This window comes from Blautia massiliensis (ex Durand et al. 2017) (genome assembly GCF_001487165.1).
Taxonomy (GTDB): Bacteria; Bacillota; Clostridia; order Lachnospirales; family Lachnospiraceae; genus Blautia_A; species Blautia_A fusiformis.
The window spans coordinates 1-230,686 of record NZ_LN913006.1 but is presented as its reverse complement, the minus strand read 5'-3'; the positions used below and the strand labels follow the sequence as shown (position 1 = coordinate 230,686).

The window sequence follows — 230,686 nt, the reverse complement described above, 5'->3', positions numbered from 1 at the left end:
TGCGACCATGCAGTCACACCGGTGGTCACAGAAGATTACGATGGAAAAGAGCTCCCTCTCGGCACAAGCGGCAGAACTCTTTCCCCGGAAATGTTCCCCCATCTTGCTTCACTTGCCGGGCGTACCCTGATCACCTCAGACGGAACCACGATCCTGGGCGCAGACGACAAGGCCGGCATTGCAGAGATCCTCACTGCGCTGGAGCATATCCTTACGGAAAAAATACCTCACGGACCTCTCTGCGTTGCTTTTACTCCGGATGAAGAGATCGGCATGGGACCGGCCCACTTTGATGTAAAAAAATTCGGTGCGGATTATGCATATACCCTGGACGGTGATACGGAAGGCGAGATCCAGTACGAAAACTTTAACGCCTGCAGTGCAAAAATAACCTTCCAGGGTGTTAATGTACATCCCGGTTCTTCCCAAAATACTATGATCAACGCAGCCCTCGTTGCCATGGAATTTAACTCCATGCTTCCGGCGGCAGATACTCCCAGGAATACAGATAATTACGAAGGATTTTTCCATCTGTGTTCCATGAAAGGAGATGTTTCCCAGGCTGAGCTTCAGTATATTGTCCGGGATCACGATGCCGCTTCTTTTGAGATCCGTCAGAAAACGCTCACAAATATCACGGAGATCCTCAATGAAAAATGGGGGGAAGGTACCGTAACTCTTACCATCACCCAGCAGTACCGCAATATGAAAGAGATCATCGATACCTGCCCATGGCTGATATCTCTGGCAGAGGAAGCCTGCCACAGTTGCGGTGTCACACCGCTGATCCTGCCTATCCGCGGCGGCACAGACGGTGCACAGTTAAGCTTTATGGGACTGCCCTGCCCGAATCTCGGAACCGGCGGACATGCCTATCACGGGCCTTATGAGCACATTACAGCAGAAGGAATGGATGCCGCTGTGAACGTTACTCTGGAGATCATAAGACTGTTTTCACAGAAAAAAGCCTAAAAGGAATCCATTCTTCAAAAGCCTGCATTTCCAGAGACCTGATATAATAAAAAAATACTCACAGATCCTCCGGCTGAAAATCTGCCGGAACAAATCTGTGAGTATTTTTTTCCTATGCTAGCTGTGTTCACTTTGAGTTCTGCACCGAATAACTGTATTGCCGTTTACTGATCGGACTTACAGATCAGATGATCTTCATCATTCTCGCCAGCTTCTTCATATATCTTCCACCAGGCATCATACCCAGTTCTTCTTCACCGGGCTTGCTTACAAACAGATATACAATAAAGTATACAACTGCTGCCAGGATCACAGAAATACCAAGGCAGATCACATTGGAATGGATCAGTGCATACAGACCGTAATACACCACTCCCGCAACAACCCCCATCGGGATAGATGCCAGGAACGGGCTTAAATAAGCACTTCTCCACGGATTCTTATAGCCCATATATTTCTTGATGGAACGGTCATTGAGAAGACACATCACAACTGCATAAACGATCTGGGCGATGACAATGGTATAAACACCAAGATTGGTAAATACCAGAAGCAGAGCCATGGCTATCACATCTGCCACCAGTGCAATGGCTGCATGAATCATCGGGAGCTTCGGCTTGCCGATTCCCTGAAGTACACCGTTGGTGATATTGGAGTTGCCATTCAGGATAATGGTGATTCCTCCCAGGATCAGAAGCTGTCCGCCTACACCGTTGGTTCCCGGGAAGATCAGTCTCGTGATCGGTCCGGAGAGAACTGCAAGACCTACTGCCGCCGGAATGGAGATCAGCATACTGATCCATGTGGCACGGTCTGTCTTCATATTTGCACCTTCAATATCGTGCATTGCATAATGCGCAGAAACCTCAGGGATCATAGATGTCGGTGCTGTACTTGCCAGGGTAAGCGGGATATTGATCAGCGTCATATAATATCCGTACTCGGAATACAAGGTCTGGATCATGTCCTTGGCAGCACCCTTGATATCCATGATACCGGAATACATATAGCTGTTGATATATCCGTTTACATTATAAATAAAGGCACTGAGAATGATCGGCATGATGATGAGCACGATATTACTCATTACATGACCCATACTCTCATTTATAGAATGGCGGTCATTGACGATCCTTTTCCGGATGATCTTACGGTTTACCCCATAAACGATCAGCATAAAGATCAGCGCGGAAGCCACACCTGCTCCGGTACCCATGGTAGCACCTGCCGCACCCCAGCGATGGACCAGATCCATATCTCCTGTTGCGGAAAAATGCTGGATAAATACATGTGACATCAGAAGCGCAAAGGTTGCCACAAAGATCTGCTCAATGATCTGCGAGATCGATGTAGGCATCATATTGCGGTATGCCTGGAAATATCCACGGAATACACCGCAGAGACCGGACATGAAAATTGTGGGCGCAAGCATCTGCAGTGCCAGACGGGCGTTAGCCATACTGTCCGGAACCAGGATCCCTGCACCAAATACACAGATCAGCGCCACGATACCGCCGGCAACTGCCGCATAGATCAGTGCACCGTAAAATACCTTCTGTGCATCCTTATATCTGTGAAAAGCGATCTTCTCCGCCATGATCTTGGATACAGCCTGAGGAATACTGAAGGACGCGATCATCAGCAGGATAAAATATACATTCTGTGCAAACTGGAAAAGTGCAAAGCTCTGACTTCCCAGTGTAGTTGAAAGTGGACTCTTGTACAGCATTCCGATGATCTTGGAGATCAGCGCCGCAACCATAAGAAAAGATGCGTTTTTCACAAGTGTGTTATCATTTTTTTTACCCATTTTACTTTCCTTAACTTAAATATTCTCAATCTGCCAGTCAACAGGTTCTACCCCATTGGCTTTCAAAAATTCATTAGCCTTGCTGAAATGCTTGCATCCGAAAAATCCCCGGTAGGCAGAAAGGGGGCTTGGATGTGGTGCTTCCAGGATCAGATGCTTCGGATTATGAAGCATGGATGCCTTCATCTGAGCAGGCCGCCCCCAGAGAAGAAACACGATCGGGCGATCCTCCTGGTCCAGGATCCGGATGGCCGCATCGGTAAACTGTTCCCAGCCGATCCCTCTGTGGGAATTGGCCTGATGTGCACGTACAGTCAGCACTGTGTTCAAAAGAAGCACGCCCTGCTTTGCCCATTTTTCCAGATTACCGTTGTTTGGGATATAACATCCCATATCATCCTCAAGTTCCTTATAAATATTCACCAGAGATGGCGGTGTTTCCACACCTTTTTTTACGGAAAAGCAAAGCCCATGAGCCTGTCCGTCATTGTGATAAGGGTCCTGTCCCAGGATCACAACCTTTACCTGATGCAGAGGCGTAAAATGAAACGCATTGAACATATCTTCCGGCGGCGGAAAAATCTTTCTTGTTCTGTATTCTGTCATCACGGTTTTATAAAGTTTGGCATAGTAGGGCTGATGAAACTCACCTTTCAGTGCCTCCTGCCAGTCTCCTGCTATAGGAGCCATATCTATCACCTCTCATCCAACTTATCTTCTCACGGAAATTCCTTTTTCCGCAAGGTAATCCTTCACTTCCCGGATCTCCAGCTCTTTGTAGTGGAACAGAGATGCTGCCAGTGCCGCATCTGCTCCGCCTTCTGTCAGTGCATCATAAAAATGCTCCAGGGTTCCGGCACCACCGGAGGCGATCACCGGGATGGAAACCGCATCTGCAACGGCTCTTGTAAGTTCAATATCATACCCGGCCTTGGTTCCGTCACAGTCCATACTGGTAAGAAGGATCTCACCTGCGCCAAGTTCTTCCACCTTCTTTGCCCATTCAAGAGCATCAATACCGGTATCCAGTCTTCCGCCATGTTTGTAGATATTCCAGCCGCCATCCTGTCTTCTCTTGGCATCAATGGCAACTACTACACACTGGCTTCCGAATTTCTGTGCGGCCTCATGGATCAGCTCCGGACGGTCGATAGCTGCGGAATTTACAGAAATCTTATCTGCACCTTCACGGAGAAGCTTCCGGAAATCATCTACGGTACGGATTCCTCCGCCTACGGTAAACGGGATAAATACGTTGGCTGCAACAGCTCTTACCATATCCACCACGGTATCACGCTCCTCGCAGGAGGCAGTGATATCAAGAAAAACAAGCTCGTCCGCACCGGCTGCATCGTAAGCTTTGGCAATTTCCACCGGATCTCCGGCATCCTTAAGATCAACAAAATTCACGCCTTTTACTACACGTCCTTTATTTACATCCAGACATGGAATGATTCTTTTTGTAAACATGATTATGCCTCCTTTCCGGTGCCTGACTCAAGTGCCGCAAAATTCTCAAGGATCTTCAAGCCCCACCGGCTGCTTTTTTCCGGATGGAACTGACACGCAAATACATTTCCCTTCTCCACAGACGCATGGATGCATGTGCTGTACTGAGTGGTCGCTTTCACGATTTCTTCCTCCTCTGCCTGAAGATAATAGGAATGTACAAAGTAAACGTAGGTGTTTTCCGAAATACCCTTAAATAATCTTCCGCTGTTCTGAATATGCAGGGAATTCCAGCCCATATGCGGAATCTTCAGTCCCGGACTTGGCGGGATGCGCAGGATTCTCCCCTTCAGGATTCCAAGACCTTCCACTCCCGGTGTCTCATCACTGCTCTCAAAAAGCAGCTGCAGTCCCAGGCATATCCCAAGAAAGGGCGTTCCCTTTTCCACGATCTCATGTATTACCGGAACAAGTCCGTATTTTTTGAGATTTTCCATAGCATCACCAAAGCTTCCAACACCCGGAAGGATTACTTTATCTGCTTTCAGAAGCACCTGGGGATCTCTTGAGACGATAGTCTCCTGTCCCAGATACTGAAGTGCTTTTTCCACACTTTTGATGTTTCCTGCATCGTAGTCAATGATTCCTATCATAATAATGCTTCCTCCTGCTCTTTTGTATCTCGATATTCCTCTCTCACCTTCGATTTACATTGCTTTAGTATAACGCAAAAACAGGCGGTTGCAAAGACTTTTCTCTGCTGCCGCCCATTTTTTCACGTTATCACGGTAAAGTTTTATTATTTCCGGTCCAGTGTAAACCAGAATTCCACGCCATTATCAAAGTTCTGCACGCCATATTCCTGGTTCATGCTTTCCATGATGGCCTTTACAATGGATAAACCGATACCGCTTCCGCCGTATTCCCTGGTTCTCGCTTTATCAACTTTATAAAATTTATTCCAGAGATTCGGTACATCTGCCTCAGGGATCGGAGTCCCTGTGTTAAACACACTGATCTTCACACGGTTACCCTCATCCTGCAGCTTGATCTCGATTTCTTTCTCTCCCTCCAGATGGTTCAGGGCATTGCTTACATAGTTTGTCACAACCTCTTCGATCTTAAACTCATCGGCCCATACATAAACCGGCTTCTCCGCCTCAAAGATCACTTTTGCATTCTTCTGCCCGATCATGATATTCATGGTCTGAAGCACGCCGCGGATCAGGGATACGATATCAAACCGCTCCATTACAACTGCATCTTTGCCGGATTCCAGCTGATTCAGTGTGAGAAGATTTTTTACCAGTTTATTCATCTTGGAGGCTTCATCCATAATGACATCGCAATAGAACTCTCTGCTCTCAGGATCATCAGAAATATTTTCTTTTAAGCCTTCTGCATAGCCCTGGATCAGGGCTATGGGAGTTTTCAATTCATGGGACACGTTATCCAGAAATTCCTTTCGCATCTTGTCGATCTTGATCTTGTCCTCAATGTCACGCTGCAGTTCATTATTTGCAGATTTCAGTTCACTGATGGTAGTCTCCAGCTGTGAGGACATCCGGTTGAAATTATCTCCCAGAACATCGATCTCATTGCCGACCTTGCTCTCGTATTTTGCCTCAAAATCCAGATCTGACATTTTTCTGGAAAGTTCCGTAAGCTCACTGATGGGACGGGTGATCCTCCTGGTCACGACCATAATGACCAGACCACTTAAGATTATGATCATCAGACCTACCGCAAAGTAAAACTTATTGGAAATATCAGCGCTCTCCCGGATGCTCTCAAGGGGTGTCCTTATGATAAAATAATGTTCCTCATCCAGCTGTCCCCAGCATTCCACATAATCCATTCCCGCAAAACGGTCATGCGACTGCTGGATGGTATAATTGTCACCCTGCTTCAAGGTCCGGCTCTTATCTCCGTCCTCATCCAGATCATAGACATATCCGAACAGCTTGCTCTGAAGCATTTTTTCATTTTCGCCCCAGGAAAGCCAGCTGGTATTGCTGCTGTCAATGATAACCCAGGAAAGATTGTTTCTGGAGCAGGCTCTCTGGATCTCATCGGGAATACTCTCCATACCTTTCGAGCTATTGCTGTTCATCATCTTGTCAATATCTGTATTTTCCAGAGTTGTTCGGAGATTCAGAAGTACATCGATCTTTTTTGTCACATAATATTTTTCAAGAAAGGCTCCGTTGATCACGGTAATAGTCAGAATGGATAAAAACAGCAGACCGATAAAGTATGCTGTGATCTGATGGCGGAGACTGTGGATCTTTTTTATTTTTTCCTTCGGTTTTTTCATTCTCCTACCTCAAACTTATAGCCCATCCCCCAGACTGTCTTGATATACTCGCCCTTATCGCCCATTTTACTTCTCAGTTTTTTGACATGAGTATCAATGGTTCTGGCATCTCCGAAATAATCATAATTCCACACAGAATTCAGGATCTTTTCTCTGGAAAGAGCGATTCCCTCATTCTCCAGGAAATAAGTCAGAAGCTCAAATTCCTTGAAGCTCAGATCCATCGGTTTATCATCTACCGTTGCCTGATGCGCTGCCTTGTCAATGACAATCCCACCTGCTGAAAGTATCTCATCCGGGTTGCTCTGTCCCGTTCTTCGAAGAATGGCTTCTACACGTGCTACAAGGATCTTGGGGCTGAAGGGTTTGGAGATATATTCGTCCACCCCGAGTTCAAATCCCAGAAGCTCATCACGCTCATCTCCTCTTGCTGTCAGCATAATGATGGGAACCTTGGAATTTTTGCGGATCTCACGACATACTTCCCAGCCATCCATCTTCGGCATCATCACATCCAGGATCAGAAGCGCAATGTCCTTTTCTTTATAAAAAATATCCATGGCCTCCTCACCGTCACCGGCTTCCAGTACCTGGAAATTCTTTTTGGTGAGAAAATCCTTTACCAGTTTTCTCATTCTGCTCTCGTCATCTACTACAAGAATTTTTAATGCATCCATTCTATCTTCCTCCGTTTCTCAGTCGCTGTTCCGGACATCTGCTGACAGCCCGAAATGCTCTGTATCATCCCTCTTTACAAAAAGCTGAGCTTTTACTTCCGGTTCATTCTAAAGCGGATATTTCCATTCCGCTTTGCTACTGCTCATAATATATCACAGGTTTGTGTTGTGTGTGTGAACGTAATTTCATTTTTTTAATTTTATCCGCAAAAAAGGAGAACCCTCTAAAAGGATTCTCCGATCTTTTCTCCCATGAATACTCTTGTTTCAATTCCTTCACGGGAATTGTTTAAAATATCTTCATCCGGCTTTACCGCATTTTTTTCGGTGATCAGCACAATGGTGGAGCCGCCGAAAGCAAAATTTCCTTTTTCGTCTCCCCGTTTCACAAATGCTTTCCCTGGCCGGTTTTCGATCCTTCCGACAAGAAGAGCACCTACCTCCATCATCAGCACGGTACGGAAATTCTCTGTTTTCAAAAGAGAATACTCTCTGCTGTTTTCCTTGTAGATCGGATAGGCATCGTTGGCCACGGGGTTGACTGTATGCAGGATCCCCGGGATCCTGATGCGTCCGGACTCCGCCGCATTGTCCGGATAAATATATCTGTGATAATCCTGAACGCAGAGACGAAGCACCCACACATAGCCACCCTGATATCTTTTTCCAAGAGAAGGATTCCTGAGAAGCTCCTCTATGGTATATTCGGTCTGTTTGATATGAAGACGGGCTTTTTCATCTACCGGATACACACTCACCCTGCAGTCACAGGGACTGATAAAATGTCCCGGTTCCATATCAATATGGCGGGCACCCTCCCGGATCTTCCGCTTGAAAAAATCATTGTAAGAGATGTATTTACGCTTTTCATAATCACTCATATCCAGATGATTGAACCGTATAAAGGGTTTCACCGCTGCTGCCGAAAGCCTGGAATCCAGAAGCTTTCCCATGGCAATGGAAACAACAGGAGTGACCAGTGGACGTATCAGCATGCGTCCGGCTACAGAACCGTAGATTTTTTCCAGAAGGTTGTTCTGAAAGGAATCCTCCTCTGTAATATGCCCCATTCTGTCCGCTGTCCGGATCATAGATTACCACCTCTCTCCATGGAAAGCTTATAGAGATAATTGAACTTCCACCATCCTTCGTTGTAGAAAAGTACAAGAAGGACTGCCACAGAAACTACCGCAACAATGATCACCAGCTCCCTGTTGGTGGGCTTACGGAATTTAAAATCCAGGATAAACAGAAGTCCTACCGTCAGCATTGCAATATGAAGGAGCACCACAAACCATTTATACTCCGGAAAAAGCAGGGATACCACAAACAGAAGCGGCAGGACCACAGACATGGATGTGATGGGAAGTCCCTGATAATATTTTCGGTTTTCGGAGGTTTCATTCTGACGTTTTTCCTCCATAACATTGAAGTATGCCAGACGGATCAGGCCTGCCAGACCGTAAAATAAAAGAATAGCTATTCCGTAAATATGACACATTCCAAGCTTAAATCCCAGCACAATGGGAAGGATCCCGAAACAGACGATATCTGCAAGGGAATCGATCTGGATCCCGAAGCATTTCTCTTCCTCCGTTCTGTTCTTCTTAGTTCTTGCGATCTTTCCGTCAAACATATCGCACAGTCCGGAAAATGCAAGACAGCACACCGCTGCTGAAATATGGTCCGTCACAGCGCAGAAGATTCCGATCATGGAAGAAACTACGCTTATGTAAGTCATTATTACCGTGTAATCATAAAATCCTATCATTTGCACACCTCTTTTTTCTTTTTCATGTCAGGCTATATTCACAGTCCCACAGGAGACTTACCTGATCTGGGTCAAGCAGATCTCCGCGATCTGCATTCGATCAAATCTTTTCAGGATTCCTTTTTTCCGATAGTGAGCTGAGCCACCGCAGTAAACACCGCACTGATCAGCAGCTCTCCGTAATATCCCAGCCCTCTGCTAAGCACCATTCCCGGAAGCAGCAGGCCACCGAATACCGGACTGAAAATGGTAAGAAACAAAGTCTCACTGATCCCCATTCCTCCCGGAAGCGGCAGCATATCCACAGATACCGATATCACTGCCTGGAGAAAAAGGATATCCCAGAAACCGGTTCCATGGAGTCCAAAAGCCTGATATACGAACCAGGTTACTGCAAACAGTGCCATACGCTGGATAAAAGTGATCTCTATTACTTTAACGATCACCAGCGGATTATTCTTCAGATATGCCGCAGTATTTCGGTAAGTATCCATGGAAGCTTCCAGTTTTTTCAGCCGTCCCTCTTTTTTCCTCATCAGATGAAACCGTTCCAAAAGCTTCATGCCCTTCATCAGGATCGCTTTTGCCAAAAGCGGATGAAATACCAGAATGGTCATAAAAGTGACACAGAAGATATTCAGCATCAGCCCCAGATAAAACACCGGCAGGATTCCTTCCAGATATTTGTGAAGAAATCCTCTTCCGAAAATTGCGATCCCAATACCGATCACCACAAGCACCAGCTTATAGGTAATCGTCACGATCATCAGGATCACCGTTGACACCGGAATGGAAATCTTCTCTTTTTTCATATAGTAGATCTGCATGGGCTGTCCGCCGCTGGCGGATGGTGTGATACAGCTGAAAAAGAATCCTACAGACGAAAACAGAAAGCAGGTTCTTTTTTTCAGATGAATCCCGCTGGAACGCATCATATACCAGATAATGATGGATTCCCCCCAGATAAAAAATGCTACCAGTGCAATTCCCGGAAGCAGCCACCGTTTATCTGCCCTATGTATGGCATCCATCATGGAAGACAGGTCTTCTCCATGAAAAACGCCGTAGATAGTCAGGGCAAAAACTACTGCCAGGAACACTCCGTTAAATATGATTTTTTTTCTGCTCTTCATCACTTGACACCTTCTGTATAGCTGTTGATCTTCTTTTCAATTTTAGTTCCAAACCGTTCATAAATATGCCAGAGTTTTGTTTTCTGTCCCAGAATAAAGCATACCTGAGCCAGGATCACACCACCTGCCACATCCACAAGTACATGCTGCTTGGTAAAAATGGTAGACAGAAAAACCAGCACAGCCAGTGTAAACGATACCCCCTTATACCATGTCGGAATTCTTTTCTGATCCTTGATCCCCAGAAAACAGAACCAGCTTACCAGACAATGGATAGATGGAAACAGGTTATCTGCCGCATCAATGGAATACAGCCAGCCGGCCAGCAGATCCCAGATTCCGTTTCCTTCGATCACCGGTCTTGTATTGGTAGTGGGATATGCCAGAAATATGATCAGACACACACAACGGGATATAATATCCGCAGTAAAAAAACGGTAAACCTGTTCCCGCTCCTGCCTTGCCGCAAGGATATAATTCACTGCCCAGAATACATAACAGCCAAAATAGATAATCAAAAACTGCGGCACAAATGGGAGCCGCAGATCAAGATTACTTTCTATATTGTGATGATACCAACCGCCTGCGATCGCCCTTGAACCGGAATATACAAGACAGTTAAATACAAATGAAAAAACAAGGGGAAAAAGCCCGTACGCAGGTACGATCCCTGTTACATATTTCCAAAAACGTTTCATAAATTCACGCCTCATTATTTTATTGATATCAGGAATAAAACATATTCTTCTCCTGCTAACATCTGCTAGTCACAGTATAACAGTCGGGGCGTATGGTTTCAACTAAATATGGAAAGTTTAAGAATTGTTAAGATTTGAGTTCAGTTATTTTTTCTTTTTTGTTCATACTTTTTTCAGAATGACGTCACAGAATGACCACAAAATATGAGTATATTATTAGATGTGCAAAGGGTACTACCTTTGATAACACTTTTTTCTTTTTCATACTGCCGGGGCTACCTCCAAACAAAGCCCCGGCCTCCTTCCTTTTTATTTTCCCATTTTTTAATTATGCCATGCAAGACGTACACTGGATGGATGTACTTCTTTTGTCATCCAGTCCACATCGTTGGTGATCCAGTCCATGATCCCGAGCTGGCGTGTCTCCCATGCGATGGTTGCCTCTCTTGCTTCCGGTGTTTCTTCCACTTCCATGGTTGTGTCGATCTCATCATATCCAAAAATATATCCGCCTGCACTCCAGATGCTGAAGTTGCTGTCCGGGCCCGGATCTATTGTTTCGCCTCTCTGCGCCACAAGTCCGTCATGACGGGCTTTATATTCTTCCTCACAGCCGTCTTTTAATTTTGTCATGAACATTCTGTGGCGGATCAGCTCTTTGTTTTCTCTCACAACACCAAAATTATGATACATCAGGCGCATGTCTTTTCCAGGAGTAGAGATCCAGGTAAAGGTATCTCCGATCTTTTCAGTCAATGCTGCCTTTACTTTCTCCTCTTCCGGAGAGATCACCTCTCCGTCTGCATTTTCGTAATATCCGAAGATCAGGTCTGCCGCATTCCAGATGCTGAAATTATGGATGCCGTTACGGTCAAGATATGCAGTAAGCTCCGGCCAGATCTCGCCTAAGGTCTTACGGTAATCATTCATTTTTCCTTCTTTTACTTTCATTGCAAAAGCATGTCGTTCCATTTATGCTATCCTCCTGTTTTGATGATCCTGTGCTATGTTTTTCACTATGAGCAGATATAGTTCTTCTGCCCTCATATGATTTGATTCTATCACTTTTATTTTGTTTTTACAATTATGAGGGCAGGATTTCCGATCACTGTTCACAGGTAATGTTACTGTTCACTCCGTTCTCAGCAACACGCTTCGCAATGCACAGGATTTATGCTAATCGCATAAATCCGCGCGGTATGTCTCGGGTTTTCTGTGACCTTCGCTCACAAAAAACACCTCGCGGAATATTACCAGTGAACAGTAACCAGATAATATTCCGCAAAGCGTGTTGCCTGACACAAAGTTATCCGTAACGATTCCCTGAGATGCTCAGGCAAGATACAACATGACCATCAGTGGCATGGTTATGATACTTACCAGCGTTGTCATTACATTGATGGTGCTGGCATAGACCGGGTCCTGATCGTAGAGCTGTGCCAGCTGTACAACCGTTGTTGCCGACGGTGTGATCACTGCCATCAGACTGATAAGCAGAATGGTTTTTCCATCCTTTACCATTGAAGCCAAGGGCAGATACTTCAAAAACAACAGTATGAGCAGCGGAGTCACCACCATTTTCAAGATCGTGATCAGATAGATCCTGGAATGGCTGAAAATATCTTTCCATTTTACCTCCGTCATGGTCATTCCAAGCATGATCATACATACAGGTCCCAGGGTGGCTGAAATCTGGCTCATGGTGTTTCCAAGAATCACCGGCAATCTGATCTGCGTGAAGAACAGAACGATTCCAAGGATAATAGCGATCAAATTGATGTTGCAGAGGATTTTTTTCCAGTTGATGCCGGCCTTCGCCTCCATCAGTGACTGTCCGTGGGTCCACATCAGGATCATCTGCACACTCAGGAAAGCACTGGCATAGATCACCCATTTTTCACCAAGGACTACCGTTACAAGAGGGATCACCAGATTTCCGGAATTGGAATAGATGATGGATTCTTTTTCTACCACACTTAATTTCAGTGGCTTGCCGATGATCTGTACAAATACCAGAAGAAAAATATGGATCAGGATGGCCGCTGCCACTGCCAGAAGGAAGCCATTCCGGATGCTTCTGGAATATTCGATCTGAAAAGCATTGATCATTACGCAGGGCATGATGATGTAGATACAGATGACTGAAAGTGTCCTGCTGCTTTTTGCATCGATAAGTCCGCATTTTACCACTGTAAATCCACAGGACATCATCAGAAAAAATACGATGATCTGCTGCAATAATTGTAAAGTTATCATTTTTTCTCCCCTCCGAACGCGTCAGCTCTGTCCGATCTCTTTCAGGGCTGTCTGAAGCTGCGTGTCTTCTTTATGTGTAAGTTCTGTCCAGTCTGTGATGTCTCCGGAAAGCTCTGCTTCCACATCCGGAGTGATTCCTTTTTTGTTGATATCATTGCCCTTTGGCGTAAAATATTTTGCGATGGTGATCTTTACCGCACTGCCATCGGTAAGAGGCTGGATGGTCTGCACCACGCCCTTCCCATAGGTAGTTGTTCCTACAATCGTTCCAATCCCGTAGTCCTTTACCGCCCCCGCAAAGATCTCCGATGCACTGGCACTGTTTCCGTTTACCAGAACAGCCAGCGGCATGTCCAGTTCATTTTTTCCGTCGCAGGTTTCCTCTTCCCTTTTTCCGTTTTTGTCCTCTGTATAGACGATCAGTCCTTCCGGAAGTATTTGGCGGAGTACGCCGCAGACTGCAGTAAGAAGGCCTCCCGGATTATCACGGAGATCCACAACCAGCTTCTTCATTCCCTGATCCTTCAGATCTGCAAATGCTTTTTTATACTGATCGCTGGTCACCTCAGAAAATTCGGAGATCCGGATATAGCCGGTGTCTCCGGAAAGCATCTCATGGGAAACGGTCTGAATCTCCACATCCCGGATCTCCACTTTGACATCCCGGGTTTTCTCTTCGTTTTCCCGCTGTATGGTCAGCATTACGGAATCTTTCTCACTGTCACGGACCATGGAAGCAATATCGGAAGTTTCTTTGTCTGTAACATCAGCTCCATCTACTGCCTTGATCACATCTCCCTTTTTCAGTCCCGCCTGTTCTCCAGGGCCACCCTCATAAAGCTGTATGATCTTTGCCCCTCCGGTGTCATCCTTCTGAAGAACGGCACCAATCCCTACGTAGGAGCCTTCATTGGAAGTATTCAGCTCTTTATACTGTTCTGCTGTGTAATAGGTGGAGTACGGATCCCTCAGGCCGGCAAGCATGCCAGCATAAAGCCCCTCACGCAGGCTGCTTTCGTCTTTTTCATCCAGATATTCTTCATCGATCAGTTCTTCCAGGTAATTCAGCTTCTGAACCGTTTTCACATCGGAAAGCGCATTGCCTTTCGGAAACAGTACTTTCTGATAGCTGGTAAAAACCGCGCCTGTCACAACCAGCGTTGCTGCCACTCCAATGGCTATACCTTTTTTGAATTCTTTATTTTTCATATTTTTCCTTTCTTCTGCACAGCCGGTAAAGCCGATAAGATCACAGATTTTCTGTACTCCTCTGTGCGCCGTTCGGTTTTTATATACCGAAAACGGCTGCCGATATTCCGACAGCCGCTGTATATCTTATGATCACACATCATGCGGATACATAAGATTCTCTGCTATTTGGTTATACTCTGAGATGTTTTCTTGTTGTGAAAAAGCTTCCCAAAAGACCGATTCCCACACCAAGTCCAAGTCCCATGGGAACCAGACCCTCATAAATCTGCCAGATTGGAATGAAATCCACGATTCCTGTCAATACATTGAATTTTGTCAGAATAAACTCTACAGCGGAATTATACAGGAAAAACAGGCAGATCAGCGGTATCGCCGCACCGATCACACCGAGGATCATACCTTCCAGAAGGAATGGCAGTCGTACAAAAGCATCTGTAGCTCCTATGTATTTCATAATTCCGATTTCTTCCTTGCGGACAGAAATACCCATAGATACTGTATTGCTGATCAGGAATATGGAAATGATCAAAAGGATTGCGATCACGGCAATCGACACATAAGAAACCAGCTTGTTGATGGAACCCAGTGTCCTGGAGGCCTGTTCAGACTGATTTACCTTCCGGACATGTTCCAGTCCCTGGATATAATTCACCAGTTCTGTCTGCTTGGTAATATCATTAAGATATACCTGATAATTGGATGAATTGGCAAGAGGGTTATCATCTTTAAATCCATCTGCCGCATCTTCATCTCCAAAATATTTCTGTTTGTATTCTTCCCATGCCTGATCTGCGGACTGATAATCCATCCTGGCCACTTCCGGCCTGGACTGAATAGCATCGCCGATCGCCTGGATTTCTTCCTCTGAAGTGCCCTCATCAAAGAATACTGTGATCGGTACTTCTTCTTCCACCTTATGGGCAATATTACCGACGTTGTTCACGATGGAATAGAAAATACCTACCAGAAAAATGCAGGCTGCCATCGTGATGATACATGCCAGGGAAAACATCCAGTTTCTTTTTATATTCTTAAAGCCCTGCTTCAGGGTATACCAGATCGTACTAGGCCTCATGATATCCTCCCTCTTTCTCATCGCTGATGATCTTGCCGTTGTGCATGGTGACTACTCGCTTGCGCATGGCATTGACGATGTCCTTATTGTGGGTAACTACCAGAACTGTGGTTCCTCTGTCATTGATCTGCTCCATCAGAGCCATGATCTCTTCAGAGGTTTTCGGATCCAGGTTTCCGGTCGGCTCATCTGCCAGAAGGATGTCCGGGCGGTTTACCAGTGCTCTGGCAAGAGCAACTCTCTGCTGCTCACCACCGGAAAGCTCATCCGGGTATGCCTTATACTTTCCTGCAAGTCCTACCTCCTGGAGAACCTCCGGCACACGTTTGCGTATCACACGGGTAGGTCTTCCTATGACACGCTGCGCAAATGCTACATTCTCATATACATTACGGTCTTTTAAAAGACGGAAATCCTGAAATACTACCCCAAGCTTTCTGCGATACTTGGCAACGCGTCTGTGTTTCATCTTCTCCAGACGTTCCCCGCTGACTGTGATCGTTCCACTGGTAGAATCCAGTTCTTTCATCAGCAGCTTGATCAGTGTGGATTTACCGGAGCCACTGCTTCCTACTACAAATACGAATTCCCCTTTATCAACATGTAAGTTCGCATGATTCACAGCCGGAAGACCCGGGCCGTAAGATTTGCTCACATCTACAAGATCGATCATATATATCCTCCTCTATATTATAAAAGCATAATTTTCTTAATTTTTTTGTAACATTATTGTAATATATTTTCTGTTTAAATGCAAGAATAAATTTCCCGGGCCCTACAACTGTTACTGTTCACGTTACTGTTCACTCCGTTCTCAGTAACACGCTTCGCGATGCACAGAATTTATGCTGATCGCATAAATTCGCGCGATATGTCTCGGGTTTTCTGTGACCTTCGCTCACAAAAAACACCTCGCGGGACATTACCAGTGAACAGTAACCTGTTCACTCCATTCTCATTAATGCGCTCCGCGGAATATTACCAGTGAACAGTAAGCAACAGCCCTCTTCAAATTATTTATTTTAACGTAAAAATACCAAAATTACAATAGAGTCATGGATGTTATCTGTGAAGTTCATGTGAATTCGTTACTGCTCACTCCGTTCTCAGTAACACACTTCGTGAATGCTTCCAAACAGGAGGGACATTTACAACAATATTCCATGATGAAAAACGCTCATACAAAAACTGCCACCTATTCCGGGAAGGAATAAGCGGCAGTTTAAAAGTTCTAATATGTTGCCTTAATATATCAAACTATCATCCTGCATTCCGAATGCTATTAGTACTCTAATGTCTCCATATATTTCATATATCGAACAACCATCAGCGCGATCTTAAATGTAATGGCATCCTCAAACACTCTCAAATCAAGACCTGTACTCTTCTGGAGTTTATCCAGACGATATACCAGCGTATTTCTGTGGATATACAGCTGACGTGAAGTTTCCGATACGTTCAGACTGTTCTCAAAGAATTTATCGATGGTGACAAGTGTCTCCTCATCGAAATCGTCCGGAGATTTGTTGTCAAAGATCTCGCGGATAAACATCTTACACAGAGGAATAGGCAGCTGATAGATCAGGCGTCCGATTCCAAGTGAGCTATATGCGATAACTTCCCTGTCTCCGAAGAAGATCTTGCCTACATCAAGGGCCATACGCGCTTCCTTGTAGGAACGTGAAACTTCTTTCAACTCATTGACAATGGTACCGTATGCCATGTGGACATCCTCACCATCTTTATTCAGATCCAGAGTATCCATAATCGTATGAGCCAGCTTATCCATCTCCGGATAGCCCTCTCCCTCTTCCAGTTCCTTGACTATAATGATGCTCTTCTCATCAACAGCAGTGATAAAATCTCTGCTCTTTCCGCCAAAAAGGCTTTTCACGCTCTCTACAGAGCTGTGATCTTTCTCCTGGTTCAGTTCCAGGATCATAACTACACGACGGACATCTGCTTCAATATGAAGCTTCTTCGCTCTGTTGTAAATATCCACCAGAAGAAGATTATCAAGAAGAAGATTCTTGATAAAGCTGTCTTTGTCAAAACGCTCCTTGTACGCAACGATCAGATTCTGGATCTGGAAGGCTGCAAGCTTGCCTACCATATAAGTATCCTCATCATCTCCGTGGGCTACCAGGACATATTCCAACTGATAATCATCACAGACCTTAAAGTACTGAAATCCCTTGACAAGCTGGCTGTCCGCCTGGGATTCTACAAAAGCCTGGATATCTGCCGGCTGGATCTCAAAATCAGAAAAGGTAGACGCAAGTACCTTGCCGTCTGTGTCAATGACACAAAATTCCGTCCTTGATATTTCTTTAAGTCCCTCGAGCGTATTCTGTAACACCTGATTCGATATCATTCCGTTCAATCCCTTCTCACTTATGTGTATGCTTATCTTCTGTCTTTCCCTCTCTATCTATGGCTATTTTAATACAAAATCACCAAAAATGAAAGAGTAAAACTGAAAAAATTTACAAATTTTTGTTGAAATCCGCCTAATTTTTCTCTATAAAACCTTCTCCATGAACTTCTCTTGCATCGGAAACGATCACAAAAGCGTTGGGATCAATATCATCTACCAGCTCTTTCAGCTTCACAATTTCCTTTTTGTTTACCACACAGAAGATGATCGTCTTCTCCTGACCGGAATACATCCCCTTGCCACAGATCCCTGTCGCTCCGCGATCCAGGTCTTCCATAATGACTCTGGCAACCTCATCCGGCTTCTCCGTGATGATAAATGTCTGTTTGGAAAACTTCAGACCTTCGATCAGACTGTCGGATACTTTTGTTACCAGATAAACCGCAATGATGGCATACAGGGCCCGCTGGATACCGAACACATACATTCCTACGATCACAATAAGCCCATCAATAAACTGCATGATCTGTGCGATGGAATAATGACGCATATACTTCTGGATCAGTGCTGCCATCATATCCGTTCCGCCTGTGGTTCCCTGTCCAAGGAAAACCATTCCAATGCCGATTCCCAGGATCACACCGCCGTATACAGCAGCCAGAAGAAGATCATCCCCCGCAATATTCCACACCGGCTGAATGGCAAGCCAGGTTGAGAGGGAGATCTCACCGACCAGCGCTTTTTTTACAAAGGAAAAGCCTTTGATCCGCCATCCCAGAAAAAACAACGGAATGTTCAGCGTGATATTGGTAAGCCACAGCGGAACCCCGCCATCTATGATCTCACCGGTCCAGTGCTTCACCAGGATCGCTATACCGGAAAAGCCGCCTGTCACCAGCCCGGTTGCATCAAAAACGGAATTGATGGCAAGTGCCATCAGCCCGGTTCCTACTATGATCAGAAGATAATCCAGATACCAGTCCTTTTTTTTCACAAGACTCATAAAGTGCTCCTTTCATTTTTTACAGCAATTCCCGGAATTTCTGTCTTGAAATGTCCTCAATATTTCTATTCCGCTGTGAAAATCCCAGAAATGCTATAGTATCATATGACAACTGCATCAGTTTCCCGCACTGACGTGTCATAAAAAGAACGGGACCGTACACTATTCTGCGTCCGTTCCCGTTCTCCATGCTATTTTTCTGTCTTTTTATTTATAAAATGAACAAATTCATAGCTTTCCATTATCTGAAAGTATTTTACGATTCTCGGATAAAGCGGTTCTGCCTTATCTCCGAAATGCTCTTTCACCAGCAGGGCAAGCTCCTGCACGGTTTTGGCTCCATCGATCTCAGGCCAGATAAAAGTTCCCATTTCATCAAGATGAACCTTGGAAAACCTTGGCTTGCCAAAAACCTTCTGCGCGATGGTATTGAACATACCCTTATTCTCTATCTCAAGAATGATCCGCTGCTTCAGGTCCCGGTGCCACCGGATCGACTGGTTTGTTTCCGGGATCAGATCAAGATAGTTGATATCCTGTTTCTTATCCTTTTTGTTTTTTCTCATCAGGCTTTCTTCTTTCTCCAGATAGAGAATTTAAGCAGTGACAGGATCATGATGATCATCAGCACAACGCCGCCGATATTTCCAAGGTTTACAACGCCGGACATATCAAGGCTGATACCGACAACTGCAAAGATCGCAAGAAGAATTCCAACAAGACCCTCGCCGGCGATCATACCAGCACAGTACAGGGTACCATCTGTGGACTGAGCTGTCTTGGTTTTTTCGTCAACACCTTTTCTGCTGTCAAGTAATCCACGAACGATACCACCGATCATGATAGTTGCGTTCAAGTAGATTGGAAGGTAAAGACCGATTGCGAAAGGCATTACCGGGATACGGAGGATCTCAAGGCAGATTGCAAGGAATACACCTACAAATACAAGTCCCCATGGAAGGTTTCCGCCCATGATTCCCTCAACGATCATCTTCATAAGCTGAGCCTGCGGAGCAGGGATCTCTGCTGTACCGTAGCCCCATGCTGCATCCAGAAGATACAGAACACCGCCGATAGCAAGACCGGAAACAACAACACCGAGCATCTCGCCCATCTGCTGCTTCTTAGGTGTAGCACCAAGAAGGTATCCTGTCTTAAGGTCCTGAGAGGTATCACCGGCGATCGCTGCGATGATACAGATAACAGAACCAACAGCGATCGCTGCTGTCATTCCATCGATACCTGTTTTACCGGAGCTCTTGATCGCAAATGTAGCAATCAGAAGAGTAGCGATAGCCATACCGGAAACCGGGTTGTTGGAGCTTCCTACAAGACCTACCATACGGGAAGATACTGTTGCAAAGAAGAATCCAAAAACTACGATGATAACTGCACCAAGAAGAGTTACCGGGATTGCCGGAACGATCCAGATGATAAATACCATTGCTATAACACCGAGAAGGATGAACTGCATCGGAAGATCCTGTGCGGTTCTCTCTGTGCTTGTGTTCTTGCTTCCCTTCATACTCTTCATGGAGTCACGGAAGGTTGTAACGATCAGCGGCAGGGATTTGATCAGGGAAATGATACCGCCTGTTGCGATAGCACCTGCGCCGATATATTTAACATAAGTAGACCAGATCGCTGATGCTCCGCCGTTTGCGTAAAGCTGGGCAATGGTCGTTCCCTCTGCTGCCGGATACATCCATGTATCAGGTCCGAACAGGCAGATCAGCGGAATGATGACCATCCAGCCGATAAGAGAACCGGTAAACATGTAGGATGCGATCTTCGGTCCTACGATATAACCAACACCGAGAAGTGCCGGATAAACCTCCATACCGATCTCACCCTTGAAGGATTTAAATGCTGCAGAAACATCTGCCGGAAGAAGCTTCAGTCCATCAACAACAAATTTGAAGATGGCAGCAAGTCCCATACCGGAGAATACTGTGGAAGCATTTGCTCCGCCTTCCTCACCGGCAAGAAGAACGTCTGCGCAGGCAGTTCCTTCCGGATAGAGAAGAGTTGCATGCTCTTTAACAATGAGGGCATTACGAAGGGGTACCATGAAAAGTACACCAAGGATACCACCGCAAAGTGCGATCAGAGTGATCTCAACGATGCCTGGTTTGCTTGTAAGTCCTTCCTCTGCCCAGAGGAACAGTGCAGGCATGGTGAAGATAGCACCTGCTGCAAGAGACTCACCGGCTGAACCGATAGTCTGGACCATATTGCTCTCCAGAATGGAGTTTCTGCGAAGAATCACGCGGATAACACCCATGGAGATAACTGCCGCCGGAATGGAGGCAGATACTGTCATACCAACACGAAGACCAAGGTAAGCATTGGCTGCGCCGAAGATGACAGCAAGAATACATCCCATGATCACAGATGTAACTGTGAGCTCCGGAGTGATTTTCTCCGCAGGAATGTAAGGTTTGAACTCTGTGTTTTTGTTCATATTTCCTCTCCCTTTATCTAGTAAATTAGTAACGTTATATAGTATAGCAAATTTCGCAGTATTTTGCAAGAAATTATATCTGAGATATTATATATTATTTACAATTTTCTGTATAATTATAAGCAAATAATTGGTCACTATGCAGCTTTTATGCTAACATAGTGACCTTATTCCTTACAATTGAATATTATACATTTAAAATAAAATACTTTTTTTTTTCAGTTGTCCGTTTCCAGCTGTTTTGTCAGATATCGCCCTACGATCTTCGAGAAATTTCCGATATCCCGGATATAGGCAAAATCCTTTCCAAAAATCTTCTTTTCCGCCGGAAGATCCTTCTCTTCGCCTGCAAATACCCCCAGAACACTGACGCCCTGGCTCCGAAGACGCCGCACCTCTGTTGCAGTATCTGAAATGGCATATTTTCCCTGATAAGGGGCCGGATTTTTTGCATTGGGGCGGTTTATGATCACATCGTAGGGGCGTCCGTCACTTAAGATGATCAGGATCTTTTTTTCCTCTTCCCTCTGCAAAAGACTGTATCCCACTGCTTTTATGGCAAGCCCGTCCCGATTATTGGAGGAAGTCACATAATTGAAAATATCCTCATCCGCCGAAACCGGATCATCATATTCCCGGAACCTGTGCAGGATCGTATGATCCCAGAATGTGCAGTAGCTCATAACCCGATGAGGGATGTCCACATTGCTCAGGGCATAGCTGATCATATAAGCCTGCAGTGCCACATCTCCCTGTCGACTCATCTGTGAACCACTGGCATCGATCAGTATATCCACCACAAAATCCGTATTGTCTCCACGAAGAATCCTCTTGAAAAGATTTGCCTCACCGCTTCTGCCTATACGCCACAGCCTGGAAGGAACGATAGTTCCCCGGTCTGATAGGACTTCCTGATTTTCACTTCGGATCACCAGTGCTTTTTTCAGGAGTTCAGTCAATATGGCAATATTTCGTTTTGCAATTCTGTGCTTGTCATGATAGACCCATATGTTCTTATTACGCAGACGCTTTGCATACTGGTACTGATAATTATCACGAACCGGATTTTTCAGGATTCCTTCTGTAAAATACAGGCTGCAGTCTCCGTGTATTCCCCGGCACATAAGATGGTTCATTCTTTTTTCTTCCGCAGGTGTGAGATAGGTTTTTCCAAAATTCAGTTCCACATAGGTATGAGCTTTCTGAAGAGCTTCCTCTGAAATCACCGTGATCTTGTTTTTCACCTTACGTTTTTCTTCCATATCCTGTGTCAGTGAGGAATCTTCAATATCTGTCATCCGGTCTGTGAGCTTTTCCACGTAATTTTCCAGAGCTTCCTCATACATCTCTTCATTAAGATAGTCTTCCCATCCAAATTCCGTCAATTCTTCCAGCGTCACCGCCATTACCCGTTCAAGGGAACCGTTTTTCTTCTCAAAGTCCGGATCGATGACCGCATTATAGAGGCTGTCGATGATCCGAATCAGTTCCATGGTGTCTCTGCTTTCTGCGCAGGCATAGATCTGATCCCGGAATGCAGACAGTTTTTTCTCCAGAGGCTGTACGCTTCCTGTAAGTACATCACGGAATACTGCAATTTTCAGCCTGTCTAACAGCTTATCGTAGAAAGGCAGGGTTTCATATTCCTGATCCAGGATATCTTCCAGAGCTTTTTTTCTCATGCGGCGAACCCCGGGGCGCTCTTCACAGATCCGCTCTCCCACTGCCGCTTCGATACAGAGCTGTGTCAGCCCGGTCAGCTCCGTCTCAGAGGCATCCAGATAGATTTTTTTTACAAGATAAAGGCCAAGCAGATTTTTGTCAAAATATCTGGCAAAAGCCCCCTGTTTGATTCCATCGTAAAGAGCGATCTCTTTTGAGCGGAGAAACAGCGATACATCCGGCTTCACATCCAGTGTATAGTCACCGCTTACCATCCAGAGGAGATTACGGATCCGGTTTTCCAGCTCCATCTTGTAATCTTCTATAGAAAGTTCTTCTGTCAGATCTTTATGCATAGACATCGTCCTTTGTCCACTCTTCCGGGATCCTTGTACGGACTACATCGTCCACGATCTCCTTTTCAAAAATATCGAAGGTTTTGTTCACCACTCCCATCTGCACTGCTGCCAGGGGAGAAAGTCCTGCACGAACAATCTTCATGGCAGCCAGAAGTCCTCGAAGATCCAGCGCTTTTGTGGAGATCTCACTGTTTACAGATTTCTTCTGAAGATCCATAAATACACCGATAAACTGTTCCACTGCCTTTTCCTTTGCCTCCGGGAACATTTTGCGGAAAATAAATCCCAGGGTTTCTTCTGTCTGTGCTGGCATATCGATCACCAGGAAACGGGAAACCAGAGCTTCGTTCAGCTCCTTTGTTCCTGCATATCCGTAGTTCATGGTTCCGATAAAACGTGCCGCAGGATGAAGGTCGATCCGGTCATAGCCCGGAACATCAATGGAGCGGCGATAGTCCAGAGTTGCATGAAGGACAGAGACCGCATCGTTCTTTGCCATATTGATCTCATCCAGAATACCGAAGCCGCCATACTCGGCACACTGATAGATGCTGCCCTTTCGGAGGCAGACTTCATTGTTTACAAAGGTATCCGTTCCGATCAGATCTCCGCTGTTTGTATTGACATGGAAAGATACATTATAAACCGGACGGCCAAAAGCATATGCCAGATTTTCTGCCAGGATATTTTTACCCGTAGCCTTTGGGCCTGCAAGAAGAAGATTTTCTCCTTCCAGAAGTCCTGCAATGGCCATTTCCAGGATTTCTTTTCCGTAGAACGGTATGGACGGTCTGGTAACTCTGGCTGCAGCCCCCTCGTCAACGCCATAATTTTTCCGAAACTCCTCGATGCCGTGGATCAGGCTTTCGGAAACGTTCTGTTCTTTTAAAAATTCTAATTCTATCATATATACTTACTCCTGAATCTGATTGAATGCCGCAGATATCCTCATCCGCAGTTATTATATGATCCTATGACGGATAACCGCTTACAGATTTTTTCTCCGCCAGGTAAAAAACGGGACAGATCTTACATCTGTCCCGTCATTTGATTTCAAAGATGCCGCTGCACCCAGGGAACATCTCTTATTTCCTGATTTTATTTAACCGATCATACCTCAAAGATCAGATCACCGTAGGATGGCATCGGCCACATATCTTTATCTACGATCATCTCAAGCTCGTCTACAGGTTTTCTTAAAGCCTGCATTGCCGGTACCACGCTCTCTCTGAAGAATACAGCACGGTCACGTCCCTCTTCATGGGATTCCGACTCAGCGATCAGTCCGGAAAGCTTATCCATAGCTGTCTTGGTCTCAGCAAGAAGTGCGGAGGTTTTTTCCAGAAGACTTGTCTGTACACTGACATCAAGCGCTGCGCTCACTGCCTTCACAGAATTGATGGACTCTGCAAGAACCGTTGTATAACGGATCACTGCCGGGATGATCTGCTTAGTAGCTACATCCACCATGGTCTTGGCCTCAATGTTGATAGCCTTTGCATAGCCTTCATACTGGATCTCTGCTCTGGACTCAAGCTCTGCTCTTGTAAATACATTAAAGGATTCAAAAAGCTTCACAGCCTTATCTGTAGTCAGCGCAGGAATGGCATCTACCATGGACGGAAGGATCGGAAGTCCACGTCTCTTTGCCTCTGCCTCCCACTCCGGTGCATATCCGTTTCCGTTGAATACAATACGCTGATGCTGGATCGCATACTCCTTGATCAGGTCATGTACTGCAGTATCAAAATCGTCTGCTGCTTCCAGACGGTCGCATGCATCGCGGAATACTTCTGCTGCAATCGTGTTCAGAACTACGTTGCACTCGGAAATGGAATCACGGGAACCAACCATACGGAACTCAAATTTGTTTCCTGTGAACGCAAACGGTGATGTTCTGTTTCGGTCTGTAGCATCCTTCATGAAATCCGGAAGTGTCTTAACACCGGTATCCAGGATCTCGCCGGTCTTACTGTGTGTGGCGGTACCTGTGCTGATCAGCTGCTCCAGAACATCCTGAAGCTGCTCGCCAAGGAATACGGAGATAACTGCCGGCGGTGCCTCGTTTCCTCCGAGACGTTCATCGTTTCCAACGTCTGCTGCAGACTCTCTCAGAAGATCTGCATGCTCATCAACGGCTTTCAGGATACAGGTGAGAACAAGAAGGAACTGGATATTCTCATGAGGAGTTTTTCCCGGCTCAAGAAGGTTGATCCCGTCATCCGTTGTCAGGGACCAGTTGTTGTGCTTACCGGAACCGTTAACTCCTGCAAACGGTTTCTCATGAAGCAGGCAGCGCATACCATGGCGACTTGCAACTTTTTTGAGGATACGCATCATGATCTGGTTGTGATCTGCTGCAATATTTACCGGTGCGTAGATCGGTGCCAACTCATGCTGTGCAGGTGCAACCTCATTGTGCTGTGTCTTTGCTGTTACGCCCAGCTTCCAGCACTCCTCGTTGACTTCCTTCATGTATGCGGAGATTCTCTGACGGATGGTTCCGAAATAGTGGTCATCCATCTCCTGTCCCTTCGGCGGCATAGCACCGAAAAGAGTTCTTCCTGTATAGATCAGATCTTTTCTCTGGAGCCATTTCTCCTTATCAACCAGGAAATACTCCTGCTCAGCTCCAACGGAAGGAGTTACTTTTTTTGATGTTGTATTTCCGAAAAGGCGAAGAAGTCGAAGCGCCTGTGTATTGACCGCTTCCATGGAACGAAGAAGCGGTGTTTTCTGGTCAAGCGCCTCTCCTGTGTAGGAGCAGAATGCTGTGGGGATACATAAGATCCCGCCGGCTGCGTCATGACGTACAAAGGCAGGTGATGTGCAATCCCATGTTGTATAGCCTCTTGCCTCGAATGTTGCACGAAGTCCTCCGGATGGAAATGAGGATGCATCCGGCTCACCCTTGATCAGCTCCTTGCCAGAAAAGCTTAAGAGTACCTTTCCGTCCTCTCTTGGCGCTGTGACAAATGCGTCATGTTTCTCGGCAGTAACACCTGTCAGCGGCTGAAACCAGTGACAATAATGAGTAGCACCTTTCTCAATAGCCCATTCCTTCATCTCATGTGCAACCACATCAGCGATCTCCATGGACAGCTCCTTACCCTCTTCTATTGTCTTTTTCAGTTCGCGGTATACCTTCTTCGGCAAACGGTCCTGCATAACAGAATCGTTAAATACATCGCAGCCAAAGATTTCCTTTACGTTGATATAATCTCCCATTTCTTCCTCCTTTTCGTTCCTGTATATCCAGTCTTTCTTATGAGGAAAGACATTTTCACCTCTGTATGATCACCTTGTCTTCGGATACTCGGATCATTCTTCGCTCTTCTGGGTAATCTCCTTGATCTCCTGCATTTTCTGGTTCAGCCGGCTTTTTTTCTGTTTCTTACTGCTGGTAAGATAAAGGTTCATGGCCTCATGAAGATTATCGATTTCCACACGGGTCTGATCTCCACCGAACTCTCCATCCAGCGTCCACGGAACAGCCTCCTCTGACTCTATCACAACATGCGCAGACTTAAAAGAATAGATCAGATCTGTATTATCCTCTGCAGTAAGAAGCGCAGTCATGATCTCCTGAAGCTCCAGCGGATTCTTCGGATTGGTGATCAGTGTCACCTCAAACAGTCCGTCATTCATATCCACGTTTTTTCCGGTAAGATTCTTAAATCCGCCTACAGATCTGGAATTGCTGATCATACCGTAGATAAAATCATTCTCCACAGTCAGCTCATCGGAGGTTACCTTCAGATGATAGGATTTCACCTCAAAAAGCTGCTTCATCCCTTCCAGCACATAGGCAACATGTCCCAGGATATTTTTCAGATCCTGGTCTGTCTCATAGGAAACATTGGTAAACAGTCCAAACGCAGCCACATAGGCAAATGTCTGGTTATTAAATTTACCGATGTCACAGTGATAGATCTGCTCCTCCATGATCATGGAGGCAGCTGCAGTCATACTCTTCGGCATAAACAGACTGTTGGCAAAATCATTGGTGCTTCCTGCAGGGATATACCCGATCGGTGTCTGGCTGCCCACTTCCACGATTCCGGTAACCACCTCATCCAGTGTACCGTCACCTCCACTGCAGGCGATCAGATCTACCTGATCTGCATATTCCTTCACCTGTTCATAAGCATCCTTCGGTCCCTGCGTGGCACGGATGATCACTTCGTACCCACCTTTATTAAAGATATCCACAATGTCCAGCAGATGCATCTTGATTCTTCCTTTTCCTGCTTTGGGGTTGAAAACAAAAAGCATTCTTTTTTTCATTATACAATCCTCATTTCCCGAAATGATTCGTTATGTCTATTCTTTTACTATGATAAAAAAAACGATGTAAAATGTCAATCTTAACTTTTCACATATGGTCTTACCACAGGCAGCCGGAATTTTATAACAAAAAAAGTCCGAAAACCCAATAAAATTGAATCTTCAGACCTTTTGTTAAATAGCGAGAGGGGGATTCGAACCCTCGACACCACGGGTATGAACCGTGTGCTCTAGCCAACTGAGCTATCTCGCCATATTCTTTTGTAACATGGGACCTATAGGGCTCGAACCTATGACCCTCTGCTTGTAAGGCAGATGCTCTCCCAGCTGAGCTAAGATCCCATATAAATAGCGAGAGGGGGATTCGAACCCTCGACACCACGGGTATGAACCGTGTGCTCTAGCCAACTGAGCTATCTCGCCATATCTTTTTGTAACATGGGACCTATAGGGCTCGAACCTATGACCCTCTGCTTGTAAGGCAGATGCTCTCCCAGCTGAGCTAAGATCCCATAACAGTTGTTCGTCTTAGGAACTCTTCCGTTCCGCAACTCGCTTTGCTATTATATAATGGTTTGTGACTTGTGTCAACAGTTTTTTTCACTTTTTTTAATTTTTTAAAAAATATATGCTTTTTTGTATTTTTACAGTGGCAGGGAGGTCTGAAATCCCCTGCCACTGTAAGGATGTTATGGGCAAAGTATTGCCCATAACCTGATACTCCCGGATTGCTCCGCTGCACGCAGCTCACGCAATCCTCAAACATTCGGAATCCGCTAATTTACTACGTAAATTGCTACTTCCTCATGTTTGGCGGGGTCCAAGTTCAAAAGTCTTATCGTGCAAGCACGAACGACTTTTTGACCTTTTCCCCCTGGTATTATCTGAAGTACTCAACACCAGATTCGAAAATCTTGATATCCTGCTCTCCGTAGATATTGACAGCAACGCCTGCGTCACGACGCTCACTGTGTGCCATCTTTCCGAGAACACGTCCATCCGGGCTTGTGATTCCCTCGATGTTCATATAAGAGCCGTTTACATTAAACTCACCCTCATATCCGGTCTCATCTACCGGTACATATTCCGTTGCGATCTGTCCGTTTTCCTTGAGTTTCTTCAGCCACTCATCGTTTGCGACAAAACGTCCCTCACCATGAGAAGCCGGATTACAGTATACGCCGCCAAGCTGTGCTTTCTGAAGCCATGGAGACTTGTTGCTGACAACCTTGGTGTAAACCATCTTGGATACGTGGCGTCCGATGGTGTTGTAGGTCAGTGTCGGAGAATCCTCTTTCTGTCCGCAGATCTCACCGTACGGTACCAGTCCCAGTTTGATCAGTGCCTGGAATCCGTTGCAGATACCAAGAGCAAGACCGTCACGCTCATTGAGGAGCTTCATAACTGCCTCCTTGATCTTCTCGTTCTGGAACGCGGTAGCAAAGAATTTCGCGGATCCGTCCGGCTCATCTCCGGCTGAGAAGCCGCCCGGGAACATGATCATCTGTGCCTGATCGATGGCTTTCTCAAAGAGCTCTACAGAATCATGGATATCTTCTGCTGTAAGGTTCTTGAATACCTTTACGTCTACCTCGGCGCCTGCTCTCTCAAATGCACGGGTGCTGTCATACTCGCAGTTTGTTCCAGGGAATACCGGAATAAATACACGCGGTTTTGCAACCTTATGTTTGCATACATAGATGCTGTCTGCTTTGTAAAGGGAACCGTCATCTGCCTTGACGTCCTCGGTTCCTGCTGCTGTTTTAAATACATTCTCCAGAGTTCCTTCCCATGTGGAAAGCGCCTCTTTCAGAGTGATCTCTGTATCACCGTAGGTGAACTTCGCATTATCCGTAACCTCACCGATCACAGTATAGGTAATGGCAAGCTCACCGACTTTTCCATCCGGAACCTCACAGATGATATCGCCGAATGCCGGAGCAAAGAAATCTCTTGGATCAAGGTTATGCTCGATCTTTACACCCATGCCGTTACCAAAGGCCATCTTGCTGACTGCAGCAGCGATTCCATGACGGTCAAGTGCATATGCGGAGATCACACGGCCTGCCTGGATATCCTGGTGTAATTTATCATACTGCTCCATAAGAGCCTGATAATCCGGAAGATCATAGGAATCCTTCGGTGCACGGAGCCATACCAGCTTGCTTCCTGCTTTTTTGAGCTCCGGTGTGATCACATCTTTTACCTTTGCAACATCCACCGCGAAGGACACCAGTGTCGGAGGAACATCAATGTCATTGAAGGTTCCGGACATACTGTCCTTACCGCCGATGGAAGGAAGGCCGAATCCGATCTGTGCCGCATAAGCACCAAGCAGTGCGGAGAACGGCTGGCTCCATCTCTTAGGATCTTCTGTCATACGACGGAAGTATTCCTGGAAGGTGAAACGGATCTTCTTATAGTCACCACCGGTTGCAACGATCTTGGCAACAGACTCGGTTACTGCGTAGGCAGCTCCATGATACGGACTCCATGAGGAAAGGTATGGATCAAAGCCGTAGCTCATCATGGTAACAGTCTCTGTTTTTCCGTTCTGTACCGGAACCTTTGCAACCATGGACTGTGTCTCTGTCAGCTGATATTTGCCACCGTGAGGCATAAATACACTGCCTGCGCCGATGGAGCCGTCAAACATCTCCACAAGACCCTTCTGTGAGCATACATTCAGGTCAGCAAGAGTATCCATCCATTTTTTCTTTACATCTGTTACATCCGGACGTTCCTCGAAAAGATTTCCGTCCTTTGACGGGATCTCAACCTCAACGGAGGTCTCCTGATGTGCACCGTTGGTATCCAGGAATGCACGGGAGATATTTACGATCTCTTTTCCTCTCCAGTTAAGGACAAGGCGTGGCTCCTCCGTTACAACTGCAACCGGAATTGCCTCGAGATTCTCTTCATTTGCAAATTTCAGGAAAGTATCCACATCTTTCGGGTCAACTACAACAGCCATACGCTCCTGAGACTCAGAGATGGCGATCTCAGTGCCGTCAAGACCTGCGTATTTTTTCGGAACCTTGTCGAGGTCGATCTGAAGTCCCGGTGCCAGCTCGCCGATGGCAACGGAAACACCGCCTGCGCCAAAGTCGTTACATTTCTTGATGATATGGCTGACTTCCTCTCTGCGGAACATTCTCTGGATCTTACGCTCGGTAGGCGCGTTACCTTTCTGCACCTCTGCGCCGCAGACCTCGATGGAAGCCTCTGTGTGGACCTTGGAAGAACCGGTAGCACCGCCGATACCATCACGACCGGTACGTCCGCCAAGAAGGATGATGATATCTCCAGGGTCGGAATTTTCACGGATGACCGCACGTCTCGGAGCCGCACCCATAACCGCACCGATCTCCATACGTTTTGCAACGTAGTCCGGATGATAGATTTCTTTTACAGCACCGGTTGCAAGACCGATCTGGTTTCCGTAGGAACTGTAGCCGTGGGCTGCGCTGCGGACAAGCTTCTTCTGCGGAAGTTTACCCTTCAGAGTTTCCTTTACGGATACGGTAGGATCTGCTGCACCTGTCACACGCATTGCCTGATATACATAGGTACGTCCGGAAAGCGGATCACGGATGGCTCCGCCAAGGCAGGTTGCCGCACCACCAAAAGGCTCGATCTCCGTCGGATGGTTGTGTGTCTCGTTCTTGAAGTTGATCAGCCACTCTTCTTCTTTCCCGTCCACGTCCACCGGTACCACGATACTGCAGGCATTGATCTCATCAGACTCTTCCTGGTCTGCAAGCTTGCCTTCTGCTTTCAGTTTCTTCATTGCCATAAGTGCAAGATCCATCAGGCAGACAAACTTATCATCACGGCCCTTGTACATATCCTTATGGGCATCCAGATATTCTTTGTATGTTTTTTCAATAGGAGTCTTATAATCACCTTCGTCAAACTTCACGCTGGTAAGCTCTGTGGAGAAAGTAGTATGACGGCAATGATCAGACCAATAGGTATCCAGAACACGGATCTCTGTCATGGAAGGATCGCGTTTCTCTTCATTTCTGAAATAATTCTGGATATGCTGGAAGTCCTTAAATGTCATGGCGAGGTTCAGAGAAGAGTACAGCTCCTTCAGATCAGCCTCAGCCATATCCTTGAATCCGTCAAAAATCTTCACATCCTCAGGATCCGGGAATACTGTTACCAGTGTTTCCGGCTTCTCAAGACCTGTCTCACGGGAATCCACAGGGTTGATGCAGTGATGTTTGATCGCCTCAAACTCTGCATCTGTAACGGTTCCTTCGATTACATAAGTAGTTGCTGAACGGATGATCGGTGCTGCATTCTCATCCAGGAACTGTACACACTGCACTGCAGAATCGGCTCTCTGGTCAAACTGTCCGGGAAGGAATTCTACGGAAAATACACGTGCGCCCTCTGCCACATCAAATTTTTCAAGATACAGATCATCTACCGGCGGCTCTGCAAATACGGTCTTGCAGGCTTTCTCAAATACTTCATCGGAGATATTCTCCACGTCATAACGGATCAGCTCACGGACTGCTGTCACAGTGCTGATACCAAGATAATGTTTGATCTCATGTTTCAGTTCCTTTGCTTTTACTGCAAAGGCAGGTTTCTTTTCTACATACACACGTCTTACGTTGCTCATAGAAGGCTCCTTTCTCTATATCCGATAATAAGGATGGTAAACGTGCAGAAAGCATTTCAGTCTTTCTTTTCTGCTGAAAATATAGTATCATAGGAAATATCATTAGTAAAATTAATATATCTTATATCATTTATAAGCGGAGGATTTTTCACATATGGATATCAATCTTGAACTTTACAAAGTGTTTTATTACGTGGCCACGACGCTGAGCTTTTCGGAGGCTTCCAGACAGCTTTTTATCTCACAGTCTGCAGTAAGCCAGGCCGTCAAAAACCTTGAAAAAAAGCTGGGCCATACTCTGTTTGTGCGCAGTACCAAACGGGTCATCCTGACTCCGGAGGGAGAACTTCTCCTCCAGCATGTAAAGCCGGCACTTTCCATGCTAAACGAAGGAGAGGCTGTCCTTTCCGGAGAAGGAAATCTTACCGGTCAGCTGCGGATCGGTGCCAGCGATACTCTGTGCCGCTATTTTCTCATCCCCTATCTCCGCCGTTTCCACAAGGATCATCCGGAGGTACGGATCAAGATCATCAACAGTACCTCCATCGGATGTGCGGAGCTTCTGGAAAACGGCCAGGCTGAGCTGATCGTCACCAACTACCCGAATTCCCGGCTTTCAGCCCACACCAAGCTTCAGACTGTGCTGGAATTCCGGGATATCTTCGTGGCAAATCCGGACTATTTCACCATGGGCAAATCGCCTCTTTCCATGGAAAATCTTCTGGATTATCCCATCCTGATGCTCGCTCCAAAGAGTACCACCAGCGAATATCTTCATCAGGTGTTTGCAGCCCAGGGACTGAAGCTGTTGCCTGAGGTTGAACTGAACAGCAACGATCTGCTGATCGATCTTGCAGAGATCGGACTTGGTATTGCCTGTATCCCGGATTATATGCTCCGCAACCGTCCGGGTCTGGAACCTGTCCATCTGAAAACACCTCTGCCCGCAAGAAGTGCCGTGATCGCTCATCATGAAGCACTGCAGCTTTCCCAGGCTGCCCAGTGCTTTCTTAAATATTTTTCCCAGATCTGATACGATCAAGTTCCTGCCGCTTACTGCTTTTCGCGATCGAAGCAGGATACTTCCCTGATTCAGTAAAAAAGCCACCGGAATCTGCCATAAGGTTATTACGATCCTTATGTACTCAATTCCGGTGGTCTTTTCTGTTATTGATATCGGTCAGATATTATTCTTATTACTTACGCTTCAGCCTTCGGCATCACGTCTGCTGCCGCAGTGATATACTCATTCTCGATCTTACTGAACAGGCCGCTGTCTGCAAGCTCTGCAAGCTTCACGTCAATCGGCATCTTGCCCAGGACCGGAACCTTCAGTTCTGCAGCGATCTCATCGATATGACTCTCGCCAAAGACCTTGATCTCTTTTCCGCAGTCCGGACATTTCACATAGCTATAGTTCTCCACGATTCCAAGGACCGGAACCTTCATCATATCAGCCATGTTATAGGCCTTCTTGACGATCATGCGGACCAGATCCTGCGGAGAAGTAACGATCACGACACCCTCGATCGGCAGGGACTGGAATACTGTCAGCGGAACATCTCCGGTTCCTGGCGGCATATCTACAAAGAGATAATCCAATTCACCCCAGATCACATCACTCCAGAACTGTTTTACCATATTTGCAAGGACCGGACCTCTCCAGATCACCGGTGTCTCCTCATCCGGGAGAAGAAGGTTTACAGACATAACCTCGATTCCGTTTGCAGTTGGCATCGGATAGATCCCATTGTCACTGCCCTGTGCATTGCCCTTGATGCCATACATCTTCGGGATGGACGGACCGGTGATATCAGCATCCATAATGCCCACTTTATATCCCTTGGAAGCCATCAGGTTTGCCAGGGAGCCTGTTACGAAGGATTTACCCACGCCTCCCTTTCCGCTGACAACTCCGATCACATGTTTTACGTCAGAAAAAACGTTTGGTTCTGCCATGAGGCTCTGGGGCTGTTTCTGTCCGCAGCCTTCACAGCTTGATTTGTTGCAGGATGTATTGCTACACTCTTTTGCCATAATAGATTCCTCTCATTCTTTGTATTTACACAGACAGAACTGGCTCTCTGTCCGTGTATTTTTCTCATTCACGATCTCTCATGAACTCCTTACCTTACTTCATAAATCTGTCGATCGCTTTTTCCAGTTCCTTGATAGCATCCCTGTCTCCATGCTCCACTGCATCCACGATGCAGTGTTCTATATGATCCTGCAGTATGATCTTGCCTGTATTATTGATCGCAGATTTTACGGCTGACAGCTGGATCAGCACTTCGCTGCAGTCACGTCCTTCCTCCACCATACGCTTAATGGATTCCATATGCCCGATGGCCCTGGAAAGTCTGTTGAGTACGGCCTTGGTCTGTGCGTGGCTGTGATGATGAGGATGTGTGCCATCGTGAGTATGCACATGTTCCTGTTCCCCGTGGGTATGTTCAAGAACGGTTCCATCCTCGAGAACGTGCACATGTGTTTCTTTCATGTGTATTTCCTCCTTCAGATCTCCGTGAAAGAACAGCGCTGCCGGATCATAGATGTCTGAATGTCAAAAATGATGGTTCCGTCTTCCAGTACTGTCTTCTCGTAGGAGACATCCTTCCCCTGAAATTTCTGTTTCACATACGCTTCCGGATCTGCAATCTCCACTTCTTCCACAAATACATCACGCATCTGATTTCTCGGACATTTGTTAAAAATTTCCCAGATTACTTCGTACTCTTTCATCTGTGCCTGTTCCTTTCTTAGTCATCCTATCCATTATAATAATTTTATGTTTTTTTGTCAAAAATAATTGCACTCACGCAAATATTGTCGTATGATACATATTAAAAATATTACTGCTCTGTCCGTGGGCAGTAAACATATATTAATGTGATAAATCAAAGGAGATAAATTTCATGCAGCTTTTAAAAGACAGAATTCTGACAGACGGCGTAGTAAAAGAAGGAAATATTTTAAAAGTGGACAGCTTCCTGAATCATCAGATGGATATTGACCTGATCAACGAGGTCGGCAAAGAATTCAAGAAACGTTTTGACCACTGTCCAATCACCAAAATCCTTACCATCGAGGCTTCCGGTATCGGTATTGCCTGTATTGCGGCACAGTATTTCCATGTACCGGTTGTATTTGCCAAGAAAGCACAGAGTGTGAACCTTGACGGCGAGATGTACACCACCAAGGTAGAGTCTTTCACCCACAAGAAAGTTTACGATGTGATCCTTTCCAAGAAATTTCTCGGACCGGAAGATCACGTACTCCTGATCGATGATTTTCTTGCCAATGGCTGTGCACTTCTCGGTCTGATCGACATCGTTAAGAAATCCGGCGCAACTCTTGAAGGAGCCGGAATCGTTATCGAAAAAGGCTTCCAGTCCGGCGGACAGACCATCCGTGACATGGGTATCCATCTGGAATCTCTTGCTATCATTGATTCCATTGCTGATGGCAAACTTACTTTCCGTGAATAAGATTTATCATAAAAAATACTCCTGGAAACTTATATACATTGTTTCCGGGAGTATTTTTATTTTTATCACAGCCAGATCATGATAGCATTTCTGATCTATGCATCTGCACCCTTTTCCGCTTTCTCTGAAGGTGTCGGAGTTACTGTTTCCTCCGGTGTCGGTGTTCCGGAAATTTCCGTTTTTTCCTTTTCCGATGAAGCCGATGCAGCTTCCGGTGTATTTTCATCTATATCCGGTTCTTCCGTCACCGTAGCTTCCGGTGTCACTGTCGGCGTTGGTGTGGCAGTTGCCTCCGGCATGATCTCTTTTTCTTCATAATATCCGTCATCCACAAGCATCTGATAATTATCTGCATCGATCAGCTGGATATCACTGGTCACAGTTCCCACGATCTTGGTCCCGTTGTCATACTGCTCATAATCGGAGATCTCCGGCTTCTCCCCTTTCAGAAGAGCATCCACCATCGTCACACAGTCATTTGCCAGTACACGGTTATCAAACAGCAGATCATCCTCAATCTTTCCCTGGATCACAGCGGTCACTGCTTCTGCCTCACAGCCGCCTCCTGTGATCATAGGCCAGCCATCCTCTCCAGACACATGTCCTGCATCCTCCAGGGCATCCACAGCCCCAAGTGCAAGGTCGTCAGCACCTGTGCAGATAATATCCGGCGCACCCTCTGTATAATTCTGAGAAAGGATCTCCGCCATATCATTCTTTGCGGTATTTCTTCCGGAACGCATCACTGCAGTATCATCAAAGGTCAGCTTTCCTGAAGTACATACCAGTGTTCCATCGTCGAAATATTCCTGAAGCTTCTCCATCACGCCATTATAAAAGAACAGTGCGTCACGATCATCCGGAGAGCCCATAAGGAACTCAATGGTCAGAGTTTTCTTTTCTTCCCGGGCTTTCTCCAGATCCATTTTTTTTATGATGGAATCTCCCACCATTTTTCCGGCTTTTCTTGTATTAAAGGTAACATAATAGTTGACCTTATCTGTATCCATGATCAGCTGATCGTAAGAAATCACAGGGATAGATTTCTCATACACCTGCTCCAGCACATCGTTCATGCTGTAAGCATCTGAAGGTGCGATGACAAGTGCAGAAAGCTCTTCATCATCCAGAATGGACTGGATCTGTGATACCTGCGTATCACTGTCTTCATCTGCCCAAAATATCTCTGCATCATATCCATCATCTTCCAGTGTATTCTGAAGAGTTTCTCCATCGGCAGACCAACGGGGATCATCTGCTGATGAAGGCAGAAACACACCTACTTTCTTATCTGCTGCCGCAGTTTCTTTTGCTTCTTCTTTTTCTTCTTCCTCTGCATCATTGCTGTTTTTGGCTTTTCCTTCCGGGTCTTCAGACTCCACACTTTCATTGGCTGCCTCTGTCGCCTCTTTGTTTTTTCCACAGCCGGAAAAGGCTGCTGTAAAGACAAAAGCTCCCACAAGCAGGATTGCTGTTTTTTTCTTCATGATCAAATCTCTCCTATAAGCCTTTATAGTCCTTTGCCAGTGATTTCAGATAGTCTCTGTAGGCGGCTGCAGATTTCTTGGGTTTCAGGATACGTACACTGCCGCCCATCCCGGTCAGCCAGCCGTAGAATTTTCCATTTTCCGGAAGCTCTGCAGTTACCGTCAGATCTCCGCTATCTTTCATCTTATATTCTGCATCTGTGCCGAAAAAGTCACGCACTTCCGCCTGTACAGCTCCGGTACATAGAAGTTTTATTTCTTTTTTTATGGTTCCGGCTGAAGCCTCAAGAAGCTTCCGGTACTCTGTCACAGAGGTCTCATGAATATCTTTAGTTTCATGAATCTCCTTAGCTTCCGCAATCAACCCAGGTTCTTCAGACGGCTGTTCCTCTCCGGCACTCTCACCGGCAAGATAATACCCACCCGGCCGTTCTCTTGTATAACGGATATCCATTCCAAAAGAACGTAATACCTCCACATCATCATAAATGCTCTTTCGCTCTGCACGGATTCCCTGTTTCTCAAGATTCCCAAGGATCTTCTGCATAGATATTACCCGATGCTCCCCTGTTTCCCGCAGCATTTTTTCAAGGTACAGGATCTTCGCCTTCTGATTGTTTGATTTTGCCATACTGCCCTCTTATCCTTCGTTTTTTACAAAGCGATGGAAAATATAGGAGTTTGCCTCCTGTTCCTCGCTGTCGTCCAGTTTCTCAAGTTCGATCTTTTTACCGTATTTCTTTTCCAGTGCACGGCTGATCAGAAGATCTGCAAGCTGCGGGTTCTTGGGAAGAAGCGGTCCGTGAAGATACGTACCGATCACATTTTTGTATACAACCCCTTCCTCACCGGATTGTCCGTCATTTCCGTATCCTGACAGAACCTTTCCCAGGGATCTGTTGTTTCCGATGGTGGTACGCCCTCCATGATTTTCAAAACCTACGATGGGCATATCAAAAAGATCGCTCTGCATCACAATGTTTCCAATAAGGCGGCCTTTTCCCTGCTCAGTGCTCATATCTACAAGCTTCAGACCCTCGATCATTCCCTGATCCGTCTTATAATAATTTCCAAGGAGCTGATACCCTCCACAGATTGCGATCACAACTCCATTATCTTCCACGTACGCCTTGAAATCCTTCTGGATTTCCTTCAGCTTTTCACATACCAGCATCTGTTCTCTGTCGGAGCCACCGCCAAGAAGTACGATATCCAGTTTGGAAAAATCGATTCGGTCATCCAGTTCATAAGCTATGGTTTCTGCCTCGATTCCTCTCCAGAGACAGCGCTTCATCAGACACTGGATATTTCCTCTGTCACCGTAAAGGTTCAGAAGATCCGGATATAAATGCCCTATCGTTATCTTCATTTCTCACCCTCCAGTTTCTTCAGGATATTTCTGGTGCCAAACAGCGCCGTATAATTTACAAGTACATAAAGATTGCCGCATCCATCCCCGATTCGTTTGCGGATGGCTGTCTCCACATCATTTTCCAGCATGGACGGGATATCCACATATTTCAGACGGAGGCGCATATCCTGACACCGGATACCACTGACTGTGATGGAATTGATATTGTCCCCTCCGAAAAGATCAAAATCCACATCCCAGAGCCAGGAGATATCTTTTCCATCCTGTGCATTATCATTGATCACAATGATGATATCCTTTGGTGATCCGTCCTGCATCACAGCTGAAATGTTCTGGTTAAAACCGGCCGGATTCTTGGCAAGATTCAGAACAACACTGGTGCCCTTGATCCGAAACTGTTCATTGCGTCCGTTCTCCGGATTAAACTTCCGGAGCATCTCATTAAAATGCTCCGCCTTAAAGCCTGCGGTACGAATTCCCGCATAGGCAGCCAGAATATTATACACATTATAGAATCCCTTATAATTGGCCACGATCCGTTTATCCTCCACTGTAAAGGCAATCTGATCATCCACCTTCACATCTGTGGCATCAAAGTCGATCTCCGGACGTTTAAAGCCGCATTTCGGACATCTGTAGTCTCCCAGCTGACTGTAATGATAGAAGCTGTAGATCAGCCTTTCTCCACAGCACTTACAGAACCGGCCCTCACGGATCTCGTTTGTTTTGTTCTCGATCACCTGTTTGCTGATCCCGTAGGTTACAAAAGGATTTCCGCAGTCCATGGCAAGATATGCAGACAGTGCATCATCACCATTGACAATGACCTTCATATCCGGAACCTTTTTCATCATTTCTTCCAGGATGTTCATAGTGATATCGATCTCGCCATAACGGTCCAGCTGATCACGGAACAGATTGGTCATAACCATATAATCCGGTCTGATCCTTGTGAACACATGTCTTGTGGATGCCTCATCCACCTCGATACATGCATAATCCGCCTCCAGTTTTCCGCTGAATTTTGCCCCCAATACAAAGGCTGCCACAACTCCGTTGAGCATGTTGGAACCGGTATGATTGCAGATGACCTTTTTTCCCTCTGCCTCAAGGCCTGCGCACAGCATGTTATTGGTTGTGGTCTTTCCGTTGGTTCCGCATACTACAAATATTTTTTCTCTTACCTGAGAAGAAAGCTCTTCCAGGATATCCGGACAGATCTTCATCGCGACCTTACCGGCCCAGGTCACACCCTGCCGGCCCATAAGCTTACAGACATGTCCTGTGATCTTTGCTGCCATCACAGCAATGGTTGTTCTTATTTTCATAATCTTCTGATTCCTTTGTTTTTATTTCTCTTACCACAGATCTTCCGCTGTCAGGAAATCGGTACAGATTCCTTCTGCTCCCTGCGAAATGTATCTTCTGGCCTGGTCACGGTCATTAACCGTATAAACATACAGACTGATCCCGTTTTTTTCAAAGATCTTCTCCGTTTCTTCTGACCAATACTCCCAGTATACTGTTGCTGCCGGAATTCCCTTTTCTTTACAGAAGGATGCAATATACTCCAGCTCTTCCACAGAATACTCCTGCCACAGTGAATATACATAGGAAGGAAAAGAATAGAGCATGGCCGTTCCGGGAAACATTGCTTCATTGTAGATTTCCGGAATGATCCGATCCAGCGTCTCACCGGCACCTGCATTCCTGGCGATTTCCACATAATCACTGTAATCCTCCAGTGTTCTCTGATAATTGCGAAGAGAATACTGTTTGGAATCGATCAGCACATATGCATCCGGATAATCTTTCAGAAGAAGGAAAAAATCCTCCAGTGTCATGGGGGTGTATTTCCCATATATTTTACTTTGTCTGAATTCCTTTTCTGTAAGGACTTTTTTTCCGTTGCCATCCCACTGTCCCATGGAATCGTTCCAGTTATGCCTGCAGACCCATACTCCATCGGATGTCCTGGAAAGATCCAATTCAAAAAGACGAACTCCCTGTTCATACATGAACAGAAATCCCTCTCTGGAATTCAGGTAATCCTTTCCGTCCATACCTCCCAGAGCATGTGCAATGGTCCTGTAGTCCTTCCAGCTAAATCCTCCTGATGTATTCCGGGCAGTTTCTGTTTCCGGAAAACTTCCTCCCAGAAGAAAAAGCGATACAAACAGTATTTCCAATGTCAGTATAAAACGTCGCATCATCTCAGGCAACAAAAAAATGCACAAGACGTAAAGGAAAACATTTCCTCGCTGCTTTCCTTTTTATCTTCTGCAAATTTATCATATCCGGGAACCTGTCCCAAACCATTCCTATATTGTTTCTGTCCGGTAATACCAAAAGTCCCACCGACCATGTTTATCATCCTTTCGCATACGTGTAGTCGTATTTCATACATTACCGATTGTACGCTAAAAAAGGATAATAATCAAGTTAATCCTCTTCTTCCTCGTCATATTCCTGCTGAAGTCTCAGATATTCATCATATTTCTCGTGTGCATTCCGATTATAGGATCGGGAGATCGGTATTACATGCTCTCCGATATGGAAGCTGTCATTTTCAGCTCCTGTGACCCGTTCCATATTTACTATAAAGCTCTGATGACACCGCAAAAATGTACCGTCGTCAAGCTGTTTTTCGAAGTCATTCAGCTTACCTCAGGTTTCCTTTTCTTTTCCAATTCTTCCAATAAAAGCTCGCCGCTTTTAAATATCCGAATTTCTGACCCTGGAACGATCCGCTCAAGCTGTTTGTGAAGTTTTCTCGCATCCGCCTGCATATCATCACAAATGGCAATGGTCATCATCGTCATATTTATGTATCCCCTTTTACTCCATCATTGTTACTTTTTGTTCTATATATTATACCATGATTTGTTATTCAAATTATGATATCTTAATGTAATTTATGGTCGAAAACCCACCATTTCTGCATTTTTTCGAGTTTTTTGGAATATTAAAAAAGGACATCTGCATTTCTGCAAATGTCCTTTAAATCGGTCAGAAGTAAATTATACAAGCTCGATAAGAACTTCCATTGCTGCATCGCCTTTACGCTGTCCGATCTTAACGATTCTTGTGTAACCACCGTTACGATCTGCGTATTTCGGAGCGATCTCGCTGAACATCTTATCAACCATGTCAACTTCTTTTGTATTTTTCTTTCTGCCAGCGCCCTTAGCAGGAACCTCTGTTACAGGATAGAAAACTTTCATCATCTCACGACGTGCATGAAGTCTGGAAGGAGCATCTTTCTTGATCTCTTTCTGAACTTCATCGTAAACTGTTTTCTTTTTGCCGTCTACGACTTCTTTTACACGTTTTCCGTCAGCATCTTTACGAGCAACCTTAGCTGTTACTGTAACTGTCTCGAAATTGTCTTTCTCACGTACAGCCATAGCAATAAGTCCCTCAGCGATCTTACGGATCTCTTTAGCCTTAGCTTCTGTTGTCACGATCTTTCCGTGATGAAGAAGGTTTGTAACCTGATTTCTGAGAAGTGCTTTTCTCTGGTTAGATGTTCTGCTTAATTTTCTATATTTTGCCATTTTATTATCCTCCATCTGTGGGACACCAGGACATGCTTGTTCGGTCTTACTGCCCTGCTGCTGACACCCCACTCATTACTCTGTTTCCGGATTATTCCTCTGTAGGCTGGAGCTGAAGTCCCAGCTCTTTGAGTTTTGCAAGTACTTCCTCTAAGGATTTGCGGCCCAGATTACGAACCTTCATCATATCGTCAGAAGTCTTGTTGCATAATTCTTCAACCGTATTGATACCGGCTCTCTTAAGGCAGTTGTAGGAACGAACAGAGAGCTCAAGCTCATCAATGCTCATCTCCAGAACCTTTTCCTTCTCATTGTCTTCTTTCTCGATCATAACCTCTGCGGTCTTAGCATTCTCGGAAAGATCAATGAACAGGTTTAAATGCTCGCTGAGAACCTTCGCTGCAAGGCTGACTGCCTCATCCGGATCAAGTGTTCCATTGGTATATACATCCAGTGTAAGCTTGTCGAAGTCAGTTACCTGACCAACTCGTGTATTCTCTACGATCATGTTGACTCTGTCTACCGGTGTGTAGATCGCATCCACTGCGATCATACCGATCGGCATGTCATCGGTTTTGCCTTTGTCTGCACTGATATAGCCACGACCCTTGGTAATGGTAAGCTCCATGGCCAGTCTGCAGTCTTTTCCACCGTTCAGGGTTGCGATCACCTGATCCGGGTTCATGATCTCAATATCCTGATCTGCCTGGATATCAGCTGCTGTAACAACACCTTTGCCCTCACACTCAATGTATGCGGTCTTCGGCTCATTGTCACTGCTGTGATTCTTAATGGCAAGAGATTTCAGATTCATGATGATTTCGGTCACATCTTCCTTCACGCCCGGAATGGAGCTGAATTCATGAAGTACACCATCGATCTTCACCTGGCTTACTGCAGCTCCCGGAAGGGAGGACAGCATAATTCTTCTTAAAGAATTGCCAAGGGTAGTACCATAACCTCTTTCCAGAGGCTCTACAACGAATCTTCCAAACTTCTTATCTTCGGATATTTCGGTAATTTCGATTTTTGGTTTATTGAAATCAAACACTATAAGGTTCCCTCCTTCTGGGTTAATCAACATTCGAGGGTATTACCAATTTTTATAACTGTAGACACAGTAAACAGTTACTAATTATTTAGAATACAGCTCGACGATAAGCATCTCGTTTACAGGAACATCGATCTGCTCTCTTGTAGGAAGCTCTTTAACTACACCCTTCAGGTTCTCCTGATCAACGTCGATCCACTCCGGAACAAGTCTGCCGCCAGTGATCTCAAGGATTCCTTTATATCTCTCAGAGCCTTTGCTCTTCTCTCTGATCTCAATTGTGTCTCCTGCTTTGCACAGGTAGGACGGAATGTTTACACATTTTCCGTTAACAAGTACGTGCTTGTGATCTACGATCTGACGAGCCTCTCTTCTTGTTCTGGCAAATCCCATACGGAAAACGATGTTGTCAAGTCTGCTCTCAAGCATAACCATAAGGTTCTCACCTGTCTGGCCCTGCATTCTGTCGGCTTTCTTGTAGTAGTTACGGAAAGGTTTCTCAAGAACTCCGTAGATAAATTTTGCTTTCTGTTTCTCTTTTAACTGAAGACCATACTCAGACACCTTGCGGTTTGCACGTTTTAACTGTCTTGTGGACTTCTTATCAATTCCTAAGTAAATCGGATCCAGGCCAAGGGATCTGCATCTTTTCAGAACAGGTACTCTATTTACTGCCATTTCAACTACCTCCTAATTAGACTCTTCTGCGTTTTGGTGGACGGCATCCGTTGTGAGGAACCGGAGTTACGTCACGAATGCTGGTTACTTCAAGTCCGCATGCCTGAAGCGCACGGATTGCAGCTTCACGGCCTGAGCCCGGGCCTTTTACCATAACGTCTACTGTTTTTAATCCATGAATTAAAGCAGCCTTTGTTGCAGTCTCTGCTGCCATCTGTGCTGCATAAGGGGTAGATTTCCTTGAACCTTTAAATCCAAGACCACCGGCACTTGCCCATGAAAGAGCGTTTCCTTCGTTATCTGTCAGTGTGACGATTGTATTGTTGAAGGAAGACTGAATGTGTGCCTGTCCGTGTTCAACGTTTTTCTTGACACGACGTTTTGTCGTTTTCTTTGTAACTTTTGCCATTTTAAAACTAACCTACACTTTCCTTTTATTGAAATTAATTAGTTATATCTATAAATTATTTCTTCTTGTTTGCAACAGTTCTCTTCGGTCCCTTGCGAGTTCTCGCATTTGTCTTAGTCTTCTGACCACGAACCGGGAGTCCTTTACGATGACGGATACCTCTGTAGCATCCAATCTCCTGCAGTCTCTTGATGTTAAGGGCGATTTCCCTTCTCAGATCACCTTCTACTGTCATTGTCTCATCAATAACAGCACTCAGTCTCTTAACCTCGTCATCAGTCAGATCTCTGACACGTGTGTCAGGATTAACCTCTGCTTTAGCAAGAATTTTATCTGCGCTTGGTCTACCAATTCCATAAATGTAGGTAAGACCGATTTCAATACGTTTCTCTCTTGGTAAGTCTACACCAGCTATACGAGCCATGTACTGTTTCCTCCATTTTCTGTTTCTGAAAGTTCCGCATATCGTATGTCACTTGCTCTCGCAAGGTGAAATGGGACATATCGACCTGCCGCTTTCTTTTCTAGTTTCCTAATTGGGGTGCCTCGGTAAAACACCCAGCTGTAATTGGCGAATCACAGCCTTTCCGAAATTGCGGATCTTAACCGCTGTTGCCTCTCGGTATTAGGCAATACATGCTTATTATCTGTTCAGTAGAACAACCCTACCGGGTGTTTCATACTGCAGCCGCACGTTTCACAAACATTCCAAAGAAGTTCCGATATGGAAATCAACCCTGACGCTGTTTGTGCTTCGGGTTCTCACAGATGATTCTGATGGATCCCTTTCTCTTAATGACCTTGCACTTCTCGCAGATCGGCTTTACAGATGATCTTACTTTCACTGGAAATCCTCCTTCCGTAAATTAGTCTCATATCTGCAGTTTCACAGGCGCACTCATACACAGTATTTGCGCGCTTGAAATATATACTAACACCTGTTTTCCTGAAATGCAAGAAAAAATTTAAAAAATTTTTGATTTTTTTTGCAGGCTGTATTATAATGGGTGGCAAAGTCCGGCAGACATATGGAATCTGCCTATTTTAATGAAAGGAATCTTTACATATGCATACGGAAATGAAATATCGTTTTCTGATACATTACACCTTATCTTTTATCGGTGGATACCTGGGGCTTTATGCCATTGTGTCAAGAGCAGATCTTTTTGGCAATGCCCAGACAGCCAATCTTATTGGTGTTGTGCGAGATCTCATAGGCAGGAATTTTTCGGATATGCTTCTGCGTGTGGGTGCGCTTCTCATATATATGGCTGCTGTTATCCTTACGGTCTGGATCCCAGAGCATTTTTCCGCAGATCTTCGTTTTATCAGTATCGGGATCGATATCTTTGCGATCCTGCTCCTGGGATTCTTTCCTTCCGGAATGTCTCCGGTTGTGGCTCTTTACCCCGTGTTCTTTGCAATGCCTTTCCAGTGGTGTACCTTCAAGGCTCCCGGCGGATATAACAGCTCCACGATCTTTTCCACCAACAACCTTCGCCAGTTCACCACAGCTGCCACTCAGTTCCTTATGAAAAAGGACAGCGCACAGTGCGCTAAAGCAAAATTCTACGGAATGACGCTGCTTTCTTTTCATACAGGTGCAGCTTTGTCTCTGATCCTGTATATGACCTGCGGTCTCTCAGGCGTATGGCTCTGTCTGGTTCCTGCCTTCTATGCTGTATGGCTGATCAGTGCAGACCGGAATACCGCAGCCGATACACCGGCAGTTACCCGAAGCACAGCTTCTGACGGCAGCAGCTTCAGAAATCTTTCCTATAAGAAAAAAGAGGCCTGACTTTATTTTAGCTTTGATAAAATAAGAGGAAATGTGATCTGTTTTTACACTGTCACATTTCCTTTTTGTTTACGCGTAAGCCCCTCTGGCGCTTACAGCTTATATGCGTTCGAAATCCAGTATCATGATTTTGAATGGCCACAAATTGATTTCATCTATATTTCTCATACTATCCTCATAACATATCAATATGCTCTGTAACTTGTTTAAACATTCCACGGTATTTACATTGCACTTACCGGGAAAATCTTTTATAATTATTTCAGAAATCATAAATCCTGCTATATATTTTTGACCGAACATGAATGGAGAATTGAAATGCCCAAAAGTATTTACGAAGATATCTATAAAGATCTGAAAATGAAAATAGAGGACAACACCTTTGCCTATCAGGAGCTTCTGCCTTCCGAAAACACTCTGATCCAGACTTACGGCTGCTCCCGCAATACCCTGCGACGTGCGGTCAGTCTTCTTGTCAGTGACGGCTATGTACAGACCATGCAGGGAAAAGGTGTCCGCAATATCTACCGTCCAAACGAGAAGACTGCTTTCACCATCGGAGAGATCGAAACCTTCAAGGAATCTGCTGCAAGGAACGGTCAGAATGCCCATACGGAGGTGGCTCTTTTTACAGAGCTTTGTATCAGCAAAAATCAGTCAGCTTACACAGGATTTCCCGCTGGTGCAGAAGTATATTATATTCAGCGTATCCATTATCTTGAAGATATCCCGCTGATCATCAACCATAATTATTTTCTGAAGGAATCCGTTCCCGGCCTTACTGCCGAGATTGCCAGTCATTCTATCTATGAATATCTGGAACAGGTGCTTCATATGACCATTGTCAACAGCAAACGTATCATGACTGTGGAAAAGGTTACAGAAATTGATGAAAAATATCTTCATCTGAATGTAAAGGATTATAACTGCGTGGCTGTGGTGTCTAGCCAGACTTATAACAGTGACGGTGTGATGTTTGAGTATACCCAGTCACGGCACAGACCGGATCATTTTCGATTTTATGATAATGCCCTGCGCCGATGAGCCAGGCTCATAACTGCTTCGCAGCTATACGGTTATGAGCAGGTGACAAATGTGGCTCACAAATATCCGCCTAGATCTGTATAGATACCTGGATCTGTATAGATGCTGCAGTTTCCTATTTTCCAAAATTATGTTATACTGAAACGATCAACGGAGAGAGGAAATTTTATTTTTATGAAAAAACGAGAATCTTTTAACAGCCGCTGGGGGTTCATTCTGGCCTGCATCGGGTCTGCGGTTGGAATGGGAAATATCTGGATGTTTCCCACCAGAGTTTCCCTGTATGGCGGGGGATCGTTCCTGATCCCGTATTTTATTTTTGTGGCACTGATCGGCTTTACCGGGGTGATCGGTGAGATGAGCTTTGGCCGCGGGACACGTTCCGGGCCTATTGACGCCTTCGGCATGGCCTGTGAAACCAAATGCAGACGAAGGCTGGGTGAAACACTGGGCTGGATACCGGTGATCGGTGCACTGGCCATGGCTATCGGTTATACGGTTGTTATGGGATGGATCTTCCGATATATGCTCGGAACCTTTACAGGATCTACCCTGGCACCGGCAGATATTGAGTCCTTTGGCGCCAAATTCGGAGGCATGGCCTCTGCCTGGGGAAATAATCTCTGGCAGCTGGCTGCTCTTGTGATCTGCATGTTTATCCTGATGTACGGCGTTGGAAGCGGCATCGAAAAGGCCAATAAAGTGATGATGCCTATCTTCTTTATACTGTTTGTGATCCTTGGCATCTATGTTGCCTTTCAGCCGGGAGCTGCTGCCGGATACCGCTATATCTTCCGCGTGGAGCCGGAAGTTCTGGCAAAGCCTTCCACCTGGATCTTCGCACTTGGACAGGCATTTTTCTCCCTGTCTGTTGCAGGCAACGGTACACTGATCTACGGATCTTATCTTCCGGACAGCGAAGATATCCCTGCATCTGCTGCAAGGGTAGCACTTTTTGATACTCTGGCTGCTATGCTGGCAGCACTTGTTATCATTCCGGCCATGGCTACCACAGGTGCCAAGCTTGACCAGGGCGGTCCCGGACTTCTGTTCATCTACCTGCCGCACCTGATCAAAACCATGCCTGGCGGACGGATCATTGCCATCATCTTTTTCGTAGCTGTGTTCCTTGCAGGCATGACCTCGCTTATGAACCTTTATGAAGCTCCTATTGCCACAGTTCAGGAAAAAACAGGTCTTGGCCGGATTCCCTCCTGCATGGTGATCTCAGTGATCGGCGTTGTGGTTTCGCTTCTTATCCAGGGCATTGTTTCTGACTGGATGGATGTGCTTTCCATCTATATCTGTCCTCTCGGCGCAGGACTTGCAGGGATCATGTTCTTCTGGATCTTCGGCCGGAGCTATGTGGAAAGCCAGATCAGCAAAGGCCGTGAGAAACCATTCACGAAATATTTTTATCCGGTGTGTAAATATCTTTATATTCCGGTATGCTTTCTGGTGCTGATCCTTGGTGTTGTGCTGGGCGGGATCGGATGATAAGGTGATAACATAAGTAAAATAAAAAATTATCTGCATAAACAAATCCCACGAAAAATGATTTTTTAATCATTTCCGAGGGATTTTTATGTTTTATCTTATAATATTCGTAAAGCCAGGATTTTCGATTTGCTGCATATCCTGAATACACTCACTTCACAGTTTGTCAACAAGTTTAAGTTTTACACTGATTTCCAATTATTCTACATTCTTAGAGTGTATCCGGTTTCTCCACTTCGTAATCAGACCAGGAAGCAATTGTATCGCTGCCTGAGAAACGTAAAAAAATGTGAGTGATAAATTCCACTTCAGATTCTTTTTCTGCAGAAAAGGCAAAAAAAGACCCGGCAGCTTAACGCCACCAGGTCGTCTTTTACAATATTTCTTATTTATCTCTCCAGATGATTCTTCCTTTGGAAAGATCATACGGAGAAAGTTCGATCGTTACTTTATCTCCCGGGAGAATACGGATAAAATTCATACGGAGCTTGCCACTGATATGTGCAAGTACCACATGTTTGTTTTCCAGTTCCACTTTAAACATCGCATTAGGCAGTTTCTCCAGAACAGTGCCTTCTACTTCGATCACATCTGCTTTTGACATTTTTTACCTCCTATGTCATGACAACAATTGCTGCTTACAGATTCGTAAGCGTCAGAATCTCTGGTTCCCCATCGGTGATGAGGATCGTATTTTCATAATGGGCGGAAAGTGAACCATCCATGGTTACCACTGTCCACTCATCGTCCAGCCATGCCACGTCCGCACGACCAAGGTTGATCATGGGCTCGACGGCCAGGGTCATTCCCGGAAGGAGCTTAATGCCCCTGCGCTTCTGCGGGAAGTTTGGAATCTGCGGATCCTCATGAAGATGAGTTCCGATTCCATGTCCTACAAGGTCACGTACAATACCGTAACGGTATTTCGCTGCGTGGGCTCCGATGGCTTTGGAAATATCATTTAAATGATTTCCGGCTTTTGCCATTTTCAGTCCTTCAAAAAAGCACTCTCTTGTAACCTTAATGAGCTGCTGTGCTTCTTTGGATACTTCACCTACCGCATAGGTACGTGCTGCGTCAGAATGGTAGCCCTTATAAATCAGGCCGGCGTCGATCTTAACCAGATCCCCGTCCTGGATGATCTTCTCCTCGGATGGAATTCCATGCACAACCTCATCATTCAGGCTGATGCAGAAAGAAGCCGGAAAACCTCCGTAGTTCAGAAAGTTCGGAATACAGCCCATAGACCGGATCATTTCTTCCCCGATCTTATCAATCTCTTTGGTGCTGACACCCGGTTTGATGTAAGGGATCAAACCGTCATGCACCTTCTCAAGAAGATGGCCTGCTTCTCTCATAAGTTCGATTTCATGCTGTGTCTTAATTGTTACGGACATTCTTATTCTCCTAAGATGTCAACGATCTCCTGGAATACCTCATTCAGATCCCTGGTTCCGTCTACCGTCTTCAAAACACCCTGTGTGGTGTAATAGTCAATCAATGGCTGTGTCTGCTCATGATAAACATTCAGACGCTTCTGGACTGTTTCCGGCTTGTCATCATCACGGAGTACAAGCTTGTCACCACAGGTATCGCAGACCCCCTCTGTCTTCGGTGCTGCAAATACAACGTGATAAGTTGCACCGCATTTCACACATGCACGGCGTCCGCCCATACGTTTCACGATGTTATCATCCGGCACATCCACATCGATCGCATAGTCAATTTTGCTTCCAAGTTTGTTCAGAGCCTCTGTCAGACATTCTGCCTGCGGAATTGTTCTCGGGAAACCATCCAGAACATACCCTTCCCTTGCGTCATCCTGCTGGATTCTGTCAACAACAAGGTCGCAGGTCAGTTCATCCGGAACAAGAAGTCCCTGATCCATGTAAGTTTTTGCTTTGTTTCCAAGCTCGGTACCGTTTTTGATGTTAGCACGGAAAATATCTCCTGTGGAGATGTGCGGAATTCCATATTTCGCCGCAATTTTCTTAGCCTGAGTACCTTTACCTGCCCCCGGTGCACCCAACATAATAATTCTCATAGCATACCCTCCATTTTCCTGTTTTCTGCCTGATTTTCAGACAGTCCTGTTTACAAATCAAGGCTGCGACACTTTCGCACCGCAACCTTCATTTTCAATTAGTTCAGGAAGCCTTTGTAATTACGTACAAGCAGCTGAGATTCCACCTGCTTAACGGTCTCCAGGATAACACCTACGATGATGATGATAGATGTACCGCCGAAGGAAACATCCGCACCGAACACACCGTTGAAGAAGAACGGTATAACGGCCACGATAACAAGACCTACTGCACCTATAAATATAATATAATTCAGGATTTTAGTCAAATAATCTGAAGTCGGTTTTCCCGGACGGATGCCTGGGATAAAACCGCCCTGCTTTTTGATATTATCGGCTACTTCCAACGGATTAAAGGTAATTGATGTATAGAAGTATGCGAAGAATACGCAAAGTACCACATACACGATCAGACCCCAGCTGTACTGGATCTGACTTGGATTACACCAGTTATTGGAGGAAAGTCCTCTTAAGATCTCACTTCCGATGCCCGTTCCGTTTCCTTTGCCAGCGAACTGAGCAATGATCGACGGGAAAGACATGATAGAGGAAGCAAAAATAACCGGGATAACGCCGGCAGTATTTACCTTGAGCGGGATGTTTGTGGACTGACCGCCCATCATTTTACGTCCAACCATCTTTCTGGAATACTGAACCGGAATTCTTCTCTCTGCTCCGTTGAGGATAAGTACGAGCACTACAACAAACAGAATAATCACAGCAATGATGCAGGCTGCAAGCATTCCTTTTGCAATTGTTTTGCCCTTGACGAAGTTCTCATAAAGAAGGGACATATCACTCGGGATCCTGGACACGATATTGATAGTCAGGACGATGGAAATACCATTTCCAATGCCCTTCTCTGTAATACGCTCGCCCAGCCACATAAGCATTGCGGAACCCGCTGTTAAACTTGCAACAACTACGATTCCTTTAAGGAAGCTCATGTTCGGGATCATACCCTGACGTCCAAATCCGATTGCCATGGCAACAGACTCAAACAGAGCAAGACCAACCGTTACATAACGTGTGATTGCTGTAAGCTTTTTTCTTCCTTCTTCTCCGTCACGCTGCATCTCTTCCAGTGCCGGAATGGCAATGGTAAGAAGCTGAATGATAATGGAAGAAGTAATGTAAGGTGTGATGTTCAATGCGAAAATTGACATCTGAGTAAAGGAACCGCCGGTGAACGCATCAAAGAAATTGAATGCGTCACCGGTATTAGATTCAAACCACTGCTTAAAGAAGTCACTGTCGACTCCCGGTACAGGAAGCTGGGATCCAATTCTGATCACGAATATCATCCAGATCAGATAGAGAAGCTTTCTTCTCATTTCCTTTACTTTGAAAACACTCTTAAGAGTCTCAAACATTAGATCACCTCTACTGTACCACCAGCAGCTTCAATTTTTGTTTTTGCAGTCTCGCTGACAGCGTTTACTTTAACATTAAGTTTTTTTGTAAGCTCGCCGTTTCCAAGGATCTTAACACCATCACCGATCTTGGAGATTGCACCGCTTGCAAGTAAGCTGTCAACTGTAACCTCTGCGCCATCCTCAAAACGATTGAGAACGTCTACATTGATTGCGATAATTTCTTTAGAGTTTCTGTTAGTGAAACCTCTCTTAGGAAGACGTCTGTATAAAGGCATCTGACCTCCCTCGAATCCCGGTTTCTTGTGTCCGGAACGAGCAAGCTGTCCTTTATGTCCTTTACCAGCAGTTTTGCCGTTTCCTGAACCATGTCCACGGCCTCTTCTGAAGTTATCGCTATGCTTGGAACCCTCTGCGGGTCTTAAGTTTGATAATTCCATTCTGGCACCTCCTTAATCTTCTACTTTTACCAGGTGCTGCACCTGCTGAATCATTCCTCTAGTTGCAGCGTTGTCTGGCATCTCAACTGTTTTATGCATCTTTGTAAGACCCATAGCTTTTACAGTTTTTTTGTGCTTCGGTACTGCACCGATTGGAGATTTTACCAGTGTAACCTTGATTGTATCTGCCATTTCCATATCCTCCTTAACCCAGAATCTCATCTACAGATTTTCCGCGGAGCTTTGCAACCTCTTCCGGAGTCTTTAACTGGCTCAGGCCTGCGATTGTTGCCAGAACTACGTTCTGTTTATTTCTGGAACCCATACATTTTGTACGGATGTTTTTGATACCTGCAAGCTCGATTACGGCACGTGCCGGGCCACCGGCGATAACTCCAGTACCTTCCGGAGCTCTCTTCAGAAGCATCTCAGCGCTTCCGAATTTTCCGATGAAGTCATGTGTAATGGAATTGTTCTCGTCTCTTGCAACAGTAACAAGCTTCTTCATAGCGTCCTCTTTACCTTTGCGGATCGCCTCCGGAATTTCTGCTGCTTTTCCTAAACCTGCACCAACGTGTCCATTGCCGTCACCTACAACAACTAAAGCTGTGAAACGGAAGTTACGACCACCTTTAACAACCTTGGTAACACGCTTGATTGATACTACTTTATCTTCTAACTCTAACTGACTAGCATCAATAAGATTACGTTTCATGTGTTCTTTTCCTCCTCTTAGAATTTCAGTCCAGCTTCTCTTGCTGCATCTGCCAGTGCTTTAACTTTTCCGTGGTAGATATATCCACCTCTGTCGAAAACAACGCTCTCGATACCAGCCTCAACAGCTTTTTTACCGATCACTGTTCCAACTTTTGCTGCAGCCTGTACATCATCAGTGTTCTCAAGCTCTGCTTTTACGTCCTTCTGGAGAGTAGAAGCGGATACTAAAGTTTTACCAACTGTGTCATCAATAATCTGTGCATAGATGTGCTTGTTGGAACGAAATACTGCCAGACGAGGAGTAGTTGCAGTTCCGTTTAAATGATGACGTAATCTTCTATGCTTCTTTTCGCGAATTTCGCTTCTGGATGCTTTGTTAATCATATTCTCACTCTCCTTAATTATTTCTTACCGGTCTTACCGACTTTACGTCTGATAACTTCGTCAACGTACTTGATTCCCTTGCCCTTGTATGGCTCAGGTCTTCTCTTGTCTCTGATCTCAGCTGCGTACTGGCCAACTTTTTCTTTGCTGATACCAGATACGATGATCTTGTTTCCGTCAACTGTGGACTCAAGACCTTCTGGATCTTCCATCTCTACCGGGTGAGAATATCCGAGGTTAAGTACAAGTTTCTTGCCCTGCTTAGCAGCTCTGTAACCAACACCGTTAACCTCAAGCTCTTTTTTGTATCCTTCGCTTACACCAACAACCATGTTGTGGATAAGGCTTCTTGTTAAGCCGTGAAGGGCTTTGATTCTCTTTAAGTCGTTCGGTCTTGTTACAACTACATGACCGTCTTCAACTTTGATCTCTAACTCTGTCGGGAGTGCTCTCTCAAGTGTTCCCTTAGGTCCTTTTACTGTTACAACGTTTCCATCTGCGACTGTAACCTCAACGCCAGCTGGAATTGCAACCGGAAGTCTTCCGATTCGTGACATAAATTTGTCCTCCTTACTTAGATTGTCGGAGAGGGCCCATGCCCTCTCTGTTTTCAGTTTAAAAGCTATATGACTGCTTCGTTAAGCGGCTTTGGCCTACCAAACGAATGCAAGTACCTCGCCACCAACCTGAAGCTTACGAGCCTCTTTGTCAGTGATAACGCCTTTGTTTGTGGAAAGGATTGCGATACCAAGTCCACCAAGAACCTTCGGAAGCTCATCCTTGCCTGCGTATACACGAAGACCTGGTTTGGAGATTCTCTTAAGTCCTGTGATGATCTTCTGGTTTTTGTCCTCACCATATTTCAGTGTGATGTGAAGAGTTTTAACAACTCCATCCTCAACCAGATCATATTTTGCGATGTATCCCTCATCTACAAGGATGTTTGCGATAGCAATTTTCATCTTGGATGCCGGTACGTCTACAGTGTCATGTTTTGCAGTATTTGCGTTACGGATTCTTGTAAGCATATCTGCGATCGGATCGCTCATTGTCATGTAAGTTTCCTCCTCTTTCTTCAGACTTTACATGTCGTGTGAATATTATTTAAATGATTAAAAAGTTGCTTTCGCCTCGGCCTACCAGGAAGCTTTCTTAACACCCGGGATCTGACCTTTGTATGCCAGCTCACGGAAGCAGATTCTGCAAATTCCGTATTTTCTCAGGTATGCATGTGGACGGCCACAGATTCTGCAGCGAGTATACTCTCTTGTGGAGAATTTAGCTTTACGCTGCTGTTTAATTTTCATTGCTGTCTTAGCCATGAATCTTTTCCTCCTATTTAGCAAATGGCATGTTGAATAATGTCAGTAATTCGCGTGCCTCTTCATCTGTTTTAGCAGTTGTAACGAAGATAACGTCCATTCCTCTTACTTTATCAACCTTATCGTACTCAACCTCTGGGAAGATCAGCTGCTCTTTGATACCAAGAGCATAGTTTCCTCTACCGTCGAATGCGTTCGGGTTAACACCACGGAAGTCACGTACACGTGGAAGAGCAAGGTTGATAAGACGATCAGCGAACTCATACATCTTCTCGCCTCTCAGAGTAACTTTACATCCGATCGGCATACCCTCTCTGATTTTGAAGTTAGCGACAGATTTTTTAGCTTTTGTAGCGATTGCTTTCTGTCCTGTAACAAGTTCCATATCTGCGATTGCAGCGTCAAGAAGTTTAGCGTTCTCTTTTGCCTCGCCAACACCCATGTTAACAACGATTTTCTCGAGTTTTGGCACTTCCATTACGTTTTTGTATCCGAATTTCTTGGTCATGGCATCCATGATCTCGTTCTTGTAAAGATCTTTTAATCTACTCACCTTTATATGCCTCCTCTCTTAATTAATCGATTGTCTTTCCTGTTGCTTTGGCAACACGAACTTTTTTGTCTCCATCCATCTTGAATCCAACTCTTGTAGCTTTTCCGTCTACAATGAGCATTACGTTGGAGATATGAAGCGGAGCTTCTTTTGTCACGATTCCACCGTTCTGATTAGCTGCGGACGGTTTAGCGTGCTTTGTAACCATGTTTACGTTCTCAACAACTACTGTGTTGTCTTTTACGTTAACTGCAAGGACCTTTCCGTCCTTACCTTTATCTTTTCCAGCGATTACCTTTACAGTATCACCTTTTTTAATTTTCATAGCTGACATTCGGCACCCTCCTATAATACTTCCGGAGCTAAGGAAACGATCTTCATGAATTTCTTCTCACGAAGCTCTCTGGCAACTGGTCCAAAGATACGTGTTCCTCTCGGAGTTAAGTCATCCTTGATAATTACGGCAGCATTTTCATCGAAACGGATGTAAGATCCGTCTTTACGACGAGCGCCTTTTTTAGTTCTAACAACTACAGCTTTAACAACGTCACCTTTTTTAACAACGCCGCCTGGTGTTGCATCTTTAACCGTAGCAACGATTGTGTCACCGATGTTTGCATATCTTCTTGTAGAGCCGCCCATAACACGAATACAAAGGATTTCTTTTGCACCAGTGTTGTCGGCAACTTTCAGTCTAGTTTCCTGCTGAATCATACTGGTTTCCTCCTTATTTAGCTTTCTCTACGATCTCAACCAGTCTCCATCTCTTGTCCTTGGACAGCGGTCTGGTCTCCATTACCTTAACGGTATCTCCGATGTTGCACTCATTGTTCTCGTCATGAGCTTTTAATTTATATGTTCTCTTCACGATTTTTTTGTAAAGAGGATGTTTTACATGGTCTTCAATTGCAACTACGATGGTCTTATCCATTTTGTCGCTGATAACCTTACCCACGCGGGTTTTTCTCAGATTTCTTTCCACGATTATGTCCTCCTGTCCTATTTGGAAGCGTTTGCCTGCTCAGTGATTACTGTCTGGATTCTGGCAATATTTTTACGAACCTCTTTGATTCGTCCTGTATTGTCTAACTGGTTTGTTGCATTCTGAAATCTCAGATTGAAAAGCTCTTTTTTAGCAGCTACTAATTCTTCATTCAGTTCTGCAACTGACTTTGCTTTTAAATCTTCCACGAACTTATTAATTTTCACTGTTATCACCGCCTTCTAAGTCTGCACGAGAAACGATTTTACATTTACATGGTAACTTGTGCATTGCAAGACGTAATGCTTCACGGGCAACCTCTTCGGACACGCCTGCAATCTCAAACATAACACGACCTGGTTTTACTACTGCTACCCAGTACTCCAGAGCGCCTTTTCCGGAACCCATTCGAGTCTCAGCTGGTTTAGCTGTTACCGGTTTATCCGGGAAAATCTTAATCCAAACTTTACCGCCACGTTTGATGTAACGGGTCATAGCAACACGGGCTGCCTCGATCTGATTAGATCTGATCCAACATGGCTCAGTAGCAACAAGACCGAAATCACCATAGTTGATAACATTGCCTCTAAGGGCTTTTCCTCTCATGGAGCCACGGAATTGTTTACGACGTTTTACTCTTTTTGGCATTAACATTATTTATCGCTCCCTTCCTTAGTTCCTTTTGTCGGAAGAATCTCACCATTGTAGATCCATGCCTTAACACCAACTTTACCATATGTGGTGTCTGCTTCCGCAAAGCCATAGTCGATATCTGCACGAAGTGTCTGAAGCGGGATTGTTCCCTCGCTGTAGAACTCTGTACGAGCCATATCAGCTCCGCCGAGACGTCCGGATACGGAAGTCTTGATTCCCTTAGCGCCAGCCTTCATTGTTCTCTGCATTGTGGACTTCATAGCACGTCTGAAGGAAATACGATTCTCAAGCTGAAGAGCAATGTTCTCAGCAACCAGCTGTGCATCTTTGTCCGGTCTCTTAACTTCTTTGATGTCAACGATAAGCTTCTTGTCTGTGTATTTCTGAAGCTCAGCTTTAACTTTCTCGATCTCTGCGCCGCCCTTACCGATTACGATACCAGGTTTTGCTGTGTAGATGATGATCTTAACTCTGTCAGATGCTCTCTCGATCTCGATTTTGGAAACACCTGCGCTGTATAATTTCTTTTTAAGGAATGTTCTGATGTTGTAGTCTTCTACCAGGTAGTCAGCAAACTTGTCTTCTGCATACCATCTGGAATCCCAATCCTTGATAACTCCGACTCTAAGGCCATGCGGATTAACTTTCTGTCCCATGCTTTTCCTCCTTACCTTTCATCAAGCACAACTGTGATATGGCTAGTTCTCTTCTCGATTCTGTAAGCTCTACCCTGTGCTCTCGGCTGAATTCTCTTCATTGTAGGTCCCTTATCTGCATAGCATGCTGCAACATAAAGGTTGTCTGCGTTCATTCCGTTGTTGTTCTCAGCGTTTGCTACTGCTGACTCAAGCAGTTTTTTGATCACGCTGGAAGCGTATCTCGGATTGTATGTCAGGATACCAAGTGCTGTCTGTACATCTTTGCCACGGATCGCATCTAATACGTAGCAGGCTTTCTGAACAGAAATTCTTGCATAAGATAACTTTGCAGACGGCCTTGTCTCTCTATTATTCTCATTTCTGGCTCTCTTTATCTGGCTTCTATGTCCTTTTGCCATCTTAAAGTGCCTCCTTTCTTAAATTCGATATCTAAGTTATCTGCCAGCTGTCTTAAATTGACAGCGGGCAGTTATAAATCTGATGACTAGCGTACTCCGGACTTCTTCTCGTCTTTTCCGTGTCCTCTGTAAGTTCTTGTTGCAACGAACTCACCAAGTTTGTGTCCTACCATATCCTCTGTGATATATACCGGCACATGTTTTCTTCCGTCATGAACAGCGATTGTGTGTCCTACGAAAGACGGGAAGATTGTGGAACGGCGAGACCAAGTTTTGATTACGGATTTATCATTTGAAGCGTTAAGAGCGTCTACTTTTTTAAGTAAGCTCTGGTCTGCAAAAGGTCCTTTTTTCAGTGAACGAGACATGCTTTCTCCTCCTTATTATTTCGATAATGCTTTTCCATCGCGTCTTCTTACGATGTACTTGTTGGACTGTTTGTTTTTCTTTCTGGTCTTCAGGCCGAGAGCAGGTTTGCCCCACGGTGTGCAAGGACCTGGGCGTCCGATACCGGTCTTACCTTCACCACCACCATGTGGATGGTCATTCGGGTTCATTACGGAACCACGAACTGTAGGTCTGATACCCATGTTACGTTTACGTCCGGCTTTACCGATGTTAATAAGGTTGTGATCTCCGTTTCCGATTACACCAACAGTTGCGCGGCATACGATCGGAACCATTCTCATCTCACCTGAAGGAAGACGAAGTGTTGCGTACTTTCCTTCTTTAGCCATGAGCTGTGCGCCGTTTCCTGCAGAACGAACCATCTGTCCGCCTTTTCCAGGATGAAGCTCAATGTTGTGAACCATAGTACCAACCGGGATAAGCTCCAGTGGGAGGCAGTTTCCAACACGAACCTCAGCTTCCGGACCATTGTAAACCTTCTGGCCTACTTTAAGTCCCTCTGGAGCGAGGATGTAAGCTTTCTCGCCATCTGCGTAGCAGATCAGAGCGATGTTAGCTGTTCTGTTCGGATCGTACTCGATTGTTTTAACTGTTGCAGGGATTCCATCTTTTCTTCTCTTGAAGTCGATGATTCTGTATTTTCTTCTGCTTCCGCCACCCTGATGTCTTACAGTGATCTTACCCTGATTGTTACGTCCAGCGTTCTTCTTAAGGGAAGTAACGAGGGATTTCTCTGGTTTTGCAGCTGTAATCTCAGAGAAGTCGGAACCAGTCATATGTCTTCTTGACGGTGTATATGGGTTATAGCTTTTGATTCCCATGATGTTTCTCCTTTCGAATTTGTTCTCGTGCTTTCGTGCACATATTCGGACTTATCTGTTAATTAAAGTCCCTCAAAAATCTCGATATCTTTGCTCTCTTCTGTAAGAGCTACGATAGCTTTTTTAGTCTTAGCAGTTTTTCCAACTACCATTCCACGGCGTTTTTTCTTTCCATCACTGTTGATGGTGTTTACGCTCTTAACTTTTGTTCCCTCGAACATCTTCTCAACAGCCTCTTTGATCTGAGTCTTGTTAGCTTCCGGATGTACAAGGAATGTATATTTCTTCTCACCCATGTCTGCCATGGATTTCTCTGTGATAACCGGACGGATGATTACGTCATAGTACTGAATACTTGCCATTATGCGTATACCTCCTCGATAGATGCAACGGCATCCTTTGTAACAACTACGGTGTTGTGTTTCATAACATCGTATGTGTTGATTGTAGCCGGTGTTGCAGTTTCCACGTCAGCGATGTTTCTTGCGGAAAGAACTACGTTCTGATCGTTGTCAGCTGTGATTACAAGAGCTTTCTCTGCTTTCAGGTTTGTAAGAACCTTCTGCATCTCTTTTGTCTTAACCTCAGCAAGTGCAAGGCTGTCAACAACAACAAGTTTATTATCCTGAACCTTGGATGTCAGAGCGGATTTAAGAGCTGCTCTTCTTTCCTTCTTGTTCATTTTCACTTCATAATCTCTCGGAACCGGAGCGAATACAACACCGCCGCCTGTCCACTGTGGTGCACGGATGGAACCCTGTCTTGCATGACCTGTTCCTTTCTGTCTCCACGGTTTTCTTCCGCCGCCTCTTACCTCAGAACGAGTTTTCGCTTTCTGAGTTCCCTGACGGTTATTTGCAAGCTGACGAACAACTGCAAGATGAACGAGATGCTCGTTGATCTCAACGCCGAATACTGCGTCATTCAGCTCCATTGTGCCAACTTCATTGCCTTCCATATTATAAACAGTTACATTAGCCATTCTGATGCTCCTCCTTTCCTATTATAAGGACTTTACTGTCTCTTTGATTGTAACCAAAGATTTCTTAGGTCCTGGAACAGCACCCTTAACTAACAGTAAGTTATTTTCTGTATCTACACGTACGATCTCAAGATTCTGAACAGTTACCTGAACATGTCCCATGTGACCTGGCATATGTTTTCCTTTGAAAACCTTGCTCGGATCGGAGCAAGCGCCGTTGGAACCTGCATGACGATGATATTTAGAACCGTGAGCCATAGGTCCTCTGGACTGGCCATGTCTCTTGATGGCGCCCTGGAAGCCTTTACCTTTGGAAACTGCAGTAGCATCGATATGATCTCCTGCTGCAAAGATATCAGCCTTGATCTCCTGTCCAACCTCATACTCGCCGGCATTGTCAAATCTGAACTCTTTTACAAATCTCTTTACAGCTACACCAGCTTTGTCAAAGTGGCCTTTCTCCGGTTTGTTGACCAGTTTCTCTCTGATCTCGCCGAAGCCAACCTGAACTGATGTGTATCCATCGTTCTCCTCAGTTTTAACCTGAGTTACAACGCAAGGACCTGCCTGTAAAACAGTTACCGGAATTAACATTCCATCTTCATTGAAGATCTGAGTCATTCCGACTTTAGTAGCTAAAATAGCTTTCTTCATTTCTTTCTTCCTCCTTATAGCGGATTACCATTCGGTAATCATATAGTTAATGTCAAATGACATTATTAGCGGTTTTTCATCTTGATATCGATGTGAACACCAGCCGGCATTTCCAGTCTGGAAAGTGCATCTACTGTTTTCTGAGTTGGTGTCAGGATATCGATAAGTCTCTTATGTGTTCTCTGCTCAAACTGCTCTCTGGAATCTTTGTATTTATGAACAGCTCTTAAGATTGTAACAACCTCTTTCTTAGTAGGAAGCGGAACCGGTCCACTTACCATTGCTCCGTTCTTCTTTACTGTCTCGATGATCTTTGCTGCAGATGCATCAACGAGCTGATGATCATATGCCTTTAATGTGATTCTCATTACCTGATTTGCCATAAAAAAAGTCTCCTCCTATTCGTACTTATATAGCAGTACGACAAGCGGCGACTGTACACATCTCCGTGTGTGTCATGGTATATTTGCACACACGTCCCATCCCAAGATGGTTATTGAACTTTGTACAGTGACTTGTCGTCAGTTTCCTAACTTGACATTCGCTCCACGGAAAACCTGCCAGTGTGGCAGCAACCTCGCGCTTCATAGCTATCAATGTCACAGCAAGGATTAGTATATACGATGATTCTTCAGAATGCAAGCCTTTTTTTTAATTTTTTTGATTTTTTTTAAAAAAGAAGAAAATGGCTCATTTCTGAACCATTTTCTTCTTATATAATAGGTACTTATTTTATTCTTCCATATCGTCCACATCACCACTGATGATATCCGAGTAATCAAACAGTGTAACCTTCGTGATGTCATCCTTAACGATATCCGGTGCATCACCGGCTTTCTTTACGCGGCTTGCAAGCTGCGCTGCGGAATAAGACGGCATCGCAAGGCTTCCAATGGTAACCGGCTCCTCTTCCTCTTCCGGAACCTCTTCGACCTTTCCGGCCGGATGCGGCTTTCTGTTTTCTTCAACCGTACGTTCTGCCATTTCCAGTCTGGAAAGCATATCTGCTTCTTCTGAAGTGGCTGCTGCAATCTCTTTCTTAAGTTCCGCATGAGCTTCACTTGCGGCAGTCTGTGCAGTCTGCTGTATGGCAGCCTTCTTTTTATTCTCCGAATAGCCTGTAACATCCTCTTCGTCAATTTCATCTACGAAACCGCCCGTACGGACCTTACGCTTATCTGCTTTTTTATTTTTGTGTTTTCGTGCCTTTTCTTCCTGAATGATCTCTTTTTCTTCTTCCTTCATTCTTCTGGCACGTGCTTTTTCTTCCTGCTTCAGTTCTTTCCTAGACTTCACATAACCCGGTTCCGGATCGTTCACATCTTCCTCAATATCATCCGGCTCTTTCTTCCAGAGCTCTGCGATCACATACAGGATGATCAGGAACAATACGACCAGACCAAGAATGATCAGGCCTTCAATACTTTCTGTAGCCACCATAAGATATCCCACATAGCCAATGGTAACTACAACTTTCGGAACATAATCTCCAACCTTAATGGTAAAAGTCTTTCCTCCGGAAACGGACTGATCTGTTACTGTTCCGGTTCCCTTGGAGGCATCGAGATTGGTGATCGTATATTTATATGTCTCGGAATCTTTCTGTACAAGGATCGGAGTACCTGCGCTGATCGCAGAACTCTTCTCCGGGATCGCATATGTAACAGATCCGACTGGGAGGTTCGTTGCCTTATCGGATTTATCCACGATCACTGTTCTCACCCCGAAGAACGTCGGAAGAACAAGTCCCAGTACACAGATCAGTGTGCATATCACAACAAAATGTACGATAAATTTCAATACTTTTGACATAGGTAATCTTCCTCTTTCATATTTGTAGGTACTTTGAAGCGGAAAGGGATACAGCGGGAATCGGTCTTCCTTTCCGTCTGTATCCCTTTATATTCCACATCCGCAGGAATCTACCATTTTCCGCGGACTGCTCTGTTCCAACTGATTACTGGTTGCTTAAATACTGTTCAATGCTCTCCATCGCTGCATTCTCATCATCACCGTTGGCAGACAGTGTAATCTCTTCTCCAGCGTCAAGTCCCAGAGTCATCATTCCCATAATGCTCTTTGCATTGACTCTTTTTTTGCCAATCTCAACATAAATTTCACTGTTAAACTGGCTTGCCACCTGAACAAGCTGTGCTACAGGTCTTGCCTCCAGTCCAGTGGATAAGTTGATAGTGATTGGTTTTTTAATCATAATAGCTCCTCCTTGTTCTCCCGCAGCTCATCTGCGATCTCACTCAGCTTGCGAAGCCGGTGATTCACACCTGATTTGCCCACCTGCGGATTCAACATCATACCTAATTCTTTCAGTGTGGCATCCGGATACTGCAGTCTCAGCCTGGCTATCTGTGCCAGTCCATCGCTTAAGCTCTCAAAGCCGATAGTTCTGCTGATCAGCTGTATATCTTCCACCTGTCTCACTGCCGCATTTACCGTTTTATTGATATTCGCAGCCTCACAGTTCACCTTGCGGTTTACCGTGTTACGCATTTCCTTAAGTATCCGGATGTTCTCCAGATCCATAAGGGCTACGTTCGCTTCCATGACTGCCAGCATGTCAACGATCTGTGCGCCCTCCTTCACATAGACCACATATGATTTCTTGCGCACCACAATTTTAGCTTCTACGTGAAAACTGCGGATAATCCCCTGTAATTGTTCTGCTTTCCTGCTGTCCGGACACACGATCTCAAAATGATACCCTTTCTCTGGATCACTGATCGAACCGGACGACAAAAAAGTACCGCGAATAAATGCCCGCTTGCAACAGTTCATCTGAACCACAAGCGAATTATCCATTTCAAGTAAACCGGTTTCGTTATCCACAGAAAGCTTTGTCCCCTGCAGTACTTCCTCTGTTCTGGCAGGATCCGTAACCTCAACAAGATATACCTTACCCCGTTTGAGATGAGATCCTTCCCGGATAACAATCGCTGTCTCTATATTAAAGGTTTTTCGCAATAATGTAAAGCTTTTTCTTGCAACTGCTTCATTTTCTGTCTGGATCCATAGTTTTCTGTTTCCATCCGACATTTTTTCCACACGGCCGCAGCCGCAGAGCAGTGCCGCCAGTTCTGCCACCTGACAGTGCCTGGCCAGACTAAGCTGTCCTGCAAGTTCTTCTTTGACTTTTCCTGAAAATGACATCCCGAACCCTCTTTTACTGTTTCCCTGCCACCCTTTTCATCGCGGCAGTTATTTTTTCAGAAGTCTGTCCTTCTCCGCATCCCTGTGCTCCAGGCGGATGCCGTATTCATCCGATTTGGAAAGCCTGGAAAAAAGTTCTCTGGCAATAGTAACAGAACGATGTTTTCCCCCTGTACATCCGATACCGATCACAAGGCTTGTTTTCCCTTCTTTAATGTAGTTAGGGATCAGAAAACGGATCATATCCTCCAGTTTGTCCGCGAAGGCTTTCGCCGTATCACTGGCCATCACATAATTGAACACTTCATCGTCAAGGCCTGTCAGAGGACGCAGTTCATCCACATAATAGGGATTGGGAAGAAATCGCACATCAAACACAAGATCTGCATCTGCCGGGATTCCATACTTAAAGCCGAAGGAAAGCACAGAGATCATGATATTGCTGAACTCTCTGTCATCCACAAAGATCTTTTCGATTTCCTGGCGAAGCTCCCTGGTAAGCAGATGGCTGGTATCAATGATATAATCCGCACGTTTCCGGAGAAATTTTGTTTTCTCACGTTCCAGGCGGATTCCCTCATCCACTCTCCCTGCTCTTGCCAGCGGGTGGCTTCTTCTGGATTCTTTATAGCGTTTTACAAGGACAGAATCCTCTGCATCCATAAACAGGATCTCGTAATCATACCCGGTCTGCTTCATACGGTCCAGAACTACTTCCAGTTCATCAAGGGCACTTCCGCTTCTGGCATCGATCCCCAGAGCCACATTTCTAACATTTTCGCTCTGCATCTCAGGAAGAAGGGAAGCAAATTTTTCCAGAAGCTGGATTGGAAGATTATCCACGCAGAAATATCCCATATCCTCCAACATTTTAAGTGCAGCTGTTTTTCCTGCTCCTGACACTCCTGTAACGATCACAAAACGCATAGTCTCTCTTCCTTTCCATTTCTTCTTCCGTTATCTGTAAAGCGTACATACGCATTCCTGTTCCCTCTGTTTCATATCCTGGGTATCTGAAAGCCGGGCTACGCTGAGGCTTTTAGGTCTGTGCGATCGGATCCACAGACAAGTAAGTGGTATAATTATTTTGAAAACGATGTACCAGAAATGGTCATCAGGCTTCAAAATCACCCAGGAACTTCACCTCCGGTTCCAGCGTAACTCCATATTTCTTATAAACGATATCCCTGACATTATCCATCAGCGTGCGGACATCCCTGGCAGTTGCACCGCCTGCATTGATCACAAAGCCACAGTGTTTCTCAGAAACCTGTGCACCACCTACCTGATATCCAGCAAGACCGCTGTCCATGATCAGCTTACCTGCAAAATATCCCTCCGGTCTCTTAAAGGTACTTCCAGCACTGGGATACTCCAACGGCTGTTTGGTGGTACGACGGATCGTCAGATCTTTCATGGTCTCACGGATCACTTCCGGATTTCCCTCCTTCAGCTGTAGCTTTGCTTCCAGCACGATATAACCTGCGGTTTTGATGATGCTGGTACGATATCCCAATTCCAGTTTATCTGCCGGAAGGGTAACGATCTCTCCCTCCTCATCCATCACAGTTATCTCTGTGAGAACATCCTTCATCTCGCCGCCATAGGCACCTGCATTCATCACAACCGCACCGCCCATAGTTCCCGGGATCCCGCCTGCAAACTCAAAGCCTGTAAGAGCTGCATTTTTTGCTGCTGCTGCCACCGATGAAAGCAGCGCACCTGCCTGTACGGTGATCTCTGTTCCTTCTACGGTAACGGCAGACATATTTTTGTAGATCTGGATAACCGCGCCACGATAACCGCCGTCTCCTACCAGAAGATTACTTCCGTTTCCGAGGATAAAATAAGGGATCGCACTTTCTTTACAGATTTTTACGATACGCCCCACATCTGTGTCTTTATCCGGCATCAAAAAATAATCCGCCGGACCTCCGATCTTAAAAGTTGTATGACGGCTCATTGCTTCGCCTGTAAAAACACGTTCTTCTCCAAGAAGATCGCAGAACTTTTTTATGATTTCTGAATTCACTTTTTATTTCCTCAGTCTTTCTGTTTTATTTCTGTAAAGCAGACATTACTGTTCCGCCTTGACTCATGCTCATGAACTGGATCTGTCCGTGATCTGCGCTCAATTTCTCATTTGCTGTCAGCTGTGTGAAACGTTTCCGGCTGACAGTATATCCCGCACAACTTCTCCCGCCAGCAGATATCCCGCAGTCCCTGTCACAAAGGAAATATTTCCTTCGGCAGGCTTCTTCACCATAGTTCTTCTCCGTCTGAAAAGCTTTTCTTTTGCCGGTTGTTCTCTGGAATACAGTACTTTGAGTTTACGTATTCCCTGTTTACGCAGTTCTTTTTTTATGATCCTGGCCGCCGGGCATACTGTGGTCCTGCTGATATCCGCAACCTCAAGTCTAGACGGGTCTATCTTGTCCCCGATGTCCAGGCAGGAGATCACAGGCACACGTCCCTCCCTTGCTCTGCTGATCAGAAGCAGTTTTGACGACAGTGTTCCCATTGTATCCACAATATAATCAAAGGAACGCAATTCAAACATTCCCGCAGTCTCCTCATTATAAAAGGTTTCGTAGGTATGCACCAAAATATTCTCATCAATATCCCGGATTCTCTTCTTGGCCGCCTCTACCTTGCTCATTCCCAGAGTAGAATGAAGTGCCAGCACCTGGCTTCCGATATTCGTCAATGTGATCTTTTCATGATCGATCAGTGTCAGACTCCCCACACCGCAGCGCGCAAGTGACTCTGCCACCTGTGATCCGGCTCCGCCAAGACCGAATACTGCAATTTTCGCCCTGCTGAGTTTTTTTACACCTGTATTTCCAACGAGCAATTCCATACGTGAAAAAGCATCCTGCATATCCGTCCTCCTGACACTGTTTTTTCTTTTGATTGAGAAAGACAGCGCCTGTCCGCCGCTGTCTATATTCCTTTTTATTATACTATCTCTGTCCGTAAATGTACAGATATTCTTGTTTTTTAAGATTTTCGCATAAAAAATTTACATTTTCTCATACTATTCCCATACAATCCCACAAGGAGGTTCTGTCCATGCTTCAACAGCTGATTCTGTGCTTTATCGGTTTCTGTGCCGGGATCATCGTTGCAGGAGGTGTCTCCGGACTGCTGATCGGCCTTTCCATTGTTCCCCGCTATGCAGGTATCACGCATACAGCTGACCAGATTTTTCTTTATGAAGATCTGACACTTCTGGGAACAGTTGCCGGAACCGTCGTCACCCTGTTTCCGATCAGAATTCCGCTGGGACCTTTTTTCCTGGCTGTCTGCGGAGTATTTTTCGGAATTTTCCTGGGCGGCTGGATCCTTGCACTGGCAGAGATCGCAAAAGTCTTTCCCGTCTTTGCCAGACGGCTGAAGCTCTCTCAGGGGCTTTCTCCGGTAATAATTTCCATTGCTGCCGGAAAAGCCCTGGGCTCCCTGTTTTATTATGCCATGAGCTGGATGTAATTCTTACTGTCACTCTACCATCTCACGAAAGGATTTTCCATATGCAAAATATCAACGAAAAAAAATATGAACAATATGTCAAGCAGCTTACTCCCACCCACAGTCTGCCGCTGAATATGGCAAAAGCTTTTCTCACGGGCGGACTGATCTGTCTTCTTGGACAGGTTATCTTAAACACAGCACAGGCTCTCGGTGCAGATGCTTCCGATTCCAGAACCTGGTGTTCTGTCCTTCTCATTCTCTTAAGCGTCCTTCTCACGGGCTTTGGTATTTATCCCAAAATCGGCAAATTCGGCGGTGCAGGAAGTCTTGTTCCCATTACCGGATTCGCCAACTCAGTGGCTGCATCCGCCATTGAGTTCCGGGCAGAAGGACAGGTTTTCGGCATAGGGTGCAAGATCTTTACTATTGCAGGTCCTGTGATCCTCTACGGCATCTTAAGCGCCTGGGGACTGGGTGTGATCTATTATATCCTAAAGATCCTGGAGGTGATATCATGAGCAAAAATCTCAGACTTGGCGCAGCCAGCATTGCATTTTCACAGCCTTTGTATATCGAAAGCGCCGCATCCATCGTCAGTCAGAAAGAGGCGGACGGTCCTCTTGGAGATCTTTTTGACCTGGTCTGTGAAGATCCCATGTTTGGCTGTGACACCTGGGAATCTGCGGAAAGCACACTGCAGAAAGAAACTGCCACTCAGGCCATAAGCAAAGCCGGACTGAGCTCCGAAGATATCCATCTGATGTTCGCCGGAGATCTTCTCGCTCAGACATCAGCCACCTGTTTCGGCTCCGCTGGACTTGGAATTCCCTTTTACGGTCTTTACGGCGCCTGCTCCACCATAGGGGAAGCACTTTCTCTCGGTTCCCTTGCTCTGACCGCCGGATTCGGCACACGGGTCTTATGTGCCACCTCCAGCCATTTCGCAAGTGCGGAAAAAGAATTTCGTTTTCCTCTGGGATACGGAAACCAGCGGCCGTTTTCTGCCACCTGGACAGTAACCGGAAGCGGTGCCTGTATCCTAAGTACATCTCCTCCCGGAGAAAAAGCTCCTCTGCGCTCCGGCAAAGGCTGTGCTGCTATCACTGGCCTTACTGCCGGCCGTGTGATGGATTACGGTCTCAGGGATTCCATGAACATGGGAGGCTGTATGGCTCCTGCAGCCTGCGATACCATTGCACGAAGCTTTTCGGATTTCGGGCGGACGCCTTCGGATTATGATGCCGTCTTTACCGGGGATCTGGGGATCATCGGGCAGAAAATTTTCCTGGATCTTCTGGAGGAACAAAATATCCGGCTTTCTCCCATTCATAAAGACTGCGGTATCCTGATCTATGACAATCCTTCTCAGGACACCCACGCAGGAGGAAGCGGCTGCGGCTGTTCTGCTGTAGTCCTTGCCTCCTATATCCTTCCGAAGATTGTATCCGGAGAATGGAAGCGGATCCTTTTTGTACCAACAGGAGCGCTTCTTTCCAAAGTAAGCTTTAATGAAGGTGACAGTATTCCGGGTATTGCCCACGGAGTTGTCATCGAGCATATGGAGGTATGAGCATGGATTACTTTAACGCATTCTGGTTCGGTGGCCTTGTCTGTGCCCTGATCCAGATCCTTCTGGACAAGACAAAGCTGATGCCTGGCCGTGTGATGGTACTTCTGGTATGCAGCGGCGCCCTGTTAAGTGCCGTTGGCGTCTACCGGCCGCTGGTGGATTTTGCAGGTGCCGGGGCCTCCGTCCCGCTGATCGGTTTCGGACATGTATTATGGGAGGGTATGAAAAAAGCCATTGAAGAAGACGGCATCCTTGGGCTTTTTACAGGAGGCTTCACTGCCTGTGCTGCCGGAGTTTCCTCCGCCCTGATCTTCTCTTATCTGGCCAGTCTCTTCTTCCGTCCAAAAATGAAAAAATAATATTCCGGGAAAGGAGTTTTTTCTCATGAGTGATACTCTTTATCTGCAGCTGGATCAGAACATTGAAGTCACCAACCCACATGTATATCTTCAGGATATCGCTGCACTTTCCATGAGTGACCCCAAAATCCTCAATCGTCTGCGGGTCATGCCTGTGATCGTTCTGGATGTGAAAAAGCCCGGACGCTATGTGATGTCTGTCTCGGATCTTCTGAAAAAGATCCAGAAGCTGGAACCCTCCATTGATATTTCTCCCATCGGGGAAACGGATTTTATCATCACCTACCGCATCAGCTCTGCCACAGGGAAAATTTTCCGGTATGTGAAAATCCTTTTTGTATGCCTGGTTTCCTTTTTCGGCGCCGCTTTTTCCATTATGACCTTTAATAATGACGTAGATATGGGCAGCCTTTTTAGCCAGTTTTACACTCTTGTTACGGGAAAAAGTTCCTCCGGCTTTACCATCCTGGAGATTTCCTACTCCATCGGGATCGGCCTCGGCGTACTGATCTTCTTTAATCATTTCGGGCATCTGAAGCTAAGCGATGATCCCACACCTATGCAGGTGCAGATGCGGACCTATGAGGATGATGTAAACCGGACACTGATTGAACAGGCTGCACGAACAGAAAATCCAGAAACTGACTCATAACCAGAGTCCACTCTCATATCCGTACAATTCCGCCGCCTGTCGCACAAAAAAAGCTCCCTGCAGATTTCTCTGCAAAGAGCTTTTTTTATATAATATGGGTTTACTTTTTTTCTGAAATGATATTTACAGAAGTCCTCCGATGGATAAGAACAGAGGAGCAAATACCAGTGATACAATAGTCATAAGCTTGATCAGGATGTTAATGGAAGGCCCTGATGTATCTTTGAACGGATCGCCGACTGTATCGCCGACAACGGCTGCTTTGTGCGCCTCGCTGCCTTTTCCGCCATGATGACCTGTCTCGATGTATTTTTTTGCATTATCCCATGCACCACCTGCGTTGGACATGAAGATCGCCATCAGTACACCTGTTACAAGAGCACCGGAAAGAAGTCCTCCAAGAGCCTCAACGCCAAGAACAACACCTACGATAACCGGAACAACGACCGCCATGATTCCAGGAAGCATCATCTCGTGAAGAGCTGCTGTTGTGGAGATCGCAACGCATGATTTGTAATCCGGTTTCTCGGTACCCTTCATGATACCCGGTTTCTCACGGAACTGGCGTCTTACTTCCTCGATCATCTTGTAAGCAGCCTTGGAAACGGATTCCATTGTGAAGGCCGAGAAGAGGAATGTAAGCATACCACCGATAAAGATACCGATCGTAACACGAGGAGCAAGGATATTGATCGCATCCAGATTTACTGCATTCGCATAAGATACAAACAGAGCAAGCGCTGTAAGAGCTGCGGAACCGATCGCGAAGCCTTTACCCATAGCTGCTGTTGTGTTACCTACAGAATCAAGCTTATCTGTGATCTCACGAACTGACTCATCCAGACCTGACATCTCTGCAATACCACCGGCATTGTCAGCGATGGGTCCATACGCGTCAACGGCAACTGTGATTCCTGTTGTGGAAAGCATACCAACTGCTGCAAGAGCGATTCCGTATAATCCATCCACACCGTATGCTACAAAAATACCAACACAGATCAGCAGGATCGGGAATGCTGTAGATTTCATACCTACTGCGATACCACTGATGATAGTTGTAGCTGCACCTGTCTCAGACTGCTCGCCGATTCCCTGAACCGGTTTATAATCTGCAGATGTGTAATACTCTGTAATGTTTCCGATGATGACACCGACAACAAGACCTGCGATCACAGCGATGGCTGCCTTCATGTCTCCGAAGAGAGTCTTGCTGAGGATCAGGGACACAATGATAACAAGTGTTGCAGATACATAGCTTCCTCTTGTGAGGGCTTTCTGCGGATTGGAATTATCATCACCTTTTACAAAGAATGTTGCAATGATGGATGCGATCAGTCCACAGCCTGCAATAGCCAGCGGATAGAGAACACCGGAAACTGCTCCGGCTACCGCACCAAGTGTAAGGGCAGATACCAGAGATCCTACATAGGACTCAAAAAGGTCTGCACCCATACCAGCAACATCACCTACGTTATCACCTACGTTATCCGCGATAACAGCCGGGTTACGAGGGTCATCCTCCGGGATTCCTGCCTCAACCTTACCTACAAGGTCAGCTCCTACGTCAGCTGCCTTTGTATAGATTCCACCACCAACACGTGCAAACAGTGCGATGGAAGAAGCACCAAGGCTGAATCCAGAAAGTACGTCAACGTTCTTTGTGATGATATACACAACGCTGACACCCAGTGCACCAAGACCTGCAACACACATACCCATAACAGCACCGCCGGAGAATGCAATGGAAAGAGCCTTGTTCATTCCTCCCTCTTTTGCTGCATTTGCTGTTCTTACATTAGCCTTTGTTGCAACGGTCATACCGCAGTATCCTGCGATTGTTGAAAACAGAGCACCTACTACGAAGCAGATTGCTGTTACCCAGCTTCCAACTCCGATTCCGATCAGTACAAAAAGTACGGCTACAAAAATAACCAGGATCTTGTACTCTGCTGTTAAGAAGGCGCGGGCACCTTCTGCGATCGCACCTGCGATCTCCTTCATTCTGTCTGTTCCTGCATCCTGCTTGCTGACCTTCGCTGCAAGGTATGCTGCGAACAGAAGTGCCAGTACTGCTGCCACCGGCACCAAATACATGTAGTTTTCCACTCTTTTTACCTCCGTTCATGTATTGTTAATACTTTATCACATTATTTTGCATATTTCAAATAGAATTTTCACTTATTTTTTTGTTAATACTGTGATATAATAAAAATTTATATAAATGGGATAAAAATTTTTTATATTATTGCTCGCATTTTTTCAGTTTCAGACAGCTTATATAATAGGAAGTTTTTTATATCTCTATTTGGACAAAATTTCCATTTTTCTTTCCAGAAGATTTTTTTCCAATAATTGTTTTTCTGCATTTTCGAATCCAATTCGTTCTATAGTCTCGGCAAAACGTTCTCCCTTTAATCCCTGGTCCTTAAAAAGCAGGATTGCCTTCTCAATAACATCCAGTGCCTCTTCCTCTGACGTAAAGATCCGGTTCAGGGCCTTTCCATGAGAAATTTTCTTTCCCCAGCGTCCACCGATATAGATCTTGAATCCGTAGGTACCGTCCGGGATGGAATGGAATGGACATTTTCCCACACACCTTCCGCAGTGTCTGCAAAGCTCCTCATCAATGTGCAGTTTCCCGTCAACGACTTTCGCCACTTTGTTTGGACATGCAGCTTCAATGGCACATTTTTTGCAGCCCTTGCATGCCTCGCTGTCAAAGTGCGGGATCCTCTGTCCGATGATCCCCACATCATTCAGATTTGGTTTCACACAGTTATTCGGGCATCCGCCTACTGCGATCTTAAATTTATGCGGCAGTGCAACCTGACGGTAGCCTTTATAGAATCTCCGAAAAATCTCTTCTGAAATTGCATAGGAATCCAGAAGTCCATACTGACAGGTGGTTCCCTTGCAGGATACTACCGGTCGGACCTTTGCTCCTGTTCCTCCTGTCTCCAGACCTTCCTTCGCAATAAATTCCTGAAACTCTTCGATCTTTTCGTAGGGGATTCCCTGGATCTCCACGGAAAGCCTGGTCGTGTAGGTAAGATTTCCGTTGCCGAATTTCTCTGCTGCTTCCGCCATACATCTGTGCTGTGCCGCTGTCACCTTTCCGTTTACAGTGATCACCCGTGCAGAAAATTCATCGGTTCCCCGGTTATTTAAAAACCCCTGCCCCTTCAGTCTTTTCTCTTCCTCTTTGCTTACAGTTAATGCTGACATATTTCCTCCTCCTGGTCTCACCGGCATTCCGATACTTTCCCACGGTATCGTTGCCCTGTATTTTGCAATGTTGAAATCGTTTTCACGTACTTCCTACTATACCACTTGAAGATGTATTTGAGAAATGATATTATTTTATAAAAATGATAGGTTTTACCTATATACCAATTTACAATAAAAGGAGATTCCATATGACCATCCGCCATCTCACTGTTTTTGCGGCCGTTGCGGAACAGGGCTCCATGAGTGCTGCTGCCAAACATCTTTATCTTTCCCAGCCAACAGTCAGTCAGGCCATCCGTGAGCTGGAAGCTCATTATAACGGCCTTCTCTTTGAACGTCTTGGAAAAAAGCTTTATCTCACAGAACGGGGAAAGCTTCTTCTTCCCCATGCCCGTGAAATGATCCGCCAGTTTCAGCAGCTGGAAGAGCTGATGCAGAACCAGGGACAGTCTTCCACCCTGAAGCTTGGTTCCACCCTCACTGTGGGAACCTGCCTGACCCCATCCATTATCCTGGATCTGCAGAAAAAAATCCCGGACCTTGACGTTTACTCCTTTGTCACCAACACGCAAAATATCGAACAGAAGCTTCTGCGTTCTGAGCTGGACGCTGCTGTGGTAGAAGGTGAGATTCATTCCCCGGACCTTGTCGTTCTTCCCATCATCGACGACTGTCTGGTCCTTGCCGCCGGAAAAAAGCATCCGTTTTACCGCAGAGGACGCATCCATGTCCAGGAGCTGAACAACCAGAAATTTGCAGTCCGGGAATATGGAAGCGGTACCAGACAGCTTTTTGAGGATTACACCCTTCGCCATGATCTGAAGATCCGAACTGCCTGGGAAGCCAACAGTCCGCGGGCACTGCTGAACGCAGTGCTGTATAACCAGATGCTCTCTGTTATGTCCATCCGTCTTATGCATCATGAGATCCGTCACCGTTCAGTCCGGGTCTTCTGCAACGAAGCAGGGGAATGGAACCGGAAATTCAAGCTGGTCTATCACAAGAATAAGTTTCTTACCCCTGCTATCTTTGAGCTGGAAAAGATCCTTCACACCTATCAGCAGCTGGAACTACCCTCTGTCATGGGTGTTCTGGAACAGGAATAAGCAGGGGACTTACCTGATCCAGTAAAAAAACGGCCGCACATATCGCTCTTACGATATGTACAGCCGTTTTTCGTTTTTTCTCACCCGACAGGGTCGGATCTTTTTTTGAACCGGATATTTAGTTTGATTCGTTGAACACGTTTTTATCCAGTGCACCGTTCTGGTGTGCAACGATGGTTGTGCAGACTGCATCACCGGTAATGTTAACCGCTGTTCTGGTCATATCCAGGATACGGTCAATACCCATGATCAGACCAATTGCCTCAACCGGAAGTCCTACAGAGTTAAATACCATGGTCAGAGTAACAAGACCAACACTTGGTACACCGGCAGTTCCTACGGAAGCAAGGGTTGCAGTTCCGATAACTGTCACATAATCCATCGGACTTAAGTGGATACCGAAGGCCTGTGCCGCAAATACTACGGCAACACCCTGCATGATAGAGGTACCGTCCATGTTGATGGTAGCTCCAAGAGGAATGGTGAATGAAGAAATCTTCTTGGAAACACCCACTTTTTTGGACAGGGTATCAATGGACATCGGGATCGTGGCATTGGATGTAGCTGTTGAGAATGCAAATGCCATAACCGGGAAAAATTTCTTGATGAATTTTATCGGATTCAGTCCTGTGAAGATCTTCAGCAGGATCTGGTATACGCCGAAGCACTGGATTGCCAGTGCAAGGAGAACACCGATCATATATTTTGCCAGCGGGATAAACGCGCTGAAACCGATGTTTGCAAAGGTTCTGCTGATAAGGCAGAATACACCGATCGGTGCAAGTGCCATGATCATCATGGTCATCTCCATCATGATGTCATTGAACTGGCTGAAAAAGTTCGCTACTGTCTCTGCGCGCTCCCCCATTTTCGCAAGGATCACACCCACGATCAGGGCAAATACGATAACCTGAAGCATGGTTCCGCTTGCCAGGGAATTGATCGGATTATCCGGAATGATATTCAGGATGGTATCCGTAAGAGAGGTCGCCTCCATAGTCTCCACAGAGGAAGCGGAGGACTGAATAGAGCTCATATCAAGTCCCACACCCGGATTGATCAGATTACCTACCATCAGAGCAACCGAAACAGCCAGAGCTGTAGTCGCCAGATAAAATACCAGTGTTCTCACACCTACGGTTCCAAGCTTCTTGGTATCACCGATGGACATACTTCCGCAGACAAGGGAACAGAATACCAACGGTACAACCAGCATTTTCATCAGACGGATAAATCCCTGTCCGATCACATAAAGGATTCCCTCCACGATCACATCTTTCTTGAAGCTGCTGTCAGGAACCAGGTAACAGAGAATGATTCCCAGTATCGCACCTGCGATCAGCGCCACAAAGATCTTCGTGGTAAGGCCCATTTTCTTTTTCTGCTGTGTTTTCTCTTTTATATTTTTCTCTTTCATTCTAGTCCTCCGCTCTTTCATCCATATATTCTTTCAGCGATGCTTTCCAGTCCGGCATGTCATACACTTCAATAATACGGAGGATAAAATTATCAAGGACGGCATATGGCGGTCTGACAGAAGAAAGATCTGACTGCTCTGTCGGCACGGATCTCAGTTCGATCTCCTTTCCTGCAAGGCGAAGGATCTCGGTTGCAAACTCATAACGGTTGCATACACCGCTGCAGGTTACGTGATAAGTTCCATATTCGTTGGTATCGATAAGATACAGGATCATTCTTGCCAGATCCTTGGCGCTGGTCGGTGATCCGAACTGATCCGAAGCAACGGAAAGCGCCTGGCCTTTTTCTGCTGTCTCCAGCACACGGTTTACAAAATTGTTTCCGCCTTTTCCGTATACCCAGTTGCTTCGGATAATGAAATGTTTGTGTGTAAACTCTTTTACATAGTTCTCTCCGGCTCTCTTGGAACGGCCGTAAACAGTCAGCGGATTGGTATCGTCAAACTCTGTATACGGTTTTTTGCTCTTTCCGTCGAAAACATCATCTGTGGAAAGCTGGACGATCTTTGCCCCGCATTTTCTTGCCACGATGCTTAAGTTTCTTGCTCCCAGTGCGTTGACACGGTATGCATGTTCCGGATTCTTCTCACACTCATCGGTATCTGTGATACCGGTGCAGTTGATGATCACATCCGGACGGTTAATGGAACCGAAGTTGATCACTTCATCTGTGTCTGTGATATCCAGCTCATCAAGATCTGTGTTCAGAGTCTCGATCTGCATTGGATCCAGAACATCATTCAGTGCCCGTCCGATCTGTCCGTTGGCACCTGCGATCCATACTTTTAACATCTTTCTACCTCCCTGGTGTAATATGTGTGATATATAAAATAAAGAGACATTGATTTAGATCAAAACCAATGCCCCTTTAACCTATATACTGTAATATATTTTATCAATATCACAAAAAACTGTCAAGAAAAAAGCCCCTGTTTCCATAAGGTTCCTGCTGCTGATGTTACTGCCCACCAGCAGTATTTCCTCAAGATGTTTTTGTGAACAGAATTTACAGAAATCCTGAGGATCGGGAGTTCCATAACTCCCGATTTTGTATTGTAAATTCTGTCCCATGAATTATAATCTAAACAGGAGATCATCTAAAAACACATACAAAGGAGAAACTTATGAAAAAGCTAAAAAAATTAACATCTCTGCTATTTCTGTTCTGCTGTCTTTGCTTCTGTCTGATCCTGTTTCCACAGACAGCCCGGGCAGGCTCTCTTACGCCAACCGCACAGGACAATCTCAATGTCAGGTTACGCCGTACCTCTGATCTTATTCCTGTTTCCGGCGGATACATGAGGGTCTTCCACCAGAAAAATTCTGTCGGCGTTGAATATTACGATAATGATCTGAAGATCAGAAGCAAGCGCAAGATCAACATGGAGCTTCCACTGTGGGGTGGCTTTTATGCCGGATCTGACGGATATTATCTGGTAGAAGGCCAGACAAACAACAAAGAAAACGATTCCGCTGAGGTCATCCGCGTTATCCGCTACGATACAAGCTGGAACCGGAACGGTGCAGCAGCAATTACCAGTAACCCGGAGCTTTTTGGCGGTGAGGTCCGCACGCCCTTTGACTATGGCTGTGTGGAAATGACAGAAAGCAACGGCAAACTCTATGTTGTTACCGGTCACGAAGGATATGTGGATCCCTCTGTCGGTCAGGGACATCAGGGCTTCCTTATGGTCGAGATCGACCAGGCAACCATGAAAGGAAAGATCGTTTCCTGCGATCTGTGGCATTCCTTTGCACAGTATATCAAATCACAAGGTTCTTATCTCTACGTACTGGAGCAGAGTGAGGGTTCACGATGTACAATTCTTTCCAGATACGACAGCACTACACTTGCCTGCACCACCATAGAGCTTTTGCCATACGGAGGCTCACATACTTCTGTGTGGGCACTGGCCTGCTACGCAAGCGTTGACGGCATGGCTGTTTCCTCTGACAGTGTATTATGCGTTGGCACTTCCATCGATCAGTCCAAATATGATAAGGTATCTGAAAACACGCCTCATAACCTTTATCTGTCCGTCACACCAATGTCTGACTTTTCCGAAAAAGCAACCATTACCAGGAAGCTTACCAACTTTACAGGCGGAGGAAAAAGCTTTGCGGGCGTAAAGATCACCAAAATAAATGACAACCGTTTTATGATTTCCTGGGAAGAATACGTCTCCGACGATAACAAGAAAAACTCTTCCGCTAACGATCCGCTCTCTTCCAGCACCCTTCATTATCTTTTTGTGGACGGAAAGGGAAAGAGTCTCAGCAAAGAGTTTACAACAGCTGCTCCGATTTCTGATTGTCAGCCTGTGGTAAAGGATTCCAGGGTCGTTTATTATGCTTCAAACTCCAACACCTTGAACTTTTATTCCATTAATTCCGACAACGGAAAAGCTGACAAAAAAACTTACCATATCGCAGGTGACAACGCAACCTGGAATTTCAAAAACGGTATCCTTACGATCTCCGGCTACGGACCACTTTCTATTTCCACAGAGGAAAACCACCGATACCCGGTCTCTTCAACAAAAGGCTGGTTTTCCTTCTCCAACGATTCCTCCTGGAAAGCTATCAAAAACCAGATCAGAAAGGTAATAATAAAGCCCGGGATCACAAGTATTTCCGAAAGGGCCTTTGTTTCTCTTCCTGAGCTGAAAGAAGTGGACATCCAGAAAGGGGTCACAAAGATCGGAAAAGAAGCTTTCGCCTACTGTGACAAGCTATCCAGGATCAACATACCTGATACTGTTAAAAGCATTGGAACGGATGCTGTGTGGGGCGGCTACGGGTATGTCAACTCTCATGCATATTTTTGCAAGATCCATGCTCCGTACGGCTCTTACGCAGTTACATATGCCAAGAAAAACAATATCAGCTATGCATGCAATATTTCCGATGCAGCTGTAACAGGGATCAAAAAAACATATACCTATACAGGCTCTGACATAAAGCCCGTTCCAACCGTAACTCTTGGAAAAGCAAAGCTTTCTGGCATCAATGATTATCATGTGACATACCAGAACAATAAAAAAGCAGGAACTGCTACCCTGAAGATCATCGGTGATTACCATTTCTACGGAACCATCACCTTAAATTTCCAGATCACTCCTGCAGCCACACCAAAGCCACAGACTGCAAAAACATTCCGGGATGCTTATAATGTCTACACAGTCAATACCACCGGGACTTCCGTAGCACTGAAGGGACCACGTTCACGCAATACTGTCACTGCAAAGATTCCGGCCACTGTCAAAGCTAACGGAAAAACCTACAAAGTCACAGCCATTGCAGCCAATGCCTTCAAAAACTGTAAAAACCTGAAACAGGTAACGATTTCAGGAAATATCACAAGCATAGGTGCCGGAGCCTTCCAGGGATGCACAAGTCTTCGTACTGTAAAAATCGGTTCCCGAGTTTCTGCGATCGGCACAAAAGCTTTCTGTGACTGTAAGGCCCTTACCTCTGTCACCATACAGACAGGACGTCTTACTTCCAAAAGCTCAGGTAAATATATCTTCACAAGAGCAGGTCAGAATAATTACAAAAAACTGACTGTAAAGGTTCCGGCAAGCAGACTTTCCTCTTACAAAAAGCTGTTTCAGAGCCAGGGTCTGTCCACACAGGCCAGGGTTATCAAATAGTCAGGATCGTACCTTGCATTTCCACGCCCCTTATGCTATACTCAGTTTCGCTGCAAAAGCCCGCAAAAACCAAGGTCGTACAGGGCTTACAAGGCGGTCACCGCCTATAAATGTGCCGAGTGTTCGTGACCTTCCACTCGTAAAACAAAACTAAAGGAGAATAAAAAACATGAAAAACAAAGGTACTCATTTTCTGGTACAGGGAGCTGCCATTGCAGCTGTATATGTTGTCCTGACACTGGTATTCGCGCCACTTAGCTTCGGTGAAGTTCAGATCCGGTTTTCCGAGGCGCTGACCGTGCTTCCGTTCTTCACACCGGCTGCCATCCCGGGACTGTTCGTGGGATGTATCATCGCCAATCTTCTTGGCGGTGCGATTCCGGTTGACATCATTTTCGGAAGCATTGCCACACTTATCGGTGCATTCTTTACCTACAAGCTTCGCAATACAGGCAAATGGACAGCCCCAATCCCGCCGATCGTTTCCAACATTGTGATCGTTCCTCTTGTGCTTCGTTACGGATATGGCATTAACCTTCCTATCCCGTTTATGATGCTCACAGTAGGAGCCGGCGAATTTATCTCAGCCGGTGTGATCGGTATGATCCTTCTTGGAGCACTTTCCAAATACAAAAATGTACTTTTTCATAAAAAAGCAGCAGTCTGACTAAATCTGCTGCCCACAAAAAGGAGCCATGAGAAAACAGCAGCATTTCTCATGGCTCTCTTTTATTTTTTCTCTGCGGATTCCTGCAGACTGCGCAGGATCCTCTTTTCCATTCTGGATACCTGTACCTGGGATACGCCAAGCTCATGGGCGATCTCCATCTGGGTCATGTTCTGAAAATACCGCATATAGATCAGCCTCCGCTCCTTTGCCTCCAGAGTTCCCAGTATCTCTTCCAGAAAAATCCTGTCCAGTACTTTTTCCTGCCGGTTTTCTTTTTCCGGAAGCTTGTCCATCAGAGAAATCTCCGTTCCCTCACCCTGATAGATCGTTTTGTGAAGAGATTCCACCTCTGCACCGGATTCCATGGTCATTACCAGTTCTTCTATGGAAATTCCCATTTCCTCTGCCATTTCTCCCGTCGTAGGTTCCCGCTCCAGCCGGCGTGTCAGTGCTTCTCTCACCTGATAGATCCTGTAGTGGTTTTCCTTCAGAGAACGGCTTACCTTCAGTATCCCGTCGTCCCTGAGATAACGTTTGATCTCTCCGATGATCATGGGAACGGCATAGGTGGAAAATTTCACATCATAGGACATGTCAAACTTATCCACAGCTTTCAGAAGTCCGATGCTGCCGATCTGGAACAGATCCTCCATCTCCACCCCTCGTCCCAGAAAACGCTTTGCCACACTGTATATCAGTCCTGTATTTTCCTCAAACAAAAGATCTCTTGCCGCTTTATCCCCCTGGTGTGCACGCCCGATGAGGACAAGAGTACGATCCATAGTTACCTCCTGATGATCTTTTTCATGTGCACTGTAGTTCCACGGCCAACCTCCGATTCCACCTGAAGCTCATCCATAAACGCCTCCATGAATGTAAACCCCATACCGGAGCGGTCTTTATCAGCCTTTGTGGTAAACAGAGGCTCCATGGCTTTTTTGATATCCGGGATCCCGGCTCCGTGATCTGTCACATCTACCTGAAGCTCCTGCCCCCGGAGACGACATTCTACCCGAATCTTATGTATCTCCCCTTCATACCCGTGTATGATGCAGTTGGTCACTGCCTCCGATACTGCGGTCTTCAGATCCGAAATTTCCTCCAGCGTAGGATTCAGCTGTGTGCAGAATGAAGCCACAGCAACTCTTGCCAGTGCTTCATTTACCGGTCTGCTGTCAAAAATGATCGTCATTTCATTTGTGTTTTCCATCATAAACACCCTCCTGTTCACCTGCCGATTTTTTAATTCCACAGATTTCAATATATTTTCCCACTCCGGATAGCCGCAGAAGCTTTGCAATATGACTGTTCACATTGACAACCTGCACACATTTCCCCCTCATGCCAAGTGCCCGGTACCTACCCATCAGCAGACCGATCCCGGAACTGTCCATAAAAACGGTCTCTGAGAAATCAAAAATCATATTTTTTATATAGTTATGTCCAATAATTCGGTCTGAATCTCTCCGAATCTCATCAGAAGCCGGATGATCCAGTTCCGCCGGAAGATGTACAGTCAGCACGGTTCCGGATTTTTCAAAACCTGATGTCATTCTATCATTCCCCCATTTTTGATTTTTTATTCCATTTCTCATGACCAAAGGGTAAAAAAAGAGGAATGCGCCAACGCACATTCCCCTTATCCGAGGTTTCTCCTCTGTATGAGTTATGATATTTTTTATTCTGTATAACCTCCATCGTAAGAGGAATCCTCATATCCTCCGTCACTGTAGCTGCTGTCTTCTCCGGAATCTCCGTCAGAGCTCTGTGCATCTTCTCCATCCGAAGCTGCGGCATCCGCTCCAGCTTCAGCTGTTCCATCTGTGCTGCTGTCAACACTGGACGTTCCGTCAGAAGCTCCGCTCTCAATCCCGCTTACACCGGTCTTTCCGCTGATAGTACTGTAAATTCCCTTTGCAGAATCTGACAGTGTATCCACATATACCTTCTGGAGTTCCAGCGCCGCTGTATCCAGATCCTCCTGCTGCATGGCAGTATATGCATTAAACAAAGCCTCATAGCTCTGACTGCGTTTCTGCTCTTCCTCTGCCTGCTTGGCAACTGCATCTGCCGTATCACTGGACTGGGCAGCTTCTCCCTGAGCTTTGGTAAGCTCCACGCTCTGGCTGGAAAGAGAATCACTGTACTGTATGATCTGCTGATTGGCCTGCCTGTAAATATCCTGTTTCACAGCCGGCAGTACAAGGAGCCAGAATGCTGCCGCCCCTGCCGCAAATCCAAGTACCGTGGTAAAGAAAAGTGATATCTTTGATCTTTCTTTATAAGACGACGGCCTTACAACGATTTCTCCTGAAATATTATCATTCTCATTTTTTTCATTTCCAAACAAGCCCTTACGCCCTTTTTCCATCTTTGTGGTAACACCCGTCTGCTCGTCAACTTCACGCAGGAAACGAAGTGTGGTGGTATTGGTCTTGTCGATCCTGGCTGCTTTTTTCAGGGTTCTTCTCGCCTTATTCCACTCCTGATTCTTCATCTGGATCAGAGCAAGAAGATGATACCCCTTGATCAGCTTGGGATTCTGGGACAGGATCTTTTTCAGGCGGATGGCCGCCATATCCTCATGGCCTTCCCTGCACATGGCGAGGGCATTGTTATATTTCTTGATGCTTTCGTTGATTGTTTCCAGTTTGTTCTGGTTTGCCTGAAGCCTGGCAATATATTCTGAAGCCAGATTTCGGTTCTTCTGGATATTCTTGCTGATGACCCACTCACTCAGTGCGGCAACCACCTCACCGGTCTCAAAATATACAAGACCAAGAAGATTTCTTGCACGGATATTCCGTTTGTCATAAGCAAGACTTTGCTTCAGACAGCTGATCGCCCCGGACAGATCCCGGATGCTGGCTTTTTCCAGCCCCTGATTATAATAAAGCTTGGAAAGATAATCCACCTTCTTCTGGATCAGTACATTGGCTCCACAGTGCGGACAATAATCCAGATCTGTATCCGTCAGGAACGCTCCACAGTTTATGCAGTTCATCCACTTCTCCTTATCTTACACGTCTGTTGCTCTTGACCTCACGCAGCATCTCCTGGAGTACATCCATGATATCTGTGATCTCCCGGTCATAAATGACACCTTCTACATCTGCCACATCCAGACATGGTTCAAATTTCTTCAGTTCCTCTTCGTAATCGATCATAATTTTTTCCTCCTGATCACAGCCTTGATCTCACCGACCAGATAAAGGGATCCTACACAGAACAGCATTCCATCCTCACCTTTTTCCTTTACTGCCCGTTCAAAAGCTGCTGGAACATCCTCTATTGCTTCCACTTCCGGGACTCCGTCTTCACGGAAGATCTCCGCAAGCTCTTCTACCGGAACTTTGCGGTATCCGCCTACCTGTGTGACGATCACATGTCGAAAACGGATCCTGCTACAGATCGTGCGGATCATATCTGTATAGTCCTTGTCATCCACTGCGGAAAACAGCAGAGTCAGAGGAAATTCCTTCTGGAAATGTTCTGCTGTCTCTACAAACTTCTCAACACCGTCTTCGTTATGTGCGCCATCCACGATCACACCCGGAAGAACCGTTTCCATCCTTCCCTGCCAGCGTGTTTTTGCCATACCAGCCTTCAGAGCCTCCAGAGATACCGGAATCTGATCTTCCAGTACCTGAATGGTTTTCACCGCAAGAGCTGCATTCATAACCTGATAACGGGCGATAAACGGTATATCAAATACGGTATCGCCATATGTCTCGTCCTTAAGAGAAAACCGGATTCCATCCTTTGTGATCTTATGGATCTCTGTGTCTTCCCGTTTCAGCTCATAATATGGACATCCCAGCTTCTCTGCATGCTCACGCATCACTCCGGCCGCATCCGGATCATTTCCATCGTAGATCACCGGAACCCCCGGCACCATGATCCCTGCCTTCTCTCCTGCGATCTCGGAAACTGTATTTCCAAGATACTGCATATGATCGAGGCTGATGGATGTGATCACACAGGCTGCCGGATTCTCCACAGCAGTGGTTGCATCCAGACGTCCGCCAAGACCGGTCTCCAGTGTTACATAGTCCACGCCGGCTTCTGCAAAGATCACCATTCCCATCAGAAGGAGTGTCTCAAAATAGGTGGGATGATAGCTTCCCTCCGCAACCAGCTCATCGGAAAGCTTTTTAACTTTTTCAAAAGCACGAAGGAAAGTATCGTCATCGATCACTTCCTCGTTGATCTGAAAACGCTCGTTGATCTCCACCAGATGAGGAGATGTAAAAAGTCCGCAGGAATATCCTGCTTCCCGAAGGACCGATGTGATAAAAGCACAGGTACTTCCCTTTCCGTTGGTTCCTGCCACATGGATCACACGGAATTTCCTCTGCGGATTTCCAAGTCTTCTTAAGCATTCTCTGGTATGGTCCAGGCTGTTCTTAGTAGTAAATCTCGGTATATCTTCAATATACGCAACTGCTTCTTCGTAATTCATAAAAAAAACCATCACTTATCTATAATGTATTCGTAAAGAACTTTTGGGGAGAAAAGCTTCTCCCCTCCTGTTCGTTACGATACCATTATATAATAGTGGTGGAAGATGTCCAGTCCTAATCGTAATATTTTATCCGACATTTTTTGTATCGGAGTATCTTTTCTATGCCATTTACTGGTTGTCTGTACTGTTTTCTTCACCGGAATCTTCTGTGGATTCCGTTTCTGACGCTGTATCCGTTTCCTCCATTGACCCTGTATCAGAACTGCTCTTTTCACTATCAAGTTTCCACTTGCTGTCAGCGAGCAGCGCATAGACCGCCCGGTCATGGCTCTTTGTCATGGCCTTTCTTGTGGAACTGTTGCTTCGCTGCACTACCGAGAGCCGGTCAAAATCATCCAGTTCCTTTCCGGTAATGATCAGCTTGGTAGGATTCACGTAAACCGTATCATACCATTCTCCGTTGATCTTCACCTGGCTGGACGGCGTAAAGTTTGTTCCCTGGATATAATAGGTGTGATCCGTCTCAGACACAACCTGAATGGAATCCAGCGTGGTATCATAGATTCCCATACGCATCTTTGTCCGCTCAAAAGGATTCTCTCCGTCATATGTATACTGCTTTCCGTAGAGAAGATCGTACTGCAGGGTCTCCAGATCCACCTGATAATTTTTGGTGTTTCTTCTTGCCTGATGATACTTGAAAACATTTCCCTCATGGATACCTACACGGTCCATAACCTCTGCTGCCATCTGGTATGCCGCAAGATTTTCTTTCTTTTTCTTGAGTCCGAAATTATCCCACATCACATACTCTGTCTGGAACAGATATTTATTCTCCACATCCTCCACGGTCAGTCCCATGGTCGGCAGATGATCACCATACATGACCAGTACCACATCCTCCGGATAATCTGCCAGCCTGTCAGTCAGCTCTTTGACAAAATTATCCATCTCATGGATCTGATTTACATAATACTCCCACTTATTATTCAGCTCGTCAGTAGGTGCCCCGGAAACTGTGATCTCCGGATTTTCCAGTACCGGTTCTGAAGGATAATCTCCATGTCCCTGTACGGAAATAGTATATACATAATCAGGCCCTTCTGTGGAATCCAGACACTTGACGATCTCATCGGTGAGGACACTGTCCTTGGTCCAGCCCAACGAGTTCTTCTGGTTTTCATCCTTCATATACTCTGCCGAAGTGAAGGAATCAAATCCCAGATTCGGAAAAATACTTCTTCTTCCGTAGAAATTCGCCTCATTATTATGTACTGCATGAGCAGTATAGCCCAGATTCTTCAGAACATACGGTGCGCTCTCACAGGTAGTTTCCTTAAGGATACTCTTGTAAGGATACTCTCCCGGTCCAAAATAATGAAGGCTCATTCCGGTAATGGATTCAAACTCAGTATTTGCGGTTCCGGCTCCTACGGAAGGTACCTTATAATATCCGGAGGAATACTCCTTCATCAGCTTTCTGAAATTCGGGATAGGATCTTCTGACAGCTCCAGATAATTTACCAGCGTAGGATCAAAAAAGGACTCCAGCTGTAAAAACAGAATATTCGGATGACTGCCTTCTTTCGTTTCCGGAAGATTTTCTTCCGACTTCTCGATCCTTTTGATCTCGCTTTTGGAATAGTCTCTCGGGGCACTGATTCCGGTATTAAAGATCGTCGTTGCCAGACAGTAAGGATATCCGTAATCCTCATAAGCTATGGCAATGTTTCCAAAATAATTGGAAAGAACTCTTTTTTCCAGAGCAAGCTGTGTGATTCCTCCAAATGCAAGAACCCCAACCAGGACCAGCGGAATATTCACCTTATATTTCAGCTTGCCTCTGTACTTCGGCGACCTTATCAGGATGATCAGAAGGATCAGAACCGCAATTCCCAGAAGAGCTGCACCTATGATCATCTGGGTATGGGTCAGATATTTTTTTGCAATACTGAGACCATCTGTCAGATTCTTCACATCCGGTCCTGTAAACGGTGTGACACGGTTGAGAAGAAGCACACCGTTTACGATTCCCAGAAACAGCCATAAGCTGCCCACAAAGATACGCCAGAAAATTCTCTTTCGGAAGAGATAAACAATCAGCATCGTCGTAAAGATAAACGCTGCATTATAAGCAAATACAAGCGGCTTTGTGGTCATGTAGGTCCACGCCTCTGTGAACGAGTGCCTGCATATGGCCTCGATCACAAAGTACAGGACTGCACAGCCCAGAGCCTGAAGTATCAGCGAAATCTTATTGAAAAAGTTACACCACTTCATTAAAACACTCCTTCGTTATTTCACCATCTGTGTTAACTGCAGGTTCACTTTCTCTTTCATCTCTTTGTATTTCTCAAGTTTCTCCTTCTCTGCCTCTACCTTGGCTGCAGGTGCCTTGTTCACAAAATTCGGATTGTTCAGCATTCCCTCGCAGCGTGCGATCTCTTTTGTAAGACGCTCCTGCTCTTTTGTGAGACGTTCGATCTCTTTTTCACGGTCGATCAGATCCTCCAGCGGCAGATAAACCACACCGTCTGCCACAACGATGGATACCGCATCCTCACCGATTCCGTTCTTATCCTGCTGTACGTGGATCTCTTTTGCAAACGCAAGGTTTGTAAAGGATTTCTTGCAGGACTCAAAACGTGCACAGCACTCTGCATCCTTGCCTACGATGTAGATATTGGTCTTTCTGTTCTGCGGTACGTTCATCTCGTTTCTGGTGTTACGGATTCCACGTACAACCTCCTGGAAGCTTGAAATTGCTTTCTCAGCATCTGCAAAATCCATCTCGTCTCTGTATACCGGCCAGTCGGAGATCATGATGGACTCTTCATCCGGAAGCAGTGTGCAGTAGATCTCTTCTGTTATAAACGGCATGAACGGATGAAGAAGCTTCAGTCCCTGTGTCAGCGCAGTGCGGAGTGTCCACAGTGCATCGTTTGCTGCTGCCGGGTTTTCCTCTGCCTTCCACAGTCTTACCTTTGCCATCTCGATATACCAGTCACAGAGCTCATCCCACAGGAAATCATAGACCTTCTGTACGGCAATTCCAAGCTCATATTTATCCATATTCTCAGTAACATCACGGATCACTGTGTTCAGTCTGGAAAGGATCCATTTATCCTCGTTGCACAGTGCGTTCAGGTCTTCCGGCGCTGTTACTGTCTTGCCCTCCAGGTTCATCATAATGAAACGGGAAGCATTCCAGATCTTATTTGCAAAGTTACGGCTGGATTCTACACGCTCCCAGTAGAAACGCATATCATTTCCAGGTGCATTACCTGTCATCAGTGTCAGACGAAGGGCATCTGCGCCGTATTTGTCGATAACCTCCAGCGGATCGATACCGTTTCCAAGAGACTTACTCATCTTACGTCCCTGTGAGTCACGTACCAGACCGTGGATCAGTACATGGTGGAACGGTGTCTCACCGGTCTGCTCCAGTGCGGAGAATACCATACGGATAACCCAGAAGAAGATGATATCATATCCGGTTACCAGAACATCTGTAGGATAGAAATACTCAAGCTCCGGTGTCTTATCCGGCCATCCAAGTGTGGAGAACGGCCACAGTGCGGAACTGAACCAGGTATCCAGAGTGTCCTCATCCTGATGCATATGTGTGCATCCGCATTTCGGGCATTTCTCCGGCATCTCTCTTCCAACCACCATCTCACCGCACTCATCGCAGTAATAAGCCGGGATCCTGTGTCCCCACCAAAGCTGACGGGAAATACACCAGTCACGGATATTCTCCAGCCAGTGCAGGTAAGTCTTGTCAAAACGTGCCGGAACAAACTGAAGGTTTCCGTCGTCCAGAGTTTTGATAGCAGCTTTTGCCATTTCGTCCATTTTTACAAACCACTGTGGTTTGATCATCGGCTCTACCGTTGTACCGCAGCGATCATGGGTACCAACGCTGTGACTGTGCGGAACAACTTTTACAAGGAGTCCCTGCTCTTTCAGGTCTTCTACCATGGCCTTACGTGCCTCGTAACGGTCCATACCTGCATATTTTCCGCCAAGGCTGTTGATAGTCGCATCATCGTTAAGGATATTGATCTCCTCAAGATTATGGCGACGTCCAACCTCGAAGTCATTGGGGTCATGTGCCGGTGTAATCTTAACGCAGCCTGTTCCGAATTCCTTGTCAACATACTCATCGGCAATAACCGGGATCTCTCTGTCTGTAAGAGGAAGTTTCAGCATCTTGCCTACAAGATCTTTATATCTCTCATCCTCCGGATTTACAGCAACTGCTGTATCACCGAGAAGTGTCTCCGGACGAGTGGTTGCGATCTCAACGAAACGTCCTTCCTCACCTACGATCGGATAATTGATGTGCCAGAAATATCCATCCTGGTCCTCATGTACAACCTCTGCATCGGAAATAGAAGTCTGGCATACCGGACACCAGTTGATGATCCTGGAACCTTTGTAAATATATCCTTTTTCATAGAGACGGATAAATACCTCCTGAACAGCCTTGGAGCAGCCTTCATCCATGGTAAAGCGCTCGCGCTCCCAGTCTGCAGATGCACCCAGTTTTTTCAGCTGGTTGATGATCTTTCCGCCGTACTCTTCTTTCCATGCCCAGGCATGTTTCATAAATTCCTCGCGGCCGATCTCGTTCTTGTCGATACCTTCTTTACGAAGTTTCTCTGTTACCTTAACCTCTGTAGCGATGGCTGCATGGTCTGTTCCCGGCTGCCAGAGAGCCTCATAACCCTGCATTCTCTTGAAACGGATCAGGATATCCTGCATGGTCTCATCCAGTGCATGGCCCATATGCAGCTGTCCGGTTACATTGGGCGGCGGCATTACGATTGTGAAAGGTTTTTTGTCCGGATTTACTTTTGCATGGAAGTATCCGTTGTCCATCCATTTTTTGTACAGACGATCCTCAATACCCTTGGGATCATAAGTCTTTGCAAGTTCTTTGCTCATGTTTTCCTCCTGAATCTTTCTGATTATAGGAACCTTAAAATGCTCCTGTTTTCTGCAAGAAAAAACACGCCCTCCACACAAAAGCCAATAACTAATGTGCGAAGGGCGATCATTCTCGCGGTACCACCTTCATTATCCGGAAAAAACATCTGTTATTCCCGTCTATCTCTTGTCCCTTAACGCGGGGTACGTGAAAACCTACACAGCAGCATCTGCATCTGTTCTGCATTTCTGCTTTCAGTTTCCCGGCTCCTAAGCTACCTTCTGCAGTCCTCCATCTGAAAATGCCTTTCAGCCTGCGCTTCTCTTGCGTCTGTGCATTTCTCTCTGTCAGCGTAGATCTGCATACTCCTCTTATTCAACACCTTTGCCATGTTCCTACTATAATGAAATTTTCTTTTTTTGTCAAGACAGAGGCCTTATTTCAAAACTAAAAATCAAAATAAAAAAGAATATCTCCACCGGTTATTTTTTCCAATGGAGATATTTTTTTATCTATCTTTCTTTTATTGTTTTGTACTCCTTCTCAATGCCTGCGATCAGTGTTTTCATTGTATATTCCAGAATTTCATTTCCGAATGCTTCCGATGATTCTCGGACCGGATGACGTCCTGCAATACCGATCAGATTACTCTCATCTTCTTTTACCTGTCCAAAGTCAACCAGTTCCGGCCGAACAGCCATTACAATAGATGTCTCATTTGCTCCGGCATGATCATTCTGATATTTCAGTCTCTCATCATCCGCATAGGTCCATGCTGTCATAATGCACAGTCCGTATTTTTCTTCTGCCTCTTCCTTCATTTCCTGAAATGCATTTGTTGACGGACCGTGTCCATGTCCCACAACGATGCGGACTCCTGCTCTGGAAAGCTGTGCAAAAATACTGCGCAACAGATCCTGAAACAGTCCCTTTTCCATCCAGTAAGCACTGCCCTTCATCTGCTGGGCACAATAAGTATTCAGTGCGCCCTCTGTATTGATATCCATTCCATAAAATACAGTTCCCCGATCATCAAATAAACGGTCAGGTCCCATGAACAGCATCGGAAGCACTACACCACCGACCTTTTCTGCCACCCGGACAAACAGTTCTTTTGACTGGATCCCGTCAGCTCCAAGAGGCATATGCGGACCATGCCATTCCAGTGTGCCAAGTGGCAGATAGGCAACCGGCATCTCCTTTATCCTCTGTACACATTCTTCCGGAAGTAATTCCTCGTATAATACTTTTTTCATGCTCGTCTCCTCCTTATCCTTTTACCGCTCCGGCAATTACTCCCTGTATGATCCATTTCTGGCAGACCATATAGAAAATAACGATTGGTATGATCGCCAACACCAGCATAGCCATCATAAGTCCCAGATCGATAGAGCCATATCCTCCTCTAAGATACTGGATCGCTACAGAGATCGTTTTGTATTCAGAGCCAATTACAAGATATGGAAGCAGATAGTCGTTCCAGATCCACATGGCATTCAGGATCGCAACTGTCATGACGGTAGGACGTATCACAGGAAGCACGACATTAAAGTAGATTTTCATAATAGAACAACCATCGATCATTGCCGCTTCTTCCAAAGAAACCGGGATTGATTTGATAAAACCTGTAAACATAAACACTGACAAGCCGGCGCCAAATCCTACATAGATAAACACAATGCCGATCAGATTGTCCAGCTTAAACATATTTGACACTTTAACAAGAGTAAACATAACCATCTGGAACGGTACGATCATTGCAAAAGCGAACAGATAATACAGTACCTTTGTAAAATGACTTTTTACACGTACCAGATACCATGCTGTCATCGAAGTCAGCAGAACAATAAGGACCACAGATGCTACAGTTATAAATAAAGTAATAAAAAATGCCTGTATAAAACCAGTCTTGATCAGACCCTCTCCATAATTCGCCATTTTTACAAAGGAGTCAGCATTAGGAAGTGCAAACGGTGTACTGTTGATATACAGCTTGCTCTTAAAGGAATTCATAAATACAATAATGATCGGGGCAATAAATAAAACCGAGATCACTGTAAGAATTACGATCATTGCTATTTCGCTTTTCTTGTTTTTCATCAGCTTTCAACCTCCTTACGCCGTGTGACAACAAGCTGCGTTACTGAGATTGCAGCTACGATCAGCAAGAACAGCACCGCTTTTGCCTGTCCTATTCCCTCATATCCCATCCTGTTGTAGAATGAATTATAGATGTCCAGTGCAACCAGCGAAGTTGATTTTCCCGGAAGTCCTGCTGTCAGAGCAAGGTTTAAGTCGAACATTTTAAATGCATTTGTCGTTGTCATAAACAGACAGATCGTAATTGCAGGCATGATCAGAGGCAGGATGATCTTTGTAACCATCTGTCTCCGGTTTACTCCATCGATAAGAGCCGCTTCCTTTACATCCTCTGAAATATTCTGGATAGCCGCAATGTAAATAACCATCATATATCCGATCATCTGCCAGTTCATGGCGATCACCATTCCCCAGAATCCGTATGAGGCCTTCACAGTAAGCGTTGTTTTGAAAAAAGCAAGAACACCATTGATGATCAGCTGCCAGATATAACCAAGTACGATTCCGCCCAGGAGATTTGGCATAAATATAACTGTTCGAAAAATATTTGTTCCACGGAGCTTTCTCGACAGCACATAGGCCAGTGCAAAAGCGATCAGATTGATAGTCACAAGATTTACAAGCACAAATTTAACGGTAAACCAGAGAGAAGCCAGGAAATCCTTATCCTGGAATGCAACTATATAATTGCTCAGTCCAACCCACTGTGCATCTGCCACAGTCGTAAATTTAGTAAATGAAAGATAAATTCCCAGTATAAATGGAATAATAAATGCAACTGTAAATGCGATCAGTGTTGGCAGTACCAATATCACAAATCTCTTTTTAAAAGCTTTTTCCATCTTTTACAAACCCTCTCTTTTATTACACAGGGCAGAAACATTTCTGTCTCTGCCCATGCTCTTCTACTATTGTGCGATCAGAGCTTTCTCCGATGCCCAGCAGTCGATTGTCTTCTTCACTACATCATCCCATTCCATACTTCCCTGTGCATACTCAAGAAGATAGCTTCCAAGCTGGTTTTTAAATTCCTGGCTCGGGAATGTTGCAAAATCCCAGTTGACCGTGTATAAAGAATCATCGTTCATATAAGTCAGCATATCCTGTACAAGCGGGTTATCCGGTCTTTCATCCTCTCCAAATGTGGTAAACGGAGGAATCATTCCAAGGATTCCATTACAGTATGCTTTTCCGCTGTCACTGTTGAACAGCCACTCAAGGAACTTCTGAGAAGCTTTCTGGTCAGCTTCATTAGCCTTGCTGTTTACACAGATATAGTTTTCTGTTCCAACACAGAGTCCCTGTTTTTCTTCTCCCTCTACTCCTGTGTAGATTGGAAGGAACTTAATATCATCCTCTTTGACTACGTTTCCATCCAGGTCATAGATCATTGCCCATCCCCAGTTTCCATTCTGGATCATAGCCACATCGCCCATTGCAAATTCTGCCATGGATTCCTCAACATTTTTAGCACCGACCATAGTTGGCTCTGTACATGAATTGTTCAGATAAAGATCAAAAATATTTTTGAAATTCTTATTGTATGTAAATTTGATCTCATCCAGATTATCTACGTCATCATCTTTATACTCATAGTAGATCGGAAGATTCATAAGATGTGTCTGCCAGCGCCAGTCTTCTCCAGGAGCAAATGAAGTAGATCCGAAAACTCCCTGGATTCCAAGATCATCTTTATGCTTTGTCATATCCTCTACTACAGTTTTAAGTGTGTCGAAATTTTTGATCTCTTTTGTATCTGAAATATCAACGGCTTTATCCGGAAGTGCAAAATACTTCTTCATAATTGCATCATTGTAGATGATTCCATATCCTTCTACCGCATACGGTATAGCATATACGCCATCTCCGTCTGTGATCGCCATATCTTTGTCAGTCAGCCATTCATAAATCTGGGAATCCTTCAGATCAGCACAGTAATCTTTCCAGGTCTGATAGCCGATCGGTCCGTTAACATTGAAAAGTGTCGGCATTTCTTTTTTGGAAAGCTCGGATTTTAATGTCTGCTCATAGGTTCCGCTTCCTGCCGTAACTACTTTCATATTGATTCCGGTTTCTTTTGTAAAGCTTCCTGCTACTTCTTCCCATTCAGCGGAAAGCTCAGATTTAAAATTCAGGAAATATACAGAGCCTGTATCTTCTTCGTCTGTATCTTTTTTGGCTGTATCTTCCTTGACGGTATCTTCTTTGGCGGTGTCTCCTCCGGAATTGCCAGTATTTCCGGCTGTTCCGCATCCTGCAAGAGTCAGCAGTGACATTGATGCCGCAATACCAGCGGCAATTAATTTTTTCGCTTTCATATTTTTCCTCCTATTTTTCATAATGACCAGGAATCCCCACACTGTCACGGATCTGCAGCAGATATTCATTTTCCTTTTCATCACATGGTCTCTCGACTCCATCCTGTAGATACAGCATGCCGTTTATGATACTTTTTGCCTGATATTCTACCGGCTGACTGATCGTAGACAGTGAGGGCGTTATGCGTTCCGAAAACGGAATACCGTCAAACGAAACTACAGATACGTCCTCCGGAATTCTGTAACCATGCTTCATGATCCAGGACATTACCTCTATCGCAACTTCATCGCTAAAACAAAACAATGCCGTTGGCAGCTTCTGAGGTACAAATATCTTCTCTATCACAGAAATCAGACTGCTTTTTTCATAGTCTCCATGGATCTGACCGATCAGGGACTCTTCTTGATCCAGCTGCATCTGCTTTACAGCTCTTAAAAATCCCCGTTTCCTTGCAATAAGGAAGCTGTCGTCCATTTCGTCAATGCAAAAGATGCCCCCTATCCTTCTGTGGCCAAGCTGGGCAAGATAGCATATGGTCTCATAGACAGAGCTTTCATTTTTTTCCATGATATTCAAACGCATTTCCGGTGACTGCATATGACAGACTTTAATCCTAAAATGTTCTTTTATATACGCTTCCTCTTCCCGTGAGAGCAGAAAAAGGCTAAAGCAGACTTCGATTCCTCTGATCTCCAGTTCTCTTAATGCTTCCAGTTTTTCCTCAAATCCTGAATTGCAATAACGGATAATACAGCCATATCCCATCTTACATGCAAACTCATTCAGATACCGAAACAACAGAAGCTGATACTGATTAATGTAGTTTGTCATTATAAAGCCGAACAGTTTTGACTTCTTACCAGCCAGATACTGTGCGTGAACGCTGGGATTATAATTGTACTTTCTGATGGTATCTACCACTCTTTTCTGCAGCTTCTCGCTGACTGGTTTGGAACGGTTGATAACACGGGAAACTGTAGCGATCGAACACCCGCTTTTTTTCGCGATAAATTTAATATCTATATTTGCCATATTTAAAATTCCTCCGGAAGAATTCTATGGTTACATTTTATAGGAAAACGTTTACATTTCAATTGTGAAATACTTACAAAATTAGCTTCAGGCAGATCATGGTCATCCCAGTCTTTCAGGATATTCATTACAAAACTGCCTGCATACAGGGAAATATGTAAAATTCCTGTATGCAGGCAGTCTTATCATTTCATTATTTTATTCCACGCTCTTCAGTGACTCTACCATATTGATCTTTTTCAGCTTAAAATGCATCACCATATTTACAAACATGGAGAATCCGAAGGTAATGAGCCCACTGTAGACAAAGCTTATTGGCTTGATATTTCTTCCGAACATCACCGCATCTACCTCAACGGTTGTGATCACATAACGGTGGAGGAAGATTCCGAACACTGCGCCTGCCAGAATCCCTATGAAGGACAGCAGGATATTTTCCCGGAATACATACTGGGAAACTTCGCCATCATAAAATCCCAGGACCTTCAATGTTGCAAGCTCTCTCTGACGCTCTGTGATATTGATGTTGTTCAGATTATACAGTACCACAAATGCCAGCATTCCGGCAGAAATGATCAGGACCCAGATCACCGCTCCGAGGGATCCCAGCATTCGCTCTACCTGACCTGCTGTGCTGCTTGTATAGCTGATACTTAAAGCTGCCGGATATTTCAGGATTGCATTTCCAAGAGTTTCCAGATCACTCTCTGCATCCTCTTTCATAGTATATACTGTACTTGAATATTCCGGTTTCTCTCCGAATGTTTTTTCATAACAGGGTGGGGTCATGTAAACGTAATGTCCCATATAGTTCTCCGTGACAGCAGTGATCTTTACTTTATATTTTCTGTTGTCTTTCTCCAGGGTAATCTCGTCTCCTGTTTTCACACCGATAAGAGAAGCCGTTTTTTCACAGATCACCGCTCCATCATCGGTAAGCTCATACTGCTCGTGGGACTTTCTGTCACGTAACGTTACATCCTCTTTAAAATTTTCCGTATTTTCCGGAACATACACATAGATACTGACACTTCCCTTTTCTTTTGGTGCCGTCATCTTGGTGAGCTGCACACGGGTATAGTGATCGATCTCGCTGTTTCCGTCCAGGAATTTCAGAAGATCCTTTTCCTGGCTGTCTGTGGCATCCTCATCATTGATCACCATGGCATCATAGTGCTGGATCTGGTCATATTGGAGAATCGCAATATCCATAATGGAGTCATAAAGTCCGAATCCTACAAGCATCAGTCCCATGCTTCCTGCAATTCCGAAAATGGTCATAAAAAGACGCTTTTTATAACGGAAAAGATTTCGCATGGACGATTTCCAGGAAAAGCTCAGATGCTTCCAGATAAAGCTAATCCGTTCAATAAGGATCCGTTTTCCTTCTTTCGGTGCAGGCGGACGCATCAGAGATGCCGGTGTTTCTGCCAGGGTCTTTGCGCAGGAAAACAGTGTAGCGCCCATAGTACAGATCACCGCTGCCCCGGAAGCGATCAGTGCATATTGTAACTCATAATCCAGCTGCATGTGATCGCCAATATTCCAGTACATGATTCCATACGCCTGGATAATGATAAACGGAAGAACCTTTTCTCCGAAAAGTACTCCTGCGATACTTCCACCTACTGTAGCCAGAAATGCGTAGCTGAGATACTTGGATGCAATGGATGCTTTTCCGTATCCTAGCGCTTTCATGGTTCCGATCTGGGTTCGCTGTTCCTCCACCATTCGTGTCATCGTGGTAAGACTGATCAGAGCCGCTACAAGGAAGAATATCATCGGAAAAACCTTTCCGATGTTTTTCAGTCGCTCTGCGTTATCACCAAAATCCGAATATTCTGGAAGGTCATTGCGGTCCGTGACGATCCACTCCGGTGTTTCAATATCATCCACCTCTTTCTGGGCATCCTCGATCTTCTGCTGGGCTTCCGCAATTTTGTCATCGGCTTCTTTTTTGCCGTCCTGATATTCTTTCTTTCCATCGGAAAGCTTCTTTTTGGCGTCCTCCAGGTCTTTTTTGGCGTCTTTTAATTTCTGTTCATTTTCCCGGATCTCTTTTTCACCATCCAGGAGCTTCTGTTCATTTGCATCCAGTTCTGCCTGACTGCTGGTAAGCTTTTCTGTGTTGGCCTGGATCTCTGCCTGACCGGCATTTAACTGGGCCTGTTTTTCCTCCAGCTGCTGCCGCCCTGAGCTGAGCTGAGCTCTGGCCGAATCCAGCTGGCTCTGGCCATCATCCAGAGTTGCCTGGTTTGCCGCAATTTCTTCTTTTGCCGCTGAAAGCTCAGCTTTCTTTGTTTCCAGCTCTTTTTTCCCTTTATCCAGTTCTTCCTGGCCTGCGTTCAGCTGTGCTTCTGTCTGGGAAAGTGTCTCTTCCTGTTCCTTGATCTGGCTGAAGCCCTCATTGATCTGACCAAGGCTGCTCTCCAAGGTAGCTCTTGTCTGGGCCAGCTCTGATTTTTTTGCAGTAAGCTCTGCCTGCGCCCCGTCGATCTGTGCCTGACCGGCATTTATCTGTTCTTCCATTGCACTGATCTGACCATTTAAAGTCTGGATCTGCGTGGAAAGCTCCGCCAGCTCTTCCTCGGTTTTTCCTGCTTCCGCACCAGCATCATACTGCGCCTGCAGCTCCGCCGCCTGACTGCTTAATGCCTCTTTCTGACTGGTCAGTTCATCCAGCTGTGCCTGCTGCCCGGAAAGGGCTTCTTCACTGGAACTGATCTGGGATTCGCCCTCGGAAACCTGTACAAGTCCTGCCTCACACTGTTCTTTCTGACCGGTGAGAGCAGCCTTTGTTTCTTTGATCGTATTCTTTCCCTTTTCCAACTGTTCTCTTCCACTGTCAAGCTCAGCCTGTTTGCTTTCCAGTGTTTTTTCCGCTTCCCGGAGCTGGGCCTCGCCGTCACTTACCTGCTGTTTTGCGGCAGTCAGCTGTTCATATCCGGCAGTCAGCTCTGCCTGCTTCTCATTTATCTGTGCTTCGGAGTCGGCAAGCTGGGATCTGGCAGCATTTAACTGGGACAGACCGTCTTCCACCTGCTGTTTTGCGCTGTTAAGCTGAGACCATCCATCTTCAATCTGCTTTCTTCCGTCAGCAAGCTGCTGTTTTCCATCGGTCAGCTCCTTTTTTGCATCACTGAGCTGCTGTTTTCCATCTTCGTACTCTTTTTTTCCATCCTCATACTTCTTCTTCCCATCATCCAGCTTTTTCTTCGCGTCGCCAAGCTTTTCCTCGGATTCCTTCTTTCCGTCCTCAAGCTCTTTTCTGGCATCATCCAGTTTTTCATTGGCTTCTGCGACGATCTCATCGTAGCGCAGGCTGCACTGTTCTTTTTCGATGCCTTCCACACGCTTCTGTATTTTCCTGATAAGATTGTCGTAAGCATCGGTATAGCTGATCACATCCCCGGATTCATGGACCATAATATAGATCTGGGTAAAAGCTTCCTGTTCAAAATCCTCAGGAAGAATGTATCCGAAGCCGCTGACCTCACCGGATCCAAGAGTCGTATTTCCTCTGTTAAATGAAATATAAAGAGGGCTGCTTCCGATTCCCACAACTGTATAGGTTGTTTTTTTCAGAAGCTCACTGTCTCCATCCTCACTGACAGATATGGTATCCCCGATTTTATACCCCCGATTCTTTGCAAATGGCTTGTCCAGAAAAATCTCGCCGCTTTTTTCCGGTATCCTTCCTTCATCTGCTGTAAGTAGATTAAAATTGCTGCTGATAGATTCCAGATGAAGAACCTTCCTGGCATCGTCCTCTCCACTCATAACATCCGTAGAGTAACCGCCTTCAGCCAGTTCCACACCGTCAATGTCCGATACTGCTTTTACATCACGCTGCGTCAGTCCCAGCGTTCCCTGGATCTTCAGATCCATCAGCTTTGCCGCTTCATAATAGGCATCTCCGGAATATCTCATATCCGGAGAAGACGCCTGGATCCCGGAAAAAAATGCAACACCCAGTGCCACGATCAGAAAGATCGAGATAAAACGAGCTTTACTTTTCCGGATCTCCATCCAGAAATCTTTGTGTAATGCTTTCATTCCGTCACCTACCATTCAATCTCTTCCACTGGTGTGGGATGTGCATTTTCAGTCATCCTGGAAACCTTGCCGTTTTTGATCTTGATCACACGGTCAGCCATAGGTGTCAATGCAGAGTTGTGAGTAATGACAATAACCGTCATGCCCCGTTCCCTGCAGGTATCCTGAAGGAGCTTCAGGATTGCCTTGCCGGTCTGATAATCCAACGCTCCTGTAGGTTCATCACAGAGCAGAAGCTTTGGATTCTTCGCCAGCGCTCTGGCTATGGAAACTCTCTGCTGCTCACCGCCGGATAACTGTGCCGGAAAATTGGTCAGTCTCTCCTTCAGCCCTACTTCCTCCAGAACTGTCCTGGCATCCAGAGGATCCTTACAGATCTGAAGAGCAAGCTCCACATTCTCCAATGCAGTCAGATTTGGCACCAGATTATAAAACTGGAATACAAATCCAATATCCTCCCGCCGGTATCCGGTCAGCTGCCGGTCTGTATATTTTGCAATATTTTTTCCATCGATCCAGACATTGCCGGATGTGGCCTTATCCATTCCGCCCAGGATATTCAGCACCGTTGTCTTTCCGGCACCGCTTGGTCCTACCACAACCACAAATTCTCCTTTTTTTATCCGGAAGCTGATCTCATCCACAGCTATGATCTTCACTTCTTTTGAGCCATAGATTTTGGATACCTTCTCCAGCTTCACATATTCTTCCGTATGCTCCATTTCCACCCCTCCTCTTTACTCTCTATATGATTTCAGGGGGCTTTTATCTGCCCCCTTTTAATTCTCTCACTCACGTATCACAGCTGTAGAAAAATGTTTTCGGCTGTGATCGAATATTATCAATAACTATATTTATAAGTATATCGGTTCTTAATTCAAAATGCAATTTCTACTTATATTTTACAAAGATTTTTCATTCCTGCGCATTTGTATTTTACATTTCTTTTCTATAATACAGACAGATAAAGGAAATCAATATTATGGCTGACTGTTGCTGACAACAGCAGAAGTATAATTCCAGCAAAACAGGAGGAATGGATTATGTATAAAGTACTGTGGAATCACTTAGATCAAAATTTAAAAAAGGCCCCTGCGCCAGCTGTTTTTCTTGCACTTTTGACAGCTGGATGGAGTGTAGCCGGAATTCTTGCAGGATTACTTGTTTGTCTGGAACTTCAGACAGAACTGATGGTGAAGCTGACTGTGATCTTATGTGCCGGTGGATACGCCGGACTGATTCCCGGTTTCTTCGGTGGGATCTTTTATCTTTACCGAATGGATCTTCGGAAACCTTCTGCGGGTCCTGCAGCTGATCTGGCAGCTGAAGCGGAAAAAGCTTCTGCCGATCCTGCTTCATTGATCTATTTTCACAATAATTGACAAAAAAGCAGAACTCTGCCTGGTTGTACAGGGTTCTGCTTTTTTTATTGAATATGTGTATTAAGTTTGATTACTTTCTTATGGAATCCGCAAGCTTTTTTGCTTCTGCTGTCAGTTCTCTTATTTTGTCAAATTCTCCTGCCTTCACAAGATCTCCTTTTACCATCCAGCTTCCGCCGCAGCAGAGGATTTTGTCACAGGAAAGATAGTCCTCAAGGTTTTTCGCATTGATCCCGCCGGTAGGCATAAAACGGATTCCTGTATAAGGAGCTGCCATAGCCTTGATCATTGAAATTCCGCCTGCCGGTTCTGCCGGGAAGAATTTTACTACCTTAAGACCTCTTTTCACTGCCTGCGCAACCTCAGATGGTGTGATACATCCCGGAAAAACAGGAATGTCTTTTTCCAGACAATAGTCTACGATCTTAGGATCAAAGCCCGGGCTTACGATAAATTTTGCTCCGGCGCCAACAGCCGCGTCTACCTGTTCTGTTGTAAGTACGGTACCTGCTCCCACAAGCATTTCCGGGAACTGCTCTGCCATGAGACGGATAGACTCTTCTGCTGCTTCTGTGCGGAATGTCACCTCTGCACATGGAAGGCCGCCCTCAACCAGAGCCTTCGCCAACGGTACTGCATCTTTTGTATCTTCCAGCACTACAACCGGAACCACACAAAATTTCTGAAATTTTTCTGCTATCTCTTTCATCTGAATTTCCCTTCCTTTTTATCTTTTTATATCAAAGTTCATTTCCATCACATGTCTGATCATAGATACATCATCGGTAATGTTTCCATCACCATGGATCGTATGCTTCACAGCACTGGCAGCAACACCGAAATTCACGGTATCTTCCGGTGTATACTCATTCATAAGGCCATAGATGATCCCACTTACAAATGCATCTCCGCCACCGACACGATCAAGAATGTGGAAGGTCAGGCGCTTGCTTTCGTAAGTCTTTCCGTTTAACCAGAGATATGCCATAAGACTGTTTTCACTGCAGCTATGTGCAAAACGGACATGTCTTGCAATGCATTTTATATTCGGATATCTGTCCGCAAATGCCCGGAACACTTTTTCCTGCTGTTCAAAATCCGGCTGAAACGGGATTCCATCCTTTACATCCCCTGCACTGTGGTCTTCTTCATTTTTCCAGATATGGTACGGCTCGATCCCGAAAAGGACATTTACATATGGAAGACAAAGTGTACAGAAATCTCTGGCCTCTTCCCAGGTCCACAGCGTACTTCTGAAATTTCCGTCAAAGCTTACGGTCATGTTCATTTCTTTTGCTGCCTTCAGGCAGTTTAAGATCAGATCCCTGCATTTTGTTCCAAGAGCAGGTGTGATTCCGCTCAGATGCAGCCATGTATATCCTTCCAGCATTTTTTTCACATCTGTTTTGCTGAAATCATGCTCGGAAAAAGCGCTGTGTTTTCTGTCGTAAACTACCTTGCTGGGGCGGATCCCGTAGCCGGTCTCCAGATAATAGGTTCCAAGACGGTGTGTCGGAGTTTCTTCCGCTGTGGAATAAACCACACTGTCACAGTTCACATCATTGCTTCTCATCATACGTACAGAACTTTTTCCAAGACTGTTGTCCGGAACTACCGTAAAAAACGAAGCATCTATTCCAAGATTTGCCAGGGAAAGGGCTACATTCGCCTCGCTTCCCCCGTATCTTGCCTCAAAGGTTGTTGCTGTTCTGATTTTTTCATAATCCGGCGGTGTCAGACGCAGCATGATCTCGCCGAGAGTAATAAATTTATGTTTCATGATCAATACTCCAGATAGGCTCCCTTCATTGGGCTTGCAGCATGCTCACTGAAAAGTCTCAGCACGCCTTTTTTGTATTTTGGTTCTCTTGGCTTCCAGTTTTTACGTCTCACGGCAAGGATCTGGTCGATCTCTTCCATAGACTTTCTTTCGCCTGCGATCCCGATGATGTTCAGCTTTCTTTCCATAACGTCGATCTCAATAAGGTCGCCTTCCTCAACAAGTGCGATTGGGCCACCGTCAACAGCCTCAGGGCTGCAGTGTCCGATAACAGGGCCTGTAGATGCTCCGGAAAAACGTCCGTCTGTGATCAGTGCGATACTCTTTCCAAGCTCTTTATCACTGCTGATCGCCTCAGATGTGTAGAACATCTCCGGCATTCCGCTTCCCTTTGGTCCCTCGTAACGGATGAATACTGCATCACCTTTCTGGACCTTATGCTTCAGAACTGCATCCAGACACTCCTCTTCACTGTCGAACGGTCTTGCACGGAGAACGGATTTAAACATTTCCTTCGGGCATGCGGTGTGCTTGATCACAGCACCCTCAGGTGCAAGGTTTCCACGAAGAACTGCGATACTTCCGTCGGTTCCGATTGCCTTGTCATATGGACGGATGATATCTTCCTTTGTAAGGCTTACGTTGTAGCGTTTGTTAAATTCCTGAAGCCATTTGTCGCATTTCTCATAAAATCCGTTGTTCTTCAGCTCCTCAAGGTTTTCTCCGAGAGTCTTTCCTGTAACTGTCATCACATCCAGATGGAGATGTTCCTTGATCTCCTCCATGATTGCCGGTACACCACCTGCATAATAGAAACACTCAGCAGGCCAGCGTCCTGCAGGACGTACATCCAGAAGGTATCTTGCATTTCTGTGCAGTCTGTCAAAGGTATCACCTGTGATCTCAATGCCAAACTCATGTGCGATCGCCGGAATGTGAAGCAGACAGTTTGTACTTCCGGAGATTGCAGCGTGTACAAGGATCGCATTCTCAAAGCTGTCCATAGTTACGATATCAGAAGGACGCATATTTTCCATCTGTGCGATCCTTACTGCCTGTCTTCCTGCCTCTCTTGCGAAAGCAAGAAGATCCGGGCTTGTTGACGGCATCAGAGCTGTACCAGGAAGTGTAAGTCCAAGTGCCTCTGCCATGATCTGCATTGTTGAAGCTGTTCCGATAAAGGAGCAGGCTCCACAGCTTGGGCAGGCATTGCATTTTGCCCAGTCAAGCTTCTCTTCGTCGATCTCTCCACGCTCAAACTTTGCACTGTACATTCCCAGCTGCTCAAGGGTCAGCATCTCAGGTCCCGCATTCATGGTTCCGCCCGGAACAAATACGGAAGGGATATTTACTCTTGCAAGTCCGATCAGATTTCCCGGTACACCCTTGTCACAGCTTGAAAGATATACACCGGCATCAAATGGTGTTGCATTTGCATGGATCTCGATCATGTTTGCGATCATTTCACGGCTTGCCAGGCTGTAGTTGATTCCGTCTGTTCCCTGGCTTTCACCATCGCAGATATCGGTACAGTTATAGCGTGCACCAAAACCACCTTCTTCTGCGATTCCTTTACGAACTTCTTCCACAAGGATGTTCAGGTGTCCGCTTCCCGGATGGCTGTCACCATAAGTGCTTTCCACCATGACCTGAACCTTTCCCAGATCTTCTTTTTTCCATCCTGTTCCAAGGCGCAGCGGATCAAGCTCCGGTGCAAGCTTTCTCATTTCCTGACTTACTAACTTCATGATTTTTTCCTCCATTTCCTATTCTCTGATCAGATTCAGATTTTCCAGCTTTTCTCTAAGTTCCTTTACATCCTCTTCTTCTGCTCCGATTTCCACATTATCAAATGTAGGAAGGCTGAATACTCCCAGCATGGACTTTGCATCTACGATATATCTTCCGCAGATCAGTTCCACATCCTTCCGGCAGCCGGATGCAGCCTGTACAAGATGCTTTGCATCATACATGTCTCTTAAATAAACCGGTATCTTTATCATTACGCTCTGCCTCCTATGCAAAAATTGAAATAACAAAGCCTACAACAAGTGCTGTAACACCGATCAGTGTTTCCATGATTGTCCAGGATTTTAATGTCGTTTTTTCGTCAATCTCAAGGAAAGTACTTACCAGCCAGAATCCGGCATCATTTACATGACTCAATGCAGTTGCACCACCGCAGATCGCACAGCACATAGCAGCTCTGTAAAGCATGCTTGTATCCATTACTGCCGGCATAGTCGCCATGATTCCTGATGCCATGGTCATTGCCACAATGGAGCTTCCCACAGATGCCCTTACCAGGATTGCGATCAGAAACGCGATCAGGATCAGCGGAAGACCGCTTTTTTCCAGGGCCGGTCCGATAATATTTCCAAGGCCGGAATCCTGAAGCATCCATCGGATCACTCCGCCGCTGGCGATGACCAGAAGGATCATTCCAACCGGTCTCAGTGAATGATCCAGTATTTTCTTTAACTGTGCACCGGTAAAGCCACGACGGATTCCAAGAAAATACATTGCTGCAAGCGTTGCGATAGTCAGTGCCAGAAACGGTTTTCCGATAAATCCGAGAAAACTCTGTATTCCTGCCGGAATTGGCATGTATTTAGATACAGTACTGAGAAGGATCAGAACAAGCGGGATCAGTATCACGCCAAGCACCAGACCAAATGGCGGCAACTCTTTTCCATCATCTTTGATCTCTTCCACATTGGCCGGAAGTTCAGTGAAAATTTTGTTTCCAACCAGATTTCCCCAGATAATTCCTGAAACCAGCATACAGATCAGTGCAGTTGGAACTCCAACCATGATCATAGTTCCCAGGTTTACGCCAAGTGCATTGGCAACCAGTACAGATCCCGCAGAAGGCGGTACAAAAGCATATCCGCTGGCAAGACCTGAAAGAAGCGGAATCGCATAATACAGTGTGGATTTTTTTGTCTGCTTTGCAACACTGAATACCAGTGGGATCAGTACTACAACACCTGCTTCAAAAAATACGGTTGTACCGATCACCAGTCCGGTAAGTCCCAATGCCCATCCGGCTTTTTTCTGACCGAATTTGTCGATCAGTGTTTCCGCTATTCTTTGGGCTCCTCCGCTCACTTCCAGTATTCCGCCGAACATGGAACCCAGTCCTACCAGAAGTGCGATTCCCTGTAATGTCTTTCCAACACCTTTTTCTACTGTGTCTGAGATCATTTCCAGTGGCATTCCGGCACCTGCACCGATGATGATCGCTGAAATCATCATTGACAGAACCGGATGCAGTTTAAATTTGATGATCAGCACCAGCAGGATCACAATTCCCACTGCCGCAGCAAGCATCAATCTCATTGGATCTGCTGTAAATGTTGTTTCTTCCATTTTTTCTGCTTTTGCCTCCTTAATTCATCCGATGTTTTACTTTTCGTTAAATACATCTGACCTTTCTGCTGTTTTTTCTTTTGAATTGTGCTGATTTTCTTTGTTTTTGCTTCAATTCATCTGATGTATTTATAATATATTCATTCTGTCAAAAACGCAATACTGTAATTTTATCTAAATTATCGTCTTATTTTTTGTGTATTTTGTCGTTTTGACATTATAGTTTAAAGGAATTATTATAGATATAAGGAAAATATAAAAAGAAATAACGAATAGAAATGGAGAAACTCATATGATGATTTCGTCATCAGAAGAAAAAAGTCTTCCGCAAAAATTATCGGAAGACATCATCGCATTTATTTTAAAGGAAAATCTGCAGCCTGGAGACAAGCTGCCTAATGAAACGGTTCTGTCCGAACGTCTGAATGCCGGAAGAAGCTCTGTCCGCGAGGCAATGAAGCTTCTTGCTTCCAGAAATATCGTGACGATCCGTCAGGGATCCGGAACTTATATCGCATCATCTCCGGGAATGGTGGAAGATCCGCTGGGATTAACTTTTATCGGCAACAAGCAGAAGCTGATCCATGACCTTCTTGAAGTCCGTTTTCTGCTTGAACCCTCTATTGCAGCAATGGCTGCCACCCGCGCCAATAAAAAAGATATAAAAAAAATCACCACACTTTGTGATGATGTTGAAGCATTATTAAAAAAACATGCGGACCATACCCAGAAAGATATTGAATTTCATACAGCGATCGCGCTGAGCAGCAAAAATGTTGTTGTTCCGCGGCTGATTCCCGTAATTAACAGTTCTATTCCATTATTTGTCGAATCAACCAGTGGCGCTCTGCATGAAGAAACAATTGAAACACATCGTGAAATCGCAGATGCCATTGCAGAACATGATGCTTTGCGTGCCCAAGATGCCATGTACCTTCATCTGGTTTATAACCGTAAAAGAATCCTGCTTACAGAAAAAAATTCCTGATCTGTCGGACAGCATCCGGAAAGGATGCTGTCCGATTTTTCAGAAGTCTGGCTTCACGGTCTTCAGCAAGTACATTTTTATAGTAAAAATAAGCCCTGGAAATTCATCTTTCCAGGGCTTTCTAAGAGGTGCCACCCGGATTTGAACCGGGGATAGAGGTGTTGCAGACCCCGGAAAAAAACCTCGGAACCCTCTAAAACTCTAAGGTTTTCCAAACTGTCCACCTTATATCCACCCTAATTTTCATGTTGCTTTCATGCCATATCAGGTATTTTACTGTGCCAAATCTATGCCACTTAGCACCCCTATGGGCATATTATAAACATTTTAGTATCTTTCGTCTACAATTATTTTACTACAACTACAATATTATATGGAGGTTTATCGTGAATTATCAATTAGAATTAAAACAAATTGTGGATTTTCCACGCTGCCGGATTTACCGGGAATTTATACAAACCCTTATGAAAGACAGAAGCATCCGTACCAACGGAGGTTCCTGTCTTTTTTATTTTCTCATTTTATGTTCTTATGCAAATTACAGTTCCTCTTATCGGAACATCGAACACCTTACTTACAAAGTTGTTCCTGGAGAATGGATCTGTTCTCTTAAAGAACTACAGATTCACTTCCGCCAAAAATTCCAGCACCAGGTTATATCCATACTGGATACCCTGGTAGAGCAAAACCTTCTAACCTACTCACTACACGAAAAAAATAAGATTATCCAATACAAGATCAAAGACTGGCCAAAAGATAATACTGCCCTTTCCCATAATTACCCATGCAAAAAAGACATCGGGTTTTTCTTTTTTCCAATCGCAGATGTTCATAAACTAATCGGACTAGGAAAATGTTCGGAAATGGATGCTCTTTTGGATCTTTGGATTCATGCAGTCTATAATGATCCATCTGTGCAAGGCTCTGATGCCGGTCCGGTAGTATATTTTCGCAATCAGACTGGAAATCCCTTGTTCAGTTATCAGGAACTTGCCAGACGTTGGAAACAGTCGAAATCTTCTGTGTCCCGTCTGCTTAAAAAACTTGAAGATACCGACATGATCACACTGATTTCCTATTCCGGGAAACATGGCAGCATGGTATATCTACGTAATTATCTGTCCGTTATGTTTAATATCAGTGATGTCATGATTGATAAGGAGGAAATTGCCATGAAAATGCAACTGCCAATACATATACCCGAAGACACCTTGCCTGTTAAAAACAATTCTGAATGCGTTTCAGAATCTATTACTGACGAACAAATCATCGTTTCACAGGAAGGCTCCTGCGTTCCAGAATCACACATCAAAGCCATTGTTCGCAAAGTCGCTGAAATACTGGAAATACAAGGCATTTCTTGTTGTAGATGCCCCAAAACAAAGTATATATTATCTCCTTTATCAGCCTGCAAGGATAGTATATATCTATATTCACTACGTATTATCTGCCCCTGGGGGAAAGCCGCCTATCAGTTTGAGTTAAAACTAAAACCGGAAAATCCCGCCGTCACCAACGTCCCAGGGCATACTCCGCCTCTGCAGCATACCTTACCTGCCTTCGCTGAAATCCCAGAAGTTCTGTTGAAAGGAGGGGTTGTATAATGGCAAAGAAAAATCACCACCCTGTTTCTGCTGAAGTAGAAAATAATCCGCTGTACCATGATACCTATAAACTGCTCCGTTGTTACCGGGATTCTACTTATAGCCTGATGGTTGCTGTCCGGCAGGTGGAAATTCAATTCCAACTGGAATACAACACCAGTGTAGACGAATTTCTAGATTCCATCTATGCTGCAGGAGCAGATCTGGGAGACAGCCAGATTGAAGAATGGGCAAAAAGCATTGCCCGCAGTAACAAAATGATAAAGCTGCTTCTCTCTTCTGTGGATCTGCTCCGGAAAAATCATAAACATGGGGAAGAATATTACTGGATATTATATTACGCCTTTCTGTCTCCCCATGAACTGAAAAACACAGAGGAAATCCTGGAAGAGTTGGAAAAGCACGTTCCCAGTATCTCCTACCGGACGTACTACCGAAGGAGGCAGGCTGCTATTAACGCTCTTAGCAGCATACTATGGGGATTTTCTGCAAAGGGGACACTGGAAACTTTAAATAAGTTTTTCCCAAAATAAAATCGACATTTTCCATATAGGCACTCATTCTCTATATTAAAATGAGTGCCTATAAAAATTGATTTTCCCAATTGTACCTTTTACAGTAGTTATAAGTTTCCAAATACCACATCTTGTTCTATTTATATTTATTTGCTATAATATGATAGTTGAAAACCAATAATTTCTTTACAAAATAGGGGAGATTTCTCTAATTTTACCTATTATTTCAAATGACTAACGGAGTGAAAGAATTAGATATGCCTAAGGAATTTAAAAGTGTGGCAGAACAATTAAAAGCAATGTACAATGCATTGAAAAAATGGCCATTCATGATGGGGATAACCATTCTTATGTTTGTACTTCTGATTTCGTCAGAATACTTGACAGATAATGAGTTTATACTTTTTTTACAAATAATAGGGTTTGCTATAAGTTTTGCATTCATAGTAATGATTTTAATACTTGATAAACACGGAAAACAATATTTGAAGAAAATGAGTTTTTTTGCCAGCTTATGGTTTGCATCCTGTCTGGCTCTTGCAGATTTCAATCAACCCACTCTTAAATTAATCATCCAATTATATACTGCCTTTCTTTTCATTTTTGATGCTTGTATTATTCCCGATTTTCTCTCAAGCATTGATCCTCAGAAAAACAAGAATGAGTGTGTTTCTAATGAGCTAAAAGAAAAAATTGAGAAATTAGAAAAAGAAATTGAAGAACTCAAAAAGTTCGAGAAAAAGACAGACTAATAACTTCTTGAGTGAGTTCTACTAAATAATTACAAAACTATAACATCGAGAATACTTGGAAACTTATTTCTCTCTAAATGTGCTTTAAGATGATTAACTCTTCATCTTATCATTTTTAGTAATTAAACATGTTAAAACGTTTCCCCCTCCATTGCAAGAACATAGAGTTCCTTGAATATTTCTATTCTTAAGAATTCTATGTTCTTGAATAAATAAAAGCTTAATATAAAAAATTTCACCTTATTCGCTGCATGCTGATGGTTCTATATAATCTTCCTCATTTCCTATCCTTCTTCTATATGCTACAGTTCCTCCTTGTCTTTGCATTGCCCCTATTCGCTTCTCAACCTGTATAATATCCTCCATGCTAATTAGCGGATGTGTTGTAAAGAAATAATCACTGTTGGCATACCATAATAAATTATCAAACATATCTTCTTCAATATGTATATTAAAATCTTCCTTTTCCCACCATAAATCTGAAGGCAACAATAATAACCAATTCAAATTACACACTATTTTATATTTTGTACATATTAATTCAATCGTATCTAGTGTTTTATTGATCATTTCCATTGTTTCCCATGGAAATCCTATAATAAAGGAAAGAAAACAATGCTTATCAAATTGATACTGTTTTAAAATTTCTAAAGCACTAAAAAGTTGCTCTACCGTTAACCCCTTTCTTATTTTTTTCAATCCTTCATTATACCCACATTCTACACCTATTTGCATAGATGAAACCATTTGCAGTGGTATATTCTGTAATATTTGATTCTTTAATATATCAGTAACTCTTGCTTCGATAAATACCTTTTCGGTATAACCATACAAACGATGCAACTTTTTAAAAACATTAATAGCTCTTTCTCCATTTGCCGTAAAACAATCATCTACGAATAGTAATCTAGTCCCTCTATTTATGTTATCTTTAAACTGCAGTGCATGCTTAACACGTTTAATTACATGCTCAACAGATAAACCTCTCCAGTTTCTCCTATGGGGTATGGAACAAAAAGCGCAACTAAAACGACACCCTCTAGAAGTTTCTACCGGCAACTGTGTATATGGATTGGATGAAGGTAATAATTCATATGCTGGATACGGTGTATTTTCCATTTCTTCGACTGTTAGTTCTATTTCATCTTCATTTCGTAACACATTACCATTCAGTTTATAAGTAATACCTTTAACACCCTCTAATGTCATATTATACTCAAGAGCATTGCATAAATTCACAATAATCTTTTCACCCTCACCACGCATAACTATATGGGCATCTGATGATTCTAAAACATGTTTATCAAATATTGATGGGTGCAACCCACCCAATGCTATTTTAACGTCTGGAAAATTATCCGCTATTCGTTGGATAATAACCTTTGTATTAGACCAATTAAAAGAATTGACTGAAAACGCAATCAACTGTATATCTTTACTAGAAATTTTTTTCATTATATACTGAGCGCATAATTCCTCTATATCCCCCTTGTGTTCATACTGGATAAATTCGCAAGGATCAATTATGCTTACTTCATGTTTATTTTTCATTAATATAGAAGCCAAAAGATAAATTGCCATCGGTGCTAATTCCAAAGGTTCAAATTGATTTTTACTTATCTTTTGTGGTAACGCAACTATTAAAACTTTCATAAATTATCTCCTTTTTAATATCTTTATTCCTACAGCAGCCCCAATAACTATTTCTGCAAGTATTATCGAACTAATAGTTAAACGGACTCCATAAACATACGCAATAACATACAATTCACATGTCAAAAAAACTATATTAAAATACATGTTCAAATACGAAATAAATTTCTCATTTTCTCTTTGGAAATATTTATATACAACAAACCTAAATATTTTTTTTCCTATGCTGAGGGTAAGCACAGAGATGATTGGCATAATAAAAATATATGTCTTACTAACTATATTACTGGGTTCTGCTGCACTCCACTGAATTGATATTTTATTAGGAACCAAAAAGAAAAATATTATACTAACAAGTATACAAACTATCGTTACAATAATAGATACTACTGTAAACTTATCCTTCCTTTTCATATAATTACCCCTTTCACTTCAAATCACGTCTTTTAAATATTATATACGATAAACTCAATGTAGAAATACTCCACACTACTACAATTATCAATATTTTAGCAATAAAGTTAATATCAATATCTTGTTTTACCCAAACATCTAAATAACCTATAGGTGTAACTTCTAAAATTCTCTTAATAAGATTTATTTTTTCTCCTAATGATTGTAATATAGGAAAACCAATCCCTATTACCAATACATTAAATAACAGTCCAGCTTTGGATCCCTCCATTATAAATTCCACTCCAAAACACATAAGAAATATAGTAATTTCCAATAGAATAGTAACCAATAGTTTTAAAAATATCATTCCAAATGAAAAAGTATCATTCGTCCATCCATAAAGCATGGTTGTTACACATGTTAATACCATTGGATATAAAAAAGATAAAATAACACTATAAAAAATATTAACTATCCCTTTACTGACAAAAATTATTTTTCTATTATTGCCAAAAGATGCACTTAATTGTAATGTTCTGTTTTGAAACTCGCTACCTAAATTAACATCCAAAAATATAGAACACAAGATTATTGCAACACTAATATTACTCATACCACTTTTTAGTGCATTTTCCCCTGACAACTCCTTTATCTTTCCCGCCATATACATAGAATGATTCATATAAACTGTAATTACTCCTAATACTAATGCTCCCACACAGAGTATAGTAAAAATTTTTGTGTGGCGTGTTTTATATTGCTCGCTTCTGATAGCATCTAACATATACTCATTCCTCCAATATATCTAAATATATTTCTTCTGGCATCTTATCCGGATATTTATGAACAATTTCCTCATACGTAAAATTCTTCTTAATAGTCCCTTGGGATATAAAAATATAATCTGTGGCTACCCTAAATAATTCATCTAATATGTGGCTTGAAATTAAAATTGTAATACCTTTTTCTCTTAAATCACTTAAAAGTTTTCGTATCTGAATAGTACTTTTAGGATCTAACCCATTTAATGGCTCATCTAATACCAATAATTGTGGTTTCCCAATTAAAGCAAGGATAATACCTAATTTTTGCTTCATGCCTAGTGAATAATTTTTTACTTTTTTATGATTTTCCCAAATTCCAAATTTCATTGCAAGCTCCACAATTTCTTTTTCTATCAAAGTGCTTCTCATCAAACTTATAATTTTTATATTTTCTTTTGCCGTAAGCCCCGGATAAAACGCTGGTTTTTCTATCAAAGCACCTATATTTTTGCTTTTTAACTCCATTTTTCCATTATCAGATCCAATAAGTCCCGATATAATTCTCATGAGAGTTGTTTTTCCAGCACCATTCTCTCCAATCAGTGCATAAATATGGCCTGTATATATTGATAAATTTATATTATCTAAAGCTTTTGTTTTACTATACTTTTTTTCGATTCTTTCACATTTTAAAATAATATCTTCCACTATTAGAATGCTCCTTTAAATAATTTAAGAGAGGATTTTAGTATTTAAAAATACTAAAATCCTCAATGCTACCATAGTTTAGGCTTAAATATTAATTGTAATGATAACCGTATCTCCAGCTACAGCTCCGTTAACATAGGTAACATAATATGTTTCCCATACCCATTCTGTACCATAAGTTGAAACTCCACTACTGTCATCACCATCCAAACCTTCCACTACCGGTGGCTGATATCCATTCATATCCTCGCCCATACGGTTTCCTCCTTTCATAAATATTTGTTTTATCAAAATACTCACGTATGATAAAACACTCTATCATATATCTCAATTATTGGGTAAAAGACTCAAATCATCCAAATCCTTTTCTAACATATCAATGTAAATATCATCCATGAACGTAGCAGGAAATTTTTCTGTGATTCTCCCCATGTCTCCAACTGATTTAATAAATGCTGCCATATAACAAGGAATCTTTTTCTTCCATAATTCATATAAACCACCATTCCAGTACTCTTCAATACTATGATTTCTGATGTTTCCAACAACTAATGGCAGGTAAGGGCTTGTAACAATATCTCCATTTGCACGAATACTTATATAATACATCGGTAGTTCTGTATGTTCCGGAAAACGTATTAAATGATCAACAGGATCTCCCCATACAATTTTAATACTTGGGTTACGTGCATTAATCGTATTAATTGTGTTTACCAATTTTCTATATTGAATATCTGTAGGACAAATATTCTCTAAATTTTTATTCCCACGTCCTAATGGCATAAGTGGCTGTACACGTAACTCAATTTTATTATTAAAAGACATTGACTCTAATTTTGTATGTAATTCTTCCAACTCCTCTATGTTAAATGATGTTGGTGTAAATGCAATCGACATTTCCATATCATACTTTCTAACAATATCTATGGCTCTAAACACGCTGTCATAAACGCCTGTCTTATTTCTTAATTTATCATGGCTCTCCGCTTTAGCACCATCTACGCTAAACTGTATGCTATTCAATCCCGAATGATATAAATCTCGTATAACACTTTCTGATGCCAAAATGCCATTGGTTACTATTGCTGTCCTGACTCCGCAATTACTTAACATTTTTATACATTTGCAGATAAGTTCTTTTCTCAATAATGTTTCTCCGCCACAAAAACAAAAATTCAACAATTTCATAGGCAAAATATCTTTAACAAATTTAATCACCTCATCATCAGATAATTCATGTTCCATTACTCTGTTTTCACCACTTGCATTGTAACAATGCAAACATCTTAAATTACATTTGTTTGTTATATCTAAAGCTAACTGATATGGTCCTACTGTAAAGTCTATATTTCTATTCATATATATACCTCTCTAATGCTCATACTGTCCAATCATAAATAATTAAGTCATTTCCTTTTCCATACTCATCCATTAACTGTGAAACCTTTTTAAACCCACAATTAAACAACTGCTTTTCCAACATTTCTAAATCTGAACCTATCGTTTTAATTCTCAACTTAGAAATATTAAATGGATACAAACTCTTCAATAGTTGTTCACACCCTATAAGTACTTGTTCCAATATTTCTTCTGGAACTAATAATGTTGTAATTTCTAATATATCCGTTTCTGGGTGATTATTGGATATAGATGTTATTCCCATTACATTTCCTTCTCTATCTTTTAACACAAAAAAATCCTCTTTATAATAAAACATCTTGCTCCTTAGTACAGTTTCTTTTTGGTAATCACTCAATCCTTTATTCCTATTTGCTGGGCAATTATGATATGTATATTCTGTATTATCTGCATACATTTTATATGCAGCAAATATTTCCCTAATGTCATCTTCAGTTGCCCAAATCAAATCATATTTTTCATTTAATTTTATAGTTCCGTTTACCATAAATGGTGATCCTCCCTTTCCCCATGACAAAGCCCATAATTTATCAAATGCAAACAATGTAACCACAACATCTTTAAGAAAATCAGCCGTAGGATTCATATATGAATATCTTGTTGCAAAATCTTCTTTGATTTGTTCTACTATCCTTTCTCCATTGCATAGCTTAAGTATTTCCCATGCTTCTCCATTCATAACCATTTCTTGAGTCTTTCCGTTTACAATAGCAAAACTTTTTTTATTACCTTTTTCATGTCGGAAATAAAATATTCTTTCTTCCTCAAATTTAGGAATACTCTTTAATAGTTTTTCCTTATTAGTTAAACTTATATTATCGTAAAACATATACTTACCTCCTTTGATATTAACTACTGAGTTCTCCTTTCTTTTATTTTAGATAAATAGTTTTTATATCAGAAAATCTTTCAAAAAGATTTCTTTCATGAGTTACTATAAAAATTATCCTTTCCCTTCCTAACTCCCAAAGAATCTCTGATAATATTTCCTTTGTTTTCATATCTAAATCAGATGTTGGTTCATCCAAAATCATAATATCTGTATTTTTTAATAATACTGGTAACAGTTGAATTCTTTGCATTTCCCCACCCGATAATTCATGAAATGCTCTATCTAAATAATGCAAAATATTAAATTGATTCGTCAAATATATATTTTCTAAATGATACTGTTTTATCAATATTTCAAGAGCACCTATATCAAAACGTTCTGCTAACATCTCTTTTACCGTTATATCCATTTCATTTTGATTTTGTATATATATAGATATTTTATTTTTTCTCAAGGATTCAATTTCTACTTCTGAAATAGGAATATTATTAAACTCAATGTTTCCCTTCTTTTTAGTGTGTAATAAACCACACAAAAGATATAAAAGGGTTGATTTTCCGCTACCATTCGCTCCCATGATCAGATTAATTCCTTCCATAAATTCTTCATTATAATTTGTTAAAATTTTTTTATTATCATAACTGAATTCTAATCTACTAATTTTAACTCTATTAATCTTTTGATTAACTATTTTTGTTCCGTACTGCTCCTTCTCCAAATTTTTTATTTTTGTAATCCAATCAAAAGAATTTTTTGCATCTTGGTATACTTGCCCAAAGGAAAAGAAAAATTTAATACTCTGTATCAGCATTCCAAAATATGATGAAATTATCAAAAACTCTCCTAATGTTAAGTTTCCAGAAATCATCTCAATACCACCAACTATTAATGCTGTTGATTTAAAAACAAGCGTAATGATACTCTCTAAAGAATTGTAAAAATATGAAAGCTTAGTATACTTCATGAATTCTTCTAAATATTTCCCAAACTCTCTTCTTCTTTTGTTTTCCTTATTTTTATAATCAGCCCATAACTTTATTTTTTTTATAAATTCAAATTGTTCATTAATATGCTTGTAATATGCAGACTGTTCTTCTTTATATCTAGTACTTTGCTCATACAACGGTTTTTTTAAATAATAATAACTAAGTATGTAAGCTGGAACTATGAACATTATAAGTAAAAATATTTTTTTATTTATTTTTCCAATTGCTATTATTACCCCAATTATAGTTAAACTCTGAAATACACTACTTATAATATTATCAAAAACAAAAGACCATATTTTATTTGCATCAATATTGATCTTTTGATGTAAATAAGATGGATTAAATTTACTACTTTCGCTATAGTCGGAATATTGTACACACCTTATAATTTCATTCATTGTTTTAAATACAAGTTGGGACTGAACTTTAGTTTTATAAATATTAAAACAATATGTCAACATCGTAGTTATCACCCCTAGCCCCACTATTAAACAACCAAATTTAATTATTTTTTCTTTACTTGGTGTATATATCACTATATTAAAGTAAAAACCGTTCAAATACGGAACAACTAATGCTAATACAAAAGTCAGGAAATTCCCCATAATTATAAAAATTAAAAGCCTTTTATTTTCACAAAAATTTTTATACACAAACCGTAATAGTTCCATAAATACCTCTTTATCAAAATTTCATATATCATTTCATTATAAATTTTTGTTTTTCCCACATTACCATAGTTCCTATATACTTCCCATATTTTTTGTTTAAAATGCACTTTTTTTTTTCTATTTGGCACATTTACTTCTTATATTTTACTTCAACTTGGCACACTTCTGCGATTGAAGGGTTATCTTACCCATGTTACAATTGATATTGCTTATAGTATTCCTATTTTTTACCGGCACCTTAATTGGTGCTTTTTTTGTACCCGTAAACCTTTCGCTGACAGTAGCCAATACTTACACAGTACGTACAGCGTACTTCCCCTAAAATAAAACGTATTCTGTGCGTACAGTGTAAGTAAAACTTCCTATTTATATAATGAAGGGAGATTACCATGAAAACAAGAAATGAAATCTATCAAGGGGAAGGTGCCCAACTGCTCCGGTTCATTACAACTTACCATTCGCTGCAATATGAACAGGTCTTACGGCTCTTTTCCAAAAACAGAGAGTCTATCAAATCTCTGATCACAAGTCTGGTAAAACAAAAACGCATTATCTATGATAAGGAGAACGGGCTTCTCTGCGACAGCCAGGAATCTGCAAACAATCCTGATTATGGCATGATTGCATCCTTTTGGGTGCTTTTGGACTTCAAAACAGCCATTATGTACCATACTGACGGTGAATTTCCTGTAAAACTGAACTTTTTCTCTAAAGATGAGTGGTATGAAGTCCTCTATGTCCCCCAGGAACAAGAATATCTTATCAATCATGTCATGGAAAGCCAGACAAAAAGCGATGCTAAACGGCTGGTAGTATTAGAAACGGAAGAACAGGCTGCAAAAATCCATATCACAGGTGTGATTGCCTTTTGCCTTGTAGACTCCTCTACCGGATCTGTCAGCTATTATGCAAAGAAATGAGGTATGTATGAACACCAAAACTGTTTTTGACCGTTTACAGAGCATTGATGATGAAGTCCAAAAACTTCACAACACTATTTTTGCATTGAAAACAACAGATATTCAAGCGTATGCCGACAAATACGAAGAGCTGAGTATCAGTGCTGCCCTACGTTCTGAAAGGATTGCCTGCCAGCTCAGAAATCTGGTATATACCACAACTGATACTGGAAAGAAAGACTATCTGAAACAGGCTGCGGCTGTGCAGGGAATCAAAATCTCTTTTTCAAATAGTGTTCTTTCCATTACCATGCCAGGGCTACTGCCCAAACGTAAATTGCGAACCAACACCGCTTTTCTACATGAGCCATTAAACCTTGCCTTGCAGACTTATGTGACAGAACATTCTATTCCGTTATATAAAAGATGTGTGGTCTGTTTCAGTCAAATTTATGACCAGAGCCTTTCTTTACAACGAATACGTGATTACGATAATTTGGAGTTCAAACAGATTTTAGATACTATCGCTTCCTATGTTCTGGTTGATGATACGGGACTCTTTTGCGACTCCTATCACACTACAGAACTGGGGAATTACGATCACACCGTTATCTTTGTAATGAAACCGGAAATCTTTCCTGGCTGGCTGAAAAATAGAAAATCGTCTATCAAAACCATATCGGAAATTTCCTGATATTTTTCTTTCTTTTTCCGATATAGGTAATTTTTCTGCAAAGAAGCCATATTCTTTGCATTTTTTATGCTTAATACCGCCCTTACTTTACCCAAGTATAGGCTGTCATAGGTAAAAATCGAACTGAGGTGATGCTTATTTGATAAAAACCGATTCTATAAAATATCAGCTTTTGGAAATGGTTGGACTATGTGGGGAATTCCCTTCCGGACAGCTTAACAGATTGATTGAGAGTGATTCCTATGCAGAGAAGGTGGTTACAGATTTAAAGCAGAGTAAGCTTATAAGAACACACTATAAAGATGGCCTACGAGGTTATCGCCTTACCAAACGGGCAAAAGAACTGCTGCTTTCGCAAAATTCCTGTCGTTTTCAAAACTATTTAACCGGAAATGCAGAAACCAACCTCATACGTAGCGAATTACCAAGACGGCTGCGACTTCATCAAAAAGCAGAAACCTATTTGACGCTTTCCCATGCTGGAATCCCATTCTTTCCAGATGAAAAGCCCCTGCTTTTTTCTGAATCCGGCGAAGCGGCTACGTTTCCTATGCGAAGCCTTCCTCTGTTTTACTCTTCTAGGGAAATAAAAAATCTTAGAGCATCCACTACTAAAATCAAAAATTCCCGTAGTATGGGAATCCTGATGGCTCCTCACTGTGTCTATGCTGTTTATAATACCGGAAATACACTTCTAAAATGGGAATACAAAACGGAAGTCCGACTCAATGCTTTTTTGCAGCACTATCTTCAAGGACTTCCTTACCATGGCCCGCCTACCGTTTATGCCATCATGACCGGCAGTGATATGGATATGGCTTTCCGTCTCCTTACCAGTACCGGGGGATACAAAAAAACACTGTTCATGCTGGATACTGCGTATGAACACTTCTATTTCCTGCCCAATAACAGCTACGGAGAATACCTGCTCCGTTTATTGGTACAACCCCAGCGTATGATGCAGCTTAATCAGTTACTACTGTCCGACTGTTTTCCCCAGCGTGAGGATCTGCCAATTGAACATGATGGAATAGACAGCCAGGAAAACCCTATTTTGCTTGCGTATGATTTTGACATGCAGCGTATCAACCGCTTCAATACTGGATTAAATGTATATGGGCTATCCGGGAACCTGATTTGCTTTGACTTTCAGCTTCCCTGCCTGAAAAAATACCTGACTGCAGATATACACTTCTCCAGCATTGATTTTCAAAAGTTTAAAAGGAGGTTTTTCAATGAACCGTAAATGGTGGAAGTTCCTGTTTTTGCTTCCCATAAGCGTCTGCACTCTGTATGCCGGAGGATACGCAGCACAATTTATTAAAAACTATCAGGAATGGACTTCTGCCGGAAACTTTGCCGGCAACGGAACCTATCCGCAAGCAGCTTCTTTACACCCATTGGTATGCTTTCATACTGCCCTTACCGATTTCCCATACAATTTGTATGGGATTTTTCTTTGCCTGGTTCTCTTTGGGCTTCTTACTTTTTTACTTATGCGTATGGGATATGACAGAAACGGGGAGATTAGTGACCATGACCGGAACTTAAATTACTCTACAAAAGGAACCTACGGTACATCCGGATTCATGACTCCAGATGAAATGATGAAAGTTTTGGAACTGACCGGAGATGTCAAGAAAAATAAAGGAACCATTTTAGGAAAATTAAATGGCAAAGCCGTATGTCTTCCATATCAAACACGAATGAATAAAAATATCGCCGTGTATGGTGCCAGCGGTTCCATGAAATCCAGGGCATTTGCCAGGAATATGATTTTCCAGTGTGTCGCCAGAGGGCAGGAAGGCAACAACGCTTCCGGGGAAAGTTTAATCATTACCGATCCCAAAAGCGAACTCTATGAAAGCATGTCTGCTTATCTGGAAAATGAGGGCTATGTAGTAAAAGCATTTAATCTGGTCAATCCGGAAAACTCGGATAGTTGGAATTGTCTGGGTGAAATCAATGGACAAGAAACGATGGCTCAGGTATTTGCAGATGTCATTATCCAGAATACAGGTTCCGGAAAAGGAGATCATTTCTGGGATAATGCGGAGATGAACCTGCTAAAAGCCCTGGTTCTCTATGTAGATCAGGGCTTTCCGCCGGAAGCCAGAAATATTGGACAGGTTTATAAGCTGCTGACCATGAGTTCCGAAAAGGAGCTGAACAGTCTTTTTGATCTGCTCCCAGTGTCCCATCCAGCAAAAGTTCCTTACTGCATCTACAAACAAGCCAGTGATACCGTGCGAAGCGGAGTTATTATCGGATTGGGTGCCAGACTTCAGGTATTTCAGAATAAACTCATTCGGCAGATTACCTCTTATGATGAGATTGATCTGACACTTCCAGGGAAACAGAAATGTGCTTACTTTTGCATTACCTCAGACCAGGACAGCACCTTCGATTTTTTATCTTCCCTGTTTATGACCTTCATCTTCATCAAACTGGTCCGTTATGCAGATAAGTATGGAGAAGAAGGAAAACTTCCTGTTGCTGTACATATACTGGCTGATGAGCTTGCCAACACCGGAGCTATCCTGGAACTGAATAAGAAAATCAGTGTAATCCGAAGCCGGAATCTCAGCATTTCCTGCATCTTTCAGAATTTGCCCCAGATGCAGAACCGCTATCCTTATAACCAATGGCAGGAAATCATTGGCAACTGTGATACCCAGCTCTTTTTGGGCTGCACAGATGAAGTTACTGCTACCTTTATCAGCAACCGCAGCGGCGATGTGACCGTAGGGGTAAGCAGCGAAGCCAAGCAGCTCAATAGCTGGCGGGTATCCGACTATACACCGGAATACCGGCAGACAAAATCTATCGGCAAACGAAAACTCTTAACACCAGATGAAATCTTGCGGCTCCCGCTTGATACTGCTTTGGTTATCCTACGTGGGCAAAAAGTCCTAAAAGTAGAAAAGTACGATTATACCCTGCATCCAGATGCCAAAAAGCTGACACCAAGAAAAGCATCGGAACACATACCTGAATGGCGCAAAAATGGGTCTTCGGAAGAAACAGAGTATCGACCACAGCCCTCACCCGGATCAGCCAAAAGGAAACGCCGTTCATCTTCTGCGTCAATAGCAAAACAGAAACCACATTTTACATCCGAACCCGTTTATCAGGAACCTACTCCCGATGATTTTATGGAGGATTTCTTTCAGGAAAATTTTATAGAAGATTCCCCCGACTCTGGCATGGTTCCTTTAGATAAAGATTCCATCATGTCATAACACATTTTGAAAGGAGATAACATTTATGGCAAACGAAACAATGAACCTGAACACCCCTATTTTAACCCTTGACTCCGATACTGTATTAGAAACTGCTCAATCAAAAGCGGATTTAATCTGGCATGACATCCAAAATGCCTATCGTACCCGGAAAATTCTCACCGGCATTCTGGGAGGTATTGAAAAGACCGAAGCCGGCAGCTTAATAGCAATTATTTACTATAAAGATTATCGGGCAGTCATCCCTATCTCGGAAATGATGATCAATCTGATCCAAGATGAAACTCATGATTACGGAGATTTCTCTCTTAGACAGAACAAAGTCCTTAATAACATGCTTGGTAGTGAAATCGACTTTGTAATCAAAGGACTGGATACCAAATCCAGAAGCATCGTTGCCAGCCGGAAAGATGCTATGCTGAAGAAACGTCAGATTTTCTATTTTGATCAGGACTCTTCCGGACAGAATAAAATCCACGAAGACCGTATTGTGCAGGCCAGAGTCATTGCCGTTGCTGAAAAAGTAGTCCGGGCAGAAATCTTTGGTGTAGAAACTTCCATCCTTGCAAGAGATCTGTCTTTTGACTGGCTGGGTGATGCCAGGGAACGATTCCAGGTAGGGGAACATATTCTGGTCCGGATCTTAGCTATCCAGGGAGATTCCCCGGAAACGCTCTCTATCCATGCAGATGTAAAAAGCGTGGAAGGCAACACCAGCAAAGAAAATCTGAAAAATTGTCGGGTACAAGGAAAATATGCCGGTACGGTGGAAGACATCCACAAAGGAACTGTTTTTGTCCGGTTAGAATTGGGTGTCAACGCCATTGCTCACAGTTGCTACGACAGCCGCACCGTTGGGAAGAAAGATAAGGTGTCCTTTGTTGTGACACATATTGATGAAGAACGGAATGTTGCTGTTGGCATCATTACAAGGATTATCAAACAAAATATCTGATTACCAAAAGCAATATGAAAAGGAGCTCACTACATCCATTTCTTATTGCGATACAAGATATTCCATGCTATACTGAGCGAGTATAGCTAATCGAGAAAGAGATGCGGATGCAATTTCGACCAGCCCTCTAGTTTTTAAAGGAGGGTGATGCCCATGAACACAATGGAAGTACTCACATTGCTTTTAGTAGTTTTTGCGGCTCTGACTTACATAGATAATCGACATGATAAGAAATAGCATCCACGATAAACCCTGAGAAAGTTTGATGGATGCTATGTCTTAACATAGAAAAAAATTAAATTTTACTGAGGGCATCAGATCTTGCATCTGATTACCTTTCTTAATTAGATTATACACTGGGGGATATGAGAAATCAAGTCCCCCTTTATTATTGTTATTGTCATTACTTAAACTAAATCGACAAATAATATGTTGATAAATATTTTTCTACAGCCCCCTCATTCTCATTTGACCATCATTTAACAGATTTCACATCTAATTCATGGCTATACATTAGTACTTGGTTCTCATTCTGATTCTTCTTTCAAATTTAGTCAGAGCAGACATTTTTAACGACTATTATTTCTATTCAAAAACAGTCACAGATATCTAAACATCAATAAAATATCTGCGACTGTCTTAGAGATATATTTCATTTCAGTTCATACGTTCTAACTTTTTCATTCATGCAGCCATACAAACAGCGAATCTTCTCTCATTATCTCGTCATATATGATTTCCGCCATTTTCTCTTCTGGTGCAGATAGGTTATCTGCACCTAATTTCCTCCCTATTTCATTGTTATGTAAATCCATTTTTTTGTGCTCATCTTTTGTATATCCATCGCTTTCGTTTCCAGTAGTATCTTTATCTTCATGTGCTGTCGCAAAAAGCTCTGCTTTTTCACTTCCTATCAAAACTGTCATTTCGGCATTCCATATTCCGTGTCTAAATGCGTCACTCCTGTCACCCAAACCATTTTTTCCGAATTTTCTTTCGGTTTGTTTAGTGGCAATTTCCTTTGCTTTATTGACTTTTAGTGCATCAAACGGATATCGAATCACTAATTTTTTCTCAGAAGAAGTAAGTGCGTTCCAAATGTCTATGACGCCATCTTTCTTAATAGCATGAATCTGATCCATAAAATCACTTATCTGCTGTTCACTCCATTCCGGATGTTTTGACTTAACATCTAAAATTTGCTTAACGATATCCTCAAACTCATTAGTTTCATCAATTATAAAACCTCTAGAACTCATACTTTCATTTGAAGCAGCATAAACTGAAATGGGAAGTGATGCACTAATCAGTACGCTCACCCCAATAACTATCTCTTTCTTCTTCATCTGTAATACCTCCCCATACAATGGCTTTTCATATCATAATTTAATTCCTATCTGTCATTGAATACTCTCAAAATACCATCCCTTTTTCTTCATCAAATCCAAATGTGTTCCCTGTTCAATGATGCTTCCCCTGTTCAATACATAGATATAATCCGTATCTCGAATAGAGGAAAGTCTATGAGTAATGATAATTTGCGTTTTATTGGTAGACCTTAGGTTATCATAAATTTTCTTTTCTGTAAGCTGATCCAGATTACTGGTAGCTTCATCAAAAATAACTACCTCCGTATCGCTAAGCAGAGCTCTTGCTATGGCAATACGCTGTTTTTGACCACCTGAAATATTTTGTCCTCCTTCTCCAACAAGTGTATCCAATCCCAACGGCATACTTAAAACTTCCTCTTTTAATGCTACAATGTCTAGTACCTTCCATATTTTCTCATCCGGAGCATCACCTATAATATCAATATTCTTTCTTATACTTGCATTTAAGCACATAGGATTTTGAGTAACTACTGAAAACCATTTATAAATCTGTTCCTTCGACATTGATCTGATATCATAATTATTTATCTCAATACATCCTTGATTAATATCCACGGCACCCAGTATGGCTTTTATCAAGGTTGATTTTCCACTACCCGATAAACCAACAATAGCAATTCTCTCGCCTCGCCTAAGATCAAGAGAAACATTATTCAATGCGTATGCCTGCCCACTATTGTAGCAATATGAAACCGAACTTATTTTTAAATTTTCAAATTTTCCAGGTACAAGAACTCCCGTATGATAATTTTCTCTAAAAATCATTAGTTCCTTATAACGTAAAAGCACTTCTTTAATACTATTGATACTCGGTAACAACAATACAACGGTAGTAAAAGGTGCTGTAAAATATCCCACTAAGGTTGCATAGGCTATAAGTTGTCCTATCGTTAACCCTCCTTGCTTCACACTATAACTTCCAATCACGTAAATCATTAAAGGGAAAATCAAGTTTAAGGTTGAGGAAAAACTATTCATCAAATTACTAATTCGAGTTTTTCCCTTGAATCTTTCTATTAACTTACTATAAGAATTTTGTAAATTTGATTTAACTGCATTATCCATCCCCATACATTTTATTTCCATTATATTCTCCAGAGTATCTATCAGTTCTCCCTGTATTGTACTCTGTGAGTATATATACTCTTTCGTCTTTATGAGATTTTTACCATTTAATAAAATCATTATGGCGATCTGTATAATAGAAACAACTAGAACAAATGCAGTCAAATATGGAGATATACTGGTCATAACAGCTAAACATACCAAGGATGTAATCCCTTGGATTATAATGTTTATAAATCCATTGGTAAGAATGTCGTTCAACTGATTTATACTATTGAAACGGTTCCCTATGTCACCTGCGGAATGCCATTCAAAAAAACTTACATCCAAACGGAAAATTTTATGAATCATATTAGAAATCATTGTTTTAAAAAGTTTCATGTTAATATTCAATAAAATTTTCTGTCTTAGTAAGCTCAATACAAAATGGGCACACATAATCAGAAGAACTAAAAGTGTAATTTTCCATATATGAATTGTAATATGGGCAGAAGATAAACTATCTATTACTTTTTGCACAACCATTGGAACAGCTAATGTAATAAGTTGACACATAAGCATCAACATAATTGCAATCATAAATTGAGAGAATTTTACCTCTATTTTAAATTTGGTTTTTTTTATTTTCTTAATATTTCTACTTGGAATAACGGATACAAGAATATCCTTGTATCCGTTTTTTAATTCTAAAAAATCGACAACTCTTTTTCCATTTGCTGGATCAAACAGAATATATTTTCCTTTCTTCTTAGTTTTATCAACTACCACATAGTGGGAATCATTACACAAAATGGCTGGAAGATACTCTATTAAGTTTTTTTCTTCATGATTATACTGGTATGCAGCAAATTTAAATCCATACTTTTCTGCTAATTCTTTCATTTGAGCTAAGGTCATACCGTCTCTGCCAATCTGAATCTCTGCCCCTATGTCCACGATATCACTTTTACACCCGTAATAATTAAGAATCATTGTCAGACATGCTATGCCACAATCCATGCTTCCTAGCTGTGAAACATAATGCACTTTTTTTTGAAACATCAAGTTCCTCCCTTTGTTAAATATTACTTAGCAATTACGCTCCTAAATCTCCAGAGCCAAAATGCATGGTAATTCTGGGTACAAATCTCTTAATAGAGAGTATCCCATTCCTGAGATTCCTGTCATAAATCCTGGTATCTTATACCCATGCAAATAAGACCTTGCACAATCGTAATTTTCATTTATAATATCCATAGCAATTTGTGTTCTCGCAGACAACATCATATGTCTTACTTCTTCATCATTACATTCTTTTGAATATTCAAGTAATATTTCTGTATTCCCCAAATTCCCATGACATAGACAGTCATTATCTGTAAATCCATACATTTTTGTCGCAAATAGTGCACGTTCAATATCACATTGTACTGTTATATAATCACTACTGTCTTTAACCAGGTTATACATCTTACTTCTTGCCAATAAAATCCCTGGTGCCCCATGACACCATGCTGCCATGCATCTATTATCAGAGTTTTCTTCTTTTTTTGCCTCCTCCCGATTGTCTAACCAATTATTATATTTATCAGAATACATGGTATTTTCATATATTAATCCAGAGTGTATTGCCTTTTGATATTCAATATGAAATTGCTCATTATTTAACTTTGTAAGAGCATAAATTATACCTGTAATTCCATGTGACAGCCCAGATAAGCTCTGCCCGTTTCCGCAGCACCACTTACCCTTATTCTGATTTTTTATAAGAATGTTCCCTGCTTCGCACGCCAATTGCAAATATATATCCTTTTGAGCTAAGTGATAAAGATTAAGAAGAACAATAACGGCACCTGCATTACCATAAATCAGATCATTATTTTCATCTGCTTTCAATGCATACTCTAAAATTTTGCAATGTTTTTCTGCATATTCTAAATATTTTTGTTTTCCTGTTATCTTATATAAAACTTCGTATACATATATAACAGAAGCTTCCCCCGCATAAGCACCGCTACTTTCCTTTTCTAAATCCGTGGATCGTTCCAACATATCATCGGTATATTGAAACATCATGGTCTCAAATGCTTTGCAGGCTGCTGACAAATCCACATCAAAATCTGATTGCTGTAGTGCATTATAAAAAAGGGCAATTCCTCCTAATCCTTCATATAAATAAACCCCTAATGGTTGGATATTCCAAGAAGAATTTTCAGAATTTCCAATAGATGTTATTCCTATCCAATTTATATCCTGCCCATCATCACCATAAAAAGCTTTTTGCTCTAATGTATGTAAAATTTTTAATATGGCATTTTTTTTATATTCCTTTTGTCCATGTTCATTATCGCTTCTACTTATACAAAGTTCATTTATATCTTTTTTAGGTTTCTCAACTTTTACATCATTCAAATCTGTTAAAATTATTTTTATAAATCTAATCTGTTCTTCTCTATCTTTCTTGCCCATAGAACAGATCTTATTTCTAAGATGTTGAATACTAGACTCAGCAAAATAGTTCTTCACCACTTCCCCTTCTGATCCATAAAGATCTTCTTTTGAAGTATTGCTATAAAAATATGGAATATCCATATTCAGCATATCCTTTATTTCCAGTTTTGCAATTTCCATATTCCCTTGCATCTGTTCCACATTTTTTAACACTGCACACAAAAATAGTTGCCTATCTTTCGCATCTTGAAGAAAATCCGGATTGTATGATGTGTGCAATAGCATGGAATACCGCTGAGTATCTTGGACTAAATGCCTAACTTCAATATTTTCAAATATCGAAACATAGTTTAATATAAGCTTCTTATTGTCCAAACAAAATGTATATGCGTCAAAAAAACCTTCGCATATCTCATCTATATACTGATTAGGTTCTTTTACCTTTTCCCCCAGTCTCAGTAAATTATTACTAGCTTGAGTAATAGGTCTTTCATATTCATAATGCATATTTGATGTCCCAGCATTTTTTAATCTTGGAATCAGTATTGGATATTGCTCTCCCTCTTGGCCATTAAGAGCACTCATATTTATACCTTTTCCATTTTTAGTGTATTTATAAAAAGGCAGTACTCCAGAATACAACACTGATTCATGTATCTTATCGTAAATTTTTTCTCTACCTGATTTTTTCTTTTTGTCCCTTTTATTATCTAAGACAGTCTCGGCATCTACAACAACCGGATATCCCCCATTAGCAATAAGATTTTCAGTATGTATATCATTGACATTTAATATATAATTGCAAAAAACAAGCACTCCTATCCGATAATAATAATTCCTGACTTCAGCCTCACTGTTACAAGGAAGATTAACTACAAATTCTTCCCATCCATAGTCCCCACAATCTAAAATCAAAAATTGCTTAAAGTCCTTTTTACAATTGGAAGAAATAAACTCCAAAAATGACTGATATGCTTTCTCCACCTTCAGTCCGTGTGGTTTATAAACTATTTTTCTTCCATCTTGAAACTGAATTAAAAAAACACTATTTCCTTTCTTATGTGAATCTGAACCACTCGTTCTTATGTTTTTTACTTCAGTCCAGCCCTTTTTCCCACCAAATTTATCTTCTAAAAGTAAAGTATCCTTTTCCATTCTTTCCTGCAATAATATATAATTATTTGCCAAATTTTCCATTAATTCTATCAGCATTCTTTTAAGACCTGGATATATGGAAAATAATTCTTTTATATACTTATCATTACCAAGAAATCTCTGATTATAGTCTTTATATTCTTCTGCTTCATCATTTCCTCTAAGTTCTCCTTGTTCTTTTGCTAAATACATTTCAAAAATAAGAGTGCTTAAAGAAACATCTAAAATCCTTTCCGCTAAATTTTTCAAAAAACAGTCCTGAACTACTTTAACAATATATCCTTTTCTACTCTTTCTTTCTAAAACCCGTTTCCCATATCCCAGAAACCTGAGAACAAATTGATCAAATAATACTTTTGTTCCTTTTTTAGTCAAATAGGATATAGCCTTCTCATTACACATATCAGAATATTCCTGATTTAACGTTGCAAAGCTAATATATTTATGATTTAACGAATACTCTGAAAATAATATCTGCTCTATAGAAACCCCATAAGCCTTATCTATTAATTCAATAACATCTTTACCTAAAATGTTATTCCAATATTCTAATATTTGAGTATCTTTGATTGGAACATCCTTATAATAATTTCTTTCATAAAAATAGGAATTATTGTCACAATTATTTTTATCCATAATAATCTCCTCCATTACGTAAAAAATTTTGAATTTGCATATGATATCTATGCATAGAAGCCAAACCTATTCATTCAGTAGTCATCATACCTGTGGTTTCATACCACTCTCATAAACTAACAGCAAACAAACATAATTGTTCCCCAGTTACATTCTTTTGTTGATGTACAGAACTGAGAGCCATCGGAAACTCTTGGTTCACCAGCACCTGCGGAAAAATTGTTTAAATCCGCCTCTTTAATTTCCTTCATTACATTTCCTGCCGGATTCATAAAATTTTCTGGTCTTGTCATTGGATTTCTATAATTTTTCTTCATAAGGCACGCTCCTAACTGCTTCTTGCATAGATACCATATGTAAATTCAAAATGTCTATATCTATACGATTTAATTTTTCACAAAATACTGCAGGAATACAGAACCCTTCAGGTTCATCCTAAGATATTTATTTTTTCATTTCTCATTTCCTTAAAAGGTTCTGTTAAGTTCACTTGACTAGCAGTATGTATTTTCTCTTCTCCTTCCTTACAAACATATATTAAAATTGTTTATGATTATGATTACGGACAACATTTCTTTACATTCAATCCACCATTTTTTACCACCCTTTCCGTCTTGTTTGTTTTACCTTTACTTTTCTTTTTGATTTCATATAAACATTCTTTTTGGTTCTGTTTAGCATTTGAAACAATAGTATGGAAACCACCAAAACCCCAATTATAGACATCGCCGCAGGAGGAATTTTATATGTTATTCCATATTCGCTTCCGCATTTAGGATCAACAAGTATCATTGCAGCCTTGATTGGAAACCAATTAAGCATACTTCCTTCCATTGTTGCAAAATATCCGTAGATGAATGCAACGGCAACTCCCAGCAATGATTTTCCTTCTGCAAAAGCACAAACAATAATAATGGGAAGTACTGATATATACACCAATATGTCAGATACAATAATCTGAGCGGCTGACATCAGCATCATATGAATATTCATTCCAGAAAATCCTAAAAAAGCATTAAAACATATTGACAAAAGAGCGTTAAAAATACTAAATACTATAGTTAAAAATAAAAGCAGCCAAAATTTAGCAATAAGTAACTTTTTATATGAAATAGGTACTGTTAAAATAGATTTTAATGTATCATCTGTTGTTTCTCTGGAAATAATGTACACAGCGACTAATGTAATAATAATCGGGAAAAATAATGTACAATTACTAATAATTACCTGCTGTATAAAATACTGAAAATCCCATACTTTATTTGTGCTTGCAGTTGAATAAAAGCAACTCATTAACACAGATAGCGACATCATAACTAATCCAGCTTTTACAACTGAATATCTTTTAATTTTTAATAACTCTGTTGATATAATATTTCCCATTTAAATTACCTCGTCCATTTTTTATAAAATCTAATCATAAGCATTAAAGATAAGAACAATGTTACTCCTAATACCAAAAATGCATAAAGATCTGACGGAAACATAATATATGCTTCTTTTGACAAATTATCTTTTATTACATGATCTACCAGTTTACCGCTTGTCCAGTCCATCGCACATATAACTGGAAATAGATTTAGAAATTTTGCGGTACCTTTCACTGCCATTGTTTCAAATAAACCGATAATTCCCCAATTTAGAATCGAATAAAAAAATGCCAACAATGTAGACACTAAATAGGATTTATTAAAATATACTATTATAACCACAATAGGAAGTGACGCTATCGTTATCACAAGCCCAAATATAATACTAAATCCTAGCTTGTATGCTAAATCATATATAATACCAACCTTCAATATCCATGAAAAGAATATTGTAAATGATACACTCGTCAGGCTAAAAAGAGTTCCATATATAAAAAGTACACAGATCTTTGCAAGGATCATTTTGGTAATTGTCACGGGCACTGTTTTAATATTTTTAAATGTATCATTATCTCGTTCCATAAAGAACAAGATTGTCGCAAGCATTCCTATTAAACAAGGTGCAAGGAATACAAGACCATAGCCCTGTGTCATAGTAAAGGATAAATCAAACCTCATTTTCAAATAATGTGTGCTCAGATCACCAGACATCCCGTTCTTAGTTGTCATAACCACAATTAAGGGGAAAAAACATGATAATACAATCAGCATGAGCGTGATTTTCCTTCTTTTCAATTTTGTAAACTCACATCTGACTAAATCAAGCAATTCCTTCCCCTCCTGTCACTTTTTTAAAATAGTCCTCTAAAGTATCTTCACACAAATGAGCGTCCATCACGTCTACTCCTTCTTGAACAAAGGAACGAACTATATCTGGTATTGATATACTGAGATTATACACATTTATATCTTGGTTTCCTGATACCTTAAAATTTGATTCTTTATAATACACTGACAGTATTCTTGCTGCTTGGGCATTATCAGAAACCTTGAAGTGTACATATTTTCCATTTTTTTCTTCTAATTCCTTCATACTTCCCTCTTCAATGAGTACGCCTTTATCAATAATACCAATATCGTCTGCTAAAACAGCAATTTCTGAAAGTATATGGCTAGAGATCAATATAGTTTTCCCTCTATTTTTAGATAAATCTTCTATAAATGTTCTTATTTCTGCGATTCCTATCGGATCTAAGCCATTAATTGGTTCATCCAAAATTAATATTTCTGGATCATGCATTACCGCTAATGCTATAGCTAATCGCTGTTTCATTCCTAATGAATACTGCGAATATAACTTTTTATCTTTGTAGGGTAAATTAACAAGTTTTAATGCCTGTTCGATAGCATCAGTTCTTGGGATTCCTCTCAATTTCGCAAAAATTCTAAGATTTTCCGTACCTGTCAAATTAGGGTAAAATCCAGGACTTTCAATCAGTGATCCTATTCGAGGTAATATTTTTTTCTCTTCAAGCCTTATATCTCTATTAAAAATACGTATGGAACCTGATGTCGGTTCTATGAGGTTTAGCAGCATTTTCATAGTTGTGGTTTTTCCAGCTCCATTTCTCCCTAAGAGTCCATATATCTTTCCTTTTCTTACATGCATATTTAGATTGGAAACACTTTTCTGTTCTCCATATGTTTTAGTTAAATCACGTGTTTGTATAATGTATTGTGACATTTGGTTTTTCTCCTTTCAGAATCTTCTATGTTTTACAGTATAATATATTTTTCTGACAGGAACCTGACAGAAACCTGACAAGAACCTTGTAATTTATTTAATACGAAAAAGATGATACTCGAACGTATCATCTTTTTTGTTACCTTTGTATAACTGAAAATTCAATACAAAATACTGTTCCTTTACCCGGTTCACTAAATGCACTAATTGTCCCACCCATTTTCTCTAGCAATAATTTTGAAATATTTAATCCCAGTCCATTCCCTTTTCCGGATCTTCCTTTATTACACTGGTATAATCTTTCAAAAATATAATTCAAATCTTCCTTTGCTATCCCTATCCCATCATCACCTATCTCGAGTCTAAATTTACCATTCCCCTCTGATGCTGTTATTGATATGTTTGCTGCTTTGCTATGAGTAAAAATATTCTGCACAATATTATTTATAGCCCTCATATAACAATCCTCATCAATCTCAACAATTATAGCTTTCTCAGGAATTTCTATATTATATCCTATTCGATGTTCTTCTATTATAGGGATCCAATCCAAAAAAATCCTTCTGGTTTCTTCAGTAATGTCAACTGCTTTTATTTCCAACTGTTCCTCATCTGAATTAATCCTAAACCACTCGAATAACACTTCGATATATTTTTTTAAGTCATACGCCTTTTCTTTCGCTAGTCTTAGATATTGTTCCTCTTTATCTGAACTTACCAGTTTTAAATCTAGAGCGTCCAAATACCCTATTAAGGTTGTCATGGGTGTTCTGACATCATGTGATAAACTTGTCATGAGTTGCTTATTTGCTTCCAACTCTATGTTACTCTCTTCAATCCTTTTTTCATATTTATACAATATAGAATTTACTCTAAATCCAACTTGATCTATCCTATTATTTTTTTTCAATAGAAGCTTTTGTTTGCTTTGACCTTTCTCTATTTCTAAAAGTATTTGATTGAACTCTTTTAGTCTTCTATTAATTTTAAACACATAAAGTGTCAATCCCAAATTATAAAATAAAAGTATGACTAGCACCACATAAAATAATTTCATTTATCTCATAACTCCTTATTGAATCTATATCCGAGACCTCTTACAGTCTGAATATACGAATTTTCTGCTGTTCGCTCTATTTTCTTTCTCAATCTGCTAATAACTGCCATTATGTTATCATCATCATATACATACTCTTCGTTCCAAACATTTTCGTATATTTGTTTCTTCGTGAGAATTTTTCCTTGATTTTTTGCAAGATATATAAGTACATCATATTCTTTTGCAGATAATTTAAGCTCTTCACCAGACAATTCTACTATGCCACTTTCTAAGTCAATTCTTAAATCTCCATATTTCAAAATTGCTTTACTAGCCATATTATTTAAACGTGTGTAACGTCTTATTAGAGATAATACTCTTGCAAAAAACTCTTCCATTTCAAAAGGTTTTGTCAAATAATCATCCGCTCCCGCCCGCAACCCTTTTACTTTTGAGGTGCTGTCATCTTTCGCTGTAAGCATTAGTATTGGTACATTACTCATGTCTCGTATTCTTTCTAAAACTTCAAACCCACTGATTCCTGGCATCATCACATCCAATACAACTAATTGATATTCCTTATCTTTTACTGATTTTATCCCATCAAAACCGTTGCATGAAATATCTGCACAAATATTTTCTTGCAAAAGACTCTCTTGCAAGAGTGTACATAAATCCCTATCATCATCAATAATTATAATATCTTTTCTCATCTCAAGCCTCCAGTAATATGTATATTGTTGATGGCAACTTTAGATGGCAATACAAAGACTTTGTTGCCTGTCTCTGAGTTACCCTGTATACTGTCATTAATACAGTAAAGAAAGGGATCCCAGAGCATCCTCCTGACAAGACGTATACTCTGGGATCATGGTTTTGAAACCATGATTATTATATCAGATTATTCCGTTTCGTACAATGAGGAAGACGATATTTTTAATTAAAAGCAGCGCCATATCCTACTGTCCAGTCTGTATGGAAGAACTCTCCTACAGGGATTCCTGCAAAAGGATCCTGCTACAGGAAGGGCATGAACGTCATGTCTGTATCATCCGCCGGATGAAATGCACGAAATGTGGGATCCTTCACCGGGAACTGCCGGATTTTCTTGTCCCATACAAACATTACACTGCTGAAGTCATATCCGGTGTCCTGGATGGGCAGGTTACTCCATATGATGAAGATTCTGCGGATTATCCCTGTGAGATGACTATGCACCGCTGGCATCACTGGCTGATGAAAAATACGTTAAGGATAGATGGTTATTTAAGGTCTGTCGGCCACCGTCTGCCGGGATTCAGTGAGGAACTGCTGATGTCCGGCGTGCCGCTGCTTGAAATGCTTCGCAGTTCCCTGTATAACTGGCTGGAAACGATACTGAGATTCATCTATGATTCCGGCGGTTTTCTTGTCCCGTGATACAGTTTTCCCTATGCACCGGCTTTGTTTTGCTGTCATTCATAAGATATGGTAAGTTCCTCTCAAAGGAGGAATAATGACCATGAATATAACAAAAGATAACCAATGGCGCGACGGGAAAGCCCTGGAACGCTACATGCTGATCGCACCATTACTGGAAGGCTCCCTTGATCCGGCAAAACGTCTCCAGATGAGGGAGGGCATCGCATCCAGGAACGGGATCTCCCTGCGGAGCCTGTACCGTTATGAAGCTGCTTTCAAAAAAGAGGGATTTTCCGGACTGAAACCGGCAGAGCGTCCGAAACAGCATTCCGCAAAGCTGCCGGATAACTTTAAGGAGATCCTGGAACAGGCAGTCCAGCTGAAAAGGGAAGTGCCGACACGGTCTGTAAACCAGATCATTTACATCCTGGAACTGGAAGGCTGGGCACCTGTGGGGACACTGAAACGCTCCACCATGCAGAGACATCTCTATAATGCCGGATTCGGACAGAAACAGATGCAGATGTACCGGGATGCCCGTAACAGTTCATCCAAACGTTTCTGTAAACCACACCGGATGATGCTGATACAGGGGGACATCAAATATGGGATCAAACTCCCCATTGGAAAAAATGGTGCAATGGTACAGACGTATCTGTCCTCAGCCATTGATGACCATTCCCGTTACGTACTCCATTCAAGGTTTTATGATAACCAGGAGGAATCCATCGTGGAAGATACTTTCCATAAAGCCATACTCAAGGCAGGAAAATTTGATGCCTGCTACTTTGATAACGGTTCACAGTACATTTCCAGACAGCTGAGGTTTTCCCTGTCCAGGCTTGGGATCACGATCCGTCATGCCCCTGTCCGGAGCGGGAAATCAAAAGGTAAGTGCGAAAAGTTTCATCAGATCGTAGATAGATTTCTGGCGGAAGTAAAAGTGCACAACATCCGGACACTGGAAGGACTGAACCGTCACTGGAGCAACTATCTGGAAGAATACTACCATACTTCCCCGCACGCAGGGATCCGGGAATACTATGAGAGTATGGGTGTGTCGGTGCCGGAAGGAGGGATCTCCCCGGTCCAGGAATGGAACCGGGATTCCAGACCGCTTACTTTTCTGGATGCTTCTGTGGTTGCGGAAGCCTTCCTGCACCATGAGGAACGTCTGGTGGACAAAGGTGCCTGCATCAGTTTTAGGGGAAAGAAGTTTGAGACCCGCCCTGCCCTGATCGGCTGCACCGTCGGGATCGCATATGATCCCATGGTGCCGGAAATCCTGACGGTCTCTTACCACGGTATGGAACCTTTTACGGCGCGTCCTCTTAAGATAGGCGCTTTCTGTGATAAGAACCCGGCCCTCCCTGTATCCATGCAGCCAAAAGAAACGGAATCTTCCCGCCTGCTGGATGCCCTGGAAAAGAAACAGGCACAGTCCATGCAGCGCCGGGCAGATGCGATCTCGTTTGGCAGCTACAGAAAGGATGGTGGGGATCATGTATAGATCTTTTTTTGAAATGGAACGTATGCCATTTGTCCGTGATGTCCCGATACAGGAACTGTATGAATCCCCTGCCATGTCGGAAGCTCTGGGAAGGCTGGCCTATGCAGCTGACCGTCAGCTCTTTGCAGTTATCACGGCAGATGCCGGATGTGGAAAATCCACACTCCTGAGACGCTTTTCCGGGAGTCTGTCAAAAGATGAGTACCTTTTTCTGTATCTCTCTGATTCCAAACTGACCCCACGCTGGTTTTATAAAAGTATGCTGGACCAGCTGGGGATAGAATCGAAGTTCTACAGAGGGGATGCAAAACGCCAGCTCCAAAAAGAAGTGGAGATCATCCGGGGTGTACAGAAAAAGAAAGTTGTCTGCATCCTGGACGAAGCGCATCTTCTGGAAAAGGAAACGATCGAGGAGTTCCGTTTTCTCCTGAATTACAGGTTCGATTCCATGAGTCCCATGGCGCTCATACTGGCAGGACAGACAGAACTGTGGGACAAGCTCCGGCTGCAGCGGTATGCGGCAGTAAGGCAGCGTATTGATATCAACTGTGTCCTGCCACACTTTGACAGGGCAGAAACCGAAAGATATATCTTATCACATCTGGTCTATGCCGGGGGAAGGCAGGATATCTTCACAGACAGGGCACTGGACGATATCTATAAAGAATCTACCGGGATCCCGCGGCGTATCAACCGCATCTGCGAAAAAAGCCTGATGTATGCCAGCCAGCAGGGAAAACGCCTGATCGATGAACATCTGGTGCGTTATATCATTGAACACGAAATGCTGGGAGGTGATGTCTGATATGGGATCCTATTACCAGTGCAGCGATCCGGACAGCAATGAAAAAAACTGGATCGGTCATATCCGTCCATTAAATATAAACAGAAATGAGTTTGAGGTGACCGCCCGTGGAAGCACTTTCCATCTGCTGGTAGGAAAACATGCATATGGAAAGTATCTGTGTATTCCCAACTGGGGGATCGGCACAGAAATATCGTCTCTGTCGGACTGCTTCTGGAACAGGGAACGCCTTGAACAGGACTATCCAGAGCTGTCAAAAGTGGACATCATCAGTATCGTAAAAGCGCTTGAAGCACTCAGCTCATATGTAACATTGTAAATGAAACAGATAATCCGGCAGGAAATCTGCCGGATTGTACAAAAATGCCAATGACACAAAACTTAGCAGATCTGTGACATGGGAGCAAATCTAATTAGTGACAAACTGAGAAATCAGCAACAGTATATCTCTTCAAATTGATTGCAACAATTATATTGGTAATTATTTTATCACTATATTAACCGTTTGTATCTTACAATATTCTTGTAATTCATATATCGAACCATTTTGGCTAACTCTTTATATATCAAATTTTTATTTCTCCATCCCAACTTGACAAACCCCTACAATTAAAAAAATTCACCCATACTAGAATAATCTGACAACGATTCCAGGTAGGGGAACATATTCTGATCCGGATCTTAACTATCCAGGGAAATTCCCCAGAAACGCTCTCCATCCATGCAGATGTAAAAAGCGTGGAAAGCAATACCAGCAAAGAAAATCTGAAAAATTGTCGAGTACATGGAAAATATGCCGGAACGGTGGAAGACATCCACAAAGGAACTGTTTTTGACCGGTTAGAACTGGGTGTCAACGCCATTGCTCACAGTCGCTACGACAGCCGCACCGTTGGGAAGAAAGATAAGGTGTCCTTTGTTGTGACCATATTGATGAAGAACGGAATGTTGCTGTTGGCATCATTACAAGGATTATTAAACAGAATTCATTATAAGTGTATAACATCAATTATACTATAAATAATGAGGAGCTTCCCAAATGCTCCCCATTATCTTAATTACATATAAAAAATACTAGCAAAGTAAAATTCAGCAAATAGCAAAAAACGTCCTATGGTCATAATCATAACATATATTACAAATTCACTTATCTTAAACATATTTTTATTGGATATTTTAGGAAATAGTTTCGCCACTAATCTATACACAATATATCCTATTATGGCTCCCGCAACATTTAATATTATATCGTCAATATCCGTCTTTCTATTATTAAATAATTGACTCAACTCAATTGACAAAGATATACCTAAATTTACTAACAATATTCGTTTAAATGAATCGAATTTTTTCACAATCAAAGGTAGTAAAAAACCGCATGGCATAAGTAATACCAAATTTAATAAATATATTACTGTATCAATTTCTTGTGAGAATGGTATTAAGTTTAATTGATTACTTGAGAAATCAATTCCATATAACTTTATATCATACACTGTTCCTGCTCCAGTAAAATGCAAAACACAGGCATAATATAATCCAAAAACGCCTAAATATATTTTGGATAAAAGTGAAACTTCTTTCTTCCTAAGATATATTCCCCAGAACAAAACTATTGGTAATAATATTGTGCCAAATTCATATATAATTAATAACATAATACAGCTTCCCCTTTCTTTTAAATTGTACATGAAATTCTAACTAAAATTGTACGTATTCATTTGCAGTCTGTATAACCGCGCATATTCTTTATTAAGTTCTAATAGTTCCTTATGACTTCCTTCTTCTTTCACCTGGCCATTTTCAAGCAAAACAATTTTATCAGCTAAATGTACTGCTGAAAGTCTATGGGATGTAAAAATTAGTGTTTTCCCATATAATTCATGTTTAAGATTATTTAATAAATTGCACTCAGACTCAGGATCTATAGCTGCCGTTGGTTCATCTAAAATCATTACTTTACATCTTCTATTCACCGCCCTTGCTAAAGCAATTTTCTGCTGTTCTCCCCCTGATGGCTCATAACCATTTCTATCAAATATTTTTTGTATATACGTATCCAAACCTTCTGGAAGTTTTTTAAGGATATTATCTGCATCTACTATATGTAAAGCTTTAATAGCGTCTTCATCCGTCCATTCTGCATTTTCCAAATCTGTTATTTTAATATTATCTCGTAATGTGAAAGAATAATTTATGTAGTCTTGAAATACAACGCTAAATACACTACGAAGGTTACATACATCATACTCTTTGATATTTTTAGAATTAATTAGTATTTCGCCCTCATCTACATCATAAAATCTCAATAGCAATTTTATGACTGTGCTTTTACCAGAGCCATTTACTCCTAATATACAAATCCTATCCCCTTGCTTAATTTCTAAAGAAAAGTTTTGTAACACATATTTTTCTGACATTGGATATTTAAAAGATACATTCTTAAATTCAATCTTTATATTGTCATTCACTTCCAATTCACCACATCTATTCTCTTCTTCCTCATATTTACTGAATTTTTCAATTGTATCTATTTTCAATTTATCCTCATAAACAGAAGAAAATGTTTCTATAACTGTATAAGTAGCAGCTATTAAGGATGTAAATAAACCTATGTATAAAGAAAAATCTCCCACGCTACTATCTCCATTAAGAATTGATTTTACAATTCTACTCATAAAGAGAAATATGATTATTTCTGGAATTACATATGTAGGAAATATACAAATAAGCTGTTTTTTCTTTAATTGTTTCCTATCTTTAAAACATATACTCCAAAATTTTTTATATCTATTCATAAAAAAGTCACATAAATTATGTAATCTGATGTCAAAGGCAAAATACCTATCACTTGCCACAGAATACATATAACTTTGTTGCCGCTCATACGGCATATTATTTAACCGTAACTTGTACGCTTTCTTTGAAAATTTTTGATTAAGTACTGCAGATGGTATTGAAAATATCAATAATACTATAGCATAACTCCACTGATACCTTCCTATCATTCCTGCTGCAATTATCAGCGAACATATACCACTCATTCCATAAAATATATTCCATGTAATTTCGTTTAGTGAAAAAAAATCTGTCATAACAGCTTGCAATGTATTTAAATATTCTGGTGAATCATAAAACTCTATGTTAGTTTTCATAGTCTTTTTCATGACCATTTTTTCAATTTCATGTTCTAGCAAATCCGAATGGATATTCTGATAATATGCACTTAATTTCGAGAATAACTTTGTAATTATAGCCATTAACATCACAAGGATCAGAATAAATAAAATAGAAAAATAATTTTTTTCGTTTATTATAGTTAACGAATCAATCAATATTTTATTTAAAAACATAGATATGTAAGGTGTGCATGTGCTTAATATCAACAATGTACACCTCCCAATTGTATAATGTTTAGATGTTTTCCAAGCTAAACTCATGCAAAAGGCCATTGCATTAAAAAAAGATTTTAGTTTAAGTTGCACTATTTTTACCTTCTTTCCAAATAGTAAATATAATATTCAGGCTCCTCTAAAGTACTTATCGAAAAATTTATAATATCATCAAATACTTTTTTGCCTTCAGCCTCTATATATTGCATAAGATCATGGTTTGTATAGCTTTTTCTATCAAATATATATGAATATATTAAATGCTGTATATACTGATAGCCATATTCATTTTTTTTTAAGATATTATTATATTCATTTTTTAGGTCTTCTAGTAATCCCCCAATATCCTTTTTTAATATAAGCCTATTTACAATTTTCTTATATACATCATGAATACAAGTTAAATTAATTTTTTTTCGTACTGTTATCCTTATATATCTGAAATCTTTTGTAGGTTGAAATATACCTAAAAATATATCACTTTCTTGCATCTTTCCCGTCTCTTTGAAAAGTTCTTCCAAAAATGTTAATGCCATACTTTCAACCAAATCATAGTATGCTGTATCCGTACAAACATAATTTAACTTCAAAAAAATAACCATACCATTTTCTTTAATATTTTTGTAATTTCTATTTAAACTAGTGGGCACTCTTAAAGAACTTTTTTGTGGCATAACTTTAAAATCATTTTCTACAACTTTTTTCCATATTCTCTCCTCCCACTCCTTTTCACCTCCAAGTATGATAATATGTGCATTCTCAACACTATATCCGTTTTTAAAATTTTCAATAATATCCATATACGTGATACACCGAATATCATGCAAGTTTCCTATCGGCATATATTCACTAATTCCTAACTTTTTCACAAAAGATCTATACACTTCAAAAAAAGGGGATTCAGATACTATGTTATATTCATTTACGATATCCTGCCTTACTTTCTCCATATTATCACGTAATAAATGTGTTCCTCTAAATATATCTAATAGAATTCGAATTGCATTTAATATATTTCCTATTTCATTGTGTGTTGAAATTACATATTTTGTGTATTCAAAAGATGTGGTGCCCACACATGAAAAATCATCACCTACTCCATAACCTTCATAATCCATTTGCATAAGCATATGTTCTAAAAAATGCGCAATACCATATCTGTCTCTATCTTTTAATGAGCCATTCCAAACAATTAATGAAACATAGCACATATCCATATCACACTCTCTAAATTCATATGATATTCCGTTAGATAGTTTTTTTATCATACTCATTCTCCAATGAAACTGCTGTTACTTATCTTCTTTTAAGATCAGGCTAAAAACATATATTTTTAGAAAATAAAGGGATATTACCTCAAAAACTTATGAGTAAATACCCCTCTATCCTCATTCACTTGCGTTTCTCAAATACTTTTAATACGCTACTGGTGATTTTCTTCCTGCTGTGCTTGCATCTTTGTAATTATTAGTGCTATATTTTGTAGTTTCACCACTTGCATCTCTACAATTACATCCGCAATGGCTGCAGGAATCACTTGTCGTTCTTGTACCTGAATAATTACTCCATGTACCGCATGTACATCCTCTAGCTATATTGTTTGCCTCTACACTGGTGTCGATTTTTCTTCCCATCGGATTGACAACTCTCATGTTTTCACCACCTTTCCATTTTATTTTTATTGTAAACTTTTAGATTGCTCTTAAGTTACAATCATGTGATTTAATGGTTCTAACAATTCTGGATTATTTTCTAATATTTCATGATAATAAATTAATTGTTGCTCTACCGTGTATTTTTCTTCTTCACAGCATGCCATTTTTTTCTTCATATTTAATCCATTTGCATCATAGCAATTTGCATAACAGATCCCACACAAAGTGCTTGCCCAACAATTTTGACACTCAACCAATGATTTCTGCATATATTCATCTATATAGTATTTTTTTATAGCCTCTATATCGAATCCTTTTTCCACATCTCCGATGCTAGGCGCTTCTCCAATTCTTTCACATGCTAAAAATTTTCCCTCAGTTGTAACATACAAACGACGTGTACCAGGAACACAGCACCCATTAAATTTGTGCCACACGAATGGCTCATCACAAATCGGTCGGGTATGAATTCCCATAAATGCTCCTATTTGTGGATAATATGTAAATGATTTCTCTTTTTCTGATGGTGTTTTCTGTTTATCCCACGCCAGGAGTGGCATCCGATTTTCCAAGTTCTCCCTTTCTTCTTCTGTATATATCGGAGCATTATTTTCCGAAAGTTCTACATATGTACAATTCATATTTAAATCTTTTGCATATTGTTCAAAAAATCCTTGCATATCCTCGAATTTTTCTTTTGTATATGGAGGGCTGACAACCGTACTTACCGATATCATCTTACGTCTGTCTCCATAAGCTTTTAAAGCATTTTGGAAACCTTTTAAAGACAATTCAAAGGATCCTCTACCATTTTCTAATTTTCGATGTTCATTATGTGTTTTTTCATCACCATCAATACTAAACATTAAACTAAATTCTGGAATGGATGCAAAGTATTCTGCTTTTTCCTCTGTCATTAATACTCCATTTGTTGTCATAGAAAATGTTACCTTTTTTTCACCTCGATTCTCCATATGCCGATATTTTAGAAATGCCGATAAAATTTCTATAAGATTCCATGCCTGACCCAATATCAGGCATGGTTAATAAACTATCGGCATTTATTTTAATCCACAAAGCCGCTTGATAGCATCTTCGTCATTGGCATACTTGAACACCACATCATCCTTAAAGACGGATCTGTCGCTATCGCTAAGCTTATGCAGTGCTTCCCTCTTCATCTCTTCAGTAACCTTGGCGTAGAAACGAGTCGTTTCTATATTCGAATGACCAAGCCATTCAGATATAGTAGGGAGAGGCACCCCCGCCTGATACAGGTGCATTGCCCTCGTCCTTCTGAAAAGATGCGAATGCAGATGGACTAGATCCGGATTGCTTTTGCGAACCTCTGCTTCACATCCTACAAGTATACGGCTGACATTATCACTGGACATTTTGTTTTTCTGGCCATTTCGGAAAGAATAAAACACCAGGTTCTCCGAAGTCTTGTCTGGATGATATTTTTCGCAGTAATCTTCAAACTGGCTCCATATTTCCTTGGATAAGGGTGTAATCCTATGTTTCTTTCCTTTTCCGTAGAAATGGACATCAGCCTCCCCGTTGGATGTCGCTTTAATATCAAGGAGTTTTAGTGACAATACCTCATTTATCCGTGCACCGCTTTCATACAGAAGCGACAGGAGAAAACGATCTCTTACAGCTTCACGGTTGCTATCTGTACTTTTAAGAACCAGGTACACATCATTAACTGAAAGCCATGTAAAATCGAGAATCCTTTCATCATCAACATCGCTTATCTCGCGGATTGCCTCATACGCATCAAGGGAGATAGCGTTCTTTTTATAAAGGTACTTGCAGAATCCCCGCAGGTCTGACAGGCGATGGTTTATGGTCGGTGCCACGTTATTGCGTTCAGATTTCAGCCAAGCCATGAATTCTACTATGTTTTTCTGGCTGAAGTCAGATGACTGCATCGTTAGGACAGTCACCTTTTGTTCTGATTCAAGGTATGTCACAAACAGATTTATGCTATATCTGTACGAGTCAATTGTGTCTTTATCGCGATTCCTGACACCCGGAAGGTAGATTCTCATAAATTCACCCATAAGCGATACAAGGTGTGGATCCTTAGCTTTAATCCTCATCTTCCAGAACCCCCTTTCCATAAACCTGGGAAAGGAGAGCCCAGTCTACAGCTTTGGACTTGCGCAGATTCTCTGGAAGAAGGTGGATATAATAAAGCGTTGATGTGAGTTCTGAATGCCCCATATATGCCGAAAGGTACGGCAATAATTCCATCACGTCCTTCCCATTGTTTATCCAGCGGATTATATTACGCGAAGCAAAAGCGTGCCGCAGATCATAAGGTCTTGGAGCCCCCTTCCATGAAATGCCACTCTTTGAGATCAGGTTCCTCCATACCTGGTTGTACCACGATGCTTCATATGGTGTGCCGTCCCATTTTTGAAAGAACCATTGCCTCTTTCCTGCTACGGAATCGTATTTCTGACAGAGTGCGCGCATATCCTCTGACATAATGATGTGCCGATCCTTGTGCCTCTTGGACTGTCGTATATAAACGTCTCCTGTAATCAGGTTTACATCCTCTGTTCGTATCGCAGGTGGTTCCTGTGGGCGAAGACCACAGCAGTAAAGCAACCGGCTATACACAGGAAGCACAATCTCTGGCAGATATCTTTTCCCACAGGTTTTGCCAACATATGAGTCAATCGTTTTAAATAACCCGGAGAGTTCATCATCCGTAAACAGGTACGGATTGAAAGCTATGCGCTTTACTACATAATCGTCATCCGGTATATAATCATCATATCCAAGGAAGTTCAGGTATTTCGTGTACTCCCGCAGGAGAGAGAGGAAGGCGGCTTTGCTGTTGACAGTATAAGGATAATAAATGAGCCACTCGTCTACCATTTCCTGGGTAATGCGGGCAGACAGGGGATGGTTTTTTACACAAAAGTTTATAAATGGAGGAACCGAACTCCTATATGTAGCGGTGGCGTATCCAATGGACTGGCGATATTTCATCATCTCCTCAAATGCGTCATTGAGTTTTTTGTCAAGGGTCATGCTCCAGCACCTCCCTCCAGGGATCCGGTACTTTCTGTATGTCCTGTATGTCCAAAATAGAACCCGCTGGTAATAGGCACATCCGAAAAATCCATTGCCACGAATGATATCTGGTGTGTATCGTGTGTGATGTACGGTTTATCCTCAATAATGGATTTATGTCCCATCATCTGGGACACGGTTTCAATGGGAACTCCTCTTGACACCATAACCGTTTCAAAGGAACGCCGTAAACTATGGAATCCTCTAAATGCGATTTTGGATACGCCTGCTTTTTCGCAATACTTGTCAATCATACTGCCAAATCCCTTTGACAGTCTTCGATACGGAGCCTTTACTGTTACGAAAACCTCAGGAATATCGCATTTAGGACGCCAGTCGAGGATATAATCAGCAAGGGCGTTCAAGGTGGCACCGTTTAGTTCAGATACGATTGGCGTATGAGTTTTTGACTGCACTACTGACACTTTGTGATTGTGCCAGTCTATATCTGATAACTTAATGCCTATGATGTCGATTCCGCGAAGCCCTGTGCAGTATGCAACAAGTATGATCGCAAGATCCCTCTTTCCAATGGTGCTATCTGTATCAGCTGCCTGGGCTATTCCCGAAATCTCTTCTTCAGAATAGGCCGGGATAATACGCCGGTGATCATTTTTCAGCTTCAGAAGAGTATAATCACGGTGCAGGCAATCATTCCCATGAGCCCGAAGGTATTCCGTGGCGTACTTTACACACCTTAATGTACGTCCGGTACTGCCGCTGTTCGAAACCAGTACTTCATTAATTAGGAATGACATGACTATAGTGTCATCAATACGTTGCGGCTTTATCCCGAACTGTTCAGCGTACCACAAAAAATGTCTGGTAGGGGCTCGAAGATCCTTTTTTGTTGCATTGCTGATAGGGTAACTATTGAGAATTATTTCCACGAGGCTGCTTGTCTCGTCGGATACAATGTACTTGAGCGGATGAGATTTAGTGCTCGAAAAATCAACAATGCCGCTTTCCGCAAGTGAAGATAGCATACGCATAACACGCAGTTGGAATCGATGATATTCCTTGCATATCTCACCGGAAGAACACCTGGTATCAAGATTGTCCTTGTAGGAATCCATCAACTCCGGACTGTAGGAATCAACCTGTGATGACTGCGCAAAGCGTACTATCGAGTTACAAACAATCTGATACTGTTCTAAAGACACTTCCAGTATCCCGTAGGCTCTCACCTCCTTCATGAGCTGATCAGTTAATGGTTTTAGTAACGGGTAGGATTTTATCATACACGGTCTCCTTTCTATAGCGATGACTGGTTACATCTCTATAGTAAGAAATGCCGATATATTTATAAAGTCCTGTAAATCCAATATTTCAGAAAGGCAAAAATCGGCATTTCTAAAATATCGGCATATGGGGGATTATGCCGATATCTGCATAATACTCCAACGCATACGATACACATTTCTTAATCAAGTCAAACTTAAGTAATGGTTCTCCACCATAAAACCCCACATAAATCTCATCCCTATAACTATTTTTGAGTATATAATCTATAGCTTTAATTGCTGTTTCTTCACTCATACTTCGTGGACTAAAATCTCTAAAGCCTGAAAAAGAATTTTGATATATACAATAATCACACCTGAGATTACAATTTTCTGTAACTTCTAACACTACCTGTCTCATATTTTGAGGAATACTTTGTGTTAAATCCTCAAAATGTTCTCCTTCAAACTTCTCTAATGGTGTTGCTTTAAGTATATTCTCTTTTTTAACCATTGAAATTATATCATTTATCGCAGCTTGTATATCTTTTAACGAATACTCTAACTTTTTGACATCAAGAGTATTTTCTTCCCCTAGCTGTTTTAAAATATTATATTCTATTTCAGTACATTCCAAGATTTTTCCTGTTCCTGTATCAAAAAAATAGTATTTCTCTTTTGTTTTAAAAACTTTTCCTAATCTTGAAAAATCTCCTTCTCCTTTAAGTCTTTCAAAATATTTTTTATATTCTATAACTGTCATACCTTCCCTCCTCGTATTTATTTTGTAAACGTATATGTATCCTTATTAATAGACCACATTACTTGCTTGTTGTCTTACATAATATATGTTAGCAGCACAAACCACCATATTTATTGTATAATTCGTCCTTTTTTTTTTCCTATTTGGAATTCTTTCATTTTTATCGTGTCATTATTCTTTCTCATGCTTGACTCAACTTGGCACACTTCTGCGATTTACAGGAAAATCTACCCATGTTAAAATGATACTGTCAAAATTATATGTAGCGAAACGCAGCTTTCCAGGGAATGCCTCTTCTCTGGTGCAAGCTGCGTTTTTTAGTGCATGGAAAGGAGTATCACAACTAAATATAGAATAAGCGTTCCTCCGTATTGACCGGATTGAAGCTTTTATGAGGCAGGAAAACTATAAGCCAGGGCAAAGTGAAAGATCTCACTTTGCCCTCTTTTTATGAAGGAGGTTCATTTACTTGAAAAACCATGTACACAAAGAAGCCCCACCGGGCATGAAACATCATCGGAACTATGGAAAATATCTCTATACTGCCTTCCTTGTCTTCACTCTGATTGCCTGTAATGTACAACCAGTTATGGCTGCTACCATCTGGGACAAAGCTTCAGAAATCATGAAAGACGTATATAACCAGATTATCCTGATTTCCACCATTGCGGCTGTTGTAACTGCATCGGTTGCTTTGCTTTTGATGAATTTTTCCAAATCCGGAAAAACCGTGGATGAATCCAGGGCATGGCTCAAACGAATCATCATCACATGGGCTATTCTCAATGGCCTGGGATTTATCATGGCTTACATCACACCGTTCTTTGCCGGCGGGCAGTGGAATGGATAATGCAGATAAGGAGGTGGTTCTGTCATGGGAATACTTGACGGAATTGTAGAATGGATTGCCGAACAGGTCATGAACATTCTGGATTTGATTACTACTTCTGTTCTGGGTGCACTGGGATGTTCCATGGATACTTTTCTCCGGTATTTTCCAGCAGCGGAAACAATGTACCAGATTTTTCTGGCATTGGCTATCGGACTCATCCTTTTAAACTGGGTTTGGCAGCTTTTTAAGAATTATTTTATGGGGACAGGGATTGACGCTGAAGATCCAATCAAATTATCACTGCGGACATTTATGTTCCTTTTCCTAACATTTTATGCCAAAGACATCGTGGATCTTCTATTGAATATTTCAGGAACCCCGTATAGCTGGATTCTGACTGAAGATCTTCCACCACTGGAATTTGCCAAATTCAACTCTGTGATCACAGTAATCCTGGGGGTATGTGCCAACGGTGCTGTTGCCATTGTTGCCCTCATACTGGTACTGATCCTTGCCTGGAATTACATCAAGCTGCTTTTTGAAGCTGCGGAACGTTACATACTGCTTGGAGTTCTGGTCTACACCGCACCTGTTGCGTTTTCCACGGGTGCTTCCCAGGCTACCGGAAATGTTTTTAAGAGCTGGTGCCGTATGCTCGGCGGACAGTTCTTTTTGCTTTTAATGAACGCCTGGTGTTTGCGGCTGTTTACTTCCATGGTCGGAACATTCCTTGCAAACCCTTTATCACTCTAGGAAGGAGGAGATTATGAAACATAAGAAAACACTGCTCTGCAGCCTGCTATTGATTTCTTGCCTGATTCTTGTAACTTCCATGCCGGTCTTTGCCGCTGAACTTACAGAAGCAGAGGTACAGCAAGCTGTGGATGCACAGGGAAAAGAAACGGTCACCGGTAATGTCTTTATCTGGTTTCTGTGTGCCATTGCTTTTTTGAAGGTTTCTCAAAAGATTGACAGCTTTATGGCAAGTCTGGGAGTCAATGTTGGAAATACTGGTGGAAATATGATGGCTGAACTTTTAATCGCCGGAAGAGGTCTTGCAAGTTCCTTTCGAGGGCATGGAGGTGGAAGCCATAGTAGTTCCCATTCTTCCTCTCCCGGAAGTGCTGCAGTACAAAGTTCTTTCCTTTCCGGAGGATTAGCCGGAGCCGTTGGAAGGCAGACAGAGCGTTCTGCGGTAAATGCAGCCACCGGATATACCGAAGGACCAAGTATCGGAAATGCACTCTATCAGTCTTCCCTTGAAAAGGGCGGGGATTTTGCCAATAACGTTATCAGCAATATTGCTCAAGGAAACTATGGTCAAGTTGGCTCGATCAAAGGTGATGGAGCTGTTTCTGCATTTCAATCCTACATGGGAATTCAAAATGAAGATAAAACGGATCATTCCTATACCAATGTTGAGATTGGCGGCGGCAGGATAACAGGCGTTGAGTCCGGTTCCAATGGAAACAGCCGGGAATTTGCTATGTACCATGCCGATCAATATACGGCTCCTACCCAGGGAACCTATGAAACTGTTCAATCTGTAGACGGAGCTACCTGGTACAAACAGTATGCTGAAAATACGGTATCCAAAATTCCTTATGATGCTGGCGATGGAAAGATAGCCTACAACGAATCCATTGTCCAAAAGCTTCCTCCTACTCCTCCAAGAAAGGATCGGATTTAGTGATGGATACAGAACGCTCTGGACTTGACGAAGCAATGGATGTAGGCTCCAGTACCATTTCTCACCTAAAGTCCTTAAAAACAGCAGCCACTTTCTCCAAAGCAGGATATGGTGCAGCCCTTGGCGGGCCTTTTTCAGCAGCGATTGGAGCAGTCATAGCCAACCGGAATCAGTTCGCTAAAATTCTCCTTGTTATTCTCGCCATACTGCTGCTTCCGGTTTTATTTATTGTGATGCTCCCTGGTCTGATCTTTGGAAGTCTGACCGACCAAAGCGATGTGCTAAACAGCAACTCTATGATCAGTGAAAACATCCGTGCTTCCCGTGATGCCATCGTTGAAGTGTTAGAAGAAAGCCATGAAGACATTCTGGCAGAGATCCATGCAGCAATTTCCCGTCTTCCACAGGGAGATACTGCATCCATCAATGATCCCTATACATACAGCATCGCCGTCAATGCCAATCTGCTGATTTCACAATTTTGTGCCAGCCAGGATGACTATAAAAACATCAACCTAAACCAATTAAAGAAACTCATCCGTGAAAACAAAGAAGGACTTTTTTCTTATGATGTAGCAACCGAAACAGTTACCATGGAAGTTACCGTTGATGGCGGTGCAGAAGGAGAAACCGGCACAGAACAGGGACAGGCACAAACACAGACGGTTACTTTTACGAAACACACCTATACCGTTGTTTATGCTGGGGATTCCTATTTTGCAGACCATGTATTCCATCTTACAGACAAGCAGAAAGAACTTGCCAAAAACTATGCAGAAAATCTGACTGCTTTCTTTGGAACTGCTTCTTCCGGCATAGTAGCTGCTATCAATCTTAGTGATGAGGTATTGTCCTACCGCCCTGCTGTAGAAAGAGCCGCTGCGAAATATGGTATGAGTGATTATGTGGATTTAATTCTGGCAGTCATGATGCAGGAATCTGGCGGACGAGGGTTGGATGTTATGCAAGCAGCGGAAGGTGGATTTAATACCCGCTATCCCCATGTGCCAAATGGGATTACAGATCCTGAATACTCCATTGAATGTGGTGTACAGGAATTAAAATATGCCCTCGACAAAGCCGGCTGTACCGGACCTACGGACTTAGACCGGATTAAACTGGCTCTTCAGGGTTACAACTACGGTTCTGCATACATTGACTGGGCAATGGAACGGGACGGTGGATATACCAAAGAAAACGCCATTGCCTATTCTGACATGATGTGTGCAAGACCAAGCTGGCCTTATGACCGGTATGGTGATAAAGAATATGTCGATCATGTCCTTCGGTATTACCAAATTACTGCCAGTGGCGGTAACTATCCTGCAAACGGTATGCAAATTCCACACTATCTCCAGACAGACTATGGAAATATCCCCTATGGCGGCGGTTCGATTGCATCCAGCGGTTGTGGACCTACCAGTTTTGCCATGATTGCCAGTTATCTTACAGGCACTACCATTACACCTATTGATGCAATATCCTGGTGCGGAAATTCCTATTACAAACCAGGAGTCGGCACTTACTGGTCTTATTTCCAGGCAGCGTCCGATCATTTTGGGTGTGGGGCTGTCACACAGACCAGTGATCCCAACCAGGTACTTCAGGCTTTATCTGAAGGTCATCCGGTCATCAGTTCCCAAAGAGCCGGGCTTTTTACCAGTGGCGGACATTTTATTGTCCTTCGTGGTATAACGGCTGGAGGTAAAGTATTAGTCAATGATCCCAATGACAGTTCCTCCAAAAACTACATCAACCGTGAATTCGATATGATGACGGAAGTGCATGCAACCGCAAATGCCTATTGGATCTTCGCTAAAAAATAAAGGAGACACTTATGAACAGAAAAAAAGCAATTCTGGCTATCTTTATGATGGCCTTTTTAATTATCATCGGATTTGTTTTTCCCTCCATCTGGAAATCCCAAAAAGGAAACAAAAAATCCGAGACAGAAAATACTCAGCACGATGACAGTGAAAATACCGAGACAGAACAAGCAGAAAATAACGAATCCATAAGCTTTCAGGATTTTGAAGCTTTGGAAGACTTTTTCTCCAAGGAACAGGTGAAACTTTTTCAGGAAGAACTGACCTCCTATCTTAAAAACGTAAAACAGATGTCTCTAACTTCCATCCGTTTCCTTGCTGATGATACTACCTATCCCAATGCTTCTGATATTAATTTTTTGTTCCAGCTTCCGGATAAGTCCGTTCTTCCTGTGTACTACACTTCCTCTACTGGAAGATTCTTTTTCGGTGAGGAACGTACCCCTGATTCTGGAAAAGAAATCATCTATGAACGTCCGACAGATGACAAACTTCCTTCCATCACAACAGAGGAAATTGAACAGTTGCAAGAAGGCGGTTATGACGATACCTCAGTGAATTTGGAAAAAGCTGCCCCTGTCACAGAAGTTCCTGAAGCTCCTTCCATGGAAGAACCAAAGGAGGTGCAGCCATGAACAATACTGAAGAACAACATCCTGTCTTCATCCCACGCAATTTTATAGAAAAAGGGACCTTTATGGGCGGAATGTTTAAAATCCGTAATGCCATCGAAGGTGGTGTCCTGGCAATCCTGATCACCATTCCTGTTATCAATCTGCCTCTGACACTGACTGTCAGGATTATTATTCTCTGTATGACTGCTCTTCCTGCTGCTATGATTTCTTTAATTGGAATCGGTGGGGAAAGCATTACTGCATTTTTAATGAACGCTTTGCGTTTTCTGAAAAACCGCCGGGTTATTTACCGTATGGATGTGCATCCGGAACCGAAAAAAAAGTACCGGATTAAAAAACCCCGCAACAAAGAACCCAAAACCAGAAAACGAAAACGTCATCCAAAGCAACCTGCAGAAGCTTCTTCTGAAGAGAACTGCTCTCAGATGTCTTCTGAAGAGAAGACAAAAGAATCCCCTGCTGTTAAAAAAAAAGAACGCCGGCAGTTTGATACTTCTACAAAACGTGGAATACGCAAACAGGCTCGTGAAGACATCCGGATTCTTAAATTTGAGTCCCGACAATTAAAAAAAGAACAAAACGCTGCACGTAAAAGTGCGAAAAGGCAGGCAAAACTTGAAAAACAACAGATAAAGCAGCAACTTTTGGAGGAGCGAAAAAAAGAAAGAACTGCGAATAAAGCTTCCAACCAGTCATCTGCTGCTTCCGGGAAAAGCAAAAAGAAAAAACGAAAAGAAATCACCTTAGAAGATTATCTTCCTATTGATAAAATTGCCAATGGCGTTATCTACACGACAGACCATCGTTATGTAAAAATCCTAGAGATTGAACCAATCAATTTCCTCTTACGCAGTGCTAGGGAACAACAAGGGATCATCTTCAGCTTCATCTCCTACCTAAAAATCAGTCCTGTGAAACTGCAGATTAAGATGATCTCCAAAAAAGCGGATATCAACAAACATCTGGAACAGTCCCGTTTGGAAATGGAACGGGAATCAGATCCTAACTGCCGGCAGTTACAAAAAGACTATATCCAATTTGTCCGGCAGTTAAGCTCCAGAGAAGCGGTTTCCAGACGTTTTTTCCTAATCTTTGAATACGAACCTTTCAATGTGAATCGGAAGGTGGAGGAAAAGGAAATCCTGGCGGCTTTGGAGACTGCGGCACAAACCGCTAAAACCTTTCTATATCAATGCGGCAACGATGTGCTGGTTCATGACAATGAAGATGAGTTTACAACCGATGTACTCTACACTTTACTGAACCGTACCAAATGTACCGAAACACCTTTGCCAAAACGGATTAACCAGGTACTTACCCGCTATATGGAATCTGGTCGTGAGCAGGAAGTGGATAACATCCATATCAATGAATTCATTGCACCAGAGTCTTTGGACTTTAAGCACAGCAACTATGTGCTGGTAAATGGCATCTACCATTCTTACCTGCTGGTGCCGTGCGATGGTTACAAAGCAAAAGTAATGCCAGGCTGGCTGTCCCTGCTTATCAATGCTGGCGAAGGAATTGACATTGACTTTTTTCTGCATAAACAGCCCAAAGATAAGATCCAGCAACGTCTTGGACAGCAAATCCGGATCAACCGTTCAAAGATCAAAGAGGCCTCTGATACCAATGCGGATTTTGATGATCTGGATTCTGCCATCCGTTCCGGCTATTTCCTCAAACAGGGACTTGCTAATAATGAAGATTTCTATTACATGAATCTTTTGATTACGATTACGGCAGGTGATCTGGAAGAACTACAATGGCGGATTCAGGAGATGAAAAAACTTCTCATCTCACAGGATATGGATCTGCGGTCTTGTTACTTCCTGCAAGAACAGGGATTTTTATCTTCCCTTCCTCTTGTAAACCTGGACAAGAAGCTCTATGAACTCTCAAAACGAAATGTCTTAACCACCGGAGCTGCCAGTTGCTATCCTTTCGTTAGCTACAGCATTTGCGATGACAACGGCATCCTATTTGGAGTAAATAAGCATAACAACTCTTTAGTGATTGCTGATATTTTTGACTCCAAACAATATAAAAACTCCAATATTGCGATTCTTGGCACTTCCGGATCCGGAAAAACCTTTACCATGCAGACTATGGCACTTCGTATGCGGCGTAAAGGAATCCAGGTATTTATCATCGCACCGCTAAAAGGTCATGAGTTTTATCGGGCTGCCAGAAATGTAGGCGGAACCTTTATCCAGATTTCTCCTGCCAGCCAAAACTGCATCAATGTCATGGAAATCCGAAAAGTAGATAACTCTGTCAATGAGCTGCTGGACGGTCCAACTTTAGACGCATCTGCCTTAGCCAGTAAGATTCAACGTCTGCACGTTTTCTTTTCTCTGCTCATTCCAGATATGAGCCATGAGGAAAAACAGCTTTTGGACGAAGCACTGATTAAAACCTATGCAAGAAAGGGAATCACCCATAAGAATGAATCCCTCATTGATCCCAAACACCCGGATCATTATAAAGCGATGCCAATTCTTGGAGATGTATATGATGTTTTGATGGAAACTGAAGATACCAAACGACTGGCTCACATCCTAAACCGTCTTGTCCATGGCTCTGCTTCCTCTTTTAACCAGCAGACCAATGTAGATCTGACCAATAAATATACCGTTTTGGACATTTCAGAGCTGACTGGCTCCAGTGATCTCTTAACGGTAGGGATGTTTGTTGCTCTGGACTATGTATGGGATAAAGCCAAAGAAAATCGTACCGAAGAAAAAGCCATTTTTGTAGATGAAGTATGGCAGCTCATCGGTGCCTCCAGTAACCGCCTGGCCGCTGAATTCGTTTTGGAGATTGCCAAGATCATCCGGGCATACTCTGGTGCCGGTATTTTTGCAACCCAGGACCTCAATGACTTTTTTGCTCTTGATGACGGAAAATATGGAAAAGGCATTATCAATAACTGTAAAACCAAAATTATTCTTAACATGGAAGATGAAGAGGCACAACGTGTAAAAACCATTCTTCGTCTTTCCGAAACCGAAGTTATGAATATCACCCATTTCCAACGTGGAAACGGACTAATTTCAACAAACAACAATAATATCACTGTGGAATTTAAAGCTTCCAACCTGGAAAAAGAATTAATTACCACAGACCGACAGGAACTCCTGGAAATCTTGAAACGCCAGGATAAAAAAGTCGGTTAATGTTACCTGCAGCCCGAATATGGCTGCTTTTCTTTTTAACAAAGGAGGAGATTTATGTTAAAACCAGCAAAACAACCTCATATCCGGCTAACCGCCCTTTTTCTTTGTGTCACGATGTTTCTTAGCACACTCTTTTTCAATGCCCATACCGCTTATGCTGCAGATGGAACCATTGATTATAAGGCAGGAGCCAAAATTCCATACGGGGACTATTATACTTCCCGCATGAGCTTTGATGGCAATAACACGGCTTATTGCGTAGAACCATTAAAGAAAACACCGGCTTCCGGAAAGTATCCTTATAACCTTTTGGGAAAAAATTCCCCACTCAGAAAAGCTCTTTACTACTTAAACGGTGGATATGGTTATGAAAAGGTAATAAAAGATCAATATTTCCAAGGATGGTCCGATGACAATTCTTATGTCATTGGTCATCTGGTCGTTTCCTATATCCATGCAGGAAATAATGGGGACTCCGGCGCCTTTCATGGTGCACCTCAAAATTATATTGACAAAGCATTGGAAGTTGCCAACGCCATTGAAGGGCTTCCTGCCCCACCAGAATCCTTCCGTGCTTTTATCGTTCCTGGCGATGCTTCCCAAACTTTTGCAGGAAGCTGGTATCAGGTTCCAAACGGCTTTATCGAACTGCAGAAATCCTCTGCCAATACCGATATTTCCGATAAAAATGGCAATTACTCTTTAGAAGGAGCCAAATACGGAATCTACAAAGGGGAAGAACTGGTAGAAACTCTTGTTACCGATAAAAAAGGATATGCAAAATCCAAAGAACTGGCTGAAGGAAGTTACACCGTTAAAGAAATCAGTGCCCCAGAAGGGTTTGCTATAGATACTTCCGCCCATAATGTTACGGTAAAAGCAGAAGGAACATCTACCGTAAAAGTAAAGGATATTCCTCAAAATAATCCCGTAAAACTGCTCCTTAAAAAGCTGGATGCTGACACACAGCAAAATTCAGCACAGGGAACCGGCTCTCTCGCCAATGCCGAATTTACAATAAAATTCTATACAGAGCAGTCAGCTACCGATCCCGGAGCAAATGGCAAGAAACCGGTTCGCACCTGGATATTGAAAACAGATGCCTCTGGAGAAATCCATTTTACAAAAGATTATTTGGTATCCGGGGATGAATTTTTCTATGCCAGTGATGGAAAGACCGTCTGCTTCCCACTGGGTACAGTAACCGTACAGGAAACCAAAGCCCCTGCCGGCTATCTTCCAAACGAATCTGTTTTCGTGCAGCAAATCACCAGTACCGGTACGGAAGAAACTATCTCTATTTATAACGCTTCTTCTATCGAAGAACAGGTCTTCCGAGGCGGCGTCAAAATTCAGAAGCGGGATCTGGAAACTCAGGGAACACAAGCACAAGGAACCGCATCGCTTGCAGATGCCGAATTTACCATTACCACTTTGAACAAACAGCCGGTATGGGTAGGTGGAAAGCTCTATGAAAATGGTCAGGCAGTGCTTACAATCAAATCGGATACACATGGTATTGCTGCAAGTGCCGCTGATGCCCTGCCCCTTGGACATTACCAGATAGAAGAAACCAAAGCGCCTTCCGGATACCTAACCGATGGTGCAAAGGCTCTTGAATTTGACATCACCCAAAATGGAGAAATAGTAAATTTAACAACAGAAGAGACTTCTGTTTCTAACCAGATTATCCGTGGCGGTGTCAAAATCCAAAAACGGGATCTGGAAACAGGAGAAGCCAAACCACAGGGAAATGCTTCTTTAAAGGATGCAGAATTTACAATCACCAATCTTGGTCCAAATCCTGTTCTTGTGGATGGAACCGTTTACGAAAAAGATCAAGTAGTTCTCACTTTGAAGACAGATGAAAAGGGGCTTGCTTCCACCAAAAAAGATACGCTCCCTTATGGACATTACCGGGTTGACGAGACAAAAGCACCGGAAGGTTATTTGAACGAGGGAAAACTCTCTCAGGAGTTTCATATCACAGAAAATGGGAAAATTTTGGATTTAACTGCAAAAGAAACAGCAATTTCCAATCAGGTAATCCGTGGCGATTTAGAATTCGTAAAGGTCTCTGACGGAGATTTAAACCGGCTGGCAAATGTTCCATTTTCCATTACCTCCAAAACTACAGGAGAAAGTCATACCATTGTAACAGACAAAAATGGCTATGCCAGTACTTCCTCAGAATGGAATAAGCACACTACAAATACCAATCGTGGGGAAACTTCTGAAGACGGAATCTGGTTTGGCTCTTCTAAACCTGATGATGCCAAAGGAGCCCTGATTTATGATACCTATATTTTGGAAGAACAACGCTGCGATTCCAATGAAGGTATGAACCTCTTAAAAATTGAAGTCTCTGTATACAAAAATCACGTAGTCGTGGATATGGGAACTTTAACGGATGATCAGATTACCATTGGAACTACTGCCCTTGACAAAGACAGCAACTCCCACTTTGCCAAACCAGAAGAAAAAATCACTCTGGTTGATACCGTAGAATACGAAGGCTTAAAGAAAGGACAGTCTTATAAGCTCATCGGCACACTGATGGATCAGGAATCCGGAAAGCCAATAGAAATAGATGGAAAACCTGTCACAGCAGAAACCACCTTCAAACCAAAAAAATCTTCTGGTTCTGCAAAAGTGACCTTTACGTTCAATGCCTCTTCTCTGAAGGGCAAAACAATCGTAGTATTTGAAGAACTGTACCAGGAGGATTTAAAACTGGCTGTTCATGCGGACATTACAGATCAGGATCAGACTATCTATTTCCCAGAAATCGGGACCACTGCAAAAGATAAGGAAACAGATATGAATCTTTCCCAGGCAGATAAAGAAGTTACCCTTGTAGATACGGTAGCTTACAAAAATCTTCTGCCCGGCGAAGAATATGTTATGACTGGAACCCTTATGGATAAAGAAACTGGAAAGCCTGTCGAAATAGATAAGAAAGAGGTTACTGCCGAAACCACATTTACTCCTAAAGAATCCTCTGGAACCGTGGATGTAATTTTTTCTTTTGATGGGACTTCCCTTGCCGGAAAAACCGTAGTTGTTTTTGAATCTGCTACTTATGACGGCAAAGAATTTGCAACACACGCAGATCTTGAAGATAAAGGGCAGACCATCTACTTCCCAGAAATCGCTACTACTGCAAAAGACAAAGCAGACGGAGATCATTTTGCCAAAACCGATAAAGAGATTACTATTGTTGATACGGTTAAATATAGTAACCTAATTCCAGGAAAAGAGTATGCACTTACCGGTACCTTGATGGACAAAGAGACAAAAGAACCTCTTCAGGCAGATGGTAAACCGATTACTGCCACTACGACCTTTACTCCTGAAGATGCCTCTGGCAGTATTGAACTTACCTTTACATTTGATGGCAGCATCCTGTCCGGCAAAACAATTGTTGTCTTTGAGTCTTTAACGTATCAGGAAAAAGAGATTGCTGTTCACGCCGATATAGAAGACCATGAACAGTCTATCTACTTCCCGGGAATTGGAACTACTGCGAAGGACAAAGCGGATGGGGATCAGGAAGCCGTTGCTACGAAAGAAGTAACCATCATTGACACCGTATCCTACCAAAATCTGATTCCGGATACTCCATACAAACTGGTCGGCACACTGATGGACAAAACAACCCAAAAGGAAGTTCTGATTGATGGAAAACCTGTCACGGCAGAAACAGAATTTACACCAAAGGATTCCAATGGTTCTGTCGAAGTCATCTTCACTTTTGATGGAAGCACATTGGCTGGACATGATGTAGTCGTTTTTGAAAAACTTTTTTCCCTTGAAGGAGAAACAGCACTTGAAATTGCTTCCCATGAGGATCTGGACGATAAAGGACAGACGATAAAACTTACGGAAGTTCCAAAAGACACACCTGAACCTTCCAAACCAGTCAAGACCGGAGATGAAACAACCATTCTTCCTTATCTTTTACTGGCAGGTGCCGCACTCCTCTTTGCTGCCGGATTTGGTATCTTATATATCCGTAAGCGGAAAAAAGATAAGTAACTATCAATAGATATGCTCACAGGCAGCTTATTACGGCTGCCTGTTATAAAGGTGATGAATATGGAACAATCTCGTTGTAATGCCGATGCCAAACACATCCGGCATTTTTTAGATATTTGTGATGGAAATTGGCATTCCTGTATTTATGTTCGCTGCGTTTCCTGTAAAACCCCAGGTTATTGTAATGGCCCACACTTCTTATATCATCCAGATGAAAACGGCAGTCCTTGTGTCCTGCCCATGGCAGATGCCCGTATGCTCTTCTCCCGCATACCGGAACCAACGGAATGTCTGTCCGCCATAACACTGGAACAGTTTCAGTCCTTATATGGACTCTACTTTGCAAAAGAAGCATTGACCGATAAGCCATGTCCTTGTTTTGCTTTACTGCGGCATCAGGAAGCATCCCATTATCACTGGTAAAAGGTTGCACTTTTGGCACTTTCTGCGTACAGGAGTACAGGATAAGAAAGGAGGCGATTTTATGTTGAATTTCACTGCTATGATTCAAGGAATCGATACAATATTTACGAACTTTATTTTTATTCCTGCACTTTTAATCCTGTACCTGAAGTTTCGTCCTAGAAAGCCCTGGAGCAGACGCACCAGAAATCTGTATCGGCTATGTATAGCTCTGATTTCTGTTTATGTCATCCGGATTTTCTGTGCAGGGTTCATCTTTACACCAGTAAATTATCCACGTTTTGCAGACAGCGGTTTCTTTCCGCTTATCAAGGCACTGTTCTATTCTTAGATTTTCTGCCATTTTGTGCCATTTAGTCCGAATCTGGGAGTAGTTTCTATGCCCATCCTATGGGAATTCATCACCTGCTTTCTTACAATATACGTATAAAACACGTAAGCGAGGTGAATCTTTATGAAACAGAAACAAATCCGCTGCCCATACTGCGGCAGCATCGCAATTTTAAGGGATGCGTCCTATGTATATGGAAATAAAGCGAAAGATGGAAAACTCTATGTGTGCAGTCACTTCCCACAGTGTAATTCTTATGTAGGAGTTCATCCTGGCACTACCAATGCCAAAGGAAAACTGGCAAACAAAGAACTTCGGCAAAAAAGGATCCAAGCACACCGGGTGTTTGACCAGATATGGCTAAACCACATCTTTACGAAATCGGAGGCTTATCGCTGGATTGCTGATAAATTCTGTCTGACTGCCAAGGAAGCACACATCGGAGAATTTAGCACTTATATGTGTGATCAACTAATTCTGGAATCCATGAAGATTCTGGAGAATAACCATATCCCTCTCAGGGCCATTGGTTGAAAGGGGGGATATGCATGATTATCCCGATGACAGATGATGAACGCCGATTGACAGAGGAGTACTTATATTTGGTACCTGAAATGGTAAAAAAATTGACTACCCGTTGTGCTTATGTCTCATACGATGAGCAGCAAGACCTTATGCAAGCCGGAAACTTAGCTTTATGCAAAGCCGCCATGAACTATGACAACACCCGTCCCTTTGCAGTTTACGCCAGAGTTGCCATACGAAATGCCATTTACAGTTATTGGAGAAAACTGCAAAAAGAACGAAAATACACCTGTTCCATGTATGCATCTTCCGAATTTGACATGGAACCCCTGCTTGTAGACCAAAAAAACGAACTATGGCAGGAACAATGTATGAACCAGGAACCCATTTATAAGCACCTGCAGTCCTTAGAAGCGGGAAGCTGCAATACACTCAGAAAAGGAATACATGCCCTGCTCCTGCAGCAAAAAGGATATACCAACCAAGAAATTTCCAAACATTATGGTGTCCCAATGAATCATGTCCGGGCATGGCAAAGCAAAGCCCGGAAATACTTACAGCAGGATACCAAATTATATACTCTTTTATAGGTAATTGCGAAACAAGTTCGCAATCCTGACTAAAAAGCGGTAAGAATCCTGCAACGCAGGATTCTTAAGTGAAAAATAGGTACTTCTAAATTTGAACATGACTAAAAGACTTCCCAGATAAACTGCGAAGAAAAGATTGTATGCATATTAATAATCAGGCAATCAAAGGCTTCAAACTCCGGATGTATTGGTATTGATGAATCTTATCAGCGACAAGCACAGTAACAAGCTGGGTAATTCCTGCAAGCAGTAAATCAGCATGAAGTGTTTTCTCATTCTGTGTTTTACGATCTGCAATGCAGAAACTATCTTTGAAATGGTTGATTGACTTTTCAACATTTACACGGATCTTGTAAGTATCCTCCCATTCCTGTGAGCCGCGTTCTACACCAGGATAGGCACGAAGGTTCTTTTCAGGATAAATGTAGATCATTCGTCCGCAGGAAGAAGATGTACATGGATTGTCACAATGACATACGCGATGTTTTGACTTGTCGGCAGGATTGTATTTCCATTTCATTTTTGGACATACAAACTTCATGGTAGGAAGTTTGCTCCGCAAATGGGATCTGCTTCCTTCACGCCGCATCGGAAGTGATGGATCGTGAGGACAGCAGGGAATACCGTTTTCATTGACAGTATAGTCGGTTCCTTCCACAGAAAGCTTTGTTTTTAAAGGGATAAAAGCTTTTTGAAAGCCAATTTCTTCAAAGAGGGATTTGTAAATGTTAATGGCATCAAACGCAGCATCTCCAAGAAACGTCTTTGAATTTATTAAAGGATGTTTCTGGAAAAAGTCAATTAAAACTGGAAGAAGTGCTTTCGAATCGGCAAGGGATTTATCCTCATCCGGTGAATCTGATTTCTTCCCTACAACGATATCAGGATGGTTTTTTAGAAAGTCCTTGTTGTAGAAAGTGATGTCACGAACAATACCAAGCCCGTTCGTAATAATGCCAAATTTATAGGCGTAACAGAAATGTCCATTGATGTACATCTGCTGGATTGCCTGATTGGAAGCCGCATGAGTTGGCATAGAGCCATAAGCAGCTTTATAAGGATCATAGGAATCATCAAGGTTATGGGACTTTTTGAAAGCCTTTAGCTGCTTGATAATACGATTGGCATATTTTGGGTTATTTTCTGTAACCCATGCTTCAATGCCAGAGGTATCAAAGATTGTCATGGAAGCAAGGGCAGGATCAAGACTTTGGCAGATCGGTTCGGTCAGATCAACAAGATGATCGAACATAGATTGTAAGTCCGATAAAAAATCCTGTTTGAAACGTGTAAATTTGGAACCATCCGGAACAACATCAAAACCGCAGAAATCACGCAGTTCCTGGGAAAATTTCAAAAATACGATCAGGAGTGTGTCCGTCGGGATTGAGAAAATACGCTGTATAAGAAGTGCCTTAAGCATTGGATAAAGCTGATGTTTGCGAGGTCTTCCGGTACTGGCGTAAAAATGAGAAATAAAAGAAACAGGAACAATTTCATCAAGGTTAATGGCTTCATCAAGAAGCGAAAGGAACTGATATTTGTCGTTGTCGAATTTATTTTGACAATCTTCAAAAATTTCTGCCAAAGTGAGCTGTTTATATGTTATCATGTAGGTATATCTCCTTTAGGTGGATTGGTTAATTAGTTTCTAGGCAATTCTATTTTACCATAAACCTTGAGGAGATATTTTATTTTAACAACAAAAAAATGCCGTATTTATGCGGCTTTTGGCGTTTCGCAAACGCCTATATACTCTTTTATCTTGAAGGGAGAACGATTATGCTGACACTTTATACTGCAGTCGGAATCCTACGATTCCAGGATTCCATAAAGGAACATAAAACACCGACAGTTATCAATAACCAGCAGGAATACGGACTGACAGAAGAAGAATTCTTTCTGTGGAGCAGCCTCGCATTTCAAATCCGACAGATCCATGAATTGCAGTCTGCCTTTTCGGAACGTTTGAAAAAACATCACCGTTCGGAAAATATCCCCATTGAACCTTACCTGAATCGCCTGCAACTTCGGGGACTAATTGTAAAAGGGGATGGTTTAACTGGTGTGGATGCCCTGTACCGCCTCTTAGGAGAACTTTATATCAGCCCATTGCAGGACAGTTTTTCAGTACGGCTCTTTACCTGCATCTATCTCTGCATGAAGAAAAAACTGCACACAAAAGAACTGCTCCATTATCTAAAAAAGCCGGCACGGACTGCTATAGAGGACACGGTACTCCAAATAGCAAAAAAAGTACAGATTTCTACGGCAGAGCTTGTAACCTGTGTAGAACAGGGCATCCATCCACAAAATACAGCGCAACTTTTGACGCAGCTTTATGAAACCTCGGATGCAACATTCCGTACCCTGGCACAGGATATCCAATTCACCCATGCCGGTTATCCTATACTGGAAGCCATCAGTAATTTGTACCTCAATAAACAGATTGCATTTGAAAAATTATAGGAAGGAGCAAATTATGCCAAAACCATTTCTTAATAAGCTGATTGTCCATGGGGCAATCGGCTTTTTCTGTGTCTTATTTGGATGTATTTACGGATTTGTAACGCACGACCAGATATTTCTCCTCATGAGTCTTTGCATCGGTGTTGGAACTGCCATACGAATTGTGAGTCTGCTACATACCATCAAGATGCATGACTATACCGAATTAACTGGAACCTGTACAAAACGTGAAGTCAGCCCACTTACCAAGAAACAGAAAATTATTTTCCGGTCCACTGACCAGAAAGAATATCACTTTACATTCGATAAAAATATCCGCCTTTTATCTGGACATTATTATCGCCTATATTTCCGGAACGTAGCAAACCTTTCGGGTGAAGAAAAGGTTACTCCGGATTTACTTGCGTATGAGGAATTATCCCTAAATGAAGATGTTTCCCCGAAGAACTCTTAGATTTCTTCTCTAAATACAATAGAAGTGGATATGCCACTTTCACATACCCACTTCTATTATGCTTTATAAGTTTTCCTTCTGCCGTCCCAGTGAAATGACAAAAACCACTCCGAACTACCACGTATTCTGTCTCAAGGATGACAGCATAACAGCAATCGCAGGGAATAATAATCTATTGTATTCCAGAAGACTCTTCAAAAAATGGACAGTGCTTTCACTTTCAGGGTTTCAAAATGCAGTAACAATATCTTTTATTTTTCTACTGTGACCAATTTTTTCATATTAAGGGCAACTTTATACTGACAGTGAAAATTCCCGCTTCATAATTCACTTGAATATCACCACTTATTTGTATTACTAGCTTTCTAGTAGCATACAATCCGATACCACTGCTTTTTATCCTTGCTTCATCTTTTGTGTAAAACAAATCAAATATAGATTTTAATTCTTCATCACTAATATAATCAGAAGGATTGCTTATTTGTATATGACAATACTCGGATTCTCCCCACATGTAAAACATTATATCACCAGTACTATACTTTAAAGCATTATCTATTAAATTACATAAAATTCTAATTAATATTTTCTCTTGAGCAAGTATCCAAATGTTTCCATGTGGCAGTCTAATATCTAATTGTTCTGAGGCACGTTTTGAATTTTGAATATATTCCTTTAACAAAGAAGTGACTACCTCTGTAATATTGACTGATTTCATATCAACTTCGCTCTCTATTGCTTCACTCCAAAACAATAAATATAAATCGTCTACTAATTTTTTTAAATAATCCGCCTTTTTTTCAATATGTTCTATATAGCTATTAACAGGTTCATTCACATTTTTTTCTAATCTAATTAACTGCAAGTAACCAATAATAACAGTTAATGGAGTACGTAAATCGTGTGATAAATTTGCTACCATCTTTTTAAAATTTTTATCCTGTTTTTTTAGCTGATGTTCTTTTCGTTCATCTTCTTTAATTCGCTTGTTGATACTAAGTGCAAGGTTCTCAATATCTTTATCCAATACATTGACCGAGTAGATATGCTCATTATGTTCTATCCATTCTATAATTCTTCTAATTTCCCTCTTCAGATGAAAAATGTATAATATGCCTAATAATATAAACACTCCTGTTATTAAAAAGACAACTAGCAAACTTCATATCTCCTTATAATATTAGAATCTCATCACATGTATTCAAGATTGCATTATCATGTGAAACAATAATAATTATTTTATGATTTTTAATTTGATCGATCAACTGTAAAAATTGTTTTTTTCCACTCTCATCCATAGCTGAGGTAGGCTCATCAAAAATCATTACCTGACCGTCTTGCACTACTTGGCGAATAATTGCAATTTTTTGCTTTTCTCCACCGGAAATATTACTTGACTTTTCATTAATTTGCAAATCCCAATTATCTCTTTTCAAAATACTATCACCAAAGCAATCAACGGCTCTCTGTATACATTTTACATCAAGCTTTCGATATAAAGCAATATTATTATATATTGTATCTGCTATTAAAGTCGGCTCCTGTTCTGTTACACTGATTACATGTTCTCTTATATAATCCATATCTAAATTTCTCATTTCTGTATCGTTCCATATTATATTCCCTTGATATTCATCTACATACATACCCATTAAAATTTTAATAAGTGTACTTTTCCCACATCCGTTTTCTCCTTTCAATCCATAAACTTTCCCCTTTTTTAAGTTTGTAGAAAAACTTTTTATGGTTTCTTTCTGGTCATATGCAAAATTCAAATCCTGAATTCTAATTTGTTTGATTTCATTAAGTCTTATACACCCCTTAGACTGCTCCTTAATTTCTAAAATAGATTTTATACGTTCAAAGGATACATAAGCCTCTTGGTATTCTTGACCGTATGCCACTATTTCTTTTCCATATTCCAAAATCATATTAAAATATACTGAAATCATATAGAAATATCCTATTTGCATATCTCCAGTAAGTATCTTTTTTCCTCCAATCCAAAGTAAAATGCATACAGATATTGCCCCTACAATCCCTTCAAGATTTGCAAATGCCTGGATAGTCGCTTGTTGTTTAAATATAGATCGATATAATTTTTGATATGATGCTACTAACCTATTTAAAAAAAATGAATCCATACTATGTATTTTTATAAACTCTATTTTTTCTAATTGTTCCTGCAGTCTGGAGAAGAAATTGGATTTCTCCTCTTTCATTCCATAACTGCAATTATAAATACGCTTTTTGAAGCCAATATATATAAAAAAATAAAGTGCTAATAAAAACATTGTAACTATAAAAGCAATCGAATCCATTTTCCAAATCATAAATAAGATTATACCCGCTGAAAAAACTGAAAATATCAATTCAGTCAAGGAGCTGATGAAAAAAATAAGTACATCATTCGCATCATTGTTTATCCTTTGAGATAAGTACGATAAATCAGTTCTGCCAATTACGAGTGGCGAAACTTTTTTTAAATGATTTACAATTTCGAAATTTAATGAAAATGCTGCATTAGTCTGTATCCTTATATAAAGTATTTTATTGACATAGCAGACAATTTCCTTACCAACATACAATAACAGTAATAAAAATATGAATTTTAACATTGCTGAATATGTTGTTTCCACATTAAACATATTAATAAATTGTCCCATAGCAGCCGGTATAAATGTATTTAACCCGCACAGTATAATACCCAACAAAAAATATATCCCATATTCTATTTTATATTGAAAAACATATTTACTGCAAAATTTTATCATTCCAATTCTCCCTGCTATTTCATTGAGCCATTTCTTTCATCAGCTCCAACATCTCTTCTGCATTCCATTTTACTGAAGAACAAATCTTATTTTTATAAGCAGCACACCCACCATAACATACTGGAAAAAATGAACAATCTTTACATTCTTGATCCTTTACGACATCATAGGAAAGCCATTCTACAAATTTATTTGTAAGTTTGATTCCTTTTTCCAAATTACCGATACTTCGTTCACTATATCCAATATCATTCCAACATTTATACAACGCTCCATCTGGACCTATCACAAATGAATTTAAGCTAATTGCTCCACATACACCATAATTGCTCGGCTTAACACCTTGGTACATAAAGCCTCTCTTAATCCCTTCTTTATAAAACGCAATCTCTTCTTTTGCGTACTGTGGTCGTTCCATACATATATGATTATTACATACTCCATTAATATCATCTACTGGTGCTAAATAATAACCAACTCTACCTTTTAAACCATATCTTTCTAGCCAATCAAATATTTCTGTTGCTTCGTTTATATTTGTCTTGTCAACATTAATTCTTATCGAAATATTCAAAATATCCGCACATTCTCTTATATTGTCCAATATATGTTCGAAGGTAGGCTGATGATTATGGAGAATCCTTCTACTATCATGGGCTTGTTTTGAACCATCTAAAGTAACTTGAATATAGTGGATGTCCATGTCTTTTAATTTTTCAGCTACTCTTCTAGTCAATTTATAACCATTTGTGACCATATCCGCATTATATTTGCAACCAAGTGGCAAAACAGACTTTATCTTTTTGGTTAATTTTTCAATAGTTTCAATTGCCAATAATGGCTCCCCTCCATACCAAGATACCGTTAATTCATGTATATGCTGATATTTTTCTTTGAGCTGCGATGTTAATTGATCCTGAACAGTCTCAGACATAGTAATATATTCTCTCCCTTTTTCATAGCAATAGGGACAACAAAAATTACATGCCATAGTTGGGGCAATAGTTAATGTAAGATTTGAATCCGCAAACCTTTCTATTTTATTTCTTATAAGCAATTCTGCAAATTCATCTTTATCATCTTCAACTAGCATACCACCCTCTAATAATGCTGACTCTAAATCAGGCTTTGAACATTTTTTCCCTTCTTTCATTTCATAATATGATTTTTCATAATCAGTATCTAATTCCAGTATTGCAGATGTGACCGTATTGTAAATCAAACAACTTTTATCTTCTTTTTTCTCTATATTGTATCTTGATAATTTCATTATTATATCCTCTTTTCTTAATCTCTTGTTTTCACAGTGTTCTTTGCAATAATGAAAATGTGCCCAGCATATTGCTGAGCACATTTTCCTTTACTGACTACAAATATCTTTAGTAACGAATTACACATGTAGCCTTTTTAGATCCACAACCTTTATCATTGTAAACCCAGCAGATTCTTGTACTTTTGTCCTCTGATGCTTTGTTAATCCACTTCATTGCAATATCCTCCTGTAAAATATTTATTTATTTCAAAGTAGTAAGAGCTACTTGAAACACAAATTAAAGTTCTTGACGTTTCAATGCAAAATGCATTAAAACTATCCCCACCAGGCACGCACCCATACCATACATAATAGTTCCAACAACAATCCCATTTGTCATCCGATATCCACAAATATTATACATATAAGTGGTCGGGTTCATAACACAAAATGCTTTAAGAAGCACTGATTGATTTTGAAAATCCTCATATACCATAGGATAAGTAATCGCACCTGCAAAGAAATATACACATGATAAAGCTGCCACAATTCCTGTATTCTTTACTAAAACCGTAATCAAAACCGCCACAGCTTCCATTCCAATCATAGCTATCATATTTAAGGTAACCATTCCGATAAAAATCAAAAATTCCTCACCTTTATAATGAAAACCATACTTCCATGCTAATCCTAAGCCTAATGCAGTTTCCACAATATAATAGAGAATAAAAAAGTGAACATTTATCACCAGTAATTTACTTAAAAATAATTTGGTTCGATTTATCCCATATACGACAGAAGCTCTTATTGTTCCTTGATGAAATTCTGCAGATACCATTGTCGTAATATAGACAATTAATCCAATCCAAGAAAAAAAATTAATTGATAATGCAAATCTTGCGATTTCTGCAGCTTTTACATTATTCATGTCGTCTATGTAGCAAATCCAACCAATGCTATCTATATTTCTATAATCACCAAAAGTCATAAACAATGTATCATTTCCCACAACGAACGGTATAAAAAAAATAAATGCCATAAATACTAAAACCCACTTCGAGGCTCGCGAATATTTCATTTTATAGTACTCTGCTTTAAGCTGTCTCATTCGATTTCACCTCCGATAATAGATTTGTGTAATACTCTTCTAAGTCTTCTCCTTCATATCCTATTTTTTCTACACCAACTCCTCCATATACTAATTCTTTTGTTATATCAGAAATATTTTTATTATAACCAAATACCTTAATCACATTTCTTAAATAAACTTTTATTTGACTTTCTGGATACCTCTCATCTAAAATACAACTAGCCTTTTCCACATTGTCTACTTCGATATGAACATGACGACGACATTTCTCATCTAATTCTTTATCTGTAATCTGTTGTAACATTTTTCCATGATGTATAAATCCATATACAGTTGCAAGTTGATGTAACTCTGGCAAAATATGACTGGATATAAGTATCGTTGTACCATCTTCTTCATTCATATTCTTTAAGACTTCTCGCACATATTTAATTTTGGTTGGATCTAAGCCATTTATTGGTTCATCTAAAATTAGCAACTGTGGGCGACCAAGCAATGCAATTGCAATTCCTAATCGCTGTTTCATCCCTAAAGAAAAAGCCTTCACTCTTTTATTTCCAGCGTCCTTTAAATCCATTATTTCCAGAACTTCATCAATACTACTTTTTCCTGGAATTCCTCGTTGAGTACGCTGGATTTCCAAATTTTGGCGTGCTGTCATGTCCATATACAAAGCTGGATTTTCAATTAAACATCCTATCTTATTTCTTTCATCTTCAAGATTTTTTTTACCAAATAAACTTATCTCACCTGAAGTCGGCTTTGTTAGTCCTGTAATAACTTTCATCAGGCTACTTTTTCCTGCACCATTTTCTCCAACCAGTCCATATATCTCGCCCGCTTTTATCGTAAGATTTACCTGATTAAGTACCATATTTTTTCCGTATGCTTTACAAATATCTTTTGCTTCCAATATTTTTTCGGGTTCTTTCATTCTAATCACTTCCCTCGTTTCTTAAATCCTATAATGATAATGATAATGTCTAATTCTAACATTTCTCTTAAATCAGTTCTTAAATTTCCATAAAATTATAAATTTATCTTTATATTTTCCCACTCGCCTATGAAACCTTCAAATTATTTAAAACAGTAACTTGTATGAAATTACAAATCATGTTAGTATTTTTACCATACCTATTACCAAAGGAGTTTATTATGATTGATATATTATTAGTAGAAGATGATAAAGAAATTTGCTTTATTTTTACAGAATTATTAAAAAGAAACCATTACAATGTTTCAGCATATCACAATGGGATAGAAGCAATTGAAGCTCTTTCCTCTAAAAAATATGATTTAATGTTATTAGATTTGATGCTTCCCGATTTGCCTGGTGAAAAAATACTATTTCACCTAAAAAAACACAACAATTCTATTCCAGTTATTGTTATATCTGCCAAAAATCAGCCTGAGATTCGTATAAACCTTCTCCGATCCGGTGCAGATGATTATATAACTAAACCTTTTTATCATGAAGAAGTTCTCGCACGAATAGAAAGTGTTTTGCGCCGTTGCAGCGAAAGTCCCCAAACGGAATATTCCTTTAAAGATATTCGCATAAATGTGGATGATCACAAAGTACTTGTAAATAACACAGAGCTTACTCTGACTACTACCGAATATAACCTCTTACAGCTACTAATCAAACATCCAAAACAGACTTTTACAAAGGAATCTTTATATCAACTTATTTGGGGAAAAGATTATATTTCAGATGATAATACTCTCAATGTCCATATAAGCAAACTAAGAAAAAAACTAGAGCATATAGGAAACCAAGCCCCTTATATCGATACTGTATGGGGAATAGGTTATAAATTACACCGTTAGAATAAATTCACGCAAAAAATACCATTACAAAGATTAATCTGTAACGGTATTTTTTACCCTATTCACTTTTTTCATACTTTCAAACAACTAGGTATACCCTCAACAATTTTTTCAGGCACAAACACTTCATTAACTATCACATACGTCCAAGCACCATCTGAGTTATCCGTAGTTTTAGACACTACAATGGCTTAACTTCCACGCAGTATATATTAAATCTACGAATTACAAATGCAAAGACACAACTTCGAACCACTACATATTCCTTTCCAAGGTAACGGTGATTGTGGTCTATGAAAATCATTTGTATTTCAGCTGACCATAAAAAACACCGTTGCAGATTCACTCCCCCACAACGGCATCTTTCATTTTTTTTATTCGATTTTATCTTCTCCTGTTGCCTTTATAAATCTCATAACCTCATCAATGGTTTTCCCAGATGCTACCAAAGCCTTAAACAGCTCATCTTTCTGCTTCTCTTCTATCTCTTTTTGAATCTCTTTTGCTTTATGACGCAGTTCCTTTAAATCGGACTCTTTTGTACGAATCTCCTGTTCCACATACTCCAGTTGCTCTTCCAAAGATGTGTTTTCCAGTTTTTTTCGTCTTGCCATAATGCATCCTCCTAATAATTTTTCCTCATTCTACCACATTTTATCTACTCTGAAAAGGTAGTAGTGTTTTATGAAAATTTTATATCTATTTGGGATTATCCTCATAAAATACTACACTTCCAAGCATTTTGACACAAAAATTATTATTTCGAATCGCAAAATACTATATATGGCATTTTATCATTGACCTTCGCTATATCTTGTGTTACTATGATATTGTATTTAAGTTTTGTGTTATCCCTTTATAGGGTGTCTGGATACTATCTCCAGTACACATGCAGTTTAAGTTGGAAAATCGTGTCATTATAATGCCGTTTTATACGGTGCTATAATGGCACTTTTTTTATTTATCACTATTTTATCGCCCAAAGGGCAGAAAGGAGAATTTTTATGTCATCTATTATCATTGCAACAGGAAGGGTAACTGCCGATCCGGTTATGCAACAAGCAAAGAACTCCGGAACTGAATACATCAGTCTGGGGCTTGCTACCAACCAGAGAGGTCAAAACGGAAAGGAAGAACCCATCTTCTATCAGTGTTACTGCAACAAGTTTCTTGCAGATCGACTGATAAAAGCCGGTGTCAAAAAATCAACGTGTCTTATGGTCTACGGAGATTTAGAACTCCATCCGTATATTCACCAGAAAGGCAATAATGCAGGTCAAGCAGCTATCACGCCGCAAATTATGGTAAAGGACTGGCAGTTCTTACCTGCGAATCGTAATGATACCAATGCAGCAACACCTGTACCGGGGAATCCAATGGTCGGAAATCCGAATGTTCCACCAGTACCAGCAAACGGTGCTACTTATAATGGAAACCCGGCAATGGGAATGAATCCTTCCGGTACCGTGCCTACTGGCGCAATGCCAGTCAATAACAATATGATGCCACAGGCCGCACAACAGATGTCTTATGCTCCGGCAGGGGGATCGGCTTATGCACCACAGGGATTTACGGCTGGCAATGTATCTGGTGATGGATTTACCAATATTCCGGAAAATACACCACCACAGCAGCTTCCATTCCCGTAAATTATCAAAGATCCCTAAAATGAAGGAATTGCGACTTTCCAGTATCTACTGGTCTGCTGCAATTCCTTTTTCTATTGAAACAAACATGGAGGAAATGAAGTGAATACACAAAAGAAATTTCTTAAAGTTCTAAGTATGCTCACAATAATTTTGTTAATTGCAACTATATTCATACCAGGAAATGGAAATCGTAATGCAGTCGCAAGTATCGGAATCCTTGGCATCCTGCTGCTATTTCTTTCCACACTTCTTCCCAAAATCCATAAACTGACTCTAAACCTACTCAAAAACCAGGGCAAAACAAGCCCTTGGTCTTCTTTGAAATCATCTGAGCCAGTTTCCGAAACAGAAGAATTGCTTTGGAGACAAATCAGCTATCAGATTACCGACAAACTACAGGCTGCATTTCCAAATGCAACATGGGAATTCCAAAAGCAGCCATCCATGAAGCAGCTTCTTTGCGGAAATCCCATACGTCTGAGAACCTTTCATACGGAGGACTACAACTTTGCGGAAGCACGTATGAACCAATACGGATATCTGGAACTTCAAATGCTGACCATTGCCAGCCTCAAAAAGACTGTCACAGTTACCGATGAGGACGATGTTCCTTTTGCTGATCCGGAATCCTGGTATTCCTTAATTGGCAAGAAAAAACTGGAGAACCTTATCGGACAGCTCCATGCGAAAGGACACCATAAACTCTATATTAATGAAAACGGGCAAATTTACATCCAAAATGGTGATACAGCGGAAATCAAGGATTGTTTTGATTATTTCCCGCCACGAAACTATTGGGATATTCTCATTTCCATCTTCCAAAAAGATGAATTGACCGCAAAAGAAAAGGACCAGGCACTAGAATTATCCTGGATAAAAGAATAAAGGAGGAAATACTATGCCAAATACAAACTTTGTCCCTAACTGGACTTTTGAAAGAACGCTACCATCTCCATTTGACAGCTATTCCGGGAAAAGTGCAGTGATGAAAGACATCGCTTCCAAATATTGTAATCAGCCTAAAAAACGGGCTACTCTCCATTCTGCTACTTTGCAGGCAGTTTTTTCTTATATGGATTTGGAAAATCCACCTGCTGGAAAAGCAGAGGAAGAACTCGGAGCCATTGGAAGCCAAGCAAACAATTTTACAATCGCAGAATATCCAAGCCGTACCGGGTTGCTGCATGTAGTGGTCTACAACCGTATGACTGGGAAATTTATAGCCGGAAAGTATGAAAAACCTTTGGATCTGGACAGTAAACCAGAGCCATATCAGTTTAAAAAAGATGAAGATTCCGGAAGTGCTCTTTATTTTGCTTTAATGCCTACGTTTCTTTCTGATGACGAATTCAATGAAAAATATCAGGAATTAAAGCAACACCGTGATGACGGTTTTCCTGACCTGCCCAAAGCTGCAGAAACGGCTGCGGTTCTTTGTGATAATGTGTACCGCAGGATCCGTTATGGTGATTCCCTTCCTATCGGGAACATCAAAGTTGACACTCCTGCAAATGGCGTACTCCAAAGACTTACACCACTGAATATCCAAAAAGGTGTTTATGCACCAACGGAAATTATCCAGGGTGCCTTTCAGGTATTAAAAGGTGGACATCACTATACTGCTTCCGCCGTTTCAATTCCCAAAGAAGATTTTGTCGATAAATACATCCTGTCCAATTCTCGGACATTAACTCCCCAAGAAGAATCAACCGTTCCTATTCTCGAAGATTGGTATGTAATCCCAAAAGAAATCCAAAGAATATGCGAACATGCCAAATTAACAACTGACAGCAAGCAGCCTATGCGGAATTTTATGCTCCGTGGGCCTGCTGGAACAGGAAAGACCGAAGGTGCCAAAGCCATTGCTGCAGGACTTCACCTGCCTTACCGATGCATCACCTGCTCGGCAAATACAGAAATTTTTGACCTTCTTGGACAGATTTTACCTGATGTAGATGAAAAACAGCTTTCTTTGGTAGGGGAACTGCCCTCTTTTCAAGACATTACCCTCGATCCGGCTACTGCCTATGAAAAATTAACGGGTACTTATGATGAAAAGGTATCAGAAAATACAGTTTATGAAGAATTGATCCATCATATATCTGAGGAAATGAAGCAGAAACAAGCTGCTACCTCCAGCAGCCAACAGTTCCGCTATGTGGATACACCACTGGTTGAAGCCATCCGAAACGGCTATCTGGTAGAAATACAGGAGCCTACGGTGATTGCCAATCCTGGTGTACTGGTAGGGCTTAATTCCCTGTTGGACCGTTGTAACAGTGTATTTCTGCCAAACGGGGAAGTCATCCATCGGCATCCGGATACTACCATTGTAGTCACAACTAATCATGACTATGCCGGCTGTCGTCCCATGAACCAGTCTGTCATTTCAAGGATGAATATGGTCATAGATATGGATGAACCGGATGAAGAGACCATGGTAGAGCGTGTTCTTGCTATTACCGGATGTTCCGATAAAAAATCAGTACGTACCATGACACAGATTGTACGTTCCATCGCACAGTATTGTCAGGATAACCTGATAACAGATGGCTGCTGTGGAGTCCGGGAATTAATTGCCTGGGTTCAGTCTTTTATGGTATGTGGCGATATACAGGAAGCTGCTCATTATACCATTTTATCTTCCGTCACTGCCGATTCTGAAAGCCGTATCGAAATTGAAGGTTCTTGCTTGGATACAGTTCTTGCATCATAACACACTATTGAGGAACACCTTTTATACCGAAGCCGAACTACGCAAAACTCTGGCAGAAAATCTCGTTTATTTAAGAAAATCCAAGCAGACGAAACTCTCTCAGAAAGCCGTAGCAAGACTTCTGCATCTACCGGAAAAAACAATTATGAACTATGAAAATGGGCATACGCTTCCATCTGCTTACGCCGTCTTTCGGTTAGCCCAGTATTACGGCTGTACAATGGAAGATCTCCTAACCCAAAATATGAAAAAGAAAGAAAGGTGAAGAAATTGAATAACACTCAAAAAGCTTTAAAAAGAATGATCCGGGATACGGAGTCAAAAATCACTGATGAAGAACTCTTTCTTTCATCGGCTTTCCAAAAATACCAAACATCTCTGGCGAAAGCGGCTACTGGCCGTTCTCGCTATGGACTTCAGGTACTTATGGAATGGGACAGTTCTGAAAATGCAGACATCGCTTATACAGATAATTATAAAATTCACTGTAACGCCGCAAACTCGATAACCCAAAGCTTTCCTTCCCGATTTCTACGTTCACAAAGCCTGACAGGATTGACCGGACATGAAATCGGACATCTGCGTTACTCTGATTTTGCATCACTACAGCTTTATCTGACCAATATGGAAAATGGTTCCTTCTATCCAGAAGCACCAGACAATCTTCCTTCTGGATACAAGGCAAATCTGCAGGACATCTTAGATGCCATGGAAGAAAAAGATAACGCAACGTGTCTGACGCTATCCCGCTGTGCTGCACAGTTTAATAATATACTGGAGGACATCTACATTGAAGCCCGGATGTGTGAAGAATATCCCGGAACTTTTAAGCAGGGAATACAGATCAATAATCTGCGGATGTCTGAATTGATTCCTTCTATACAGGAACAAATTGACTGTGGCTATCAGCCGTTTTCCATCATGAGTAATTTGATTTTGTCTTATTGCCGGACTGGTAATATAAATAACCGCACGAATTATTCCGGAGAATACACGGACACACTCTCAGACTGCATGGATTATATTGACGATGCCTTAATTGCCACACAGGGGAAAGAACGCTTCCTTGCTTCCAACTATCTTTTAGTACTTTGCTGGAACTACATTCAGCCTATGGTAGAGCAAACCAGAGAATCTTTAAAAAAGCAGGATAGTACCCAAGTTGGCGATGCTCTGGAGGATCTGCTGCGGAAAGAATCAGGTAGCGGATCTCCTCTTCCAACTGGTAAAAACGGAGGAATCCCCAAAAACATTCCAGGTTCTACAGAAAAATCAAAAACTCCTATAACCTGTGACTTATCTAACCTTGATCCAAATTACAGGCAAGATGCGATTAACCAGGCAGAAAAAGTACTGCAAGAAGAAGGGGGCAGAATTGAACTTGCTAAAACTACAGCAATATTAGATGGAAATAATCCAGGAATCACATACGCATCACAGTATGCCGGTTCCGGTTATGAAAATGCAGCGAATGATCTTGCACGCATCCTAAATGATGTTGCTACGGAAAAAGCCCAAAATGATTATGAACAGGAATTAACAGAAGACTTGCAAAAATCGGCGGATGAAATACATTACGGAAATGCCCATGCAGGCATCCATGTAACAATCCACCGCATCAATCCCGTTTCCGACTTTTTTATCAAATCTTATCAAACAGTTGCTCCCCCTCTTTTGCGGACCTCCAAAAGGCTGCAAAGTTCCATTCTTCCTTTATTAAAAGAAGAGGCAGAAGGCGGGAAACAAAAAAACCTGTTATTTGGTAAAAGGCTGGATATGCGGGCTTTACACCGAAAGGACGGCGGTATCTTTACCAGAACCAGGCTACCGGATGAAGAACAAAAACTTTCCGTGGGACTTTTGGTTGATGAAAGTGGTTCTATGGGCTGGGGAGATCGTATTACCCATGCCCGGAAAACTGCAATCGTGCTGTATGATTTCTGTACGAGCCTGGGAATTCCTATTACCATTTATGGGCATTCTACAGATTCCAAGGGTGTTGCTTTGTATTCCTATGCTGAATTTGATTCTCTGGATGCCTCTGACCGTTACCGGCTGATGGATATGTCTGCCCGTAATGGCAACCGGGATGGAGCTGCACTTCGTTATGTTGCGGAACACCTGGCAAAGCGTCCGGAATCACAAAAACTCCTCATCATAATCTCTGACGGACAGCCCGCAGATTGTGGGTACAGTGGTACGGAAGCAGAAGCAGATCTTCGTGGTATCAAGAATGAATATCGTAAACGTGGCATTGTGATCTTTGCTGCAGCAATTGGTGATGACAAAGAAAACATCCGCAGAATCTATCAGGATGGTTTTTTAGATATTACCAAATTAGAAGATTTACCCAAAAATATGACACAGCTTGTAAAACAATATTTGAAATAGAAAGAAGGAAAACATACATGAGTGAAAATTATCAAAACTCAATTACAGATCAGATATGCAAAGTCCAGACCAGTAAAAAATTAATTGCACTGTATGACCGCCTCCGCTACACAAGTTATAACAGCTATGCACAGCTTCATGCAAAAGGAGAATTTGAAGAAAATGGTCATAAAGTTCACTCCCTTATTGGAATCTCCATACAGGATTACTCTAGTGGTACCGGTGATAAAAATATTATCACCCGTTTTCATCTGGCACCCGAACAAATTCAATTTCTGCTGTCCAGAGTTACCGCTGGCTTTCCTGAATTTGAATGGTCACAAAGTAAAATATTTGGTGTGCCGGATGGCAATGGCTATTCTACTGCACAACAGTTTTTTATTTCCCGCCACGTATATAACAACCAGCAGGAAATACTGACCAGTCCATGGAGAATTCAAATTAATAACGGAAAAGGTATCAAGAAAAAGAATCATAACGGCGGCACTTATATGCAGGCTCAAAGTTTTATCTCTGAAAAAAGTGCTTTTATACAATTGACAGATATGGATTTTTATATGCTGTTAAAACGTGCTGATTCCTATATCGTAAATTGGGAAGCCTATGTTGCATCCTTCCTGATTCAAAACGGCAAACAACAGCTTAAAAAGCAACAGGAAGCAAGAATGGCACAAAATATACAGCCACAGCCAGATGAAATGACTTCCTATATGCAGGGACAGCCACAAGAGCAATATCTGAATGGTATGTATGTCGCTTAAAGAATTTCAACAAAGAAGCAGCCGAAAAGACTGCTTCTTTTTATAAAGGAAAGGAGATCTCTATGGATTATGCTACAACACTAAATATTGACCAACAAGGGCGGATCATTATTCCTGCCAAAGTAAGAAAAGCCCTACAACTTCATACAGGCGATGTATTGATGCTGGAAGCTGACACACGCAACATCTGTCTTCGTAAATGCGACTCCCATATCCCTATGGATATCCGGTTAGACAGTTTTCTGGATATTTTACATAGTAATGTCCCTTGCCGGATCCTGTTATGTAATCATTCCAAAATCATTGCTTCCAAGAATTATCATACAGCACTTAATATGCCTGTAACAGAAAGTATTCAAAGGCTTCTGCAACAGGGAAAGATGAAATTATTCTCTGAAAAGGAACGCATATACCCTACTATGACAGGAAAATATCCCATATCAGCCTTTTTCCCTATTTCTAAAAAAAACGAATTGGGTGAAACGTTGGGACTTTTACTGTGTACAAAAAATCAACAGCCTTTCAGCGAAATGGATTTAGGCTGTGCCAAAATGACTGCGGCGGCGATTTCCCGCTACATTCAACAAAATTATGAAAGGACGGTGATATAAAATGAATGACTTAATGCTGCATCGGGCAGCACAATTATTAGAAGCTGAATTTGGTCCCCAATGGCGTACTGTCGCTGACATGCTTGGAACGGAAGGATTGCGAAAACGTGTGGGAAAGGAACTGACTTCTTTCATGGCATACCCAGAACGGGGCGAAGGCGGTAACAGCCAGTGGCGTGGTAACTGCTCTCCCGAAGTGATTGCAGCACTTCTACGCTATTGCCTGGACGATAAGCGATATTACGGAAAAGATACCAGCACCTTTACCCTCTTAGATCCTATGAGTGGCTCTGGGACTTCAAAGGCGGCGGCTGACCGTTATCAGGTACGTTCCCTGCTCTATGATCTAAATCCGGCACCTGCTTATGGAAAAGGTAACTGGAATGCCCTAAAAGATGAAGTGGAGGATTCCGCTGATCTCATCTTTTTCCATCCACCTTACCATAATATGATCCAGTATTCCGGAAATATCTGGGGAAACCCTCACCCGGACGACCTATCCCGCTGTGAAAACTATTCGGATTTTTTAGAAAAACTAAATCACTGTATCCGGAAATTTTTCCTGGCACTTCGGAAAGGTGGCAGGCTTGCCATACTGGTAGGCGACATGCGGCTCCATGGTAAGTTCTATAGTATGCAGCATGATTTAATGCGGATGGGTGATTTTGAATCTTTTCTGGTAAAGGGCCAGTTTAATTGTGTTTCCGACAATCGGACGTACAAAAAGCCTTTCATTCCCATTGTGACAGAATATGCTCTGTTGCTGAAAAAAACGGATTCTTTCATTATCCCCTTCAGCATCCGGCAAGAAGGTGTGTTTTCTGTACAAAATACAGATATTCTTGCACTGACTTGGCATCATCTAATCCGGATGACAATGGAGAGTATTGGAGGAAGAGGGGCTTTAAAAGACCTGTACGCTTTATTAAAAGAACACCCAAAAGCGAAAAAGAATCCGCATTATCAGGAACGTATCCGTGCCACCTTATATGAACACCCAGACGAATATATACCTGTATCGAAAGGATATTTTCGTTTGAGTTACTCGGTTACATAAAAACGAGCCATGAAAAACAGATTTTCTATGACGCTACAAAAGGAGTGTGAACACTATGACAAATCGAAAGCACCATGTGAAAGATAAACAAATAACGACACTCTCAGGATGGTTTCATTCTCCGCTACGGGTTGGGGAACGTGCTATTATTTCTGGGGTCAATGGTTTCTCTATTCTGACATCTCCTATCCTAACGATTTTGGAAGTATCAAATGACAGTATCGTTTTCGAAACAGAAAATACCATTTACCATTTGGTTCATACACCAGAGACCGTATCGGAAGTGATGTGTGCTTGAATAACATATATGAATTGGGAAGCAAGCTTTGTGAATTACTTTCAACTTTAAAGAAAAACCGGGAATACGTTCCACTTGAAATTTTACAGACACAGTATCGGGTTCCTTATGAAACCCTAAAAAAGCAAATTGGTGATACAGCGACAGCTTTTGTAAAAGAAATTACATTATCAAAGCTTATGATAAATCCAGATGTGTCTCTGGAAGAGCAGATTTCTGTTATCCAACAAACCATTACAACATCCGGGATACTCAAAGAAATGGGCTATACCTTATCAAAACTGTATGATGTGGAACTACTGCACAGGCAGGCATTAAAATTAAGGACATATATTGAGGATGCTCTATATCCATATATTGCCCTTCAGGATTGCCTTGTAGTTGATATGGAACGTATAGAGGATACGCCAATTATCTACAATACAATTACCCAAAAGGTTTATGAGAATGGGCAATGGAGTAAACAGGATTTGGATCTGCATGGGAAACTATTAATCTATGTAAAATCCAGTCCTCCTATGCCTGCAGCAACAGAACAAATAAACAATGGATTCTAAATTCAAGAATTTTTTATGTCAAGAAGGGAAACTTTTATGGGTTTCCCTTCTTATGAAAATAATTTCAGTTGTTCATATTCTGCTGTCCGATTCAACAGTATGGGCTTCTTAGCAAGAATAAATTCTACCGCTGCATCCTCCATAATCCAATCTTCCAGTTCTTGTCGTTCCAAAAGCAATGGCATCCGTTCATGCACCGGTGCTACAGAAGCATTTGCCTGCGTAGTCAGAATTACAAAACGATTTTGACCATTATAGATTTGATAACACCCTGCCATAAATAATGTGGCATCCTGCTTTGGACTTTGAAAAGTATATTTTTCTTTGTTTTTACACCATTCGTAAAAGTGATGGGCAGGAATCACACATCTTCGATGCAGCACACTGTCCCGAAAGGTCTTCTTGTCCAGTATAGCCTCTACCCTTGCATTGATAAGCAATCCCTTTCCCTGGAACCTCGGAAATCCCCACTGCATCTGCCTTGCAGCCACTTCCCTACACTCCTTTGTAAGTACAATTGCAGATTCAGACGGATGGATGTCCTGCCCATGCTCTATGATGCAGCCGATATACCGCTTCCCAGGACAAGAAGGCAGAATTTACATCTATATGAAAAATCACTTTTTCCAAACTTAAATGAAAAACTAAATTCCAGCTGTGGATTATCTCAGTAACTATGCGGGATTAAATTCTGTAATGCACCTTAACAATTCTATTTTTTTGTCTTATAATAAACCTGTAAGCACTCATGATTTATGTTTTTATGCATACTAACCGGGCATCTGAAAATAGTGTGCGAGACTAAATTCCACATGCCTTATGTGCAAGACTAAATTCTGGTGCAGTGAAATCTGCCTGTGCTTTACTATTTTATTTTATAAGTTTTGGACTAAGCATAACATCATCAGGTGCGATTGCCTTTAATCCTAATGCTTTGTGCAGTTTGTTGTCCAAGAGTAAAAGAGAGAGTTCATATGGGCTATGTCCATTAAGACTGTCTCTTTTTTCGTTGTTTATGTGATTCATCATAAGTCTGACTTTCTCGTCATTTAAATCAGCGAATGAACTCCCTTTCGGACGGATGTAGCGGATATACTCGTGGTTCTTTTCGCAGGCACCTTTTTGCCAAAAGCTGTATGGATCACAGTAAAAGACCGTCGTGCTTTTACTTCCGTCACAGAATTTCTCCATCTCTTCACGAGCTGAGAATTCTGAACCTCCATCCGTGAGGATCACCGGAAAAAGCTTTTTGAATGCATCCTGTCCTAACACTGTTTCAAGCCATACAAAGACCTCTAACACGCATTCCTGGTCTTGATATTCCAACAGGAACATAAGCATAAGATTGCAGTTGCGGAATGTAAAGGTCAAGAGGGCGCAGCTTTCGCCTTTCATTCCTTCCACGCAGTCCATTTCCACAACATTTATATCTGGATGATCTTTCATATAATTCTGGAAATTTTCGTAGTTATGACCTTGACGATAAGAACGATCTTTTGCACTGGTCTGTGTAGGTTTCTTGCGTTTCTTATAACGTACAGAACGTCTTAAGTCACCATTGCGGACATCGAATACACAATCATTGATGTAGGAGTAAAGTGTTCTTCTGGAGCAACCCAATTCTTCTGCATGAGTAGCATAAATATGACCGATGGACTGATGCTTCTCCTTGATCAATGGAACCAATAAATCATTCATGGATTGAATGCTTTCCGGAGTCTGGTTAATGCCGACTCTGCAATCGACCAGCACGCTACGGTACTCATCATGGGCATATTTGGATGAATAAAACTTTCTGGGCATAAGACAATGGGTCTTTTTACCACAGCCATTACATACGTAGGGAGGTTTATTCAGTTTCTCACATTCAGCTGTCTCATATGCGGGACATATATCAGTGCAGCGAAAGGATGGTTTTCTGCAAAGCTTACAATGAATGCCACACATCTTATCACACAAGCATGTCACCTTACAGTTCTTGCGATGAATACATGGCGGGTGAGTGTAACCTGAATCCGGACGTTCTTTTGTATGTGCGTGGAGACGTACTTCCTTTGATATGGTAGATGGATTTTTACCAATAATCCGTCCAATTTCAGTGAAGCTTTTATTCTCAGTAAGACCTTTCTCGATATCAACACGCTGTTCAAATGTTAAATGTTTCTGATTGCCTTTATTTTTCATAATTATCTCCAATCTGCACAGGCAGGCAATCAGCTGCAAGTACATTATACGGAGTAATGATTATCAAAGACAATATGGCAAATATGTGTGCAAAAGTAACTTCGACCTATATGGAATTTACTCTTGCATTTGGTCCAAAACCGGAATTTAGTTTTTCATTTAAGTTCACTTTTTCCAAACTCACGTTCCCCTCCTTTATATCCCATTATATAGAACATACGTTCTGAAATCAAGAGATAATATTTTCCATATCCATGCTTTCTCTATATATAGTAATTTTCTTCTCAGATTAAACAATATATAGTGGTTTTATATTGACACATACTATATATAGTGTTACACTTACTATGTAATTATTATTTGTGTCATCCGGAAAGGATATACGCACGCAGTTTAGGTTTGTAAAAGTGTCAGAAGTATACCACGCTACCAGCAGGGACTTCTGGCTTTTTTTATTTTGCAGGAAACTGCACGCATTAAAGAATGAACATCCATGTCATTCTCTTTTTTTATGCCTGAACGCAAAGAAAGGAGGAATGAAAGCCGGAACAAATAAGAATTACAACTATACCATAGAAAAGGAGACAAGAATAAAATGAACCACTCTAATGAATTATCAAACGTGGAAAAAATCAAACAACTGGTGGACTATCTGAATTTACAGCGTAACGCTTATTATAATGAGAACAGTCCGAATATCAGTGATGCGGAATATGACCGAATCTTCGATGAATTAGTGGAATTAGAAAAGCAGACAGGCTTTGTCTTATCCAATTCACCGACACAAACCGTAGGCTATACTCCCATCAGTGAACTTCCCAAAGTAAAGCATCCGGTCCCTTTGCTCTCTTTAGATAAGACAAAGCAGGTACAGGACTTGATAAGTTTTGCCGGTAAGCAGCCAGTTCTGTTTATGCTGAAGTTGGACGGATTAACGACTAAATTGGTCTACGAAAATGGAACACTTGTAGAGGCTTCCACGCGTGGCGACGGAGAAATTGGGGAACTTATCACCCATAACATCCCTGCATACGTTGATGTCCCTCTCTCAATTCCATATAAAGGCCGGCTGGTGATTGTTGGAGAATCCTTCATCCCAACCAATGACTTTGAGCGTTTAAAAGAAACCCTCCGAGATGGAAAAGGAGAACCTTACAAAAATGGGCGAAATCTGGCTTCTGGCTCTGTGCGAAGTCTTGATCCGGCAAATTGTGCAGGGCGCTGTCTGCACTTTATGCCTTTTAATGTTCTGGAAGGTCTGGACTCTCCATTTCTCTTTCCAGACAGCAGAGCTATGAAAATTTCCAGCCTGCTTGACTATGGTTTTCAGCCTTGTCCTTATATTGCTGCAAACCAGCCTTTAACCTCGGAACTTGTAAACCAGTATATTGAAAAACTGACTGATCTGGCAGGCAAAAAGCATCTGCCTATTGACGGAATCGTAATGATTTTCGACAGTCTGGACTATTCCCAAAAATGCGGGCGTACCGGACATCATTATAAAGATGGACTGGCTTTTAAGTTTGAAGATGAAACTTACGAAACCACTCTTCGCAATATAGAATGGACACCCACCCGTTTCGGAGAAATTGCACCAGTGGGAATTTTTGACCCTGTGGAAATTGACGGATGCTTTGTTTCCAGAGCAACCCTGCACAATCTGACCTTTATCAAAGAATTAGAATTGGTGCCAGGTTGTAGAATTTCTGTATCAAAACGCAATATGATCATTCCTCATATTGAGGAAAACCTGGAACGTGGTCATTATGTAAATGCAGTTCCTCCTGCATGTCCATGCTGTGGTTCTCAGACTCGTATCTATCAAAGAAAAGGAAATGATGGGCGTCTCATTGAAACAGTGCATTGTGACAATCCCAACTGTGATAGCCAGATCCGAAAACGCTTTACACATTTCGTTGGAAAAAAAGCAATGAACATCGAGGGACTCTCCGAAACTACCTTGGAAAAATTCCTGACTTTGGGTTATCTCCAGACATTTCCGGATATTTACCATCTAAATGAACATCAGGAAGAAATCTTACAGTTGGAAGGTTTCGGTAAAAAATCCTTTGAAAGATTATGGAATTCCATTACTTCCAGCCGGAATACTACCTTTGTCCGATTCCTGGTTTCCATGGATATTCCTATGGTCGGACGAACCAAAAGTAGGATTTTGGATACAGTATTCCACGGCAGTCTGCAGGAATTTTTTGACGCTGCCTCTGGTGACTATGATTTCACCCAGTTAGATGACTTTGGTGATACTCTGAATCAGAATATCCATGACTGGTTCTCTGATGAAAACAATCTAATTCTCTGGCACGAACTCCAAAAAGAACTTATATTTGAAGAAAGAAAGGAAATGAACACTATGATGAAAGAAAATGTATTTACAGGATGTACTATCGTTGCAACAGGAAAACTTGCTCATTTTACAAGGGATGAAATCAACTCCAAGATCATTGAGCTTGGAGCAAAAGCCGGCAGTTCTGTCACAAAAAAGACAGATTATCTGATTTGTGGGGAAAAAGCCGGAAGTAAATTAACAAAAGCTCAGGCTCTCGGTATTAAAATATTGTCTGAAGATGAGTTTCTTGAGATGATTGCGTAAGGAGAAATCTATGAGTATCATTACATCCGTTTTTCATATCTATGGATTTCTTATTACAGAAGAGGCTGCTAATCTTATCCTTCGATATACAGAGGAAGTTTTTCCTGATTTATACAAAGAGTTCTCTGATCCAGAATCACTCTTAACCTTTCAGGAATATCTTTGTGAGAAACTTGATGGCTGTCGTTATGGCACTGCCGAGTCTATGACGGTATGGAGGATCAAAGATCAGGAAGAACTGGACTTAAATCCAGGAGAAGAATTTTATATCATTGAACTTAAAAATTCTTCCCACTTATTTTCACAGGCGTATTCTTCTTATACGGAAGTTATCCAAGAAATTCAAGAAACGTTTGGTGAATTACTTCCTCCCGATTTTCCATTAGATGATTTTCTTGTGGAAATCATGGGCGAAGTCTGGGGATAGTGAAATGGGGTGACGCCCCATTTCAAACATCTTTTGCAACTTTACATTTATAATTATTTTACCGTTGGAAAGCACCTTCTTTTTTGATATAATGAAAGCAAATGGAGGGATAACGTATATGAGTATTCAATCAGATATAGAGATGCTATCAATTGAAGCACTGGAACATCTGGTATTTGAATCTCGAAAGGATATGTAAAACATGGAAGGTAAATATTTTTTTAACGGGAAAGATATTTCAATGAATCTGTATATTCAGATCCGGGATGTTGTCGATATTATTATGGAAAAGAGCCATCTTTCCTTTCCGGATGCCATGGGCAAATTTTATCACTCAAAAACTTACAAAGCCCTGCAAAATACAGAAAATACTCTTTGGGCGGAATCTGCTGGCTATATTGCAGACCGCTATTACGAAGAACAAGAAGAAGCACAAATAAGCAAATAACAAACGAAAAATATGTTTAAGAAGGAACTGCTTGCCATAAGCGGTTCCTTTTTTGTATAAGAAAGAAGGGATTACATGTTTATTAATACCTATTCGAATCATTACCAGCAAACAATTGACCACTTTCATGGAGCATACGCTTTTCTTAGTAACTTCTATCCTTCCCGGATATATTACCGGGGCTACTGGTATGCAAATAATGAGGCTGCTTTCCAGGCACAAAAGACACTTTCCCCTAAAGAACAGCTTCAATTTACCAAATTAAGGAATCCAAAAGATGCAAAAAAACTGGGAAGAGAAGTGCAGCTCCGTTCAGACTGGGAAAGAGTAAAGCTTATGTACATGTATGAAATTTGTATGTGCAAATTCATGCAGAATCCTACCCTATGTAAAGCATTACTTGCTACTGGGAATTGTCACCTTGTTGAAGGAAACAACTGGGGAGATTACTTTTGGGGTTCTGTAAATGGTCATGGCGAAAATCATCTGGGCAAAATTCTTATGGATATACGTGCAAAGCTTCAATTTGAATGTTAAAACATAATTTATCCAATTTTGCACTGTATGAACTGCAAATATTTTGCTATAATGAAAGATAGATTTTAAAGAAAGGATTTGTGCTTATGTATCTGAAGCGTTTTGTCTATGACCGTCTTCTGGATTGGAAAAATGAAGGAGGTCATAGTACCCTGGAAGTCGGTGGAGCTCGTCAGGTTGGAAAAACCTACCTGATACAGAAATTCGCTGACGAAAACTACAAACACAAAATTTATATTAACCTGTTTGAATTAAGCGGCAAACAGTTTATGGAATGTTATAAACAGGCAACCGACTGGACACCTAGAACAAAACGGCGGGAGCATCCTCTCCATGATGCCTTCCAGTTATATGAGCCGGACTTTATTGATTCCGATGATACCGTCATCATTATTGATGAAATTCAGGAATCATCGGAAATTTATAACCGCATCCGGGAGTTCACCCGACAGTTTAAAGCCCATTTCATCGTTACAGGTAGTTATCTTGGAAGAATTTATGATCCGGAGTTTCGCTATTCCAGCGGCGATGTCACCAAACTCACCATCTATACGCTTTCTTTTGAGGAGTTTTTGATGGCCTATGATCAGAATCTGTATGGCGATTACAAAAAAATATCTCTTGTTTCCTCTGAAGCAGAAGTCTATAATCGCTTAAAGGAAACCTATGAGCTGTACTGCCAGATTGGTGGCTATCCCAAAGTGGTCGAAAACTATCTGGAAAACCGGAACATCGTAAAAGCTCAAGGCGAACTCGTAAAAATCATTGATACCTTTACCAATGAATCCATTCGCTATTTTACGGATATTTTGTATACCAAAGTGTTTACCCATATTTTCTTTTCCATCTGCCGTATTTTAAATCGTGAAAAGAAAGGATTTTCAGAAGACAGCATCAGTGAAGAATTGCAAAAACTGGTAACCAAAGACTACTCCAGCAATATTTCAAAGGCTACCTGCAACCGTGCCATTAGCTGGCTGTACTTTTCTGGAATCATTGGATTCTGTGCAAAAATAACAGAAATGGACATTCTGGATTTTAAGTCTGCAAGCCGCTGCTACTTCATGGATATGGGGCTGGCAAATTATTATCTGACACGTACCGGTACCGATTCCCGTGTACTTGCAGGCACATTAAATGAAAATTATGTCTATATCAACCTGAAGAAACGCCAGGATTTTCCACCGGAAATTTCCTTTGAAACCCCAGCTTTTGCTACTTACCGAGGCGGAGAAATTGATTTTTTGGCACAAAGCCTATCTTCTTCCACCCGATATTTAATAGAAGTAAAAGCCGGAAAAGGGACTGCTTCCACTGCCCAGAAAGCTCTGGCTCAGGGAAAAGCAGATAAGCTTCTTTATTTAAAAGGGGCAACCAAAGGAGGGATAGACGGAAAAACAGAAACACTGCCTATTTATTTATTGGAACAATACAAGTTTAATTAAATTTATGTTTACGAAGAGACTACTTGCGAGTGGTCTCTTTTTATTTAGAAGGATCACGAAAAACACAGCACTGAATTAGTGAAAATTTATGAATTTATGAGAATTGGCATAGATGTGATGTTACGGAAAAGGGGTATGGATTTATTCTATTCCCTCTTTTGTCAATGCCAATTCCCATCAAGAAAGGAAGAATTACATGAACAATACAACAACTGAATTACAATGGGGAGATGTCATCTTCAAACCTGGACAACGTGTGCGGACAACCGATGCCAGCGATTATGCAGGATTGGATGGTGTTATTTTGGAAATTCATACCGGCGAAGATAAAGAAACCGACAATCTGACTCCTGATATTCACTGTTGCTTTGATTTTCCTGAGTCTGAAGCAGACATTCGGAAACTAGAGGAACGCTTTTCTTCTCTTTACAATATGCCAAAAAAACTGGATGATCTTGCTTTGGATGAAGTGATTATGTCCCCGGATGAACTGATTTCTATTCCAGAAGAACCCTCTCGTCTTCTTCATTATATTGGTACAGACGAATGGGCTCGCCCGGTATACCAGGATCAATATGGGAAGTTGTGGAAAGATGTAGAACTTGGTGACTTTGAAATTCCTCATCTGCACTCTGCAGTCGGAAATGAATTTGATGGAGAACCGGATATGCCTATCCGGAAACCATTTAGAATTTTAACAGATAAACCGAAAAATCCTTATGAATTTCAGTACATGATGCTTAGTCGTTTACAAAGCGACTGTGAGTATTACTTGAATTACGGAAACCGTTGTACTGGACATCTGTACTATCACAATGAAAGCAAACAAATTGCCGCCATGAAAAAACTCTGGAATGAATTTCCGGATGATGGGAAACCAGAATGGTTGACATGGAAACAAATCCTAGAATACGAAAAAGCAATGTGTTCAGACACAAAATAATAGAACCGCCATAAAAATATTTTTTTTAAGGAGAATGATTATGAATTCAATAAAAGAACTAAAAGAACAATTAGGATATGAAGAAATCGGTCTCGATGATACATTTACATTTCACTGTACCCAATGCGGAAAGTGCTGCATCCACCGGGAGGATATTCTCTTATCCCCGAAAGATCTGTTTAACATAGCAAAAAAATTTCAAATTACACCAGCGGAAGCCTTGGAACAATATTGTGAAACTTATATTGGATGTAACTCCCGTTTCCCGATAGTCCGCCTGAGACCACAAGGAAGTGTCAAACGCTGCCCTTTATTAAAGGATCAGAAATGTTTGGTTCATGATGTAAAACCGACTGTCTGTGCCATGTTTCCGATTGGTCGGTATCTTACCCTTTCTGCGGATGATAGTTTTCCGAAAAATCCAGAAGAACTGTCTGTTGGATATATCTTTAATAATCCTGAGTGCGGAGACGGAATCGAAACACATACCGTCCGAGAATGGTTTCGTAGTTTTAACATTCCACTAAAAGATGACTATTTCTTTACATGGACAAGAACACAGGCAACACTCTGCAAACATCTACAATTTCTGGAAGAACACATATCAGAAAAGACCATGATTTCAATATGGAATGCTACTTTGATAACTCTGTATCTGAACTATGATATTACAGAAGATTTTCAAACGCAATTTCAGCAAAATTCAGATGCAATCCTATCCTTAATTGAAACACTAGGAACTGTTGACATTCCTAAGAAATCATAAACAACTATAAATACTTTGAGCCGACCAGTTTTGGACGGCTCTTTTTCATATCACTTTACATTCTGGCAGCTCTTTTGTTTCCTGTTCTTGTCACACGCAATCCATTCATCCAAAGTAAGCGGCTGATAATTTGAATACATACAAAAACAGTTAATCATATTACATGGAATATGCTGTGTTTCCCCCTGTGTATTCAGAAATGTTGTTTCAGATGTGATTCCTTGAAATCTTTCCAGCAATCTCTGATCCTGCGTATCGTGTACATGTCCATACAACATATAGGTTTTTGGGTTTCCTTCTGCATTCAATTTATACTGTCCGTTATAACACATAATAGGATAATGACAAAGTATCACTTTTCTCTTATTATCGCTAAGTTCCTCATACATTTTAATCCACTCAAAGCGTGAACTGTCGAAGTTTGGATCCTTGACATAGTGGTCATGGTTTCCCTGTATCAGATATAGACGTCCGTTCAATTTCTGAAGCAACTGGTTTGTTTCTTCAGATTTCCCCCATGATAAATCCCCTAAGATAACAACTTCATCCCTATTACGCACTTTACTATTCCACTGTTTCAGCATATAATCATTCATTGCATTTACATTTGCAAATCCACGTTTATCCATTTTTGTATTCAAATTTTCATGAAAGAAATGTAAATCTGCAATATAATATCTCATTTTATATCATTCCCTCAATCTTGTTTAAATTATCAATATTTACAATTGCCCAGAACACTCTTTTTAAATCTTTCCCTTTCAAAGTTGATGCCGGGATTACCGAATCTTTACCAAATTCCTGAATAAACTGATTTCTGAGTTCACGAATTTTTTGTCCTTTTTCTGGTCCCGATAAATGCTCCATACCTAATTTTTTTTCAATCTCTAATGCCTGTTTTACTTTATCCCAACCCATGCCTGAAATCATCAGTTCATACATCAAGCGAACCAGTGATGCTCCGCAGGCAACCGTTTTGGGATCATACTGCACTTTCCTGTTTAAATATAACGAATGAAAATCATTAATAAACTTTTTCAATTCTGCATCTTCACCGCTATCGGCTTGTTGATAACGCAAAAGCTGTTTCTCAACATCTTCTACGATATATTTAGGTTCATAATCTCTTCTCTCCAGCGTGCTCCCCAGTGTAATCTTCCTTGTATTCCATTCTTGTTCTGCCCGTTTTAAATACTTTTCTTTCACAACAGAGCATTGCATCTCGGATATACAGTTTCTGGACAACATCATAATATCATAGAACTGCTTCACCTGTTCATCCAGCCTTTCATTTTGTACGCCAATCGTATTACAACCTAATGTGGTGAGCTTATCCGCAAATAAATAATTCAATGGAAGGATCTGATAGTTCCATGAACTGTTTACTGCAAATATGTTTTCTCCCGTTCTTCTTTCATATTCCCATTTTTCTGGCTGGAGAATAAATTCTATTTTTAATTCCTGATAGGGAATACTCTCTCTATCCATATTACGTTCTGCATTGGATAGTACAGAAGGAACTTTCATGTAATATGTATGTAATGGAAGATTTGTTTTCGGATTCTTAGGGCTATGTTTATGAAAGTAAAACAATTCGTCTTCTGTCCCCAAATATTCTTCGATTTTCCTCAATGTTTCCTTTATTTCCTCTTCTGTTCCAAAAAATAACATATCAATGTCTACACTTGTTCTTTGAGCATCCCTTGGCAGATAAAACTGCGTGGCTGCACCACCTTTCAATATTATTTTATCTCCTAGTATTTTCTGAATATGCAAGAATAATTCAAGATCCCATAAAAACAGTTCCATTCTTGCCATATTTTTAAACCCAAATTCTTCCATTCTCTTCTGAAAGGTTTCTCTCTGAAATGCTTCCTCTTTATGAAATAACTTTTTGTAATCCAAATTTTATTCTTCCCTTCTAAGTATTTTTCCAAACTCTATTGCCGAATCTGTAATAAACCGATTTTCAACGATAAAGCGAATATCATATTGTATATTCCTTCTTGATGCTACTGTTATCAGCTTCTTTTTATCTATATTTCCCAATCTGCTGAGATTCTGATAAATTCTTACCAATTCTTGCAATGATAGTGGATATCCATTTCTCGTTATTGCAAAATAAAGATCTACAAAAGCCTTCTCTATACTTGCCAGACCTTCACTACTGTACTGAAAATCCTCCGTTGTGTATAAAATCACCTGCATATTATGGCTACCTGAAAGCATAGCATCTTCATACATTTTTTTCGTGTATTGTGGTTCTATCACCTCAAATCCTTCTGCTAATAAATTGTTATATATTTCCTCTTTTGCTGCTTTTTCAATAAATGCAATGACAGGATATTGTTCTGGTATGTGTAACATATATTTTGCCAAAATATCCAAACCGGATATATAATAATAAAATCCCAGCTCATCCATGTAATTTTTCAATTTTTGGGCTGTTTCACATAAAATAATTCCCTGTCTGCCTTTCAAATCATTGAAGGAAAATACACCGTTTCGCACTCTCTTAATGTAACCCGCCTCTACTAATTTAGAAAGATTCCAATATAAAGTAGACTTTTTTAACTCCGGGAAAAGGGGAATTACTTCATCTGTATAAAAGGTAGTTTGATTCCCAAGATTTTGTTTGATTATCTCGTATTTTTTTTCTAATGCTGTTTTGCTATTCATACTACACCTACTTTCTTTTCGTAGTATATCACATAGCACCTATAAATTCAATAAAACAAACGCAAAGTTTATATTTGCGTTTGTTTTATTGTTTTTATTCATAATTCAATCTATTTGCAAATATATTTGTAATTTCAATAAAAAATACGCAAATACTATATTTGCGTATTTTTATTGAAACTCACTAGAACTGCAACAGCAGCTCATATAGCATCCTATAACGTTTTCCAATCCAGCCTATTCTTTATAATGGAATGATCCTTGGAACTTGTACTCCTGCTGTAATTCCCATTTCTATCTTTCTCCTATAATCCCGAAAACTATGGATACGAAACCCAGGCATTCCCCAAGCACAAGAAATTTTGCGAACATAGTACTCGTTTGATTTTGTGAATATTTTCCCTTGCTTCCTGTGCAATAACTTCATAATCCGTAACGACTGAGTTGAAATCTTAGGAAACGTTCCATTAACTTTTTTATACAAATCTCCTCTTTTGGTTTCTTCCAAAATAATAGTTTTTCCATGCATACAGGACCATTCTATACATGGAATATCTGCACTTCTTATCCCTGTTTCCATTGCAATTCTCAAAAATAAGGAAGTTTCAAAATCCTTTTTATATAGGAATTGATCTGCTATCATCTTGTAATGATCAACAAAATAAATTTCTCCTATCTTTCTTTGTAGTTCTGCCAAAGATATGCTATTCAGCCATTCCAGTTTTCCTCTGTATTTTTCAACAAATATCATCCCCTGCTCAGCTTCAAAAGATTGCCTCAAATCACGGATAGCCTCTGACCAACATTTTCTTTGTCCAGGTAACAATAAACATACCATTTTCTGTAAAAATTTTTCTTCACTATTCGGATTCCACTGTATTAAACGCTTTAGTTCTTCATAGGCTTGATTTACTTTATATTCCATTGTACTATTTCTCATCTTCAGATTCTCCTTCGTATGGCTCTAAAATCTTTGAAGCCCTCTCCACAAACATCCTGTCTGCCCCTGAAATCTCATATTCTTTCCAAAGTGTCTTATGTATCTGTTCCTCTGTTAAATCCCTACACTTTTCTTGCAGCATACGGACAAATGGATATATCATAGTCGCATGAATATTTTTCCCGGACCGTACCATATCTCCTTCCATTTGATATGCTTCCTGTAAGCATTCCAGTATAATGCGAACATCCGTAACACTTTCTCTCATTGCGCTTCCCCTCATCAGGCTTATCCTCCTATTTACATACGTACTCTCAGTCCATCTAATCTCGACACGTTCAGTCCAACCAGATACCAGTCATCTCCCATTTCAATTCGGACCGGAACCCAAACATCTTTCACCTTTACATCGAAACATTCCCCGCAATGTAGTCCTCCATAAAAAGATTCCAAATCAAAACGTATATCATACCTCCCTGTTTCAGTATCATAAAACAATGTTCCTTCTCTGTGTTCACTCATAACATCTGCCTCCTTAAATTTTTCTTTTACTTAGTAATTACCTCATACCTATACAGATTGAAGAAATTCCGGAAAATTTTCATAAAAGTTTTTCCGATACCGATAATAGGTAGAAGAAGTTAACCCCAACTCCCGCTGCAGTTGTGTTGGTGTTACCTTCTTTTGTACCACCCTCATAAATTCCTGGTTAAACTTTTCCTGTTCTATAGCCCGTGGTCTTCCTACTTCATCCCATTCACCCCGAAGCCTTTTTGCCTCCATACCTTCCTTTTGTCGCTTCTCCTTTTTCTCCATCTCTGCCTGTGCCATGGATGCATAGAGTTCAATCATCATATTATTGATTGTTTCTATCATCATCTTTGCCAGATTATTTTCCATCTGAGACAGGTCAAACAACGTGGTAGGAAGTTCCAATACCATTACCCGAACCCCTTTTTCTTCTAAAAAACGTAGCTGCTTTAAAATCTCCTGCTTGTTCCTGCCAAGTCTGTCCAGCTCTGTAATAATCAGGGTATCCCCTACCCGTAAAACATCTTCCACAAGAACGGTATAACGTGGTCTGTCAAAATTTTTACCGGTTATCTTATCTGTAAAAATACTTTCCAGTTTAATTTTCTGATTTTCACAGAACCTCTTTATTTCTATAATACCTCGGTCCAAGTGTTGTTCCTTAGTACTGATTCTGTGATACCCATAATATGCCATACGTATCCCCCTTTATACATTCCCAAAAAGTCTTAAAATATTTTGGCATATCTCAAAACCTTCTTATATACTTTTTGGAAATAAAAAAATAGCCTATTACATCTCCCATCAAAAAGCATACTTTTTGGGAGGTGACTTTCACTACTTCTGTACGCAAGATGGCATAAAAAAGCAACAAAAAAAGACAGAGGTTTTAAAAAATTCCCTCTGTCTTCAGATCAACTATTCTGGAAAGATGTCCATCTTTTTTCCTTCAAATTTATATCCTACACCTCTCACTGTTTTAATATAGCGGCATCGCTTTAGCTCCGGTTCGATTTTCTTTCTCATACTGGATATCAGACAGTACACAATATTATCAATGCTTTCCGGCAACTCCTCGTTATAAAGAATCTCAAAAATTTTTTCTTTAGTAAATATCACACCTGGTCTCCCTGACAAAAGCATAAACAATTCATATTCTGCTTTCGTTAAGACGATCTCCGTCTGCCCTCTATAAATCTTATGATAATCCGGATAAATCCTAAAATCGGAATTTTCTTCATCCTCTCCCAGAATGCTTTTTATATTTTCCGCCACATATTCTTTGTATCCCAATACAGTTGAAATAGTTACTTTCCCCAAGCTACACTTCCCTTCTGTTTTCTCTTATTTGGAAATCTCATCACACAAATTCCTTTTAAAAATGATTCTCCATTCTCCATTCATTAATAAGCTGCACAACCTGAGTCAAATTGGTATACCAGATATAATGTCCTCCATTTACAATATATAACTGGTGATTACCAGATTCTAAATCCAATTGATTTCTATGAGCAGTCTCCCATGCCGGAACATTTTGTACATTCTCTGAAGAAATCATAGTTAATACAGGAAGTGCCGATGGGAATTTTTTATTTTTTATAGAGAGTAATGACTGATCCATCCCGTTCACTTCATTTCTAATCGTATCGTTGCTGCTTAAAGAATATGCCTGAATGTATTCCTCCCCATCACTCTCCGTATAAGTGTACCCGGAAACCTGTGGTAATGCTGCCCCATATTTATCTGGATCTGTTTTCAGTGCCGTCTGGAATTCTTCCAAAGAAGAAAAGGAATTCTTGATTTTCTGAAATTCATCAATTCCCTGCAGCATATATTTCTTTTCCATTTCCATAGCCTCTGCCAGTTCTTCATCATATACCGTATTATCAACAGCAATGAAACCTTTTACTTTTTCCGGATAATTCTGTACAAAGTTGAGTCCATATACTCCAGAAATCGAATGTACCAGCAATACACACTGCTTAATTCCCATGGTGTCCAGTGCAGCATTCAATTCACTATTGATATTATCTACAGTTCGGTTAGTCGATGCACCATCACTAAGTCCATATCCAAACGGCTCTACAATCACTATGTTAAAACTCTCATCTAAAGATTGTGCCAGAGGTTTGAAGTAGATATGCGGTGATGGAACTCCCAGTGCCGGCATCATCACCAATGTGGTTTTTCCTTCATCTGCAAATTTTTCACCACTTGCATCCAATTTTCCATACAAAGCAAGATGCATATTATTACCTTTCACTGTGATATATTTACTCGCATACCCAACTTGTGTCTTTTCCATAGCATGTACCATATTAGAATTTCCTATCAGAAATACAAACAGCATCGCAACCGCCACAATTCTTGAGATTCTCTTTTTGTATCTTCTCATACGCTTCCCCCTAAGTAAATTATTCCAAATATTTTTTCAGTTCTTCTACCCTATCTAATCTTTCCCATGGAAGGTTAATATCGTCTCTCCCAAAATGTCCATAGGCTGCCGTCTGTTTATAAATTGGACGGCGAAGATCCAACATCTGAATGATTCCTGCTGGTCGCAGATCGAATTCTCTTCTTATGATCTCTACCAGACTCTCATCTGAAATTTTTCCGGTTCCAAAAGTGTCTACCATAATAGAGGTCGGATGTGCTACCCCAATTGCGTAAGACAACTGAATTTCACATTTTTTTGCCAGACCTGCGGCCACAATATTCTTCGCAACATAACGAGCAGCATAAGATGCAGAACGATCTACTTTCGTACAGTCTTTTCCAGAAAAAGCTCCGCCGCCATGCCGTGCCATACCACCGTATGTATCTACAATAATCTTGCGTCCTGTTACACCACTATCTCCGTGAGGACCACCGATGACAAAACGCCCTGTTGGATTGATGAAAAATTTTGTATTCTCATCTACCAGTTCTGTTGGAATAATCGGTTCCAATACATATTTTTTTATATCATCATGGATCTGCTCCTGTGTCACATCTGGATCATGCTGTGTTGACAGAACCACTGCATCAAGCCGGTGCGGAATACCTGCTTCGTCATATTCTATAGTAACCTGACTCTTACCGTCCGGTCTTAAATATGGCAATACACCATCTTTGCGAATTTTGGTAAGCTGCCGAGTCAATTTGTGTGCCAGTGAAATTGGATATGGCATAAATTCATTCGTTTCGTCACATGCGTAACCAAACATCATACCCTGATCCCCAGCACCAATTGCATCAAGCTCTTCTTCTGACATTTTGTGTTCTTTTGCTTCCAATGCCTTATTCACGCCCAAAGCAATATCTGCTGACTGCTCATCAATTGCCGTTAAGACGGCACAGGTATGTGCATCAAATCCATAATCTCCATTGTCATAACCAATTTCTTTGATTGTTTCTCTGACCACCTGCTGCATATCTATATATGCATTGGTCGTGATTTCTCCCATCACCAATACCATACCCGTTGTAATCGCAGTCTCACAGGCTACTCTGCTCATCGGATCCTTCTCCATAAGAGCATCTAATATGGCATCTGATATGGCATCACACATTTTGTCTGGATGCCCTTCTGTTACCGATTCCGAGGTAAATAATCTTTTCTCCATAGTGAATTCTCCTTTGTATCAATATTTCATATTTATCAATAACATAAAATATCTTTGCCATGATTACTATACTTTTTGTCTATATTGACATTTTCTTTGCCTGATTGGCACTTCCAATTTATAATAAAAAGTAAAAAAGCAGTGCCATAAGTACACTGCTTCTTTAAATCAACCTTCAATTCACTGCTATTCATCAAATTAATACCCCTATACGTTTAAACAATATGGTTCTCATTATACTTATGTAATTGACCGCCCAATAATCTTTTCCCAATAATAATCCAGGTGTCTCTGTTATATTGATCCATATCCCTATACAATTCCATAATTTCTTTTCTATCATTTTGCTCCCGCTGCTGTTGTTCTTCCTCTTTTCTCAATATATAATCAATTGGAACTCTAAAAAATTTAGATAATGCAAGTAGCATATCTCCCGGAATATTCTCATCTCCATTTTCATATTTACTAATTGTCTGCTGACTAACTCCTATTTCTTCACCAAGCCTTGTCTGTGTCAAACCTAATTTTTTCCTTAATTCAGCAATTCGATTCACAAGTATACACCTCCATGCATCCATTTTACACTTTAATACGCCTCGTTTTACTCTTATTAGTTGTTTTACTACTATATATAGTGGTATACTATGGTATTACTATAATTCAGTAATCGTTAACAGATTTTTGAATATTCTTTTCCCTGTGTTCTTCCATAAAATTCCGTATTTTATAAAACTTAAAATACAAAAATCCAATATCCATCTTTGGTTCTGGCATTCGTATTCAATCCCAAACGTAGAAATACAGAAGCACTATGAACAAGCGAAATATTCATTTTTCAGTGGAAATAGATTATTACTAGAACATTCAAAACTATATCATTACTGAATATTCTTGCTTTAAATCATGATTCTGGTAATATGTAAACCGGTATTCCGCAGTGGAACCCGCCATTGATTGGCTTAATTACAATTCAGAAGAAATCGAACAGATGTCAAACCCAAAGCCGCTTTGCGAAGCGTAAGCTGACTCTATATTGTTGAAAATTCTTGTATCCTGCATAATGCCAATCGTTTTCCTGATCACTGGACAGTATGAACTTCGATACTAGATTATTCAATTACAGTATAGGATTTTTGACTCTTCTAAATAATGTTGTAGTTTTTCCTGCGTGCTCTCATTTCAACATCGAGGTTTCTAAAATCTTTTTGCAGTGATAAAAAAATTAAGCCTTGAAAGGTTGCTGTAGAATTGCACCCTTTCAAGGCTCAGTACGAATCGCATACTTTTTTACTAATATATCATTATTTTCTATTTATTAGTTATCATTATTTGAAAACGGTCCTGGCAACGGAGTAAGGTTTGCTGCACATGCATCGCCCACGCATCCATTAAGTGGGCAAGCATTAATTCCACATGCTGCTGCTCCGCAACCATCTACTCCACAAACATTAGCTCCACATACTGCTGCCCCGCAGGCATTTCCACCACACCCTACATCAGCTAAACATCCAACGCCTCCAACACATCCGCCAGCTCTAGACTGACCATATCCATTTCCTATGTATTCGCTACCCATAGCATTTCTCCTTTCTTGAATAAGTATGCTCTTCGTTATGTAAATAATATATTAGTCACAATATGTAATAACATATGCCAACCTTTAATATACCGTTTTAACTTTCATAACTTATACTATACGTCCATATCTAATTTATCCAAATCTACGATTTCGTCTGATATAGATATAAATTCTGAATTATGCGATATTAAAATAATTATTTTATCTCTTTTTATTTGATTTAAGTAGACTTGTAAACATCTTATGCTCTCTTCATCTAATGCAGATGTCGGCTCATCTAAAATAATTACCGGTGGATTTTTATATAATACCCTTAATATAGAAAGTTTTTGTTTTTCTCCTCCAGACAAATTTGAATTTTTTTCTCCAATAATGGTCTCTAATTTCTTTGGCAGACTTTCTATGAATGAATACAAATTTATCTTTTTTGCTATATAAAACAATCGCTTTAAATCTATGCTGTCTTCACTATCCATTGATACATTATATCTTACCGTATCCGCTAATAACACCGGTTCCTGTTCACATATTCCAAAACACATTTTTCTTGTTTTATAAATATCAATTTGATCTAAAGATAAAGCATCATAACATATCTCACCTGCATATTCTCTATTATAGAACCCTATAATCAAATCTACCAAAGTGCTTTTCCCTATTCCATTTTTTCCGATGATGGAATATATTTTCCCTTTTTTAAATTCTAAACTAATATCACGGAATATACATTTCTTATCATAACAGAACATTATATTCTTTAATCTTATTTGGCTAATATCCTTTAACTCTACCCCAGCGTTTTCATCACTTTCTAAATCTAATATCTGCTTTAATCTTGTATATGCCACTTTATTGTCCTGTATTGTCTTTGTTAATGAAAAAAAATATCTCGAAGCTTCCATCATTATACCAAAGTAACTCAGCATAATTGTTAATTGACCTACACTAAGTTTACCCCTAATAACTAATGCCCCACCCATTATAAAAATTCCTATTTGAGCTAAAGACATTATCAAAGAATCTAAACTTGAAAATAGATACGAAATCTTTTGATATTGAAGACTTACTTTCAAAATATTTTGAAACTCTTTCTTTAACCGACTTAAAAAAGCTTCATATATAGCCTGCATTTTTACAAAGAGAATATTATCAAATTGCTCGAATAATTTTGAAAAATAATTTGCTTGTGCTTCTGTCAAAATAAATTGTGCTTTAAAAAGGATTTTCTTTAATATCTTATACGATAATGCATAAGCACATATTATGGCTATAAATAGCAATGTAATATTGCAACTAAATTGAACCAATACAAAAATGGACAGTAAAAGTTTTAAACTATTTATTAATATCCCTTGTACAATATTGATGCAAAATGTAATAACCTGATTAGAATCATTGTTGACTCTTTGGTTTAAATAAGCCATATTCTGCTTTTTTAAAAATGAAACTGGCAAATGTTGTATGTGGCGTATCACATCACTGTTCAAGTCATAGCCCATTTGAGTTTGCATCTTTATATACACTCTATTAACAATATACCCTATCAACTGATTAAAAACAAAAAGCCCGAAAAAGGCAAAGCAATATCTATAAATTTTACTGATATTATCCGCTACTATCAGATAATCAATAAAATTGCCGCTTATATAGGGAGAAATCATAGAAAACATACTACTTGTAAGACACAGCACCCCATAACAAATCACGCTATACTTATTTTTTATCAGATACTTTCCACACATTTTAAAAATGCTTGCCATAACTTCTCCCTCAGATTACTAATCACAATTTTATTCTTGCTTTTTTAGGATTATCCATAAGATAGAATACTGATAGTTCTTCCCCCTCTTTTGGGCAACTAGTACCTACTCCAATAAATTTTCTTTTTTTATAATTAACACCAGAAACACTATATTGCACAGTAATAACCGTTGGAAAATCAGCTCCATCTAATAAATGTGTTCGAATAGGTTTTTTATTAATTTTCAACCACCATAATCTATTAGTTGAAATTACTGTTCCTTTAGTGCAAGCTTCCATATATATTACCCCCAGTTTTATATTTTCCCCTTAAAATACCGTAACACCTGCTTTTCAAGTACGCCTTTTACTTTAAAGCACCCTTTCGAGTGGTAACTATTAGTTTCGTTATAACTAACCACCCCACATCCACCACCACAAGCTGGTAAATATACACATTCTTTACATTCTTCATTCTCTAATGGGTTATGAGACATCCAATCATAAAATGAATATTTTATGTTATCAATATTACCGTTCTCATTAATATTCCCCATCAAATGTTGCTCATCCCCTGCATGTTCCCAACATTTATATAATTCACCATTGGGAGTGACAGTAAACTGACTATCAGCATATAATCCACAATAAATCCATCTATGAAATGGTTTTGTATATAAAGTAAACCCTTCCATTTCAGCCTTACTCCATAATTTACTCAATACCTCTCCTACAATACTTTCACTTAAACAATTCCCTGAATATGCAGAACATGCTTGCGTAGAACCTCTAACGATTCCAAAGTCAACATTGCAATTTGTTAGACCTTTTCCATTAATTCCAAGATATTCCAAAAGTGTACTCACTTCATCCAAATTATTCTTATCCACATTGATTCTTATAACCGTATGTATATCGGCACATTTATTGTTTAGCAATTCTAAAGCCGAAATAATCTGTTCAAATGAACCTTTTCCATCCTTATATTTTCTTCTTGCATTATGCGTATCAGGCATACCATCAAGAGTTATTTGTATCTGCTGACAATTATAATTTATTAATTGGCTTACTATCTCTGCTGTTAATAAAGTTCCATTCGTTATTATCCCTGATGCAAACTCTATATTTTTTTCTGCACAGAATTTCTTTAATGCATCTAAAATATAAAATCCACATTCTATATTAAGTAATGGCTCTCCTCCAAACAGATTAATATACATACTTTTTGAATTTCTTGCTTTTGCTTGGTTTATCATAAACCCTATAAATCTATCTGCGGTTGCTTTATTCATTCTTGTTGTTCTACATCCTGCCCCCTCATAGCAATATATACAAGCTAAATTACATGCCCAAGTTAGCAGTACTGTTGCCGATAATACACTATTATTGAATCTTGTTTGGTTTTGAATGTAGCTAAAATATCTATTTTCTTCAACCTGATCATCCACAATAATTCCTTTTTTCAAAAAATCATCATATAATTCTTTATTAAGTTGATCTGGTAGATTATTATCAATTATTTCTTCAACACCTGTAGATATTTTAAAACACTCTCCTGAAAGCGTATTAAATAAAACTCTTTTATTCCCTTCTTTGATTATCAGATTAAATTTAGAAAATTTCATGTACACTTCCTCCTTGTTGCCTACATAAAATTATAGTATTTTTTAACTTTAAAGTTACTTGTTACCTAAACCGTATCTCCTTAATCATCATGTCATCGTAAATCTCTATTAAGATTCGATACTTAGCCATGCACTTCCATCAATACAATCATTTAAACAATCTACCTGTATTTTTCCGCAATCATCACTGTACACATTAACTTCTTCCTCTGTCAGTTCCAACTTTTCATTCATACTATTACCTCCTTAATTTTCCGTATGTAAAACAATTTTAAATATATCCCTTTTCTAATTTAACGACTACAACTTATGTCTATTTTGCATTTTTTTCTTCCTACATGGATTCACTATCTTTCTCCCATACATTTCTTTATTTTTTCAAGATATTGAACATAATTTTCAAGTTTTTCTCTATTTTTATCCTGCTGTTTGTAATAAAATAGCACATATTTAAACATTGCTTTTGCAAAAATACATTTACGGTCATATTCTCCTTCCGAAGCCATACATTTCCCACCACATATATAACGATAATCGCATTCCTTACATATTTCTTTATAGTCCACACAAAATAACTGCTTTATTTCATCTTCCTTCAGCAAACAGTCTTGAGTTTTCAAAATCTTTTCAGAACTATCTGTAAGTATATTGCCCATTCGAACCTGATTCTTTTCCATACACTGACACATATAAATATCGCCTTCCGGGAAAATTGCCATAACTTTTCCATAACCCCCACAAGAATTTCTTACCTGAATCCTTTGGTAAAAGGCTTCTCCTATTTTTTTATTCTCGTATCCCTGTTTCAATATATATTTTGCTATCTTCAGGTTCATATCAAGATGTTCCATATCTGATAAAATTTTAGAGTTTTCTTTCGCCCTACCCACGGATGAAACAATATTAAAAAGAACATTAATGTCATATTTAGCAGCTATATCAATCAATCGATACAAATCCACTTCATTAGTTTTCTCATAAATAAAGCTAAGAACCACCTTTATTCCAGCTTGCTGACACATCTCGATATGATTAATTAGCTGCTGCTCCTTTTCAGGCGTTCCAAACATGTGCATGGTACTGAAATCAATTTCGTCTATATATCCTTTGAGTTGTTCTGTTAATTCTTTGGTGATTGCAAGACCATTGCTCTGCAGTGTTATGGGGCAAGTCAAACCATTTCTTAATGCTTTTGCAATTTCCACAATTTGATCTTTAATCAGTGGCTCTCCACCTGTAAGAATCATTTTATGTGGTTTATTTTTCTGAAAGAACGGAATCACCTTATTCTGTATATCCTCCAGCTTAAATTCTTTTTCTGGACGAAGCTTGTCGTTTGCACTGATCGCACAAAAATCACAATTCATATTACATTTCCTGGTTACCATCAAATATACCGTATTGATTTTCTCATGATTATTTTCTATTTCCTTTATAAATTCAGTTTGCTGCTTCCATACAGGGAATAACTTTTCCTGAAACTCTGGTTTATCTAAATTGTCTGCAAATCTTTTACTTACCCCCAGGCAGACTTTTCCTACCGGATCAATTAAAGCCACTTTTTCTCCCTCAGTTATCTTAATAAACTCATTCATCTTACTTTCCATGACGTAAATATCTCCTTTCATATTCTTGTTTCAGCTTTTCAAGCTGTTTTTCAGTTAAGTTTGTTTGAATCAGATGATACATCCACTTCGTCATTTCACAATTCACTTTTATAGGTTGATATACATTTTGGTGAATTTCATAATTTGCCACCTGACAGCCTCTTGTTTTACAATGTCTAATATATTGACATTCTTTACACATTGTATCCTCTTGATCCTCTAGGTAAATAATCTCTCGAATCCTCGGAACATCCAACCCGACTTCTACAGAACCGATTTTAAATTCTGGAAGTTCCGCACAAGTATAAATCCCACCATCCGTTGTTACATAGCAAGTTGTCAAACCCGCCTTACATGCATAAAATGGACATGGAATCAGGAATGATTTCAGATATTGTTCCCAGAGATTCCAGAAGATTACTTCTTGATTTTTTTGTATATATGCTTTATATAAGCCAAATACTTTCTCTATCTGCTCTCGTAATCCCTGTATCTGCTCATCACTCCAGGAGCAATAATAATCAATTCCTGATTCTAATTTTTTAATTCCTAAATCAAGCAAAAACTGGAAACTTTCTGCATAATATTGATAGTTATTACTTGTCACAACACTGGCTACCGAAATCTGATTTCCTGTTTCCTGCTCATATTTTCTCAATAACGGAAGATTCTTCATGATTTTTTCAAAACTTCCATTTCCTGCATAGTCTCTCCTGTTCAAATTCTGAACATACTCAGGACCATCTAAACTCACCTTCACCTCAAATGTATTTTCCACAAAAAAATCAATTATCTCATCTGTAACTAACGTTCCATTTATCGTAGTACTGAACTTGCATATTAAGTTTGTTTCCTGGCATTTTTTCTTCGTATAATCTACAGCATCTTTTATCAGATTAAATGCCATAAGAGGTTCCCCTCCAATAAAGTAAACCATAAGTGTCCGATCATGCTGCTTATTTGCTTCATGCACAGCAATATCGATTACCTTTTGAGCCGTTTCTAAACTCATGTATGTATTTTTCTTCTCGCCCAGGTAGCAGTAAGTACAATTCAAATTGCACTTATTTATAATCTCTAATGACAATGTATACATTTTCCTGCCTCCTAAACTGTAAATTGGTTCAAATTTCTATTTGTTTTCTTCTGGAAATCCAATCTTTCCACCATATTAAATAAGGGATATCGCAAAACAATTTCTGTCTTCGGATGTTCCATGGCATATATCCTGATTCTCTCTTTATACTCACATATTTCCTGATAATTGTTGTGATCAATAAATAGCACCGGATACTGCTCTGCTGTTTTTTTATTTCTCAATTTTTCCATTCCACTTTCAAAAGTATCACATCTCTCTGTTCTCGTAACTTCCCGTATGAAACGCTGCTCTAAAGGTTCTTCTATACGGTTCGTTAGAAAATAACATTGTTTCTGCTTCAATGTTTGATATGGATAATAGTGATTCAAAGTGTTGAGAGTAAACTGTAAAATTGCCTGTTGATACTGTTTCTCATAGTTACTCAAATAGCCTGTTACCACAGCACAGGCAAGGCTATTTCCTGGATGTAGAACCGGTATTCCTAAGTGATATAAAAAGAAAAGCCCACAAGAAAAAATTACATCATTTTTCTTTTCATCATATTGAAGCACTTGTACCGGTTTTTCCATATCCAGGCATCTTACTCCCATTACAAAGGGGAATGAAGCTGGATAGGTTGCTTCTGCTTTCTGATTGGAATATGCAGCCACAATCAAAATCCCCTTTTCTATAGCTGCCCTACACACTTCCTCGATTTCTTTGTGATACTTGTACTCATCTCCCATACTCATATTAATTATATCTACCTGTTCCTCTATCAGTAATTCAATACCTTCTATCATATCCAGAACCGTACTCTTTTTGTTCTTCCTCACAATGGGTACCAGAACAATTTCCGCTTCCGGGTTTTCCTTTAAAATAAAAGAACAGACATATTCCGCATGGGTAAATCCAAAGGTATCTTTACTGTATTCCTGACCATTCCACTTGCAGTCTATTTTTACAATTTTCTTATCCAGAAAAAAAGGATTATCAAAAGATCCATTGGAATCCAACACACCTATCCTCACTTTTCACTCACCTGCCTTATATGCATCTTTTCCAAATCCACGATAATATCCGCTTCTCGCAATTCTTCCAGATTATGCGTAGAAAAAATAATAATTTTCTCCCTTGATAATTCATGCAATAATTGATAAAAACGCCCTCTTCGCTTTTCATCAATATTTGCTGTCGCTTCGTCAAAAATCAGAATTTGTGAATTTTTCAAAATATTCCTCATAATATCCAAACGTCGCATTTGTCCCTCTGAGAAATTGCATGGATCTATCTTTATCTCGGTATCCCATACCATTTCTAAAGTATGCATTTCATCATACAAATCCAAGCACTTTGCCACCATATCCATTTCTTCCTCCGAAACAGTATGTAGTAATCCCATGTTCCGTCTTACTGTATCATTGAAGAACTGTGTACGCTGCATAACATATCCTGTATTTTCCCAATAGCTGTTAATATCTAATTCCTGTAAATCTGTGTTATTTACAACTACTTTTCCCTCTGTCGGCTGATACACACCTGTTATAATTTTGAACAAAGTGCTTTTACCCTGTCCACTTTTCCCATGAACACCGTAAAGAGTGCCTTTTTCAAAATTCAAATTGAGGCGGTCAAATACCTTCTTATTTGACTCTGGATAAGAAAAACTCATCGCTTCTAAGGAAATGTTGTTAACTGTTGTTATTTTCTTTCTGTCTCCTTGTTTCTGATCCGGATACTGAAGCAGACCATTGATATCCTTTAAGGAAACTACGGCTGTATGGTACTCGTTAGCAAATTGTGCAATTCCAATAATAGGATTCATAATAATTGTCTGGTAATTCATCAATGCCATAATGGTACCTATGGTCATATTCCCTTTAAATACTTCTTGTGCACCTACTACCCAAATTATGACTGTTCCAATAAACTGAATTACAAGTATCGTAGATGTATTCAATATGTACAATAAATTCTGGCGATTCGTCTCTTTTTTATATTTCTGGTTTTTCTCAAAGTACCTATCATGCACATATTGCCCACATTGAAAGAGTCTTGTAATAAACCAATTATCATAGGTATTTGTCAGCACACTGGTGATACTATTGTATCCTTCCAGAACTTGACTACTGGTTTCCTGTATCAATTTTCCTAGAATTCTGCTGATAAAAGGAACGATGACAAGTAAGATAATATTAGATACGGCAATTCCCTTATGGATAGAAAACATATACGGAGGAACCACTACCAGGATAACAATGTTAGAAATCAGTGTAATAATGCTTGTGATTCCACATTGTTTCACTGCTGAAACATCTTTATCCACTTTTAGCAAAATGTCACTTAGCTTTATCTTCTCAAAAAAATTTACGCTTACTGTTGATAATTTATCTTCTACCTTTTGTCGCATATCTGCTGCTATCTCTTCCGATATGACAGCCACAACATAACGCTGTACATAATTCATAAGGTAGTTTAGAAGTAACATTCCCAGGAACACCGCCAGAAGAAGCATAAATGCAGATAAACTGGTACCATGCGGATTTCCCAAATCATCTATCACTTTTCCCTGCAGCTCTGGACGCACCAAAGAAACCCCAGCTGTTAACACAATTATCGCTATCGTTAAAATGTAATAAGGTAGTAGCTTTTTCTTAAAAGCATACTCTTTTAAAAATCCAAGATATGGGCGTTTTTTTTTACTTTTCATTGCTTAACCTCTGGGCAATCTTCTCACCAAACTCACTGAATTTTAAATTTTCCTTCTGGATATAGTCTATATACATGCCTAATTTTTCTCTAACTATTTCAATCGGCTGCTGTAAATAATATTCAAGAATTTGTACCATTGCCTTATAAAAGATATGTTCAAAGATGCACTCTGCATCCGATGGTACATTAATCTTCCCTGTATTGACAAAATTCATATACCCACATTTCATACCATGACAAAAATCTCGGATTGTGCATCCCTTACATTTCGGATCGTTTTTATCAAAATTAGATATTGCTATTAATTTTGCCCTTCTTATGTCGATACCTTCCTTGATATTTCCTATACAATATTTTTCATTACTTGTAAGAAATCCGCATGGGTATATCTGACCATTCGGAAATACCTTAAAGTTTCCAATTCCAGCATCGCACATGCCAAAGCAGTTCCCAAAATCACACAGCATATTAAACATTTTTCCATCAAATTGATCAATGGTAAAAACTCTGCCCGCTGCAGCCTCATTCAAATAGTACTGCAAAATTTGTCCCACCTGCTTTTCAAATTTTACCTTCAGCTCATCAGATATTTTTAAATATACATCCATAATCATACAGATGTTATCCAGATTATGCTCATGCAAGTAACGGATATTTTCGAACATAAACGGAATGGTATTTTCTGTGACTGTCATTCTTACAGAAAAATTCAATCCACTATCCTTTACCTTCATGATATTCTCAAAAATTTTGCCATAGCAAGAAACTCCATCTTTTGCAATTCTGTTTAAATCATGGGTTTCTTTATTCCCATCAAAGCTGAGGCGTACTGTAAAATGATATTCTTTCATAAATGCAATGAACTGATCATCCATTAGGGAACAATTGGTAGTAATATAATACTTTACTTCCCTTTCCGGATAATTATTTTTGATATAGGATACTGCTTGGTAAATTAAGTTTTTCTTCAGCAAAGGCTCACCGCCTAAAAAATCAATCAAAACTTTCCCTCTATCCCCATAATTCATAATAAACTCCAAAGAATCCACAAGTGTTTTTTCATTCAACTGATAGTGGTTATGATAGTCCTCATAGCAATATTGGCATTTTAAGTTACAATCTGTCGTTATATAAAGCGTAAAACTAAACATTAATATTTCTCCTTTGCTTGTATTTTAAAAATAATTGTAACCAACTTTTCGCATTTATCCATATAATTTGCTTATTTTATATATTTCAGTGCTTACTCTAAAAAGATCCTGGCATTTGATTTCTCAATACCAAGATCTTTTTAACATTATTTATAAATTCCAACTTCCTTACCAAATTTATACATATATTGAGTTACCGTCTGTATAGCATGCTGTACAGATTTTCTACCTGCACTATCATAGGAACTTTCCTTTTGAGCCTCCGCCGCAAGCCCTTTCGCATATTTTGCTGCTGAATACATCAAATCTCCTGTTGATGTATTTAATGCAGTTGTATATACGGAGGAACCAAACGAATTTCCTGCTATTGTGTAAGATTTACGGTTTTTATCAACATATTTTTCAAAAGCGGAATGATTGCTGTTTACTGCTGTCAAGTTCGATGCATGATGCGGTTCGTTTAAGTCCGATACATAATGGGTGCCTTTTCCTAAGTTTGACATAGCCAATTGTACATCCCCTGCACGATACGCATTGACTGCTGCCTGAAAATATGACTCTGCTCTTGTCCTAGCTGTCGGAGATTTTTGACCAAGCCAGTTTTTTCCAGTATCAGGATCATAAAAGTGTCCTGCAAAAGTTCCTGCATCTGTTTCATTTCCAAGTTTATCCGGCCAGTCGGTTGCCTCCATAAGAATAGATGAGTTAAGCTCACCATTGAATGCACTATTTCCCTTATCATTGCTCAGAATTTTAAGTGTGTTTGCAACAATATACTGATGTGTATGATCTACACCACCAGACGAAAATCTTTCATCTGGATTTGTACCATGCTCAATCGGAACTCCTTCCCCGTAAAGTTCATCAGAACCATTCGCAATATCCTGCACTTTTGTTGGAAGTTCTGGCTGTTCCGCTGCCATAACTGGCATCGTTCCCAATAAAGCCCCCACTGATACCATGGCAATAAATAGTTTCATTTTTTTTCGCATACCCATGCCTTCTTTTTTCTTTATCTTACATCTTAATATAAAAAAGAAAACAATATTTGACTAAATTGCGTTTTTTTTACCGTATTTGGATATAAAAAAGTGATACTTACTTTCGTAAATACCACTTATTATTCTATACTTCGATAGGAATAAGAATCGATACTGAAAACATATCATCCACCACATTAGATGATACCTCTCCCCCATATTCTCTCACAACACGCTTAATATTCTTCACTCCAAATCCATGATTTTTTTTATCTTCCTTTGATGTTTCCATTACCAAATTTCCACGTAAAGCTTCTGCCTGGCTTTCTCTCAAACTGTTTTCACATATAATAGATAGAAATCCTTTTATTTTTCTAGCCTTTAGCTGTACTAAACATTCTATTTTCGGATTATCCGCTTTCATGAGTTGGCATTCTCGTAGTGCATTGTCGATTGTATTTGAGACAATCACACATAGATCTTCATTTTTAACTCGCTTAAATGGTGTAAAGTCTGCAAATACTTTAAACTCAATCTTTTTTTCAAGAGCTTCCAGTCTTTTTGCATGTAATAGGTTATCAAGAAATGCATTACCTGTTTTATAATAGCTTTGATAAATGTCCAACTTACTTTCAATTCCATCTATGTATTCTTGCTTCTGTTGATAATCCACATTCCCTCTTAATGCCTCCAAATGATTTTTAATATCATGAGAAATCTTTCTAATGTTTTCCATATCATTGGATTGTTTCATATAATAATCGTATTGTAAGCTCATCTCGCTAATCTGCAAGTTCTTTTCATTCTCAATCTTTTTAACATTCAAATAATTTTCAAGAACAACAATATTACAAACAGTCCCCATAAACACCACAATACACACAGCTATAATAGTTATTATTGACCATACATTGTCAACAATCATCCTTTTGTCGTTATATAACTGATCCGCACATATTGCCATTACTACTATATTGATAAACAACGGAATAATAATTGTAACAACGTTCAGTCCAGAAAGTAATAATGGGATTTTATTTACAATCTTTTTTATTACTAAATTCCCAATAATAATTACTATTTCAGCAATCAAAATCATATGGATTTGATATTTTTCAGACAGATCTGCTAATATTCCATCACTGCTATATCTATAGAAAAAAATGCAACTAATCAGTTGACCTAAAAGTATAACTGATAAGAAAACGCTCCCAAGTAATAAACAATATTTTATACTATACTGGAATAGAAAATGTCCTATAATCATAACTATAATGATAATGCTTACATAATTATATACAATATGTAGTTCTGCTCCATTCGCCATCATTCTAAAAAGCACTAAACTCACAACGCAAAAAATTAACGAATACTTACTCCTTACAGCATTATACCTTCTACTTTTTCTTTCACCGAGCATGAGATATAATATTAATAAAATATTGAGTACAGAAAATATGTTTTTTAATATAACTTGTCCGTGCACCTTAAACAGCTCCTCCCCGTTCCGCCATTTTCTTCATAAGGTTCTGTTTTCTGGAACGTGTAATATATATTTTGTTTCCAGAATAAAGTGTTACAGTGAGATCATGTAATGATTCTATGCAATCTACATTGACAATAATTCCGTTATGGCAACGAACAAAGAAGAACTGTTCTAATCGTTCTTCCAAATCTTTCATCTTAAAATATCCTGCTTCTTTCTTTCCACTTCTTAAATGAAACAGTACTTTCCGATTTATTGTTTCAATATATTCGATATCTGAAAGAAATAGTTTAAAATAACCTTTTTCATTTTTTACTGCAATATATCTCTGTTCATATGTATTCAGTTTTCGTAGTGCCCGGTTCATTTCACAATTTATTTGGACTTGTGTAATCGGCTTCGTAATAAAATTTTGCACGTCATACTTATAACCAGCTCCCAGGAATTCATTATGCGAAGACACAAAAAGAACAATTGACTTTTCATCATGCTTTCTTATAATATCCACTAATTCCATACCATCCATAGCTGGCATTTCTATATCTAAAAAGAAAATCTGGAATTCTTCTTTTAAAGATTCCATTAACTGCAATGGCTTAGTATATTTTTTTATTATAAAATCCTGCTCATTTTTCTTTTCATAAACTTTTAACATTTTTTCTATTGTATCTATAAAACATTTTTCGTCATCACATATCGCTATTTTTATCACTTTCATCACCCATTTGTCTTTTAAACATATTTTCTACTTGTGCTTCACTTAATCTTCTGCCAAGCGTTAGCAAAGTGGTCTTATTTGCCTCATCGAGTTGCTTATATATTTCCCACAATTCTTCTCCCTGTGAACTAAACAAATTATTCTGTTCTTCATAAATAAGAATGTCAATAGGAACATGGAATATATCTGCCAATTTTATCAAAAGATTACAAGGTATGTTTTCAATCCCCGCCTTCTCAATCCTACTGATTGTTTGCTGACTGGTTCCCAATTTTTCGCTTAATTCGCTTTGAGAAATTCCTAATTCCTTACGTTTCTTCCTAATTATGTTCATTTTCATCACCACTTTTACTATCATTTTAATCAAATACCAACATATCAAGTATTTATGATGTCTCATAATAAAAATAACGCATTTTTACTAATTTATCAAGTTTATTTTATCCTATTTTTTTATCATACTTATTCCATAAAGTTATTTTTTTCTTTTCAAAATAGCACATATCTGGATTATATCCATTTATCTGATTACTGTATGATAGATTGTTCATAATACATTTACAGCTCTGACATTTGGCATGTATATTACACTTTAAACAAGCATTACTTTGGTTTGCTAATTCCCGATATTCTTTTATTTTTCTTACGGAGAAACCTTTCTCCACATCTCCTAAACACCCACTAGACTCTAAATTAGCTGCACATCCATAAATCCCACCATCTGTTTTCACATATATTTGGATTAACCCCACTCCACAGAATCCGGAATTCACGTATTCTTCTCCATATTTTTTTAAATCCAATATTGGTGCCCACAAAAATGCTTGTCCGTTCTCTTTTTTCTTTATATAATAACATAAAATATTTTCCCATTCCTGCCCCAATTTATCTAATTGCTCAACAGTCCACCTATGTGTAACATCTATAGAAGAATCTACGATACTAAAATGTAAATCTTCTACTAGATGTTTAACAGACTTAAAAGCTTCCCAGTAATTATTCTGAGTAACTACATGAGCGACCTGAATATATTGTTTTGTTCTCTCTTCGTACTCTCTAAAGTAACTTATGTTCTGCATTATATTCCTATAACTTCCTATACCATGTTTTGTTTTGCGATTTCTGTCATGAGTTTCCATTGTTCCATCTATGCTCAATTTTAAATGAACTCTATTATTTACTAACCATTCCAAAACTTCATTATTCATAATTGTACCATTCGTGGTAATAGAATAAGAAACCGCAATTGTTCGTTTCGCAGCCTCCTCTTCAATATATTCGACCAATTTCTGTAAAAGTGCAAAACTAATTAACGCTTCTCCTCCTACAAAATCAACCCACAATCTTTTATCCTTATGCTTTTCTACATTTAGAAAAGCTATTTCTAGCCCTTTACAGGCAATTTCTTCGGGCATTATCTGATTTGTTTTCTCTCCAAGATAGCAATAGTCGCATCGTAAATTACAAATTTGATTTACCTCTAAAGTAATCGTATACATCTCTTTCCTCCAAAAAAGTAACCGCACAGCCTATCCATTTTTCAGATAGGTATGCGGTTCTCTAATTTAGCTTGCTGCATTAATATAAGATCCTGGGAACGGCCAGGGACAATCAGTTAAACATCTCTGTGTTCTTTCTGAACAGCCGGAATAACTTTCTATTTCTTCTTCTGTTATCTCCACTTCTTTTTGATATTCCTCTGTTGTTTTAATTTCCTGCATATCCTTTCTCTCCTTTCAATATCAGTAAGTATGTCCAAACTATACTCTGCTTTTTCCTATATATCAACATTCCATGTCTAAATCGACTTTTTTTTTGCATAAAATATTCAATCTATCTATTTCCTACATAAATAGCTAATTCTTTCATAAATTCTTCTTTTTTATATTTACTCACCGGAATCTCTTTTAACTGTTGATTCTTATCCTTAACGAGTACACTATCATTCTTTAAACCTTCTACATAATCAAAATTTACTATGTAGCTGTTATGACATCTGAAGAATAATTTTCGGCTTAATCTTTCCTCCAGTTCCCTCATCCTTTGGCTACTTTGTATTTCTCCCTTATTCGTATGCAGAATCAATAGTTTGTTCCTTACCTGTATGTAGATTATATCTGAAAGCTGTAGCGTAATCAATCCATCTTGGCACTTCAAAAATAATTTTTCCTCTGCACACAACAATTTCTTTTTATATACTTTATTTAAAAGGTGTTCTACCTTTTTATATAATAATGGCTTTGATAAGAAATCCTCTGCATCCACTTCAAAACCTTTCCCTGCATTTGATATTGTGTAAAAGGATGTACAAAATACTATTACAACATTTTCATCTATACTTCTAATTCGTTCTGCTGTTTCAAACCCATCTAATTCCGGCATAGAAACATCCAAAAAAATTATGTCAAACTTTCTCTTTTGAAAGTTTAATAACAATTGTGAACCACTTCCGTATGCAGTAATTTTAACCTTTATATGGTTTTCATTACCATAACGTATTATATAGTTCTCCATTTTTTTGTTATAGTCTGTAATGTCATCACACAATCCTACTTTAATCAACCTATTCCCTGCCTTTCTGATGTGTCAATAATCGTTGAATCAAAATATCTATTGTTAATTTATTTTCCTCACAAAGATTTCTATATTTTTCTAATAATGCCCATTCTTTCTCCGTTATATTTTGTTTCTCATCATGATTTCTGTTTATTTCATCTAAACCCTTTTTATTCTGTTCCCTTCCCATGAATACATCCTCCTTATCTTTTTATAATAAATGTCCTCATTGATACTAGTCTAGTTTTCTTGTATAGATTGCCTTTTTTATTGCCTACTTGGTAATCACAACATTCTTTTATTATCGTTCAGCTCTCTATGATATACGGAAGAGGCGTACCTTACCAGTCACGCCTCTTCCTATACTACTATAATACTATTCTACATCTCTAAAATACCGTATGCACTTCAGCAATTCTGCTGTTAATTCCTGATACAGATCTTCATCAAAAATCCCTTCTACCAAAGCATTTTTAATTAAAAGTGGTCGGTACATTTCAAATATTTCCAGTATGGCCTCTTGATTCCCTTGCCTTGCCCGGTATAACAATTCTTTAAAATTCATGATTTCTTTCCTCCCATTCTCTTGCGTATTTTCCGGATAGCCCAATAATATGCACCTTTACACCGTTCTTCCGGCATCTGATTCAAGATGCTCATTTCTTTAAATGTACGTTCCTCAAATACATGCTGATAGATAAGCTTTCGTTCTTCCTCATGCAAAGAAAACATGGCTTCCATAAGGTTTATGTCCGTCATCTCATTCCATTCTGGATAAATCCCCTGTGCTTCTTCCATGAGCAGTCGCTCTTTCTGCTCCAATTCCAGCCTTTCCTCTGGCGAAATATCCGTATCTGTAAATTCTTTATCTTCCAGATTTTCCTCTGCAAATAATATTTTCTGCTGCTTTTCCAGATACCGAAGTCTTTTTCCTCTTATAGATGCCAACAAGTACGCAGTAAAATAATTTCTTGTCTTAGATCCGTGATATTTTTGTTCTTCTTTCATTTTCTACCTCCGAAATTTGAAATCAATAAGTTTCCAAACTTCAGAGGTGGAGATCTGCATCTATGAAGGATATTTTTATTTTGGTAAAAGAAAACGCCGAACCACATTTCTTCTGGCTCGACATCTTTCTTATCCCATGCATCATCCTGCACGGTGACTTCATATATTAACGCATATACTGCATATAAATAACCCTTTTGGCACCCCTGCAAAAGCAAGATTTTTTTGACGAATCATTACACAAGTGCCTTGTCTTTCCTTGCAGCATAGATGCTCCTCCTTTGTAGGTTCTCCTGCCCCGCAATTCACATTATATTGCGTATCTTCATGCACTATAATGCGTTTCTCTTACTATCAATCTACGATAAAATAAAACAATAAGTGAGGTGATGCGGATGCTGATGGATACCGTCAAGAAAAAATTAGGCTATATGGTAAGAAGTGAAAGAGAAAGGCGTGGTCTGTCACAATCAAGACTTGCAGAACAAGCCGGTGTGTCCACCCGGACCATTTCTGATATTGAAACCTGTAATGGCAATCCGGAACTTGCAACTTTAATCCCAATCGCTCAATTTCTGAATATTTCAATTGATGCAGCTGTTCAGGATGAACGAAAGGAACCGGACACTACTACTTATCAGATTATGAAAGAACTGCAAAACTGCTCTGAAGACGAGCGGCAAATTGCCCTACGCACCTTGCGTGGGCTTCTTTCTGCATTGAAAGAAAAGGATCCCCTCAATTAAGCCTTTTTCTGACAATATCTGACTTTTGATTATACGGATGAAATCTGTGAGAAACCTGTGCGAAATCTGTGGGGTTCCTGTGAATTGGCATAAATGTGCAACAAAAAAGAAGCACTCAAAATCCGATGCTTCTTTTTTCTTTTCTATCTATTTCTAAATGCACTCATTGCATCTCTAACGCTTTTGGCAACTTCAGGTGCAAGGACAAATTCAGATACCTTCTGTTTCTCTATTTCTTCTTCCACTTGAACATTCTCCTGTTTTGAAGAATAGTTCTGCATTGCTTTTTCCACTTCTTGCTTTACCAATTCCAACATCATAATCTGCAAAGCTTCTTGGTTCAATACAGCCCCTTCTTCTGTTCTGCCGCCATCTATATGCGTTACCACTGCTGATGCAATTAAGTCGGCTTTATCCCTTACGGCGTTTAAAATCTCTACTGCACGTACATGAGTTGGTTTCGTTTTATCAAACCCAAGTGTGAATTTATAAGGATTCTTTTTCTCCACATTAATCACACTCCTCTACATAATCTGAAACAATCTGTCATATCCTTTGGCATTGGCAGAAATATCCTCAATAAAGGTATATTTCCCCAGACGGTCCGATTGTTCCAGAAAATGGCTCAATAGCTTTGCCCCACCTCCAATAAATACCGTATATGCTGCTTTGGTATCTATTCCTCTCTCTCGAATGCTGTTCAGCAGATCCTTTACAAAATCCTGCACCATACCTTCTGTCATACGGACTACAGCCTCTTCATAAAATTCTGTGTTTCCCTGAAGGATACTGTCAATATCACTTTCCTCTAACAAAATATCATATTCACTGTTAATCCCGGAAATAATCTTGTTATACATGGTAATCACGCCTTTTTCCATGGAATCACAGGCTTCCATATCCGGATTACCTTTCCGCATCAGAAGATAGTCTGTAGTAAATCCTCCTATATCAATTCCTACTACTTTGGGAATCTGCTGCAGCTTTTCAATCATAGTCATCATAGCCGCATAGTCCTGTGGAAATGCCATTACCTCTCCAATGGTGATATGATATGTACTACCACAGTAATTGATATCATGAATTTTCCCTTGTCTTTTAAAATATGCTTCATACCGTTCACAAAGTTCTGCATAATGCTTGGGTGGCAGCCCAATCGGAAGATCCACCTGAATGACATCCTCTGGCTGAATTTGAGAGTTTTCCTCCAGCTCTTTTACGATTGCAAATAGAGTCAGGATAAAAAACCGATCATCCTGCGTTTTATCTCTTTGATAAGGAATCCTATTTTCACTCAGCACATAATACTTTCCCTCATAGAACAGGAACTTTTCCCCTCTGGCAGGCTTTTTATCCTGAATGGTAAGCCCTGTCGTAAATACCTGGGAACAGGTTTTCATATTTCTATTGCCATGGTCTACCGCAATCCGAACTTTTTTTATCATAAAATCATCTCTCCTTTTTTCTTTATACTTCTCTTGTACGCAGAACTTCCGTACAAAGCAACTTTTTTTCAAAAAAATTCTGTCTGCGGCATTTTACCACAGACAGGTGCTTTCTTCCTATACAATGATTTTTAACATTCATCTTTACCTACTATACATTTCCAGTCCTCATTCGAATTATTTCTCTTTATAAAAAATTAATCTGTTCTGCCTTTTGAGGCAAAATCTTTTTAAACAGTTCCATATAGCGTTCATATCCGGCTGAAATCAATGGACCACGAAGTGATGTTTCTGACCAAAGTAGCAGTTCTTCTTCCTCAGAATAATACGGAATATTACTAACTGTAAATTTCCCACCAAAATAATGGGGTGTACTGACTTTCAAAAAATCCTGCATATCCTGCTTTGTCGATACCAGTGGCAAACCTTTCATTTTTCGCACAAAAAAAGCCTCTACCACATCGGGTAAGAAGCCTTTCTTTAAATAAGCATTTGCTCTGCCAAATATTTGGGTTAAACACTCCAGCCGTACTTCTCTTTCTTTTTCGCTGCAAGTTGTATCCAGCACAACCTCTACCAATGCCTTTGCATATTCAAAATCTAACATCTGTTATTCCTCCATTTTTATTTTCTGTTTCAGTTTTCCATGTACTAAATAGCGATAATCCTTTCGGGTATTTACACAAGTTGATAAGGTCACTACCTGATCCTCCTTGGTAACTGTCATCCCTGTGTTATACTCAGCACTTCTTTGTAGTGTTTCCAGAAAAACTTCATAGTCCTCAGAAGTAGGAAAATCATAAGTATATGCTGGATGATCCGTCGGTGCTGCATAACAGGAAAAAATCTGATACTCATAAATATATCCTGTCACATACATATAAAAACAGGGATAGTTTCGATAAAGTGCCTGTGACTGATACTGATCCAGGGTTCCAAACATGCTCCCATCCTTCATATTATGCCCATAGATAATGGAATTTCTGTCTGATAAATCCTCCTGGTTGTGAAAGTCCATAAAAATACTGCCACTTTTATGATTTTCTCCCGTAATCAGGTGATGCAGATAATAGTCATTATCCCTCCCCTGGACTACCGGATAACTAATTTCCAAACCAGGAATCTCAATCCATGCAATGACATCTGGATTGATTTCTTCCAGCTTGTTAAAATCCACCTGTAGGAATCCCTGCTCTGCGACCTCCTCTGGTGTTTCCCCTGGAACCGCTTCTGGTGACAGGTTTTGATCCTCTATCTTTTGTGTAAACCCTTCCATCTGCTCATAGACTTTTTGACTTTCCTGATAATTCAAATAAATTTGCAGTATCCTTCCTCCTGCAAATAAAAAAACAGCAATGGCTACAAGCATAAATATACCGTAAATTTTCTTTCGTTTCATCGAATCCTCCTCTTCCATAAGACCGGACAACTTGCCCGGTCCATATTTACCCCGTATTTTTCAATACATAGTAATAATCATCAATTCCTTTGATCTGCCCATTCCATTCACCATAAGAATCCATGTCCCAAACCATACGGCTCATGGAAATAGACAATCCACTACAGATTTCATACACCTTTCTACAAGCGTTCTGTAGAATCTGCCGTTTCTGCATCTTATGCGGACAATAAAAAGTGGCTGGTTTACGTTGACAGGCATCACATTTCTCAGAATCCCCATCACAATATACCTTCATTTTTTTATCCATATCATAAGCTTCATATAGGTGCTGCAGATGCCTGCTTTTCAGTGTTTCCAAAACTGGCTTTAAATTTCTGTACTGATTGACACCTGCAACGCAAATGAACGTATCTCCAGATAAATAGTGGGCTATCGTACCTTTTAATGCACCTTCTGTTAAATAAATCTGTTCTGCGTCCAGACTTCCTATGACATGTACCGGACTCCCTGATGATACTCCATTTTGGAATTTCACACTGGAAAGCCAGATATACTTCCGTCCCTCCATTACCTGATCCAACCGTATCTGAAATCCTTGTATTTTTCCTTCCATGGATCGAATCGGTATCAAAATCCCAGAATTTTTAGAAGTAAAATTAATTGTCCATTTCCCATCTTGATCTTCATAAAATCCTGGCACACCTTTTACCGTCTGTCCGGATTCCAACAGTTTTTGTACCATATTTTTAATTCCAAACAACGGTACACTACGATACCTCTGTATCTCGATCTGTTCTTTCGTCAGCCCTCTTTTTTTAAGATCTTCCTGATGTTTATCATTTAAGGTCAATAACGACAACATTTCTTGATATGTTCGGTCAATGACATCTGCATCCGCTAACTCGGCATTGAAAATTTCTACAGGCTCTTCTTTATGAACTACCTGATAATCCGTCCGGTATTCCCCCTTTCCCAGAGCTTCCCGGATCTGTCGGTTTGCCTCTGCACTGGAAACACCATGCAGTCTTCCGTATAATTCTAGCATTCCACCTGAAGCATCACACCGATTACACCGGAACACATTTTTCTGAAGATTAACATTCATTTTCCCTTTTGTTTCTCCACAAAATGGACAATTCACATCCATTGACGAAGAATTTTTATGCCGTACTCTAAGCTGCAGTAAATGCACGACATCTGTGATATCGTAGCTAAAGCCTGACATATCATACACTCTATGGTTCCTCCTTTCTTCCACAGCCTTTATTGGCTGTGGAAAGAATGTTAAGCCGGCTATTTGCTATGCCTTTGCAAGAATTACTCTGGCTGCCGCCGGTATGAAATGGTTCTGTCCATGATACTGTTCTGCGAACCATTGCAAGCTGGAAGGACTTTCTATTGCAACCTGTCCCATGGTTTTTCCACTAAATTTTCCCTGTCCTGTTACGGCTACTTGTATTGCCTGCTCATAACTCATCCTTTTCACCAGTTCTTCCACTGGCATATTGGGATCCAGAAATTGCGGCTTAGAAGGCATCTGCTGCATAACTGGTACAGATCCAGTTGCCGGAATCATTACCGGATTTGTCATCTGTCCTGTACCCGTTCCCCCGCCAATCGTATTTCCATTGGCTTGTGCTTCTTGATAAAACTGTTCCATCATCTGCTGCCCCGGAGTTGCTTGAGGCGGAAATGATGGCATGGTTCCTGCTGACTGATTGGGAGTCTGCTGCATTCCTGGTGCAGGGGTTTGTGCTGGCATCGCAGTCTGCATCTGTGTTCCCTGATTTACAGGAATTCCTGCATCTACCTGCATTGGATCATTTCCTTCCCCTACATCAGCAAATTGCAGACCATACCCCGCATCTGCCAAAGCTCGCCCAATTGCCGCTGTTTCTGCCATTTCAAGAAATTTATCCCCAAACTGTGTATCTGCTGTACGAAACTTCTGTGAAAAGGAATTGGCAATATAATTATCTTCCTGATCACACTTATCCAGATAAATTCTGGCTTCTACGACTGCCATATTTTCGGTAAAGTGAACAATCCGGCTGATAATCTTGCCTGTGGGATTTACCAGACGGAACCACAGCTTCCGATATTTCACATCCAGATACCGTTGTTCCTCCTGCCCTTCATTAGAAATAACTCTGGCAAGTTCCAGAGGATAAAATCCTTCCACTTTATTCAGTTCTTCTACTGCTTTTGACTTGTTATATAATAATTCGCTCATTGCCTGCTCCTTTCTTTGGAACCGGCAGGACATCCCTTCATAAAGTAATAACCTGCCAATTCTCAACATTGAACTATTTTGCTATTTTTTTACACAGCCCGGTTGCAAATTGTTGCAGGAATCCGTCTGTTTTCCTGTCTCTGATACCATTCACAATACTGTTGTATTTTTACTGCCAGCATCGTCTTTCTGGTTCCCGTATCATCTGTGTGGATTGCCTGACAAACGGCTTTCCATTCCCCAACAATATAAACACGCTGTTTTGCCCTGGTGATTCCCGTATAAAAGATGTTCCGCTTCAGCATGGGATAAAAAGCTTTTAACCACGGAATGATGACCACCTGGCACTCGCTTCCTTGGCTTTTGTGTATGGTTATGGCGTTTGCATGTTCAATCATTTCCACCTGCTCTGCCTCATACTTCACCCTGCGGCCATCTGTAAATACGATTTGAACCAGAGGGTTATTGTCCTCATCTTCAGCAATCTGTACCAATGTACCCAAATCTCCGTTACTGGCAAATTCTGTATTCTTGTTTTGAAGGATTCTGTCACCTTCCCGAAACATCTCACCGCCAAGATGAAGCTCCCTTTTTCCGGATACAGGAGGATTTACCTCGTCCTGCAGACTGCGGTTCAGTTCCAAGACACCGGCTGCACTTCTCACTTTATATGGAGAAAGTATCTGTACTTGCTCCATACCATACATCTGAATTTCCTTGAGATAGATATTTTTAACAATTTGTGCCGCCGCATCTGCTCCTGAACATTCAACCATCTGGAAATCATCCCCCCATTGCAGGTTTGTCTTTCCTTCATTGATAAGTTGAGCATTTATGGGGATGTTGCTGTCCTTCCCCTGGCGATATACCAGATTTAAAACAGTAACCGGTATTTTCCCGCACAAAATAAGCTGCCGGAACACATCTCCTGCTCCTACAGAAGGAAGCTGGTGGACATCCCCGACCAAAAGCACCCTTGCCCCTGCCTTTATCTTGTAAAAAAATTCATAGGCAAGGTGCATATCTACCATAGATACCTCATCCGCATTAATAAAATCTGCGGATAGTTTATCCGTAAGTGCTTCATAATCACCGTCACCAAAAAGCCCCAGTGCCATGTGCATAGTAGTTGCATCTCCATTTCCAGTACTCTCTGCCATTCTCCTTGCAGCACGTCCAGTCGGTGCCATCAGTTTGACTTCATTCCCGCATTTTTTCTGATAGATATACAAAATGACCTTCAAAACCGTTGTTTTGCCGGTTCCAGGTCCTCCAGTAATAATGCAGATCGGGTTTGCAAAAACCATACGCACTGCTTCTTTCTGCTGTTCGGATAATGTTATGTTTAAATCCTCCTGTGCTTCCTCCAGTTCCTTTTCAATCGTAAGAGCTGGAATTCGCTCGTGCAATTTTCTTGCAATCATAGAGGCTGTATCCTCTTCTTCCTGATGCTGTTTGGTAATGTAAACCCTATTCTCTTCTACCACGATACTGTCCTGCATGACCAGACGATATAGCACTTTTAAAATCTCTGTTTCCGTCACCGGCTGAAGATCCGGTTCTTTATTCAGAACCTTCAATGCATCTTTCACCAGAATTTCCTGCTCCAGATATAAATGTCCGTTCTGCTTCATGGCTTCCCGCAGCACATAGCTGACGCATCCGGAAATACGCATAGGATCATTTGTTGCAGCACAGCACTGCCTTGCAATGGCATCCACAGTGAGAAAACCAAACCCTTTGACTGAGCAGAGTATATAAGGCTGCTTCCGAATGATTTCTACGGATTGATCCCGAAACTTCTGAAGAATCATATTTGCTTTTTTAGGCGTAACATGAAACGGTGATAAAAAAGTCATCAATTCCCGGAATACTTTGTTTTTTCCAAAAGAATCCACAATACGGTCCAGTTTTTTCTGAGATATCCCCTGAATCTTTAATAATTCCTGTGGATACTTTTCCATTACCTCCAAGGTATCCAGACCAAAACGATTGACAATCCGTTCTGCCGTTTTGGGACCAATTCCTTTTAAAGAACCACAAGAAAGGTATCCTAAGATACCTTCCCTTGTTCTAGGTACAACTTCCAAAAAAGTTTCTACCTTGTATTGTGTTCCATGTGAATTTGTCTCCCACTCGCCTTCCATCTCTATTTCGATTTCATCCGTAAGAGGCAAGTCATATCCTTTTGCAGTAAACGCAATGATTTTTTTGTCTGCCCAAAATTTATCTCTGGCAGAAAGAGGAACCTCATGATCCAGCGTGGAAAATAATGCAACCGTATATCCGTTTTCCTCATTTTGAAAAATCTTACGTATATATTTGCACCTCATCGTCTATACTCCTCCAGTTCTCTACTTTCATCAATTCGCCTGGTTTCATCTTGGAATCATACCAATAAACGTCCTTTCCTTTCTCAAATGCTGTCTGAATCTCTCTTCTCATTCCTTCGCTAATGCAGGAGCCACAAATAATTAATACTTCACATAAATCCAGCATCAAAGCTCCAATCTGCATTGCAGTCTCACGCTCTTCTGGGATACGGTCATCCAGCATTAACGGAAGATGAGCATGTGAAGCAAAAGTACGGCAATGATACAGCCTTTTCATCTGCATGAGATAGTATTTTGCCAGTTCCATATTATGCTGCACTCCCTCTGGATTCGGGGCAGCCAGCGGAGAACAGATATATGCCTTTTTTCCTTGTAACATTATGCAACCTCCTTTTTAATTCGGAAAATCCTGCTTTCTGTAGTGCTTGTGTATTCTTCGTAGATATCCGGATGCTGATTTTTCAGCTTCTCCATATTTTCTTTCCCAATCTGGGTGCGTATCGTAGGATTATAAGTAATCCGGTAACGGAAACTCCCATCCTCGATCACTGCCTTACACCCTTGTCCAAGAAGCTCGACAAACGGTACACTCAATGCACGTTGTTCCGCTTCAATCTCCCTTTTTCTTTTTTCCAATTGGGATTTTTCTTCAGATAATTTGAGATATTTTTCAAGACTGCGTGATTCCAAGCTAGATATGCTGATTTCAGGAATTGATTTGTCTGCGTAACCATTATATTTCCGGATACTAGCCAAAATGAGATCTGGCTTTCCGGAATACGGTGGTTCTATTTTCTTCTCCACATATTCTTCCCAGAAGTATTTCTCCTGGTCAATGAGTTCTTCTTCCTCCATTCTATCCCGTTCCAGACACCGGTAAACAAATTCATTTTCATTGTTTCCATAAAGGCAAGCAATATATGCCTTATTCATATTCATGACTGCAAGATAATGACGAACCTGCAAAACATAGTTTTCAGGAATCCCATCATCTGCCCATTTGTCTTTTGCATTGTAATTACAGGTTTTACATTCCAAAATCCCAATGCTGCCATCTGGAAAACGGATAAAGTAATCCACATCCGCTAACATAAACGGATATAGCGGATGCCGGAACATTTTTCGTACAGGGAAAACTTCAAGTCCAGTCTTCTTGGCAAAAATCATGGCAACCAAATCTTCCAGGCGGTGTCCCACTTCTTTCGCTACCCAGTTTTCTTCCTCTTCTTCGATTACTGGCGTAACACCAATTTTATCGAAATACAAATCCCTGATTGTCGCAAATGGGGATAAGCCCATGACTGCCGCTGCATCGCTTCCTCCAATACCAAGACGCCGGTAATTCAACCAATCTTCCCGGCTCAAATCTGCTGTATCTACAAGAACTTCCGGCTGATAATTTAATGCTGTATTCATCTCATTTCCTCCTTACAATTTAATCGTTCCATATACATCAAACCCTTTCCAGTCAAAGGCCAGTGTTTTTGCAATATCTTCTTCCAATTTTAAAATCCGTGGTGCAGAAAATCCTTCACAAGCAGCAAAGAAAGCAGCTTCGTGCATGGCAAAATAAAGATCATGAGCTGTACATGGTTCTTCCCCATATTGTCCCACAAAAAGCTCTACTACTTCGTTTCGGATTTTCTGATTGATTTTGAGTTCCTTCATAATCAGATGCAGACAGTTTACAGGGTTTTGGATATCTATATCCATCAAACCAACAATTCCTTTAACCGCTTCCTGATAACGGGAAAAAATTTTGTCCAGATTATTCCGGAAATCCTGTAAGGTTGCCCCTCTATCATGTGACAGTTTGATAGGACTACCCAGGTTAATGACACGATTACTGGTTTGTGAGAGCATCATGGGATACAGATTCACACCACTTACTGCTACATCAGAAGTAGTCAGGCGCAGTGCAGGAGCAAGGCTCTTATCCTCAATTCCATGATCCTCCAAAGCCTGGTGATAAGTATCCAAAAGTTCCTGATTTCCTCCTAAAGTCCACATAGCAGACACAATGGAATGGTCAAAACTTCCAGATCCCTCCAGATACGTACTTCCCTTAAAATGTGCTTTCAGATAATCACTTGTCATATTGAAGATTGTCTGCATATCCAGTACACAGTAATCATGATCATCACCGCCATGTACTGCAGATACTTTTCCATCTGCCACCTTGATTAAGGCATCTCCTTTCGCTACCTGAAGACAGTAGTTTACTACCTTTGCATAAGTAGCTTTCTCCAGTTTCTTTAATCCTGTTCCATTAATGCCGGCTCTTTTCAGAATTGTATGGATAGCACAGTCACGAACCGGATAAAAATCCTTGTTCACTTTTAATACCAACTGGGTATTCTTTTCTGTATCCTCTACTATTCCTTCCAGTTCTTTTTCACAGGCTTCTTCAATGGTTTCTGCCTCCTTTTCCAATGGAACCAGTTTTAGCATCCTGGTAGGCTTACGAATCCACTTGGACTGCTTTGCCCTCTCAGCCAGAAATTCCAGCATCTCCGTTGTACTTGCAAATGTAGTGCAAAACTCATCTGCATAAATCTTTGTTTCTTTCATGTGTGTACCACCTTTCTTAAATTTATTTATCCATAAACAGCCAAAGCTGATTGTGGCAATCCTGCCTTTCATTAGGACATAAAAAAAGAATGAAAAGTGAAGTATTCCTTCGCTATCCATTCTCATATCCCTGATAATATTACCGAAAAAACAAAAGTGCCGCTATTGCCCCATAAGGACAGATAGTGACACTTTATACAATCATAAACAACTTATGCGGAATAAGCAGCCTTACTGCTCTCCTTGAGTCTTCGGATTTATACAAATCCAAAACTCCCCCTATGGGTGCGCATAAAATTAACTATAGCAGTATAGTAGCACATGATATAGTATATGTCAATCTTCATGCACAATATATTGTATGTTCTTAAATACTCTGCTTTACATATATGACTTCAATTAAAATATTGAAATATCACGTATCCCACCTCTCTTTTTTCAAGTTTATAGAAAAATTTTTTATAAAAAGTACATAATCTGTTCAATCTGAAAAAATCTCAGTTAATTACTTAATGAAATTGTTAAGACAAAACCAAGTCTTACGCTATTGTACCTTGATAATTTTATACCTTATCAGGAAATGTATATAGGTGCTGCAGATAGTGTCGCATAAATGCACGCCTGCAGCTTGATGATTACATAGTAACACCTCATACGTGCATGAAACATGGCATAGGAAACGGTTTCCTGATATGTCTACTCTTTCATTAATCTAATTTATAGAGGTGATTATATTGAGTGAAACAGACAATCTCTTTAAAGCATACTCCGTTCAGGAGATAGCATCCATGCTCGGCATTGGAAAAACAAAAACCAGGGAACTTCTTGACAGTGGAATTCTTCCAGTTACAAAAGTTGGGCGGCAATATTTTACTTCACCAGCTTCTATTCAGGAGTTTCTCAAGAAAAACATAGGAAAGCAAATATTCTTTTAGGCCCTTTAGAAAGTTATTGTCAATCAGGCTTGGCTATATTAAAATAGACCTTATACCTGATTTGGCATGAATATCTCATTAAAGAAAGGGAACTATTCATGGCGAGAACAACGAAAGGTACACAACAAAAAAGAAGATCCAAAGGGGATGGATCACTATTTCCAAATAAGAGAGGAGGTTGGACTGCCCGATATAGAAAAAAAGGGCTACCGGACAAGGAGTTTAATGCTCCTACCAAAGGAGAAGCGAAAGCATTATTAGATGACTGGAAGATAAAAGTCGCAATACAAGACGCAATTACTTCAAACATCAAAGTACAGGACTATGCGAACAAATACTTATTCCGCAAAAGTCTCATGGTTGAAGCTGGCAAATTCAAACAAACCAGCCTGGATCGATTAGAAAAAACATACGAAAATCATTTAAAAGATACGGATGCTTTTAGCAAAACATTTTCTAATCTGACTGCTGATGATATTACAGCAACGATTAATGCTAAAAAGGAAATCCTGAGTTATTCATCATTAAAGAAAATTTACTTATTTTGGTCTGCAATGATTAAAACAGCAATTTCTCTCGGCGAACTGCCAAAAAACTTTTCTGATATTTTAAATCGGGTGATAATGCCGGAAGAATCCGTTCTTCCTGTAGAAACAAAGGAAATCTCAATCATCCCACCAGAACATGAGCAGATCATAAAAGAAATTGCAATGGAACCCAGTCCAAATAAAAATGAACGCTATTTGTATAGATATGGTCCTGCCATTGTATTCCTTTTAAACACAGGTTTACGTGGTGGTGAATTGCTTGCATTAGGTCAATCTTCTATCGTGCCCTTTTTAGGACGGCGTGGCATTAAAATCACACATACTCTTAGCAGGGTTAAAAACAGAGAGGCCGGTTCCAAAAAAAAGACTAAAATGATTTTGACTCCTCCAAAATACCCAAATAGTTTACGGACTATTCCATTAAACAAGGAAGCTGAATTTTCACTATCATGTATGATGGAGCTATACGATAAAAATCGGGTTTTTCCAGATTTGATATTATCTACGCAAAATGGTGTCAGCCCTACAATCCAAAATTTAGCCAATACGCTAAAGAAAATTTGTAAGCGTGCTGAGATTCCAGAATATAATCTTCATGCACTACGGCACACTTTTGCAACAAATCTGATCCGACAGACTCACAATATGGGAGAAATAAAGGAAGCTGCTGAAATCATTGGCGATAACTATGAGGTGATCATGCGTACTTATGTTCATACAGACAGTGAACGTAAGGTAAGTTTAATTGATGCTATGATTGCATAAATCTTCCGCTTAACAGAGGTAATGGTTGTCTACAGTATGATGGCACAGGCTGTAACAAGCAAAATTCTTCCACCTTATCGTCCACCTTACGAAACGATTTTACTTGATTTTATAAGGTTTTTAACGGTTTTTGGCGGACATATCTATAAATATTAAAGCATGAAAACTTATATTTTAGAATTAATTTTTTAAAAAAGGGAATTGGATTATGGAAAAAAGGACTTGTAGAAAAAATTGTGAACTTTTTCTTTCCTATAATTTTGCCACCTTATTTTTTTAGACAGAATTATAGGATTTTGAAAAAAGAAAAAGCCTCGAAAACCTTGATTTTCTGGGCTTTTTAAGAGGCGCAGACCGGATTTGAACCGGTGAATACTGGTGTTGCAGACCATTGCCTTACCACTTGGCTACTGCGCCATATTTAGTTATTTTGCACAATTATTGGGTTTGTAGCTCCCCCTGTTGGACTCGAACCAACGACACTGCGGTTAACAGCCTCATGCTCTACCGACTGAGCTAAGGAGGAATAGATATATTATTTGACTCCTTAGTTTGTGGTGTTGCAGACCTTTGCCTTACCACTTGGCTATGGCACCATGCTCCCCCTGTTGGACTCGAACCAACGACACTGCGGTTAACAGCCGCATGCTCTACCGACTGAGCTAAGGAGGAATATTTAATTTAAGGTTTGTACCTTAAAAACTACATACATGCTTGTTGATCGTTAATCAAACTCTTTGAATCAATTCTTAACCTGCGTTTCTTGGTCAAGCCCTCACCCGATTAGTAACAGTCAGCTCCATGTGTTACCACACTTCCACCTCTGCCCTATCTACCTCGTCGTCTTCAAGGGGGTTTACTTCA

The 230,686-nt window shown here is 41.0% G+C and carries 231 protein-coding genes, 7 tRNA genes, 1 rRNA gene and 1 pseudogene (1 of these 240 cut by a window edge); 61 read left to right on the top strand and 179 right to left on the bottom strand.

The features are described from left to right. A protein-coding gene (gene pepT / locus BN3261_RS02125) for a peptidase T (protein WP_059086840.1) crosses the window boundary here: on the top strand, window positions 1-972 show its 3' portion. 255 nt of this gene lie to the left of the window's left edge; only the last 972 of its 1,227 coding nucleotides appear in the window; its start codon lies off the left edge, out of view; it ends in the stop codon at window positions 970-972. Window positions 973-1,156: 184 nt separating this feature from the next. Here the strand turns inward: pepT and BN3261_RS02120 are convergent, their stop codons facing one another. From BN3261_RS02120 to BN3261_RS01985, 28 genes are all read right to left on the bottom strand, one after another. Continuing rightward, on the bottom strand, window positions 1,157-2,782 hold the full coding sequence (locus tag BN3261_RS02120; protein ID WP_059085356.1) for a putative polysaccharide biosynthesis protein: 1,626 nt from the start codon (window positions 2,780-2,782) through the stop codon (window positions 1,157-1,159). Window positions 2,783-2,797: 15 nt separating this feature from the next. Beyond that, window positions 2,798-3,472, bottom strand: coding sequence for a uracil-DNA glycosylase (ung, locus tag BN3261_RS02115; RefSeq protein ID WP_021650805.1), 675 nt, complete (start codon window positions 3,470-3,472; stop codon window positions 2,798-2,800). Between the two features lie 21 nt (window positions 3,473-3,493). Continuing rightward, a complete protein-coding gene (gene hisF, locus BN3261_RS02110) occupies window positions 3,494-4,252 on the bottom strand; it encodes an imidazole glycerol phosphate synthase subunit HisF (RefSeq protein WP_059085355.1) in 759 nt (252 codons plus the stop codon). A 2-nt stretch (window positions 4,253-4,254) separates the two neighbouring features. Further along, the gene (gene hisH, locus BN3261_RS02105) at window positions 4,255-4,884 is read right to left on the bottom strand and encodes an imidazole glycerol phosphate synthase subunit HisH (RefSeq protein WP_059085354.1); all 630 of its coding nucleotides are present in this window, start codon (window positions 4,882-4,884) and stop codon (window positions 4,255-4,257) included. Window positions 4,885-5,030: 146 nt separating this feature from the next. Continuing rightward, a complete protein-coding gene (locus tag BN3261_RS02100; RefSeq protein ID WP_022426553.1) occupies window positions 5,031-6,548 on the bottom strand; it encodes a sensor histidine kinase in 1,518 nt (505 codons plus the stop codon). Further along, window positions 6,545-7,225, bottom strand: a complete 681-nt coding sequence (locus BN3261_RS02095) for a response regulator transcription factor (protein ID WP_015526981.1) — start codon at window positions 7,223-7,225, stop codon at window positions 6,545-6,547. Before BN3261_RS02095 ends, BN3261_RS02100 begins: the two co-directional genes overlap by 4 nt. A gap of 224 nt (window positions 7,226-7,449) precedes the next feature. Continuing rightward, the gene (locus BN3261_RS02090; RefSeq protein WP_193599907.1) at window positions 7,450-8,316 is read right to left on the bottom strand and encodes a phosphatidylserine decarboxylase; all 867 of its coding nucleotides are present in this window, start codon (window positions 8,314-8,316) and stop codon (window positions 7,450-7,452) included. Next, window positions 8,313-8,996 (bottom strand): CDP-alcohol phosphatidyltransferase family protein, encoded by a 684-nt coding sequence (locus tag BN3261_RS02085; RefSeq protein WP_015526979.1) that lies wholly within the window; start codon window positions 8,994-8,996, stop codon window positions 8,313-8,315. The genes BN3261_RS02090 and BN3261_RS02085 overlap by 4 nt, the downstream gene beginning before the upstream one ends. A 110-nt stretch (window positions 8,997-9,106) precedes the next feature. After that, the gene (locus BN3261_RS02080; RefSeq protein ID WP_022426551.1) at window positions 9,107-10,129 is read right to left on the bottom strand and encodes a lysylphosphatidylglycerol synthase transmembrane domain-containing protein; all 1,023 of its coding nucleotides are present in this window, start codon (window positions 10,127-10,129) and stop codon (window positions 9,107-9,109) included. Beyond that, window positions 10,129-10,827, bottom strand: coding sequence for a phosphatase PAP2 family protein (locus BN3261_RS02075; protein WP_044961052.1), 699 nt, complete (start codon window positions 10,825-10,827; stop codon window positions 10,129-10,131). Before BN3261_RS02075 ends, BN3261_RS02080 begins: the two co-directional genes overlap by 1 nt. Window positions 10,828-11,151: 324 nt before the next feature. Continuing rightward, complete coding sequence (locus BN3261_RS02070; RefSeq protein ID WP_015526977.1) at window positions 11,152-11,799, bottom strand: L-rhamnose mutarotase; 648 nt, start codon at window positions 11,797-11,799, stop codon at window positions 11,152-11,154. A 360-nt stretch (window positions 11,800-12,159) separates the two neighbouring features. After that, entirely contained in the window at window positions 12,160-13,083 is a 924-nt protein-coding gene (locus tag BN3261_RS02065; RefSeq protein WP_059085353.1) for an AEC family transporter, read from the bottom strand. A 21-nt stretch (window positions 13,084-13,104) separates the two neighbouring features. Further along, complete coding sequence (locus tag BN3261_RS02060; protein WP_059085352.1) at window positions 13,105-14,292, bottom strand: S41 family peptidase; 1,188 nt, start codon at window positions 14,290-14,292, stop codon at window positions 13,105-13,107. Between the two features lie 172 nt (window positions 14,293-14,464). Next, window positions 14,465-15,370, bottom strand: coding sequence for a permease-like cell division protein FtsX (gene ftsX, locus BN3261_RS02055; RefSeq protein WP_015526973.1), 906 nt, complete (start codon window positions 15,368-15,370; stop codon window positions 14,465-14,467). After that, window positions 15,360-16,043: a cell division ATP-binding protein FtsE gene (gene ftsE / locus BN3261_RS02050; protein WP_015526972.1), complete on the bottom strand. Its 684-nt coding sequence runs from the start codon at window positions 16,041-16,043 to the stop codon at window positions 15,360-15,362. Before ftsE ends, ftsX begins: the two co-directional genes overlap by 11 nt. Window positions 16,044-16,652: 609 nt before the next feature. Next, the gene (locus BN3261_RS02045) at window positions 16,653-17,744 is read right to left on the bottom strand and encodes a PucR family transcriptional regulator (protein WP_015526970.1); all 1,092 of its coding nucleotides are present in this window, start codon (window positions 17,742-17,744) and stop codon (window positions 16,653-16,655) included. Window positions 17,745-17,880: 136 nt separating this feature from the next. After that, the gene (locus BN3261_RS02040) at window positions 17,881-18,750 is read right to left on the bottom strand and encodes a YitT family protein (RefSeq protein ID WP_059085351.1); all 870 of its coding nucleotides are present in this window, start codon (window positions 18,748-18,750) and stop codon (window positions 17,881-17,883) included. Window positions 18,751-18,941: 191 nt separating this feature from the next. After that, window positions 18,942-19,316, bottom strand: coding sequence for a PqqD family protein (locus BN3261_RS02035; protein WP_021650789.1), 375 nt, complete (start codon window positions 19,314-19,316; stop codon window positions 18,942-18,944). Further along, the gene (locus BN3261_RS02030) at window positions 19,316-21,214 is read right to left on the bottom strand and encodes an OPT family oligopeptide transporter (protein WP_059085350.1); all 1,899 of its coding nucleotides are present in this window, start codon (window positions 21,212-21,214) and stop codon (window positions 19,316-19,318) included. The genes BN3261_RS02035 and BN3261_RS02030 overlap by 1 nt, the downstream gene beginning before the upstream one ends. Window positions 21,215-21,432: 218 nt before the next feature. Beyond that, complete coding sequence (locus tag BN3261_RS02025) at window positions 21,433-23,232, bottom strand: vWA domain-containing protein (RefSeq protein WP_199874096.1); 1,800 nt, start codon at window positions 23,230-23,232, stop codon at window positions 21,433-21,435. Continuing rightward, entirely contained in the window at window positions 23,225-24,142 is a 918-nt protein-coding gene (locus BN3261_RS02020; protein WP_059085349.1) for an AAA family ATPase, read from the bottom strand. The genes BN3261_RS02025 and BN3261_RS02020 overlap by 8 nt, the downstream gene beginning before the upstream one ends. Before the next feature lie 203 nt (window positions 24,143-24,345). Continuing rightward, window positions 24,346-26,463: a glutamine synthetase III family protein gene (locus BN3261_RS02015; RefSeq protein ID WP_021650786.1), complete on the bottom strand. Its 2,118-nt coding sequence runs from the start codon at window positions 26,461-26,463 to the stop codon at window positions 24,346-24,348. 93 nt (window positions 26,464-26,556) lie between these two features. Then, window positions 26,557-27,522, bottom strand: coding sequence for a diacylglycerol/lipid kinase family protein (locus tag BN3261_RS02010; RefSeq protein WP_059085348.1), 966 nt, complete (start codon window positions 27,520-27,522; stop codon window positions 26,557-26,559). Between the two features lie 179 nt (window positions 27,523-27,701). Further along, window positions 27,702-27,775, bottom strand: a tRNA-Met gene (locus BN3261_RS02005). A 16-nt stretch (window positions 27,776-27,791) separates the two neighbouring features. Continuing rightward, window positions 27,792-27,864 (bottom strand) — tRNA-Val (locus BN3261_RS02000). Between the two features lie 7 nt (window positions 27,865-27,871). Further along, window positions 27,872-27,945, bottom strand: a tRNA-Met gene (locus BN3261_RS01995). Window positions 27,946-27,961: 16 nt separating this feature from the next. After that, window positions 27,962-28,034, bottom strand: a tRNA-Val gene (locus tag BN3261_RS01990). Between the two features lie 368 nt (window positions 28,035-28,402). After that, window positions 28,403-32,158: a phosphoribosylformylglycinamidine synthase gene (locus BN3261_RS01985; RefSeq protein WP_059085347.1), complete on the bottom strand. Its 3,756-nt coding sequence runs from the start codon at window positions 32,156-32,158 to the stop codon at window positions 28,403-28,405. A gap of 154 nt (window positions 32,159-32,312) precedes the next feature. Here BN3261_RS01985 and BN3261_RS01980 point away from each other — a divergent pair, with 154 nt between their 5' ends. After that, on the top strand, window positions 32,313-33,191 hold the full coding sequence (locus tag BN3261_RS01980) for a LysR family transcriptional regulator (protein WP_021650784.1): 879 nt from the start codon (window positions 32,313-32,315) through the stop codon (window positions 33,189-33,191). Between the two features lie 167 nt (window positions 33,192-33,358). On the opposite strand, the gene BN3261_RS01975 is transcribed toward BN3261_RS01980, so the two are convergent. The 3 genes from BN3261_RS01975 to BN3261_RS01965 form a co-directional block, all read right to left on the bottom strand. After that, window positions 33,359-34,195, bottom strand: coding sequence for an Mrp/NBP35 family ATP-binding protein (locus BN3261_RS01975; protein WP_015526958.1), 837 nt, complete (start codon window positions 34,193-34,195; stop codon window positions 33,359-33,361). Window positions 34,196-34,289: 94 nt separating this feature from the next. Further along, a complete protein-coding gene (locus BN3261_RS01970; RefSeq protein WP_015526957.1) occupies window positions 34,290-34,658 on the bottom strand; it encodes a metal-sensing transcriptional repressor in 369 nt (122 codons plus the stop codon). A gap of 14 nt (window positions 34,659-34,672) precedes the next feature. Beyond that, entirely contained in the window at window positions 34,673-34,900 is a 228-nt protein-coding gene (locus BN3261_RS01965) for a hypothetical protein (RefSeq protein WP_015526956.1), read from the bottom strand. Window positions 34,901-35,073: 173 nt separating this feature from the next. On the opposite strand from BN3261_RS01965, the gene BN3261_RS01960 reads away from it, so the two are divergent. After that, complete coding sequence (locus BN3261_RS01960; protein WP_015526955.1) at window positions 35,074-35,646, top strand: xanthine phosphoribosyltransferase; 573 nt, start codon at window positions 35,074-35,076, stop codon at window positions 35,644-35,646. A 95-nt stretch (window positions 35,647-35,741) separates the two neighbouring features. On the opposite strand, the gene BN3261_RS01955 is transcribed toward BN3261_RS01960, so the two are convergent. The 13 genes from BN3261_RS01955 to rpmJ all read right to left on the bottom strand — a co-directional run bounded on the left by BN3261_RS01955 (window position 35,742) and on the right by rpmJ (window position 45,045). Then, window positions 35,742-37,133, bottom strand: coding sequence for a substrate-binding domain-containing protein (locus tag BN3261_RS01955; RefSeq protein ID WP_021650782.1), 1,392 nt, complete (start codon window positions 37,131-37,133; stop codon window positions 35,742-35,744). A 13-nt stretch (window positions 37,134-37,146) separates the two neighbouring features. Beyond that, the gene (locus BN3261_RS01950) at window positions 37,147-37,764 is read right to left on the bottom strand and encodes a WCX domain-containing protein (RefSeq protein WP_059085346.1); all 618 of its coding nucleotides are present in this window, start codon (window positions 37,762-37,764) and stop codon (window positions 37,147-37,149) included. 9 nt (window positions 37,765-37,773) lie between these two features. Further along, window positions 37,774-38,502 (bottom strand): type 1 glutamine amidotransferase, encoded by a 729-nt coding sequence (locus BN3261_RS01945; protein WP_015526951.1) that lies wholly within the window; start codon window positions 38,500-38,502, stop codon window positions 37,774-37,776. After that, entirely contained in the window at window positions 38,499-39,833 is a 1,335-nt protein-coding gene (locus BN3261_RS01940) for a MurT ligase domain-containing protein (protein WP_021650780.1), read from the bottom strand. Before BN3261_RS01940 ends, BN3261_RS01945 begins: the two co-directional genes overlap by 4 nt. 30 nt (window positions 39,834-39,863) lie before the next feature. Continuing rightward, a complete protein-coding gene (locus BN3261_RS01935; protein ID WP_227588377.1) occupies window positions 39,864-40,568 on the bottom strand; it encodes a phosphatidylinositol-specific phospholipase C/glycerophosphodiester phosphodiesterase family protein in 705 nt (234 codons plus the stop codon). 379 nt (window positions 40,569-40,947) lie between these two features. Beyond that, a complete protein-coding gene (locus tag BN3261_RS17030) occupies window positions 40,948-41,127 on the bottom strand; it encodes a LytTR family transcriptional regulator DNA-binding domain-containing protein (protein WP_235812329.1) in 180 nt (59 codons plus the stop codon). Between the two features lie 35 nt (window positions 41,128-41,162). Then, window positions 41,163-41,327, bottom strand: a complete 165-nt coding sequence (locus BN3261_RS17615) for a hypothetical protein (RefSeq protein ID WP_158526476.1) — start codon at window positions 41,325-41,327, stop codon at window positions 41,163-41,165. Between the two features lie 198 nt (window positions 41,328-41,525). Further along, the gene (locus BN3261_RS01930; RefSeq protein ID WP_021976084.1) at window positions 41,526-42,062 is read right to left on the bottom strand and encodes a bL17 family ribosomal protein; all 537 of its coding nucleotides are present in this window, start codon (window positions 42,060-42,062) and stop codon (window positions 41,526-41,528) included. Window positions 42,063-42,153: 91 nt separating this feature from the next. Further along, complete coding sequence (locus BN3261_RS01925; protein ID WP_059085345.1) at window positions 42,154-43,113, bottom strand: DNA-directed RNA polymerase subunit alpha; 960 nt, start codon at window positions 43,111-43,113, stop codon at window positions 42,154-42,156. An 84-nt stretch (window positions 43,114-43,197) separates the two neighbouring features. After that, complete coding sequence (rpsD, locus tag BN3261_RS01920) at window positions 43,198-43,791, bottom strand: 30S ribosomal protein S4 (protein WP_015526943.1); 594 nt, start codon at window positions 43,789-43,791, stop codon at window positions 43,198-43,200. Between the two features lie 16 nt (window positions 43,792-43,807). Continuing rightward, window positions 43,808-44,200: a 30S ribosomal protein S11 gene (gene rpsK, locus BN3261_RS01915; protein WP_015526942.1), complete on the bottom strand. Its 393-nt coding sequence runs from the start codon at window positions 44,198-44,200 to the stop codon at window positions 43,808-43,810. A gap of 55 nt (window positions 44,201-44,255) precedes the next feature. Next, on the bottom strand, window positions 44,256-44,624 hold the full coding sequence (rpsM, locus tag BN3261_RS01910) for a 30S ribosomal protein S13 (RefSeq protein ID WP_008707282.1): 369 nt from the start codon (window positions 44,622-44,624) through the stop codon (window positions 44,256-44,258). A gap of 307 nt (window positions 44,625-44,931) precedes the next feature. Further along, window positions 44,932-45,045: a 50S ribosomal protein L36 gene (rpmJ, locus tag BN3261_RS01905; RefSeq protein WP_003022746.1), complete on the bottom strand. Its 114-nt coding sequence runs from the start codon at window positions 45,043-45,045 to the stop codon at window positions 44,932-44,934. 221 nt (window positions 45,046-45,266) lie between these two features. Here rpmJ and BN3261_RS01900 point away from each other — a divergent pair, with 221 nt between their 5' ends. The 3 genes from BN3261_RS01900 (at window position 45,267) to BN3261_RS01890 (ending at window position 48,539) form a co-directional block, all read left to right on the top strand. Then, window positions 45,267-45,998 carry a YoaK family protein gene (locus BN3261_RS01900; protein ID WP_059085344.1) on the top strand — a complete coding sequence of 244 codons (732 nt, stop codon included), beginning with the start codon at window positions 45,267-45,269 and terminating at the stop codon, window positions 45,996-45,998. 318 nt (window positions 45,999-46,316) lie between these two features. Further along, on the top strand, window positions 46,317-47,042 hold the full coding sequence (locus tag BN3261_RS01895) for a UTRA domain-containing protein (protein WP_059085343.1): 726 nt from the start codon (window positions 46,317-46,319) through the stop codon (window positions 47,040-47,042). A 174-nt stretch (window positions 47,043-47,216) separates the two neighbouring features. Next, the gene (locus BN3261_RS01890; RefSeq protein WP_059085342.1) at window positions 47,217-48,539 is read left to right on the top strand and encodes a sodium-dependent transporter; all 1,323 of its coding nucleotides are present in this window, start codon (window positions 47,217-47,219) and stop codon (window positions 48,537-48,539) included. 385 nt (window positions 48,540-48,924) lie between these two features. On the opposite strand, the gene infA is transcribed toward BN3261_RS01890, so the two are convergent. The 31 genes from infA to BN3261_RS01735 all read right to left on the bottom strand — a co-directional run bounded on the left by infA (window position 48,925) and on the right by BN3261_RS01735 (window position 67,015). Further along, window positions 48,925-49,143 (bottom strand): translation initiation factor IF-1, encoded by a 219-nt coding sequence (gene infA, locus BN3261_RS01885; protein WP_005428560.1) that lies wholly within the window; start codon window positions 49,141-49,143, stop codon window positions 48,925-48,927. Between the two features lie 34 nt (window positions 49,144-49,177). After that, window positions 49,178-49,936 (bottom strand): type I methionyl aminopeptidase, encoded by a 759-nt coding sequence (map, locus tag BN3261_RS01880; RefSeq protein ID WP_015526936.1) that lies wholly within the window; start codon window positions 49,934-49,936, stop codon window positions 49,178-49,180. A 2-nt stretch (window positions 49,937-49,938) separates the two neighbouring features. Then, entirely contained in the window at window positions 49,939-50,583 is a 645-nt protein-coding gene (locus BN3261_RS01875; RefSeq protein WP_015526935.1) for an adenylate kinase, read from the bottom strand. 98 nt (window positions 50,584-50,681) lie between these two features. Beyond that, entirely contained in the window at window positions 50,682-51,995 is a 1,314-nt protein-coding gene (secY, locus tag BN3261_RS01870; RefSeq protein WP_015526934.1) for a preprotein translocase subunit SecY, read from the bottom strand. Beyond that, complete coding sequence (rplO, locus tag BN3261_RS01865) at window positions 51,995-52,435, bottom strand: 50S ribosomal protein L15 (RefSeq protein WP_015526933.1); 441 nt, start codon at window positions 52,433-52,435, stop codon at window positions 51,995-51,997. The genes secY and rplO overlap by 1 nt, the downstream gene beginning before the upstream one ends. Window positions 52,436-52,447: 12 nt before the next feature. Next, on the bottom strand, window positions 52,448-52,627 hold the full coding sequence (rpmD, locus tag BN3261_RS01860) for a 50S ribosomal protein L30 (RefSeq protein WP_015526932.1): 180 nt from the start codon (window positions 52,625-52,627) through the stop codon (window positions 52,448-52,450). Window positions 52,628-52,640: 13 nt separating this feature from the next. Continuing rightward, complete coding sequence (gene rpsE / locus BN3261_RS01855) at window positions 52,641-53,150, bottom strand: 30S ribosomal protein S5 (protein ID WP_015526931.1); 510 nt, start codon at window positions 53,148-53,150, stop codon at window positions 52,641-52,643. Between the two features lie 17 nt (window positions 53,151-53,167). Further along, entirely contained in the window at window positions 53,168-53,536 is a 369-nt protein-coding gene (gene rplR, locus BN3261_RS01850; RefSeq protein ID WP_015526930.1) for a 50S ribosomal protein L18, read from the bottom strand. Window positions 53,537-53,553: 17 nt separating this feature from the next. Continuing rightward, a complete protein-coding gene (gene rplF / locus BN3261_RS01845; RefSeq protein WP_015526929.1) occupies window positions 53,554-54,093 on the bottom strand; it encodes a 50S ribosomal protein L6 in 540 nt (179 codons plus the stop codon). Between the two features lie 96 nt (window positions 54,094-54,189). Beyond that, complete coding sequence (gene rpsH / locus BN3261_RS01840) at window positions 54,190-54,591, bottom strand: 30S ribosomal protein S8 (protein ID WP_015526928.1); 402 nt, start codon at window positions 54,589-54,591, stop codon at window positions 54,190-54,192. A gap of 81 nt (window positions 54,592-54,672) precedes the next feature. Continuing rightward, on the bottom strand, window positions 54,673-54,858 hold the full coding sequence (locus BN3261_RS01835; protein ID WP_015526927.1) for a type Z 30S ribosomal protein S14: 186 nt from the start codon (window positions 54,856-54,858) through the stop codon (window positions 54,673-54,675). A 13-nt stretch (window positions 54,859-54,871) separates the two neighbouring features. Beyond that, window positions 54,872-55,411: a 50S ribosomal protein L5 gene (gene rplE, locus BN3261_RS01830; RefSeq protein ID WP_021650765.1), complete on the bottom strand. Its 540-nt coding sequence runs from the start codon at window positions 55,409-55,411 to the stop codon at window positions 54,872-54,874. A 22-nt stretch (window positions 55,412-55,433) separates the two neighbouring features. Next, window positions 55,434-55,745 (bottom strand): 50S ribosomal protein L24, encoded by a 312-nt coding sequence (rplX, locus tag BN3261_RS01825; RefSeq protein WP_059085341.1) that lies wholly within the window; start codon window positions 55,743-55,745, stop codon window positions 55,434-55,436. Window positions 55,746-55,756: 11 nt separating this feature from the next. Continuing rightward, window positions 55,757-56,125 carry a 50S ribosomal protein L14 gene (gene rplN, locus BN3261_RS01820; RefSeq protein ID WP_019162495.1) on the bottom strand — a complete coding sequence of 123 codons (369 nt, stop codon included), beginning with the start codon at window positions 56,123-56,125 and terminating at the stop codon, window positions 55,757-55,759. Window positions 56,126-56,138: 13 nt separating this feature from the next. Further along, a complete protein-coding gene (rpsQ, locus tag BN3261_RS01815; RefSeq protein WP_021650763.1) occupies window positions 56,139-56,393 on the bottom strand; it encodes a 30S ribosomal protein S17 in 255 nt (84 codons plus the stop codon). A 17-nt stretch (window positions 56,394-56,410) separates the two neighbouring features. Continuing rightward, a complete protein-coding gene (gene rpmC, locus BN3261_RS01810) occupies window positions 56,411-56,620 on the bottom strand; it encodes a 50S ribosomal protein L29 (RefSeq protein ID WP_021650762.1) in 210 nt (69 codons plus the stop codon). Then, entirely contained in the window at window positions 56,610-57,047 is a 438-nt protein-coding gene (gene rplP / locus BN3261_RS01805; RefSeq protein ID WP_015526924.1) for a 50S ribosomal protein L16, read from the bottom strand. The genes rpmC and rplP overlap by 11 nt, the downstream gene beginning before the upstream one ends. Continuing rightward, complete coding sequence (gene rpsC, locus BN3261_RS01800) at window positions 57,047-57,703, bottom strand: 30S ribosomal protein S3 (protein ID WP_015526923.1); 657 nt, start codon at window positions 57,701-57,703, stop codon at window positions 57,047-57,049. Before rpsC ends, rplP begins: the two co-directional genes overlap by 1 nt. Window positions 57,704-57,714: 11 nt before the next feature. Further along, a complete protein-coding gene (gene rplV / locus BN3261_RS01795) occupies window positions 57,715-58,104 on the bottom strand; it encodes a 50S ribosomal protein L22 (protein ID WP_015526922.1) in 390 nt (129 codons plus the stop codon). Window positions 58,105-58,190: 86 nt separating this feature from the next. Then, entirely contained in the window at window positions 58,191-58,472 is a 282-nt protein-coding gene (rpsS, locus tag BN3261_RS01790; RefSeq protein ID WP_059085339.1) for a 30S ribosomal protein S19, read from the bottom strand. A gap of 15 nt (window positions 58,473-58,487) precedes the next feature. Then, window positions 58,488-59,333, bottom strand: coding sequence for a 50S ribosomal protein L2 (gene rplB / locus BN3261_RS01785; protein ID WP_015526920.1), 846 nt, complete (start codon window positions 59,331-59,333; stop codon window positions 58,488-58,490). Window positions 59,334-59,395: 62 nt separating this feature from the next. Then, entirely contained in the window at window positions 59,396-59,695 is a 300-nt protein-coding gene (gene rplW, locus BN3261_RS01780; RefSeq protein WP_015526919.1) for a 50S ribosomal protein L23, read from the bottom strand. Beyond that, window positions 59,695-60,315, bottom strand: a complete 621-nt coding sequence (gene rplD / locus BN3261_RS01775; RefSeq protein ID WP_015526918.1) for a 50S ribosomal protein L4 — start codon at window positions 60,313-60,315, stop codon at window positions 59,695-59,697. The genes rplW and rplD overlap by 1 nt, the downstream gene beginning before the upstream one ends. 21 nt (window positions 60,316-60,336) lie before the next feature. Beyond that, the gene (gene rplC / locus BN3261_RS01770; protein WP_015526917.1) at window positions 60,337-60,969 is read right to left on the bottom strand and encodes a 50S ribosomal protein L3; all 633 of its coding nucleotides are present in this window, start codon (window positions 60,967-60,969) and stop codon (window positions 60,337-60,339) included. Window positions 60,970-61,034: 65 nt separating this feature from the next. Next, the gene (gene rpsJ, locus BN3261_RS01765) at window positions 61,035-61,352 is read right to left on the bottom strand and encodes a 30S ribosomal protein S10 (protein ID WP_015526916.1); all 318 of its coding nucleotides are present in this window, start codon (window positions 61,350-61,352) and stop codon (window positions 61,035-61,037) included. Window positions 61,353-61,701: 349 nt separating this feature from the next. Continuing rightward, window positions 61,702-62,781, bottom strand: a complete 1,080-nt coding sequence (locus BN3261_RS01760; protein ID WP_059085338.1) for a hypothetical protein — start codon at window positions 62,779-62,781, stop codon at window positions 61,702-61,704. Between the two features lie 145 nt (window positions 62,782-62,926). After that, the gene (locus BN3261_RS01755; RefSeq protein WP_015526913.1) at window positions 62,927-63,181 is read right to left on the bottom strand and encodes an HPr family phosphocarrier protein; all 255 of its coding nucleotides are present in this window, start codon (window positions 63,179-63,181) and stop codon (window positions 62,927-62,929) included. After that, window positions 63,178-64,134, bottom strand: a complete 957-nt coding sequence (whiA, locus tag BN3261_RS01750; protein ID WP_015526912.1) for a DNA-binding protein WhiA — start codon at window positions 64,132-64,134, stop codon at window positions 63,178-63,180. The genes BN3261_RS01755 and whiA overlap by 4 nt, the downstream gene beginning before the upstream one ends. Before the next feature lie 48 nt (window positions 64,135-64,182). Continuing rightward, a complete protein-coding gene (rapZ, locus tag BN3261_RS01745) occupies window positions 64,183-65,061 on the bottom strand; it encodes an RNase adapter RapZ (protein WP_015526911.1) in 879 nt (292 codons plus the stop codon). 187 nt (window positions 65,062-65,248) lie between these two features. Continuing rightward, entirely contained in the window at window positions 65,249-66,166 is a 918-nt protein-coding gene (murB, locus tag BN3261_RS01740) for a UDP-N-acetylmuramate dehydrogenase (RefSeq protein WP_059085337.1), read from the bottom strand. A gap of 117 nt (window positions 66,167-66,283) precedes the next feature. Then, window positions 66,284-67,015, bottom strand: coding sequence for a tRNA threonylcarbamoyladenosine dehydratase (locus BN3261_RS01735; protein WP_044961026.1), 732 nt, complete (start codon window positions 67,013-67,015; stop codon window positions 66,284-66,286). A gap of 191 nt (window positions 67,016-67,206) precedes the next feature. Here BN3261_RS01735 and BN3261_RS01730 point away from each other — a divergent pair, with 191 nt between their 5' ends. From BN3261_RS01730 to BN3261_RS01710, 5 genes are read left to right on the top strand one after another with little or no spacing between them, the layout of a single operon-like run. Further along, window positions 67,207-67,623 carry a stage V sporulation protein AB gene (locus tag BN3261_RS01730; protein WP_015526908.1) on the top strand — a complete coding sequence of 139 codons (417 nt, stop codon included), beginning with the start codon at window positions 67,207-67,209 and terminating at the stop codon, window positions 67,621-67,623. 41 nt (window positions 67,624-67,664) lie between these two features. Beyond that, the gene (locus tag BN3261_RS01725; RefSeq protein ID WP_059085336.1) at window positions 67,665-68,123 is read left to right on the top strand and encodes a SpoVA/SpoVAEb family sporulation membrane protein; all 459 of its coding nucleotides are present in this window, start codon (window positions 67,665-67,667) and stop codon (window positions 68,121-68,123) included. After that, on the top strand, window positions 68,120-69,175 hold the full coding sequence (locus tag BN3261_RS01720) for a stage V sporulation protein AD (RefSeq protein ID WP_059085335.1): 1,056 nt from the start codon (window positions 68,120-68,122) through the stop codon (window positions 69,173-69,175). Before BN3261_RS01725 ends, BN3261_RS01720 begins: the two co-directional genes overlap by 4 nt. Before the next feature lie 2 nt (window positions 69,176-69,177). Continuing rightward, window positions 69,178-69,534 (top strand): SpoVA/SpoVAEb family sporulation membrane protein, encoded by a 357-nt coding sequence (locus BN3261_RS01715; RefSeq protein WP_059085334.1) that lies wholly within the window; start codon window positions 69,178-69,180, stop codon window positions 69,532-69,534. A gap of 25 nt (window positions 69,535-69,559) precedes the next feature. Continuing rightward, on the top strand, window positions 69,560-70,186 hold the full coding sequence (locus BN3261_RS01710; RefSeq protein ID WP_059085333.1) for a stage V sporulation protein AA: 627 nt from the start codon (window positions 69,560-69,562) through the stop codon (window positions 70,184-70,186). Window positions 70,187-70,309: 123 nt separating this feature from the next. Here BN3261_RS01710 and BN3261_RS01705 read toward each other — a convergent pair whose 3' ends face one another. Then, a complete protein-coding gene (locus tag BN3261_RS01705) occupies window positions 70,310-72,292 on the bottom strand; it encodes a sodium-translocating pyrophosphatase (RefSeq protein WP_059085332.1) in 1,983 nt (660 codons plus the stop codon). A gap of 195 nt (window positions 72,293-72,487) precedes the next feature. After that, window positions 72,488-73,411, bottom strand: a complete 924-nt coding sequence (locus BN3261_RS01700; RefSeq protein ID WP_021977051.1) for a 4Fe-4S binding protein — start codon at window positions 73,409-73,411, stop codon at window positions 72,488-72,490. 191 nt (window positions 73,412-73,602) lie between these two features. On the opposite strand from BN3261_RS01700, the gene BN3261_RS01695 reads away from it, so the two are divergent. Beyond that, window positions 73,603-74,520, top strand: coding sequence for a LysR family transcriptional regulator (locus BN3261_RS01695; RefSeq protein WP_059085331.1), 918 nt, complete (start codon window positions 73,603-73,605; stop codon window positions 74,518-74,520). Between the two features lie 118 nt (window positions 74,521-74,638). On the opposite strand, the gene BN3261_RS01690 is transcribed toward BN3261_RS01695, so the two are convergent. Continuing rightward, window positions 74,639-75,937: a dicarboxylate/amino acid:cation symporter gene (locus BN3261_RS01690; protein ID WP_059085330.1), complete on the bottom strand. Its 1,299-nt coding sequence runs from the start codon at window positions 75,935-75,937 to the stop codon at window positions 74,639-74,641. Window position 75,938: 1 nt separating this feature from the next. Beyond that, a complete protein-coding gene (rfbD, locus tag BN3261_RS01685; RefSeq protein WP_015526899.1) occupies window positions 75,939-76,790 on the bottom strand; it encodes a dTDP-4-dehydrorhamnose reductase in 852 nt (283 codons plus the stop codon). Between the two features lie 332 nt (window positions 76,791-77,122). Between rfbD and BN3261_RS01680 the strand changes: the two genes are divergently transcribed. After that, window positions 77,123-79,651 (top strand): leucine-rich repeat domain-containing protein, encoded by a 2,529-nt coding sequence (locus BN3261_RS01680; protein ID WP_059085329.1) that lies wholly within the window; start codon window positions 77,123-77,125, stop codon window positions 79,649-79,651. 169 nt (window positions 79,652-79,820) lie between these two features. Then, window positions 79,821-80,318 carry a QueT transporter family protein gene (locus BN3261_RS01675; RefSeq protein ID WP_015526895.1) on the top strand — a complete coding sequence of 166 codons (498 nt, stop codon included), beginning with the start codon at window positions 79,821-79,823 and terminating at the stop codon, window positions 80,316-80,318. A gap of 62 nt (window positions 80,319-80,380) precedes the next feature. Here BN3261_RS01675 and BN3261_RS01670 read toward each other — a convergent pair whose 3' ends face one another. The 15 genes from BN3261_RS01670 to BN3261_RS01600 all read right to left on the bottom strand — a co-directional run bounded on the left by BN3261_RS01670 (window position 80,381) and on the right by BN3261_RS01600 (window position 99,948). After that, window positions 80,381-81,103, bottom strand: a complete 723-nt coding sequence (locus BN3261_RS01670) for a SigF/SigG family RNA polymerase sporulation sigma factor (RefSeq protein WP_021650746.1) — start codon at window positions 81,101-81,103, stop codon at window positions 80,381-80,383. A gap of 2 nt (window positions 81,104-81,105) precedes the next feature. Next, window positions 81,106-81,531, bottom strand: coding sequence for an anti-sigma F factor (gene spoIIAB / locus BN3261_RS01665; protein ID WP_015526893.1), 426 nt, complete (start codon window positions 81,529-81,531; stop codon window positions 81,106-81,108). Beyond that, window positions 81,515-81,874, bottom strand: coding sequence for an anti-sigma factor antagonist (locus tag BN3261_RS01660; RefSeq protein ID WP_044961012.1), 360 nt, complete (start codon window positions 81,872-81,874; stop codon window positions 81,515-81,517). The genes spoIIAB and BN3261_RS01660 overlap by 17 nt, the downstream gene beginning before the upstream one ends. A gap of 125 nt (window positions 81,875-81,999) precedes the next feature. Continuing rightward, a complete protein-coding gene (locus BN3261_RS01655) occupies window positions 82,000-83,325 on the bottom strand; it encodes a hypothetical protein (RefSeq protein ID WP_059085328.1) in 1,326 nt (441 codons plus the stop codon). A gap of 10 nt (window positions 83,326-83,335) precedes the next feature. Then, window positions 83,336-83,488 (bottom strand): hypothetical protein, encoded by a 153-nt coding sequence (locus BN3261_RS17610; RefSeq protein ID WP_015526890.1) that lies wholly within the window; start codon window positions 83,486-83,488, stop codon window positions 83,336-83,338. Continuing rightward, on the bottom strand, window positions 83,485-84,783 hold the full coding sequence (locus BN3261_RS01645; RefSeq protein ID WP_059085327.1) for a bifunctional folylpolyglutamate synthase/dihydrofolate synthase: 1,299 nt from the start codon (window positions 84,781-84,783) through the stop codon (window positions 83,485-83,487). Before BN3261_RS01645 ends, BN3261_RS17610 begins: the two co-directional genes overlap by 4 nt. 171 nt (window positions 84,784-84,954) lie before the next feature. Then, the gene (locus tag BN3261_RS01640) at window positions 84,955-87,066 is read right to left on the bottom strand and encodes an LTA synthase family protein (RefSeq protein WP_059085326.1); all 2,112 of its coding nucleotides are present in this window, start codon (window positions 87,064-87,066) and stop codon (window positions 84,955-84,957) included. A gap of 15 nt (window positions 87,067-87,081) precedes the next feature. Beyond that, the gene (locus BN3261_RS01635) at window positions 87,082-89,736 is read right to left on the bottom strand and encodes a valine--tRNA ligase (RefSeq protein ID WP_059085325.1); all 2,655 of its coding nucleotides are present in this window, start codon (window positions 89,734-89,736) and stop codon (window positions 87,082-87,084) included. Between the two features lie 495 nt (window positions 89,737-90,231). Further along, window positions 90,232-90,975: a creatininase family protein gene (locus BN3261_RS01630; RefSeq protein ID WP_059085324.1), complete on the bottom strand. Its 744-nt coding sequence runs from the start codon at window positions 90,973-90,975 to the stop codon at window positions 90,232-90,234. A gap of 13 nt (window positions 90,976-90,988) precedes the next feature. Then, window positions 90,989-91,819: a carbohydrate ABC transporter permease gene (locus tag BN3261_RS01625; RefSeq protein WP_059085323.1), complete on the bottom strand. Its 831-nt coding sequence runs from the start codon at window positions 91,817-91,819 to the stop codon at window positions 90,989-90,991. Then, entirely contained in the window at window positions 91,819-92,661 is an 843-nt protein-coding gene (locus tag BN3261_RS01620; RefSeq protein ID WP_059085322.1) for a carbohydrate ABC transporter permease, read from the bottom strand. The genes BN3261_RS01625 and BN3261_RS01620 overlap by 1 nt, the downstream gene beginning before the upstream one ends. Window positions 92,662-92,727: 66 nt before the next feature. Further along, window positions 92,728-94,137, bottom strand: coding sequence for an ABC transporter substrate-binding protein (locus BN3261_RS01615; RefSeq protein WP_059085321.1), 1,410 nt, complete (start codon window positions 94,135-94,137; stop codon window positions 92,728-92,730). Window positions 94,138-94,147: 10 nt separating this feature from the next. Further along, window positions 94,148-95,170: a LacI family DNA-binding transcriptional regulator gene (locus tag BN3261_RS01610; RefSeq protein WP_059085320.1), complete on the bottom strand. Its 1,023-nt coding sequence runs from the start codon at window positions 95,168-95,170 to the stop codon at window positions 94,148-94,150. 198 nt (window positions 95,171-95,368) lie between these two features. Then, window positions 95,369-99,226, bottom strand: coding sequence for an FtsX-like permease family protein (locus BN3261_RS01605; RefSeq protein ID WP_235812328.1), 3,858 nt, complete (start codon window positions 99,224-99,226; stop codon window positions 95,369-95,371). 8 nt (window positions 99,227-99,234) lie between these two features. Continuing rightward, window positions 99,235-99,948, bottom strand: a complete 714-nt coding sequence (locus tag BN3261_RS01600) for an ABC transporter ATP-binding protein (protein WP_059085318.1) — start codon at window positions 99,946-99,948, stop codon at window positions 99,235-99,237. Window positions 99,949-100,269: 321 nt separating this feature from the next. Here BN3261_RS01600 and BN3261_RS01595 point away from each other — a divergent pair, with 321 nt between their 5' ends. Then, window positions 100,270-100,608, top strand: coding sequence for a hypothetical protein (locus tag BN3261_RS01595; RefSeq protein ID WP_059085317.1), 339 nt, complete (start codon window positions 100,270-100,272; stop codon window positions 100,606-100,608). Window positions 100,609-100,678: 70 nt separating this feature from the next. Here BN3261_RS01595 and BN3261_RS01590 read toward each other — a convergent pair whose 3' ends face one another. Genes BN3261_RS01590 through BN3261_RS01570 form a run of 5 tightly spaced genes read right to left on the bottom strand, consistent with a single transcriptional unit; the run spans window position 100,679 to window position 105,760 of the window. Further along, the gene (locus BN3261_RS01590; RefSeq protein WP_059085316.1) at window positions 100,679-101,317 is read right to left on the bottom strand and encodes a bifunctional 4-hydroxy-2-oxoglutarate aldolase/2-dehydro-3-deoxy-phosphogluconate aldolase; all 639 of its coding nucleotides are present in this window, start codon (window positions 101,315-101,317) and stop codon (window positions 100,679-100,681) included. An 18-nt stretch (window positions 101,318-101,335) separates the two neighbouring features. Beyond that, window positions 101,336-102,388 (bottom strand): sugar kinase, encoded by a 1,053-nt coding sequence (locus BN3261_RS01585; protein ID WP_059085315.1) that lies wholly within the window; start codon window positions 102,386-102,388, stop codon window positions 101,336-101,338. Between the two features lie 2 nt (window positions 102,389-102,390). Next, entirely contained in the window at window positions 102,391-104,136 is a 1,746-nt protein-coding gene (gene ilvD / locus BN3261_RS01580) for a dihydroxy-acid dehydratase (protein ID WP_059086837.1), read from the bottom strand. A gap of 18 nt (window positions 104,137-104,154) precedes the next feature. Next, window positions 104,155-104,391, bottom strand: coding sequence for an HPr family phosphocarrier protein (locus tag BN3261_RS01575; protein ID WP_059085314.1), 237 nt, complete (start codon window positions 104,389-104,391; stop codon window positions 104,155-104,157). Between the two features lie 13 nt (window positions 104,392-104,404). Then, window positions 104,405-105,760: a GntP family permease gene (locus BN3261_RS01570; RefSeq protein WP_059085313.1), complete on the bottom strand. Its 1,356-nt coding sequence runs from the start codon at window positions 105,758-105,760 to the stop codon at window positions 104,405-104,407. A 295-nt stretch (window positions 105,761-106,055) separates the two neighbouring features. On the opposite strand from BN3261_RS01570, the gene BN3261_RS01565 reads away from it, so the two are divergent. From BN3261_RS01565 to BN3261_RS01550, 4 genes are all read left to right on the top strand, one after another. Further along, window positions 106,056-106,748 carry a FadR/GntR family transcriptional regulator gene (locus BN3261_RS01565; RefSeq protein WP_173733878.1) on the top strand — a complete coding sequence of 231 codons (693 nt, stop codon included), beginning with the start codon at window positions 106,056-106,058 and terminating at the stop codon, window positions 106,746-106,748. A 386-nt stretch (window positions 106,749-107,134) separates the two neighbouring features. Continuing rightward, on the top strand, window positions 107,135-108,352 hold the full coding sequence (locus BN3261_RS01560) for a MarR family transcriptional regulator (protein WP_059085312.1): 1,218 nt from the start codon (window positions 107,135-107,137) through the stop codon (window positions 108,350-108,352). Continuing rightward, entirely contained in the window at window positions 108,352-108,885 is a 534-nt protein-coding gene (locus BN3261_RS01555; RefSeq protein ID WP_015526878.1) for a hypothetical protein, read from the top strand. Before BN3261_RS01560 ends, BN3261_RS01555 begins: the two co-directional genes overlap by 1 nt. 224 nt (window positions 108,886-109,109) lie before the next feature. After that, window positions 109,110-109,619: a hypothetical protein gene (locus BN3261_RS01550; RefSeq protein WP_139009993.1), complete on the top strand. Its 510-nt coding sequence runs from the start codon at window positions 109,110-109,112 to the stop codon at window positions 109,617-109,619. 240 nt (window positions 109,620-109,859) lie between these two features. On the opposite strand, the gene BN3261_RS01545 is transcribed toward BN3261_RS01550, so the two are convergent. The 8 genes from BN3261_RS01545 to BN3261_RS01515 all read right to left on the bottom strand — a co-directional run bounded on the left by BN3261_RS01545 (window position 109,860) and on the right by BN3261_RS01515 (window position 117,051). After that, entirely contained in the window at window positions 109,860-111,272 is a 1,413-nt protein-coding gene (locus tag BN3261_RS01545; protein WP_110925732.1) for a B12-binding domain-containing radical SAM protein, read from the bottom strand. 3 nt (window positions 111,273-111,275) lie between these two features. After that, entirely contained in the window at window positions 111,276-111,686 is a 411-nt protein-coding gene (locus tag BN3261_RS01540; protein ID WP_059085310.1) for a DUF1648 domain-containing protein, read from the bottom strand. A 13-nt stretch (window positions 111,687-111,699) separates the two neighbouring features. Next, a complete protein-coding gene (locus tag BN3261_RS01535; protein WP_059085309.1) occupies window positions 111,700-112,452 on the bottom strand; it encodes an ABC transporter permease in 753 nt (250 codons plus the stop codon). Window positions 112,453-112,456: 4 nt separating this feature from the next. Then, the gene (locus tag BN3261_RS01530) at window positions 112,457-113,140 is read right to left on the bottom strand and encodes an ABC transporter ATP-binding protein (RefSeq protein ID WP_059085308.1); all 684 of its coding nucleotides are present in this window, start codon (window positions 113,138-113,140) and stop codon (window positions 112,457-112,459) included. A gap of 84 nt (window positions 113,141-113,224) precedes the next feature. Next, window positions 113,225-113,395, bottom strand: a complete 171-nt coding sequence (locus BN3261_RS17605) for a hypothetical protein (protein WP_015526871.1) — start codon at window positions 113,393-113,395, stop codon at window positions 113,225-113,227. A 72-nt stretch (window positions 113,396-113,467) separates the two neighbouring features. Continuing rightward, entirely contained in the window at window positions 113,468-114,499 is a 1,032-nt protein-coding gene (locus tag BN3261_RS01525; RefSeq protein ID WP_015526870.1) for a radical SAM/SPASM domain-containing protein, read from the bottom strand. Window positions 114,500-114,518: 19 nt separating this feature from the next. Next, window positions 114,519-115,388: a hypothetical protein gene (locus tag BN3261_RS01520; RefSeq protein ID WP_059085307.1), complete on the bottom strand. Its 870-nt coding sequence runs from the start codon at window positions 115,386-115,388 to the stop codon at window positions 114,519-114,521. Window positions 115,389-115,431: 43 nt separating this feature from the next. Continuing rightward, window positions 115,432-117,051 (bottom strand): ATP-binding cassette domain-containing protein, encoded by a 1,620-nt coding sequence (locus BN3261_RS01515; RefSeq protein ID WP_059085306.1) that lies wholly within the window; start codon window positions 117,049-117,051, stop codon window positions 115,432-115,434. A gap of 389 nt (window positions 117,052-117,440) precedes the next feature. On the opposite strand from BN3261_RS01515, the gene BN3261_RS01510 reads away from it, so the two are divergent. From BN3261_RS01510 to BN3261_RS01490, 5 genes are all read left to right on the top strand, one after another. After that, window positions 117,441-117,971, top strand: a complete 531-nt coding sequence (locus tag BN3261_RS01510) for a DUF5697 family protein (RefSeq protein WP_015526863.1) — start codon at window positions 117,441-117,443, stop codon at window positions 117,969-117,971. 7 nt (window positions 117,972-117,978) lie between these two features. Beyond that, entirely contained in the window at window positions 117,979-118,644 is a 666-nt protein-coding gene (locus BN3261_RS01505; protein WP_015526862.1) for a DUF6100 family protein, read from the top strand. Between the two features lie 178 nt (window positions 118,645-118,822). Further along, window positions 118,823-119,890: a hypothetical protein gene (locus BN3261_RS01500; RefSeq protein WP_059086835.1), complete on the top strand. Its 1,068-nt coding sequence runs from the start codon at window positions 118,823-118,825 to the stop codon at window positions 119,888-119,890. Next, window positions 119,880-121,886 (top strand): VirD4-like conjugal transfer protein, CD1115 family, encoded by a 2,007-nt coding sequence (locus BN3261_RS01495; RefSeq protein WP_025579348.1) that lies wholly within the window; start codon window positions 119,880-119,882, stop codon window positions 121,884-121,886. The genes BN3261_RS01500 and BN3261_RS01495 overlap by 11 nt, the downstream gene beginning before the upstream one ends. Before the next feature lie 25 nt (window positions 121,887-121,911). Then, window positions 121,912-122,841, top strand: coding sequence for a hypothetical protein (locus tag BN3261_RS01490; protein ID WP_059085305.1), 930 nt, complete (start codon window positions 121,912-121,914; stop codon window positions 122,839-122,841). A 680-nt stretch (window positions 122,842-123,521) separates the two neighbouring features. On the opposite strand, the gene BN3261_RS01485 is transcribed toward BN3261_RS01490, so the two are convergent. The 9 genes from BN3261_RS01485 to BN3261_RS01445 form a co-directional block, all read right to left on the bottom strand. Further along, window positions 123,522-124,187, bottom strand: a complete 666-nt coding sequence (locus BN3261_RS01485; protein ID WP_025580954.1) for a DUF6973 domain-containing protein — start codon at window positions 124,185-124,187, stop codon at window positions 123,522-123,524. Window positions 124,188-124,241: 54 nt separating this feature from the next. Further along, window positions 124,242-126,338, bottom strand: coding sequence for a peptidase domain-containing ABC transporter (locus BN3261_RS01480; protein WP_025580955.1), 2,097 nt, complete (start codon window positions 126,336-126,338; stop codon window positions 124,242-124,244). 42 nt (window positions 126,339-126,380) lie between these two features. After that, the gene (locus BN3261_RS01475) at window positions 126,381-129,518 is read right to left on the bottom strand and encodes a type 2 lanthipeptide synthetase LanM family protein (RefSeq protein WP_025580956.1); all 3,138 of its coding nucleotides are present in this window, start codon (window positions 129,516-129,518) and stop codon (window positions 126,381-126,383) included. A 116-nt stretch (window positions 129,519-129,634) separates the two neighbouring features. After that, window positions 129,635-129,835, bottom strand: coding sequence for a plantaricin C family lantibiotic (locus tag BN3261_RS01470; protein ID WP_025580957.1), 201 nt, complete (start codon window positions 129,833-129,835; stop codon window positions 129,635-129,637). Between the two features lie 280 nt (window positions 129,836-130,115). Then, window positions 130,116-130,901, bottom strand: coding sequence for an ABC transporter permease (locus tag BN3261_RS01465; RefSeq protein ID WP_025580958.1), 786 nt, complete (start codon window positions 130,899-130,901; stop codon window positions 130,116-130,118). A 5-nt stretch (window positions 130,902-130,906) separates the two neighbouring features. Then, entirely contained in the window at window positions 130,907-131,716 is an 810-nt protein-coding gene (locus BN3261_RS01460) for an ABC transporter permease (RefSeq protein ID WP_059085304.1), read from the bottom strand. Next, on the bottom strand, window positions 131,709-132,632 hold the full coding sequence (locus BN3261_RS01455; protein ID WP_025580960.1) for an ABC transporter ATP-binding protein: 924 nt from the start codon (window positions 132,630-132,632) through the stop codon (window positions 131,709-131,711). Before BN3261_RS01455 ends, BN3261_RS01460 begins: the two co-directional genes overlap by 8 nt. A 139-nt stretch (window positions 132,633-132,771) precedes the next feature. Further along, the gene (locus BN3261_RS01450) at window positions 132,772-133,689 is read right to left on the bottom strand and encodes a sensor histidine kinase (protein WP_059085303.1); all 918 of its coding nucleotides are present in this window, start codon (window positions 133,687-133,689) and stop codon (window positions 132,772-132,774) included. Between the two features lie 5 nt (window positions 133,690-133,694). Beyond that, a complete protein-coding gene (locus BN3261_RS01445; RefSeq protein WP_025580962.1) occupies window positions 133,695-134,384 on the bottom strand; it encodes a response regulator transcription factor in 690 nt (229 codons plus the stop codon). 262 nt (window positions 134,385-134,646) lie between these two features. On the opposite strand from BN3261_RS01445, the gene BN3261_RS17600 reads away from it, so the two are divergent. The 5 genes from BN3261_RS17600 to BN3261_RS17020 all read left to right on the top strand — a co-directional run bounded on the left by BN3261_RS17600 (window position 134,647) and on the right by BN3261_RS17020 (window position 138,407). Further along, window positions 134,647-135,090, top strand: a complete 444-nt coding sequence (locus BN3261_RS17600; protein WP_199874095.1) for a DUF6431 domain-containing protein — start codon at window positions 134,647-134,649, stop codon at window positions 135,088-135,090. A gap of 82 nt (window positions 135,091-135,172) precedes the next feature. Then, window positions 135,173-136,582, top strand: a complete 1,410-nt coding sequence (locus tag BN3261_RS01435; protein WP_059086833.1) for a DDE-type integrase/transposase/recombinase — start codon at window positions 135,173-135,175, stop codon at window positions 136,580-136,582. Then, the gene (locus tag BN3261_RS01430) at window positions 136,575-137,387 is read left to right on the top strand and encodes an ExeA family protein (protein ID WP_059085302.1); all 813 of its coding nucleotides are present in this window, start codon (window positions 136,575-136,577) and stop codon (window positions 137,385-137,387) included. The genes BN3261_RS01435 and BN3261_RS01430 overlap by 8 nt, the downstream gene beginning before the upstream one ends. Window position 137,388: 1 nt before the next feature. Continuing rightward, the gene (locus tag BN3261_RS01425; protein ID WP_059085301.1) at window positions 137,389-137,706 is read left to right on the top strand and encodes a DUF6618 family protein; all 318 of its coding nucleotides are present in this window, start codon (window positions 137,389-137,391) and stop codon (window positions 137,704-137,706) included. Window positions 137,707-138,125: 419 nt separating this feature from the next. Further along, on the top strand, window positions 138,126-138,407 hold the full coding sequence (locus BN3261_RS17020; protein ID WP_227218301.1) for a hypothetical protein: 282 nt from the start codon (window positions 138,126-138,128) through the stop codon (window positions 138,405-138,407). Window positions 138,408-138,445: 38 nt separating this feature from the next. On the opposite strand, the gene BN3261_RS01420 is transcribed toward BN3261_RS17020, so the two are convergent. From BN3261_RS01420 to BN3261_RS01385, 9 genes are all read right to left on the bottom strand, one after another. Continuing rightward, the gene (locus BN3261_RS01420) at window positions 138,446-139,045 is read right to left on the bottom strand and encodes a VanZ family protein (protein WP_055151472.1); all 600 of its coding nucleotides are present in this window, start codon (window positions 139,043-139,045) and stop codon (window positions 138,446-138,448) included. Between the two features lie 39 nt (window positions 139,046-139,084). Further along, complete coding sequence (locus BN3261_RS01415) at window positions 139,085-140,773, bottom strand: ABC transporter ATP-binding protein (RefSeq protein WP_055151476.1); 1,689 nt, start codon at window positions 140,771-140,773, stop codon at window positions 139,085-139,087. 104 nt (window positions 140,774-140,877) lie between these two features. After that, window positions 140,878-142,047: an insulinase family protein gene (locus BN3261_RS01410; protein ID WP_055151479.1), complete on the bottom strand. Its 1,170-nt coding sequence runs from the start codon at window positions 142,045-142,047 to the stop codon at window positions 140,878-140,880. A gap of 147 nt (window positions 142,048-142,194) precedes the next feature. Next, entirely contained in the window at window positions 142,195-142,431 is a 237-nt protein-coding gene (locus BN3261_RS17595; protein WP_055151482.1) for a hypothetical protein, read from the bottom strand. Between the two features lie 50 nt (window positions 142,432-142,481). Further along, complete coding sequence (locus tag BN3261_RS01405) at window positions 142,482-143,465, bottom strand: radical SAM protein (RefSeq protein ID WP_330383225.1); 984 nt, start codon at window positions 143,463-143,465, stop codon at window positions 142,482-142,484. Between the two features lie 30 nt (window positions 143,466-143,495). Further along, complete coding sequence (locus BN3261_RS01400; RefSeq protein WP_025581315.1) at window positions 143,496-144,539, bottom strand: tyrosine-type recombinase/integrase; 1,044 nt, start codon at window positions 144,537-144,539, stop codon at window positions 143,496-143,498. Next, on the bottom strand, window positions 144,529-145,482 hold the full coding sequence (locus BN3261_RS01395; protein WP_025581314.1) for a tyrosine-type recombinase/integrase: 954 nt from the start codon (window positions 145,480-145,482) through the stop codon (window positions 144,529-144,531). The genes BN3261_RS01400 and BN3261_RS01395 overlap by 11 nt, the downstream gene beginning before the upstream one ends. After that, window positions 145,479-146,765: a site-specific integrase gene (locus BN3261_RS01390; protein WP_059085299.1), complete on the bottom strand. Its 1,287-nt coding sequence runs from the start codon at window positions 146,763-146,765 to the stop codon at window positions 145,479-145,481. The genes BN3261_RS01395 and BN3261_RS01390 overlap by 4 nt, the downstream gene beginning before the upstream one ends. A 112-nt stretch (window positions 146,766-146,877) precedes the next feature. Continuing rightward, window positions 146,878-147,510: a radical SAM protein gene (locus tag BN3261_RS01385; protein WP_059085298.1), complete on the bottom strand. Its 633-nt coding sequence runs from the start codon at window positions 147,508-147,510 to the stop codon at window positions 146,878-146,880. Between the two features lie 505 nt (window positions 147,511-148,015). On the opposite strand from BN3261_RS01385, the gene BN3261_RS01380 reads away from it, so the two are divergent. From BN3261_RS01380 to BN3261_RS01335, 9 genes are all read left to right on the top strand, one after another. Beyond that, window positions 148,016-148,360, top strand: a complete 345-nt coding sequence (locus tag BN3261_RS01380) for a hypothetical protein (protein ID WP_004223640.1) — start codon at window positions 148,016-148,018, stop codon at window positions 148,358-148,360. A 24-nt stretch (window positions 148,361-148,384) separates the two neighbouring features. After that, window positions 148,385-149,095, top strand: a complete 711-nt coding sequence (locus BN3261_RS01375; protein WP_059085297.1) for a conjugal transfer protein TrbL family protein — start codon at window positions 148,385-148,387, stop codon at window positions 149,093-149,095. Between the two features lie 13 nt (window positions 149,096-149,108). Beyond that, window positions 149,109-150,032, top strand: a complete 924-nt coding sequence (locus BN3261_RS01370) for a hypothetical protein (protein ID WP_059085296.1) — start codon at window positions 149,109-149,111, stop codon at window positions 150,030-150,032. 2 nt (window positions 150,033-150,034) lie between these two features. Then, window positions 150,035-151,858 carry a lysozyme family protein gene (locus BN3261_RS01365; protein ID WP_059085295.1) on the top strand — a complete coding sequence of 608 codons (1,824 nt, stop codon included), beginning with the start codon at window positions 150,035-150,037 and terminating at the stop codon, window positions 151,856-151,858. 11 nt (window positions 151,859-151,869) lie between these two features. Beyond that, window positions 151,870-152,493: a DUF5038 domain-containing protein gene (locus BN3261_RS01360; RefSeq protein ID WP_059085294.1), complete on the top strand. Its 624-nt coding sequence runs from the start codon at window positions 151,870-151,872 to the stop codon at window positions 152,491-152,493. Further along, window positions 152,490-155,672 (top strand): TraG/VirB4 family ATPase, encoded by a 3,183-nt coding sequence (locus BN3261_RS01355; RefSeq protein ID WP_059085293.1) that lies wholly within the window; start codon window positions 152,490-152,492, stop codon window positions 155,670-155,672. Before BN3261_RS01360 ends, BN3261_RS01355 begins: the two co-directional genes overlap by 4 nt. 54 nt (window positions 155,673-155,726) lie before the next feature. Continuing rightward, window positions 155,727-159,710, top strand: coding sequence for a VaFE repeat-containing surface-anchored protein (locus BN3261_RS01350; protein ID WP_059085292.1), 3,984 nt, complete (start codon window positions 155,727-155,729; stop codon window positions 159,708-159,710). An 877-nt stretch (window positions 159,711-160,587) separates the two neighbouring features. After that, on the top strand, window positions 160,588-160,998 hold the full coding sequence (locus tag BN3261_RS01340; RefSeq protein ID WP_004223692.1) for a zinc-finger-containing protein: 411 nt from the start codon (window positions 160,588-160,590) through the stop codon (window positions 160,996-160,998). A gap of 14 nt (window positions 160,999-161,012) precedes the next feature. After that, a complete protein-coding gene (locus BN3261_RS01335) occupies window positions 161,013-161,579 on the top strand; it encodes a sigma-70 family RNA polymerase sigma factor (protein WP_059085290.1) in 567 nt (188 codons plus the stop codon). A 249-nt stretch (window positions 161,580-161,828) separates the two neighbouring features. Here BN3261_RS01335 and BN3261_RS01330 read toward each other — a convergent pair. Further along, window positions 161,829-163,191 (bottom strand): annotated as a pseudogene (locus BN3261_RS01330) (transposase); the annotation flags it as partial. A 170-nt stretch (window positions 163,192-163,361) separates the two neighbouring features. On the opposite strand from BN3261_RS01330, the gene BN3261_RS01325 reads away from it, so the two are divergent. After that, the gene (locus BN3261_RS01325) at window positions 163,362-164,048 is read left to right on the top strand and encodes a hypothetical protein (RefSeq protein ID WP_059085288.1); all 687 of its coding nucleotides are present in this window, start codon (window positions 163,362-163,364) and stop codon (window positions 164,046-164,048) included. Window positions 164,049-164,061: 13 nt separating this feature from the next. Next, window positions 164,062-164,502 (top strand): hypothetical protein, encoded by a 441-nt coding sequence (locus tag BN3261_RS01320; RefSeq protein WP_059085287.1) that lies wholly within the window; start codon window positions 164,062-164,064, stop codon window positions 164,500-164,502. A gap of 277 nt (window positions 164,503-164,779) precedes the next feature. Here BN3261_RS01320 and BN3261_RS01315 read toward each other — a convergent pair whose 3' ends face one another. The 5 genes from BN3261_RS01315 to BN3261_RS01295 form a co-directional block, all read right to left on the bottom strand. Then, window positions 164,780-165,661: a sensor histidine kinase gene (locus BN3261_RS01315; RefSeq protein WP_179966168.1), complete on the bottom strand. Its 882-nt coding sequence runs from the start codon at window positions 165,659-165,661 to the stop codon at window positions 164,780-164,782. Window positions 165,662-165,674: 13 nt separating this feature from the next. Further along, complete coding sequence (locus BN3261_RS01310) at window positions 165,675-167,276, bottom strand: ATP-binding cassette domain-containing protein (protein WP_059085286.1); 1,602 nt, start codon at window positions 167,274-167,276, stop codon at window positions 165,675-165,677. Between the two features lie 19 nt (window positions 167,277-167,295). Next, window positions 167,296-168,546 (bottom strand): radical SAM/SPASM domain-containing protein, encoded by a 1,251-nt coding sequence (locus BN3261_RS01305; protein WP_025580532.1) that lies wholly within the window; start codon window positions 168,544-168,546, stop codon window positions 167,296-167,298. Between the two features lie 280 nt (window positions 168,547-168,826). After that, window positions 168,827-169,636 carry an ABC transporter permease gene (locus BN3261_RS01300; protein WP_059085285.1) on the bottom strand — a complete coding sequence of 270 codons (810 nt, stop codon included), beginning with the start codon at window positions 169,634-169,636 and terminating at the stop codon, window positions 168,827-168,829. Then, window positions 169,623-170,552 (bottom strand): ABC transporter ATP-binding protein, encoded by a 930-nt coding sequence (locus BN3261_RS01295; RefSeq protein WP_015526838.1) that lies wholly within the window; start codon window positions 170,550-170,552, stop codon window positions 169,623-169,625. The genes BN3261_RS01300 and BN3261_RS01295 overlap by 14 nt, the downstream gene beginning before the upstream one ends. A 221-nt stretch (window positions 170,553-170,773) precedes the next feature. Between BN3261_RS01295 and BN3261_RS01290 the strand changes: the two genes are divergently transcribed. Next, window positions 170,774-171,448, top strand: coding sequence for a response regulator transcription factor (locus tag BN3261_RS01290; protein ID WP_225084395.1), 675 nt, complete (start codon window positions 170,774-170,776; stop codon window positions 171,446-171,448). Window positions 171,449-171,822: 374 nt separating this feature from the next. On the opposite strand, the gene BN3261_RS01285 is transcribed toward BN3261_RS01290, so the two are convergent. Then, entirely contained in the window at window positions 171,823-172,062 is a 240-nt protein-coding gene (locus tag BN3261_RS01285) for a hypothetical protein (RefSeq protein ID WP_025580526.1), read from the bottom strand. A gap of 390 nt (window positions 172,063-172,452) precedes the next feature. On the opposite strand from BN3261_RS01285, the gene BN3261_RS01280 reads away from it, so the two are divergent. The 10 genes from BN3261_RS01280 (at window position 172,453) to BN3261_RS01235 (ending at window position 181,488) form a co-directional block, all read left to right on the top strand. Further along, entirely contained in the window at window positions 172,453-173,097 is a 645-nt protein-coding gene (locus tag BN3261_RS01280) for a single-stranded DNA-binding protein (RefSeq protein ID WP_059085283.1), read from the top strand. 99 nt (window positions 173,098-173,196) lie between these two features. Then, on the top strand, window positions 173,197-173,982 hold the full coding sequence (locus BN3261_RS01275) for a hypothetical protein (protein WP_059085282.1): 786 nt from the start codon (window positions 173,197-173,199) through the stop codon (window positions 173,980-173,982). A 13-nt stretch (window positions 173,983-173,995) separates the two neighbouring features. After that, entirely contained in the window at window positions 173,996-175,813 is a 1,818-nt protein-coding gene (locus tag BN3261_RS01270; protein ID WP_059085281.1) for an AAA family ATPase, read from the top strand. Next, a complete protein-coding gene (locus BN3261_RS01265) occupies window positions 175,701-176,078 on the top strand; it encodes a helix-turn-helix domain-containing protein (protein ID WP_225084396.1) in 378 nt (125 codons plus the stop codon). Before BN3261_RS01270 ends, BN3261_RS01265 begins: the two co-directional genes overlap by 113 nt. Next, window positions 176,075-178,204, top strand: coding sequence for a vWA domain-containing protein (locus BN3261_RS01260; protein ID WP_059085280.1), 2,130 nt, complete (start codon window positions 176,075-176,077; stop codon window positions 178,202-178,204). The genes BN3261_RS01265 and BN3261_RS01260 overlap by 4 nt, the downstream gene beginning before the upstream one ends. A gap of 17 nt (window positions 178,205-178,221) precedes the next feature. Next, complete coding sequence (locus BN3261_RS01255; RefSeq protein ID WP_004223740.1) at window positions 178,222-178,965, top strand: hypothetical protein; 744 nt, start codon at window positions 178,222-178,224, stop codon at window positions 178,963-178,965. Window positions 178,966-179,027: 62 nt separating this feature from the next. After that, window positions 179,028-179,576 carry an AbrB/MazE/SpoVT family DNA-binding domain-containing protein gene (locus BN3261_RS01250; protein WP_059085279.1) on the top strand — a complete coding sequence of 183 codons (549 nt, stop codon included), beginning with the start codon at window positions 179,028-179,030 and terminating at the stop codon, window positions 179,574-179,576. Between the two features lies 1 nt (window position 179,577). Then, entirely contained in the window at window positions 179,578-180,633 is a 1,056-nt protein-coding gene (locus BN3261_RS01245; protein ID WP_025580516.1) for a TRM11 family methyltransferase, read from the top strand. A gap of 55 nt (window positions 180,634-180,688) precedes the next feature. After that, window positions 180,689-180,931 carry a hypothetical protein gene (locus BN3261_RS01240; protein WP_015526832.1) on the top strand — a complete coding sequence of 81 codons (243 nt, stop codon included), beginning with the start codon at window positions 180,689-180,691 and terminating at the stop codon, window positions 180,929-180,931. Next, window positions 180,928-181,488: a hypothetical protein gene (locus BN3261_RS01235; RefSeq protein ID WP_025580515.1), complete on the top strand. Its 561-nt coding sequence runs from the start codon at window positions 180,928-180,930 to the stop codon at window positions 181,486-181,488. Before BN3261_RS01240 ends, BN3261_RS01235 begins: the two co-directional genes overlap by 4 nt. A gap of 50 nt (window positions 181,489-181,538) precedes the next feature. Here BN3261_RS01235 and BN3261_RS01230 read toward each other — a convergent pair whose 3' ends face one another. Continuing rightward, complete coding sequence (locus tag BN3261_RS01230) at window positions 181,539-181,979, bottom strand: SOS response-associated peptidase (protein ID WP_235812326.1); 441 nt, start codon at window positions 181,977-181,979, stop codon at window positions 181,539-181,541. Between the two features lie 379 nt (window positions 181,980-182,358). Beyond that, on the bottom strand, window positions 182,359-183,672 hold the full coding sequence (locus BN3261_RS01225; protein ID WP_173702612.1) for an IS30 family transposase: 1,314 nt from the start codon (window positions 183,670-183,672) through the stop codon (window positions 182,359-182,361). A gap of 595 nt (window positions 183,673-184,267) precedes the next feature. On the opposite strand from BN3261_RS01225, the gene ligA reads away from it, so the two are divergent. The 7 genes from ligA to BN3261_RS01190 all read left to right on the top strand — a co-directional run bounded on the left by ligA (window position 184,268) and on the right by BN3261_RS01190 (window position 190,849). Then, the gene (gene ligA, locus BN3261_RS01220) at window positions 184,268-186,283 is read left to right on the top strand and encodes an NAD-dependent DNA ligase LigA (protein WP_059085278.1); all 2,016 of its coding nucleotides are present in this window, start codon (window positions 184,268-184,270) and stop codon (window positions 186,281-186,283) included. Window positions 186,284-186,293: 10 nt separating this feature from the next. After that, window positions 186,294-186,710, top strand: coding sequence for a hypothetical protein (locus BN3261_RS01215; RefSeq protein WP_059085277.1), 417 nt, complete (start codon window positions 186,294-186,296; stop codon window positions 186,708-186,710). A gap of 202 nt (window positions 186,711-186,912) precedes the next feature. Further along, window positions 186,913-187,158 (top strand): hypothetical protein, encoded by a 246-nt coding sequence (locus BN3261_RS01210; protein WP_054350800.1) that lies wholly within the window; start codon window positions 186,913-186,915, stop codon window positions 187,156-187,158. A gap of 75 nt (window positions 187,159-187,233) precedes the next feature. Then, window positions 187,234-187,695: a riboflavin biosynthesis intermediates N-glycosidase gene (locus BN3261_RS01205; protein WP_055151575.1), complete on the top strand. Its 462-nt coding sequence runs from the start codon at window positions 187,234-187,236 to the stop codon at window positions 187,693-187,695. An 86-nt stretch (window positions 187,696-187,781) separates the two neighbouring features. Further along, the gene (locus BN3261_RS01200; protein WP_059085276.1) at window positions 187,782-189,140 is read left to right on the top strand and encodes an ATP-binding protein; all 1,359 of its coding nucleotides are present in this window, start codon (window positions 187,782-187,784) and stop codon (window positions 189,138-189,140) included. Window positions 189,141-189,336: 196 nt separating this feature from the next. Next, on the top strand, window positions 189,337-190,083 hold the full coding sequence (locus BN3261_RS17865) for an LPD11 domain-containing protein (RefSeq protein ID WP_015526828.1): 747 nt from the start codon (window positions 189,337-189,339) through the stop codon (window positions 190,081-190,083). Between the two features lie 40 nt (window positions 190,084-190,123). Continuing rightward, window positions 190,124-190,849 (top strand): YkgJ family cysteine cluster protein, encoded by a 726-nt coding sequence (locus BN3261_RS01190; protein ID WP_015526827.1) that lies wholly within the window; start codon window positions 190,124-190,126, stop codon window positions 190,847-190,849. 50 nt (window positions 190,850-190,899) lie between these two features. Here BN3261_RS01190 and BN3261_RS01185 read toward each other — a convergent pair whose 3' ends face one another. From BN3261_RS01185 to BN3261_RS01040, 31 genes are all read right to left on the bottom strand, one after another. Then, window positions 190,900-191,532 (bottom strand): metallophosphoesterase, encoded by a 633-nt coding sequence (locus BN3261_RS01185; protein WP_015526826.1) that lies wholly within the window; start codon window positions 191,530-191,532, stop codon window positions 190,900-190,902. Window position 191,533: 1 nt separating this feature from the next. After that, complete coding sequence (locus BN3261_RS01180; RefSeq protein WP_025579064.1) at window positions 191,534-192,754, bottom strand: nucleotidyl transferase AbiEii/AbiGii toxin family protein; 1,221 nt, start codon at window positions 192,752-192,754, stop codon at window positions 191,534-191,536. 3 nt (window positions 192,755-192,757) lie between these two features. Then, window positions 192,758-193,528 (bottom strand): DUF6577 family protein, encoded by a 771-nt coding sequence (locus tag BN3261_RS01175; protein ID WP_025579065.1) that lies wholly within the window; start codon window positions 193,526-193,528, stop codon window positions 192,758-192,760. A gap of 244 nt (window positions 193,529-193,772) precedes the next feature. Next, on the bottom strand, window positions 193,773-194,468 hold the full coding sequence (locus BN3261_RS01170) for a hypothetical protein (RefSeq protein ID WP_059085275.1): 696 nt from the start codon (window positions 194,466-194,468) through the stop codon (window positions 193,773-193,775). Next, entirely contained in the window at window positions 194,458-194,676 is a 219-nt protein-coding gene (locus BN3261_RS01165) for a hypothetical protein (RefSeq protein ID WP_227752271.1), read from the bottom strand. Before BN3261_RS01165 ends, BN3261_RS01170 begins: the two co-directional genes overlap by 11 nt. Window positions 194,677-194,768: 92 nt before the next feature. Then, window positions 194,769-194,990: a DUF5348 domain-containing protein gene (locus BN3261_RS01160; RefSeq protein ID WP_004842190.1), complete on the bottom strand. Its 222-nt coding sequence runs from the start codon at window positions 194,988-194,990 to the stop codon at window positions 194,769-194,771. A gap of 48 nt (window positions 194,991-195,038) precedes the next feature. Beyond that, window positions 195,039-195,695, bottom strand: coding sequence for a recombinase family protein (locus tag BN3261_RS01155; protein WP_004842188.1), 657 nt, complete (start codon window positions 195,693-195,695; stop codon window positions 195,039-195,041). Between the two features lie 222 nt (window positions 195,696-195,917). Next, window positions 195,918-196,319, bottom strand: coding sequence for a winged helix-turn-helix domain-containing protein (locus BN3261_RS01150; protein ID WP_059085274.1), 402 nt, complete (start codon window positions 196,317-196,319; stop codon window positions 195,918-195,920). A 55-nt stretch (window positions 196,320-196,374) separates the two neighbouring features. Continuing rightward, on the bottom strand, window positions 196,375-197,394 hold the full coding sequence (locus BN3261_RS01145) for an alpha/beta fold hydrolase (RefSeq protein ID WP_059085273.1): 1,020 nt from the start codon (window positions 197,392-197,394) through the stop codon (window positions 196,375-196,377). A gap of 19 nt (window positions 197,395-197,413) precedes the next feature. Then, window positions 197,414-198,604, bottom strand: coding sequence for a methionine adenosyltransferase (metK, locus tag BN3261_RS01140; protein ID WP_004842184.1), 1,191 nt, complete (start codon window positions 198,602-198,604; stop codon window positions 197,414-197,416). Between the two features lie 215 nt (window positions 198,605-198,819). Then, window positions 198,820-199,158, bottom strand: coding sequence for a helix-turn-helix domain-containing protein (locus BN3261_RS01135; RefSeq protein WP_227218296.1), 339 nt, complete (start codon window positions 199,156-199,158; stop codon window positions 198,820-198,822). 761 nt (window positions 199,159-199,919) lie between these two features. After that, a complete protein-coding gene (locus tag BN3261_RS01130; protein WP_004223774.1) occupies window positions 199,920-200,180 on the bottom strand; it encodes a Cys-every-fifth RiPP peptide CefA in 261 nt (86 codons plus the stop codon). A 116-nt stretch (window positions 200,181-200,296) separates the two neighbouring features. Beyond that, complete coding sequence (locus BN3261_RS01125; protein ID WP_059085272.1) at window positions 200,297-201,943, bottom strand: ABC transporter ATP-binding protein; 1,647 nt, start codon at window positions 201,941-201,943, stop codon at window positions 200,297-200,299. Window positions 201,944-201,965: 22 nt separating this feature from the next. Further along, complete coding sequence (locus BN3261_RS01120) at window positions 201,966-202,223, bottom strand: hypothetical protein (protein ID WP_059085271.1); 258 nt, start codon at window positions 202,221-202,223, stop codon at window positions 201,966-201,968. 17 nt (window positions 202,224-202,240) lie between these two features. Further along, window positions 202,241-203,548: a Cys-every-fifth radical SAM/SPASM peptide maturase CefB gene (locus BN3261_RS01115; RefSeq protein WP_004223784.1), complete on the bottom strand. Its 1,308-nt coding sequence runs from the start codon at window positions 203,546-203,548 to the stop codon at window positions 202,241-202,243. Window positions 203,549-203,656: 108 nt separating this feature from the next. Further along, the gene (locus tag BN3261_RS18070) at window positions 203,657-203,782 is read right to left on the bottom strand and encodes a hypothetical protein (protein ID WP_004223787.1); all 126 of its coding nucleotides are present in this window, start codon (window positions 203,780-203,782) and stop codon (window positions 203,657-203,659) included. A gap of 113 nt (window positions 203,783-203,895) precedes the next feature. Next, entirely contained in the window at window positions 203,896-205,155 is a 1,260-nt protein-coding gene (locus BN3261_RS01110; RefSeq protein ID WP_227218295.1) for a radical SAM/SPASM domain-containing protein, read from the bottom strand. Continuing rightward, window positions 205,145-206,251, bottom strand: coding sequence for a radical SAM/SPASM domain-containing protein (locus BN3261_RS01105; protein ID WP_092073171.1), 1,107 nt, complete (start codon window positions 206,249-206,251; stop codon window positions 205,145-205,147). The genes BN3261_RS01110 and BN3261_RS01105 overlap by 11 nt, the downstream gene beginning before the upstream one ends. A gap of 11 nt (window positions 206,252-206,262) precedes the next feature. After that, window positions 206,263-207,252 (bottom strand): S8 family serine peptidase, encoded by a 990-nt coding sequence (locus BN3261_RS01100; protein WP_235812408.1) that lies wholly within the window; start codon window positions 207,250-207,252, stop codon window positions 206,263-206,265. An 8-nt stretch (window positions 207,253-207,260) separates the two neighbouring features. Beyond that, entirely contained in the window at window positions 207,261-208,943 is a 1,683-nt protein-coding gene (locus tag BN3261_RS01095) for an ABC transporter ATP-binding protein (RefSeq protein WP_059085269.1), read from the bottom strand. Continuing rightward, window positions 208,933-210,096, bottom strand: coding sequence for a radical SAM/SPASM domain-containing protein (locus tag BN3261_RS01090; protein WP_059085268.1), 1,164 nt, complete (start codon window positions 210,094-210,096; stop codon window positions 208,933-208,935). Before BN3261_RS01090 ends, BN3261_RS01095 begins: the two co-directional genes overlap by 11 nt. A gap of 146 nt (window positions 210,097-210,242) precedes the next feature. Continuing rightward, entirely contained in the window at window positions 210,243-211,088 is an 846-nt protein-coding gene (locus tag BN3261_RS01085) for a zinc dependent phospholipase C family protein (RefSeq protein ID WP_227218293.1), read from the bottom strand. Window positions 211,089-211,221: 133 nt separating this feature from the next. After that, window positions 211,222-212,562, bottom strand: coding sequence for a sensor histidine kinase (locus BN3261_RS01080; RefSeq protein WP_227218292.1), 1,341 nt, complete (start codon window positions 212,560-212,562; stop codon window positions 211,222-211,224). A 1-nt stretch (window position 212,563) separates the two neighbouring features. Next, entirely contained in the window at window positions 212,564-213,280 is a 717-nt protein-coding gene (locus BN3261_RS01075) for a LytR/AlgR family response regulator transcription factor (protein WP_004223809.1), read from the bottom strand. Continuing rightward, window positions 213,252-213,614: a helix-turn-helix domain-containing protein gene (locus BN3261_RS01070; protein ID WP_227218291.1), complete on the bottom strand. Its 363-nt coding sequence runs from the start codon at window positions 213,612-213,614 to the stop codon at window positions 213,252-213,254. Before BN3261_RS01070 ends, BN3261_RS01075 begins: the two co-directional genes overlap by 29 nt. A 106-nt stretch (window positions 213,615-213,720) precedes the next feature. Then, a complete protein-coding gene (locus BN3261_RS01065; RefSeq protein WP_004223812.1) occupies window positions 213,721-214,779 on the bottom strand; it encodes a radical SAM protein in 1,059 nt (352 codons plus the stop codon). A 66-nt stretch (window positions 214,780-214,845) separates the two neighbouring features. Further along, window positions 214,846-215,001 (bottom strand): hypothetical protein, encoded by a 156-nt coding sequence (locus BN3261_RS01060; RefSeq protein ID WP_004223818.1) that lies wholly within the window; start codon window positions 214,999-215,001, stop codon window positions 214,846-214,848. Window positions 215,002-215,113: 112 nt separating this feature from the next. Next, window positions 215,114-215,842 carry a LytR/AlgR family response regulator transcription factor gene (locus BN3261_RS01055; RefSeq protein ID WP_004842163.1) on the bottom strand — a complete coding sequence of 243 codons (729 nt, stop codon included), beginning with the start codon at window positions 215,840-215,842 and terminating at the stop codon, window positions 215,114-215,116. A 1-nt stretch (window position 215,843) separates the two neighbouring features. Next, window positions 215,844-216,026, bottom strand: a complete 183-nt coding sequence (locus BN3261_RS01050; protein WP_004223822.1) for a hypothetical protein — start codon at window positions 216,024-216,026, stop codon at window positions 215,844-215,846. Window positions 216,027-216,212: 186 nt separating this feature from the next. Beyond that, a complete protein-coding gene (locus BN3261_RS01045) occupies window positions 216,213-216,401 on the bottom strand; it encodes a helix-turn-helix domain-containing protein (protein WP_004223825.1) in 189 nt (62 codons plus the stop codon). Then, window positions 216,398-216,844 carry a sigma-70 RNA polymerase sigma factor region 4 domain-containing protein gene (locus BN3261_RS01040; RefSeq protein ID WP_059085267.1) on the bottom strand — a complete coding sequence of 149 codons (447 nt, stop codon included), beginning with the start codon at window positions 216,842-216,844 and terminating at the stop codon, window positions 216,398-216,400. Before BN3261_RS01040 ends, BN3261_RS01045 begins: the two co-directional genes overlap by 4 nt. A 395-nt stretch (window positions 216,845-217,239) precedes the next feature. On the opposite strand from BN3261_RS01040, the gene BN3261_RS01035 reads away from it, so the two are divergent. After that, a complete protein-coding gene (locus BN3261_RS01035) occupies window positions 217,240-217,590 on the top strand; it encodes a helix-turn-helix domain-containing protein (RefSeq protein ID WP_004223831.1) in 351 nt (116 codons plus the stop codon). Window positions 217,591-217,733: 143 nt separating this feature from the next. On the opposite strand, the gene BN3261_RS01030 is transcribed toward BN3261_RS01035, so the two are convergent. From BN3261_RS01030 to BN3261_RS00985, 10 genes are all read right to left on the bottom strand, one after another. Beyond that, window positions 217,734-218,099, bottom strand: coding sequence for a stage III sporulation protein AF (locus BN3261_RS01030; protein ID WP_227219350.1), 366 nt, complete (start codon window positions 218,097-218,099; stop codon window positions 217,734-217,736). 15 nt (window positions 218,100-218,114) lie between these two features. Beyond that, on the bottom strand, window positions 218,115-219,035 hold the full coding sequence (locus BN3261_RS01025) for a ParM/StbA family protein (RefSeq protein WP_227219348.1): 921 nt from the start codon (window positions 219,033-219,035) through the stop codon (window positions 218,115-218,117). 187 nt (window positions 219,036-219,222) lie between these two features. Then, on the bottom strand, window positions 219,223-219,642 hold the full coding sequence (locus BN3261_RS01020; RefSeq protein ID WP_059085265.1) for a hypothetical protein: 420 nt from the start codon (window positions 219,640-219,642) through the stop codon (window positions 219,223-219,225). Window positions 219,643-219,645: 3 nt separating this feature from the next. Next, window positions 219,646-220,434: a class B sortase gene (srtB, locus tag BN3261_RS01015; RefSeq protein ID WP_227219346.1), complete on the bottom strand. Its 789-nt coding sequence runs from the start codon at window positions 220,432-220,434 to the stop codon at window positions 219,646-219,648. 46 nt (window positions 220,435-220,480) lie between these two features. After that, window positions 220,481-221,671 (bottom strand): CHC2 zinc finger domain-containing protein, encoded by a 1,191-nt coding sequence (locus tag BN3261_RS01010; protein WP_005342232.1) that lies wholly within the window; start codon window positions 221,669-221,671, stop codon window positions 220,481-220,483. 66 nt (window positions 221,672-221,737) lie between these two features. Then, a complete protein-coding gene (locus BN3261_RS01005; protein ID WP_175443006.1) occupies window positions 221,738-222,670 on the bottom strand; it encodes a hypothetical protein in 933 nt (310 codons plus the stop codon). A gap of 89 nt (window positions 222,671-222,759) precedes the next feature. Continuing rightward, window positions 222,760-225,003 (bottom strand): SF1B family DNA helicase RecD2, encoded by a 2,244-nt coding sequence (locus BN3261_RS01000; RefSeq protein WP_059085262.1) that lies wholly within the window; start codon window positions 225,001-225,003, stop codon window positions 222,760-222,762. Further along, window positions 224,981-225,382: a DUF7768 domain-containing protein gene (locus BN3261_RS00995; RefSeq protein ID WP_059085261.1), complete on the bottom strand. Its 402-nt coding sequence runs from the start codon at window positions 225,380-225,382 to the stop codon at window positions 224,981-224,983. The genes BN3261_RS01000 and BN3261_RS00995 overlap by 23 nt, the downstream gene beginning before the upstream one ends. Beyond that, entirely contained in the window at window positions 225,382-226,419 is a 1,038-nt protein-coding gene (locus tag BN3261_RS00990; protein ID WP_059085260.1) for a YqaJ viral recombinase family nuclease, read from the bottom strand. Before BN3261_RS00990 ends, BN3261_RS00995 begins: the two co-directional genes overlap by 1 nt. 12 nt (window positions 226,420-226,431) lie before the next feature. After that, window positions 226,432-227,574 (bottom strand): hypothetical protein, encoded by a 1,143-nt coding sequence (locus tag BN3261_RS00985; protein WP_059085259.1) that lies wholly within the window; start codon window positions 227,572-227,574, stop codon window positions 226,432-226,434. Window positions 227,575-228,308: 734 nt separating this feature from the next. Between BN3261_RS00985 and BN3261_RS00980 the strand changes: the two genes are divergently transcribed. Both BN3261_RS00980 and BN3261_RS00975 read left to right on the top strand, forming a co-directional pair. After that, the gene (locus tag BN3261_RS00980) at window positions 228,309-228,509 is read left to right on the top strand and encodes a helix-turn-helix domain-containing protein (RefSeq protein WP_243148421.1); all 201 of its coding nucleotides are present in this window, start codon (window positions 228,309-228,311) and stop codon (window positions 228,507-228,509) included. Between the two features lie 98 nt (window positions 228,510-228,607). Then, window positions 228,608-229,822 carry a site-specific integrase gene (locus BN3261_RS00975; RefSeq protein ID WP_059085258.1) on the top strand — a complete coding sequence of 405 codons (1,215 nt, stop codon included), beginning with the start codon at window positions 228,608-228,610 and terminating at the stop codon, window positions 229,820-229,822. Between the two features lie 345 nt (window positions 229,823-230,167). On the opposite strand, the gene BN3261_RS00970 is transcribed toward BN3261_RS00975, so the two are convergent. The 4 genes from BN3261_RS00970 to BN3261_RS00955 all read right to left on the bottom strand — a co-directional run. Further along, window positions 230,168-230,239, bottom strand: a tRNA-Cys gene (locus BN3261_RS00970). A gap of 36 nt (window positions 230,240-230,275) precedes the next feature. Continuing rightward, window positions 230,276-230,348: transfer RNA gene (locus BN3261_RS00965), tRNA-Asn, on the bottom strand. 73 nt (window positions 230,349-230,421) lie between these two features. Continuing rightward, a tRNA-Asn gene (locus tag BN3261_RS00960) sits at window positions 230,422-230,494 on the bottom strand. A 91-nt stretch (window positions 230,495-230,585) separates the two neighbouring features. Then, window positions 230,586-230,686: ribosomal RNA gene (locus BN3261_RS00955) — 23S ribosomal RNA — on the bottom strand; the annotation flags it as partial.

Coding starts and splice junctions, on each gene's coding strand:
- ung (WP_021650805.1), bottom strand. CDS start 3,472: ATGGCTCCTATAGCAGGAGACTGGCAGGAGGCACTGAAAGGTGAGTTT.
- BN3261_RS00995 (WP_059085261.1), bottom strand. CDS start 225,382: ATGTTACAAGGAAAAAAGGCATATATCTGTTCTCCGCTGGCTGCCCCG.
- BN3261_RS01955 (WP_021650782.1), bottom strand. CDS start 37,133: ATGAAGAAAAAAACAGCAATCCTGCTTGTGGGAGCTTTTGTCTTTACA.
- map (WP_015526936.1), bottom strand. CDS start 49,936: ATGTCCGTAACAATTAAGACACAGCATGAAATCGAACTTATGAGAGAA.
- BN3261_RS01690 (WP_059085330.1), bottom strand. CDS start 75,937: ATGAAAGAGAAAAATATAAAAGAGAAAACACAGCAGAAAAAGAAAATG.
- rplF (WP_015526929.1), bottom strand. CDS start 54,093: ATGTCACGAATCGGAAGACTTCCGGTTGCAATTCCAGCTGGCGTTGAG.
- BN3261_RS01900 (WP_059085344.1), top strand. CDS start 45,267: ATGCATACGGAAATGAAATATCGTTTTCTGATACATTACACCTTATCT.
- whiA (WP_015526912.1), bottom strand. CDS start 64,134: ATGTCATTTTCAGGAAAAGTCAAAGAAGAACTTGCAGGACAGCTTAGT.
- ftsE (WP_015526972.1), bottom strand. CDS start 16,043: ATGATCGATCTTGTAGATGTGAGCAAATCTTACGGCCCGGGTCTTCCG.
- BN3261_RS01500 (WP_059086835.1), top strand. CDS start 118,823: ATGGTTGGACTATGTGGGGAATTCCCTTCCGGACAGCTTAACAGATTG.
- BN3261_RS01060 (WP_004223818.1), bottom strand. CDS start 215,001: ATGCAGGAAATTAAAACAACAGAGGAATATCAAAAAGAAGTGGAGATA.
- BN3261_RS01040 (WP_059085267.1), bottom strand. CDS start 216,844: ATGAAAGAAGAACAAAAATATCACGGATCTAAGACAAGAAATTATTTT.
- BN3261_RS01360 (WP_059085294.1), top strand. CDS start 151,870: ATGAACAGAAAAAAAGCAATTCTGGCTATCTTTATGATGGCCTTTTTA.
- BN3261_RS01540 (WP_059085310.1), bottom strand. CDS start 111,686: ATGAAAAGGAAGGATAAGTTTACAGTAGTATCTATTATTGTAACGATA.
- BN3261_RS01575 (WP_059085314.1), bottom strand. CDS start 104,391: ATGATAAAGATACCGGTTTATTTAAGAGACATGTATGATGCAAAGCAT.
- BN3261_RS01450 (WP_059085303.1), bottom strand. CDS start 133,689: ATGAAATTATTTTATGTGGTGCTAGTCATACTTTTATTTTATAATTTG.
- BN3261_RS01115 (WP_004223784.1), bottom strand. CDS start 203,548: ATGAAATTTTCTAAATTTAATCTGATAATCAAAGAAGGGAATAAAAGA.
- BN3261_RS01635 (WP_059085325.1), bottom strand. CDS start 89,736: ATGAGCAAAGAACTTGCAAAGACTTATGATCCCAAGGGTATTGAGGAT.
- BN3261_RS01000 (WP_059085262.1), bottom strand. CDS start 225,003: ATGAGGTGCAAATATATACGTAAGATTTTTCAAAATGAGGAAAACGGA.
- BN3261_RS01320 (WP_059085287.1), top strand. CDS start 164,062: ATGCCAAAACCATTTCTTAATAAGCTGATTGTCCATGGGGCAATCGGC.
- BN3261_RS01305 (WP_025580532.1), bottom strand. CDS start 168,546: ATGAAATTATCAAGATACAATATAGAGAAAAAAGAAGATAAAAGTTGT.
- ftsX (WP_015526973.1), bottom strand. CDS start 15,370: ATGAGGCCTAGTACGATCTGGTATACCCTGAAGCAGGGCTTTAAGAAT.
- BN3261_RS01090 (WP_059085268.1), bottom strand. CDS start 210,096: ATGTTTAGTTTTACGCTTTATATAACGACAGATTGTAACTTAAAATGC.
- BN3261_RS01485 (WP_025580954.1), bottom strand. CDS start 124,187: ATGAAGAAGAAAGAGATAGTTATTGGGGTGAGCGTACTGATTAGTGCA.
- BN3261_RS01945 (WP_015526951.1), bottom strand. CDS start 38,502: ATGAAGATAACGATAGGGCATTTATATCCGGATCTTCTGAACCTTTAC.
- BN3261_RS01185 (WP_015526826.1), bottom strand. CDS start 191,532: ATGAGATATTATATTGCAGATTTACATTTCTTTCATGAAAATTTGAAT.
- BN3261_RS01935 (WP_227588377.1), bottom strand. CDS start 40,568: ATGGACGGAAAGGATTACCTGAATTCCAGAGAGGGATTTCTGTTCATG.
- rplO (WP_015526933.1), bottom strand. CDS start 52,435: ATGGAATTATCAAACTTAAGACCCGCAGAGGGTTCCAAGCATAGCGAT.
- BN3261_RS01490 (WP_059085305.1), top strand. CDS start 121,912: ATGGCAAACGAAACAATGAACCTGAACACCCCTATTTTAACCCTTGAC.
- BN3261_RS01985 (WP_059085347.1), bottom strand. CDS start 32,158: ATGAGCAACGTAAGACGTGTGTATGTAGAAAAGAAACCTGCCTTTGCA.
- BN3261_RS01445 (WP_025580962.1), bottom strand. CDS start 134,384: ATGAGAAAAGATATTATAATTATTGATGATGATAGGGATTTATGTACA.
- BN3261_RS01890 (WP_059085342.1), top strand. CDS start 47,217: ATGAAAAAACGAGAATCTTTTAACAGCCGCTGGGGGTTCATTCTGGCC.
- rpsS (WP_059085339.1), bottom strand. CDS start 58,472: ATGTCTCGTTCACTGAAAAAAGGACCTTTTGCAGACCAGAGCTTACTT.
- BN3261_RS01495 (WP_025579348.1), top strand. CDS start 119,880: ATGAACCGTAAATGGTGGAAGTTCCTGTTTTTGCTTCCCATAAGCGTC.
- BN3261_RS01595 (WP_059085317.1), top strand. CDS start 100,270: ATGTATAAAGTACTGTGGAATCACTTAGATCAAAATTTAAAAAAGGCC.
- BN3261_RS01335 (WP_059085290.1), top strand. CDS start 161,013: ATGATTATCCCGATGACAGATGATGAACGCCGATTGACAGAGGAGTAC.
- BN3261_RS01470 (WP_025580957.1), bottom strand. CDS start 129,835: ATGAAGAAAAATTATAGAAATCCAATGACAAGACCAGAAAATTTTATG.
- BN3261_RS01065 (WP_004223812.1), bottom strand. CDS start 214,779: ATGTATACGATTACTTTAGAGGTAAATCAAATTTGTAATTTACGATGC.
- BN3261_RS01610 (WP_059085320.1), bottom strand. CDS start 95,170: ATGGCAAATATAGATATTAAATTTATCGCGAAAAAAAGCGGGTGTTCG.
- BN3261_RS01940 (WP_021650780.1), bottom strand. CDS start 39,833: ATGAAAATAAGAACAACCATTGCTGTGATGGCAGCAAAGATCACAGGA.
- BN3261_RS17615 (WP_158526476.1), bottom strand. CDS start 41,327: ATGACGATGATGACCATTGCCATTTGTGATGATATGCAGGCGGATGCG.
- rapZ (WP_015526911.1), bottom strand. CDS start 65,061: ATGCGTTTTGTGATCGTTACAGGAGTGTCAGGAGCAGGAAAAACAGCT.
- BN3261_RS00985 (WP_059085259.1), bottom strand. CDS start 227,574: ATGAAAGAAACAAAGATTTATGCAGATGAGTTTTGCACTACATTTGCA.
- BN3261_RS17865 (WP_015526828.1), top strand. CDS start 189,337: ATGAACAATACAACAACTGAATTACAATGGGGAGATGTCATCTTCAAA.
- BN3261_RS01125 (WP_059085272.1), bottom strand. CDS start 201,943: ATGGCAAGCATTTTTAAAATGTGTGGAAAGTATCTGATAAAAAATAAG.
- BN3261_RS17605 (WP_015526871.1), bottom strand. CDS start 113,395: ATGGGCGAGGATATGAATGGATATCAGCCACCGGTAGTGGAAGGTTTG.
- BN3261_RS01660 (WP_044961012.1), bottom strand. CDS start 81,874: ATGACATCAGGTTTTGAAAAATCCGGAACCGTGCTGACTGTACATCTT.
- rpsE (WP_015526931.1), bottom strand. CDS start 53,150: ATGAAACGTAATCTTATTGATGCTAGTCAGTTAGAGTTAGAAGATAAA.
- BN3261_RS01435 (WP_059086833.1), top strand. CDS start 135,173: ATGAATATAACAAAAGATAACCAATGGCGCGACGGGAAAGCCCTGGAA.
- BN3261_RS01020 (WP_059085265.1), bottom strand. CDS start 219,642: ATGTTAGATTTTGAATATGCAAAGGCATTGGTAGAGGTTGTGCTGGAT.
- BN3261_RS01645 (WP_059085327.1), bottom strand. CDS start 84,783: ATGAATTACGAAGAAGCAGTTGCGTATATTGAAGATATACCGAGATTT.
- BN3261_RS01105 (WP_092073171.1), bottom strand. CDS start 206,251: ATGTATACATTGTCATTAGAGATTATAAATAAGTGCAATTTGAATTGT.
- ilvD (WP_059086837.1), bottom strand. CDS start 104,136: ATGAAGTTAGTAAGTCAGGAAATGAGAAAGCTTGCACCGGAGCTTGAT.
- BN3261_RS01380 (WP_004223640.1), top strand. CDS start 148,016: ATGAAACATCATCGGAACTATGGAAAATATCTCTATACTGCCTTCCTT.
- BN3261_RS01340 (WP_004223692.1), top strand. CDS start 160,588: ATGAAACAGAAACAAATCCGCTGCCCATACTGCGGCAGCATCGCAATT.
- BN3261_RS01680 (WP_059085329.1), top strand. CDS start 77,123: ATGAAAAAGCTAAAAAAATTAACATCTCTGCTATTTCTGTTCTGCTGT.
- rplX (WP_059085341.1), bottom strand. CDS start 55,745: ATGTCAGCTATGAAAATTAAAAAAGGTGATACTGTAAAGGTAATCGCT.
- rpsJ (WP_015526916.1), bottom strand. CDS start 61,352: ATGGCAAATCAGGTAATGAGAATCACATTAAAGGCATATGATCATCAG.
- BN3261_RS02070 (WP_015526977.1), bottom strand. CDS start 11,799: ATGGAACGACATGCTTTTGCAATGAAAGTAAAAGAAGGAAAAATGAAT.
- BN3261_RS01385 (WP_059085298.1), bottom strand. CDS start 147,510: ATGACAGTTATAGAATATAAAAAATATTTTGAAAGACTTAAAGGAGAA.
- BN3261_RS01730 (WP_015526908.1), top strand. CDS start 67,207: ATGCTTCAACAGCTGATTCTGTGCTTTATCGGTTTCTGTGCCGGGATC.
- BN3261_RS01370 (WP_059085296.1), top strand. CDS start 149,109: ATGAAACATAAGAAAACACTGCTCTGCAGCCTGCTATTGATTTCTTGC.
- BN3261_RS01555 (WP_015526878.1), top strand. CDS start 108,352: ATGGCAAAGAAAAATCACCACCCTGTTTCTGCTGAAGTAGAAAATAAT.
- BN3261_RS01155 (WP_004842188.1), bottom strand. CDS start 195,695: ATGGCATATTATGGGTATCACAGAATCAGTACTAAGGAACAACACTTG.
- BN3261_RS01720 (WP_059085335.1), top strand. CDS start 68,120: ATGAGCAAAAATCTCAGACTTGGCGCAGCCAGCATTGCATTTTCACAG.
- BN3261_RS01655 (WP_059085328.1), bottom strand. CDS start 83,325: ATGAACTGCATAAACTGTGGAGCGTTCCTGACGGATACAGATCTGGAT.
- BN3261_RS01175 (WP_025579065.1), bottom strand. CDS start 193,528: ATGAATAGCAAAACAGCATTAGAAAAAAAATACGAGATAATCAAACAA.
- BN3261_RS01120 (WP_059085271.1), bottom strand. CDS start 202,223: ATGGAAGCTTGCACTAAAGGAACAGTAATTTCAACTAATAGATTATGG.
- BN3261_RS17600 (WP_199874095.1), top strand. CDS start 134,647: ATGGAAGAACTCTCCTACAGGGATTCCTGCAAAAGGATCCTGCTACAG.
- infA (WP_005428560.1), bottom strand. CDS start 49,143: ATGTCAAAAGCAGATGTGATCGAAGTAGAAGGCACTGTTCTGGAGAAA.
- BN3261_RS02060 (WP_059085352.1), bottom strand. CDS start 14,292: ATGAAAAATAAAGAATTCAAAAAAGGTATAGCCATTGGAGTGGCAGCA.
- BN3261_RS02075 (WP_044961052.1), bottom strand. CDS start 10,827: ATGAAACGTTTTTGGAAATATGTAACAGGGATCGTACCTGCGTACGGG.
- BN3261_RS18070 (WP_004223787.1), bottom strand. CDS start 203,782: ATGAATGAAAAGTTGGAACTGACAGAGGAAGAAGTTAATGTGTACAGT.
- BN3261_RS01980 (WP_021650784.1), top strand. CDS start 32,313: ATGGATATCAATCTTGAACTTTACAAAGTGTTTTATTACGTGGCCACG.
- BN3261_RS01045 (WP_004223825.1), bottom strand. CDS start 216,401: ATGAATTTTAAAGAATTGTTATACCGGGCAAGGCAAGGGAATCAAGAG.
- BN3261_RS01170 (WP_059085275.1), bottom strand. CDS start 194,468: ATGAGAAATAGTACAATGGAATATAAAGTAAATCAAGCCTATGAAGAA.
- BN3261_RS01600 (WP_059085318.1), bottom strand. CDS start 99,948: ATGGAGCATACGGAAGAATATGTGAAGCTGGAGAAGGTATCCAAAATC.
- BN3261_RS01110 (WP_227218295.1), bottom strand. CDS start 205,155: ATGGAAAGTAAGATGAATGAGTTTATTAAGATAACTGAGGGAGAAAAA.
- rpsK (WP_015526942.1), bottom strand. CDS start 44,200: ATGGCAAAAGTTACAAAGAAAACGACAAAACGTCGTGTCAAGAAAAAC.
- BN3261_RS01455 (WP_025580960.1), bottom strand. CDS start 132,632: ATGTCACAATACATTATACAAACACGTGATTTAACTAAAACATATGGA.
- BN3261_RS01710 (WP_059085333.1), top strand. CDS start 69,560: ATGAGTGATACTCTTTATCTGCAGCTGGATCAGAACATTGAAGTCACC.
- BN3261_RS01255 (WP_004223740.1), top strand. CDS start 178,222: ATGAGTGAAAATTATCAAAACTCAATTACAGATCAGATATGCAAAGTC.
- BN3261_RS01975 (WP_015526958.1), bottom strand. CDS start 34,195: ATGGCAAAAGAGTGTAGCAATACATCCTGCAACAAATCAAGCTGTGAA.
- rplR (WP_015526930.1), bottom strand. CDS start 53,536: ATGATTAACAAAGCATCCAGAAGCGAAATTCGCGAAAAGAAGCATAGA.
- rpsM (WP_008707282.1), bottom strand. CDS start 44,624: ATGGCTCGTATAGCTGGTGTAGACTTACCAAGAGAGAAACGTATTGAA.
- BN3261_RS01735 (WP_044961026.1), bottom strand. CDS start 67,015: ATGCAGGATGCTTTTTCACGTATGGAATTGCTCGTTGGAAATACAGGT.
- BN3261_RS01520 (WP_059085307.1), bottom strand. CDS start 115,388: ATGTTTTACGATAATATAAGTTTAACTAATAAGGAAAAACTATTAAAG.
- BN3261_RS01670 (WP_021650746.1), bottom strand. CDS start 81,103: ATGGATCGTACTCTTGTCCTCATCGGGCGTGCACACCAGGGGGATAAA.
- BN3261_RS00990 (WP_059085260.1), bottom strand. CDS start 226,419: ATGAATACAGCATTAAATTATCAGCCGGAAGTTCTTGTAGATACAGCA.
- BN3261_RS02080 (WP_022426551.1), bottom strand. CDS start 10,129: ATGAAGAGCAGAAAAAAAATCATATTTAACGGAGTGTTCCTGGCAGTA.
- rplB (WP_015526920.1), bottom strand. CDS start 59,333: ATGGGAATCAAAAGCTATAACCCATATACACCGTCAAGAAGACATATG.
- BN3261_RS01620 (WP_059085322.1), bottom strand. CDS start 92,661: ATGGAAAAAGCTTTTAAAAAGAGATTTGTGATATTGGTACTGCCAACA.
- rplD (WP_015526918.1), bottom strand. CDS start 60,315: ATGGCTAATGTAACTGTTTATAATATGGAAGGCAATGAAGTTGGCACA.
- BN3261_RS01605 (WP_235812328.1), bottom strand. CDS start 99,226: ATGAAAGCATTACACAAAGATTTCTGGATGGAGATCCGGAAAAGTAAA.
- BN3261_RS01245 (WP_025580516.1), top strand. CDS start 179,578: ATGAATGACTTAATGCTGCATCGGGCAGCACAATTATTAGAAGCTGAA.
- BN3261_RS01160 (WP_004842190.1), bottom strand. CDS start 194,990: ATGAGTGAACACAGAGAAGGAACATTGTTTTATGATACTGAAACAGGG.
- BN3261_RS01695 (WP_059085331.1), top strand. CDS start 73,603: ATGACCATCCGCCATCTCACTGTTTTTGCGGCCGTTGCGGAACAGGGC.
- BN3261_RS01310 (WP_059085286.1), bottom strand. CDS start 167,276: ATGATAAAATTTTGCAGTAAATATGTTTTTCAATATAAAATAGAATAT.
- BN3261_RS01420 (WP_055151472.1), bottom strand. CDS start 139,045: ATGTTATTAATTATATATGAATTTGGCACAATATTATTACCAATAGTT.
- BN3261_RS01130 (WP_004223774.1), bottom strand. CDS start 200,180: ATGGGTAGCGAATACATAGGAAATGGATATGGTCAGTCTAGAGCTGGC.
- BN3261_RS01350 (WP_059085292.1), top strand. CDS start 155,727: ATGTTAAAACCAGCAAAACAACCTCATATCCGGCTAACCGCCCTTTTT.
- BN3261_RS01630 (WP_059085324.1), bottom strand. CDS start 90,975: ATGAAAAAAGTATTATACGAGGAATTACTTCCGGAAGAATGTGTACAG.
- BN3261_RS17610 (WP_015526890.1), bottom strand. CDS start 83,488: ATGATCGATTACGAAGAGGAACTGAAGAAATTTGAACCATGTCTGGAT.
- BN3261_RS01050 (WP_004223822.1), bottom strand. CDS start 216,026: ATGGGAAGGGAACAGAATAAAAAGGGTTTAGATGAAATAAACAGAAAT.
- BN3261_RS01930 (WP_021976084.1), bottom strand. CDS start 42,062: ATGGCAAAATATAGAAAATTAAGCAGAACATCTAACCAGAGAAAAGCA.
- BN3261_RS01465 (WP_025580958.1), bottom strand. CDS start 130,901: ATGGGAAATATTATATCAACAGAGTTATTAAAAATTAAAAGATATTCA.
- rplP (WP_015526924.1), bottom strand. CDS start 57,047: ATGTTAATGCCAAAAAGAGTAAAACGTCGTAAACAATTCCGTGGCTCC.
- rpsH (WP_015526928.1), bottom strand. CDS start 54,591: ATGACAATGAGCGATCCGATCGCAGATATGCTTACAAGAATCCGTAAC.
- BN3261_RS01365 (WP_059085295.1), top strand. CDS start 150,035: ATGGATACAGAACGCTCTGGACTTGACGAAGCAATGGATGTAGGCTCC.
- BN3261_RS01895 (WP_059085343.1), top strand. CDS start 46,317: ATGCCCAAAAGTATTTACGAAGATATCTATAAAGATCTGAAAATGAAA.
- spoIIAB (WP_015526893.1), bottom strand. CDS start 81,531: ATGGAAAACACAAATGAAATGACGATCATTTTTGACAGCAGACCGGTA.
- BN3261_RS01285 (WP_025580526.1), bottom strand. CDS start 172,062: ATGGCAAGACGAAAAAAACTGGAAAACACATCTTTGGAAGAGCAACTG.
- hisH (WP_059085354.1), bottom strand. CDS start 4,884: ATGATAGGAATCATTGACTACGATGCAGGAAACATCAAAAGTGTGGAA.
- BN3261_RS01585 (WP_059085315.1), bottom strand. CDS start 102,388: ATGAAACATAAATTTATTACTCTCGGCGAGATCATGCTGCGTCTGACA.
- BN3261_RS17595 (WP_055151482.1), bottom strand. CDS start 142,431: ATGAGAGTTGTCAATCCGATGGGAAGAAAAATCGACACCAGTGTAGAG.
- BN3261_RS01145 (WP_059085273.1), bottom strand. CDS start 197,394: ATGAGAAGATACAAAAAGAGAATCTCAAGAATTGTGGCGGTTGCGATG.
- BN3261_RS01755 (WP_015526913.1), bottom strand. CDS start 63,181: ATGATTAAAAAACCAATCACTATCAACTTATCCACTGGACTGGAGGCA.
- BN3261_RS01700 (WP_021977051.1), bottom strand. CDS start 73,411: ATGTCAGCATTAACTGTAAGCAAAGAGGAAGAGAAAAGACTGAAGGGG.
- BN3261_RS01210 (WP_054350800.1), top strand. CDS start 186,913: ATGGAAGGTAAATATTTTTTTAACGGGAAAGATATTTCAATGAATCTG.
- hisF (WP_059085355.1), bottom strand. CDS start 4,252: ATGTTTACAAAAAGAATCATTCCATGTCTGGATGTAAATAAAGGACGT.
- BN3261_RS01070 (WP_227218291.1), bottom strand. CDS start 213,614: ATGAACATAATTAGGAAGAAACGTAAGGAATTAGGAATTTCTCAAAGC.
- BN3261_RS02040 (WP_059085351.1), bottom strand. CDS start 18,750: ATGAGTCTTGTGAAAAAAAAGGACTGGTATCTGGATTATCTTCTGATC.
- BN3261_RS01390 (WP_059085299.1), bottom strand. CDS start 146,765: ATGATAAAATCCTACCCGTTACTAAAACCATTAACTGATCAGCTCATG.
- BN3261_RS02045 (WP_015526970.1), bottom strand. CDS start 17,744: ATGATATCGAATCAGGTGTTACAGAATACGCTCGAGGGACTTAAAGAA.
- BN3261_RS01085 (WP_227218293.1), bottom strand. CDS start 211,088: ATGCGAAAAAAAATGAAACTATTTATTGCCATGGTATCAGTGGGGGCT.
- BN3261_RS00975 (WP_059085258.1), top strand. CDS start 228,608: ATGGCGAGAACAACGAAAGGTACACAACAAAAAAGAAGATCCAAAGGG.
- BN3261_RS02020 (WP_059085349.1), bottom strand. CDS start 24,142: ATGATAGAATTAGAATTTTTAAAAGAACAGAACGTTTCCGAAAGCCTG.
- BN3261_RS02025 (WP_199874096.1), bottom strand. CDS start 23,232: ATGCATAAAGATCTGACAGAAGAACTTTCTATAGAAGATTACAAGATG.
- BN3261_RS01290 (WP_225084395.1), top strand. CDS start 170,774: ATGATTGATATATTATTAGTAGAAGATGATAAAGAAATTTGCTTTATT.
- rpmD (WP_015526932.1), bottom strand. CDS start 52,627: ATGGCAGATACAATCAAGGTTACACTGGTAAAATCTCCAATCGGTGCA.
- rpsD (WP_015526943.1), bottom strand. CDS start 43,791: ATGGCAGTAAATAGAGTACCTGTTCTGAAAAGATGCAGATCCCTTGGC.
- BN3261_RS02010 (WP_059085348.1), bottom strand. CDS start 27,522: ATGAAAAAAAGAATGCTTTTTGTTTTCAACCCCAAAGCAGGAAAAGGA.
- BN3261_RS01615 (WP_059085321.1), bottom strand. CDS start 94,137: ATGAAAGCGAAAAAATTAATTGCCGCTGGTATTGCGGCATCAATGTCA.
- BN3261_RS02100 (WP_022426553.1), bottom strand. CDS start 6,548: ATGAAAAAACCGAAGGAAAAAATAAAAAAGATCCACAGTCTCCGCCAT.
- BN3261_RS01425 (WP_059085301.1), top strand. CDS start 137,389: ATGGGATCCTATTACCAGTGCAGCGATCCGGACAGCAATGAAAAAAAC.
- BN3261_RS01430 (WP_059085302.1), top strand. CDS start 136,575: ATGTATAGATCTTTTTTTGAAATGGAACGTATGCCATTTGTCCGTGAT.
- rplN (WP_019162495.1), bottom strand. CDS start 56,125: ATGATTCAGCAGGAAACTAGACTGAAAGTTGCCGACAACACTGGTGCA.
- BN3261_RS01325 (WP_059085288.1), top strand. CDS start 163,362: ATGCTGACACTTTATACTGCAGTCGGAATCCTACGATTCCAGGATTCC.
- BN3261_RS01200 (WP_059085276.1), top strand. CDS start 187,782: ATGTATCTGAAGCGTTTTGTCTATGACCGTCTTCTGGATTGGAAAAAT.
- BN3261_RS01950 (WP_059085346.1), bottom strand. CDS start 37,764: ATGGCAAAATCAAACAATCAGAAGGCGAAGATCCTGTACCTTGAAAAA.
- BN3261_RS01515 (WP_059085306.1), bottom strand. CDS start 117,051: ATGGAACTATTACGGTTTGTGTATAAAAATTTTTGTGAAAATAAAAGG.
- BN3261_RS02065 (WP_059085353.1), bottom strand. CDS start 13,083: ATGATAACTTTACAATTATTGCAGCAGATCATCGTATTTTTTCTGATG.
- rplW (WP_015526919.1), bottom strand. CDS start 59,695: ATGGCAAGTATTCAGTACTATGACGTAATCATCCGTCCGGTTATCACA.
- rfbD (WP_015526899.1), bottom strand. CDS start 76,790: ATGTTAAAAGTATGGATCGCAGGTGCCAACGGACAGATCGGACGGGCA.
- BN3261_RS01475 (WP_025580956.1), bottom strand. CDS start 129,518: ATGGATAAAAATAATTGTGACAATAATTCCTATTTTTATGAAAGAAAT.
- secY (WP_015526934.1), bottom strand. CDS start 51,995: ATGTTTGAGACTCTTAAGAGTGTTTTCAAAGTAAAGGAAATGAGAAGA.
- BN3261_RS02015 (WP_021650786.1), bottom strand. CDS start 26,463: ATGGGAGATTATATCAACGTAAAGGAAATCTTTGGCTGCGATGTATTT.
- BN3261_RS01965 (WP_015526956.1), bottom strand. CDS start 34,900: ATGAAAGAGTACGAAGTAATCTGGGAAATTTTTAACAAATGTCCGAGA.
- BN3261_RS02090 (WP_193599907.1), bottom strand. CDS start 8,316: ATGATCCGGACAGCGGACAGAATGGGGCATATTACAGAGGAGGATTCC.
- BN3261_RS01960 (WP_015526955.1), top strand. CDS start 35,074: ATGCAGCTTTTAAAAGACAGAATTCTGACAGACGGCGTAGTAAAAGAA.
- BN3261_RS01545 (WP_110925732.1), bottom strand. CDS start 111,272: ATGAAAGTTTTAATAGTTGCGTTACCACAAAAGATAAGTAAAAATCAA.
- BN3261_RS01480 (WP_025580955.1), bottom strand. CDS start 126,338: ATGTTTCAAAAAAAAGTGCATTATGTTTCACAGCTAGGAAGCATGGAT.
- BN3261_RS02035 (WP_021650789.1), bottom strand. CDS start 19,316: ATGAGAAAAAACAAAAAGGATAAGAAACAGGATATCAACTATCTTGAT.
- BN3261_RS01395 (WP_025581314.1), bottom strand. CDS start 145,482: ATGACCCTTGACAAAAAACTCAATGACGCATTTGAGGAGATGATGAAA.
- BN3261_RS01410 (WP_055151479.1), bottom strand. CDS start 142,047: ATGATAAAAAAACTATCTAACGGAATATCATATGAATTTAGAGAGTGT.
- BN3261_RS01205 (WP_055151575.1), top strand. CDS start 187,234: ATGTTTATTAATACCTATTCGAATCATTACCAGCAAACAATTGACCAC.
- BN3261_RS01715 (WP_059085334.1), top strand. CDS start 69,178: ATGGATTACTTTAACGCATTCTGGTTCGGTGGCCTTGTCTGTGCCCTG.
- rpsC (WP_015526923.1), bottom strand. CDS start 57,703: ATGGGACAGAAAGTTAATCCGCATGGCCTTAGAGTCGGAGTTATCAAG.
- srtB (WP_227219346.1), bottom strand. CDS start 220,434: ATGAAACGAAAGAAAATTTACGGTATATTTATGCTTGTAGCCATTGCT.
- BN3261_RS01295 (WP_015526838.1), bottom strand. CDS start 170,552: ATGAAAGAACCCGAAAAAATATTGGAAGCAAAAGATATTTGTAAAGCA.
- rplC (WP_015526917.1), bottom strand. CDS start 60,969: ATGAAGAAAGCTATTTTAGCTACTAAAGTCGGAATGACTCAGATCTTC.
- BN3261_RS01300 (WP_059085285.1), bottom strand. CDS start 169,636: ATGAGACAGCTTAAAGCAGAGTACTATAAAATGAAATATTCGCGAGCC.
- BN3261_RS01005 (WP_175443006.1), bottom strand. CDS start 222,670: ATGAGCGAATTATTATATAACAAGTCAAAAGCAGTAGAAGAACTGAAT.
- BN3261_RS01025 (WP_227219348.1), bottom strand. CDS start 219,035: ATGATAAAAAAAGTTCGGATTGCGGTAGACCATGGCAATAGAAATATG.
- BN3261_RS02120 (WP_059085356.1), bottom strand. CDS start 2,782: ATGGGTAAAAAAAATGATAACACACTTGTGAAAAACGCATCTTTTCTT.
- BN3261_RS01590 (WP_059085316.1), bottom strand. CDS start 101,317: ATGAAAGAGATAGCAGAAAAATTTCAGAAATTTTGTGTGGTTCCGGTT.
- BN3261_RS01835 (WP_015526927.1), bottom strand. CDS start 54,858: ATGGCTAAGACAGCAATGAAAATTAAACAGCAGCGTAAAGCTAAATTC.
- BN3261_RS01875 (WP_015526935.1), bottom strand. CDS start 50,583: ATGAGAATTATTATGTTGGGTGCACCGGGGGCAGGTAAAGGTACTCAG.
- BN3261_RS01640 (WP_059085326.1), bottom strand. CDS start 87,066: ATGAAGTGGTGTAACTTTTTCAATAAGATTTCGCTGATACTTCAGGCT.
- BN3261_RS01075 (WP_004223809.1), bottom strand. CDS start 213,280: ATGAAAGTGATAAAAATAGCGATATGTGATGACGAAAAATGTTTTATA.
- BN3261_RS01760 (WP_059085338.1), bottom strand. CDS start 62,781: ATGTCAAAAGTATTGAAATTTATCGTACATTTTGTTGTGATATGCACA.
- rplV (WP_015526922.1), bottom strand. CDS start 58,104: ATGGCAAAAGGACATAGAAGCCAGATAAAGAGAGCCAGAAATGAGAAT.
- BN3261_RS01035 (WP_004223831.1), top strand. CDS start 217,240: ATGCTGATGGATACCGTCAAGAAAAAATTAGGCTATATGGTAAGAAGT.
- BN3261_RS02095 (WP_015526981.1), bottom strand. CDS start 7,225: ATGGATGCATTAAAAATTCTTGTAGTAGATGACGAGAGCAGAATGAGA.
- BN3261_RS02030 (WP_059085350.1), bottom strand. CDS start 21,214: ATGAACAAAAACACAGAGTTCAAACCTTACATTCCTGCGGAGAAAATC.
- BN3261_RS01240 (WP_015526832.1), top strand. CDS start 180,689: ATGACAAATCGAAAGCACCATGTGAAAGATAAACAAATAACGACACTC.
- BN3261_RS01215 (WP_059085277.1), top strand. CDS start 186,294: ATGAGTATCATTACATCCGTTTTTCATATCTATGGATTTCTTATTACA.
- metK (WP_004842184.1), bottom strand. CDS start 198,604: ATGGAGAAAAGATTATTTACCTCGGAATCGGTAACAGAAGGGCATCCA.
- BN3261_RS01570 (WP_059085313.1), bottom strand. CDS start 105,760: ATGGAAGAAACAACATTTACAGCAGATCCAATGAGATTGATGCTTGCT.
- BN3261_RS01505 (WP_015526862.1), top strand. CDS start 117,979: ATGAACACCAAAACTGTTTTTGACCGTTTACAGAGCATTGATGATGAA.
- BN3261_RS01625 (WP_059085323.1), bottom strand. CDS start 91,819: ATGAAAAACAAGAAAAGCGAAATAGCAATGATCGTAATTCTTACAGTG.
- BN3261_RS01970 (WP_015526957.1), bottom strand. CDS start 34,658: ATGAAAGAAACACATGTGCACGTTCTCGAGGATGGAACCGTTCTTGAA.
- BN3261_RS01270 (WP_059085281.1), top strand. CDS start 173,996: ATGCCAAATACAAACTTTGTCCCTAACTGGACTTTTGAAAGAACGCTA.
- BN3261_RS01280 (WP_059085283.1), top strand. CDS start 172,453: ATGTCATCTATTATCATTGCAACAGGAAGGGTAACTGCCGATCCGGTT.
- BN3261_RS01535 (WP_059085309.1), bottom strand. CDS start 112,452: ATGTTAGATGCTATCAGAAGCGAGCAATATAAAACACGCCACACAAAA.
- BN3261_RS01675 (WP_015526895.1), top strand. CDS start 79,821: ATGAAAAACAAAGGTACTCATTTTCTGGTACAGGGAGCTGCCATTGCA.
- BN3261_RS01250 (WP_059085279.1), top strand. CDS start 179,028: ATGGATTATGCTACAACACTAAATATTGACCAACAAGGGCGGATCATT.
- BN3261_RS01525 (WP_015526870.1), bottom strand. CDS start 114,499: ATGAATAGAAATATAGACTTTACAGTAGGACCATATCAGTTAGCTTTA.
- BN3261_RS01190 (WP_015526827.1), top strand. CDS start 190,124: ATGAATTCAATAAAAGAACTAAAAGAACAATTAGGATATGAAGAAATC.
- BN3261_RS01375 (WP_059085297.1), top strand. CDS start 148,385: ATGGGAATACTTGACGGAATTGTAGAATGGATTGCCGAACAGGTCATG.
- BN3261_RS01355 (WP_059085293.1), top strand. CDS start 152,490: ATGAACAATACTGAAGAACAACATCCTGTCTTCATCCCACGCAATTTT.
- BN3261_RS01725 (WP_059085336.1), top strand. CDS start 67,665: ATGCAAAATATCAACGAAAAAAAATATGAACAATATGTCAAGCAGCTT.
- ligA (WP_059085278.1), top strand. CDS start 184,268: ATGAACCACTCTAATGAATTATCAAACGTGGAAAAAATCAAACAACTG.
- BN3261_RS01095 (WP_059085269.1), bottom strand. CDS start 208,943: ATGAAAAGTAAAAAAAAACGCCCATATCTTGGATTTTTAAAAGAGTAT.
- BN3261_RS01565 (WP_173733878.1), top strand. CDS start 106,056: ATGATTTCGTCATCAGAAGAAAAAAGTCTTCCGCAAAAATTATCGGAA.
- BN3261_RS02085 (WP_015526979.1), bottom strand. CDS start 8,996: ATGATAGGATTTTATGATTACACGGTAATAATGACTTACATAAGCGTA.
- BN3261_RS01510 (WP_015526863.1), top strand. CDS start 117,441: ATGAAAACAAGAAATGAAATCTATCAAGGGGAAGGTGCCCAACTGCTC.
- BN3261_RS01225 (WP_173702612.1), bottom strand. CDS start 183,672: ATGAAAAATAAAGGCAATCAGAAACATTTAACATTTGAACAGCGTGTT.
- BN3261_RS01400 (WP_025581315.1), bottom strand. CDS start 144,539: ATGAGGATTAAAGCTAAGGATCCACACCTTGTATCGCTTATGGGTGAA.
- BN3261_RS01165 (WP_227752271.1), bottom strand. CDS start 194,676: ATGGAAGGAGATATGGTACGGTCCGGGAAAAATATTCATGCGACTATG.